This window comes from Myxococcota bacterium, from assembly GCA_041389495.1.
In the GTDB taxonomy this organism is placed as follows: domain Bacteria; phylum Myxococcota_A; class UBA9160; order UBA9160; family UBA4427; genus JAWKRT01.
The window spans coordinates 230,687-458,174 of sequence record JAWKRT010000003.1 but is presented as its reverse complement, the minus strand read 5'-3'; the positions used below and the strand labels follow the sequence as shown (position 1 = coordinate 458,174).

The window sequence follows — 227,488 nt, the reverse complement described above, 5'->3', positions numbered from 1 at the left end:
GGCATCGGCGCGCGGCGCATCCGCCACTTCCTGCCGGGCGGGCGGCGGAGCGAGCCCGGCTTCGAGGTGGCGGAAGACGGCGTCGGCGCACCGGGCGACGCGGCGCCGTGATAGGTTCGCGCCTCCCGATGGCGCGGATCGAGCTGCTCCAGTTCCCGTACTCGACCTTCAACGAGAAGGCGCGCTGGGCGCTCGACTGGAAGCGCATCCCGCACGCGCGCACGAACCTGCTGCCCGGCCCGCACCGCGCGCGCGTCGCGCGCATCGCGCCGGCCTCGACGACCCCCGTGCTCCTCGTCGACGGCGCGGTCGTGCAGGGCTCGGCCGCGATCGTCGCCGAGCTCGAGCGCCGCTACCCGGAGCCGCCGCTGTACCCCGCCGACCCGGCGCAGCGCGAGCGCGCGCTCGCCATCGAGCGGCGCTTCGACGACGAGGTCGGGCCCGCCGCGCGCCAGGTCGTCTTCCGCGTGCTGCTCGACGAGGGCGCCTACATGTGCGCGCTCTTCAGCGAGGGGCACGCGCGCGCGAAGCGCGCGCTCTACCGCGGCATGTTCCCCGTCGCGCGGCGCCTGATCGCGCGCGCCTACCGCACGCGGGACGACGCGGACGTCGCGCGCGGGCTCGCCACGGTCGAGCGCGCGCTCGACGAGCTCGCGACGCAGCCCGGCCCGAGCGGCCACCTGGTCGGCGATGCGTTCAGCGTCGCCGACCTCGCGGCGGCCTCGCTGCTCGCGCCGCTCGCCGGCCCCGCGCACCCCGACATGGCGTTCCCCGCGCCCGTCCCCGCCGCGCTGCGCGCGTTCACCCGCCGCTTCGAGGACCACCCCGGCGCGAAGTGGATCCGCGAGACCTATGCGCGCCACCGCGGGCCGGCGCGGGAAGCGCTTCGTTAGGCGAGCGCGCCCGGCGCGCGGCGAGCCCGGAAAGGAAGGGACGGAAGGACGTGTCCGACGCGACGATCGAGTTCCCGCGCGCGATGGGCGAGCAGGACGCCATGCTGTGGCGCATGGAGCGGGACCGGCGCTTCCGGTCGACGCTCCTCTCGGTGACGGTCCTCGACGCGCCGCCCGACCGCGCCCGCTTCACCGCGAAGATCGCGCGCATGGCGGCCGAGATCCCGCGGCTCCGTCAGCGCATCGTGCCGATGCCCGAGCTCGTCTCGACGCCCATCTGGGCGTGGGCCGAGGACTTCGACCTCGCCTATCACCTGCGCTTCCTGCGCCTCGGCGGCGCGGGCACGATGCGCGAGCTGCTCGACTTCACGGCCGCGATCGGACGCCAGGCCTTCGACCCCGAGCGCCCGCCGTGGGAGTTCTACGCGATCGACGGCCTGCGCGAGGGGCCGGGCGGCGAGAACGGCGCGGCCATCCTGTGGAAGATGCATCACGCCGTCACCGACGGCGTCGCGGGCGTGCGCATCATGCGGCACTCGTTCGACCTCGCGCCCGACGGCGACCTGCGCGCCGCCCCGCCGCCGCGCGCGCTCGAGCCCGGCGAGGACGCGGACGTGGCGCGGCTCTCGAGCGAGGCGGTGCGCGAGCGGCTCGCGCAGGTGCCGGGGCGCCTGTGGGCGGGCGCGCGCAAGGCCGTCGACGTCGCGCGCGACCCGGTCGGTGCGGCGCAGTCCGCGGCGCGCGACCTCGCCTCGCTGCGCCGCCTGCTCGCCGACATGCCCGGGCCGCTCAGCCCCGTCATGACGGCGCGCTCGACGAACTTCCACGTCGACGCGTTCCAGGTGCCGATCGCCGCGCTCAAGGCCGCCGCGCACGCCGCCGGCGGCACCGTGAGCGACGCATTCCTCGCGGGCGTGACGGGCGGGCTCCACCGCTACCACGCGCGGCACGGCAAGCCCGTCGCCGCGCTCAACGCGTCGATCCCGATCAGCCTGCGCAACGCCGCGGCCGACTCGGACGTCGCGGGCACGCACATCGCCGTCGCCCGCCTCGCCCTGCGCATCGACGAACCCGACCCGGCGCGCCGCATCCGCGCGCACCACGCCGTCGTCGCCGAGGCGCGCGACGAGCCCGCGCAGGCCTACTCCGACGTCGTCGCCGGCGTGCTCTACCGGCTCCCGCTCCCGCTCGCGCTCCGCACCTATGCGGCCTCGGCGACGAAGAACGACCTCGTCGCGAGCTCGGTGCCCGGCATTCCCGCCCCGGTCTTCGTCGCGGGCGCGCGCGCCCGCGCCTTCCTGACCTTCGGCCCGCTCTCGGGAGCCGCGGTCAACGCCACGCTCTTCACGATCGACGACATGGCGAACGTCTCGCTCAACGCCGACGCGGCCGCCGTGCCGGACCTCGACGCGCTCGTCGCGTGCGTGCGGGAGGGCTTCGACGAGGTGCTCGCGCTCGCGTGAGACAGCGCCGCCCCCGGCGCGGCGCGAGCGGCGTCCCCGTGCCCGCGACCGGGCCCGCGACCGGGCGCGCGAACGGCGGATGGTGACCCGGGCGCGATTCGAACGCGCGACCCCCAGCTTCGGAGGCTGGTGCTCTATCCAGCTGAGCTACCGGGCCAGCGAGCCCGCGGCCCGCGCGGCGCGGGACGAGAGGCTCGGATCCATCGATTCGGCGGGCGATGCGTGGTGGGACGTAGAGGATTCGAACCTCCGACCCCCGCGGTGTGAACACGGTGCTCTAGCCAACTGAGCTAACGTCCCACGCGAAGCGCAGGGTGTAGACGAAAGCGATCGCGCGTTCAAGCGCCGACGCGTCCGCCCTCGCCCCTCCCGTCAGCCGGCGTGCCGGTGCTCGGCCGCCGCCCGCACGAACGCCTCGAAGAGCGGGTGCGGCTCGAACGGCCGCGACGCGAACTCGGGGTGGAACTGCGAGGCCACGAAGAACGGGTGGTCGCGCAGCTCGACGACCTCGACGAGCCGGCCGTCCGGCGAGGTGCCCGAGCACACGAGGCCCGCCGCCTCGAGCCGCTCGCGGTAGGCCGGGTTGAACTCGTAGCGGTGGCGGTGGCGCTCGGAGATCTCGGCCCGGCCGTAGAGCTCGCGCGCGCGCGTTCCCTCGGCGAGCGCGCACGGATAGGCGCCGAGCCGCATCGTCGCGCCCTTGTCGGCGACCGCGCGCTGCTCGGGCAGGAAGTCGATCACCGGGTGCGGCGTCGCCGGATCGATCTCCGTCGAGTTCGCGCGCTCGAGCCCGGCGACGTGGCGCGCGAACTCGATCACCGCCATCTGCATGCCGTAGCAGATGCCGAGGTACGGGATCCTGTTCTCGCGCGCATAACGAACGGCCTTGATCTTGCCCTCGGCGCCGCGCTCGCCGAAGCCGTGCGGCACGAGGATGCCGTCGACGTGCGCGAGCACGTGCGCGTCCTCGAACTTCTCGGAGTCGACGTACTCGATGTTCACCTTCGCGCCGATCGGGAAGCCGCCGTGCGCGAGCGCCTCGTTGAGCGACTTGTAGGCCTCGGTGAGGTCGACGTACTTGCCGACCATCGCGATCGTGACCTCGCACTTCGGGTGCCGGACGTTGTGGATCAGCTCCTCCCAGCGCCGCAGGTCGGGCCGCGCCGTCCACATGTTCAGCACCTGCGAGAGCTTCTCGTCGAGGCCTTCCTGGTGGAGGACGAGCGGGACCTCGTAGATCGTGTCGACGTCCTTGGCGGTGACGACCGCGTCGTCGTCGACGTTGCAGAAGAGCGCGATCTTGCTCTTCACGCCCTTCGGCAGGAAGCGATCGGTGCGGCACAGGATGACGTCGGGCGCGATGCCGACCGACTGCAGCTCCTTCACCGAGTGCTGCACGGGCTTCGTCTTGAGCTCGCCCGCCGTCGCGACGTAGGGCACGAGCGCGACGTGCACGAAGCAGACGTTGTCGCGGCCGACGTCGGCGCGCATCTGGCGGATCGCCTCGAGGAAGGGCAGCGACTCGATGTCGCCGACCGTGCCGCCGATCTCGACGAGGATGACGTCGACGCCCTGCGCCGCCGCGAGCACGCGCTCCTTGATCGCGTCGGTGACGTGCGGGATGACCTGCACGGTGCCGCCGAGGTAGTCGCCGCGGCGCTCCTTCTGGATCACGGAGTCGTAGATCTTGCCGGCGGTCACGTTGTTGAGCCGGCTCATGCGCGTCGTCGTGAAGCGCTCGTAGTGGCCGAGGTCGAGGTCCGTCTCGGCGCCGTCCTCGGTGACGTACACCTCGCCGTGCTGGAACGGGTTCATCGTCCCCGGGTCGACGTTCAGGTACGGGTCGAGCTTGAGGAACGTGACGGTGAGCCCGCGCGCCTCGAGCAGCGCGCCGATCGAGGCCGACGCGAGCCCCTTCCCGAGCGACGACAGCACTCCGCCCGTCACGAAGATGAACTTCGTCGATCGCTTCTGCATGGACTGGACCCCCCGCATCGGCCGTCCTCAGCGCCCAGCCGGTCGAGCCTCGCCGCCGTCGGTCGACGGTCGGCGTGCTCGCCGTGCGCGCGGTTCGAAGAGCGCGAACCCGTGAGCCGACGCGGCACGCCCCCCGCCCGCGTCGCGAACCGCCCCGCACCCCGCGCGCGCGCCCGCCCGGCGCGAACGAGCGTTCGCGGCGGAGGGCTTCGCGAGAGGAACGGGAACCGGGAGGGAGGGACCGCGCGGTCCCGGGATCGTCGCCGCCTGCACCGGCGGCGTCACCCGTGCACCCGGTCGCCGAGCGGAATCGCCCGGCTCCCCGCGTGCCGGTGACGGACGCGCGAAGCAGTGAAGGCGCGCAATGCCTCTCCCATGGCTTCGGTTCGACGGTTTATAGCCCGCTCGTCTCGCGAGCGTCAATCGGAGCAAGCTCCCGATCGTCGCGATCGCACCCGCGCGCAGCGCACCGCGCGCGCACCGCGCGCGCACGTCGATCGACGCGCGACGCGCGCGCTTGGTGAAACGGCGTTGCGTCGCGGCGCGCGACTACGGGAGGAGCGGGCCGGCGAGCAGCCCGAGCGTCTCGGGCCAGCCGCGCATCGCGTTCAGGCACTGGATCATCTGCCCGCTCGCGCCCTTGCCGAGGTTGTCGATCGCCGAGAGCAGCACGAGCGCACCGGAGCGCTCGTCCGACACGGCCGCGACGTCGCAGAAGTTCGTGCCGCGCACCGATGCGATGGCGGGCGTCTCGCCCTCGGGCAGGACGCGCACGAACGGCTCGTTCGCGTACGCGCGCTCGAGCACGGCGCGCGCGTCCGCGCTCGACATCGGCCGCTTCGGGCGCGCGAACACCGTCGCGAGCATGCCGCGCGTCGTCGGCAGCAGGTGCGGCACGAACGCGACGCGCACGTCGACGCCGGCCGCGAGCGCGAGCTCCTGCTCGATCTCGGGAACGTGGCGGTGCACGCTCCCCGGCTTGTAGGCGTGCGCGTTGCCCTCGAGCTCGGCGAGCAGGTAGCCGTCGGCGAGCGTGCGCCCCGCGCCCGAGACGCCCGACTTCGCGTCGACCACGATGCCCGTCGTCTCGACGAGCCCCTCGCGCAGGAAGGGCGCGAGCGGCAGCACCGTGCACGTCGGGTAGCAGCCCGCCGCTGCGGCGAAGGACGCCCCGGCGAGCTCGGCGCGGTGGAGCTCGGGGATGCCGTAGACGGCCGCGCCGAACAGGTCGGGCGCGGCGTGCTCGCCGTACCAGCGCGCGTAGTCGTCGCGGCTGCGCAGCCGGAAGTCGGCCGAGAGGTCGACCACGACGACGCCCGCGGCGCGCAGCTCGGCGACGGCGCGCGCCGAGCCGCCGTGGGGCAGGCAGCAGAACGCGACGTCGACGCGCTCGGCGAGGCGCTTCGGGTCGAGCCCCTCGAAGCGCAGGTCGACGAGGCCGCGCAGGCCGGGGAAGGCGTCGCCCGCGGCCATGCCCGCGCGCTGCTCGGACGTGATCGCGACGAGCTCGAGCTCGGGGTGGCGCGGAACGAGCCGCACGAGCTCGAGGCCCGTGTAGCCGCTGGCGCCGGCGATGCCGACCCGCATGTCCGTCCTCCTCGTCGGGGCCCGTCCGCGCGATCGCGCGCGCGCCCCGAACGAGAAACGGGAGGCCGCGCGCGGCCTCCCGTCTCCACGAGTCTTCCGCGTGCGCCGCGCCGCTCGGGCGCACGCCGCGCGGACGAGGCGCGACTAGCGCTTCGAGAACTGGAAGCGCGCGCGCGCTCCCTTCTGACCGTACTTCTTGCGCTCCTTCTTGCGCGGATCGCGCGTGAGGAGCCCGGCGCGCTTGAGCGTCGCGCGCTGGCTCGGGTCGAGCTTCTCGAGCGCGCGCGCGATGCCGTGGCGCAGCGCGCCGGCCTGGCCCGTGGGACCGCCGCCCGAGAGCGAGGCGTGCACGTCGTAGCGGCCCGCGAGGCTCGTCACCTCGAACGGCTGCGCGACGAGCAGGCGATCGCCGACGCGCCCGAAGTACTCGTCGGCCGGGCGGCCGTTCACGAGCACGAGGCCCGCGCCCGGGCGCAGGCGCACGCGCGCGACCGCCGTCTTTCGCTTGCCAGTCGCATTGATCTCACTACTGATCAAGGGAGAGCTCCTCGGGCTTCTGCGCCGCGTGCGGGTGCGAGGGCCCCGCGTAGACCTTGAGCTTCGTCAGCATCTGCCGGCCGAGCGAGTTGCGCGGCAGCATGCCCTCCACCGCCTTGCGCACCGCGCGGTCGGCGTGCGGGCCGGCGAGCAGCTTGTCCGCCGTCACCGTGCGGATGCCGCCCGGGTACAGCGTGTGGCGGATGTAGAGCTTCTGCTCGCGCTTGCGCCCGGTGAGCCGCACCTTCTCGGCGTTGATCACGATGACGTGGTCGCCGGTGTCGACGTGCGGCGTGAAGGTGGGCTTGTGCTTGCCGCGCAGCACGGACGCGACGCGCGTCGCGAGCCGCCCCAGCACGACGTCTTCCGCGTCGATCACGTACCACGTGCGCTCGACCTCGCCGGGCCGGGCGCTCTGCGTCGCGCGGTGAGCCGCAGCTCCCATCGCGGGTGTCCTCCGGCCCTCGTCGGGCCCGTTGTCGAGAGCGGCGCCGGCCCCGCCGGCACCGCACAACGCAACGGACCCGGTCTCCCGGGCCCGCTCGCATCGGATCGCTCGGAATGTCCCGGCGCGGCCGAACGGGCCGGCGCGCGGGAGCGCGAACGGGTACCGGTTCGGCGGCCCGCAGTCAAGGTGCGGGGGCCGCGAATCCGCCCGTCAACCGTCCGATTCCACGGCGGAATCGGCGGCCCCGGCCCGGGCGTACCGGACCGCGACGAGCGCGAGCCCGCAGGCGGGCGCGGTCGGCCCGGCAGCGCCGCGGTCGCGCGACGCGAGCAGCGCGGGCATCGACCCCGCCGCGCGCCGTCCCTGCCCCACCTCGACGAGCGTTCCCGCGAGGTTGCGGACCATGTGGCGCAGGAAGCCCGCGCCCTCGGCCTCGATCTCGATCTCGCGCCCCTCCGGCCGCGCGCGCGCGACGACGTCGAGGCGCAGGAGGCGCCGCACCGTCGTCGCCACGCTCGAGCCGGCGGCGCAGAACGCGGCGAAGTCGCGCTCGCCGACGAGCTGCGCGGCGGCCTCGCGCATCGCCTCCACGTCGAGGCCGCGCCCGTCCGCGCCCGTCGGCACCCAGTGCGCGCGGGCCGCGCGCAGCGGCGAGCGCTGCGGGGCGTTCCAGATGGCATAGCGATAGAGCTTCGCGAGCGCGTCGCGGCGCGCGTCGAAGTCGTCCGCGACCTGCTCGACGGCGAGCACGGCGACGTCGGCCGGGAGCTTCGCGTTGAGCGCGCGCTGCAGCGTCGCCGGATCGAGCGCGGTGTCGAGCCACGCGCTCGCGACCTGCGCGAGCGCGTGCACGCCGGCGTCCGTGCGCCCGCTGCCCATCGCCTCGACGCGCCGCCCGCCCGCGAGCTCGGCGAGCGCGCGCTCGAGCTCCTCCTGCACGGTGCGCTCGCCCTGCCCCTGGCGCTGCCAGCCGGCGAAGCGCGCGCCGTCGTACTCGAGCGTGAAGCGGAAGCGCGGCATCGCGGGCGCCGCCGTCAGTGCAGCTGCGTGCGCGCCTCGGCGAGCTTGACCGCGTTGCTCGCCGCGATGCGCACGGGGTCGGCCACGAGCCAGAGCGCGAGCCCGTTCGCGTGCGCGCGGTCGCGCCGCACGCCGCCGACGAGGACGTCGTCGCTGCCGGCCGCGTCGCGCAGCGTCGGGCCGGCGAGCAGCGCGTCGCCGGCCGGGTGGAGCGCGACGCCCGCCGTCTTGGCGAGCACCTCGCGCGCCTCCTCGGGCGACAGCGCGCGGCGCAGCTCGACGGTGAGCGCACTCGCCTCGCCGACGAAGGCCGGCACCTGCACGAACGCCGCGTCGAGCGGGACGTCGCGCCCGAGGATGCGCGCGACGACGCGCGCGAGCTCGGCGGCGAGCGCGTCCTCGTCGGCCTCCGCCTCGGCGGCCGTCTCGCGCGGAAGGCAGTCGAACGCGACGGGACCCGCGAACACGGCGGGCTCGGGAGGCTCCTGCTGCGCGAGCACGGCGACCGTCTCGTCGGAGAGCGCCTCGATGCCGTCGCGTCCCGCGTGCGCGGCGCTCTGGAGCACGGTGCCCGTCACGCGCTCGACGCCGGCCGCGTCGTCGAGCGCGGCGAGCACGCGACCCCACGCGAGCGCGGGGCCGCTCGGCGCGGCGACGAGCGGCGCGCCCACGAGCTCGGCGGCCGGGCTGCGGTCGGCGAGCCCGAGCGGCACCTCGGCCGAGCGCGCGAGCGCGCCCGAGCAGTCGATGCACGCGACCTCCGCGCGCAGCGCGGCGCGCACCAGGTCGAGCGCGGCACCGCGCGGCGTGCACACGAAGAGCAGGTCGAGGCCGCGCAGCGGCGGCGCCTCCGCCTCGATCGCGATCACCTCGTCGTCGATCTCGACGTCGCGGCCGAGCGAGCGATCGGTCGCGAACGGGAGGAGCTCCGCGACGGGGAAGCGCCGCTCGCCGAGCACGGCGACGAGCTCGCTCCCCACCGCGCCGCTCGCGCCCGCGACGGCGATGCGCAGGCCTTCGCGGCGCGCGGGCGCCGTCACGCGCCGAGCCTCGCGAGCACGAGGTCGCCCATCGCGCGACATCCGATCGTGTCGCGCCGCTCGCCCGGGAGCACGAGGTCGCCCGTGCGGTGGCCCTCTTCGAGCACGCGCGTCGCGGCATCGCGGATCTCGGCCGCCGCCGCGGGCGCGTCGAACGTGTGCTCGAACATCATCGCGACCGACAGGATCGCGGCGAGCGGGTTCGCGAGATCGCGGCCCGCGATGTCGGGCGCCGAGCCGTGCACGGGCTCGTAGAGCCCGACGCCGCCCGCGGCGAGGCTCGCCGACGGCAGCATGCCGAGCGAGCCCGTGATCATCGCCGCCTCGTCCGACAGGATGTCGCCGAACAGGTTCTCGGTGACGATCACGTCGAAGCGCTTCGGCTCGCGCACGAGCAGCATGGCCGCGGAGTCGACGAGCTGGTGCGCGAGCTCGACGTCCGGGTAGTCCTTCGCCACCTCCTCGACGACCTCGACCCACAGCTGCGAGGCCTCGAGCACGTTCTGCTTGTGGACGTGCGTGACGTGGTGGCGGCGCCGTCGCGCGGCGTCGAACGCGACGCGCGCGATGCGCGCGATCTCGTCCTCGTCGTACACCATCGTGTTGCGCGCGATGCGGCGGCCGTTCTCGACCGCGCGCCCGCGCGGCTCGCCGAAGTAGAGGCCGCCCGTGAGCTCGCGCACGACGAGCATGTCGATCCCCGCGACGATCTCGGGCCGCAGCGCGCTCGCGGCCGCGAGCGACGGGAAGACGCTCGCCGGGCGCAGGTTGGCGAACAGGCCGAGCGCCTTGCGGATGCCGAGGAGGCCCTTCTCGGGCCGCGTGTCGACGGGCATCGCGTCCCACTTCGGGCCGCCGACGGCGCCGAGCAGCACCGCGCGACTCGCGCGGCAGAGGTCGACGACCGCGGGCGTGAGCGGCGTGCCGTGCGCGTCGATCGACGCGCCGCCGATCGCCGCCTCTTCGTACTCGAGCGCGATGCCGTGCCGACGCGCGACGGCGTCGAGCACGCGCTGCGCCTCGCGCGTGACCTCGGGGCCGATGCCGTCGCCGGGGAGGAGGACGATGCGATCCACGGAGCTTCCTTCGCTGCGGAGGGTGCGGGTCTCGGGCCGGTGCGCACGCGGGCCGCGCGGGCCGGCGCCGCGAGACGGGTGAGTCGGATCAGTGGAGCGAGTGCGGCGGCCCGGGGTGCGCGTCGTCGGCCTGCGACGCGGTGGCCGACTCGGCGCGCGCCGACGCCTCGGCGAGCGTCTCGAGCGTCGTCCCGCGGCGGCGGCGGCGCAGCCAGGCGATGGGCCCGGAGAGCACGTACGCGACGCCGAGCGGGAACAGCGTGAGGCCCGGCTTCAGCAACACGACCGCCGCCGCGAAGACCGTGATCACGGCCGCGGTCTGCGGGCGGTGGAGGCGCACCTCCTTGCCGCTGTGGTACGGGATCGGGCTCACCATCAGGAGCCCGAGCGCGGCGAGCCCGAACGCCGGCAACAGCGCGGGCACCGACACGTACAGGCCCGCCTCGCGCAGGAAGCCGACGAAGAGCACGGTCGCGACGACCATGCCCGCGGCCGCCGGGCTCGGCAGCCCCTCGAAGCGGCCGGGATAGCGCTGCGGCGTCACGTTGAAGCGCGCGAGCCGCAGCGCGGCGCCGGCGGTGAACATGAAGCCGAGCACCCAGCCCGTCCAACCGAGCTCCGTGAACTTGCCGGCGTGGAAGGCGAGCATCGCGGGAGCGACGCCGAACGAGACGGTGTCGGCGATCGAGTCGTACTCGAAGCCGAAGCGGCTCGTCGCGCCCGCCATCCGCGCGAGCCGGCCGTCGAGGATGTCGAACACCGCCGCGAAGATCAGCGCGACGGCCGCGCGCTCGTAGTGCCCCGAGCCCGACAGCACGATCGAGTAGAAGCCGGCCGCCAGGTTCATCGTCGTGAAGAGGTTCGGGATCAGGGCGGCGACGCCGATCTGGTCGCCGGCCATGCGCCGCTCCTCGCGGCGCGCGCGGCGCCGGGCGCGCCGCTCCTCGCGCGTGTCGCGACTCACGTCGTGGATCCTCCCTGCGCGGGCGCCGGCGCGCGCGCCGCTCCGCCCGCACCGTCGGCGCCCGCGAGCCGCGCGATCACGGTCGCGCCGCCGCGCACGCGGTCGCCGCGCGCGACGCACGGGACGGCCTCGGGCGGCAGCACGACGTCGGTGCGCGAGCCGAAGCGGATCAGTCCGTAGCGCTGTCCGCGCCCGATCGCGTCGCCCACCTTCGCGTGGCACACGATGCGGCGCGCGATCAGCCCGGTGATCTGCGAGACGACGACGCGCGCGCCGCCCGCCATCGCGAGCACGACGTCGAGCCGCACGTTGTGCGTGAGCGCGTCGGGGTTGAAGGCCGCGAGGTAGGCGTTGCCCGCGCGCTCGATCGCGACGACGCGGCCCGCGACGGGCATGCGGTTCACGTGCACGTCGAACACCGAGAGGAAGATCGCGATGCGCACGGCCTTGCGGCCGTCGGCGAGCTCGACCGGCGCGGCCTCGATCACGCGCCCGTCGGCCGGGGCGACGACGGCGTCGGCGTCGCCGGGCAGCGCGCGCTCGGGGTTGCGGAAGAACGCGAGCACGAAGGCGCCGAGGCCGAGCCCGAGCGCCGCGAGCCACGCGTGGCCGAGCGCGCCGAACAGGGCGCCGAGCCCGAGCGGCACCGCGCCGAGCGCGAACGCGTCGGGCACGATCCACTCGGTCGGCCGCTCGCGGAACGCGGCGCCGGGCGCATCGCCCGCCGCCGCCGCGCGCTGCGCCGCGTCGCTCATCGCGTTCCCCCTCGTGGCGCGCCGCCGCGCGCGCGCCGCGGCGCTCGACGGCGCGCGCGGCCGGTGCCCGCGCGCCGGCTCAGTTCTTCGAGCGATCGACGAGCCGCCGCTGCTGCAGCCACGGCATGAGCCCGCGCAGCTTCGCGCCGACCTCCTCCATCGGATGCTCGGCCGCGATGCGGCGCTTCGCGTTGAAGCCGACGAAGCCGGCCTGGTTCTCGAGGATGAACTCCTTCGCGAACTCGCCGCGCTGGATCTCGCCGAGGATCTCCTCCATGCGCGCGCGCGTCGCGGCGTCGATCACGCGCGGGCCGCGCGTGAAGTCGCCGTACTCGGCCGTGTTCGAGACCGAGTAGCGCATGTTCGCGATGCCGCCCTCGTAGATCAGGTCGACGATCAGCTTCACCTCGTGCACGCACTCGAAGTACGCCATCTCGGGCGCGTAGCCGGCGTCGACGAGCGTCTCGTAGCCCGCCTGCATCAGCGCGACGAGGCCGCCGCAGAGCACCGCCTGCTCGCCGAACAGGTCGGTCTCCGTCTCCTCGCGGAAGCTCGTCTCGATGATGCCCGCGCGGCCGGCGCCGATGCCCGACGCGTACGCGAGCGCGACGGCCTTCGTGTCGCCCGTCGGGTCCTGGTGGACGGCGATCAGCGCCGGCACGCCGCGTCCGTCCTCGTAGTTCTGCCGCACCGTGTGGCCCGGCCCCTTCGGCGCGACCATGAACACGTTCACGTCCGCCGGCGGCGCGATGGCCTGGAAGTGGATGTTGAACCCGTGCGCGACGGCGAGGTAGTCGCCGGGCTCGAGGTTCGGCGCCACCTCCTCCGCGTAGACCTGGGCCGCCTTCTCGTCGGGCAGCGTCAGCATCACGACCTTCGCGGCCTTCGCGGCCGCCGCGACCTCGGCCACCTCGAGGCCCGCGCCCTCGGCCTTCTTCCACGACGCCGAGCCCTTCCGCAGGCCGACCACGACCGAGACGCCCGACGCGTGCAGGTTCTGCGCGTGCGCGTGCCCCTGACTGCCGTAGCCGATGATCGCGACCTTCTTGCCGGCGAGCCGACCGAGGTCCGCGTCCTTGTCGTAGTAGATGTCGAGTGCCATCGAGGTCCATCTCCGCGGATCGCGGGCGGCGCGGCCTCGGCGCGCGCACCGGTCGATTCGCCGTTGGGGAGCCCGGAGGTGCGTGCCGACTGCGGTCGCGCCCCGCGCGGGCTCCTGCGAAGCCGTTCTGGATCCGTGCTCGGGTCCGTTCGCGAGCGGTGCGGGCCCAGCTCGCAGAACGTCGTTCGCGCCCCGGCCCGTCGGCCGCCCGGCCCGACTCACGAGCGAGGGCGCGCGCCCGAACCGCGCACGCCCTCGAGGGCCGCGAAGCTACGGGAAGCGCCCCGGGGTGTCCACCGACGAAGGCGCACGTCCGCGCGCGCCCACTACCCCGCCCGCTCGGCGCGGAGCCGCTTCTCCTCGGCTTCGGGGCGGCGCAGGTAGCGCGGCGCGAGCGCGGCGGCCTCGACGACGCGCCCGCTCGCGAGCTGGGCGCGGCCGAGGGCCGCGACCGCCGCCGCGCGCGGGCGCGCCGGCGGCGGGGCGAGCTCGACGTCGTCCCGGCCGGCGTCCCGCAGCGCGTCGAGCAGCGCGCGCGGCGGCTCGCCCGCGAGGCGGGCGCGCGGCGGGAGCGCGCGAGCGAGCGCCGCGACGGCCTCGACGCGCTCGCCGGGCGACGCCGGCGCGAGCCGGTCGGCCGTGCCCGCGGGCGGCAGCGGGCGTTCGAAGACGCCCGCGTACACCTCGCCGCGCCGCGCATCGAGGACGGCTGCGACCGGGCGCTCGTCGACGCTGGCCTCCGTACTCGCGCCCTCGAACGTCTCGAGCGCAATCGCGCCGAGCGTCGACACCGGGGCGACCACGGGCGCGACGCCGGGCGCCGCGAACGCGAGCCCCTTCACGGTGGCGATGCCGATGCGCAGGCTCGTGAACGCGCCCGGCCCGACCGCGACCGCGAACGCGTCGAGGTCGTCGAGGTGGACGCCCGTCCCCGCGAGCAGTGCGTCCACGGCGGGCAGCAGGCTCGCGGCGTGCGGGAGCGCCGGGTCGGCCTCGCGCACCGCGACGACGCCCTCGCCCTCGCGCGCGAGCGCCGCGCTCGCGCGCCGCGAAGCGCACTCGATCGCGAGCAGGAGACGGGCCACGGCGCGCGCGCGCTACCCGCGGATCCAATCGAAGAAGCTCGACCAGTTCCGCAGGATGTCGTTGCCGATCGCGACGCCCATCAGCAGCAGCACCATCACGAGCCCGAAGCCCTGCACGATCTCGCGCGTGCGCAGCGAGAGCGGCGAGCGCTTGATGCCTTCGATCGAGTAGATGAGCGCCTGCCCGCCGTCGAGCACGGGAATCGGAAGCAGGTTGAGGATCCCGAGGTTGATGCTGATCAGCATCATCATCTGGAAGTAGGCCCACCACCCGAGGTCGAGCGACTGGCGCGAGATCTGGGCGATGCCGATCGGTCCGGCGAGCGAGTCCATGCCCGCGCCGCCGCTCAGCATGTGGCCGAGCCCCTTGAGGAAGACCTTCGTGATGTCCCAGGCCATCGCGGAAGCGCGCGGCAGCGCGACGAGCGGGTTCGCGTGGCGCTCGATCGTCGTCTCGCCCGGCAGCATCACGGGGAACGAGCGGACGCCCACCTGGTAGACGTCCTCCTTCATGTGAGCGAGGCCGGTGTCGCGCTGCACGAGCCGCGGCGTCACCGTCGTCGCGCGTACGTCGCCCTCGCGCGCGTACGTGAGCGCGAGCGCGCGGCCCTGGCTCGAGCGCACGCTCTCGGCGAACGACAGGAACGTGCCGATCGGCCGGCCGTCGAGCTCGAGCAGGAGGTCACCGCGCGCGAGCCCGGCCTCCTCGGCCGCCGAGCCGGCTTCGACCTCGGCGACGAGCACGGAGGCGGGCACGACGCCGAGCGCCGCGAGGCCCTGGCTCGCGGGCAGTGCGATCGCGATCGGCGCGGCGCTCGCGCCGCCGCTCCCCGCGCCGCCGCTCGCGCCGTCGCCGCGGCGCACGGCCACCTCGACCGCCGCGCCCGCGCGCGCATCGAACGCCGCGACCAGCGCGTTCCAGTCGCCGATCTCCTCGTCGCCGACGCGCACGACGAGGTCGCCCGAGCGCAGCCCGGCGAGCGCGGCCGGCGAGCGCGCACCCGGCACGCCGACGAGCGGCTGCAGCTTCTCGTTCTGGATCCCGATCCAGCCGCGCGGCTCGGCGCGCCCGATCTCGTCGAGACCGTTCTGCACGACGACGGGAACCTGCACGGCGAGCTGCGCGCCGTCGCGCTCGGCCTCGACGCGGAGCGCGCCACCGCGGGCGGCGCGCACGGCCTCCTCGACGTCGTCCCAGTAGCGCGTCTCGCTGCCGTCGATCGCGACGATGCGGTCGCCCGCGCGCAGCCCGGCCTCGGCCGCGGGCGAGCCCGGGTCCACCGTCCCGACGACGGCGGCCGCGCGCGGCATGCCGAGCCACAGGCCGACGACGAGCACGGCGACCGGGAAGGCCAGGTTCATCGCGGGGCCGGCGAAGCTGATGGCGAGCTTCTGCCAGACGGGCTTCGCGCTCAGGAACTCGTCGGGGCGCGCGTCGAGGACCTCGGGCTCCGGGTCCTCGCCCTGCACGGCGAGGTTCTCGCCGAGCATCTTCACGTAGCCGCCGAGCGGGATCCACGCGACGACGTACTCCGTGCCGCCGCGCTCCCAGCGCAGCCGGTGGCGACCGAAGCCGATCGGCGACCCGAAGCCGAGCGAGAACGTCAGCACGCGCACGCCGCACGCCTTCGCGACGAGGAAGTGGCCGAGCTCGTGGATGAAGATCAGGACGCCGAGCAGCGGCACGAACGCGGCGAGCGTGTCGATCAGGGCCATTGCGGCTCGTCCTCCTCCCGGCCGTCGCCGCCGGGGTCGCTAGGCGCGCGCGCCGGCCTTCGCCACCGCCTCGCCCGCGCGCGCGCGGCCCCAGGCATCGGCCTCGCGCACGTCGTCGAGGTCGCGGACGCGGGCGCCCCGCGCCTCGGCGAGGTGCGCCTCGAGCACGGCGGCATCGACATCGGCAATCGCAGGGTACGGCATGTGCCCGGCGAGGAACGCGGCCACCGTCACCTCGTTCGCGGCGTTGAGGACGGCGGGGGCGGCCTCGGAGCCGCGGAGCGCCTCGTAGGCGAGGTCGAGGCACGGGAAGCGCTCGCGGTCGGGGGCCTCGAACGCGAGCCGGCCGACCGCCGCGAGATCGAGCCGGGGAACGTCGAGATCCACGCGCTCGGGCCAGGCGAGCGCCACCGCGATCGGCACGCGCATGTCGGGGAGGCCGAGCTGCGCGATCACCGACGTGTCGCGGTACTCGACGAGCGAGTGCACGATCGACTCCGGGTGCACGACGACGTCGATGCGCTCGGGCGGCAGGTCGAAGAGCCAGCGCGCCTCGATCACCTCGAGGCCCTTGTTCATGAGCGTCGACGAGTCGATCGTGATCTTCGCGCCCATGTCCCAGTTCGGGTGGGCGAGCGCCTCCTCGATCGTCGCGCGCGCGATGCGCTCGGCGGGCCACGTCCGGAACGGCCCGCCCGAGCACGTCAGCACGATGCGCGCGACGTCCTCGGCGCGGTGGCCGGCGAGCGACTGGAAGACGGCGCTGTGCTCGGAGTCGACGGGCAGGAGCGCGGTGCCGCGCCGCGCGACCGCGCGGTTCACGAGCGCGCCCGCCATCACCATCACTTCCTTGTTGGCGAGCGCGACGTCGCGGCCGGCCTCGATCGCGGCGAGCGTCGGCGCGAGCCCGACCGCGCCGACGAGCGCGGCGACGACGAGGTCGGCGTCGTGCGTGGCGACGTCGACGAGCCCCTCCTCGCCGAGGGCGATGCGCACGCCCGCGGCGTCCGCGCCGAGCCGCTCGCGCAGCGCGCGCGCGCCGTCCGCGTCGGCGACGGAGACGAGCGCGGGACGGAATGCGCGCACCTGCTCGGCGAGCACGTCGGTGTTGCGGCCGGCGGCGAGCGCGGCGACGCAGAAGCGGTCGGGGTTCGCGGCGACGACCGCGAGCGTCTGCACGCCGACGCTGCCCGTGCTGCCGAGGACGGCGAGCCGCTTCACGAGCCGCTCGTGCCGCCCTCGGGCGGCGCGCCGCCGGCGCGCACCTGCGCGCTCGTCATGCCGAAGCGGCGTTCGCGCCGCTGGTAGTCGAGGATCGCGTCGACGAGCGTCTGCTTCGAGAAATCGGGCCACATCACGGGCGTCGAGTACAGCTCGGCGTACGCGACCTGCCAGAGCAGGAAGTTCGAGATGCGGTACTCGTCGCCCGTGCGGATGAGCAGGTCGGGGTCGGGGATCTCGGGGTCGTAGAGGTAGGCGGCGAAGGTCTTCTCGTCGAGATCGTCGGGCGACAGCTTGCCCTGCTCGGCGTCGCGCATGAGCTGGCGCGCCGCATCGACGATCTCCGCGCGCCCGCCGTAGGACAGCGCGAGGCAGAGCGTCATCTCGTCGTTGCCCTGGCTCTTGGCGATCGCGCCCTCGATCTTGCGCCGCAGCCGCGGCGTCAGCCGGTCGAGTCGCCCGAGCACGCGCAGCTCGATGCCGTTGCGGATCACCTCGTCGATCTCGACGTCGATGTACTCCTCGAGGAGCCGCATCAGCTCCACGACCTCGTCCTTCGGGCGGTTCCAGTTCTCGAGCGAGAAGGCGTAGAGCGTCAGCACGCCGATGCCGAGCTCGTGCGCGCCGCGGATCACCTCGCGCACCTTCGCGACGCCGGCGCGATGCCCCGCGACGCGCGGCTCGCCACGCGCCTCGGCCCAGCGCCCGTTGCCGTCCATGATGATGGCGACGTGGCGCGGCATCCGGCCTTGCTGCAAGCGGCGCTCGGAGCTCATGGGCGCATCCGGCTCGAGGCGCGTCGGCGCGTCAGACCTCGAGCACCTCCTTCTCCTTGGCCTGGGCCATCTCGTCGACCTTCTTCGTGAACTCGTCGGTCAGGTCCTGGACGGACTTCTCGGCGCGCTTTCCGTCGTCCTGCGGCAGCCCGTCCTTCACGAGGTCCTTCACCATGGAGAGCGCCGCGCGCCGGCTCTCGCGCACGCCGACCTTGTGCTCCTCGGCGAGCTTGTGGACCTGCTTCACCATCTGCTTGCGCCGCTCCTCGGTGAGCGGCGGGATCTGGATGCGGATGACCTTGCCGTCGCTCGACGGCGTGAGACCGAGGTCGCTCGCCTGGATCGCGCGCTCGATCGCCTGGATCGTCGACTTGTCGAAGGGCGAGATCACGAGGAGCCGCGCCTCGGGCGTGCTCAGGTTGGCGAGCTGGTTGAGCGGCGTCGACGCGCCGTAGTAGTCGACCTGGAGGCCGTCGACGAGCGCCGTGCTCGCGCGCCCGGTGCGCACGCCCTGCAGGTCGTGGCGCAGGCTGCGCAGCGCCTTGTCCATCGCCTCGCGCGTCTCCTCGAGCACCAGTTCGACGTTCTCGTCGGCCATCGCCGCTCCTCCCCGGGGTCGCGCGTGCGCGGCGCGCTTCCGTCAGTCGTGCACGCGGGTACCGATCGACTCCCCGCACACGATCTTCTTGACGTTGCCCTCGTCGCCCATGTCGAAGACGATGATCGGGAGTCCGTTCTCGCGGCACAGCGCGATCGCGGCCTGATCCATGAAGCGCAGGTTCTCGCGCATCGCCTCGGCGTAGGTGACCTCCTCGTAGCGACGCGCGTCCGCGTTCTTCGACGGGTCGGAGTCGTAGACGCCGTCGACCTGCGTCGCCTTGAGGATCACCTCGGCGCCGATCTCCGCGGCGCGGAGCGCCGCGGCGGTGTCGGTGCTGAAGAACGGGTTCCCGGTGCCGCCCGCGAAGATGACGATGCGGCCCTTCTCGAGGTGGCGGATCGCGCGACGGCGGATGAACAGCTCCGCCACCTGCTGGATCTGCAGCGCCGTCTGCACGCGCGTCGGCACGCCGAGCTTCTCGAGCGCGTCCTGCAGCGCCATCGCGTTGATGACGGTGCCGAGCATGCCCATGTAGTCGGCCTGAGCGCGGTCCATGCCCTCGCTCTCGGCGCTGATGCCGCGGATGATGTTCCCGCCGCCGATCACGATCGAGACCTGCACGCCGAGCGCGTGCACGTCGCGGATCTGGCGCGCCACGCGCGCGAAGATCTTCGGATCGATGCCGTGCCCCGTCTCGCCGGCGAGCCCCTCGCCCGAGAACTTGATGAGCACGCGCTGGTAGGCCGGCTTCACCCTTCGGTCGCCTCGCCGCCCTCGCCGATGCGGAACCGCACGAAGCTCGCGACCGCGACGTCGGCGCCGACGTCCTTCGCGACCTTCGCCACGAGCTTGCCGATCGTCGTGTCGGGATCCTTCACGAAGGCCTGCTCGAGCAGGCAGTGCTCGGCGAAGAACTTGTTGATGCGGCCGCTCACCATCTTCTCGACCACGGCGTCGGGCTTGCCGCTCTCCTTCGCCTGGTTGGTGAGGATGCGGCGCTCGCGCTCGACGACGTCGGCGTCGACGCCGTCGCGGTCGACCGCGATCGGCGACGGATCGGCCGCGGCGACGTGCATCGCGACGTCCTTCGCGAGCTCCTCGACCGCCGCGCCGGACGCGCCCGTCGCGAGGCCGACCACGACGCCGAGCTTGCCGCCCATGTGGACGTAGCCGCCCGTCACGCCCTTGCCGACGTCGACCCCCTGCGCGCGCTTGAGCTCGATGTTCTCGCCCACCTTGGCGATCGTCTGCTGGATCGTGTCGGCGACGGTGGTGCCGCCGAGCTTCGCGGCGCCGACGGCCGCCGGGCCGTCGAGCGACGGGTTCGCGGCGACCACGTCGGCGACCGACTGCGCGAGCGCCAGGAAGGCGTCGGTCTTGGCCACGAAGTCGGTCTCGCAGCCGAGCTCGACGAGGCCGGCGCGCGCGCCCGCGATCGCGACCGCGACCGCGCCCTCGCTCGTGGCGCGCCCCGCGCGCTTGCCCGCCTTCGAGAGCCCGCGCTCGCGCAGCAGCTCGATCGCCTTCTCGACGTCGCCGTCCGCGTCCGAGAGCGCGCGCTTGCACTCCATCATGCCCGCGCCCGTCTGGTCGCGGAGCGCCTTCACGTCGCCTGCTGAGATCGCCACGGGATCCTCTCCGTCGGTGTCCGGGGTCGTCGCGCGAGCGCGCGCCGCACGCGCATCCGGCGCGCGGCGCACGTCGCACGCGTGCTCAGGCCTCGCCGCCCTCGGTCGGTGCGGCCTCGCCCTTGTTCTCTTCCTTGTCGCTCCAGCCGCCGGCGCTCGCCGTGCGCCCGGACGCGCTGCGCGAGCGGCGCGGCGCCTGCGTGATCTCGACGACGCGGCGGCCGCCCGCGGCCTCGACCGCGGCGCGCGCGGGCATCTCGGAGCGCAGCCGCTCCTGGTGCGCCGCCGCGCCCTCGATGCACGCCTGCGCGACGTGCGAGCAGTAGTAGTCGATGGCGCGGATCGCGTCGTCGTTGCCGGGAATCACGAAGTCGATGTCGTCGGGGTCGTTGTTGCTGTCGACGACGCCGATGATCGGGATGCCGAGCCGCTTGCCCTCGGCCACGGCGATCGACTCCATCCCGACGTCGATCACGAACATGACGTCCGGGAGGCGCGTCATCTCCTTGATGCCGGCGAGCGACTTGTCGTACTTGGTCTTGAGCCGGTTCAGGCGGGAGAGCTCCTTCTTGCTGAGCTCCGCCGAGCGCTCGGCGTCCGCGAGCGTCTCGAGCACGGCCTTGTACTTCTCGATCGACTTCTTGACCGTCTTCCAGTTGGTGAGCATGCCGCCGAGCCAGCGGTTGTTCACGTAGAACTGCTTCGAGCGGTGCGCGGCGTGCATCACCGCGGGCGCGGCCTGCTTCTTCGTGCCCACGAAGAGCACCTTGCCGCCGCCGGCCGCGACGTCGCGCACGTACTCGACGGCCTCGCGCAGGAGCGGGAGCGTCTGGTCGAGGTCGATGATGTGGATGCCGTTGCGGTCGCCGAACAGGTACGACCGCATCTTCGGGTTCCAGCGCTTCGTCTGGTGACCGAAGTGGACGCCGCACTCGAGCAGGCTCGGGATGTCGAGCGGCGCGAGGCTCGGCGTGAGGTCGTCCGCGGCGACGGCCGCGGCAAAGCCAGTGGATTCGGCGGCCGGCGTCGGCTCGCTCGGGGTCTCGGACATCGGACTCTCCTTCGCGGTTGGTCTGCCGCTCCGTCCGCGGCGCGGGCCCTCGCCCGGCGCCCCGGCGCCCCGACCCGGCGCGAAGACGCGGCGCGCGGAGCGCGCCGCCGCCTGCACCGAGCACCGCAGGGGCCAGTCGGAACGTGTGAAGTCGCGCGTGTTTAGCAGAGGCGTCCGGGCGCGACCACGGCCCCGGGAACGCGCTCGGCGGCCGGCCGCGCCCCCGCCCGGTGTCGGCGCTCCGGGCCGGGCACCCGGCCCGGGCTCAGGTCGTGTACTCGGCGTTGATGCGCACGTAGTCGTACGAGAAGTCGCACGTCCACATCCGCGTCGACGCCTTGCCGGCGGCGAGGTCGACCTCGATCGACACGTCGGGCGCTCCCATCCGCTCCCAGGCGCGCCGCCGCGCCGCCGCGCCGGTGGCGGCGCCGTTCGCGAACACGGGCACGCCGCACAGCTTCACGCGCATGCGCTCCTCGCGGAGCTTCACGCGCCCGGCGCCGAGCGTCTGGACGATGCGGCCCCAGTTCGGGTCGCGCCCGAAGAGCGCGGTCTTCACGAGTGCCGAGTTCGCGATGCGGCGCGCGGCGAGCTCGGCCTGCGCGTCGCTCGCCGCGCCGCGCACGTCGATCGTGACGAGCTTCGTCGCACCCTCGCCGTCGCGCGCGAGGTCGCGCACGAGCGACTCGCACACCTCGCGGAACGCGCGCGCGAAGGCGTCGGCGCCCGCGCTGCGCGCGCCGCGCAGCACGCGATGGCCCGCGACTCCGTTCGCGAACGCGAGGAACGTGTCGCTCGTCGACGTCTCGCCGTCGACGCTGAGCCGGTTGAACGTCGCATCGGCCGTCTCGCGCACGAGGCGGCGGAGGAAGGGCGCCGACACGGCGGCGTCGGTGAAGACGTACGCGAGCATCGTCGCCATGCGCGGCTCGATCATGCCCGAGCCCTTCGCCATGCCGGCGACGGTCACGCTGCGGCCGTCGACGCGCACGCGGCGGAGCGCCGTCTTGGTGAACGTGTCGGTCGTGCGTATCGCGAGCGCCGCGTCGGCGAGGCCTTCCGGCGCGAGCTCGCGCGCGGCGGCGGGAATGCCCGCGCGCAGCTTCGCCATCGGCAGCGGGTGCCCGATCACGCCCGTCGCCGACGTCATCACCTGCTCGACGGGAACGCCGAGCGCGGACGCCGCGAGCTGCGCCACCTCGCGGTTGTCGCGCTTGCCGCGCTCGCCCATCGCGACGTTCGAGACGCCCGAATTCACGACGAGCGCGCGCGCGACGCCTTTCTTCACGCGCTCGCGGCACCAGGCCACCGGCGCGCCGACGACCGTCGAGGTGGTGAACACGCCCGCGACGGTCGCGGGCACGTCGCTCGCGACGAGCGCGAGATCGCGCGTCTTCGCCTTGATGCCGCAGTGGATGCCGGCCGCCCGGAAGCCCGGCACCGCGAAGCCCGCGCCGGGCCCGCGCGCCTTCGCGCTCGTCGCGCGCTTCGCTCGAGTCGCCATCGTCCCCCCTCCGTCGCGCGCGGACGCGCGGGGCGCGTCACGTGCGCGGAGGCGGGAGCGTGCCAGAGGGCGCCCTCAGGCGCCGCAGCACTTCTTGAACTTCTTGCCGCTTCCGCACGGGCAGGGGTCGTTGCGGCCGACCTTGCCGCCCCCCGCGGCGGCGGATGCGGCGCCGCCGGCGCGTCGCGCCTCGATCGCGGTGCGCGCCGGCGCGCCGCCGGCGTTCGGCGACGACGGCGTCGCGAGCGCGGGGTGGCGCGGCGCGACGCGCGGCGCGGGCACCGCCTGCGCGGACTCCGCCTGCGGGTCCCGCGGCTCGAGGTGGAAGAAGCGATTCACCGTGTGCTGGTCGATGCGCTCTTCCATCTCGGCGAAGAGCGCGAAGCCCTCGCGCTGGTACTCGCGCTTCGGGTCGACCTGGGCGTAGCCGCGCAGGCCGATGCCCTCGCGCAGGCCGTCCATCGTGTGGAGGTGGTCCTTCCACTGTGCGTCGAGCACCCCGAGCGCGACGTCGCGCTCGACGAGCTCGTAGCGCGGGAAGCCGATGTCGGCGTTGCGCTCGGCGATCTCGTTCCAGCGCTCGCGCTTCGCCTCGAGCAGCTCGAGCAGGCGGTCGAGGACGGTGCGGCCGAGCTCGTCGCGGTCGCGCGCGACGCGGCCGTCGGCCGCGAAGGGCGGCGCCTCCGGATCGAACTGCACACCGAACACGTCGCCGATCGCGGTCGCGAGCTCGGCGGCGACGGAGGCGTCGGGCTCGCCCTTGTCCGGCCAGTGGAGGTCGAGGATCTGGACGAGGACGCCTTCCGTCATCGCGCGCACCTCGTCGTGGAGGTCGACGGCGGCGAGCGCCTGGCGGCGGCGCGCGTAGAACACCTGCCGCTGCTTGTTCATCACGTCGTCGTACTCGAGCAGGTGCTTGCGGATCTCGAAGTTGCGCGCCTCGACCTTGGTCTGCGCGTTCTCGATCACGCGCGTGAGCAGGCGATTCTCGATCGCCTCGCCCTCCTCGACGCCCACGCGGTCCCACCACTGCTTGACCCGATCGGCCTCGAAGATGCGCAGCAGGTCGTCCTCGAGCGAGAGGAAGAACTGGCTCGAGCCCGGGTCGCCCTGCCGGCCGGAGCGGCCGCGCAGCTGGTTGTCGATGCGGCGGCTCTCGTGGCGCTCGGTGCCGAGGATGTGCAGACCGCCCGCGGCGAGCACCTCCTCGCGCTCGGCCGCGCACTCGGCCTCGAAGCGCGCGAGCTCGGCCTCGAACTCGGGATGGCTGCGGTCGTGCTTGCACTTCTGCAGCGCCATCATCTCGGGGTTGCCGCCGAGCACGATGTCCGTGCCGCGCCCCGCCATGTTCGTCGAGATCGTCACCGCGCCCTTGCGCCCGGCCTGCGCCACGATCTCGGCCTCGCGCTCGTGGTGCTTCGCGTTCAGCACGGCGTGGCGGATGCCCTTCTTCTTGAGCAGCTGCGACAGCAGCTCCGACGCCTCGATCGAGATCGTGCCGACGAGCACCGGCTGGCCGCTCTCCTGCCGCTCCCGGATCTCGTCGAGCACCGCGAACTGCTTCTCGCGCTTCGTCTTGTAGACGACGTCGCCCATGTCGATGCGCTGCATCGGCCGATTCGTGGGCACGACGCGCACGTCGAGGTCGTAGATCTTCGCGAACTCGGGCGCCTCGGTGTCGGCGGTGCCCGTCATGCCCGCGAGCTTCCCGTACATGCGGAAGAAGTTCTGGAAGGTGATCGAGGCGAGCGTCTGGTTCTCGCTCTGGATCGCGATGCCTTCCTTCGCTTCGACCGCCTGGTGGAGGCCGTCCGACCAGCGGCGCCCGGGCATCAGGCGCCCGGTGTGCTCGTCGACGATCACGACCTCCTTCTTGCGCGTCTCGTCGTTCACGCGCACGACGTAGTCGACGTCGCGGCGCTTGAGCGCATGCGCGGAGAGCGCCTGCGTCACCGCGTGGAGCACCGGGATCATGTCGGGGTCGTAGAGGTTGGCGACGCCGAGCATGCGCTCGACCTTCTTGATGCCCTCCTCCGTCAGCGTCGCGGAGTGCGCCTTCTCGTCGATGTGGAAGTCGCCCGTCTCCTCGATGCCTTCCTTGTGGTCGCCCTTCTCGCCCTTGGTGAGCGAGGGGATCACGCGGTTCGCGACCTGGTAGATCTGCGTGTTGCTCTCGGACGCGCCCGAGATGATGAGCGGCGTGCGCGCCTCGTCGATCAGGATCGAGTCGACCTCGTCGACGATCGCGTAGTGGAGCTCGCGCTGGACGCAGTGCTCGAGCCGCCGCTCCATGTTGTCGCGGAGGTAGTCGAAGCCGAGCTCGTTGTTGGTCGCGTACGTGATGTCGCAGCGGTAGGCGTCGAAGCGCTGCTGGTGGTCGAGGCCGTGCTTGATCACGCCGACGCTCATGCCCAGGAAGCCGTAGATCTGGCTCATCCACTCGGCGTCGCGCTGCGCGAGGTAGTCGTTGACCGTGACGACGTGCACGCCCTTGCCGGACAGCGCGTTCAGGTACGTCGGCAGGGTCGCGACGAGCGTCTTGCCCTCGCCCGTCTTCATCTCCGCGATCGAGCCCTGGTGCAGGAAGATGCCGCCGACCAGCTGGACGTCGTAGTGCCGCTGCCCGAGTGTCCGCTTGGCGGCCTCGCGCACCGTCGCGAACGCCTCCGGAAGCAGGTCGTCGACCGAGGCGCCGTCCGCGATGCGCCGGCGGAGCTCGTCGGTCTTCCCACGGAGCGCGTCGTCGGACAGCGCCTCCATGTCGGTCTCGAGCGCGTTGATGTGCTCGATCGTCGGACGCAGGCGCTTCACGGCGCGATCGTTGCGCGTCCCGAAGACCTTGGAGAGCATGCGCTGCATGGTGCGGACTCGCTCGGGGTGGCGGGGGTGTGGGCGCGCGCAGTCTAGCAGCTGTGCGAGCGCGCCCGACCCCGGCCCGGCCGCGGGGCCCGCGCGTGCGCGTCAGTCGAGGATGTAGTCGAGCGGGTCCCGCGACTTGCCACTCACCTCGACCGAGTAGTGGAGGTGCGGGCCCGTGCTCCGGCCCGTGCTCCCGACCGCGGCGATCACCTGCCCGCGCTCGACGCGGTCACCCGTCTTCACGTCCACCGACGACGTGTGACCGTAGAACGTGCGCACGCCGAAGCCGTGATCGATCACGACGCACTTGCCGAGCGGCCCCTTCTGCCCGGTGAAGACGACCCGACCGCGCGCGGGCGCGACGATCGGCGTTCCGTGTCGCGTCGCGATGTCGATGCCCTGGTGCATGTGGCGGCGCCCCGTGAAGGGCGAGATGCGCGGACCGAAGCGCGACGTCAGCCAGCCCTTCACGGGCCAGACCGACGGCATCGACTCGAGCTGGTTGCGCTTGTCCTCGAGCTGCTCGACGAGTTCGTCGAGTGCGGTCGCGCGGTACTGCGCGAGCCCGCCGAGGTGTTCGGCGCGCAGGTGCATCTGATCGAACGAGAGCGCCACGGCGCCCTGCGCTGCGAGCTCGGCGGCGTCGAACATCGCCTCGCCCGGCTCGGGGCCGCCCTGTCCCATCTCGATCGGGACTCCGGTCGGGAGCGCCGGCTCGTCGGCCGGCGCGACGTCGGAGATGTCGTCGCCGCCCGTCGCGCTCGCGCCGGGGAGGTTCGCGATGATGCGCACCTTGCGCTCGAGCTCCTGGACGCGCGCGAGCTGGCTCTCGACGTCGGAGAGCGCGCGCTCGAAGCTCCGGATCTTCTCGGCCTGGGTCGTCGTGGCGTCGCGGAGCTCGGGGAGCTCGCTGTTCTCGGCGCGAAGGCGCCAGTAGTCCCAGCCTCCCGCGGCGAGCGCGATCGCGAGGACGGCGGCGATCGCCGCTCCGCGGTGGACGGTGACCTTCGGCACCTGGAACCGGCGGACCGGGGATCGCTCGTCGCCGACGACGATCAACGTGTACAGATCCATGGCTTCCCTCGCGTCGTCCGTCGCCCGCCCTCCGCGCGGCGCCGGCGAATCGTTCGTCCGGTCGGCCCCCGCCTAACGCGGCAGGGACACGTCGAGCAGCAGCTTGCCGAGCTGCAACCGGTCTCCGTCCTCGATCTCCTGGCGATCGATGCGCGTTCCGTTCACGTGCGTCTCGTTCGTGCTACCGAGGTCCTGCACGAAGAATCCGTTTTCGTCGTGGCCGACGGCCGCGTGCGCCCGCGAGATCGTCGGCTCGGCGATCACGAGGTCCGCGCTGCGCCCGCGCCCGATCACGAGCCACTCGCGGTCGATCGGCACCTCGAGTCCTTCGTAGAAGCCGCCCGCGACCGTGATCGAGGCGCCGGGAGGTACCGGCTTGCCGCCGGCCCCGCCCTTCGCTCCTTCGCGCCGTGCGCCACGCTCGCTCGTCACTGGCTGCGCTCCGCTTCCTCATCGAGCGCTCGGCGCACGGCCGAGCGTGAGACGGAGCACACCGCGCCGGCGCCCGGCACGCGGCGGCTCCGCCCTCGCGACGGACCTGCACATCGGAAGCGGTCGAGCGCCCCTTGACCCCGGGAACGCGTCAGGTGCGGGCGTCGGGTGTTCTGCGGGCGGTCCGCGGGCCGCGCAGGAGCGGCTCGGCGCGGAGGCCTCGCCCGCCTCGGAGCCTCCCGCGAGGGCTGCGGTGCCGACGAGGCCGGCCTCGCGGGCGGCCGGACCGCCGCCAGGGGGGGCCGCACGCCCTCCAGGCCGTCCCCCGCCCGCGACCCACGTGCCTCTATGTATGGGAGGGCCAGTGCGGCCCGCCGCCGCGCCCGGCCCCCCGCGCTAGGCCTCGCGGCCGCGCAGCAGCGCCTCCGCGTGCCGGCGCGTCTCCGGCGAGATCGCCTCGCCCCCCGCCATGCGCGCGATCTCGTCGACCCGCGCCTCGCCCTCCACGCGCTCGACGGTGGCGAGCGTGCGCCGCCCGGACTTGCGCTTCGCGACGCGGAAGTGCCGGTCGGCGAGCGCGGCGATCTGCGGGTGATGCGTGATGCAGAGGACCTGGTGGTGCGCGGCCAGCTCCGCGAGGCAGCGCCCGACGCGCTCGGCGACCCGCCCGCCGATGCCGGCGTCGACCTCGTCGAACACGAGCACCATGCCCCGCCCGGCGCCGCGCAGCGCGTTCTTCACCGCGAGGAAGACGCGCGAGAGCTCGCCGCCCGACGCGACCTTCTGGAGCGGACGCGGCGCGCTCCCCGCGTTCGCGGCGAACAGGAACTCGACGGCCTCGCGGCCCGAGGGCCCGCACGGAAAGCCGTCGGGCGGGTCGATCGGACGCAGCGCGACCTCGAAGCGCGCGTCGGGGAGCGCGAGATCGCGCAGCGGCGCCTGCACGCGGCGCGCGAGCGCCTTCGCGGCGCGCTCGCGCGCCGCACTCAGCGCGGACGCCGCATTCGCGAGCCGGGCCGCGCTCGCCGCGCGCTCGCGCTCGAGCGCGGCGACGCGCTCGTCCGCGCCCTCGATCCCCGCGAGCTCCGCCGCGGCCGCCTCCCGGAACGCGAGGATGCGCCCGACGTCGTCGCCGTACTTGCGCCGCAGCTTCTCGACCTCGCCGATCCGCTCCTCGAGCCGCGCCAGCCGACGCGGATCGACGTCGAGGCGATCGACGTAGCGCTCGAGGTCGGCGGCGACGTCGCGCAGCTCGTCCTCGCTCGCGCGCAGCCGCTCGCCGAGCGCCTCGAGGTCGCCGTCCATCTTCGCGAGCGACGCGACGACGCGCTGCGCGCGCGCGACGAGGTCGACCGCGCCCGCGGCGTCCGCGTCCGCCGCGCTCGCGTCGCCCGCGAGCGCTGCGACGGCGATCGCGCCTTCCTCGCGCAGCTGCTCCGCGTGCGCGAGCCGGCGATGGTCGGCCTCGAGCTCCGCGACCTCGTCGACGCGCAGGCCGGCCGCGTCGATCTCCTCGATCTGGAAGCGAAGGAAGTCCTCGCGCCGCGCGCGGTCCTCGGCGGCCTCGCGCAGCGCGACGAGCTCGCGATCGAGCTCGCGCAGCGCCGCGCAGCCGCGCTCGACCTCGTCGCGAAGCGCGCCGTGCCCGCCCGCCTCGTCGAGCAGCCGCGCGTGCGTCTCCCCGTGCAGCAGCGCCTGGCTCGAGTGCTGGCTCGAGATCTCGATGCGCCCTTCGAACAGCCGGGCGAGCGCCGTCACCGGCAGCAGCGCGCCCCCGACGCGAGCGCGACTCCTGCCGGCGCGCTCGACGCTGCGCTGCACGATGAGCTCGTGCTCCCAGGCCTCGCCCTCGGCGGCGGCGCCGAGCCCGAGCGCCTCGAGCTCGCGCTCGAGGTCGCCGAGCGCCGCGGTGCGGAACACGGCCTCGGCCTCCGCGCGCTCGGCGCCGTCGCGCACGAGGTCGGCCGACGCGCGCGCGCCGGCGAGCAGCGAGAGCGCCCCGAGCACGATCGACTTGCCCGCGCCGGTCTCGCCCGTCAGCACGTTGAGGCCGGGACCGAACTCGAGCGCGACCTCGTCGACGATCGCGACGTCGCGGATGCGCAGCGTCTCGATCATCGCTCGCCCCAGTGGAGCTTCGTGCGAAGGATGTCGAAGCGGCTGCGCACGGGCGACGCGACGACCTCGACGGGGTGCGGCGAGCGCGTCACCGTCACGCGGTCGCCGTCCTCGAGCGCGAGGCCCTGCTGCCCGTCGACGGTCAGCGAGACGTCGCTGCCGCGCGTGCGGACGGTCGCGTCGACGCGCGACGCCTGCGGGAGCACGAGCGGGCGCTGCGCGAGCGAGTGGGGGCAGATCGGCGTCAGCACGATCACGCCCGTCCCCGGCAGCACGAGCGGCCCGCCGGCCGAGAGCGAGTACGCCGTCGAGCCGGTCGGTGTCGCGACGATGAGGCCGTCGCCGTGATAGGTCGTCACGGCGAGATCGTCGGCGGCGACCTCGATGTCGATCATCCGCGACAGCGCGTTCTTCGCGACGACCGCCTCGTTGAGCGCCTGGTACTGCGCGACCTCGCGCCCGTCGCGCCGCACGAGCACGGAGAGTCGCATGCGCGACACGAGCGTCGCGCGTCCGTCGAGGACGCCCGCGAGCACGTCGAGCATCTCGTCGACCGAGACCTCGGTGAGGAAGCCGAGCGTGCCGAGGTTGACGCCGAGGATGGGAACGGCGCGCGTCCCGACCGCGCGCGCGACCGAGAGCAGCGTGCCGTCGCCGCCGAGCGAGACGAGCAGATCGCATCCCTCGGCGAGCGCGCTCGGCGAAGATGCCTCGACGCCGCACCACGGCGCGCACTGTGCATCCGCGGCGACGTCGATCCCGCGCTCCGCGAGCCAGGCGCGGAGTGCGCGCACGACGGGCTCCGCCTGGGGCTGGTCGGGCTTGAGGCACACGCCGACGCGCCGGATGCCCATCGTCAGCCTCGCCCGTCCGTGCTGCGTCGGTCGCGGTTCGCCATCTCGTGTCGCCGTGCTCCGTCGCGGGCGGCGCGCGCCCGCTCGGCGCGCTCGGGGCGGGGGGTGCGGGCGGCGCGATGATCCCACCCGCGCGGCCGCCGCTCAAGGGCTCGGCGGGCGGCGGCGCCCGGCTAGCATCCGCGCGTGACCGACGACGACGCTCCCCTGCTCTTTCCGCCGCAGCCCGACCGGCCCGCTCCCCGCAGTGCGGGCGGCGGGGCCGGCGGCGCGGGCGACGCGGAGCGCGGCGATCGCAGTGCGCGACCGCTCGCCGACCGCATGCGCCCGCGAAGCTTCGACGAGGTCGTCGGGCACGCGAAGCTCGTCGGCCGCGGCGCCGCGCTGCGCGCCCTCGTCGAGGGCGGCGAGCTCCCGAGCGTGCTCTTCTGGGGGCCGCCGGGAAGCGGCAAGACGACGCTCGCGCGGCTCCTCGCGGCGACCGCCTCGACGCGCATCGAGGAGCTGTCCGCGGTCGTCGCCGGCGTGAAGGAGATCCGCGCCGCGGTCGACACCGCGCGCCGCGCGCTCCGCGCGGGGCAGCGCACGCTGCTCTTCATCGACGAGATCCACCGGCTGAACCGCGCGCAGCAGGACGTGCTCCTCCCCCACGTCGAGGCCGGCACCGTCACGCTCGTCGGCGCCACGACGGAGAACCCGTCGTTCGAGGTGAACGCGCCGCTCCTGTCGCGCTGCCGCGTGTTCGTGCTCGAGCCGCTCGGCGAAGAGGACGTCGCGGCCCTGCTCGAGCGCGCGATGGCCGACGGCGAACGCGGCCTCGGCGCGAGCGGCGTCGCACTCTCGGACGACGCGCGCCGCGCGATCGCGGCGGCGAGCGACGGCGATGCGCGACGCGCGCTCGGCCTGCTCGAAGCGGCCGTCGCCGTCCATCGCCTCGAAGGACGCGACGGCCCGCTCGCACTCGAGACCGTCCGCGAGGCCGCCGGCCGCGCCATGCTGCGGCACGACCGCGACCGCGAGGACCACTACAACGTCGTCTCCGCGTTCATCAAGAGCGTGCGCGCGAGCGACCCCGACGCGGCGCTCTACTACCTCGCGCGCCTGCTCGAGGCCGGCGAGGACCCGCTCTTCGTCGCGCGCCGGCTCGTGATCCTGGCGTCGGAGGACGTGGGCAACGCCGATCCGACCGCGCTCCCGCTCGCGACGAGCGCCTTCCTCGCGGTCGAGCGCATCGGCATGCCCGAGGGCCGCATCCCGCTCGCGCAGGCGACCACCTGGCTCGCGTGCGCGCCCAAGAGCAACGCCAGCTACGCCGCACTCGGCCGCGCGCAGGAGGCCGTCGCGCGGACGGGCTCGCTGCCCGTCCCCCTGCACCTGCGCAATGCGCCGACCGGACTGATGAAGTCGCTCGGCTACGGCGACGGCTATCGCTACGCGCACGACGCGGAGGACGCCTTCGTCGGCGACCGCAACCTGCCCGATGCGCTCGGCGACGCGACCTTCTACGCGCCGAAGGACGCGGGCGCCGAGGCCGACGTCGCGACGCGTCTCGCGGCCTGGCGCGCGCGGCGCGCCGCCGTGCGCGAGGACGACGGCGAGCGCTGAGGCTCGATGCTAGGCGTCGCTGCGCGAGCCAGGGGCGACGGCCTCGAAGCACTCGACGCGGTCGCGCCCGTTCTCCTTCGCCATGTACAGCGCGGTGTCGGCGGCCGAGACCAGCTCGTCCGGCGACTCCATCGAGCGTGCGTAGGCCGCGACGCCGATGCTCACGGTCACGCGGATCTCGCGCCCGTCGGGAAGCGAGAACGGCTTGCCGCCGATCATGTCGCGCCAGCGCTCGGCCGCGAGCGTCGCACCCTCGAGGTCGTTGTGCGGGAGGACGACGACGAACTCCTCGCCGCCGTAGCGCCCCGCGACGTCCGTCGCGCGCAGGTGCTCCTGCAGGCGGTCGGCCGCGGCGCGGAGCACGGCGTCGCCGGCCGGGTGCCCGTACTGGTCGTTGACGCGCTTGAAGTGATCGAGATCGGCCATCAACACCGAGAGCGGCTGCCCGTAGCGGCGCGCGCGCTGGAACTCGCCGCGCAGCATCTCGTTCACGTAGCGGCGCGTGCGAAGGCCCGTCACCTCGTCCGTGGTCGACAGGTACTCGAGGCGGCGGTTCTTGACCATGAGCTCCTGCTGGAGCTGCCGGATCTTGAGGTGGAGGCGGAGTCGCGCGACGAGGTCGGGAGTGAAGAAGGGCTTCTGCACGACGTCGCTCGCGCCGTCCTCGATGAGGCGCGTGCGGCGATCGCGGTCCTGGGAGCCGGTCACGAAGAGGAACGGAACGGGGACACCGCGCGCGTTCGCGTCCTTCACGCGCAGGAGCTTCTCGCCGTCGAGGCCGGGGAGCTCGAGATCGCAGAGCACGAGATCGACCGTCTCGTTCAGGAGGAGCTTGAGCCCCTGGATGCCGTCGCCCGCCTCGAGGATCGTGTCGAACTCGCGCGCCTCGGAGAGTGCGGCGCGGATCTCCGCGCGATGTCCCTCGGAGTCGTCGATGACGAGGATGGTCGGCAAGCCCGCCTCCAGCGTTGCTAGGCGCGTGCATCGGCCGACGCGCACCTCGGCCGGAGCGCCGAGCGCGCGAATGCGCGAATCGCGGGAGCGAGGCCTCGGGACTTCGCCGCAGCGGCGCCGTGGAAGGCTCCGAACGGCGCCTCGGTGAGCGCGCGTCGACGCGCAGAGCGCGCCCCAGCGAGCGATGCGCGCGCGAGTGCGGGAGGAGACTGGCGGGACGGACGGGACTCGAACCCGCAACTTCCGGCGTGACAGGCCGGTGCTCTAACCGATTGAACTACCGTCCCCCAGCGGCCGGTTGAGTAGCCAAGTTCCCGTAGGGCCGCAAAGGCCCAGGAGGCCGCGTACGGCGCGCGGCCGCGCGCCCGCGACGCGCGATCGGAAGGGAGCGCGCGCAGGGCCTATCGGGTGGGCCGCGCGACGAGCTCCGCACCCGCGGCCTGCAGCCGGAGCAGCAGCGCGACGTCTCCGCGCACCTCGATCCGCCCCGACAGCACGGCCGACACCGGGTCGAGCTCGCGGCGCGCGAGTGCGGCGGCGTCCTCCACGTCGATCGCGAGCATCGCCCGGGGCTCCTCCGGAATCGGCCCGGGGCCGACGCGCAGATCGACGCTCCAGTCGCCCGCCGCTTCGCCCACGATCGAGATGCGGACCAACGCGTCGATCGCCCGCAGCGACGCGGCGCTCCCGGCCGGGACGAGCCGCGCCGCGCGCAGTGCGGGCGCCGACGAGGGCGCGAACGCGCGCGCGAGCGCGCGTCCGAACGCGCCGCCGCGGCCGCCCCAGAGCGCGCCCCGCCAGTCCTCGACGCTCTGCACGACGGTGACGTCGGCGGAGTCGCGGCCGCCGGCCGCGACCTCGAGCCGCCCGGATTGCAGACGGCAGCACCACTCGCCGCCGCCATCACCGCGGAGCGCGAGCCCCAGCGCGAGCGGCGGCGCGTCGGGAACACCGTCCCGCCAGACCGACGTGAACCACGCGGGCAGGAAGCGCTCGCAGAACTCGGCGGGCGCGAGCGGATCGGCGGGCAGGCCGTTCGCGCTCACCGCATCCGCGGGAGGCGGAGCCGATGTCGCGTCGTCGAGCGCCATGCGCGCGGGCCTCCCCGTCTTCGTCGGCCGCGTCGCCGCGCGCGTCCGCTCGTCGGCCGCGTCGCCGCGCGTCGGCGGCGTCGCGGCGCGTGCGCGCCCCGCGCGGCGCAGCGCGAGCGCCCGAGGCTAGCAGCGTCGCTTGACTCGCCCCGACGGCTCGACTACACGACGCGCGTCCACGCGGAGGCGCGCATGGCGAAGCTCGACGACGCCGGGTCCCGGCCCTCGCTTCCGCTCCCGTCCCGGCCCGGCTCCGGGCGGCGCGCCCTCGCCGCCCTGCTGCTCGCGCTCGCGAGCGCCGTCGCGCTCTCGATCGCCGCCTCCCACGGCCACGCGGATCCTTCGGCCAATGGCTCGATCGATGCCTCGTGCGTGCTCTGCACGCACGCGGGGCTCGCGAAGCTCGCGGCCCCGACCGCGGCGCCGACGCTGGTCGCCGCCACCGCGCCGTGCGCCGACGCCCGCGCCGTCGAGGCGGCGCACGCGCCGCGCGCACCGCGCGCGCCCGCGCATCAGCGCGCTCCGCCCTCGCCCCGCGCCTGATCCCGAACGCCATCCCGTGTGCGCGCGCGGCCTCGGTCGCGCGCCACCACGGCCCTGCACGCACGCATCCCGCTCGGCGCCGCGCGCCGAGCGCCGCGCTCGCGGCCGGCGCCCCGCGCGCCGTCCGCCGCGAGCACCGGAGGAGATCCGATGAACCCGACCCCCGCGCACGCGCGATGCGCGCGCTCGTTCGCACTCGCACTCGCGACGTTCGCGCTCGCGACGCCTTCGTTCGCCGACGCGGACGAGCATCCCCACGACCACACCCACGAGACGCGCGCGAGCAACGCGTCCGAAGCCGAGCAGGGAGCATCGCCCGACGCCGAACGGCTCGTCGTGACGGCGTCGCCGCTCGGACACTCCGAGGACGAGCTCGCCATCCCCGTGTCGTCGCTCGATCGCGGCGAGCTCGTCGAGGGGTTCGGCGGAACGCTCGGCGACACGCTCCAGCGCATCCCCGGCATCTCGACGACGGGCTACGCGCGCGGCGCGAGCCGCCCGGTGATCCGCGGGCAGGACGCGTTCCGCACCGAGGTGCTCGAGGACGGCCTGCCGTCGCAGGACGTGTCGCGTCTCTCGCCCGACCACGGCATCCCGACGAGCCCGCTCTCCGCGCGCAGCATCGAGGTCGTGCACGGCCCCGCGACGCTGCGCTACGGCGGCGGCGCGACGGCCGGCGTCGTCAACGCGATCACGAACCGCGTGCCGCGCGAGCTGCACGAGCCCACGCCGTCGGTCGACGTCTACTCGGGCTTCGAGACGAACGGCAACGAAGGCGTGGTCGCGGCCGAGGTCGACACCGGCGCGGGCCCGTTCGCCTTCCACTTCGACGGCCTCTACCGCAACGCCGATCGCTACGAGACGGGCACGGGCGCCGCGCAGCCGGGCTCGCAGGGCGAGGCCGCGGCCGGCTCGTTCGGCGCTTCGTGGATCGGCGAGCGCGGCCGCCTCGGCGCCGCCTACTCGCACTTCCGCAACGACTACGGCATTCCCGAAGCGGGCGAGGACGTCGAGATCCGGATGGACGCGAACCGGCTGCGCGTCGACGGCGAGCTGTTCGACCCGCTGCCCGGATTCAGCGAGCTGCGACTGCGCAGCGTGTACACCGACTACGAGCACGACGAGGTCGCCGACGGCGTGGTCGGCCAGACGTTCGACGACGACGAGGTCGGCGGCCGCCTCGAGCTCGTGCACGACGAGCTCGCGGGCTTCACCGGCGCGCTCGGGCTCGACGCGCGCTACCGCGACCTCACCGCCGGCGGCGAGGCCGCGGAGTTCCTCGCGCCGGCGACCTCGCGCACGGTCGCGCTGTACGGCTTCGAGGAACGCCCGCTGCTCGCGGACCTGCACGCCGAGCTCGGCCTGCGCGTCGAGTCGACGCGCGTCGTCGGCGAGCCGCTCGGCGGCGCGCGGCGCGCGCGCGACTTCGTCCCGCTGAGCGGCTCGATCGGGCTCGTGCAGCACGTGGGCGACGCGTGGACGTTCGGCGCGCTCGCGGCCGCGACCCAGCGCGCACCGAGCGACGTCGAGCTGTTCGCGCGCGGGCCGCACGAGGCGACCGGCACCTTCGAGATGGGCGGCGCGGACCTCGACGAGGAGACGGCCTTCACGGGCGAGGTGCGCGCACAGGCCGACTACGAACGGGTGCGCGGCGAGGCCGCGTTCTTCGTCACGCGCTACCGCGACTACGTGTACGGGCGCCTGACGGGCAACACGGTGGACGAGACCGGTGCCCCCGTGCTGCCGACAGACCCGGCCGCGCTCGACGAGCTCGTCTACGAGGCGCGCGACGCGCTCTTCTACGGCGGCGAGCTCTCGGTCGAAGCCGACGTGCTCGACCTCGGCGACTGCACGCTCGTCGCCGACGGCCGGCTCGACTGGGTGCGCGCGCGCTTCCGCAACGTCGGCGGCGGCGTCGACCGCGACGTCCCGCGCATCACCCCGGTGCGCTGGGGCGGTGGGCTCGGCGTGCGCGGCGACCGGGCGCGCGCGCGCATCGGCTTCGTGCGCACCGAGGAGCAGGACGACGTCGCGGAGGGCGAGAGCGACACCCAGGGGTTCGTGCTGCTCGACGCGAGCCTCGTCGTCCCCGTGCCCGTCGAGCGGCTGCTCGGCGCGCGCGCCGGCGGTGTCGAGGTCGACCTCGTCGCGCGCGGCACGAACCTCACGGACGAGGTCGCGCGCAACCACATCGCCGTGAACAAGGACGACGTGCTGCTACAGGGGCGCAGCTTCCGCGTGGGGCTCCACGGCCGCTTCTGAGCGCGGCGCGCGCGCGTCCGCCGTCCCGCGCGCGTGGTCGACCCGGATCGGGGACGACCACGCGCGCGGCTCGTGCGGGGCGAGGCAGTCGTCGGCGGCGCCGGCCGGCCCGGGACACGGATGCGCGCGCACGCACGCACCCGTCGCATCGCGATCGCAGCGCAGGTTGCCGGCGTTGATCGCGGGGGCCTCGGCCTCGTAGGCGCGCACGTAGTAGAGCGCATCGCGCCCGGCGGACGCGAACTCCGCGTCGGAGAAGTGCACGACGCAGCCGGCGGGGTCGCCGTCGCAGGCGAACGTGCGCCACGGGTCGTCGACGAGCGCGGCGACGTCCTCGCCGGGCGCGGCCTGCGGGCGGATGCGCACGACCTCGATGCGCGTGATCGGCCGCCGCACGTCGCTCGGGTGGTAGCACTCGCCCTTGCAGAGATGCGCGAGGCGCTCGGGCGAGAGCGCGTCCGTCGCGTCGTCGGGACAGCCGGGGAGCTGCTCGAACGAGCCGACCGCGCGCACCTGGAAGATGGGCTCGCCCGCCATGCGCGCCTCGCCGCCCATCGGGAGCGGGCGGCCGCGCGCGCCCGGCGCGTTCAGCAGGTCGAACCACAGCAGGATGCGCGGCCCACTCGTTCCGTACACCTCGCGGCGCACGAGTGCGTCCCAGATCGCGCCGCGATCGCGCGCGTCGGCGTGCACGGCGACGAGCCCGCCCGTCGTGAGGAACGACGCCTGGCGCTCGGTCTCGCGCACCGCGAAGCCCGACCGGCCGGAGCGGAACGCGCGCGAGCGGGCGACGGGCTCCTCGCGCTCGGGCGCGAACGGGCCGAGCGCGGCGCCGCCGCCCGGCGGCGGCGAGCGCGACTCCGTGTTCCCGCTGCGCGCGAACTCCTTGAAGCCCGTGCCGGGCCGCGCGAAGTGGTTGTCGCTCGACGCCAGGAGCCCGAAGTGGAACCGGCGCGGCGACGCACCGGCGTCGCCGCTCGCGAAGTCCGACAGCGCGAGCACGTACTGCGCCGAGCCGCCCGGCCGGTAGTGGAAGGCGGGCTCGTCGCAGTCGCGGCACTGCCCGGCGTCGAGCCACTCGGCGGCGGTCGCGCCGGGCACGGTGAGGTGCGCCGAGACTCCGGCGCGCGCCGCGTTCGCGCGCGCCTCCTCGGCGCGCAGGTCGCACTCGTCCGACGACGCGCCTTCCGCGAGACAGCGGGCCCGGATGATCTCGCCCGCGCGCCAGCACATCGGCTCGTAGTCCGCGCGCGGCGGCGGGCAGTGCGGATTGCCCGCGGCGTCGAGCTCGACCGCGCGCCACGGCCGGTACACCTCCGAGCTCCCGTGTCCCGAGTACACCTCGAACAGGCGCTGGTAGTGCTCGGAGTGCATGGCGCCCGCGAGCTGCTTGTCCCACGTCGATCCGGGAGGCGTGTAGAAGCCCCACGCCGTCCCGTGCGGGACGACGATCGCCTCGGCCTCCCACTCGTCGAGCTTGCGGAACAGGTCGGCCGGCGTGCGCGCCTGCTCGAGGCAGTCGTCGGGGAGCTCGGGCGACGGCGTCGCGGCGTCGCAGCGCGGCGTCTCGTCGAGCTCGGCGAGATAACGCGCGTAGGCGCGCAGGCGCGCGTCGCCGGCCGCCGTCATCGCGATGCGCGCGAGCGCGCCCGGGCCCGCTTCGCCCTCGCGCGCGGCCGCGATCGGGCGCGCCGGCAGCGCGGGCCCGTCGAGGTCGCGCAGCACGACGTTCTTGTGGCCGAAGTGCGTCTCCGGCGTCGCGCCGACCTGCGTCCACTCCCAGCCGAGATAGGCGACGGTGTCGGGGTCGCGCGCGTCGCCCGCCACCGCGTTGCAGCGGCGCAGGCTGTCGACCGTCTCCCGCCAGTGCGCGGGCGTGACGCTGAACGCGTGATCGTTGATCGACCAGAAGTCGAGCGCCGAGCAGAAGCGCGCGAAGTCGCAGGCGTCGGCCGGTGGGTGCGCGCCCTCGCCGCCGAGCGACGGCAGGCTGAACGCGAAGGCGTCGAACGAGAACGTCGTGTGGACGTGGAGGTCGCCGAACAGGATCGCGCGATCGCCCGGGAGGCCGAGCGCGCGCGCCGCGCTCCCGACGGCCGCGTCGTTCGCCGCGACGACCGCGGCCGGCCGCGCCACCGCCGTCGGCTCGCCGGGCCCCTCGTGCGCACCGAAGCGGCCGCGCGCCGCGAGGAGCAGCGCGGCGCCTCCGAGCACGGCGACACCGGTCGCCGCGCACGCGCCCCAGAACACGGACTCCCTCATGCCCACGCCCTCCCCGCGCGATGGCGGCGAGGACCGTATCACAGGCGCCGGGCGCCTCCGCGCGGGGCGGAGCGCGCACCTCGCCGGCCCCGGCCGACGCCTAACATTCGGCGCCTCGGCCCAGCCCGGGGGTCCAGAGCACGGCGCGGTTGCGGCCGGACTCCTTGGCGACGTACAGCGCGGTGTCCGCGCGCGCGATCAGGTCGGACCAGGCTTCGGGGAAACGCACGCCCTCCTCGCGCGCGACCGCGACGCCGATGCTCACGGTGACGACGCCCGCGTGCGAGGCCTCGTGCTCGATGCCGAGCGCCTCGATGCCGCCGCGCACCCGCTCCGCCGCGCGCATCGCCCCTTCCGAGCACGTCTCGGGCAGCGCGAGCGCGAGCTCCTCGCCGCCGTAGCGGAAGGCGCGATCGGGCGCGCGCAGCAGGCTCTCCGCCGTCTGCGCGACGCTGCGCAGCACGCCGTCCGCCGCGAGGTGGCCGTAGCGGTCGTTGAACAGCTTGAACGAGTCGACGTCGACCATCAGCATCGCGTACGACTTCCCGTAGCGACCGGCGATCTGGTGCAGGTTCGTGAGGTGGAGCTCCATCGAGCGCCGGTTGCCGATTCCGAGCAGGCCGTCGGTGAGCGAGAGCGCCTCGAGCCGCTGGTTCGCCTCCTCGAGCTCGCGCGTGCGCTCGGCGACGAGCACCTCGAGCGCCTCGCTGCGCTCCTCCGCCTCTGCCGCGAACGCCCGCAAGAGATCGGATTGCGTGAGGATCCCGCACACCGCGCCGCTCGCGTCCACGACGGGAAGGCGCCGGATGGCGCGCTCGCGCAGCACACGGGCCGCGTGCGCGACCGTCGCCGTGCGCTCGACGGCGACGATCCCGCGCGTCATCGACGCCGCCACGGGCGCATCGAGTCGCGACGCGCGGTCCTCCTGCAGCACGAGACGCCCGAGATCCCGCTCCGTCACGATGCCGATCGGACGCGCGTCCTCGCACACCACGGTGCACGAGCAGCGCCGCGCGGCCATGCGTTCGAGGGCCGCGCGCAGCGGCTCGTCCGCGCGCGCGGTCTCGACGTCGCTGCTCATGTAGTCGCTCACCAGTGCCTCGCTCATTCCCCGCTCCCGCTCCGCTCGGGTCGACGTCTACGTCACCGCGATCCGCTACTGGCCGAGCTGCAGCAGCGACGCCAGCAGCTCGTTGCTCGTCGAGATCGTGCGCGTGTTCGCCTGGAAGCCGCGCTGGTAGATGATCAGGCGGACGAACTCGCCGGCGAGGTCGACGTTCGACTGCTCGATCGTGCTCGACCGGATCGAGCCGAACTGGCCGGACGAGGGCGCGCCGACGAGCGGCTGGCCCGAGGCGCGGGTCTCGACGTAGTTGTTGTTGCCCACCGCCTGCAGCTCCTCGAGGTTCGGGAACTGCGCGAGCGCGAGCTGGGCGAGCGGCACGATCGAGCCGTTCGAGAACAGGCCCGTGATGTAGCCCGCATCGTCGATGTCGAGGTTCACGAGCGTGCCGGCCGACGAGCCGTCCTGCGTGAACGCGTTCACCACGGACTGCGCGTTCGCGAACTGCGTCGTGCTTCCCGTCTGCGCGCCGAGCGGCCCGAAGTCGATCGTGATCGACTGGCTGCCCGCGGCGCCGCCGGCGAACTGGAAGTTCACCGTCGTGCCGGTGGCCGCCGTGAGCGTGCCCGACGTGTCGAACGCGAGCGTGCCGCTGCCCTGGACGACGAAGGTGTCCGTCGGATTGGCGGGCGCCGTCGTCGTCTCGCTCGGCGGCACGGCCGCCGTCCAGTCCCACGCGCCCGCCGCCGTCTTCGTGAAGAAGAGCGTCACGGGCCGCGCGTTGCCGAGCGAGTCGTAGACGGTGGCGAGGTGCGTGAAGTTGGCGGTGCCCACCGGGTCGGCGGGATCGAAGCCGCCCGGGATCGCCGTCGCGCTCGCGTTCAGGTTGAGGTTCGTCGAGATGGCCGACGTCGGCACCGGCGGCGCCAGCGCGTTGTTGATCGCGACGTTGCCGAGCTGACCGTTCGCGGCGCCGGTCGCGGGGTCGATCCCGAAGCCCTGCACGCGGTCGCCGTCGGCGTCGACCAGGAGCCCCTGGTTGTCGAAGCTGAAGAGGCCGACGCGCGTGTAGTGGCGCCCCTGGTTGCCGTCGACCACGAACAGGCCCGCGCCCTCGATCGCGAGATCCGTGTTGACCGACGTGTTCTCGAACGTGCCCTGCGTGAAGAGCGGCTGGACGCGCGCGACCGCCGTGCCCGCGCCGACCTGCGAGAAGCCGCCCGCGCTCGTGATCGTGCGTCCGAGCACGTCGGCGAACTGCACGCGACTCGCCTTGAATCCCGGCGTGTTCTGGTTGGCGATGTTGTCGCCGATCACCTGGATGGCCGTCGAGATCGCCCCGAGGCCCGAGACACCCGTGAACATCGCACCCGACAACGACATGACTTCCCTCTCCTGTCTCCCGTCCGGGAGTTTCGATCCGATCTGTGAGCGAGAGCGGCGACCGCGCGTGCGCGCGGCCTAGCTTCCCGCGATCTCCGTGAGCGGCTCGACGGCCGGCGCGAGCACCGGCGTCGCAGCGACGGCCGGAGCGGACGCCACCGGCTCCGGTGTGCGGCGCACCTCGACGATCGCGTCGGATGCGGCGTGCGCCGGACCGACCGTGATCGAGGCGCCGCCCCCCGCGAGCGGCTCGACCGCGTCGACCGTGCCGTGCACGAGCGTCTCGAGCCGCGTCGAGTTCGCGCCCGACACCGACTCGGCGCGCAGCTCGTAGGTGCCCGGCGGCACGGGCGTTCCGTCGCTCGCGAGGCCGTCCCACGCGAGCGCGTGGCGGCCGCTCGACAGCGAGCCGAGGTCGAACGTGCGGACGGGAATGCCGGCCGCGTTCAGCACGCGGACGCGCACGGCCTCGGCCGGCGCCGCGAGGTCGAGCTCGAGGCCCGGCACCGCGCCGCCCGCATCGACCTCGAACATCGACGAGCGGATCACGACGTCGCGGCCGACGAGGCCCGCGAGCGAGGCGACGTCGGAGAACGCGCCCTCGTCCGAGCGCAGTCCGTCGATGCCCTCGCGGATCTTCGTGAGCTGCTCGAGCGTGCTGAACTGCGCGAGCTGCGCGGTGAACTCGGTCGGGTCCTGCGGCTCGAGCGGGTCCTGGTGCTCGAGCTGCGTGATCAGCATGCGCATGAACTCGTCCTGGCCGAGCGTCGTGCGGTCGCGATTCGCCGCCGCGGACGCCGCGCTCGTCGCGGCGGTCGTGCCCGGCGCGCTCGCCGACTGGATGTCCATTCCTTCTCTCCTCTCCCTGCGCCTCGCAGTGCGAGCGCGCGTTCGCTTCGATCGTCTCCGCGCCGCGGTCCGCGCGTCACACGCGGACGTCGACGCCTCCCCCCTGCGGCGGCGCGCTCGCCCATGCGGACGGCGCCGCCGCGACCGCGCGGACCGCAGGCGCCGCGAAGGCGCGCGCGGCGCCGCCGTCGTTCGCGCCTGCGCTCCCGCCGTCGCGGGCGAAGCCCGTTCCGGCCCCGAAGTCGCGCACGTCGAACGAGGCCATCGCGAGCGCGCGCTCGCCGAGCGCGGTCGCGAGCGCGCCGCGCTGGTCGCCGAGCGCCGCGCGCGCGGACGCGTCGCCGGCGAGCACGCTCACCTCGACCGCGTTGCCGCGAAGCCGGACGCGGATGTCGAGCTCGCCGAGGTGCGCGGGATGCAGCCGGATGCGCGCCGCGCCGCCGCCTTCCTCCGCGAGCCAGGCGATGCGGGTCGCGACCTCGTCGAGCGAAGCGGGCGTCGCCGTGATGCGCGCGGGATCCGTCGGAGCCGACGCCGTCTCGACGCCGGCGGCAGGTGCCGCGCCGAGCGCCGCGGCCCCCGCCTCCGCGGACGGGCCGGCGTGCGCGACCGGAACGACCGGAGGCGCGGGCAGCTCGAGCGACGTCGAGGGATGTGCGCTCGACCCGCCACCCGCGGTGTCGGCATCGCCGGCATCGCCGAAGCCGGTGTCCGCGGCGGCGTCGTCGACCGACGCGGCCTCGACGAGCGACGCCGCTTCGCGCAGCGCCTCGGCGGCACCGCTCGAGGGAGCTTCGGATGCCGCGTCGACGCGCGGCGCCGCCGACGGAGCGGCACTCGCGGCCGCGGCCGCCGTGTCCGCAGCCGGCGCGGAGCCCGCCGCGAGCGTCGCGACCGCGGGCGCCGCCGCTTCGCGCGCCGCAGCGACTTCGGGTGCATCGGGTGCGTTCGGCGCGCCGGGTGCGCCGGGCGCCGTTCCGCTCGCCGTTCCGGTCGCCGCGGCGACGCGCGCCGCGACGTCGTCTTCCGAGGGCGCGCCCTCGACCGGCACCGCCTCCGTCGGCGAGGCGAGCCCGGTCGCGACCCCACCGTTCGCCGCCGCGCGCGCGGCGGCGTCGTCCGGCGGCACGTCGCCCGCAGCCGCGCTCGCCGCTTCCGCGACGGGCGCACCCGACGTCGCCGCTCCGCCTTCTGCAACGGACGCGGCTCCCGACTGCGCCCCCTCGGCGGACGGCGCGGCGGGCGTCGCAGATGCGACCGGGCCGGCCACGGCACCCGCGGCGAGAGCGCCCGCGAGCGAGAGAGTCCCGGCCTCCGCCGGGACGTCGCCCGCGCTCGTCTCGTCGTCCGCCTGCGCGCCGGCGCTCGTCGCGGCGCCTTCCTCCGTCTGCGCGGTGCCCGGCGCGGCGCCGCGCTGCGGATCACTCGGAGCCGCGCTCGCACCGTGCGCCGCGCCGCTCCCCGTCACCGCGCGCGCATCGCGCTCCGCCCCACCGGACGGCGCCTGCTGCGCGGCCGCGAAGATCTCGGCGAACGGCCCGCCCGCGCCGCGCGACTCGCTGCTCGCGCCCGTGCGCGCAGTCGCCGCAGAACCGGAGACGCCGCCGTCGGCGACGCGCGCGACCTCGATCATGGCTTGCTCCCTTCCTTCGAAGCCGGCGCAGGCGCGCCGACCGGCGGCGCGTTCGAGGGCGCCGCGTCCGCGGCCTCCTCGACGTCGTCGAGCACGAGCGGCGTCACCATCCGCTGGCTGAGATCCTTCGCGCGATCGCGCGGCAACGCGGCGAGCACCTTCGCGGCCTGCTTGCTCTTCATGCGCGTCACGACCGCGGTCGCGAGGTCGGGCTCGAGTGCGCGCACGAGGTCCGCCGCGCGCTCCGGCGGCATCGATCCGTAGGTCTTCGAGAGCGCGGCGACGCGATCGCCCATGCCCTCCTTGAGCTCGTCGATGCGGCGCTCGATGCCGACCCGCAGCCGGTCCCACTCCGCGAGGCGCGCGGCGAGCTCGGCCTCGAGCTCGGCGAGCGCGCGCTCGCGCTGCACGAGCATCGACTCGCGATCGTCGAGCTCGCGCGCGCGGCGATCGATCTCGAGCAGCAGCCGCTGCGTCTGCGGCGCGTATTCCTTCGCTTCGCCCGCGCCCGCGCCCGCGACGGCAGCCGGCTCCGCGCCCGCGACCGGCGGCCACGCGCAAAGCGCGGACACCGCGCACGCGACCGCGAGCACCGCGCGCGCGCGCATGCGCGCCGCGCTCCCCGATGCGCGCCGCGCCGTCATGCGACCTCCTGCGAACGCGCGCGGCGCGCGAAGCCCGCGGCCTCGTCGAGCGCGCTCTGCTCGGCGCGCGCGACCTCGGCGCGGTGCGCCTCGAGCGCGCGCTCGCGCAGGCGCTCGAGCCCGCGCACGCGCGCCTCCGCCGCCACGAGCTCGCCGCGCAGCTCGCGCTCGCGTGCGCGCTCGCGCGCGAGCTCGAGCGCCGCGCGTTCTCCCTCGCGCACGCCGTGATCGGCCCCCATCGCCGCGATCGCGACGTCGCGCCCGCGCAGGCCCGCGCCGAGCGCGCGCGCCAGGCCGTCGATCGCGCCCGCCGTCGCGGCGCGCTCGCGCGCGCACGCGGCCTCGAGCCCGCGGCAGCGCGCGACGCTCGCGGCGAGCGCCGCGCGCGCGCGGTCGCGCTCGATGCGGCGCACCCGCAGCACGCTGCCGAGGCGGAATCGGAACCGCTTCACGACGCGCTCCCTCCGAACACGCCGCGGAGGGCCGCGAGCGTCTGCTGCCACTCGCCGCGCTCGTCCGGCGTCTGCCGCAGGAACCGCTCGACCGCCCCGATGCGCGCGCGCGCCTCGTCGATCGCCGGGCTCGCGCCGTCGACATAGGCCCCGATCGAGATCAGATCCGCCGCCTCCGCGTAGTCGGCGAGCACGCGGCGCGCGCGCCGCGCGAGCTCGGCGTGCTCGCTCGACACGACGTCGTTCATCACGCGCGAGACGCTCGCGAGCACGTCGACGGGCGGGAACTGGCCGCGCTCGGCGAGCCGGCGCGCGAGCACGATGTGACCGTCGAGGATCGAGCGCGCCGCGTCGGCGACGGGCTCGTTCATGTCGTCGCCGTCGACGAGCACCGAGTAGATCCCCGTGATGCTGCCGCACTCGAAGTTGCCCGCGCGCTCGAGCAGCTGCGGCAGGCTGCGGAAGACGCTCGGCGTGTAGCCCCGCGTCGTCGGCGGCTCGCCCGCGGCGAGGCCGATCTCGCGCACGGCGAAGCTGAAGCGGGTGAGCGAATCCATGAGGAGCAGCACGTGCCGCCCCGTGAGCCGAAGCTGCTCGGCGAGCGCCGACGCGAGGTGGGCGGCGCGGATGCGGAGGAGCGGCGCCTCGTCGCCCGTCGCGACGACGACGATCGAGTGCGCGAGCGCGTCGCCGAGGTCGCGCTCGAGGAACTCGCGCACCTCGCGCCCGCGCTCGCCGACGAGCGCGATGACGTTGCAATCGGCGCTCGTGTAGCGCGCGATCTGCCCGAGGAGCGTCGACTTGCCGACGCCCGAGCCGGCGAAGAGACCGAGCCGCGCGCCGCGCCCGACCGACAGCAGCCCGTTGATGGAGCGCACCCCGACGTCGAGCGGCTCGCGGATGGGCGCGCGCTCGAGCGCGGGCACCACCTGCGCCGCGAGCGTGCGCAGCGGGTCGAGCGCGAGCCGCGGGCCGCCGTCGAGCGGGCGGCCGCGCGCGTCGATCACGCGCCCGAGGCACGCATCCGCGGTCGGCACGCCGTCGCCCTCCGAGGCCGCCCACACGCGCGCGCCGGGCGCGAGCCGCTCGCAGCCGGCGAGCGGCATCAGCACGCACGCGTCGTCGCGGAAGCCGATCACCTCGGCCTCGATCGGAGCTGCGCCCGCGACCTCGACCGCGCAGCGCGCACCGATGCCCGCGCGCAGACCGACGACGTCGAGCGCGGGGCCGACGCAGCTGCGCACGCGGCCGATCGCGCGGAAGGGCTCGCTGCGCCGCACGCGCGCGACGCTCGCGCGGACGAAGCCCGCGTCGGCCGTCATCGCGCGCCTCCGCCGGGCGCATCGGCGCCGCCGCGCTCGATCTCGTCGCGATCCACCGGGAGCAGGCTCGCGCGCACGATCCCGAGCAGCCGTTCGATGCGCCCGTCGAGCTCGGAGCTCGCGCCCTCGACGACGACGTCGCCGCGCGCGAGCGCGGGATCCGCCACGAGCACGTAGCCGCGCTCGCGCGCGACCGCCGCGTCGTCCGCCTCGCCGGCGCGCAGCCGCTCGCAATCGATCGGCGAGACGCGCACCTCGAGCGGGCCGTCCGCGGCGACGGTCGCCACCGCGTGCTCGACGAACGCGGCGAGCAGATCGGCCTGCTCGGCGAGCGCGTGGCGCACGACGCGCTCGGCGATCGCGAGCGCGAGCTCGACGATGCCCTCGCGGCTCTGCACCAGGTAGTCGCGCCGCAGCTCGGCGAGCGCGGCGAGCGCCGCGCGGAACGGCTCTCGATCCTCCGCGCGCGCCGCCTCCGCGCCTTCTGCGCGCGCGCGTTCGACGGCGGCGGCGAGCTCGTCGCGGCGCGCCCGCTCGAGCGCCTCGTGCCGCTCGTCGCGCGAGAGTCCGGCGCCCGCGAAGCCGTCGCGCGCGCCGAGCGCGATCGGCACGAAGTCCGTCGCATCGCGGCCCGCGAGCGCGACCGGCTCAAACGAGGACATCGTCGCTGTCCCCCAGGTTCAGCTCGATCACGCCCTCGTCCGCGAGCGAGCGCACCGTCGCGATGACGCGCTCCTGCACCGCCTCGACCTCGGAGAGCTTCATCGGACCGAGGAGCTCGAGCTCCTCGCGCAGCTGCTTGCCCGCGCGCGACGAGACGTTCGCGAAGACCTTGCGCGTCATCTCGTCCGACGCCGTCTTGAGCGCGACGACCAGGTCCTCCGACGCGACCTCGCGCAGCAGGATCTGGAAGCCGCGGTCGGGGATGTCGACCAGGTCGTTGAACGTGAGCATCTGGCCGCGGATGGACTTCGCGATCTCCGCGCTCTCGGACTCGAGCAGCGCGAGGATGCGGTCGCTCTCGGCCGACGACACGCGCTTGAGCATCAGCGCCGCGACGTTCGCGCCGCCGACGCGCGCGGCGGCCCCGAAGCGGTCGCCGAACATCTCGGCGACGCTCTCCTCGAGCGCGTCGATCACCTTCGACTCGACCTCGTCGAGGTCGGCGATGCGCAGCACGACCTCGGGCCGGCGCGCCTCGGGCAGCGCGGCGATCACCTCCGCGCCGCGCTCGGCCGGCAGCTGCGACAGGATCAGCGCGATCGTCTGTGCGTGCTCGTTCGCGAGCGTCTCGGCGATGAAGTCGGGCTCGAACGCCTGCAGCGTCCACTCGATGCCGCTTCCGTCGCGGCCGAGGTTGGCGATGATGCGGTCGCCGCGCTCGTCGCCGAGCGTGCGATGCGCGAGCTCGACGGCGCGCTCGCGCCCGCCGACGACGCTGCCACTCTGCTCGGCGAGCGTCTTCTGGAAGTCGGCGACGACGCGCCGCTGCAGCCCGGCCGACACCTCGCCCATGTGCGAGACCGCCGTCATGATGCGCTCGACCTCGTCGTCCTCGAGCTGCGACAGGAAGGCGCTCGCGGCCTCCGTCGGGAGCGACAGGATCAGGATCGCGGCCTTCTCCGGCCCCGTGAGGTTGTGCAGCTCCATCAGCTCTGCCGCAGCCAGCTGCGGAGCGTGTCGACCGACGCGCCCTCCGCGTTGGCGGTGAGGGCCGCGAGCTGGTCGCGCAGGCCGGCGCCTTCACCGCCCGCCTTGCCGCCGTCGAGCGGCTCGCCGGCCGCGAGCTTCGCGAGCACCTCCTGCACGCCCTCGGGCAGCGGCGCGTTCGCGGGCGGCACGAGCGCCGCCGCGAGCGGCCGCACGACGAGCGTCGCGAACAGGAACAGCGCGACGAGCAGCAGCACGCCCTGCAGCACCTGCCCGACGAGCGGGAAGAGCTCGGGCGAGAGGAACCCGCCCTCCTCGTCCTCGATCTGGATCGTGTGGAAGGGCGCCGACGTCAGCATGATCGTGTCGCCGCGCTGCTCGTTGAAGCCGACGGCCTGCATCGCGAGCTCGCGGAAGCGTCCGAGCTCCTCGTCGCTCCACGGCGTGAACTCGCCGCCCTCGGCGCCGGGCTTCCCGTCGACGAGGATCGCCACCGTGAGCCGTTCGATCGCCGCGGCCGACGACACCGAATGGCTCACCGTCTTGCTGATCTCGTAGTTGATCGTCTCGGTGGTCTGCTTCGACGTCGCCGAGTCGCCGCCGCCGCCGCCCCCGCCGTTGCCGCCCGGGAGGTTCGAGCCCGATCCGGGCACGCCGCCCGCGGCGAGCGCGACGCCCTCGGCCGACTCCTCCGTCGAGCGCTGCTCGCTGCGCTCGACCTGCGAGTTCGGGTCGAACTTCTCCTCGGTCGTCTCGCGTCGCGTCCAGTCGAGATCCGCGTTGACGTGGGCGACGACGCGGCCGAGCCCGACCGTGCGAGAGAGGATCTCCTCGATGCGGCGGCCGAGCGAGCGCTCGAGATCCGTCTCGTAGACGTTCCCGCCGCCCGACGCGCCGTCGGCGAACGGACCGTCGCCCGACGGGGCGAGCATGCGACCCGCGCCGTCGACGAGCGTCACGTTGAGCGGGTCGAGCCCTTCGACGCTCGAGGCGACGAGGTGCACGACGCCGCTGATCTGGCTCGGCGAGAACTCGCGACCGGCCACGAGCTGCACGACGATCGACGCGCTCGGCTGGCGGTTGCGGTCGCCCACGAAGGGCGACGGCTCGGGCAGCGCGATCTGCACGCGCGCGCGGTCGACCGGCGCGAGCGTCTCGATCGAGCGCGCGAGCTCGCCCTGCAGCGCGCGTCGGTAGTTCACGCGCTGCACGAAGTCGGTGACGCCGAAGCTGCTCTTCTCGAACAGCTCGAAGCCCGGCCCGCCGCCGTTCGGGAGCCCGCGCGCCGCGAGCCGGATGCGCGCGCGGTGGACGTCCTGCGAAGGCACGTAGATGCTCGTGCCCTCGTCGTCGAGCCGGTAGGCGATGCGCTCGGCCGACAGGGCGTCGACGACCTTCGCCGCCTCCTCCTGCGGCACGCCGCGGTAGAGGAGCCGCTCGGACCCGGACGCCGCGCCGCTCGCGATCCAGCCGAAGAAGGCGAGCGAGAGCGCGAAGGTCGCGCCGAGCGCCGTCTTCTGCGCCGTCGTCATCGCCGCGAACTGCTTCAAGAGATTGTCGAGGAAGCCTTCGTTCATGACCGTCCCTACAGCGGAAGCCGCATGATCTCCTGGTAGGCCTCGAGCGCCCGGTTGCGGAGCTGGACGACGAACCCGAGCGAGAGCTCGGAGCGGGTGATCCCGATCATCGTCTCGACGATGTCGCCCTTGCCCTGGGCGAGCTGGCGGACCTCTTCCTCGGCCGCCTTGAAATCCTGGTCGGCGCTCGAGATCGCGTCGCCGAGCGCGTCCGCGAAGCGCGCGCCGCCGCCGGCCGCCTTCGCGGCGTCGTCCGTCCCGCCGGCGCGCTTCGTGCCGAGCGCATCCGAGAGCGAGGCGAGGCCACTGCGCAGCTCGTCGATCATGGCGACTAACGACCGAGCTGCATGGCGGCGTCCGCCATCTCGCGCACCTTGCGCATCATGAGCAGGTTGGCCTCGTACGTCCGCATCGCCGACATCATGTTGGCGAGCTCCTCGACGGGGCTCACGTTGGGAAGCGACACGTAGCCGTCCTCGTTCGCATCGGGATGGCTCGGGTCGAAGCGCTGGATGGGCGCCCGGTCGTCCTCGACGATGCGCGCGACCCGCACGGCCTGGACGTGCCGGCCGAGCCGATCGGCGAACGGGCCTCCCACGGACTCGGACTCGAACACCGGGTCGCGCCGGCGGTACGGGCCGCCCTCGGCGGTGCGGGTCGAGCTCGCGTTCGCGAGGTTCGACGCGGTCGTCGAGAGCCGCGCGCGCTGGGCCGCGATGCCCGAGGCCGCCACGTCGACGATGTCGTTGATCTTCACCTGCCCCTCCCTCCTGCGGCGTCCGACGCGGCCTACGCCTCGCCCCGGATCGCCATGCGCAGCATCGCGACGATGCGGCCGTGGACGTTCGCGGCCTCGGTGAACGCGCCGGCGTTGCGCGACAGCGCGATGACCTCGCGGTCGAAGTCGACGCCGTTGCCGTCGGGCGCGTCGCTGCGGGCCTCGCGCTCGACCTTCCACTGCTGTTCGGGCCCGACGCCGGAGCCGAGATGGCGCGGGTCGGTGAGGCGCGTCGTCGACGCGCGATCGAGCGCGGCGTCGAACGCGAGGTCGGTGCGCCGGTAGCCCGGCGTGTCCGCGTTCGCGACGTTCGCCGCGAGCACGCCCTGTCGCGCCACGCGGAAGCGCATCGCCCGCTCGAGCCCGTCGAGCGTTCCCACGCGCGCGTCGGATCCGTCCGCCATGCCTGCCCTCCTTCCGCACCCGGCGGAAGCACCACCGGGCGGGAGAGCAAGCGCCGTGCCACGCGCGCCGCGTCCGCCGAGGCGACGAGGACCGTCGCGATTCCGCACACTTGCGCGCGCGCCTCGCCGCGGCTCGGGCACGCGGCGGCGCGCGTCGTTCAGCGCGAAACGTTCAGCCTGGAATGGAGGTGGGTCGAATCGGGCGCCCGACGTCGGCGAGCCCGTAGCGCTGGATCTTGTTGCGCAGCGTCTTGACGCTGATGCCCAGCACCTCGGCCGCGCGCACGCGGTTCCCGCCCTCCTGCGCGAGGGAGCGGCGGATCGCCGCCTCCTCGAGCGCGCGGAGGTCGAGCGTCGATGCCACGAACGCGGGCGGCGGCGTTGCCCCGCCCTCGACGAGCTGCGCGGCGTCGACCGGGCGGCCCGCGAACAGCAGCGCGGCGCGCTCCATCAGCGCGGCGAGCTCGACGAGGTTGCCCCGGAACGGATGGCGCGCGAGCGCCGCGACGGCCTCGGTACCGAGCTCGGGCTCGCGCACGCCGATCCGGCGCGCGGCGTCGCGGAGCAGCTCGCGCGCGACGCGCTCGAAGGAAGCCGCACGCGCGCGCAGCGGCGGCACGTCGACGACCACGATCTCGAAGCGATAGGCGATCTCGGGACGCAGCCGGCCCGCGCGCACCTCGTCGGCGAGCGGGCGGCTCGTCGTCGCGAACCAGCGCGGCCCGGCGCCGGCGGGCGTCGCGTCGAGCAGCGCGACGAGCGCCGCCTGCACCGGCGGGTCGAGCTCGCCGAGCCGATCGATCGCGAGCGCGCCGCGACCGCGCGCCGACGCGCTCGCCTCCTCGAACGCCGCGCGCAGCTGCGCGCAGCCGGCGGCCCCGCGCGCCGTGCGCGCGTCGACTTCGACGAACGGCGCCTGCGCGCCGCGGCTCGCGCGGTGGATGGCGCGCGCGACCGTGCTCGTGCCGCTTCCGTTCTCGCCGCGCACGAGCACCGTCGCATCGGTCGCCGCCGCGGCCTCGATCGCGTCGCGCAGGCGTTCCTCGACGTCGGACTCCGGAGGCGACGACGCGGACGGGCGCGCGCGCAGCGCAGCGGCGACCCCCGCCTCGAGCTCGTCGACACCGAACGGCGTCGGCAGGAGCTCGACGCGCGTGTGCGCGCGCAGCGCCGAGAGCGCGTCGATCGAGAGCTCGCCGCCGGCGGCGCGCATCGCGACGAGCGGCGGCGCACCGAGGAGCGCGTCGGCCGGACGATCGAGCAGCCGTCGCGCCGCCGACGCGTCGACCACGGCGACGTCGACGCGCTCGCCGGCGAGCTCGTCCCAGGCCGACGGCGTGCACGCCCGCGCGCGCGCCGCATAGCCGGCGCGCTCGAGCGCGCCGGCGACCTCGCGCGCGAGTGCGAACGAGTCGGCGACGACTACGACGCTCTGCACGGCGACACCTCCTCCGCGGGAAAGGCGATCCGCGCGCGCGCGGCGTCCGCATCGAGCGAGAGGTGCGCGCCGAGTGCGCCGAGCTCGTCGGCGAGCGCGCGCCAGGCCGGCGCGTCGAACGCGGACGCGGCCGCGTCGGGCGCGAGCCCGAGCGCGAGCGTCAGGCGCGGCGTCCCGTCCGCGATCTCGACGTCGGTCGACACCGGGCCGCCGTCCGGCGTCGCCGCCGCCCCGGCGCGCACGAGCTCGCACAGGCAGCGGCGGAGATCGCCGGCGTCGAGTCCACAGGACGCGGGCACGCCCGTCGGCGCGCTCCACCGGACGCCGCGGGCGCGCAGCACCGGCGCGATGCGCGCGTGCAGCGCGCGGAGCTCGGTGTCGAGGCGCGCGGTGCGGCGCGCGGGCGCGCGCCGCGCGAGCACACCGAGCGACGCGGACCACGCCGCGAGCTCGCGCGTCGCGTCGCGAAGGCGCGCGGCGATCGCCGCGACGCGCGGCGTCGCCGCCTCGCGCTCGAGCTCGCTCGCCGCGAGGTGGATGCGCGCGGCGAGCGAGCGCCCCTCGGCGACGGCGTCGCTCGCGCCCGCCCGCGCTCCGTCGTTCGGCGCGGCTTCGTGCCGCGCGGTCTCGTTCCGCCCCGTGTCGAGTCGGGCCCCGATCATCCCCCGGCCTCCGCGAAGTACTCAGCGACGCTCGGCATGCCCGCGCGCAGCCGCGCGCGCAGGTCGAAGACGTCGAGCGTGGTGCGCGCGAGCTCGGACCACGGGCGGGTCTCCGGCGCGCGCGCGATCTCGCGCAGCGCCGGTGCGCGCGTGCGATCGCGCGCCCCCGCATCGCGCCAGTAGAGCGCCTCGGCGCGCGCGCCGGCGCGCGCGCTCGTCCCGAGGACGAGGTCGTAGAGCGCCCGCGCGTCCCCGTCGCGCCCGAGGGCGCGGCGCGCGTGTGCGAGCTCGAGCGCGAGCAGCGCGGCCGATTCGTCGCGCTGCGCGGGCGTGAGCGCGAGCAGCGCGTTGGCCAGCAGGTCGCCGCGCGCGCCGAGCTCGCCTCGCGGCCGCAGCGCACGCGCGAGCTCGACGATGGCGAGCAGCGCCTCGCCCTCCGGCTCGCGGCGCTCGACGAGCGGCACGAGCGTCGCGATCGCCGCCTCGGCATCGCCTTCCGCGAGTGCACTGCGCCCGAGCAGGAGCTCCCACTCCGCGCGCTGCGGGCCGCCGGCGCGCGCCTGCGCCGCCGCCACCGTGCGCGCGCGCGCCACTTCGCCGAGGGCGAGCGACGTCCGCGCGAGCGGGAGCGCGAGCGCGGGCGCGACGTCGGCCCCGAAGCGCCGCAGCACCTCGCGGTACAGCGACTCCGCGGCCGCCGCGAGACCGAAGCGCTCGTAGCAGCGGCCGAGCGCGAGGAACGGCTCGACGCGCGTGCTCGCCTGGACGAGCAGCGAGCGCCGCCAGTCGGCGAGCTCGAGCGAGCGCGAGCACGTGTCGCCGTCGTCCGCGCGCACGAGCTCGACGAGGAGCTGCGTGACGAGGTCGCCGATCGGCCGGGCGATGTCCGCGCGCGGGTGCTCGAAGACGGCGGCCGAGAGCAGGTCGAGCGCCGCCTCCTTCTCGCCGGCGGCGATCGACGCCTGCGCGAGCACGAGCTTCGCGTAGCCCGAGAGCGGCGGGACGGCGGACGCCGCCGTGCGCGTCAGCCACTCGATCTCGCGATCGCCCCGGCGCAGGTCGGCGTGGCGCAGCGAACGCAGCGCGGCGAGCGTGCCGATCGGGCTTCCCTCGCGCGCGTGCGCGATCGCGTCGTACTTCGCGCGCGCGGTCGTGACGTGGCCCTTGGCGACCTCGAGGTCGGCCTCGAGCACGCGCAGCCAGTCGCCGACCTCGATCGGGAGGCGTGTGCTCGTGAGCGCGTCGATCCACTCGCGCAGGCCCTGCTCGTCGCCGTCGCGGAGTGCGGCCTCGACGGCGCGCGTCCCGAATGCCGCGACCGGAAGGCCGATCGCGCGCGCGCGCAGGACCGACGACTCGAGCGCCTCACGCGCCTGCGCGCGCGCGTCGCCCGCGACGTCGCCGGCGAGCTCGAGCGCGGCGATGCGCGCGCGCGCGGCGGCGGCGATCGGGTCGGCGTCGTCGTCCGCTCCGGCGAGCGCGCGGAGGAACGGGAGGGCCTCGTCGCCGCGCCCCGCGAGCGCGAGCGCCTCGCCCCGGTAGAAGGTGGCCGCGCGCCGACGCTCCGGCGTGCGCGAGAGGGCGAGCGCCTGCACGGCGCGCGCTGCGGCGTCGGCGTGACGCCGCTCGAAGAGCAGGATGCGCGCGCTCTCGAGCGTCGCGCACTCGCGCAGCTCGCGATCGACGTCGCCGCGCAGCTCGTCGAGCGCGATCGTCGACTGGCGGATCTGCGCGGGCGTGCGCGCCGCGCGCGCGGCGATGAAGCGCGCGAGCACGTCGCGCCCGCCGCTGTGGTCGTAGAGCGCGACCCAGTGACGGGCCACGTCGGGGTCGACCGGTGCGGCGACGAGCCGCTCCGCGCGCCGCGCGACGCGCCGCGCGAGCACGGCGGGAAGGCAGAGCGGCGCGGGATCGATCGGCTCGTCGTAGATCGCGTGCGGCAGCAGCAGGCGCGCGGGGAACGAGACCATCTCGTCTGCCAGCGCCGCGCGCGACGGCGCGGCGAGCGGCGGGAGCACGACCAGCAGGGCCGCCGCGATCGCCGCGCGCGCGCCCGCGCGAAGGAGGCGCATCACGCCTCTCCTCCGGCCGCGCGTCGCTCTTCGATCTGTCGCCGGTTCAGGAAGCGCACGATCCGGTCGCGCTCGCGCTCCTCGATCGCCTCGAACGCGAGCGCCAGCAGGAACTCGCGACTCCCCGCGACCGGCGTGCACGACACGACGCGCGCGGTCACGCGCATCGAGTGCGGCGGCTTCTCGGGAAGCAGCATCTCGCACACGACGCGGCGGCCGACGTCGACGCGCTCGCCGACGCGGAACGAGCACCCCGAGCCCGACAGCTCGGCGCGCCGCATCGCGTGCGGCATCAGCGGCTCGGCGAAGCGGTCGGGCGCGACGAGCGCGAGCAAGAGGTCGAGCTTGCGCTCGAGCCGCGCGATCGTGTCGGTGAGCTCCGGATCGAGCGTCGACTTGGGGGCCGACGCGCGCGCCTCGGTCTGCGCCTCGAGCGCGGCGATCTCCGCCTCGGTCGCGAGGCGATGGCGGATCGGGAGCTCGACCGACATGCGGAAGAGCGTTCGCTTCTCGGCACCGTCCGTCATCGGGAACCTCCTTCGGGCCGCGGCCCGGCCGCGAGCGCATCGGCCAGCGCGTCGGCGCGCGCGGCCCAGGCGCGCACGAGCGGCGCGACCTCGTACTCGAGCACGTCCGCGATGCCGAGCTCGTCGTCCGCTTCCTGCGCGGCGAGCAGGGACTGGAGGTGCGGGAGCAGCTCGTCCTCGCACCCGCGGAGCGCGTCGCCCGGATCGCGCGCTCCCGATCCCGCGTGCTCGACCGCGAGCGCCTGGCCCGCCGCGGCGAGCGTCCCCCCGAGCACCCCGAGCGCATCGAGGAGGTGGGCGTAGGTCTGCATCGCCTCGGCGCGGCGCCCGTCGCGCAGGCCGGCGGCCACGGCGAGCGCCGCGCTCGCGACCGGGTCGCAGTACGCGCGCGCGTGCACGAGGCTCGCGCGCGCGGCCTCGCCGAGCGTTCGCGTCTCGATCTCGATGCGGCGCACGCCGCCGCTCGCGCGGTCGCGCGACGCCTCCCACTCCGACTCGTCGAGCTCGCTCCCGTCGACGCACACGCGCTGCAGCACGCGCGGCGTCGCATCGCTCGCGCAGCAGAGCTCGTAGAGCTCGCCCAGCGTCGCCGTCGCGCCCGGCGCGACCTCGACCCGCGATCCGTTGTGCTCGACTTCCACGGCTCCTCCCGGCGCGCGATGGCGCGCGCTCGCGTCCGCGCGCGCGGCGCACGGCGCGAGCCCGACCGGGAGCAAGCGGCATGCCAGACGCAGGAGGCCGGCAGGAAGGCGCGAGGCGGGAAGATCCGGGACGTGTCGCGTTTCGATCTGCACGCGCCGCGTGCGAGCTGCAACGCCGACCGGGGCCTCGCGGGCCGAGAACGCCCGCGCGGCTCGCTAGGCGTCGCGTGCGCGCGCCGCGCGGCGCTCGACATCCACGCCGTGCGCGCCCGCAGTGCGGCGCTCCGCGGCGGGCGCGCTCCCGGTCTGCGTTGCCCGCGCGAGCCCCGCCTCGACCTCGTCGAGCGTCGCGCGCGCAGACGCGATCGCGTGCTCGAGCGCCGCGAACAGCCCGCCCGAGAGCGCGAGCGCCTCGGCGAGTGCGAGCTCGCGCTCCTCGGTGCGGTGGAGCGCGAGACGGACGTCGTGCAGGTGCGGACGCACGAGGTCGTCGAGCCAGTCGAGCGCGCCGAGCCCGCGCCGCGCCGCGCGCTCGAGCCGGGCGATGCGTTCGAGCTCGGGCGCGTCCTGCGCGCGCGGGCGATCCGCGTGCGGGAGGACGCGCTCGACGGCGCGCCGGCCGCGCTCGGCCGTGCGTGCGAGCGTGCGCAATCGCGCACGCGCGCGTCCGATCCCGCGCGCGAGCCGCGCGCGCGCATCCGCGGGCGGTGGCTGCGCGCACGCGTCGACGACCGCGCGCGCGTCGAAGCGCTCGCGCGCGTGGCGCGCGAGCTCGTCGGCGAACCGGGCGTGCTCGACGCCGGGGAGGTGGGCGCCTCCTTCCGTGCAGTTCACGAGCCGCGTCCCGGCCCCCGCGAGCGCCGCGGCCGCCGTCGTGTACTCCTCGATGAACGTCGCGTAAGAGGCCGTCGTCAGGACCTTTTCTCCGTCCCACCCGTCGACCCAGCGCGCCTCCTCGAAGACGTCGTCGTCGGACGGGATGCCGAACAGCTCCGCCTTCGCGCGAACGTTCGAGAGCCTCACGCGCCCCTGCCCGTCCGCGCGCGCGCCGACGCCCTCGTAGAGCGAGTGCGCGGCGTAGGTGCGACCGCCCGTGAACGCGAGATCCTGGCCGATCACGAGCACGGGCCGCGCGCCGAGCGCGCCCGCGAGCGCGACCGCCGAGAGCGAGACCGACGCGCCCGACTCGACCGGCCGCCAGTGCGCGACCTGGTCGCGCACCCAGCCGGCGAAGCGGTGGGGCGCCGCGTAGGCGACGAAGCGCCGACGCACCGGCACCTCGTAGAGCCCGGGATGCGCATTCGGTGACACGACGAGATCGACGTCGTCGGTGGAGCCCGCGCCGGTGAGCTGGTGCACCACGTCCTGCGCCTCGAGCACGTGGACGAGGTCGGGCTCGATGCCCGCGGCGCGCAGGACACGCAGCGTCTGCCCGATCGCGATCACGAGCACGCGGTCGCGGTACTCCGCGAGGAGAGCGAGCTGCTTGTCGAGCGACGGCCCGGCGGCGACCACGACGGCGGGCCGCCCCGCGAACGCGCCCGCGAGCTCGGCGAAGTCGTGGCTCTCGAGCATGCGCGCGGTGTTGCGCGCGGTCTGCGCGAGCCACTCGGCGCTCTTCCACACGCGCGTGCGCTCGACGACGTCCCTCGCGCTCTTGATCTCCGCGATGCGGCGGAGCACGGCGCCCGCCTCCTCCGGGTCGTGCTTCTCGAGCACCGGATGCGCGAACACGCGCACCGACATGCCCGGCGCATACCGGGCTGCGAAGGCGCGCGCGAGCCCCGCCGCGTCGAGCGCGAGGTCGACGCGCTCGTCGTCGAGCCAGGCGAGCGCGCCGCCGTGCTCGAGCAGCGCGCGCAGGCGCGCCGCGCTCGGCTCGAGCACGAGCACGCAGCCGGCGCCGCGCGCGAGCAGCGCGTCGACGTGGTGCGCGGCGCCGAGCCCGAGCACGACCGCGACGTCCGCACCCTCGCCGAGCGCGTCGACCCAGCGGCGAGCCTCGTCGAGCGGGGCGTAGGCCGACGCCCAGCGGCGCCCCGCTTCCGCGAGCGTCGCGCCCCCGTCGCGCGCCACGCCGACCTCGACGCCGCTCGCGTCGCTCGCCAGCACGCGCGCAGCGAGCGCGGGGTGCGCGCGGCGCAGGCGTTCGAGCGCGTCGTCAGAGCCCACCGAGGATCTCCACGCCGCCCCGGTGGCGCACGACGAGACCGCGGTCGATCGCGCGCGCCGTGCGCCGCACGACGTCGACGCCGCCCGCGTGACCGAGCAGCGCGAACGGGAAGCGGAACGCGCCGCGGCGGTAGCCCTGGCCCGGGCACGTCGTGTCGTCGGTCTCGGCCGCGCTGTGCGAGATGCGCGCGAAGAAGCTCTCGTCGACGTCGCAGACGTCGAGCATCGGCGCGACGGCGACGGCGGCGCGATCCCCGACGACGGCGACGCCGCGGACGGCGTCGCCGAGCGACACCCAGCCCTCCGTCGCACCGAGGCACGAGGTCGCCGAGACCGTCGACGAGACGGCGCGGCCCTGCTCGATGCGCGCGCCCCGCGCGATCGCGTGCTCCTCGACGACGTCGCCGCCGTTCACGGCGCGCAGACGAAGCGTGCGACGGTCGAACGCCGCGGGAAGGAGCGTCGCGATCCCGAGGCGCAGGGATCGCACGTCGACGTCGCGCAGCTCGAGCTCGTGGACGACGTCGAGTCGCGCGCGGTAGCGGTACGCGCGGTAGCGCGTGCGCCAGAGGCCGACCGGTGTGCGCACCGAGAACGCGCACTCGCCGCGCAGCACGCCGTCGCTCGCGACGTCGGTGCGCTCGGCGGCGGCGAGCGTCGTGCACTTGCCGCCCGCGCCCGCCTCGAGCACGACGTGCCCCGAGTAGAAGTCCGGCGTGAACGCGATCGCGTCGAAGCTCCCGTGCGGGAGCGTGCCGACGAGCGGCGACGCGCCGAGCGCGGGGAAGGCGAGCGAGGCGAGCGCGCCGCCGCGGTGCGGGAGGAAGCGCGCACGCACGCTCGCCGTGTCGAGCGCCGCGGCGTCGGGCGCCGGCGGCGGTGCGGCCTCGCCGCGCGCGCACGGCGCGAGACCGATCGCGACGCTCTCGCCCGCATCGAGCCGCGGCGCGAGCACGAGCCGCACGCGGCGGAGACTCCCGTCGCGGTGGCGATCGAGGACGTCGACCTGCGCATCTCCCTCGCCGAGGCACGCCGGAGGCTGCGCGAGCACGCGCGCGCCGAACGCGACGCCCGCCCGGAAGCGCACCTCGAGCTCGACGATCTCGCGCTCCCACGCGTCGCGCCACGGGTTGTGCAGCCGCGCGACCTCGCCGCGCGCGAGGGCGGGCACCGCGCCCTCGAGGCGCGCGCGCAACGTCGCGCCGAGCGCGGCCGCGCTCTCGCGCATCCCCGCGCGCTTCTCCTCGGTCGTGCGCGTGCGCAGATCGCTGCGCCACGCGTCGACGAGCGCCGCGTCGAGCGAGCCGCGCGCGACGCGCCCGCATGCCTCGGCGGCCCGCAGGTCGCGGCGCAGCCGGTGGCAGCGCGTGTTCGTCGCGAGGGCATCCGGACCCGAGACGAGCCAGCGCGTCGGGTTGTAGCGGGGCTGCTTCTTGCACGGCACGGGATCCTGCGCGCTCGCGAGCTCGACGACCGGGCCCGGGTCGTCGTCCGCGACGTCGCGCGGGAGCACGAGGCGGATGCGCGGATCGCGCGCGAGCGCGCCGAGCATCCGCACGACGCGCTCGATCTCGACGCCGTCCTCGGCGCCGCGCGGCGCCGCGCCCCCGGGCCGGTAGTCGAAGATCTCGAGATCGCCGCCGTACGCGCACAGGCGACCGCCCGGTGCGCGCGCGACCTCCCGCATCACGGCCTCGAGGTAGTCGCGCTCGGGGACGTCGCCGTGCGCGGCGCGCTGCAGGCGCTGGAACAGCACGCAGTCGTTCCAGAGCAGCGCGAGCGTCGCGTCGTCGCCCGTCGCGATGCGCGCCGGGCGCGCGCGAAGCGCGCGGAGCTCGGGGCGCTGCGAGGCCGGGTTGTTCCACTCGACGACGAGCGCCCGCGCCCCCACCTCGCGGTAGAGCGCGGCGAGGCCGGGCGAGAAGGTCTGCTCGTTCGCGAACCAGGTCGTCGGCACGGCACCCGCGAGCTCGCGGTACGCGCGCGATCCGAGCGCGAGGTTCGCGCGGTTCACGTCGACCGGCGCGAGCGGCCCCACGACCTGCGCGCGTCCCGAGCCGACGAGCTCGAGCAGGCCGCGCTCGGCGAGCGCGGCGAGCCGCTTGTGCAGGTCGGGCTCCTCGCGCGCGATGCGCGCGAGCGTGCGCGCCGGCATCTCGAGACCGATCGGGAGGCCCTCGCGCTCGACCGCGTCGAGCAGCCGCGCGTAGCAGCGCTCGAGTACGACCGGCACGTCGGCGTCCGGGATCGCCGAGAAGTCGAGGTTCGCGTGGAAGACGCAGAAGAGACGGAACGGCGCGGGCGCGACCGCGCCCGACGCGCCGCCGTCCTCCGCGCACGCATCCGAGCCGGGCGACGGCACGGGGCTAGGACGTCGCGATCGGCGCCGTCGACGCGCCGGACCCCGTCGCGGCGACGCGTGCGTGATCGCTGCCGCGCCAGCGGTCGACGAGCGCGCGGATGTGGTCGACGCCGATCCACTGGTCGTTCGTGTGGCTCGCGTACGTGAAGCCCTCGGCGACGGCGCGGCCGGCGTTGCGATGCTTGCCGCCGATCACGTAGTGGTGCCGGTGCTCGCGCACGAGCGGCGACTCCTCGGCGCTCAGCAGGAGCTCGTGCAGCTTCTCCCCCGGCCGGCGCCCCACGCACTTGAGCACCGCGTCGGGGGCGATCGCGCGCGCGAGGTCGACGATGCGCATGCTCGGGATCTTGGGCACGAAGATCTCGCCCCCCTGCATGTTCTCGATCGCGTCGAGCACGAACTCCACGGCCTGCTCGAGCGAGATCCAGAAGCGCGTCATCTTGGGATCGGTGATCGTGACGACGCCCGACTTCGCCTGCTCGACGAACAGCGGGATCACGCTGCCGCGCGTGCCGACGACGTTGCCGTAGCGGACGCACGCGAAGCGCGACGGGCGGTTTCCGGCATAGACGCCGCCCTGCGCGAAGAGCTTCTCGGCGCACAGCTTCGTCGCGCCGTAGATGTTGATGGGGTTCACGGCCTTGTCGGTCGAGAGCGCCACCGTGCGCGCGACACCGGCGGTGATCGCGGCGTCGATCACGTTCTGCGCGCCGTCGACGTTGGTGCGCACCGCCTCGGCCGGGTTGTACTCGCAGCTCGGCACCTGCTTGAGCGCCGCCGCGTGCACGACGACGTCGACGCCGTCCATCGCGCGCGCGAGCCGCTCGCGATCGCGGACGTCGCCGAGCAGGAAGCGCAGCCGCGCGTCGTGCTGGAACTGCGCCGCCATCTCGCCCTGCTTCCACTCGTCGCGGCTGTAGATGCGCACGACGTCGGCGAGGCCGCGCTCGAGCACGCTCGCGACGAACGCGCGCCCGAACGAGCCCGTGCCGCCGGTGATGAGGACGTGACCCAGCCGAGAAGACATGCCCGCTCCCTCCTGCGAGGGCCCTCGGCCGGACGCGCGACGCGCCGGCGGCCGGAGCCGTCGGGAGAGCGGTTAGCAACATCGGTGCCAGAGGCGGAGCGGCACTCGCACCCGAACGAGCGGCGTCGCGACCTCGCCGCCGTGCGTTCCGCACGCACCGGCTTTCGATCTGGAATGCCTCGACGCCGCAGGAGGAACGATCCGTCCCTCGCGCGCCGAGGTCGGCCCGTCGTCAGGCCCGCCCGTCGACGAACCGGGGAGGATCGGGACGTACGGCGTCGAGCTCGCGAAGGCGGCGCCGCGCGGCACGCGCGGTGCGGACCTCGAGCGCCGCGGCATCGCGCGCGCGCGAAGCGAGCTCGCACACGTCGCGGTCGGACTCGCGGAGGCGCTCGCGCCACGCGGCGCGCGACGTCTCGGTCGCGAGCGGGGCGCGCGCCCGGAGCTCGACGAGAGCCCGCTCGCGGTCGTCGAGGAGAGCCCCGAGGCGGGCCTCCATGTCTTCCCCGAGATCGAGCGCCTCGCAGGCCGCCAGCGCCGCCGCGAGGGCCGTCGTCGTGCGCTCGACGGCCTCGGCGGCGATCGCGAACGCGGCGTCGGCTCCGCGCTCGGCCGTCACGGCGCGACGCTCGGCGCCGTCGGCGCGGGACGCTGCGCGAGCTCCGCCCACGCCTGTTCGAGCGGCTCGATCGCGCGGAGTGCCGCGTCGAAGGCGCCCGCGCGGCCGCGCGTGCCGTCGACGATCGAGCTGCACGCGAAGGCGTAGAGAGCGTCGAGGTTGCGGGCGATCTCGCCGCCCTGCTCCATCGAGAGCGCATCGCGCAGCTCGCCCAGGATGTCGAGCGCGCGCGAGGACGCGCGCCCGCGGAGCCGCGCGTCCCCCGCCGCATCGCGCGCCGCGCGGACATGGCGCGTCGCGGCCGCGAGCAGCTTGGCGACGAGTGCGACCGGGCTCGCGGTCTCGATGTCGATCGACGCGTACGGATGCATTTCCTTCCTAGACCCCGTTCAGGAAGCTCGACTGCGACTGCAGCCGCGCGACCGAGCTCTCGAGCGTCGAGAACTGGCGGATCAGCGTCTCCTCGCGCAGCGCGAGCCGCGCGGTCAGACGCTCGATGTTGAGATCGAGCACTTCGAGTCGATCGTCGAAGGACTCCGCGCGCTTCGCGAACATCCCGTCGCCGATGCGGACGATCGGCTCGAGGACGCGCGCGAGCTGCGTCGCGATGCCGTCGCGCGTGCCGTCGCCCGCCAGGAGCTGCCGGACCGCGAGCGGGTTCTCGTCGAGCTTCGCCTCGAGCACGCTGCGATCGATCGAGAGCTTGCCGTCCTCGCCGGAGCGCACGCCGATCGTCGCGAGCGTCTCGAAGATCTTGGGATCGACGTTGGTGTCGCGGTAGATGAGGTTCTCGAAGACGACCCGCTCCGTCGTCCGGAGCACGTTCGAGCCGTTGAGCGGGCCGCCGCGCTTCGACGTCTCGTTCGTCGTGCTCTGCCCGATCGAGAAGTCGCGCAGTGCGTTCACGGCGTCGACCAGCTCCTGGAGCTTGTCGGCGATCGCATCGTCGTCGCGCGCGACGGCGATCGTGGTGGTCGGGTCGCTCGGGCCGTGGACCCGACGGAGGTCGAGCGACACGCCCTGGATCGCGTCGCTGAACTGGTTCGTCGAGCGCGTCACGGGGACGCCCAGCACTTCGAGCGAGGCGTCGGTCGCGTTCGTCGAGAGGGTCGCGTCCAGGAACGGGTTGGCCCCCGCCGTGAGCGAGGTCGTGATCGCGATGTCGTTCGCCGCGCCGGTCCGCGTCCCGGCGACGATGAGTCGGTAGCTCGCGCCGTCGAAGAGGAGGCTCGCCTGGACGCTGCCGTCGTTCTCGGGGCTCGTGTTGATCGCACTCACGAGGTCCGCGAGAGCGAGGCCTCCCGCTCCGATCGCGACGTCGATCGGGGCGTCGCCTCCGAAGTCGATCGAGAACGTGTCGCCCGCGGTGCCGAACGGCGTCGTCGTGTCCGCGAAGGCGTTCGAGATCTCGCGGCCCACGCTCGCCAGCGTGTTCACGCGCACCGTGTACTCGCCGGGCGCGGCATCGCCCGACACGCTCGCCGACACGAAGTCCTCCGCGCTCGAGGAGGCCGCGTACGAGAGGAACTCCTCGGCGGTCGCCGGGCCCGTCAGCGTGGTGTTCTGGTTGTCGAGCGCGAGCGCCGCGTTCCGGATGTCGAGGACGATCTTGTTGAGATCCTGCACCAGGCCGCGCTCGGTCTGGATGGCGGATCGCTGCGATTCGAGGCGGTTGAGCGGGATGCGCTCGACGGCGAGCAGGCCTTCGAGGAGCGCGCTCGTGTCGATGCCCGTCGCGAGCCCGCCGATCGTGAAGCGCGACGAGATGCCCGACGTGCTCACGGCTCCCCCTCTGCCCCGCTACGCCTCGCCGGCCTTCCCGGCGCGGGAGGTGGCCGGGCGGCCGCGGATCGACCGCGACCGCCCGGCCTTCGGACTCCGGACTAGCGCAGGAGGTTGAGCGCGCTCTGCGAGGACACGTTGGCCTGCGCCAGCACGGCGATGCCCGCCTGCTGGAGGACCTGGTTCCTCGTGAGCTCCGCCGTCTCCGACGCCACGTCGACGTCGCGGATCCGCGACTCGGCCGCCGACGTGTTCTCGATCGACACCGCGATCGACCGGATGGTCGACTCGAGGCGGTTCTGGGCCGTACCGAACTGGGCGCGCAGCGAGGCGAGCGAGTCGATCGCCGTGCTGATCGCCGAGATCGCCGCGTTCGCGGCCGCGGACGTCGTGATGCCCTGGGTCTGGATCGAGAGACCCGTCGCCGTCGCGTTCACGCCCGTCACCGTGATGCGGTCGTTGCTCGTGTTGTTGATGCCGACCTGGAACGTCACGGTCACCGACGCCGAGTTCAGCACGGCCGTGCCGTTGAACTCCGTCACGTTCGCGATGCGCGAGAGCTCGTCGCGGAGCGCCGTGAACTCGTTGTTCAGCGTCGTCCGCTCGGACGAGCCGAGCGTGCCGTTCGACGACTGGATCGCCAGCTCGCGCAGGCGGATCAGGATCGACGACGACTCGTTCAGTGCGCCTTCGGCGATCTGCAGGAGCGAGATCGCGTCGTTCGCGTTGCGCTGGGCCTGGACGAAGCTGCGGATCTCGGCGCGGAAGCCTTCCGAGATGGCGAGACCCGCCGCGTCGTCACTCGCGCGCGTGATGCGAAGGCCCGACGACAGGCGCTCGAGCGAGCGCTGCAGCCGGTCCGTCGTGTTCACGAGGTTGCGCTGGGCATTGACCGACGCAACGTTGGTATTGACTCGAAGACCCATGGAAGGGTTGCCTCCTTGTGGCTCGAACCGCCCCGATCCTTGGGGGGGTCGTGTCGATGCAGCCCTCCGGCCTCCGTACGGTGGCGGCGGACCTATCGACTCCTACGGGAACGAACTCAACGCCGGATCACTGCGATCCGCCGCGGGGCCGGGAGGTGCAACGCGAGTGCCACGGCCGGGCGGCGCGACCTCGACGCGGCTCGTCCACCGATCGCCGGGCGGCGCGGGAGCGCTCGCGGAGCGGGCCTGTGAACGCCGACCTGCCCGCGCACCGCACGCGAGCTGCGCACGCACGCGCACGCAGCCGCCTAGCAACGATCCGGCGATCGCCGGACGTGCGGATCGAAACGCGCCGTGCAGGTCGAAACGCGCGCGCGGCGCCGGCGCGCACAGCCGGACGCGAGCCGGCATGCCCCTTGCTCTCCACGGCGGCGATGAACTCCGTCTCGAGAGCCCCGCACGCGCCCGACCCGGCCTCGGCCCGCACGGGCGCGTCGGTCGGACCCGCGGCCCCGGGGTCGCGCGATCGCGTGATCGCCTGGCTCGGCGACGGCCTGCGCCCCGGTCGGCCAGGGGCGCTCGAACGCGAGTCGCCGCTCGCGTTCGACCCGCGCGCGCCCGAGCGGCACCGCGTCGCGTGGATCGGCGAGCAGCCCGCCGCGCACGCGCTCGCGATGCCCGTGCGCGCCGTCGCGGGCCATGCGCGCCTTCCGCTCGGCCTGATCGGGAGCGTGTACGCCGACCCCGCGCACCGCGGACGCGGTCTCGCGCGCGCGTGCATCGAGGATGCGGTCTCGTTCCTGCGCGGCGACGGCGCCTGCGCCGTGCTCCTCTGGAGCGACCTCGACGACTTCTACGCGCCGCTCGGGTTCTCGCCGGTCGGGCGCGACTGGCTCGACGTGTGCGACGCCGCGGCCATCGCGCGCGCGGTGCGCGCGCCACGGGCCGCGCGCGTCGGAGCCCCGTCCTCCGTCCACCTCCCCGCGCTCGAGGCGCTCGCTCGCCGGCGCGCAGCGCGCATCGAACGCCCGTCGTTCGCGCTCGCGCGCATGGCCGCCGCGGACGGCTGCGAGCTGGTCGCGGCCTTCGCACCCGACGGCGCGCCCACCGCCTTCGCCGCCTGCGGCCGGGGCGACGACTTCCACGACGTCGTGCACGACTGGGCCGGCGCTCCGGACGGCGTGCTCGCCTGCCTCGATGCCCTCGCGCGCACCCGCGCCGCGATCGGCCTGCTCTCGCCGCCGGGCGAGCAGCCGGCATCCGCGCCCGACGGGGTCGTCGCACGCCTGCGCGGAGCCGGCACGACGACCGTGCCTCGCGCGCTCGCGCTGGCGCGGCTGATCGATGCGGAGCGGCTCTGGGAGGCGGCCGCGCACGCGCATCCCGCGCTTCGCGCGCTGCGCGTCGACACGCGGGATGCGCACGTGCGCCTCCACTCGCGCGCCGGCACCACCTCGCTCGACGCGCCGGCCTTCCTCCGGCTCGTGCTCGGAGGCCTCGCCCCCGCGCCGCCGATCGCGGCGACCGATGCCGAGCGTGCGGCCCTCGCCGCCGCGCTCCCGCTGCCGCTCTACGTCTGGGGATTCGACTCGATCTGACGCGCGCGGCGAGGCGCGCTCGCGCTGCGTGCGCCCGTCTGCGCTTCCGGCTGCGCTTCCGGCTGCCCTTCCGGCTGCGCATCGGCGCTCGCGGACGCGCGAGCCGGCGCGGGCCCGACGCGCGCGCGCAGCGGGAACGCGCCGTCCTCGAGGATCCACTGCACCCCGCGTCCGCGCGCGCGGTGGATCAGGACTGGGGCCGCGAGGTTGAGCGCGAGCCCGCTCGCATCCACGATCGCCACGGCCACGATCTCGACGTCGTCGAGCGACGTCGCGCCCACCGCCGTCAGCGCCTCGGCGCCGAAGGCGGGAGCGTAGTCGGGAACGAAGTCCCAGGGCGACGCGATGGCGAGCGCGAGCGACGGCACGTCGAGACAGACGAGCCAGGCGATGCGCTCGCCGCGCGCGTGCGCGCGCACGACGAAGCGGTGCGCGGCGGGAAACCCCGGGATCCCCGGGAAGTGCAACACCTCGGCGTCGTCGTACTCGATCGCGCCCACGCGCTCGTGCTCGACCCGCTGCTTGCTCACGTCCACTCCTCCCCGGGGTTCGCCTCGGTACCACCCGACGTCCGCACTTCGCCCGCGTCGTGCGCGGGCGCGTATCCCGCCGCTTCGAGGTTCGCCGCCGCGATGCGCTCGAAGATCTCCTCGCGGTGCACGGGCACGTGCCGCGGAGCATCGATCGCGAGCTTCACGGCTCCGCCCGAGGTCGACATCACCTTGATGCGGACGTCCGCGCCGATCACGAGGGTCTCTCCGGGCCTGCGCGTCAGGACGAGCACGGCGGCTACCCGAGGAAGTCCAGCAGCGAGGGCTGGATCACGCGCGCCGCGGCCTGCAGCGACGCCTGCAGCGCCGTCTCGCGGGACACGAGCTCCGAGAAGACCTCGACCGTGTCGGCGTCCTGCAGCTGCGAGAGCTGGCTCTGGAGCGCGACCGCGCGGTCGCGAACGCCGTCGCGCGCGCCTTCGATGCGCTGCGAGCTTCCGGCGAGCCGCGTGCGCTCCGCGTGGATCTGCGCCATCGCCGTGTCGATCCGGTCGAGCTCGGCCGCCGTCGCGGCGCCGTCGTTGGTGTCGAGCGCCGTCCACAGCCCCGCGAGCGTGTCGAACAGGTCGACGCGCCCGCCGTCGACGAGCCCGTCGCCGTTCGCGTCCCCCTGGAACACCCGCCGCCCGTCGAGCGACGTCGCGACGCGCGTTCCGGAGTCGATCTCGATCTCGATCTCGTTCGAGTCGCCGACGAACGCCACCGTCGGCGCGGGGCTCCCGTTCGCGAAGCCGCCGCTCGCGACGAACGGCGCCACGTCGTTCGCGTGCCCCGCGAACACGTGCTCGCCGGCGTTCGACGCGTTCGCCTGCGACAGCAGGTCCGCGTGCAGGCCGGCCACCTCCTCGGCCAGGATCCGCCGGGTCTCCGCGTTCTGCGACGGGGCACCGTTCGCGCCCTGCAGCGCCAGCTCGCGCGCGCGCTGCAGCACGCCGAGCGTCTCCGACAGCGCCGCGTCCGCGCGCGCGATGCGCGTCTCCGCGCGTCCGTGATTGCGGAGCAGCTGCTCGCCGCCCCGGAGCGCGCTGCGCACCGTTCCGGCCATGCGGTAGCCGACGGCGTCGTCGGACGGACGGTTGATGCGCAGCCCGCTCGCCGCCTGCTCCTGCACACGCGCGAGCCGCAGGCGCGCGCGCATGACGTCGGCGAGCGCCGTCCTCTGCACCATGCCGTCCGTGATCCGCGATCCCATGTCCCGCGCGCTCCTCCCGCCCGCGTCAGACGATGTCGAGCAGGCTCTCGAACAGCCGCCGCACCGAATCGACCATTCGCGCGTTCGCCTGGAACGCGGCCTCGAGCTTGATCAGGTTCGCCATCTCCTCGTCGAGCGACACGCCGACCAGCTCGTCGCGACGGTTCTCGACCGTCTCGAGCACGCGCTCGCGCTGCGTCTTGGCCGACTCCATGGACGCGGCCTGCTGCCCGTAGTCCGCCCCGATGGCGCCGACGTGGTCGATCAGGCTGCGCGACGGCCCGGTCGCCGGGCCGGGCGGGTCGCCGACCGCGAAGAGTGGCGCCGTCGAGTCGCGCAGCGCGGCGAGGTCGAGGGCGTTGCGGTTGTCGCCGGGCGCGGTCGACTGGCCGGCCGCGATCGCATCGAGGTTCGTCGCGACGCGCGCGTCGACGCGCAGGTCGCGCGCCGCGTCCTCGACCATGGCGAGCGGGGTGAAGAAGTCGCCCGTCGATCCATCGAGCCCGACGCCCGCGTTGTGGATCTGGTTGACCTGGGCGCCGAGGTTGTACGCGACCGTGTCGAGATCGCGGATCGCGCTGGCCGCGACGCCGTCGCGCGTCCCGAGGAGGCCCCCGATCCGGCCGCCGGCGATCGTGCGCGTCACGTCGATGCGGTTCCCCGCGCCGTTGAACACGACGGCCGAGAACGAGGAGTCGAACGGGTTCGTCGCGTCGGGCGCGGCCTCGAGGCGGTTCGCGAGCTCGCCCTGCACGAGCGCGAGGCCGCCGTTCACGTACACGAAGACCTTGCCGTCGGTCTCCTCGACGGTGTGGATGTCGACGCGGTCGGCGAGATCGCGCATCAGCTCGTCGCGCTGGTCGCGGAGGTCGTTCGCCGGCGCCGAGACCTCCGCATGCGCGATGCGCACGTTGAGCTCGGCGATGCGGCCCGCGATCTCGTTGATCTCGTCGAGCGTCGACTCGATGGCGGCATTGCTGCTGCGCTGGAGGTCGCGGAGCTGGCGATCGGCACTCGCGATGCGGTCGACGGCCGCCTGCGCGGCCTGCACGACCGCCTGTCGCTCGGTCGAGCCCGACGGGTTGCCCGCGAGGTCGGCGAAGGCGCCGTAGAGGGCGTCGAGCGCGGAGCCGATGCCCGCTCCCTCCTGCTCGTTCAGCACCTCCTCCACCTGCTGGAGCGCGCTGAGCTGCGCGTTCGCACTGCCGAGCGCCGACCGCTCGCTCAGGATCTGCCGGTCGATGACCGCGTCGTTCGCCCGGACGATCGTCTTCTGCTCGACGCCCGTGCCGAGCGCGCCCGCGTCGTGGTGGAACGGGTCGCCGGCCGCGCGCACCACGCGCTGGCGCGAATAGCCGGGCGTGTCGACGTTCGCGATGTTGTGGCTCGACGTGCGGATCGCGTTCTGCTCCACGGCCATGCCGCGGAGCGCGATGTCGAGGGCGTCGATCAGTCCCATGGCGGGTCCTCAGGCGCGCCGGTCGAGCAGCCCGCCCGACGGCCGCTCTCGCAGCGCGCGTCCGCTGCGCTCGTACGTCGGTGCGCTCGGCTGCAGGCCGGAGATCCAGGCGAGCGTCGTGCGCACCTCGTCGAGCGAGCGGCTCGCGAAGGTCGAGTTCGCCTCGAGCAGCTCGGCATTCGCCGCGACGAGGGCGCGCAGGCGGTCGCGGGCGGCGAGCAGGCCACCGCCGCCCGAGCCGAGCCGCGCACCGAGCTCCGCGAGCGTCGCCGCAGGGTCCGCGAGCCCGAGCGCCGCGGCGAGCTCGCGCGCCACCGCGATGCGCGCGTCCTCGACGACGCGCAGCTCGGCGGCGATGCCCGCCTTCGCGTGCGCGGCCTCCTCGAGCGCGTCCGCGTCGAGCCTCTGCATGGCATCGCGCTCGGCGTGCAGGCAGTCGCGCATCTCGAGCAGCAGGCGCTCCTGCGCGTCGAGCAGCGCGGCGAGGCGCAGGGCGGGCGATTCGTCGCCGTCCCTCTCTGCGAGCGGTGCACTCACTTCGCGCCCTCCGGCGGCGCGATCGCGTCCGCGAGCCCGAGCCCGCCGGAATCCGCCGCGCGCGCCGCGACCTCCGCGACGAACATCTCGCGGTACATCCGCTCGGCGCTGCTGCCCGTCAGCGGCACGCCCTCGACGATCGGCCGACTCGCCGCCGCGAAGGCCTGCTCGAGGAGCAGCGCCTCGAAGTCGCGCGCCGCGTTCGCGAGCGCGCCGCGCGGAGCCGGCGCTCCTGTCGCTCCCGCGCGCGCCGCGTCGACGGCGCGCGGCTCGACGAGCGCGCGCGCGGTGAGCGCATCGATCGGCATCACAGGATCTCCAACGTGGCGGACAGGGCGCCCGCCGCCTTGATGGACTGGAGGATCACGATCAGGTCGCGCGCCGTGACGCCGACCGCGTTGAGGCCCTGCACGAGCTCCTCGATCGTGACGCCGCCCTGGACGACGACGAGGTGCCCGGGCTCCTCCGTCGTGCTGACGTCCGTGTTCGTCACCGGCGTCGTGTCCCCCTCGGAGAACGGCGCGGGCTGCGACACCTCGTTGCTGACGGCGATGCTCACGGACAGGTTGCCGTGCGACACCGCCACCTTCGCGATGCGCACGTCGGCGCCCATCACGACCGTTCCGGTGCGCTCGTTCACGACGACGCGCGCGATGCGGTCCGGCTCGACCTCGACGCGCTCGACGCGGGCCACGAACGCGACGACGTCGCCCTTCGACGCCTCCGGCACGGCGACCCGCAGCGTTCCGGCGTCGACCGCCCGCGCGAGCTCGGCACCGAGCTGGCGGTTGATCGCGTCGGCCGCGCGCCGCGCCGTCGTGAAGTCGGGCGCGTCCAGTGCGAAGTCGAAGCTCGACTTGTCCTGGATCGCGTAGCCGAGCTCGCGCTCGACGGTCGCGCCGCTGAGCAGGCGCCCGACCGTCGGATGGTTCTTCTGCACGCTGCTCCCGCCGTCCCCCCCGGCCGCGAAGCCGCCGACGGAGACCGAGCCCTGGGCGAGCGCGTAGACCGCGCCGTCGGTGCCGTAGAGCGGTGTCACGAGCAGCGTGCCGCCCTCGATGCTGCTCGCATCGCCCACCGACGAGACGGTGGCGTCGATCGTCGTGCCCGCGCGCGCGAAGGGAGGAAGGCTCGCCGTGACCATCACGGCCGCGACGTTCTTGACCTGGATCGCGTCGGGTCCGACCGCGATCCCCATCTTGGTGAGCATGCTCGCGAGCGAGCGCGTCGTGAACGCGGCGCCGTTCTTGTCGCCGGTTCCCTTGAGACCGACGACGAGGCCGTAGCCGATCACCTGGTTCGCGCGGACGCCCTGTACGGACGCGAGGTCCTTGAGCCGGACGGCCTGCGCCGCGCCCGCGACGACGAGCGCGACGAGCAGCACGGAGAGCGACGTGAACGCCGCGGCGAAGCCCGCGCGCCCGCGGCGCGCGCGCGTCAGAGCGGATAGAGCCATGCGAACGCCCTCGCGAGCCATCCCGGCCGCTGCTTGTCGTCGATCACGCCGAGACCGTCGAGCGTGATGCGCGCTTCGGCGAGTGCGGTCGACGCGACCGCGTTGTCGATGCCGATGTCGAGCTGGCGCACCAGTCCCTCGACCGTCAGGTAGCGGCGCTCGTGGTTCACCACGACGGCGCGCCGCCCGCGGATGTGGAACACGGGACCGGGCAGCACGGCGACGACGCGACAGGTCACGATCGCGTCGAACGAGCCCTCGCGGCTCGTCGTGCCCTCGCCCGCGAACGTGTCGTTGTTCGCGGATTCGAGGACGTTGAGCTCCGTGCCCGACGGCACGTTCACGCCCGGGCTCCCGATGCCCACGAGCTTGAGCGCGAGCTCGAGCGGCTTCTGCACGAGCTGCTGCAGGCCGACGTCCGAGGTGAGCGCCGCGCCGAGCGTCGACGTCTTGTCGAGCTCGGTCTTGCCGGTCTCCTCGGCCTTGACGTTCTCGACGACGCGCACGGTGACGAGGTCGCCGACGCCGCGCGCCTTCTGATCGAAGAACAGGAACGAGCCGCTCGCCGACTGACCGCCCCAGATCGCGCCCTCGGTCCGCGGAGCCGCGGCGACGGGCGGCGGCGGCGGCGTGTAGTCGAAGTCCTCGCCGGCCTCGCGCAGCGAGATCTCGACGCAGCCCGCGCTGCCGAGCGCGGCGATCGCGAGGAGCGCGACCGATGCGACCGGTGCGACCGGCGCGGGCGCGCGGCGTCTCCGATGGCGGCGTTCAGGAGCCGACATGAACCACTCCGTCCGGGCCCACGAGGCCGACGAGCTCGCTGCGCGAGCGCGGGTTGAGCACGCGGATGCGATCGCCCGGGTGGCCGTCCTCGCGCGCCTTTCCGAGCAGCTCGAGGCGCAGCGCGCCACTCGCGAAGACGACGCGCACGGGCTCGCCGCGCCGCACGGCCGGCGCGCGCTCCACCCACTCGCTGCGCCATGCGGCACCGGCGCGCACGGCGCGCACGGTGCGCAGCCCGACGAGCGCGCTCGCGTCGACGACGTCGCCGGTTCCGACGCCCGGCGCGGCGGTGTCCGCCGGCACCTCCCGCACGTCGGCCGCCGTCACGAGCGCGCCGCGCGGCAGCTTGCGCGCCGCGACGAGCAGCGTCCGCCGCTCGCGGACGCGCGCGGTGACGACGCCGCGCTGCAGCTCCCCCGTGTCGTCCGAGATCGCGACGGTGATCGGGATCCAGCCCCGCAGCGGGAACGGCGCCGTCGTGCGCAGCGCCACGACGAGCGGCGCACCCGACGCACTCGCGGTGCCGAAGTCGTCGAGCGCAGGAATCTCGACCGCCTCGACGGCTGCGCTCGCGCGCGCGCGCACGAACGCGTCGATGTGCTTCGCGAGCGCGCCCGGCGCGAGCGTCGGCCCGAACGCCGTCGCCTCGACGGCGGCCGGTCGCGCCTCCGCGCCGCGCGCGTGCGGCGCGACGCCGGCGGCGAGCACGACGACCCACGCCGCCAGCCAGAGCAGCATGCGGCCCGCCCGGAGTGCCGCCGTCATCGGCTCATCGCCCCGACGGTCTGCATCATCTCGTCGCCGGCCTGGATGACGCGGGAGTTCATCTCGAAGCCCCGCTGCGCGAGGATCATCTTCACGAGCTCCTCCGCGACGTTCACGTTCGACGCCTCGAGGAAGCCCTGCGCGATGCTGCCGAAGCCGTCGGCGTCGGGCGTGCCGGTCTCGGGGTCGCCCGACGCCTCGGTCGGGGCGTAGAGGTTGCTGCCGAGCGCGCGGAGTCCCGACGGGTTCACGAAGCGAGCGAGCTGGATCTGCCCGATCGCCGTCGCCGTCGCCGCACCGGGCTGCGTGACGGACACCGTGCCGTCGCGCGCGATCGTGAGATCCTGCGCGTCGGGCGGGACGGTGATCGAAGGGAGGATCGGATAGCCCTCCTGCGTGACGATGTTGCCGTCGCGGTCGAGCTGCAGCGCGCCCGCCACCGTGTAGAGCGTCTCGCCGCCCGGCTTCTGGACCTGCAGGAAGCCGTCGCCCTCGATCGCGAGGTCGAGCGGCCGATCGGTGCGCACGCGCTCGCCGTGCGCGAAGTCGCGCACGACCGAGGCGAGCTTCACGCCGTGGCCGATCTGCACGCCGCCCGGAAGCGCGGAGCCGTCGCCGGTCGGCGCCCCCGGCGCCGCGAGCGTCTCGTAGAAGAGATCCTGGAACTCGGCGTTCGCCCGCTTGAAGCCGGTCGTGTTGACGTTCGCGAGGTTGTTGGCGATCGCGTCCATGCGCGCCTGCTGCGCGTTCATGCCCGTCGCCGCCGTGAACAGAGCCCTCATGCCGACACCTCTTGCAGCAGCCGCTCGCGCAGCTGGTCGTCCGATTGGAGCGCACGCATCACGATCTCGAAGTGGCGTTGCAGCTCGACCAGGCCCGCCATCTCCTCGACGGGCTCGACGTTGGATCTCTCGACGGAGGCGGGCACGAGCCGCGCGGCCTCGACGTCGGTCGGCGCCGCGCCGTCGGCGCGCAGCCGGTTGCCGCCGTCCGCGCGCAGCGCGCCCGGGTCGGCGAAGTCGACGAGGCGCAGCCGCCCGATCGTCTCGCCCGCCGTGTCGACGACCGCACCGTTCGCCGCGATCGTCACCTCGCGCGCGCCGACTGCGATCGGGCCGCCGTCGCCCTGCACGGGAAGCCCGTCGGGCGAGGCGAGGTTGCCGTCGGTCCCGACGATGAAGTGGCCCGCGCGCGTGTAGAGCGGGCCGTCGGGCGCCTGCAGCACGAAGTAGCCGGGCCCGTCGATCGCCGCGTCGAGCCCGCGTCCCGTCGCGTCGACCGGGCCGGGTCGCAGGTCGATCGCGGGCGCTCCGTCGACGGCGAACACGGACGCGCCGGCGCCCGCGATGCGCTCGCCCTCGAGGTCGCGAGCCGCGGCCTCGAGCGCCGCGCTGAAGGCCGACCGCAGCCGCTTGAAGCCGATCGTGTCGGCGTTCGCGAGGTTGTTCGCCGTCTGGTCGAGCTGCTGGAGCCGACCGACGGCGCCCGCGACCGCGACGTACAGATCATCCGCCATCGCTCCCCCTCCCGCGGCGCGTGCACCGAGCGCGACGCGATCTCGCGGCGCTTCCCTTGTGCAACGCATGTGCCAAGCACGGAGGGAAGATCCGGGTCGCGCCCGCGCCGACGCGCGCGCTCGCGACGCCCTTCGCGCGCGCGATGTCCCGATCCTTCCAGCCTGCGCGTTCGCGCCCTTGCAGAACGAAACGCGCGCGGCCCTAGATGCGGATGTCGATGCGGTGGCCGCGCTCGTCGTCGGCCGCGCCGTCGTCCGGCGCCGGGGCGGGATCGCCGTCGCGATCGACGGCGTCGGGCGCGCCGCCTTCCGGCACGCGCTCGGCGGGCGCGTCGCGGACGTCGTCGCGGGGCGCGCCCTCTTCGTCGCTCGAGCGGCGCTTGCGCGGGCGACGCCCCGCGCGTTCGCGCGGCGCCTGTCCGGGGCGCAGCGGACGATCGGGAGGGCGGATCTCCGAGGTGAAGCTCATGACACCTCCTCGCCGCGACCGGCACGCCGGCGCGGCACCCTGCCCGCCCGCTCGACGTCAGGCAGGCGGCGGCGGTGGCGCGGCCGCGGCCCGCGCGGGCGCGCGCGCAGCGACGAGCAGCGCGTGCGCGCGATCGATCAGCCGCCGCGACGACGGCGCGGACGGATGCAGCTCGACGACCGCGCGCTGCCGCGCGACCGCCTCGGCGAGCCGCGCATCGCGGGGGACGGCGCCCGCGAAGCCGAGCTCGACGCCCAGGAAGCGCAGCGCCATCCGCTCGAGCTGCGCGTGCGTCTCGCGCGCCTCGCGGTCGCTCGCCGCGTCGTTGACGAGGAGCTCCGTGCGCGGCGCGGGCCGCGCCTGCGCGAGCACCTTCACGGTCGCGTAGGCGTCCGCCAGGCTCGTCGGCTCCGCGTTCGTCACGACCCACGCGCGCGCGCACGCCGTCGCGAAGCCGAGTGCCGTCGCACCGATGCCGGGCCCGCAGTCGACGAGCGCGAGGTCGTAGCGCGGCGCGAGCGCGGACAGCGCCTCCACCAGGCGCGCATGGTCGCGCGGGCCGAGCGCCGCGAGTCGCGCACTCCCGGAGCTCGCCGGGAGCACGTGGATGCCGCGCGGCCCTTCGACGATCGCGTCCGCGAGCGGCCTCCCCTCGAGGCGCTCGAGATCGAGATGCGGCGTCAGCCCGAGCAGCACGTCGACGTTCGCGAGCCCGAGGTCGCCGTCGACGACGAGCACGCGACCGCCGAGCGCACCCGCGGCGACCGCGAGGTTCGCGACGAGGTTCGTCTTCCCGACGCCGCCCTTCCCGCTCAGCACCGCGAGCCCGTTCGGCAGCGCGACGCCCGCGCCGCGCGCGTCGAAGCGCTCCGCCGCGCTCACGACCGGGCCCGCGCGCGCGTCGCGAGCGCGCCCATGAGCCACTCGGGCGTCGGGATCTCGAGATCCTCGGGAACGCGCTGGCCCGTGCCCACCCACGCGAGCGGCGGCGTCGCGTCGTCGAGCACGACGTTGAGGACGTTCGCGAGGTCGTCGGTCTCGTCGATCCCCGTCACGACGAGCGCGCGCGGGCGCAGCTCCGCGAACCGCGCGACCTGCGCGCGCAGGTCGGCGGCCTTCGTGGTCGCCGAGACGACGAGCACCACCCACGCCCGCTTGCCGAGCGCCTCGCGACACGCGACGAGCTCGGGCATCGCGCCGGCATCGCCGCGACCGCGGCCCGGCGTGTCGACGAGCGCGCGCCGCTCGCCGAGATCGGCGACGCGTCGCGCGAGGTCGGCCGGCGACAGCACGGACTCGAACGCGAGCTCGTGCTCGCGCGCGAGCCGCCGCAGCGCCGCGTCGCCGCCCTCCCGCCACGCGTCGAGCGAGAGCACGACGCTCGGCGTCTCGGTCTCGATCTCCTGCCCGGCGAGCTTCGCGAGGCTCGTCGTCTTCCCGCTCCCGGGCGGCCCGACGAAGAGCGCGGCCGCGCCGCGCGCGGCCGGTCGCGCCGGCACGAGCTTCGCGTCGAGCTCGCGCAGCAGGAGTCGCCTCGCACAGCGCAGGTCGCTCTCTCCCTCGCGGCGTTCGAGCTCGACGTCGGCGGCGATGCGCAGCGCATGCACGGCGTCGAGGCCGCGCGACTCGAGGTCGGCGGCGATGCGTTCGGTCGGCGTGCGCGCCGCGCCTGCGCGCGCGCCACCGGCGCCGCGCGCCTCGAGCACGCGCCGCACGTCCGCGATGCCGCGTCGCAGCTCGTCCTCGCTCGCGGCGAGGCGCGACATCCGATCGACGCTCCGGCGCAGGTCGCGCACCTCGCGCTCGAGCGGGTCGACGAGCGCGCGCGTCACCGAGAGCGCGCGCCACGAGTCGTGCGCACCGCCCGCGGCGGCGCCCGTGCGCGCGGCCGGCGCCACCGCCCGCGCCGCATGCGCTTCGGGCTTGCGGTGCTCGCGATCGACGGCGGCGGTCACCTCGACCGACGCGCGCCCGAGCCAGCCGAAGACGCCCTCGTCGCGGCGCTTGTGCTGCGTGGACAGGATGAGCGCGTCCGGCCCGAACTCCGCGCGCACGCGCGCGAGCGCCTCGTCGACCGTGCGTCCTTCGAAGCGCTTAATGTGCACGGGCCACCCCCACGACGCCGTGGCCGACGACGCGCACGTCCGGCGGCAGCTCGTTGTGCGCGATCACGACGAGCCGCGGGTCGAGACGCGCGAGCAGCTGGCGCAGCGGCGCGCGGATCGCCTGCGAGCTCAGCACGACGGGCAGCGCGCCGCCGCGCTCTCCGCGCGCTCGCGCGACCACGCTCTCGAACTCCTTCACGAGCCGCTGCAGCGTGTCGGGGTCGACGGACAGGACGGAGCCCCCCTCGGTCCGCTTGACGCCGCTGCGCAGCCGCTCCTCGAGGTCGGGCGCGAGCGTGATCACGTCGAGCGTGTTGTCGTCGGAGAGATGCGCGCGCGTCACGGTGCGCGCGAGCCGCTCGCGCACGAGGTCCGTGAGCAGATCCGGGTCGTGGATCTTCTCCACGTACTCGGCGAGCGTCTCGAGGATGGTCGCGAGATCGCGGATCGAGATGCGGTCGGCGAGCAGCGAGCGCAGCGTGCGGTGCAGCGCCGTCAGCGACACGACGCCGGGCACGAGCTCGTCCACGACCTTCGGCATCCGCACGGCGAGCTGGTCGACGAGCTCGCGCACCTGCGCGCGGGTCAGCAGCTCGGGCGCGTGCGTGCGCACGACCTCGGCGAGGTGCGTGGCGATCGCGGTCGAGGCGTCGACCACGGCGAAGCCCGCCTGCGTGGCGCGCTCGCGGTCGCGGTCGTGGATCCACCGCGCGGGAAGCCCGAAGGCCGGATCCACGCCGTCGACGCCCGGGAACGGCGGCAGCGAGCCGTCCTGCCCGAAGGCCAGCGAGTGGCCGGGCGGCGCGAGGCCGTGGGCGATGCGCGCGCCGCGAAGCACGATCGCGTAGCCGCCCGGCTCGAGCCGGAGGTTGTCGCGGATGTGCACGAGCGGGACGACGAAGCCGAGCTCCTCGACGAGCTTGCGGCGGAGCGCGCGGATGCGGCCCAGCAGCTCGCCGCCCTTCGCGGGATCGACGAGCGGAACGAGCCCGTAGCCGACCTCGAGCTCGAGGTCGTCGAGCTCGAGCGCGCGGCGGATGTCGCCCTCCTCGTCCGGCGGCTTCGGCGCCTGTCGCGCCTCGTCCTCCGCCCGGGCCGCCTCTTCCTGGCGACGCCCCACCGAGCGGGCGAGCCACAGACAGCCACCCGCGAGCGCCGCGAAGGGCACGGTCGGGAGCCCGGGAACGAGCGCGAGCACGCCCAGGATGCCCGACGCGACGCCGAGCGCGCGCGGCTGCAGGAACAGCTGCTCCTGGATCTGCTCGGGAAGCGACTCGCCCGCGGCCGCGCGGCTGACCACGATGCCGGCCGCGGTCGAGATCACGAGCGCCGGAATCTGCGTCACGAGGCCGTCGCCGATCGTGAGCGTCGCGTACGTCTCGAGCGCGCCCGCGAAGTCCATCCCCTCCTGACCGACGCCGATCGCGAGTCCGCCCACGATGTTCACGATCAGGATGACGAAGCCCGCGATCGCGTCGCCGCGCACGAACTTGCTGGCGCCGTCCATCGCGCCGTAGAAGTCGGCCTCGCGCTGCACGTCGCGGCGGCGCTTCGCGGCCTGCACGTCGTCGATCACGCCCTGGTTGAGGTCGGCGTCGATCGCCATCTGCTTGCCCGGCATCGAGTCGAGGGTGAAGCGCGCGACGACCTCCGCGATGCGGCCCGCGCCCTTCGTGATCACGACGAAGTTGATCACGATGAAGATCGCGAAGATGACGGCGCCGACGAGCAGGTTGCCGCCGACCGTGAACGTGCCGAAGGCCTGGATCACGTGACCGGCCGCGTCGGGGCCGTCGGCCCCGCGCAGCAGGATGAGGCGCGTGCTCGCGACGTTCAGCCCGAGCCGCATCAGCGTGAGGATGAGCAGCAGCGACGGGAACACCGAGAAGTCGAGGGGCCGCTCGGTGTAGAGCGCGAGCAGCAGCGTGACGATGCCCATCGTGAGCGACACGGCGAGCATCAGGTCGACGACGACCGCCGGAAGCGGCACGACCATCAGCGCGAGGATCCACAGCAGCGCGGCGGCGAGCGCGATCTCGGAGCGCATGCGCGTCATCGGGCGGCGCCTCCGGCCGGGCTCCGCAGGAGCGAGGCGTAGCGGCGGTCCGCGCGCATCACGGTGGCGAGGATCTCGGCCACGACCTCGTAGAGGCTCTCCGGGATCTCGCGGCCGAGCTCGACCGTCTGGTACAGCAGGCGCGCGATCGGTCGGTTCTCGACGATCGGAACGCCGTGGCGCTCGCCCGCCGCGATGATGCGCAGCGCCACCTTGTTGCGGCCCTTCGCGACGACGACCGGCGCCGCCATGCGACCGCGGTCGTACTTGAGCGCCACCGCGAAGTGCGTCGGGTTGCGGACGATCACGTTCGCGTCGGCGACCGCGGCGAGCATGCGCGCCTGCGAGAGCTCGCGCTGCGCGGCGCGCACGCGCATGCGGGTCTCGGGGCTCCCCTCGCTCTGGCGCATCTCGTCGCGCACTTCCTGGCGCGTCATCTTGAGCTTCTCTTCGTGCCGCCAGCGCGTGTACGCGAAGTCGATCAGGCCGAGCGCGAAGAGCGCCGCGAGCGCGGCGGCGGTGATGCGGCGACCGAGGTCGACGTGTGCGGCGAGCACGGTCGGGAGCGGCGCCGCCCCCATCGCGAGCACCTCGTCGACGCTCGGCTCGACCGTGCGCCACACGATCGCGCCGATCACGGCGAGCTTGACGAGCGACTTCGCGAGGTCGAACAGGCGGTCGCCGGAGACGAGGCGACGCATGCCGCTCAGCGGGTCGAGCTTGCTCCAGCGCATCTCGAGCGCCTCGGGCGCGAGCATCGGGCCCGTCTGCACGAGCGGCGCGAGCACCCCCACGAGCAGGAGGCCACCCGCGAGCGGAAGCGCGGCGAGGCCGATGCTCCGCGTCGCCTCGAGCAGCACCGCGTGATAGTCGAGCAGGCTTCCGGGACGGATCCACGCGCCCGACCACGAGGCCGACGCGAGCGTGCCGACGGCGGCGAGCAGGCCCTCGCCCGCGCCCGAGCCGATCAGCAGGAAGCCCGCGCCGAGCAGGATCGCGCCGCTCAGGTCGCGACTCTGTGCGACCTCTCCGCGCTTGCGCGCCTGGTCGCGCCGCTTCTGCGTCGCGGGCTCGGTGCGTTCCGCGCCGTCGGCCTCGGCCATCTCAGCCTCCGATTCCCATCGTCGCGCCCACGCGCACCGGCCACTGCGAGAGCGCGCCTGCGATCCAGTGCGAGAGCTCGCCCGCGCCGAGGCCGAGCAGCAGGAAGGCGACGCCGACGAGCGCGGGGAGCTGCAACGTCATCAGGTTGAGCTGCGGGAGCGCGCGCCCGAGCAGCGCGACGCCCACGTTGGCGGCGAACATCGCGACCGTGATCGGCGCGGCGAGCCGCACGGCGAGCTCGAACACGAAGGATCCGAGCCCGAAGAGCGCCGCGAAGTCGAGCGAGGAGAGGCCCGCGGCGCCGAGCGGAATCGCGTCGAACGAGGCGCGCCCGAGGCGCAGCATCGCGTGGTGACCGTCGATGCCGAGGAAGATCAGCAGCGCGACCAGCTGGAACAGGCCCGAGAGCGCGGCCGACGACGCGTTGCTCGTCGGGTCGAGCGCGGTCGCCGCGCCGAGCCCGCCCTGCAGCGCGATCACTTCGCCGAGCAGCGCGATGCCCGCGAACACGAGGTTCAGGGCGAAGCCCATGCAGAGGCCGACGAGCAGCTCGCCCGCGACCATCTCCGCGAGCGCGAGCCCCGGCTCGATGCCCCGGAACGCCTCGAGACCCGGCGGCGCGAGCGCGAGCGCGAGCCCCATCGCGAACGCGACGCGCACGCGCATCGGCAGCGCCGGGTGCCCGAAGACGGGGCCTGCGACGAGCAGGGCGAGCCCGCGCATCGTCGCGAGCACGGTCACCGCGGGGTCGTTCCAGAGGTCGAGCACCGTCATGCGGGGCCGCCTCCGACCGCGGCGATCTCCGCGAAGATCCGCAGCGACAGCTCGATCACGTTCTGCATGATCCACGGGAAGAGCACCGTGAACAGCGCGAGCACGATCACGATCTTCGGCACGAAGGTGAGCGTCTGCTCGTTCACCTGCGTCGCCGCCTGCAGGATCGAGATCACGAGGCCGACGACGACCGCGGCGACGAGGATCGGCGACGACACCCAGAGCGTCGTCTGCACCGTGTCCTGCAGCAGGAGTCCGACGTGCTCGACCGACATCGCGCCCCCCTAGACGATCCCGCTCATCAGCGAGCGCACGAGCAGGTGCCAGCCGTCGAGCAGGACGAAGAGCATGATCTTGAACGGGAACGAGATGACGACGGGCGGCAGCACGATCATGCCCATCGAGATCAGCATCGACGCGATCACGAGATCGATCACGAGGAAGGGCAGGAACAGCATGAAGCCGATCTCGAACGCCGTGCGGAGCTCGCTGATCATGTAGGACGGGAGGAGGGTCGACAGCGGCACCTCGTCGGGCGACGCGATCGGCGCGCCGCCCGAGAGCTCCGCGAACATCGCGAGGTCGGCCTCGCGCGTGTGCCGGAGCATGAAGTCGCGCACGGGCTCCTGCGCCTGCACGAGCGCTTCCGCGGCCTCGATGCGGCCCTCGACGTAGGGCGTCAGCGCGCGGCTCTCGATGGCCGACCCGACGGGCGACATCGCGTAGGCGGTGAGGAAGAGCGACAGCCCGACGAGCACCTGGCTCGGGGGCAGCTGGTTGACGCCGATCGCCTGGCGCAGCAGCGAGAGCACGATCACGATGCGCGTGAAGCACGTGCCCATGAGCAGGATCGACGGCGCGACCGACACGAGCGTGACGAGCGCGAGGATCTCGAGCGTGGTGGCGATGCGGCCGGGCGCGGTCGCGCCGCCGAGGTCGATGCCGAGCAGCGGCCCCTCGCTCGCGGCCTGCGCCGCGGCCGGCTCGGCGAGCGCCGCGACGGCGAGCGCGACGACGAGCGCGCCGGTCGCCGCGCGCAGCCACGCGCGCAGCGGACGCGCGAGCGGCGTCACGGACGCAACGCGCGCGTCGGCGTGCGCCTCGGCCGCGCTTGCGCGCGCCGCCGCGTCGTCGCTCGCGGGCGCCGCGCCCGCGAGTCGCCGCAGCAGCCGCAGCTCGCCCTCGCTCGCGCCGACGAGCAGCGACTCGCCGTCGACCTCGACGATGTGGAGCCGCTGTCGCTGGCCGAGCGCACACGTCTCCACGACGCGCATGCGCCCGCCGCGCCCGCTGCCGGGTCGCAGCCAGCCGAGCACGACGCGCAGCGCCACGAGTGCGCCGAGCACGACGGCCAGTGCCGAGAGCGTCTGCCCCACCATCTCCCCTCCCCCGCGACGCGTGCGCGTCGCTGCGGGACGCCGCTTCAGGCCTTGCGCGCCGCGGCGTTCTCGAGCAGCTCGACGATCCGGATGCCGAGCCGGTCGTCGACGATCGCCACCTCGCCGCGCGCGACGAGGCGGCCGTTCACGAGCACGTCCGCCGGCTCGTCCGCGCCGCGGTCGAGCTCGATGACCGAACCCTTGTCGAGCTGCAGGACCTCCTGCAGCAGCATCTGCGCGGCGCCGATCTCGACCGTCACGCGCAGCGGAACGTCCATCACGAAGCCGAAGCTTCCGGTGTCCGTGCCCGCGTCCGTCTTCCGTTCTTCCGACATGGTGTTCTCCGGTGGCCTCGCCTAACCGAGTCGATCCGTGATGCGCGCCGCGAGCCGCGAGCCGCGACGCCCCGCGACGGCGGCGAACTTCGCCGTGCCCTCGACGCGGAGCGTGACCGCGCCGTCCGCCCGCCCTTCGAGCGGGAGCCAGTCGCCCACGCGGAGCGCGCCGAGGCGGCCGAGCGAGAGCTCGCTGCGCCCGAGCTCCGCGCGCACGCGCACCGGGACGTCCTTCACGTCGGCGCGCCGCGACGGCGGGGCCGCGTGCTCGGCGAGCTCCGGCCGCGTCGACTCGACCGCCGCGGGCGGGAGCCCGATCCGCAGGCGGCTCGGCCCCGCCAGCCCCTCGACGTCGAAGCTCACGAGCGAGATGCGCTCCGCGCGGCGATCCACGAGCGTCGATGGCCCCTCGACCAGGCCGACCTTCGGAGAGAGCACGAGCACGTCGCGCATCTCCTTGGCGAGGTCGCGCAGGATCTCCTCCGCGCGCCGCCGCAGGAAGTTGCGCTCGATGCGCGTGTACGGTCGCTCGGGAATCGTCACGGGCGCGTGCGGCCGCGCGCCGAACGCCATCGTCAGCCAGGCGTACGCGAGCGGCCGGTTGAGCAGCACGTATCCGCGGCCGCCGCTCCGCTCGTCGTCGAACGCGATCGCCGCGTCGTCGGGCTCCATCGCGTCGAGCCATTCGCCCATTGCGACGCTCTGCCAGCCGATCAGCTCGAAGCCGATCGTCCGCTGGAAGCGGCTCGACATCTGCTTCGCGTAGGCGGCCGCGAACTGCTCGAGCGCGCGCCGCACGAGCGGGAAGCGCGGACGTTCGTCGCGCTCGCGCGCGGGGAGCGGCCGGAACACGCTCGCGCGCGCCGCGCCGCGCTGCCGGTCGCGAAGCGCGTCCAGCAGGGCCGCGAGCTCGTCGCGCGAGAGCACGTGCGGCGATTCGGCGCTCACTGGACGACGAACTCCGTGAACAGCACCGCGTTCACGCGCGGCGCTCCGAAGAGCGCGTTGATGCGATCCTTGATCTCGTCCTTGAGGAGGAGCTTGCCCTCGAACTGCTGGAGGTCGCCGAGCCGCTTCGCGCTGAGCAGCACGATCACGGCGTCGCGGATGCGCGCCTTGTAGCCCTCGACCTGCTCCTTGTCCTCCTCGAGCGCGCACTCGAGCTCGATCTTGACCTTCAAGTAGCGAGCGACTCCGTTGTCGTTGATGTTCACGACGAACGGCGCGAGCTCGACGGTCCGCGCGAGCAGGCTCTCCGCCGCGGACTGCTGCTCCTGCGACGGCGGCCCGGCGGGCGGCACCGCCTCCGCCTCCTCGCCCGTCGCATCGGCGCCCGCCTCGGCGGCCGCGTCGCCGCCCGGGCCCCCGGACCCGAGGAAGAACCAGGCGCCTCCGCCACCCGCCGCGAGGCAGACGAGCCCCACGGCCAGCAGCGGGACGAGCCCGCCCTTCTTCTTCGCGCTCTCGACGTTCTCTTCGGTCTCGGCGTTCGCCATGTCTCGGCTCCTCGTCTTCGCTAGGCGCGCCGGCCGTCGACGACCGGCCCTTCGACGCCGAACTCCTTGAGGCGGCGCCACAGCGTCGTCGTCGAGATCTCGAGGATCTCGGCGGCCCGCTTCCGGTTCCAGCCCACGTGCTCGAGCGTGTGGAGGATGTGGTTGCGCTCGACGCACTCGAGGCTCGCGATGCGAGGCTCGATCGCGGACACGGGGCGCCCCGCGCGCACGCCGAGCGTCAGCTCGGTCGGCGTGATCTCGGGGCCGCGGCACAGCGCGACGCCCCGCTCGATCGCGTTCTCGAGCTCGCGCACGTTGCCCGGCCAGTCGTGGCGATCGAGCAGGCGTCGCGCCTCGGGGCTCACACCGCGCACCGGCTTGCCGGCCGCGCGCGCGTACTTCTCGAGGAAGTAGTCCGTGAGGCGCACGATGTCCTCGCGGCGCTCGCGCAGCGGCGGGATGTGCACGGGGATGACGGCCAGGCGGTAGTACAGGTCTTCGCGGAAGCGCCCGACCTCGACCTCGCGCTCGAGGTTCTTGTTGGTCGCCGCGACGAGCCGCACGTCGACGTAGCGCGTGCTCTCGGCGCCGACGGGCTGGATCTCGCCCGTCTGCAGGAAGCGGAGCAGCTTCGCCTGCATCATGAGCGGCATCTCGGCGACCTCGTCGAGGAAGACGGTCCCCCGGTGCGCCTGCTCGAAGAGGCCCTTCTTGTTCGCGACCGCTCCGGTGAACGAGCCGCGTCGGTGACCGAACAGCTCGCTCTCGAGCAGCGTCTCGGGAATCGCCGCCGCGTTCACGGCGCTGAACGCGCGATCGCGTCGGCGGCTGGCGGCGTGGATCGCGCGACCGACGAGGTCCTTTCCCGTCCCCGTCTCGCCCGTGACGAGAACGGTGCTGTCCGTCTCGGCCACCGTCGAAACGAGGCGCTGCAGCTCCCGCATCGCCGCGGAGTCCCCGATGATGCCCGCGAACGGCTCGCGGGGCGCGCTCGCGTGCGCGGGTGCCGAGGCCGCCGTCGACGGCGCCGATGCGAGCATGCGCGCGAGCAGTCCGCGCGCATCGACTGCCTCCTGCGGGCGTCGCACGTAGTCGCGCGCGCCGAGACGCATGGCCTCGACGGCCCGCTCGGCCGCGCCGTCGTCGCTCAGCACGACGACGGGTCGCGCAGCGCCCGCACGCCCGAGCTCGTCGACGACGTCGAGCGCGCCCATGTCGAGCAGCGCTTCCTCGCAGAGCACGAGGTCGAAGTCGGCGAGCTCGCAGCGCAGCAGCGCATCGTCGCCCGTCATCGCGACCTCGACGTCGTCGCCGCGCTCGCGCGCCGCCTGGCCGAACAGCTCGCGTGTCCGCGCGTTCGCCCCTACCAAGAGCAGCTGAGCCACCGTGCACCCCCCTTGCGGTTCCGCCGATCGATCCGCTCGCTCTGCATCGCAGGGGGAACTTCCTTCCCCGTGCGATTGCGAATCGAAAGCTGCGACCGCACGAATCGGCAACTCGCCATCTCGCTTTAGCAATCGGAATGAAAAGTTCCGTTCAGAACGGAAGCGGGCCTTGCAGATCGGGGGATGCGGGAGTGCACGCGCGGGCGGACGCCCGAGGCTCTCGGTGGAACACCGGATGCTCGCGTGCAGGAAAGGCCGGCCGTCGGCGCGGCGCGCCGTGTCGGGAGTCGACTAGCCGTCGCCCTCGCGGCGCTCGCGGAGCCGATCGAGCCCGTCGGTGTCCGCGTCGCCCGCGCTCGCGCGCACCGGCGGCTCCTCGAAGTCGATCGGCAGCGTGAACGTGAACTCGACGCGGCGGTTCGCGGCGCGGTTCGCGGCCGAGTCGTTCGGCGCGATCGGACGCGTTCCCGCATAGCCCGCACAGGCGAGCCGCGCGGGCTCGATGTGCCCGACCTCCTCGAAGTAGCGCAGCGCCGCGATCGCGCGACGCGTCGAGATCTCCCAGTTCGTGAGACGCGCGCCGGGGCTCACGGGCGTGTCGTCCGTGTGTCCCTCGATGGTCAGGTGGTACGGGAAGGCGCGCGTGAGTGCGATGATCTCGTCGAGGAGCGGGAAGGCCTCGGCGCGCAGCTCGGTCGTTCCGGGCTCGAAGAGCACCTGGCCCTTCACGCGGATCGTCACGCCGCGCGATCCCGACACGACCTCGACGATGTTGCCGAGCTTCAGCCCCTTCACCATCTGTCGCGCCTGCGCGACCATGTCCTCGCCGTTGCCGTCGCCGGTCTTGCCGCTCGTCTTCCGCAGCGACGCCATCTCGATCAGGCTGAGCTCGGAGGTCGACTCGCGCTGCGACATCTCGACGACCGAGGTCGTCATGCCCTGCACGTCGCCCGGGTGCTCGAACTGGACGCCGAGCGCCTCCTGCACGGAGCCGAGCGCGTCGCGGAACTTCGTCGCATCCATCGTGGCGAACGAGAGCAGGAGCACGAAGAACACGAACAGCAGGCTCATCATGTCCGAGAACGTCGCCATCCAGGCGGGCGCTCCCGGGTCGGGACACTTGTGGTCGTCGTCCATGGCGCCTACGCGTCGTCCTTGGAGATCTTCGCGCGCTCCTTCGGACCGAGGTGGGCCATCAGCTTCGACTGCGTCACGAGCGTGTTGTCGCCGTTCAGGATGGCCTGGACGCCGACGATGGCGAGACGCGACCGCATCGCCTCCTCGGAGCTGCGGTTCTCGAGCTTCTCCGCGAGTGGCACGAAGACGAGGAAGGCGAGGATGGCGCCGTAGAGGGTGGTGAGGAGGGCGACCGCCATCGCGGGGCCGATCGCCGACGGATCGCTCAACGATCCGAGCATCGCGACGAGGCCGATCAGGGTTCCGATCATCCCCATCGATGGCGCCGTCGCGCCCATGAACTTGAAGATCTTCTGCCCGCGCTCGTGTCGCTTCTTCAGGCCCTCGAGCTCGCTCTCGAGCGTGAGCGCGATGACGTCCGGGCTCAGACCGTCCACCCCGAGTCGCACGCCGCGCGCGAGGAACGGATCGGTGATCTCGGCTCCCTCGAGCGCGACGATCCCTTCCTTCCGCGCCTTGTTGCCGAGCTCCAGGATCACGGGGACGAGATCCTCGGGCGGGATCGCCTTGTGGATGAAGGCGTTCATCGCGACCTTGAACGCGCCGAGCACCTGGCCGAGGGCCTCCGCGATGAAGGCCGCCGCGAAGGTGCCGCCGAAGACGATCGCGACGCTCGGCAGGTCGATGTAGGCGCCGAGCGGGCCGCTCATCATGATCGAGCCGATGATCAGCCCGAAGCCCGCGACAAGACCGATCAGCGTGGCCAGATCCACGAACGCCCCCTCGCAACGCGTCGCGGCACGGGCGCTCCCGCGCGCACTCCGTGCGCCCGGGAACGGCCCGCCCCTCCGCGCGTACCTATCGGCATCGCGAGTGCATTCTCGATCCGGCCGATGCCGCAGCGGCGCTCCGGGCGACGCCGGAGCAGGCCGGCTCCGCGCGTTCCATCTTGTTAGTCCGCGTTGCAGAAGGAACGACGGCTTCGGACGGCGATCGCGTGGCGCGCCCCACGACACGGCGCTCGCGTGGCCGCCATCTTGCAAGCGCGCGGTCGGTTGACGAAGGGCGCGCGGAGCGATCGGGGCGGGCGTGGGCAGCGGCGACGACGACACGGACGAGGGCGGCTCGGCGCTGGAGGCGTTCGCGGACGCCTGCGTCGAGGCGTGGAGCGCACTCGTCGCGCCGGTGGCCGCGGGCCCGGTCGCGCTCTCGAGCGAGGGTGTCGAAGCGGTCGAGGCCGCGGGCGGGGGCGACGTCGACGAGACCGACGCGAGCGAGGAGGACGAAGGCGACTTCCCCGCCGTCGTCGTGTTCGCTCCCGCGAAGGGGGACGTCGCAGGGCTCCTCCTGGTGCTCCGCGCTCCCGATGCCCAGGCCTTCCACGGCCTGGTGAGCGGCTCGACCGCGGAGGGCATCGACGCGCAGCGCGAAGGCGAGCTCTCCGAGCGCGTCCTCCGCGAGGTCGACGGTTGGCTCGGGCGCAGCGTCGCGGCGCTGGCGACCCCGTTCGTCGAGAGCGAGGCCCTGGAGCTCGGCGCGCCTCTCCCCGCCGTCGTCGTCCGGGACGGCCGGACACTCGAGCGCTGGATCGCCGGCCCGGCCGAACGGCTGCGCATCGAGATCGCGCCCGAGGGCGCCGACATCGTGCGCGCCGATCTCTACGTCGCCGACTCCGCCCCCGCGCCCGACGTGCTGCGCAGCGCCGCGTGCGTCCTCGTCGTGGCCCCGACCTCGGCCGTGCGCGCGGAGCTCGCGCGCCTCGAGCGCGCGCTCGGGCGCTGCGTTCGCCACGTCGAGGCCGGCGACCTCCCTCGCGACTTCTCCGTGTACACCGGCGCAGCGGCCTTCGTCGTCGCCTGGCGCCAGGGACGCTGCGCGGGCCTCGACGTCGTCGAGCAGATTCGCGCATCCCGCGCCGTCGCGGGCCGCCCTCTCGCGATGGCCGACGCCGAGCCCACGGACGACATCGTCCGCGCGGCGCTGCGCGGCGGCGCATCGACCTTCCTGCACCTCCCGCTCGACCCGGAAGAGGTGCGCAGCCGCCTGCTTCCGGACGACGCTCCGACCGAGCGTGCCGACGATGCCGGTGGGCCCGGCGCGTCGGCCGACGAGGCTCCCTCCGAAGCATCCGACGAAGCCGCCGACGCGCGATAGCGCGGTGCGGTTGGTGGGCGCGCACGGATTCGAACCGCGGACCCCCTCGGTGTAAACGAGGTGCTCTGACCAGCTGAGCTACGCGCCCGCGCGCGCGAGCGGCGGCCGCTCGGCGTGCGAGGCGCGATGCTAGCGTCGGGCGCGTTCGTGCGACCAGCGAGGTTCCCCTTGGCGCGACGCCCCGCCGACGAGCCTGCCGCGCTCTGCAGGGCGCGGCGCGCGGCCGCGATCCTCGCCGCGATCGCGTTCCTCGCTGCGCCGACCGCGCCCGCGAGAGCCGGCGCGCAGCCGAGCGCGCAGCGTCGGCCACCCAACGTCCTGCTGATCGTCGCCGAAGACCTCGGCCCGCGACTCGGCGCCTACGGCGATCCGGTCGCGCGGACGCCGCGCATCGACGCGCTCGCGCGCGACGGCGTGCGCTACACGCGCGCCTTCACGGTCGCGGGCGTCTGCGCGCCGAGTCGCGCCGGCCTCCTCCTCGGTCTGCACCCGATCGCCACCGGCTCGCAGCACATGCGGACGACGACGCGCCCGGCCGGCGCGTACTGGAGCGTCCCGCCGCCCGAGGCGAAGGCGTTCCCCGAGCTGCTGCGCGCCGCCGGCCACTACACCTACAACGTCGCCAAGACCGACTATCAGTTCAGCCCGCCGCTCGGCGGCGGTCCCTTCACGATCTGGGACGCGAACGGGCTCGGCGTCGCGCCGACGGACTGGCCCGCGCATCGGACCTTCTTCGGGATGGTGAACCTCGGCGTCACGCACGAGAGCGGCGTCTTCCGCCCGCTCGGCGCCCGGCCCCGGTCGCCGATGCACTTCGCCCTCCAGCTCGCGCGCGCCTTCGAGCTGCGCGGCGCTCCCTCCGTCGCGCCGACCGATCCCGCGAGCGTCCCGCTGCCGCCCTACTACGCCGACACGCCCGCGATGCGGGCCGATCTCGCCCGCCACTACGACGACGTGGCCGTGCTCGATCTCCAGGTCGGCGCGATCCTCGACCGGCTCGAACGCGACGGCCTCGCGGACCACACGATCGTCGTGTTCACCACCGACCACGGGGACGGTCTGCCGCGCGCGAAGCGCGAGCTCTACGACAGCGGTCTGCTCGTGCCGCTCGTCGTCCGCTATCCGGAGCGACATCGCCCGCCCGGGGTGAGGCCCGGATCGGTCGACGATCGCCTCGTGAGCTTCGTCGACCTCGGTCCGCAGATCCTCGCGTGGATGGGCGCCGACGTTCCGCGCTGGATGCACGGTCACCCGTTCGCCGAGCCCGGCGCGCCGCGACGCGACTACGTCTTCGGGCAGCGCGATCGCATGGACGAGGTCGTCGACCGACAGCGCTCGGTGCGCGACGAGCACCATCTCTACATCCGGAGCTGGCACCCCGAAGTTCCCGGCGGCCATCCGCTCGCGTTCCGCGACCTGCAGGACGGCGTGCGCGATCTTCGCGCGCGCTACGAGCGCGGCGAGCTCGACGCCGTGCAGCGCGCGTGGTTCGAGCCGGTCGCGCGCGAGCGCCTCTACGACACCGTCGCGGACCCGCACCAGATCCACGACCTCGCGGCCGATCCGGCGCTCGCCCCGGTGCTCGCCCGCATGCGCAGCGCGCTCGACGCGTGGCTCGCGCGCGTGGGCGACGCGAGCGACGAGGACGAGGACGCGATGGCCGAACGCTTCTGGCCCGGCGGCCGCGCTCCGGACACCGCGCGTCCGACGGCGCGCTTCGAGGCCGGCGCGCTCCACCTCGCATGTCCGACCGACGGCGCATCGATCGGACATCGCCGCGCGGGCGAGCGCACCTGGCACCTCTACACCGCGCCGATCCCGCTCGCCGGCGTGCCCCCCGGCACGACCATCGAGGCACGCGCCGTCCGCTACGGCCACCTCGAGAGCGACATCGCACGCTTCGCGGTGCCTGCCCGCGCGCACTGAGGCGTGTTAGGCTCGGCCGCCCCCGGCCCGACCGGGGCGAGAGGAGCTTCCCGGTGGCCAGCTGCCGCGGCGTCGTCTTCGCCGGCGACGGAACCTACGAGGTCCGCGAGTTCCCCGTTCCGCAGCCGCTCCCCGGCGGCGCGGTGATCGCCGTCGAGGCCGTCGGCCTGTGCGCGAGCGACGTGTCGCAGCTGCACGGGCACAAGCACGTCCCCGGCGAAGTGTGCCCCGTCGTTCCGGGGCACGAGATCGTCGGCCGCGTGCACGCGCTCGCACCCGACGCCGACCTCGGCGTCGCGGTCGGACAGCGCGTGGGCGTCGACCTGCTCGTGCCGCCCTCGGCCGCGCGCCCGCAGCTCGACCTCTACGGCTACACGCTCCCGCCCGACTTCGAGCACGGCCTCTGGGGCGGCTACGGCGAGTACATGGGCATCCTGCCGGGCTCGCATCTCGTGCCGCTGACGGACGACGTGCCGGCCGCCGAGCTCTCCCTGATCGAGCCGCTGTCGAGCATCGTCGCGTGGTCGGAGGCCGTCGGGCTCGGCGAGCGCGATCGACTCGTGATCCAGGGGCCCGGCCACATGGGGCTGATCGCGGCCGCCTACGCGTCGAGCCAGCTCCGTGTCCGCCAGATCGTCGTGACGGGCACGGGCAAGGACGGCCTGCGGCTCGAGGCGGCGCGCGCCGTCGGCGCGCACGCGACGATCGACGTCGATGCCGAGCCCGACGTCGTCGGCGCCGTGCGCGAGCTGACGCGCGGCGGGCCGAGCGTCGTCATGGAGCTCAGCGCGCTCGCGACGAAGCCCGTCGCCGACGCCATCGAGATGGCGCGCACGGGCGGGCGCATCCTGCTCGGAGGGCTGAAGGACGGGCGGAAGGCGTCGATCTCGAGCGACGAGATCGTGTTCAAGGCGCTCCGCGTGGTCGGCGGCTCGGGCGGAACGCCGGCGACGTTCGACCGCGCGGGTGCCGTGCTGAACTCGGGCACCTTCCCGACCGCGGCCCTGCGCGGCGAGACCTACGGGCTCGACGAGATCGACGAGGCGATGGCGATGCTGCAGCGGACCGTGCCGGGGCGCGACGCCGTCCGCGTCGGAATCGTGCACGGCGCGGCCGATGCGCGCCGCCGCGCCTAACAGCAGGCGAGGCCCGTCGCGCGCTCGAGGCCGTCGTGGAAGTGGCGGTCCTCGAACACGCCCTTCGCGCCCGCGACGCGCAGCGCGCGCGCCGCATCGATCACGAAGGGCCCGCTGCGCTCGACCCGCAGCTCGCAGCGCTCGCCCGGTGCGAGCGCGCGCGTGCGATCGCCGTCGAACGCGACCACGCCCGGCCCTTCCACCACCGCCACCTCACCCAGCGCCAGGCGGCGCGCGGCCGTGACGTGCGCGCGCCGGAAGAGCCCGGGCGAGACCGCGGCGAGCAGCGGCCGCGTGCCCGGCGTGCCCTCCGCCGCGCAGCGCACCTCGACGCCGAAGTCGTCGGCGATGCCGCACGGCTCGAGCAGACCGCCGATCGGCGACATGCCCACCGCGTTCGGCTCGGCGCGCGCGAGCACGAGCGCGCGCAGCCGACCCGGCTCGAACGGCAGGAGGTTGCCGACGTCGTCGTCGGCGAGCACGACGGCATCGACGACGGCGACGTCCGTCGCCCCGTCGTCGAAGACGGCGCGCACGACCTTCGCCTGTGTGGCCGCCAGGGCGAGCGGCACCGCGCCGGTCGCCACGAGGCCCGCCGCGAGCCCGGCGACCGTCGCCTCCTGCATGACCGGAAAGACGTTGTTGGTGCCCGTCGACATCGGGACCATCGGCGCGTCGGGCCAGGCCGTCGCGACGATGCGGCTCGTGCCGTCGCCGCCGAGCACGAGCAGTGCGTCGGCGCCCGCGGCGCGCATCGCGGCGGCGGTGCGCAGCGTGTCGGAGGGCTTCGTCTCGAGCGGGCCGACGTCGAGGAAGTCGAAGCGCGCGCCCACGTTCAGGCTCTCGACGGCCCCGCGCGAGATGCGGAAGCAGTCCGGCACGAGCAGGAAGCGCTGCGCGCCGGCCGCGGCGGCGCCGACGACGGCGCGCGCGATCTGGTTCTGCTTCTCCTCGGGGCTGTCGCGGCGCGCGCGCGCGGCGAGGCGTCGCACGTCGCGGCCCGACATCGGGTTCGCGATCACGCCGACCGTGCCGGACGGGGGAGCGACGGGCCCGCGCGCCATCGGGAGGCCGCGCCGGGCTAGTTGACGCCGGCCGGGTGCCGGACGTCGCCGGCCGCGCCCGGCGGCAGCGCGCCGCCCGGCACCTCGTAGATGTCGTCGATCTCGTGGAAGCCGTCCTTGAGGAAGGTCGCGGGGTCGCCGATCGCGAGCGCGTGGGCGAGCACCTCGTCCATGTGCTCGACGAGCACGATCTCGAGCGAGCGGGTGATGACGGCCGGGAGGTCGCGCAGGTCCTTCTCGTTCTCCTTCGGGACGAGCACCTTCTCGACGCCGCCGCGCAGGGCCGCGATCAGCTTCTCCTTGAGGCCGCCGATCGGCAGCACGCGACCGCGCAGCGTGATCTCGCCCGTCATCGCGACGGTCGCCTTCACCGGGACGCGCGTCAGCGCCGACGCGATCGCGGTCGCGATCGTGATGCCGGCCGACGGCCCGTCCTTCGGCGTCGCGCCCTCGGGCACGTGGATGTGGATGTCGACCTTCGAGTAGAAGTCGCGCGTCAGGCCGAGCTGCTTGGCGCGCGAGCGGATGTAGGACATCGCCGCGCTCGCGGACTCCTGCATCACCTCGCCGAGGTGACCGGTCACCTGCATCTTGCCCTTGCCGGCCGTGACGCTGACCTCGGTCTGCAGGAGCTCGCCGCCCACCTCGGTGTAGGCGAGCCCCGTGCACATGCCGACGCGGTCGTCGGCCTCCGTCTTCCCGAAGCGATAGCGCTGCACGCCGAGCAGCTTCTTCACGAGCTTCGGCGTCACGCGCGTGAGCTTCGCGCTCTCGCCCGCCTTCACCACGTCGCGCGCCACCTTGCGGCAGATGGACGCGAGCTCGCGCTCGAGGTTGCGCACGCCGGACTCGCGCGTGTAGTGGCGGATCACCTCGAGGATCGCGGCGTCCGTGAACTCGACCAGCGTCTCGTCGAGCCCGTTCTGCTCTCGGACCTTCGCGACGAGGTGGTTGCGCGCGATCTGCAGCTTCTCGCTCTCGATGTAGCCGGGGATCTGGATGATCTCCATCCGGTCCTGGAGCGGCCGCGGGATCTGGTGCAGCACGTTCGCGGTGCACACGAACATCACGCGCGAGAGGTCGTAGTCGACGTCGAGGTAGTGGTCGACGAAGGTGTGGTTCTGCTCGGGGTCGAGCACCTCGAGCAGCGCCGCGGACGGGTCGCCCCGGAAGTCCATCGACATCTTGTCGACTTCGTCGAGCAGGAAGACGGGGTTGCTCGTGCCCGCCTTCTTCAGGCTCTGGATGATCTTGCCGGGAAGCGCGCCGATGTAGGTGCGCCGGTGGCCGCGGATCTCGGCCTCGTCGCGCACGCCGCCGAGGCTGATGCGCACGAAGTCGCGCCCCGTCGCGCGCGCGATCGACTTCCCGAGCGACGTCTTGCCGACGCCGGGCGGGCCGACCAGACAGAGGATGGGGCCCTTCAGCTTCTCGACGAGCGCCGTGACGGCGAGGTACTCGAGGATGCGCTCCTTGGGCTTCTCGAGGCCGTGGTGATCCTCGTCGAGCACCCGCTCCGCCTCGACGATGTCGCGCTTCTCCTCGGCGTACTGCTCCCACGGGAGGCCGAGCATCCAGTCGATGTAGTTCCGCACGACGGTCGCCTCGGCGCTCATCGGCGACATCATCTTGAGCTTGCGGACCTCCTTCTCGGTGCGGTCGCGCGCCTCCTCGGGCATCGCCTTCGCCGCGAGCGTCTCCTCGAGCTCGGCGATCTCGTTCTTGAACTCGTCGCGCTCGCCGAGCTCCTTCTGGATCGCCCGCATCTGCTCGTTGAGGTAGTACTCCTTCTGCGAGCGCTCCATCTGCTTCTTGACGCGCCCGCGGATGCGCCGCTCGACCTCGAGCACCTCGGTCTCGGCCTGGATGCGGCTCAGGATCTCCTCGAGGCGCTTGCCGGGGTCGATGACCTCGAGCAGCTCCTGCTTCTCCTCGAGCTTGAGGTTCAGGTGCCCGACGACGGTGTCGGCGAGCTTGCCGGCGTCGTCGATCGCCTCGATCGAGTTCACGAGCTCGGGCTGGAGCTTCTTGTTGAGCTTGGCGTAGGCCGCGAACGCGGCGTGGACGCTGCGCACGAGCGCCTCGACCTCGACGCCGCCCTCGACCCGCTCGACGAGCTCCTCGATCGCGACGGAGAAGTAGGGTTCGTCTCCGGTGAAGCCGACGATGGCCGCGCGCGACTTGCCCTCGACGAGCACCTTCACCGTGCCGTCGGGCAGGCGGAGCAGCTGCACGATCGTGCCGAGCGTCCCGATCCGGTAGATGTCCTGCTCGGTCGGGTCGTCGTCGCCGGCCTGGCGCTGCGCGGCGAGCAGGATCTGGCGGCCTCCGCTCGCCGCCTCCTCCACCGCGAGGATCGACTTGGGGCGCCCGACGAAGAGCGGCACCACCATGTTCGGGAAGACGACGATGTCGCGGAGCGGCAGCAGCGGGACGCCCTCGCTCCCGGCGTCCGCACCCCGCGATCCGTCCCCGACCTTCACCTTCGAGATGGGCATTCGCTCTCCTGCGGCTCGAGCGCGGGCCCGGCGGTCAGGCCGATTCGGCCTCGCGCTTCAGGACGATCAGCGGCTCGCTGCCGTGCTCGATCACGTCCTCGTTGATGATGCACTCCTCGACGTCATCGCGCGAAGGAAGCTCGTACATGAGATCGAGCATCGCGCTCTCGAGAATCGCCCGCAGGCCGCGTGCCCCCGCCTTGCGCTCGAGCGCCTTCTTGGCGATCGCCATCAGGGCGCCGTCCGTGAAGCGGAGCCGCACGTCCTCGAACTCGAACAGCTTCTGGTACTGCTTGATGAGCGCGTTCTTCGGCTCGGTCAGGATGTTGATCAGGGCCGCCTCGTCGAGCTCGTCGAGCGTCGCCACGACGGGAAGCCGTCCGATGAACTCCGGGATCAGGCCGAAGTGCAGGAGATCCTCCGCCTGGACCTGCCGGAGCACGTCGCCCGGCTTGCGGTCGCTGACCCGCTTGATATCGGCGCCGAATCCCATTCCCTTCACCCCGATGCGGCGATCGATGATCTTGTCGAGCCCGACGAAGGCACCGCCGCAGATGAAGAGGATGTTCGAGGTGTCGATCTGCAGGAACTCCTGCTGGGGATGCTTGCGCCCGCCCTTCGGCGGAACGCTGGCCATCGTGCCCTCGATGATCTTGAGCAGGGCCTGCTGGACGCCCTCCCCCGAGACGTCCCGGGTGATCGACGGGTTCTCGCTCTTGCGCGCGACCTTGTCGATCTCGTCGATGTAGATGATGCCGCGCTGGGCGCGCTCGACGTCGTAGTTCGCCGCCTGGAGCAGGTTGAGGACGATGTTCTCGACGTCCTCGCCGACGTAGCCGGCCTCGGTGAGCGTCGTGGCGTCCGCGATGGTGAAGGGCACGTCGAGGATGCGCGCCAGCGTCTGCGCGAGGAGCGTCTTGCCCGACCCGGTGGGGCCGAGCAGCAGGATGTTCGCCTTCTGCAGCTCGACGTCGCCCACGAAGGCGCCGCTCTCGATGCGCCGGTAGTGATTGTGCACCGCGACCGAGAGGACCTTCTTCGCCGAGTCCTGCCCGATCACGTAGTCGTCGAGCGCGGCGCGGATCTCCTTGGGCTTCGGCACGCGCGAAGCGGCCGACGGCCCTTCGTCGCGCCCGTACTCCTCGGCGATGATGTCGTTGCAGAGCTCGATGCACTCGTCGCAGATGTAGACGGTGGGCCCGGCGATCAGCTTCTTGACTTCGCGTTGGCTCTTGCCACAGAAGGAGCAGGAGAGGTTCGCGTTGTCGTCGCGCTTCTTCATGCCTTGCGTGCCTCCACCTCGACCCGAACGATCCGGACTCTCCGCACGACCGATCCGAACGTCTCCGACGACCCGCGCGGTCGCGGCCGCGCGCCGCGCGAGCGCTACTTCCCCGGCTTGCCGGGCCTGCCGCCGCCCGACCCGCCTCCGTCGCTCGCGGCCTCCGCACCGCGACGCGCCATCACGCGATCGACCACGCCGTAGGCCCGCGCCTCCTCGGCCGACATATAGTAATCGCGCTCCGTATCGGCAGCGATCCTCTCCACCGGCTGGCCGGTGTGCTCCGCAAGAATCGCATTCATCTGTTCGCGCAGCTTGAGGATTTCGCGCGCCTGGATGTGGATGTCCGAGGCCTGGCCGCGCGCGCCGCCCATGGGCTGGTGGATCATGATCCGCGAGTGCGCGAGCGCCGTGCGCTTGCCCGGCGCCCCCGCCGCGACCAGCCACGCGCCCATCGACGCCGCCATGCCGACGCACAGCGTCTCCACGTCGGGCCGCACGAACTGCATCGTGTCGTAGATCGCGAGCCCGGCCGTCACCGAGCCGCCGGGCGAGTTGATGTACAGGTGGATGTCCTTGTCCGGATCCTCGGCCTCGAGGAAGAGCAGCTGCGCCACGACGACGTTCGCGACCTCGTCGGTGATCTCGCTCCCGAGGAAGATGATGCGGTCGCGCAGCAGGCGCGAGTAGATGTCGAAGCCGCGCTCGCCGCGCGCGCTCTGCTCGATGACGTACGGAATCAACGGCATGGTGCTACGGGCGTCGCGCCCATCCTTCTCCCCGCGCGTCGCCGCGCTCGAGCCAACCCACACTCACGATCGCTCGCCGCGACGCCCAGCGTCGACTCGCACCGCTGCCGCGGGGGATCGGGCAGCACCCGCGCCCGCTCCGCGACGCGCCCGAAGGCGCGGAGGACGTCGCGGCGAACGCGCCACGACGGGCTCTAAGTGCCCGTCGTTTCTTCGACACTAGCCTCGGCCGCGAGGAACGCAAGCGCCTTGCGGTCGAGCATCTCGGCCGCGATCTGACGCCGCCAGCCCTGCTGCGCGGCGGCCTGACGCATGCGCTGGGAATCGACGCCCTGCGCCTCCGCGAGCTCGTCGAGGCGCGCGTCGATCTCCTCCTCGGCGACCTCGATCGCGTGCTCGCGCACCACCGCATCGAGCAGCAGCGCCTCGCGCACGCGGCGCTCGGCGAGGTCGCGCCCGGTGTCGTGCATGCGCGAGAGCTCGGCCTGCAACACGTCGGCGGGAACCTGCCCCTCGAACTGGCGCCGCATCGAATCCATCTGCGCATGGATCTGCTGGTGCACGAGCCCCGGCGGCACCTCGAACTCGCACAATGCGACGAGCGACTCGACGAGCGAGCGGTGGAGCGCGCGCTCGGATTCGGCCGTCTCCTGCTCGAGGATCTGCGCGCGGACCTTCGCACGCAGCGCGTCGAGCGACTCTTCGCCGACGTCCTTCGCGAACTCGTCGTCGAGCGCGGGCAGCTGCTTGCGGCGCACCGTGCGCACCTTCACCGCGAACTCGGCCGGCTTGCCCGCGAGCGACGGCTCCCCGTAGTCGGCCGGGAACTCGATCCGCACCGTGCGCTCCTCGCCCGCGCGCGCGCCGACGAGCTGGTCCTCGAAGCCCGGCACGAGGCGCCCCGAGCCGAGCTCGATCGGCAGGTCCTCGCCCTTGCCCCCGTCGAAGAGCTCGCCGTCGACGCGCCCCTCGAAGTCGACGTTCAGCGTGTCGCCCGTCTCCGCGGCGACGCCCTCGTCGACCTCGACGAGTGGCGCGAAGCTCTCCCGCATGGCCGCGATGCGCTCGTCCACCTGCGCGTCGCCGATCTCGACGACGGGCCTCGCGCCCTTCACCTTCGCGAGCGCGGGCAGCGCGATCGAGGGCTTCACCTCGACGCGCGCCGAGTAGCAGAACACCGCGCCGAGCGACGGCGTCGGGGCGTCGATGTCGGGCTCGGTGACGGGCTCGACCTTCGCCATCTCGAGCGCCTCGGCGAGCGTCTCGCCGACCAGGATGCGCTCGATCTCCTCGGCGGCCTGCGGGCCGTAGTACTTCTCGAGCACCTTGCGCGGGACCTTGCCCGGCCGGAAGCCCTTCACGCGCGCGCCGCGCCGGAGGTTCTCGTACGTCCGCTCGAACGCGCGGCGCACCTGCGCCTCGGGAACCTCGACGCTCACCGTGCGGACGACGGACGAATCCTCCGTGGTCTCGACGCGGATCTGGGCTGCATCGCTCATGACGACTCCTCGGCGCGGTCTCGGGTGCGCGGCGGCCCGGAACACTAGCCGGGCGCCTCGGCGCGCGCAGGGCGCAGCCGCGCGCTGGTGCCGGGGACAGGAGTCGAACCTGCACGCCCGAGGGCGGTGGCTCCTAAGGCCACTGCGTCTGCCAGTTCCGCCACCCCGGCACGCGCGCGCGGCGCGTAGCATGGGCGATCGCCCCGGGCGCGCAACGGCGCGGCTCCATCCTTATAAGGCGACGTCCGGGCTCACGAGGCGGCGTCCGGCCCCGCGAGGCGCGCTCCCGCCTCGATCGCGCGCGCCTCGCCGGCGGCCGCTTCGACGACGACGTCGCCGCGGCAGACGACGCCGCGGCCGAAGCGCACGTCGCCGCGCACGCGCAGCGAGCGACACCCGACGAGCGACGGCGCGCCGTCCGGGAAGCGCGCCTCGAACTGGTCGATGCGCTGGTAGTGCTCCGGGTCGAGATCGACGACGAGATCGGGCGCGGCCTCGGGCGCGCGTTCGACGCGCCATCCGTCGCCGAGCACGTACGCGTCCGACATCACGACGAGCAGGTCGTTCGTCGTCTTGACGGGCGCGAAGCGCGCGCGCGGCACGCGCAGGGCGCGCGCGCCGTCGATCACGCCGATCGCCGCGCCCATCGCCGTCTCGAGCTGGATGCCGACGGGCGACGCCGGGTCGAGCGGGTCGACGCGCTTGTCGTTGCGGATCATCGGGAGGCCGAGCACCGCGTCGCACGCGTCGAGCGCGTGCGCGAGCGCATCGAGGTCGATCCAGAGGTTGTTCGTGTTGAAGTAGCGGTGGCGCTCGACGTCCTGGAACGCATCGACGTCGCCCGGCGGACACTGCGCGGACTCGCGCAGCACGAGCTGGCCGTCGGCGCGCCGCAGCGCGAGGTGGCCGCCCTTGCGGTCGGCGCGCGTGCGCTCGGTCGCCTCCATCGCGAACGGCACGCCCTCGCGCGCGACCCAGCCGAGGATGCGCAGGTCGAGCGTCGCGCCGAGGTTGTCCGCGTTCGACACGAACGCGTAGCGGAAGCCGCGCGCGCGCAGGGCGCCGAGCGCGCCCGACGTGACGAGCGCCGTGTAGAGGTCGCCGTGCCCGGGCGGACACCACTCGAGCTCGGGCGCCGCCGGCCACGCCACCGGCGCGAGCCCTTCCTTCGCGATGCGCGGCACCTTGTGCTGCACGAAGTCGAGCGGCAGTCCGGGGACGTCGAGCGCGTGCGGCGCGAGCGCGGCGAGCGAGTCCTCCCGCGTGCGGAAGCTGTTCATGAGCAGGAGCGGCAGCGCGCAGCCCGCCTCGCGGCGCAGGTGCTCCACCTGCCCCGCGATCACGTCGAGGAACGTGTGTCCGCCCTTCACGGACAGGAGCGACTTCGCGCGCGTCATGCCCATCGACGTCGCGAGCCCGCCGTTCAGCTTGATCGCGACGGCGGCGTCGAGCGCGTCGCGTCCCGCGCCCGCGTAGGCGTCGAGCGACGCGAGGTCGGGCAGCTCGCGCACCGGCGCGAGCGCGCTCTCCGGAAGCAGCCCCGACTCCCCCGCACAGAGCTGCGCGTAGTAGTGGCGGAACGTGCGGATCGCGAGCGCGGGCAGCCCCTCGCTCTCCATCTTCGCCGCGAACGGCGCGAAGCGCGCCTCGATGCCGTCGTCCATCGCGCTCAGAGGTTTCCGACCTCGAGCTCGACGAGGTGCGCGAAGCGGCGGCGAGCCGCCTCGCGGCGCGCGGGGACGTGCTCCGACGGGAACGCGCCCTCCGCGGGCGCGTAGTCCTTCAGCGCCTGGCGCGCGATCGTCACCTTGTGCACCTCGGTCGGGCCGTCCGCGATCCCCATCATCGGCGCCTGCATCCACATGCGCGCGAGCGGCATCTCGTTCGACACGCCGAGCGCGCCGTGCACCTGCATCGCGCGCCACGCGACGTCCTGCAGCACCTTCGGCGTCGCCACCTTCACGCCCGCGATCTCGGCGCGCGCCGCGTGCCCACCCACGCGGTCGATCGTCCACGCCGCGTGGAGCACCTGCAGCCGGAACTGGAGGATCTGGACCCACGAGTCCGCGATGTAGCCCTGCACGAACTGCTTCTTCGAGAGCCGCTCGCCCTGCGTCGTCCGCGACAGCGCGCGCTCGCACATCATGTCGAAGGCGCGCTGCGCGACGCCGATCGAGCGCATCGCGTGGTGGATGCGCCCGCCCCCGAGCCGCGTCTGCGCGATCACGAACGCCTGTCCCTCGCCGCCGAGCAGGTTCGCGGCGGGCACGCGCACGCGGTCGTAGCGGACGTAGGCGTGCGTGCCCTCCGCATCGAACTCGTCCCAGCCGAGCCCCGTGTTGCGCACGATGTCGATCCCGGGCGTGTCCGTCGGCACGAGGAACATCGACGCGCCCTGGTACACCGGCACGTCGGGGTTCGTGACGGCCATGACGATCGCGAACGACGCGTGACGGAGGTTCGACGAGAACCACTTCTCGCCCTCGATCACCCACTCGTCGCCTTCCTTCCACGCGCGACATCGGAACTGCTGCGGGTCGGCGCCCGCCTGCGGCTCGGTCATCGAATAACACGAGCGGATCTCGCCGTTCAGCAGCGGCTCGAGGTAGCGCTCCTTCTGCGCGGGCGTGCCGTAGTGCGCGAGGATCTCCGCGTTGCCCGAATCGGGCGCCTGACAGCCGAAGACGCTCGGCGCCCACGCCGAGCGCCCGAGGATCTCGTTCATCAGCCCGAGCTTCACCTGGCCGTAGCCGAGGCCGCCGAGCTCCGGCCCGAGGTGGCAGGCCCAGAGCCCGCGCGCCTTCACCTTCTCCTGGAGCGGGCGGATCACGGCGCGCTGCACGGGGTGCTGCGTGTCGTAGACGAGCCCTTCGCGCGAGAACAGCGCGTCGATCGGCTCGATCTCCTCGCGGACGAACGCGCGGATCCAGTCGAGCTCGGCCTGGAACGCGGGGTCCGTGCTGAAGTCCCATGCCATCGCGCCATCCTCCTCGCGTGCGCCCGGGAGCGGCGAGTCTACCCGCTGGACGGCACACGGGGGACGTGCTCGAATCGCGCGCTCGCCCTTCCCCCGCACGGCCGGAGGTGACCGCACGATGACCCGCGCCGCGAAGGACGCCCGCTCGGTCGAAGGCAGGGTCGCATTCGTGACCGGCGCGGCGAGCGGCATGGGGCGCGCGACCGCCGCGCTCTTCGCCGAGGTCGGCGCGCGCGTCGCCGTCACCGACGTCGACGGCGACGCCGCGGAACGAGCTGCGGAGGCGATCCGCGCAGCCGGCGGCGCCGCGCGCGCGTGGGCGCTCGACGTCGCCGACGCCGAGGCGATCGAGCGCGTCGTGCGCGAGTCGGCCGAGGCCCTCGGCGGGCTCGACGTGCTCGTCAACAACGCCGGCGTCGCGATCGGCGCCCCGCTCGACGCCGACGGCTTCGAAGCAGCCTGGCAACGCTCGCTCGACGTGATGCTCACCGCGCACGCGCGCACGACGCGCGCCGCCCTCCCGTGGCTCGCCGCCTCGGGCGAGGGCCGCGTCGTCAACGTCGCGTCCACCGAGGCGCTCGGCGCGACGGCCGGCATCAGCCCCTACACGGCGGCGAAGCACGGCGTCGTCGGCCTCACGCGCTCGCTCGCCATCGAGCTCGCGCGGCACGGCATCACCGTGAACTGCGTGTGCCCGGGCTCGATCGTCACCGGCATGACGAGCGTCATCCCCGAGGCGGCGCGCGAGAAGTTCGCGCGCCGGCGCGTCCCGCTGCGGCGCTACGGCGAGCCCGAGGAGGTGGCACACATGGTGCTCTCGCTCGCCCTCCCCGCCGCCTCCTACACGACGGGCGCCGTGCTCGCCGTCGACGGCGGACTCACGATCCAGAACACCTGAGGCGGCGTCGCGAGGCGCCGCGCATCACTCGACGAGCGCAGCCAGCGCGTCGCGCAGCGCCGCGCTCCGGAACGGCTTCGCGACGAACGCGGAACGCGGGATGCCGCCGACGCGCTCGAGCGCGCTCTGCGTGCCTCGGCCGCTCACGAACAGCACGGGCAGGTCGCGGCGCAGCTCGCGCAGCTGCAGGCAGAGCTTCTCGCCGCTCGTGTCCGGCATCGTCAGGTCGACGACGGCCGCGGTGAGGTCGTCGACGCGCGCGGTCGCCGCGAGCGCCTGCGCCGCGTCCGCGCACGCGATCACGCGGTAGCCCTGCTGCTCGAGCATCTGTCGCGCGACGGCCAGCACCGCCGGCTCGTCGTCGACGACCACGATCGTGCCCGCGACCGCGCCCACGGCGGGTGCGTCGCGCACGACGACCGCGGCGCCGACCGGCGGCGACGCGTTCGGGAAGAGCACGCGGAACTCCGTCCCGCGCCCGGGCTCGCTCTCCACGGTGAGCGCGCCGCCGTGCGAGCGCACGATGCCGAGCGCGGAGGCGAGGCCGAGCCCCCGCCCCTCGAACTTCGTCGTGAAGAACGGATCGAAGATGCGCTGAAGCGTCGTCTCGTCCATGCCGCAGCCGTCGTCGCGCACGCGCAGGAACGCGTAGTCGCCCTCCGGCAGCTCGTCGGCGTGCGAGGCGCGCGCGAGCGTCTCGCGATCCGCGCGGAGCACGCCCGTCTCGATCTCGACGTTTCCTCCCGCCGGCGGGAGCGCCTCCACCGCGTTCGTCACCAGGTTCATCAGGAGCTGGCGCACGCGCGTGGCGTCGCCGCGGATCCAGGCCGGACGCTCCGACGCGCGCGTCGCGAGCCGCGTCGCGGGCCCGACGCTCGTGTGCAGCAGCGGGATCGTCTCCTCGACGAGCGCACCGAGCTCGAGCGTCGTCGTCTCGACGTCCGCCTTCCCCGCGTAGGCGAGGAGCTGCGCGGTGAGCTCGGCCGCGCGCACCGTCGCGCGCTCGATGTCGCGCAGCATGGGATGGACGGGGTCGCTCGGCGCGACCTGCGAGAGCGCGAGGTCGGCGTTGCCGAGGATCCCGGTGAGGAGGTTGTTGAAGTCGTGCGCGATCCCGCCCGCCAGGACGCCCAGGCTCTCGAGCTTCTGCGACTGGAGCATGCGCGCTTCGAGCCGCTCCTTCCGCTCGTCCGCCCGCACGCGCTCCGTCACGTCCTGCACGACGGCGAGCACGCGCGGGATGCTCCCGTCCGCCGCGCGAAGCGGGCGCATCGCGATGTGGAACGTGAACGTGCCGCTGGGCAGCGCGACTTCTCGCTCGAACTCGCAGCTCCTCCCGTCGCGGAAGACGGCGCCGATCGTGCGGCGGATGTCGTCGCCACTCGCGCCGGGAAGGATGGCCTCGATGCTCGCGCCCTCGACGTCCGCGAGGCCCAGCCCGTAGCGCGACGGGCCGCGGTCGACGTGCTCGACGACCTCCTCGATCCGCCCGTCGCGGTCGATCATCACGACGTTGTTCCCGGTGAGCGAGTGGACGAGCTCGCGCATCCGCTGCTCGCTGTCGCGCAGCGCGCTCGCCACGCGCTCGCGGTCGGTGACGTCGGTGAGGACGCCGAGCACGCCGTCGACGCCGCCCGCGCGGTCGCGCAGCGGCGCGAGCCCGAGCTCGATCGCGCGCTGTGCGTCCGCGCCTCCGACGTCGACCTGGACGACGCGCACGGCGCCGTCGCGCGCGACGGCGCGCACCGCGCTCGCGAGGCGCTCCGCGTGGTCGGTGCGCGCGATTCCGAGCGGGTGGACGCCCGACGACCGCGGCGCGGCCGCGAACCGCTCGCCCCCGCCGCCGAAGATCGAGCGCACCGATGCATCGCGCTCGAACAGCACGACGCGCGCGGGGTCGATCGACGACACGAGCGCCTGCAGGTACTCGGCGCGCTCGGCCGCATCGCCGCGCAGGCGCGCGAGCTGTCCTCGCAGGCGCTCGAAGGTGGCGAGGATCTGGACGGCGACGATCGCGACGCCCGCGACGCACCACAGGATCCACGGCGCGGTCGCGACCGCCGCGCCGAAGCCCATGAGCGTGTCCGCGAGCTCGATGCCCGCGAGCAGGACGAAGGCGGCCTGCAGCGGACGCCGCTCCCAGCGCGGCTCGCCGCGGTCGATGACGACCGCCGCCGCGAGCAGGAATCCCGTCTCGGCGGCGATCGCGAGGACGTCCGCCGCGCCTCCGAGCCCCGCCGCGAAGAGCGCGCCGCGCGCGACGGCGATCGACAGCGCGAGTGGCAGGCACCAGCGCGGGACGCGCGCCCCCACGTGCTGGAGCGCGCCCGCGAACATGGCCGGCGCGAACAGCACGCCGAGCGCCTTCGAGGGTGCGACGAGCTCGGGGTGCGCGCCGGAGAGCGCCGACAGCATCGCGGCGTTCAGCAGCAGCGCCCAGCCGATCGGCCAGTAGCCGGAGGGCGCGACGGGCGTGCGCAGACCGACGAGCCCGCCGATCCACAGCCCGCCCACGGCGAGCCCGACCGCGGGCAGGATGAGCTGGTCGAACTGCATGTCCTCTCCGCGGCCGGCGGCGGGCCCGCGCCGAGCCTACCACTCCGCGCGCCGCGCGAAGGCGCGCGCGGACGCACCCCGTCCGGGTTCGCGGCGCGCGCCGCCACCTAACATCGGCCCGCAGTGCGGGGCGTCGCGCCCCGGCACCGCCGGGCCCGGCGTGCACACCGGGCCGAGCGAGGGGCTGTGCTCGACGGCCGACGGGAGGAGGGGCGGTCCACGACGATCGCAGCGCTCGCACCCGGCGGCCGTCGCCGCGCGATGCACGAGGGATCGTTCGTGGTGAGCGCGCGGGGGCTCGAACCCCGGACCTAGGGATTAAGAGTCCCTTGCTCTACCAGCTGAGCTACGCGCCCGGCGGGACCGTAGCCCGCAGCCTTCGGATGGCAAGCACCGCGCGGCGCTTCCATCACGCTTCGGGCGCGCCGTAGCCGCCGCCACCGGGCGTCGCGATCTCGAGCGCGTCGCCCGCGTCGAGTGCGACGTGTGCGCGGCTCGCGAGCTCGCGCGCGCTCCCGTCGGCGCGCACGACGCGGTTGCTCCCGCGCGCGCCCGGCTCGCCGCCCGCGAGCCCCCACGGCGCGCGCGTGCGCCGCTCCGTCAGCACGCTCGCCGCGACGGGCGCCGTGAAGCGATAGCGGCGGACGAGCCCGTCGCCGCCGCGGTGGCGGCCCGCTCCGCCCGAGCCCCGGCGCAGCGCGAACGTCTCGAGCCGCACGGGCGCACGGCTCTCGAGCACCTCGGCGTCGGTGATGCGCGTGTTCGTCATGTGCGTGTGCACGCCGGACGCGCCGTCCCACGACGGCCCCGCGCCCGCGCCGCCGCCGAGCGTCTCGTAGTAGCCGAAGCGCTCGTCGCCGAACGTCACGTTGTTCATCGTGCCCTGGCTGGCGGCGGCCGCGCCGAGCGCGCCGAGCAGCACGTCGACGATGCGCTGCGAGGTCTCGACGTTGCCGCCGACGACGGCGCTCCCGCGCGGCGGGTCGAGCAGCGAGCCGGCGGGGATCGCGATCTCGACCGGCCGGAGACAGCCCCCGTTCAGCGGGAAGCGCTCGGCGACGAGCGAGCGCAGCACGTAGAGCACCGCGGCCTGCACGACCGCCCGCGGCGCGTTGAGGTTCCCGGGCGAGGCGGGGCCCGTGCCCGCGAAGTCGATCCGCATGCGGTCGCCGCGCACGTCGAGCGCGACGGCGACGGGCGTGCCGTCGTCGAGCGCGTCCGCGAAGCGGTGGAGCCCGTCGGGCAGGCGCGCGATCTCGCGCGCGACCTTCGCGGCGGCGACTTCCTGAAGCTCGCCCATGGTGCGGGCGACGAGCGCGGCGCCGCGCTCGTCGGCGAACGCGCGCAGCCCGCGCGCGCCCGCCTCGTTCGCCGCGATCATCGCCTCGGTGTCGGCGACGTTGTCGTCGGGCCGCCGCGCCGGGAAGCGCGCGCGTGCGAGCCGCTCCCGCAGCCCGTCCTCGTCGAAGCGCCCCGCGCGCACCACCCGGAAGGCCTCGAGCACCACGCCTTCCTCCTCGAGCGTGCGCGAGTCGGGCGGCATCGACCCCGGGGTGCGCCCGCCGATGTCGGCGTGGTGCCCGCGGCTCGCGACGAAGAAGAGCGGGCGCGCCCCACCGGCATCCGCGCCGGCCGCGAACACCGGCGTCACCGCCGTCACGTCGGGGAGGTGCGAGCCGCCCTCGAACGGGTCGTTGCCGAGCACGACGTCGCCCGGAGCGAGCGCGTCGCCGAAGCGCGCGATCGCGCAGCGCACCGTCTCGCTCATCGCGCCGAGGTGCACGGGGATGTGCGGCGCATTCGCGACGAGCCCGCCGTCGGCGTCGAACACGGCACACGAGTAGTCGAGCCGCTCCTTGATGTTGGTCGACACCGCCGTGTTGCGGAGCACGGCGCCCATCTGCTCGGCGATCGACATGAAGCGGTTGCCGAAGACCTCGATGCGGACGGGGTCGAACGCGGCCGTCTCGCGCGCCTCGTCGTCGCGCGCGGGCGCGCGGCGCGCCGGCATCGCGTCGTCGAGCCGCAACACGCCGTCCGCCTCGACGCGACCGCGGAAGCCCGGCTCGACGACGATCGTGCCCGCGTCCTCGATCACGAGCGCCGGGCCCGCGAGCTCGACACCCGAAGCGAGCCGCTCGCGCGCGAGCACGGGCGTGTCGACGAAGCCCGCGCCCTCGAACCACACGCGTTCGCGCCGGAGCAAGGCGTCCACCTCGCCCGCAGCTGCATCCGCACCCGCAGGCGCGGCGCCCGCGCGCGCGGCCGGCGGCCGGGCCGCCGCGAAGGCGTCGCCCTCCGGCCCGACGACGCGCACGCGCACGGCCGCGATCTCGACGTCGCGGCCCTCGCGCGCGTAGCCGAAGCGCTCGCGGTGCGCGCGCTCGAAGGCGTCGCGCCAGGCGCGCGCGTCGTCGCCGCGCGCCTCGGGCGCCGACACCGCGAGCGCGGTGTCCGTGCCGGCGTAGCGGAGGTCGAGCGAGCGCGTCGCGCGCAGCGCGTCGCCGTCCTCGCCCGCGTCGACGAGCGCCGCGCGCCCTTCCCGCTCGAGTGCCGCGAGCGCGCCCGCGATCGCCGGCGGCAGGCCGACCGCCGCGCCCCGCTCCGCGGCCGGGAGCGCGATGCGTCCGGCGTCGCGCTCGCCGTCCCAGGACGCCGGCGCGCAGCCGATGCCGAAGGCCGACAGGACGCCCGCGAGCGGATGCAGCAGCACCGTGCGCACGCCGAGGCGTCGCGCGACCGCGCAGGCGTGTTGACCGGCCGCGCCGCCGAACGCGACGAGCGCCGCCTCGCGCACGTCGACGCCGCGGGCGATCGACACCTCGGCGATCGCCTGGGCCATGTGCGCGTTCGCGACCTCGAGGAACCCGGCCGCGAGCTCGACCGGCCCGCGCGCGCGCGCCGCGCCGCCCCCACCGACGTCGCCCCGCGCGCTGCCGAGCGCGCGCGCTCCGCCGAGCGCGCGCGCCTCGCGCTCGAACGCCGCGCGCACCGCGTCGAGGTCGAGCGCGAACGGGAAACGGTCGGGCTGGATGCGCCCGAGCAGCGCGTTCGCATCGGTGACCGCGATGCGCGTCGCGAGCTGCGCGCCCGCGGCGTCGCGCCGCCCGTAGCAGAGGGGGCCGGGGAGCGCGCCGGCGCTCCCGGGCCCGACCGTGAGCGCGAAGCCGTCGAAGCCGCACAGCGACCCGCCGCCCGCGGCGACCGTGTGGATGCGCAGCATCGGCGCCTTGACCCGCACGCCGCCGACCTGCGTCTCGAACGCGCGCTCGACCTCGCCGTCGACGACGAGCGACACGTCGGTCGACGTGCCTCCCATGTCGAAGCCGACGGCGGTCGCGAAGCCCGCGCGCCGCGCGACGGCGGCCGCGGCGACGACGCCGCCCGCCGGCCCCGAGAGCAGCGCGTTCGGCCCGCGGAAGCGCGCGGCCTCGGTGAGCCCGCCCGAGGACTGCATGAAGCGCACGCGCGCCGCCGGGAGCGCGGCCGCGAGCGCGTCGACGTGGCGCCGCAGGAGCGGCGTCAGATACGCGTCGGCGATCGCCGTCTCGCCGCGCGCGAGGAGCCCCTGCTCGTTCGCGATCTCGTGCGAGGCGACGACGTGCGCGAATCCCGCTTCGCGCGCGAGCGCCGCGCACGCGCGCTCGTGCGCGGGGTCGACGGTCGCGTGCAGGAGGGCGACGGCGACGCTCGTCGCGCCGGCCGCGCGGGCGGCCGCGAGCGCGGTGCGCGCCTCGTCCGCGTCGAACGGCGCGACGGGCTCGCCGCGCGCGCCGATGCGCGCGCCGATCTCGACGGTCGCGCAGTGCAGGCGCGGCGGGCGCGCGACCGAGAGGTCGAACAGCGCGGGCCGCTCCTGGGTGCCGATCTCGAAGACGTCGCCGAGGCCGCGCGTCGCGACCACCGCCGTCGACGCCCCGCGTCGCTCGAGCAGCGCGTTGGTCGCGACGGTCGTGCCGAGGCGCACCGTCGCGCCGCGGAGCGCGTCGCCGACGTCGGCGCCCGCGCGCGCGAGCAGTGCGCGGAGCCCCTCGATCGGCGCCGCGTCGGACGACAGCAGCTTGGAGACGTGCACGGCGCCGTCGGGCGCGACGCCGATGCAGTCGGTGAAGGTGCCGCCGCGGTCGACCCACAGCTGCCAGCCGCCGCCGCGCGCCGCGCCGGCCACGGCGGCTCAGCGCCGACGGCGCGCGAGGCGGGCCGCGCGCCCCGCGAGCCGCTGCGCGGTCGCGCGCGTCTCCGCGTCGCCGACCGCCGCGAGCCCGATCGCCGCCGCCGCCGCGAACGCCGCGCCGCCGGCGACGAGCTCGGCGATCGCGGCCGCGCGGCCCTCGGCGCCGAGCGCGCCCACGGCCGCGCCCCCCGCGGCGCGGCCCGCCGCGGCCGCGGCCGCGGCGACCACGGCCGAACGCGCGAGCGACCGCGCGAGCGGGCCGAGGCGAGGCCCGCCGAAGCGCGCGCGCGCCCAGGCGAGCGTCGCGACCGCGTTCACGACCATCGCGACGGCGCCGGCCGCGGCGAGGCCTTCCGCGCCGTAGGCGCCACCCGCAAAGACGTAGAGCGGCACGACCGCGACGACGATCGCCGTGCCGAGCGCCATCGCCCGCCACATCTCCTCGCGCGCGTAGAAGGCGCGCACCGCCACCTGCTGCGCGATCCAGCCGACGATCGCGAAGCTCATGACGGCGAGGACGCGCCCGGTGCGCGCCGCGGCCTCGGCCGAGAACGCGCCGTGCTGGTAGAGCACCGTGACGACCGGCGCGGCGAACGCGAACACGAAGGCGGCCGAGAGCGCGCCGAGCCCGATCGCGGCGCGCAGCGCGCCCGAGAGCACGCGCTCGAGCTCGTCCGTGCGCCCTTCGCTCCACAGGCGCGTGAGCGTCGGCAGCGCGGCGACGCCGATCGCCTGCCCGACGATCGCGATCGGCGCCTGCACGAGCTTGCGCGCGAACCCGAGCACCGCGACGGTGCCGACCGCGAGCGCCTGCCCGAAGAGCTTCTCGTACCACTCGTCCACGGTCGTCAGCGAGAGGCCGAGCATGAGCGGCAGCGCGATCCACGCGTAGGTGCGGAAGTCGCGCGAGCGGAGGTCGATGCGGAGGCCGACGCGGTGCGTGCGCAGCAGGTCGGCGACGGGCAGCGCGAAGGGGCCGACGACGGCGCCGGCGAGCGCACCCCAGGCGAAGCCCTCCGGCGTCCCGGTCGCGAGACCGCCGGCGATGATGCCGAGGTTGTAGACGACGGGCGCCACGGCGTGCGTCGCGAAGCGGCCCTCGACCATCAGCACCGCGCGCACGATCCCGCCCGTCACGAAGAAGACCTGGGCCGGGAGGAGGATGCGCGAGAGGCGCGCCGTCAGCGCGCGCGTCGGCGCGTCGAACCCCGAGAAGGCGACGCGCACGAGCTCGTCGGCGAGCGCGAACAGCACGCAGGTCGCGACGACGACGAGCGCGGCGGTCGTGCCGAGCACGGTCTCGAAGAGCTGCTGCGCGGCCGCGTCGCCGCGCTCGCGGCGCACGCGCGTGTAGAACGGCACGAACGCGACGGTGAGCGCACCGCCCGCGAGCAGGTAGTTGAGCACGTCGGGGATCGTGAACGCCGCGTTGTACGCGTCGGACGAGCTGCCCACGCCGAGCTGGTTCGCGAGCGTGATCTCGCGGACGTACCCGACGACGCGCGACAGCGCGACGCTCGCGCCGAGCAGCAGCGCGACGGCGCGGACGCTCGGCGCGGGCCGCGGCGCGGCGGCGGGTTCGCCCGGTGCGCTCACGCGCGCTCCGCCGCCGGGGCGGCGCCCGCCGCGTCCGGCGGGTTCGGCTCGCGCCACAGGCGGCCGTCCCACGTCTCGACCACGAAGTCGTCGCCGTCGCGCCCGCGCGCGTACGGATGCTGGAGCGGCACCTTGCCGTACGGCGTGTCGAGCACGTAGGTCGGAATCGCGAAGCCGCTCGTCCGGCCGCGCAGCGCGCGGAAGAGCGCGATGCCGCGCTCGATCGGCACGCGGAAGTGCGCGGTGCCCTCGAGCAGCTGCGCCTGGTAGCAGTAGTAGGGTCGCACGCGCATGCGCACGAGCGTCTCGCACAGCTCCTTCATCACGGCGACGTCGTCGTTGATGCCGCGCAGGAGCACGCTCTGGTTGCCGACCGGGATGCCCGCGCGCAGCAGCCGGTCGCACGCCTCGGCCGCGTCCGCCGTGCACTCGCGCGGGTGGTTGAAGTGCGTGTTGACCCAGACGGGGTGGTGGCGCTCGAGCATCGCGCAGAGCGCGTCGGTCACCCGGTACGGCAACGTGACGGGAAGCCGCGTGCCGAGCCGGAGCACCTCGACGTGCGGGATCGCGCGCAGCTCGCCGAGCAGCCAGTCGAGTCGCGCGTCGGAGAAGACGAGCGGGTCGCCGCCCGTGAGCAGCACGTCGCGGATCGCGGGCGTCGCGCGGATCCAGTCGAGCGCGCGCTCGAGCTCGCGCTTCTGCATCGTCCACGCCTCGTCGCCGACCATCCGCTTGCGCAGGCAGTAGCGGCAGTAGAGCGCGCACTCGTTGTTGACGCAGAACGCGATCCGGTCGGGGTAGACGCGGACCACGTTCTTGACGGGCGAGTGCGCGACCTCGTCGAGCGGGTCGGCGAGCCCGCGCGCGTCTCCGAGCTCGGCCGTGCGCGGCACGACCTGGCGGCGGATCGGGCACGCGGGGTCGAGCGGGTCCATGAGCCGCGCGTAGTAGGGCGTGATCACGAAGCGGAAGCGGTCGGCGAGCGCGTCGATGGCCGCGACCTCGTCCGGGTCCGGCGCGACGAAGCGCGCGAGGTCGTCGGCCGAGCGCACGCGCGCGCGCATCTGCCACGTCCAGTCGCGCCACGCGCGCGGGTCGACGCCGTCGGGCGGCGCGACGCGCGGGAGGTCGAGCGCCGCGCTCACGCGCCGTCCGCCGCGCGGCCCGGTGCGAGCCCGAGCCGCGCGAGCGCCTCGGCCAGCACCTCGCCGACGAGCGCCTCGTAGGTCGTGCCGGCCAGCTCGGCGAGCACGCCGAAGCTGCCGTCGGGCGCGAAGGTGGGCAGCGTGTTGATCTCGAGGAGGGCCGGCTCGCCCCTGCGGTCGAGCTTGAAGTCGATGCGCGCAAAGTCTCGGCATTCGAGCGCTTTCCAGGCGGTGAGCGCCAGCTCGCCGAGGCGCGCCTCGAGGCCGGCGTCGAGGGCGCCGGGGACGTGGTGGGCATAGCCGCCCGGCGGCGGCGCGGCCGCGCCCGCGCGCTCGAGCGCGTGCAGGCCGATGCCCGACTCGCGCTCGAGCGCGCGCTGCAGGACGGGCAGCGCGCGCGGCGGCGCCGAGCCGACCACCGTCACCGTGTACTCGGCGCCCGGCGCGAAGGCCTCGACGAGCGCGGGCTGCGCGTAGTCGCGCGCGATGCGCGCGACCTCGCGCGCGAGCGCATCGCGCCCGTGCACGACGGACGTGCGCTCGACGCCCTTCGCCGTCCCCTCCCAGCGCGGCTTCACGAACAGCGGGAACGCGTCGGGGAGCGGCGCGTGCAACGCGTCGTCCGCGCTCGCGAGACACGTGTGCGGGAGCACGGGCACACCCGCGGCAGCGACGCGTTCGAGCGTCCACAGCTTGTCGAGGCTCGTCGACAGCGTGAGCGCGTCGGAGCCGAGGCGCGGCACGCCGGCCATCTCGAGCAGCACGGGCGCCCACGCCTCGCGATTGCGCGAGCCGCGGCCCTCCGCGATCGACAGCGCGGCGTCGAGCGGCGGGAGCTCGCCCTTCCCGATCGCGGCGAGCAGCGCGTGCGGCGTGCCGAGCCGCACCGGCCGGTGGCCGATCGCGCGGATCGCCGCCTCGAGCGCCTCGATCGTCGCGACCGGCTCGTACTCGGCGGCGAAATCGGCGGGCTCGTGCGGCGCGCGCGCGTAGCTCTCGTGCGTCTCGAAGACGATTCCGATCGCGAGGGGCGCAGGCACGCGCGGAGCATAGCCACGGCGGCGCGCGCGACGGCACGGGCTACGGTTCGCGCGCGCCACCGGAGGGCGGGCTCGCGCGGGCCACGGCCGGTCGCGCGCGGGGAGCCGCGCACGCGCCGGCCGGCGCGCGCGTAGGCGGGAGGCGAGGAGCGAGTGCAGAGCCGCGCGCGCACGATCTTCGCCTGGGCCGTCGCGCTCGCGTGGGCGGGCTTCGTCTGGGGCCTCGGCACGGACGGCTTCTCGGCGAGCGAGACGTCGCGCTTCCTCGGCCCGCTGCTCGACTGGCTGCGCCCCGAGCTCGACGCCGTCGCGCGCACGCGCGCGCTCTTCGCGGTCCGCAAGCTCGCGCACGTCGTCGAGTACGGCGTGCTGGCGCTCCTCGTCGGGCGCGCGCTCGCGATCACGACGGGCGCGCGCATGCGCTTCGTCGTCGCCGCCGCGCTCGCGTGCGTCCTCGCCCTCGCCGCTGCGGACGAGACGCGGCAGACGAAGACCGCGCACCGCACCGGTGCCGCGTCCGACGTCGTCCTCGACGTCGCGGGCGGCGCGCTCGCGCTCGGCATCTGGCTCGCGCAGAAGCGCGCGCGCGGGCGCGCGCTGTTCGAGGCGACGCAGGGGCTCGCGCCGGGCGGGCACGACGGACGCTGACGCGCGCCGCGCGCGGCCGAGCGGAGGGAGGGGGTGATGGCCGACGACCGGGAGCGCACGCGCAGCGGAGGCCCCCGCCGCTCGTGGCTCGATCGCATCGAGCGCGTCGGCAACGCGCTGCCCGACCCGGCCACCCTGTTCGCGCTCGGCGCCGTCGCCGTCGTCGCGCTCTCGCACGTGGCGAGCGCGCTCGACTGGCAGGTGGCGAAGACCGTGCGCGAGGCCGTGACGGCGCCCGCGCTCGACGCCGCGGGCCACGCGGTGGTCGACCCCGTGAGCGGCGAGGCGCTGCGCGTCGGCGTCGTCGACGCGCGCACGGGAGGTGCGGCGTTCGCGACGCGCGAGGTCGTCGTGCGCGCGCGCACGCTGCTCGACGCCGACGGCCTCTACTACGCGCTCGACCACATGGTCGACGCCTTCGTCGGCTTCGCGCCGCTCGGCGTCGTCCTGGTCGGGATGCTCGGCATCGGCGTCGCCGAGCGCAGCGGCTTCATCGGCGCCCTGCTCGCGCGCGCAATGCGCGCGGCGCCGCCCGCACTGCTCACGCCGGCGATGGTGTTCGTCGGCGTGATGTCGTCGATGGGGCTCGACGCGGGCTACGTCGTGCTGCCCCCCGTTGCGGCGGCGCTCTATCGCGCGGCCGGTCGCTCGCCGGCCGCCGGGCTCGCCGCCGTGTTCGCAGGTGTCGCGGGCGGCTTCGGCGCGAACCTGTTCGTGACGAGCCTCGACCCGCTGCTCGCCGAGCTCTCGACCGAGGGCGCGTCGCTGCTCGACCCGGAGTACGCCGTCGCCGCCAACGCGAACCTCTACTTCATGATCGCGTCGACGGCGCTGCTGACGGCGGTCGGCTGGGGCGTGACGGCGCGGCTCGTCGAGCCGCGCTTCGCGGGCAAGCCGGTGGAGGACGGCGGCCCCTCCGCCCCCGTCGCCGACGCGCTCGCCACGGGCGGCGACGACGCGCGCGAGCGGCGCGCGCTCCGGCGCGCGCTCGCGACGTGCGCGCTCGGCGCCGCCCTGCTCGTCGCGCTCGTGCTCGTGCCGGGCGCGCCGCTCCACGGCGTCGACGGACGCTTCCCGCGCTGGGTGAGCGCGATCGTCCCGCTGCTCTTCCTCGGCTTCCTGCTGCCCGGCGTCGTGTACGGCGCGTCGGTCGGGCGCATCCGCAGCGACAAGGACCTCGCCGCGATGATGGCCGACACGATGTCGGGGATGGGCTCGTACATCGTGCTCGCGTTCTTCGCCGCGCAGTTCATCGACTGGTTCCGCTTCTCGAACCTCGGCGAGATGCTCGCACTCGAGGGCGGCCGCGCCCTCGCGCGGGCCGCGCTCCCGTCGAGCCTGCTGATGGTCGCGTTCGTCGGCGTCGTCGCGGCGGGCAACCTGTTCATCGGGTCGATGTCCGCGAAGTACGCGTTCTTCGCGCCGGTCTTCGTGCCCATGTTCATGGCCGCCGGCATCAGCCCCGAGCTCACGCAGGTCGCCTATCGCATCGGCGACTCGGCGACCAACGTCGTGACGCCGCTCAACCCGTACATGATCATCGTGCTCGCCTTCCTCCGGCAGCACCTGCCGCGCTCGGGCCTCGGCACGATCGTCGCGCTGATGCTCCCCTACGCGGCGGCCTTCCTCGTCGCCTGGACGGCGATGCTCGTCGTGTGGATCGAGCTCGGCCTTCCCCTCGGCGCGACGGGCCCCCTCGTCTACGCGGCCGGGGCGGCCGGCTAGCCCGCTTCGCGCGGCGCGCGCTGGGATATCCTGCGCGCCGCTCGGGCGCGGCGCGCGCTCGGAGGAGACGCCCGTGAACGCCGCCGTGCTCGCCGCCCTCGTGTTCGCCGGCTTCGCACTCGGCTACCGCTACTACTCGCGCTTCCTCGCGGAACGCCTCTTCGCGCTGCGCGACGACGAGCCGGTGCCGGCCGTCGAGCTCGAGGACGGCGTCGACTTCGTGCCGACCTCGAAGTGGGTGCTCTGGGGTCACCACTACACGTCGATCGCCGGCGCCGCACCGATCGTGGGCCCGGCGATCGCGGTCATCTGGGGATGGCTGCCGGCGCTGCTGTGGGTCACGCTCGGCACCGTCTTCATGGGGGCCGTGCACGACTTCGCGGCGCTCGTCATCAGCCTCCGCCACCGCGGCAGCTCGATCGGCGAGATCGCCGGCGCGGTCATCGGCCCGCGCGCGCGCACGCTCTTCCTCGTCGTGATCTCGTTCCTCATCTGGATCGTGCTCGCCGTCTTCGCGTTCATCATCGGCACGCTCTTCGCGAGCAACCCGGGCGCGATCTTCCCGATCAACGTGCAGATCTTCGCGGCGATGGCGCTCGGATGGCTCACCTACCGGCGCGGCGTCCCGATCCTCGTTCCGTCGCTCGTCGTCTACGTGCTGCTGCTCGTGTCGATCTTCTACGGCGACGCCTTCGCGCGCGCCTTCCCGTCGATCGCGTCGATCTCGGCGCTCACGTGGGTGTGGCTCCTGCTCGCGTACTCGTTCGTCGCCTCGGTGCTGCCCGTCTGGCTGCTGCTCCAGCCGCGCGACTTCCTGAACGCGCACCAGCTGGTCACCGGCCTCGCGCTGCTCGCGGGCGGCCTCGCCGTCCTGCAGCCGACGATCGTCGCTCCCGCCGTCAACGCGGCGCCCGAGGGCGCGCCGCCGATGATCCCGTTCCTCTTCATCACGATCGCGTGCGGCGCCATCTCGGGCTTCCACGGGCTCGTGTCGTCGGGCACGACCTCGAAGCAGGTGGCGTGCATGACGGACGCGCGACCGATCGGCTATGCGGGCATGCTCGGAGAAGGCGCGCTCGGCCTGCTCGCCGTGCTCGCGGCGACGGCCGGCTTCGCGAACGCGGAGGAGTGGCACGTGCACTACGCGAGCTGGGGCGCCGCGGACGGCCTCTCGGCGAAGCTCGGTGCCTTCGTGAACGGCGGCGCGGCCTTCGTCGCCGCGCTCGGCATCCCGCTCGCGACCGCGAAGACCTTCATGGCCGTCATGGTGATCGCCTTCGCGGCGACGTCGCTCGACACGGGCGCGCGCATCCAGCGGCTCGTGATCGCCGAGCTCGCCGAGGCCTACGGGGTGCGCGCCCTCACCAACCGCTACGTCGCGGGCGCGCTCGGCATCGGCGCGGCGCTGTTGCTCGCGCTCGCGGAGGGCTCGGGCAAGGGCGGGCTCGCGCTGTGGCCGCTCTTCGGGACGACGAACCAGCTCGTCGCCGGCGTGACGCTGCTGATCGTCTCCGTCTGGCTGCGGAGCCAGGGAAGGAGCCCCGTCTACACGGCCGTTCCCATGGTCTTCGTCGCCGTCACGACGATCTGGGCGATGGGCGCCGAGGTCATCGGCTACTTCCGCCACTTCGCCGATCGCACGCTGCTCGCGCTCTCCGGCGCGATCATCCTCGCGCTCGACGTCTGGCTCGTGTTCGAGGGCCTGCGCCTGCTCGCCCGCCCGGCACGCGCCGCAGGCCGCGCGGACTGAGCGCCCGCGTGGACGTGCGCAACCTCGGAGGGCGCTGGGTCGTCGTCACGGGCGCCGCGTCGGGAATCGGGCGCGCGAGCGCGCTCGCCTTCGCCGCGCGCGGCGCGAGCCTCGCCCTCTGCGACCTCGACGAGGCGGGCCTCGCGGAGACGGGCGAGCGCATCGCGGCGCTCGCCCGGCCGGCCGGCGCCGCCACGCTCGCCGCGCGCGTCGACGTCGCCGATGCCGCCGCCGTCTCGGCGTTCGCCGACCAGGTGCACGCGCGCGTCCCGGCCGTCGACGTGCTGATGAACAACGCCGGCGTCGCGATCGGCGCGCGTTTCCAGGACACGACGCTCGAGGACTGGCGCTGGATCGTCGACGTGAACCTGATGGGCGTCGTCCACGGCTGCCGCGCATTCGTGCCGCGCATGGTCTCCCGCGCGCGCGGCGGGCACGTCGTGAACGTCGCCTCGCTCGCCGGCTACTTCGCGTCCCAGGCGCTCGCCGCCTACTCGACGACGAAGTTCGCGGTGGTCGGGCTGTCGGAGGCGCTGCGCGACGAGCTCGCGCCGGCGGGCATCGGCGTGAGCGCCGTCTGCCCGGGCATCATCGACACGCCGATCACGCGCAACGCGAAGCTCCGCGGGCCGCTCGCCACCTCCGCCATGCGCGACCAGCTCGTCGCCGGCTACCGGCGGCGCGGCTACACGGCCGAGCGCGTCGCGCGCGGCGTGCTGCGCGCGATCGAGCGCGACCGCGGGCTCGCGCCGATCTCGCCCGAATCGTGGGCGCTGTGGTTCGCGAAGCGCGTGTCGCCGGGCTTCGTGGCCTGGCTCGGCGCGCGCGGCCGCGCGCGCATCGCGCCCGACTAGGGTTCCACTCGGCTCCGCTCAGAACGGCTCGTCGCCGGCCGGTCGCCACTCCCCGCCGGCCGCCCGCCCCCCGGCCGTGCGCGCGCGCAGCGCCGCGAGGAGCTGGTCGGCGCGCGCCCGATGGACGCTCGCGTTCGCGACCGCGTGCCGCACGGCGCCGTCGCGCCCGAGCTCGGGCAGCAGCGCGCGCACGAAGCCGCCGTGCGTCACCACCGCGACCCGCTCGCCCGCGCAGCGCGCGCACAGCGACTCGAGCGCGGCGCGCGCACGCGCCGCGAGGTCGCTGCGCGACTCGCCACCCGGCGCGCGCGCGTCCGGGTGGCCCGCGTCGAACGGCGCGAGGCGCGCGGCGTCGCGCGCCTCGATCTCGGCCCGCGTCAGGCCCGACCAGGCGCCGAGGTCGAGCTCGCGATAGATCGCATCCGTGCGGACGGCGACTCCCCAGCGCGCCGCCAGCGCGTCCGCCGTCTGGCGCGCGCGGGCGAGGTCGCTCGCCTCGAGCCGGTCGACGCGCTCGCGCGCGAGCGCGTCGGCGAGCGCGAGGGCCTGCGCCCTCCCCTGCGCGGACAGCGGAGGGTCCGCGTGCCCCTGCCATCGGCCGATCGCGTTCCACTCGCTCTCCGCATGGCGGATCAGCAGCAGCTCGGGGGCGGGCTTCGACATGGCCGGCCGAGCCTACCGACGAGCGCGGCCACCTGTCGACCGCGTCCGGGAACGCGCGGCGCGCGGGCGCCTAACGACGCGTCGCCGCCGCATCGCGAAGCGCGCCGACGCTCGACAGCGTCGAGACGCAGTACGGGACGAGCACGGTCAGGGCCATCTTGAGGAGGCGGCGCGCGGAGACGTCGCCCGCGAGCAGCGCGTCGCCGTGGTTGATCGCGATCAGCACGCTCCCGACGACGACTGCGTAGCCGAGCGCTCGCCGCACGACGCGCGCGCGCGCGGCGAGCGCGAGGAAGCCCGGCGGCGGCGCGGCGTCCGGCCCTTCCGCGCGCTCGACGCTCACCGCGCCCACCTTCGCAGCGCGAGCGCGAGCGGCGGGCCGAGCACGACCGCGGCCGCGAGCGGCGCACCGACATGCCCGAGCAGCACGTGCACGGCGCCGTCGACGCGGCAGAGCGCGTGGATCGCGCTGGCGCCGAGCGCGCCCGCGCCGACGAGCACGGCGACTGCGCTGCCCGCGGCGTGCGCGGCGAAGCCCCTCGCGCAGAGGGCGGCGAGCACGAGGGCCGGAGCGGCGCCGAAGGCGAGCGCCTCGAGCAGGCAGGCGCGATCGGCTTCGAACGGGACGCTGCGCGCGAAGCCGCCGAGCGCGGCAGCGGCCCCCGCGCCGACGGCCGCTGCGAAGAGCGCGATCGCACAGGTGCGAGCCGCGAGCGCGGCCAGCCGCTCGCGCCCCGGAACGATCGAGGCGAGCGCCGCGATGCCGCCGGCGACCGCGGCGATCGCGAGCCCGAACGCCGCGGCCGCGAAGTCGAGCCGCGTCGCGAGCGCGGCCGCCCAGTCGGGCCTCACCCGCGCGGGCGCGCCGAGCGCGACGAGGACGAGCGCCCACGCCGCGAGCGCGAGCGCGAGGGAGGTGCGGACGCGCGGAACGGCGCGCACGGGTGCGAGGTCCGCGGCGAGCGCATCGACGAGCTCGGCGTCGCGGGGATCGATGCTCACCGCTCGTCCTCCCCGTCCCGACGCGGACCGCGCGCCCCGTCGCTCGCGTGCCCGCCGAGCCGCGCGCGCAGCGCGCGGTAGCCGCGGTGTGCGCGGACCTTGAGCGCGCCGGTCGTCGTGCCCGCACGCGCGGCGGCGGCGGCCACCGACAGACCGTGCACGTGCAGCAGCTCGACCGCCTCGCGCTGGCGCGGCGGCAGCGCGGCGAGCGCCCGCTCGAGCTCCGCCGCGAGCTCGCCGCGCCGCACGCGCGCCTCGCCGTCGTCTGCGCTCGCCCCGCGAGGGCTCGCATCGCGCGCGAGGGCGGCGACCGAATCGACGTCGTCGACGGCGAGCTCGCGCGCGCTGCGGCGCGCCCGCTCGCGCAGCGCGTCGACCGTCGCGTTGCGCACGATCGCGCGCAGCCAGGGCAGGAACGGCCGCTCCGCGCGGTAGGTCGCGCGCGCCCGGTGCAGGTTCAGCATCGCGTTCTGCACCACGTCCTCGGCGAGCGCGGCGTCGAAGAGCCGTGCGCGCACCTGCGCCCGCACGACCGGCAGGAGCTCCTCGAGGAGCTTGCGGTAGGCCGTCGCGTCGCCGCGCTGCGCGCGCGTCATCCAGTCGCGCCAGCGCGCGGCGTCCGCGCCGTCGCGCCCCGCCGGCGCGCCCTCGGCCGGTCGAGAGCCGCGTCGCTCGGTCATACGCCAGAAGCCCTCGACGGGTTACGCGCGCATCGGCGCGGCGCGCATCGCGCGGCGCGCCGTAACCGCGAGCGGCGGCGGAGCGTACCCCAGCGCATGGCTCCGAGACCCTCCCCGCGGCCCACCCGTCCCGCCTGCCTCGAAGCCGAGCTCGGCGGCCTGCGGTCGCGGATGCTCGCCGTCGCGCTGCGCATCGTGCGCGACCGGGACGTCGCCGACGACGTCGTGCAGGAGGCCTACGCGAAGGCGCTCGCCGCGGCCGGACGCTTCCGCGGCGAGGCGCAGCCGTCGACCTGGCTGCACCGGATCGTCGTGAACGAGGCGTTGATGTGGCTGCGTCGGGAGCGCAGTCGGCCCCGCGGCGCTGCGACGCGCGCCGCCGCCGGCCCGGACGACCGGGCCGCGCCGGACGCGATCGACGCACTGCGCGCGACCGGCCCCGGCCCACTCGACCTGCTCGTCGCGCGCGAAGCGCGCGCGCGGCTCCGCCATTGCCTGGCCGGGCTCGCGCCGACGGAGCGCGAGGTGATCGCGCGCTGCGCGCTCGACGACGAGAGCTACGAGGACTACGCGCGACGCGTGGGCCTCGGCCGCAGCGCGGTGAAGACGCGCGCGTTCCGCGCGCGCCGCCACCTGCGCGAGCTGCTCGAGGCCGACGGCGCCTGAACGCGGCGCCGCCCGCGCGGGCCCGGCGCTTCGCACCGACGCCCGGGCCACGGGCAGGTGCGGGTGCCGCGGTCGGTTCGAGCGCCGCGCGCGGCGCGATCGCCGCTACCCTGCGGCGCGATGACCGAGGCGTCCCCGACGATCCTGTCGCTCGTCCCCGCGCTCGTCACGATCGTCCTCGCCCTCGCCACGCGACAGGTCATCGCATCGCTCTTCGCCGGCGTCCTTTCGGGCAGCGTCGTCGTCGCCGCGACGCACGGCGGTCTGCTCGACGCCGCCGCCTGGAGCGAGGCGAACCCGATCACGCGCTACCTGATCCCGGCGCTCGGCTCGTCGAAGTACGCCAAGATCCTGCTCATCTACCTGTGGTGCCTCGGCGGACTGCTGGGCCTGTGGGAGCGCACGGGCGGCGCGAGGCACTTCGCGGAGACGGTGGGCGCGCGCGTCGCGCGCGGCCGGCGCTCGTCGATGCTCTTCGGATGGGCGCTCGGGATGGTCTTCCACCAGGGGGGCACCGTCTCCACCGTGCTCACCGGGTCGACGGTCAAGCCGGTCGCGGACGCGCATCGCGTGAGCCACGAGGAGCTGTCCTACATCGTCGATTCGACCTCGTCGCCGGTCGCGACGATCCTGCCGTTCAACGCGTGGCCCGCGTTCGTCGCGGGAACCGTCGCCGGCACGATCCCCGCGCTGCTTCCCGACGAGGCGGCGGGCAAGGCGATGTTCTACGACGCGATCCGGTACAACTTCTACGCGCTGTTCGCGGTGACGTCGACGCTGCTCTTCGCGCTCGGCGTGCTGCCCGTGTTCGGGCGCATGCGCGCCGCGCGCGAGCGCGCGGAGCGCGACGGCCTGCTCGACCGCGCGGGCGCGCAGCCGATGATCCCGCCCGCCGCGGCCGACGCGCCCGAGGAGCTCGAGGACGCGAGCTACACACCGTCGCTCGTCGACTTCCTGGCGCCGCTCGGCGCGCTGCTCGGCATCGCGATCGGGAGCTACTTCGTCACCGGGTCGATCTGGGACAACGAGGCCTTCGCGCTCGCCGCGCTCACGGCGATGGGCGTCGCGTGGGCGCGCGGCATGTCGCTCTCGCGGGTGGTCGGCGCCTTCGTCGCGGGCTGCCAGAAGATGACGCTCGGTGCGATCGTGCTCGGGCTCGCGGTGACGATCGGCGACGTGTCGACCGACCTCGGCGCGGGTCCCTACGTCGTGAACCTGCTCGGGAGCGCGATGCCGCCCGCCGCGCTCCCGGCCGCCCTGATGGCGCTGTGCATGGGCATCGCGTTCGCGACCGGAACGTCGTGGGGCACGTACGGCGTCGTCTTCCCCCTCGCGATGCCGCTCGCGTGGGCCGTCCTGCCGGACGCGACGTTCGTGCAGATCTGCTTCGGCGCGGTGCTCGGCGGTGCCGTGTTCGGCGACCAGTGCTCGCCCATCTCGGACACGACCATCCTGTCGAGCATGTTCACCGGCTGCGACCACGTGGACCACGTCGCGACACAGCTGCCGCTCGCGCTCGGGAGCGCGGCGCTCGGCGCGCTGGCGTCGACGGTCGCGGTCGTCGCCCTGGTGTGACCGGGGTGCCGCGCGGCCGTCCGCGCCGGCAGCGCGCGCGCAACGCCACCGCGGTCTGACACCGGGCGACGGCCGGGGCCACCCACCCGCAGCATCTGCTGCGGAGGCGAACGTGGACCCGGACCGGAGCCGGTTCGAGCATCTGTACGTCGAGACGTCGGTGGCCTGCGGCCGGCTCGTGCCGCGCTTCCGCCTCTGGATGGCGCTGCGCGAGGCCGGGGCCGACCCCGACCGCCTGCGCCGACGCGATGCGCTCGCGTTCTGCGAGCGCGGGCTCGCCGACTTCCTCGCGGCCGAAGGCCTCGCGCTGTCGCGCTGGCGGCGGCGCCGGCTGGTCCGCGCCGTCCGCTTCTTCGATCCCGCCACGACGACGCCCGAGGAGATCCTCGCGCGCATCGACGGCGAGCACGCCTAACGCGGCGCCTCAAGCGCCCGGATCGGCCCACCGAAACCGCCCGCGATGGCCGACGACCCGCGCGCGACTCCGACCGTGCTCCTGCTCGAAGGGCCGGATGGCACGTGGGACGAGCTCGCGACGCGCATCGGCGGCCTCGGCTTCCACCCACTGCGCTGCGAGACGATCGAGGCCGCCGAGCGGCTCCTCGAGGAGGCCGACGCGCCGATCCGCGCGGTGCTGCTCCCGGCCGAGTTCGCCGACCGCCGACTGAAGCGCGCGCTCAAGAGCCTCCGCTCGGTCCGCAGCGAGCGGCTGCGCATCGCGGCCGTCGGCCCCGAGCCCGACGCGCAGGATCGCAAGTGGCTGCGCGCCGCCGGCGTCCGCTACGGCCTCTGGGAGCCGATCGATCCGACGACGCTGCGCTTCCAGATCAACCGGCTCACCGCGATGGACGAGGGCGACGCGATCCGCGCGTCGGAGCGCGTGCCGACGCGGCTCGCGGCGCGCGCGACGGCGGGCGGCCGCACGCGCGACGCGCAGGTCTACAGCCTCTCCGAGACGGGCGCGTTCCTCGCGACGCCGCGCGCGTGCATGAACGGCGCGGCGATCGAGGTCGAGATCAAGCTGCCGTCGGGCGCGATCGCGGCGCCGGCGACGGTGATGTTCGCGAACGTGCCGGGCAACCTGCAGCGGCCGAATCTCCCGCTCGGCATGGGCGTGCGCTTCGGCCAGCTCTCGACGAGCGACGCCGAGGCCCTGCGCGACTACGTCGAGAGCCAGCTCTCCCACGTCCTCGTCTGAACGAGCGCCGCCACGGCGCGCGCGCGGTGCGAGATGCGGTCCTTCACCGCGTCTCCGACCTCCGCCATCGTGCGCGCGCCCGCCGTCGCGTGCGACGCGACGGGCTCCACCCCGGCCGGAACGAAGACCGGGTCGTAGCCGAAGCCGCCCCCGCCCGACGCGCGGGTCGCGATCGCGCCGGCGCAGACGCCGTCGGCGGACGTCGCGTCGACCGCGCCGCCCGCACCGGGAACCGCGAGCGCCGCGACGCACACGAAGCGCGCTCCGCGCCGAGGCGGCGGGACGTCGCGGAGCGCGTCGAGCAGGCGCGCGACGCGCTCCGCATCGGACAGCCCGGCGCCTCCGTAGCGCGCCGAGTACGGCCCCGGCGCGCCGTCGAGCGCGTCGACTTCGAGCCCCGAGTCGTCGGCGATCGCCGCGATGCCCCACTGGGCCGCGACGGCGCGCGCCTTGGCGAGGGCGTTGGCGCGGTAGTCGCCGCCCTCTTCCGGAAATGCCACGGGCGCGCGGCCCGCGAGCGACGCATCGCGCAGCGAGACGAGCTCGACGGGCGCGCCGCGCAGCAGCTGCCGCAGCTCGCGCACCTTTCCGTCGTTGCCCGTCGCCGCGACGAGCCGCTTCACCGCGTGCCGTTCGGAGGCGCGGCGGCGCCCTCCAGCGCGCGGGCCTGGAGGCGGCACAGCTCGTCGACGCCCGCGAGCGCGAGGTCGGTCAGCGCGTCGAGCTGGGCGCGCGAGAAGGTCGCGCCCTCGCCGGTTCCCTGGACCTCGATCAGCCGGCCCGACGCGGTCGCGACGACGTTCATGTCGACCTCCGCGCGCGCGTCCTCCTCGTACGGGAGGTCGAGACGGACGTCGCCCTCGACGACGCCGACGGACACCGCGGCGACGCCGTCGAGCAGCGGCGTGGCGCGCAGTCGCTTCGCATCGACGAGGCGGCGGCACGCGAGCGCGAGCGCGAGATACGCGCCCGTGATCGATGCGGTGCGCGTGCCGCCGTCCGCCTGCAGCACGTCGCAGTCGACCCAGAGCGTGCGCTCGCCGAGCGCCTGGAGGTCGACGACGGCGCGCAGGCTGCGCCCGATCAGGCGCTGGATCTCGAGCGTGCGCCCGGACTGCCGCCCGCGCGCGGCCTCGCGCTCGCTGCGGCGGTCCGTCGCGCCCGGCAGCATCGAGTACTCGGCCGTGACCCAGCCCTGCCCCGCGCCCTTGAGCCAGCGCGGAACGGTGTCCTCTTCGCACACCGTGCACAGCACGCGCGTGCCGCCCATCGTGCAGAGCACGGAGCCGAGCGGGTTGTCGGTGAAGTCGAGCTGGAAGTCGACCGGTCGCAGCTGGTCGTTGGCGCGCCCGTCGCGGCGCATCGCGGAATCCTCCTGGTCGCACGTGTCCCGGTGGCGGCGCGCTCCGGCTCAGCGCCCGTGCGCGGTCGCGCCGCGCGTCGCATCGTACCGCTCGCCGTAGGCGGCGACGGCGCGCTCGAGCGCGGCGGCGATCGCCTCGCGGCGCTCTTCGCGCCGCAGCGTACGCTCCTCGGTCGGGTTGCTGAGAAAGCCGATCTCGACGAGCACCGCGGGGGCCTGCACGCCGAGCAGCACGACGAAGGGCGCCTGCTTCACTCCGCGCGAGGGGACGTCGTCGAGGTCGTCGAGGCGCTCCTGCGCGAGCTTCGCGAAGGCGCTCGCTTCGCGCATCGTGTCCGCGACGATCATGTCGCCGATGATGGCGACGAGCGGATCGTCCGGCGAGGGCGGCGTGCCGGCCGCACCGAAGGCGCTGTTCTCGCGCTCGGCGACCTCGCGCGCGCGCTCGTCGGTCGCGTCGAGCGACGCGAAGAACACCTCGATGCCGCGCGGCGAATGGCTCGGCGCGGCGTTCGCGTGGATCGAGATGAACAGATCGGTGTGCGCGTCGTTGGCGAGCATGGTTCGCGTCTCGAGGGGCACGAACACGTCGCGGTCGCGCGTCATCACGACGCGAAGCCCGCGATCGCGCAGCCGGCGCGCTAGCCGTTGCGCGACGTCGAACACGACGTCCTTCTCGCGCGAGCCGGCCGGGCCGCGGGCGCCCTCGTCCTCGCCGCCGTGCCCGGCGTCGATCACGATCGCGTCGAAGCGGTCGGTCGGCGGCGCGTCGACGGGCGGCGGGCCGGCCGCGCCACCGGGGGTGCCGCCGCAGCATGCGAGCGCCGCGCCGAGCGCGACCGCGAGCCCGATGCGCCTCATCCCCAGGCCTCGGCGTCGGAGCTGCCGTGCTCTTCGTTCGGGTCGATCTCGAGGTAGTGCGAGAGCCAGCGGACACCGACGTAGAACGGCAGCGTGTCGAGCGCGGCGACGACGAACTTGAAGGCGTAGCCCGAGCCGATGAACACGCCGAGCTGCGGCCAGATGGGCGCGTCGGGGCGCACCGGGATGCCACCCGCCCAGAAGTGCGTGATCGTGATGACCGCCGTCGTGTCGACGAGCTGGCTCACCATGGTGGAGCCGTTGTTGCGCAGCCAGAGGTGACGCCCGTTCGTGAGCCGCTTCCAGAAGTGGAACAGGTACACGTCGCAGAACTGCGCGGCGAGGTACGCGAGCATCGAGGCCGCGACGGCACCGAGCGTCAGCTGGCGGATGCGATAGAACGCGAACGTGTAGTCGTCGGGCGGGGGAAGCCCCGTGGCGGCGTCGAACACCGGCACCGGCGGCAGCTCGCCCCCCACCCACAGCACGAAGACGACCCACGCGTTCAGGCCGAGCCCCACCCACACGACGAAGTTCGCGCGCCTTCGGCCGTAGATCTCGCTGATGAAGTCGGTGCAGAGGAAGGTGAGCGGATAGGGCAGCACGCCGACCGCGAGCACGAGCGGCACGTGCACGCCGGCGACCTCGAACGACATGTCGATGAAGCGTGCGACGCCGAGGATGTTCAGCATCGTCATCGAGCCGAGGAACGTGCCGGCGAGGACGAGGAAGACGCGCTCACGCCGCGCGTGCAGCGTGGACGCCTCGATCGGATGCAGCGCCGGCTCCCCCATCGCGCGCAGGGTAGCCGCCTCGCGCACGCGGACCACGACGGGTGCCGGCGGGCGAAGGCCGCGAATCTCGACGGGGCGGGCTAGCGCGCGGCGAGATCGCGGCGCGCGACCGGGCGCGCGGTGTACTCGCGCTCGTCGCTGAACACCTTGAGCGGAACCCAGCCCGGGATCTGCGACATGCGGTGCATGCCCTGGGTCATCGCTCCGGTCGGATCGATCACCCACGGATCGGCGGCATCCTCGAACCACATCGTGACCATGTGGTGCTGACCGTCCTCGGGCCGGTAGACGATCGCGCGGAAGACCTCGCTCTCGGCGAAGCCGAGATCCCGGAGGCCGTGGAAGACCAGCAGCTCGAGACCGTCGCAGTCGTCGCCGCCGCGGCGGAGCGTCTCCTCGAGCGTCGCCCAGTGGTCGATCGGACCGTCGGGGATGTAGTGCTGCTTCGCCTCGCTCTGGATCCAGTCCGCGAACTCGCGCGCCATCTCGCGGCGCCGCTCGGCGCGGAACGTCGCGTACCGGGCGCGAAGGACGCCTTCGTCCTCGCCGGGCTCGCCGATCGCTCCACCCGCTCCGCCCACGGCCGCGGGACCGTCCACCTGCGGTGCATCGGCCAGCTCGCGGCGCTGCCAGCCGGCGATCTTGGGGCTCCACGGGTCGTCGAGATCGGGGCTCGCGAAGTAGTCGTACGCGCGGCGCACCGAGAGATCGAGAGGGAATCCCGCGCAGCCGAGCGCGAGGACGACGGCCGCCGCGAGCACCGCACTGCGGAATCGCTCGTGGGATCGCGAGGGGACGCGGCCATCGGAGACGGGGGGCGACATGCCCCCGCCACATCGTCGCCGAAGCGCGGGCAGTTGAGTCTAAGTACCGGAACGAACGAGACTTTTCGGGAGACGTGCCCACGCCAGGCGAGCGCGCCGGGCGCCGTTGCCCGTGCGCTGCGCGCTCACGCATGCGCAGGCGCGCTGCCGAACCCGGCGGCGCGCCACCCGGAACGCGGGAGCGCGAGAGGCAGCGATGTTAGGCGCTGATGCCGACGCCGGCGCCGTCGCAGGTCCCGACGAGGAGGAAGAGGCCGACGAAGAACACGATCATGAACGGGATGCCGCCGATCACGTAGAGCTTCGACGCGAGGTCGTACGTGCCGCGGGGCTCGTCGCCGTCGGTTCCGTGCTGGTCGCTCATGCTGCTCGCTCCCCTCCCCGTCCGGGCTGTCCCAGGGCTCGTCCCGGGCGGGCGGACGTTAGCCGCGGCCCGTCGCGCCGCAAAGGCATCCGCAACGATTCGCGGCGGCCCGGCGCCGGGCCGCCGGGCGCCGGCCTACTCCCGCCACTCCGCGGGCACGGCCGCGAGATCGGCCTGCAGCGCGAGGTCGAGCGAGCGGCGTTTCGCCTCCGCCAGCTCCTCGCGCGCGCGCCGGAGGTCCTGCCGCAGCTTGAAGTGCAGCGTGTTGTTCTGCGGGTCGGGGTTCGTGAGCCCGGGCGCGCCGGCCTGCCAGCCCCCGACCTCGGCCGCGTCGGAGAGCTTCGATTGCAGCCGCCCGACCTCCTCCTCCGCCGTGGCCAGCCGCTCGGCCGCCTCGGAGAAGCGCTGCCGCCACTCGCCGCGCGTGACGCCTCCGCGGCGCTCGCCGTCGGCGCTGTACGAGTCGGGGAGCGTGAGGAGCCGGTCGAGGTCGATGGCCGGCGCCGCGTCGGAGTCGGATCGCGCGCCGGCTTCGGGCGCGGGCGGTGAGGCGGGCTCGCTTCCCGGCTCGGCCCGGGCGGCGCCGATCGCGAGCACCGCGACCGCGAGCCCGGCAAGGGCGCCGACGGCCCCTCGCCGCGACGCGCACGCCACGGCGCGGGAGCGCGTTCGCCGACTGCGCGGATCGCGTCGCATGGGGGCGCAACATAGCGGAGCGAACGGCGCGGGCCGCGCGACTCGCATGCGCGGGGGTCGCGCGAGGAACGAGGTCAAGCCGACCGGGGGAGCGCCGATACCCACGGGCGTGCATCCGCGGGCGCGCCGGCACCGGCGCGCCGTGCGGCCCGAAGCGCGCGGTCGGAGGTCGAGTCGGCGATGGAACGGGACAAGCTGTTTCGACTTCTTCGGCTGGGCCTCGAGAAGGGTGCCTCCGACATCCACTTCCAGGTCGGCTACCTCCCGCTCTACCGCTTCCACGGCGATCTCGTCGAGCTCCGATACAAGGTCCTCACCGCGAAGGACACCGAGGAGATCGTTCGCATCCTCCTCGAAGGCGAGCCCGAGTCCGCCGACGACGGCTTCAACGAACGCGATCTCGCGTTCGAGCTTCCCGACGAGGGCCGGTTCCGCGTCAACATCTCGCGCCAGCGCCGGTGCTTCAACGTCGTGCTCCGCGTCATCCCGCCGGAGATCAAGACGTTCGAGGACCTGAACCTCCCGAACGCGCTGCGCGACATCGCGAACCTCCGCCGCGGCTACGTGCTCGTCACGGGCGCGACCGGCATGGGCAAGTCGACGACGCTCGCGGCGATGATCGACGTGATCAACAAGCAGCGGAAGGCCAAGATCGTCACGATCGAGGACCCGATCGAGTTCGTCTTCCGCCACGAGAAGAGCATCATCACGCAGCGCGAGATCGGCACGGACACGGCCGGCTTTCCCGACGCGCTGCGGGCCGCGCTGCGACAGGATCCGGACGTCATCATGGTCGGCGAGATGCGCGACCTCGAGACGGTGGACACGTCGCTCAAGGCCGCCGAGACCGGCCACCTCGTGTTCTCGACGATCCACACGGCCGACGTGGCCTCGACGATCAGCCGCCTCGTCTCGTTCTTCCCCCACGACGAGCAGCTCCAGGTGCGCGCGCGCCTCGCGGACAACTTGAAGGCGATCGTGTCGCTGCGCCTGCTGGTCAACAAGAAGCAGACGGGCCGCGTTCCGGCCGTCGAGGTGATGCGCTCGACCCGGACGATCCAGGAGTGCGTCAAGGACCCGGCGCGCACGCACGAGATCACCGAGCTGGTGGGGCGCGCGCGCGGCGACGGCATGCAGACGTTCGACCAGCACCTGCTCGACCTGCTGCGCGCCAACAAGATCTCGCACGAGGCGGCGCTGAACGCCGCGTCGAACCCCGCCGACTTCCAGACGAAGCTCGAGATGGAGGGCAGCTTCGAGGACGAGCCCGAGGACGAGGCGAAGCCGGAGACGCCCTTCGACACCGAGACGACCGACCGCTTCTAGGCCCCGCCCCCCGCGCCCACACGCACCGCCGACCACGAGGCCAGAGACACCGGGATGTCGCAGAGCGATCGATCGACGCAGCTCGCCTCCGCGCTCCGCGCGGCCGCCACGCACGTGGCGGACCTCGTCGGCGGCGGATGCGCGCTCGTGTTCGCCGCCGTTCCCGGCGACGACAGCCGCGAGGCCCCGACGCGCCTGCGCGCCGCGGCCGGGTTCGCCGCCGCCGACGCCGCGAAGGCGGCGGCGGCCGCCGCCCTCCCCCTGGTCGACGACGCCATCGCCGGGGCCGACCGTCGCCTCGCCGCACCGCTGCCCGAGCTCGGCCGCCGCGGTGCCGCCGAGACGATCGTCCTCCCGCTCGCGTGGGACGGACGCGCGCTCGGCGCCCTCGTCGTCGGCGCGCCGCACACGCTCACGAAGAGCGTGGCCGCGACCCTCACGAGCTATGCCGAGCATCTCGCGCTGCGCCTCGACCACGCGAGGATCGCGACGCGCGCGAGCGAGGCGAATGCGCCCGCACCTCCCGTCGCCCGCCCGGCTCCCGGCGTTGCGCCGAACCCCGGCGGCGACGAGCTGCTGCGGCTCTCCGAGGCCCTCTTCGCGCAGGACATCGAGCTGCTCCGCAGCAACGAGAAGCTCGGCAAGATCGAGAAGCTCAAGAACGACTTCATCGAGAAGATGTCGCGCGAGCTGCGGACGCCCCTCAACAGCATCATCGAGGCGATCATCGGGGTGCTCGCGGGCGAGAACGAACGCATCTCGGACGCGTCGAAGGAGAGCCTGCGCACCGCCCTCGACGAGGGCACCGCGTTCCAGCGCACGCTCCAGAACATCCTCGACCTGTGGCGGATCAAGCAGAACGAGCTGCCGCTCGAGGTGCAGGACGTCAACGTCGCGGAGGTCGTCGAGGAGGCGATCTTCAGCGTGCAGGACTCGATCGGCGACAAGCCCCTCGAGATCGTGAAGGACGTCGACCCCGCGCTGCCGAAGATCCGGACCGACCTGGCCAAGATCAACCAGGTCCTCTTCCTGCTGCTCGAGAACGCGGTCAAGTTCACGCCGAAGGGGACGGTCACGATCGGCGCGCACCTCGAGGGCGAGACCCTCGTGTGCCGCGTCTCGGACACCGGCATCGGGATCTGCGCGGACGACCGCCAGTACGTGTTCGACGAGTTCTTCCAGGTCGACGCGCACGCATCGTCGGCCTATCGAGGAGCGGGACTCGGGCTCTCGCTCGTGCGCGACCTCGTGGTGCTGCTCGACGGACAGCTGAGCCTCGACAGCGACGTCGGCTGCGGCACGACCGTGCAGGTCGAGCTTCCGGTCGAGCGCGCGTAGGCGCGGCTACTCCTCGCGCGCCGTCTCCGGGTAGTCGGGCCGGACGTGGCCGGCCGCGATCTCGCGCAGGGCCGTCACGACCTCCTTGTTCCCCTCGGCCTGCACGAGCGCCTGCGACCCCTTCTTCAGCTGCTTCGTCCGGATCGCCGCCATCTGCACGAGATGGAAGCGATTGGGAACCTTCTCCGTGCAGTCCTCGACCGTGATGCGCGCCATGCGTTGCCTCTTTCGTCCTCGAGCCCCCGGGAGCCCGTGGCCGGGCGCCGATGGCGAGGAAGTTCCAGGAATGGGCGGGTCCCGGGCGCCGGGACCTTCCGAGCGGGCGCGCAGCGTAGCAGCGCCGCCGCGACCCGGCCGCGCACACTGCGGGCGCGAAAAGGAAACCCCGGCCGGCTTCGGCAGCCGGCCGGGGTCCTTTCGGCTTCCCTGAGGAAAGCGCCGCAGTAGGCGAACCTACTTCTTCTTGCGGCGAGCCTTCTTCCGGCCGGCCTTCTTGCGGGTCGCCTTCTTGCGACCGGCCTTCTTGCGGCCCGCCTTCTTGCGGCCCGCCTTCTTGCGCGTGGCCTTCTTCTTGGTCGCCTTCTTCTTCGTGGCCTTCTTCTTCGTGGCCTTCTTCCGAGCTGCCATTGTCGGGTCACCCCCCTCAATTGGCTCGAGCTCATTCAGCCGGAATTCGGGTGATCAGCTTCGAGCTGGTCGCCCTCTTTCGGTGGCTGCGACTTGCAGCTTGAAGGCAACTCGTCCGCCTTCGCACTGCAAACCAAGAGACTCCAGCCAGTGTTGCGGCTGACGCTAACACCTGATTTTCCGCATCGTCAAGTGAAACACCAAAAAAAACAACGTGATGGACGACAAATTTGCGGCCGACCGACTCGATCGATCGACAACTCGTTCGACGAAGCGCGACTCCGCGCGGCGCGAAAAGAAAACGCGCCGCACTCGGTGGAGTGCGGCGCGTCGTCGGGATCCCGATCGTCCGCGCGTCGTGCGCGGACGTCGATGTCACGGGCCTGGCTAGCGCTTCCGCTTGTGGCGCGCGCGGCGCAGCAGCTTGCGCTTCTTGTGCTTTCGCATCTTCTTGCGGCGCTTCTTGATCACACTGCCCACGACGCGTCCTCACGGCCCGATGTGAATGGGGCGCCCTAGATACTCGGCCGGCATCGCGAAGTCAAGAACGCGGGCGGCGCGATCGCCTCGGGAATCCGTACGCGCGAGCGCGCGGCTATGCGGCGACGCGCAGCAGACGGACGCGATGGCGGGCATGGCCGAGCCACACGTTGAGCACGTGGCTGCGCGGCAGGAAGCGGAGCACCGGGCCACCGCGCCGGCCGAGATCGCCGAGCAGCGTCGCGATCGCCGTGTTGGAGGGGTCGATCATGAGGCCCCGCCGCAGGCAGCGGATCGCATCGGCCTTGAAGTCGAACTCGAGATAGACCTGCGCGGCGTTGAAGTAGAGCGCGGGGTTGAAGAACTCCTGCTTCAGGGCCGAGTTGCACAGCTCGACCGCGTCGCTGAAGCGCTTCTCCGCGCGCGCGAGCGCGAGGCCGTAGAAGGACCGGATTCGCGCGTTCTGGGGAGCCTGCTCGTGGGCCGCACGGAGATAGGAGAGAGCCTCCGCGTGCATCCCCTGCTCGAGCGCCAGGCGGCCTCGGTCGAGCAGCTCGTTGACGGTCTGGACGTCGGGAACGGCGTGAGGGGGCGGGGTCTCTTGCACGGGCGAGGTCTCCAGCGTCGCGAGCGGCAATGGGCACTGCCCGAACGCAGTGCCACTGCGACCGCTCTTCGGCTCCTCGCCGGGGAATCCCAACAGAAAAGGTCGCGCGCTTCGCACTGCACGGCCGACCCGCCGCCGCGAGGATGCACTCGGCCTGCCGAGCCCCCGCCGCCCGCGAGCCACCCGGCGCCGCCGCCCTTTCGGCGAGGCTGGACCGCGCCTCAGTCCTCGATGATCTCGAGGATGTAGCGCTTCTTCTCCTTCCCACTCGCCGCCGCCATCAGCGTGCGGATCGCGGAGGCGTGCGCGCCGCCCTTCCCGATCACCTTGCCGAGGTCTTCCTTCGCCACGCGCAGCTCGAGCACGTGCGCGTGCTCCCCGATCACTTCCTTGATCTGGACCTGATCCGACTTGTCGACGAGCGCCCGAACGATGGACTCCACCAATGCCTTCATGAGCCGCCTCCACAGCCACGTCTAGTGGCGCGCCGAGCGGACGCGTCCGCCTCGGCCTCCGTGCCCGACGTCATCCGGTCTCGTTGCTCTCGTTGCCCGCGTCGCCCCGCTTCTCCGCAGCCCTGCCCCGCCGCGATCGGACGGCCCTGTTAGTCGCGCGCGCCGATCGGAGATGTCGCAGTCCGCGATTGCATCTTCCCGCGCGTCGACCCCACGGGGCCGGCCCCATGGTCCGCCCTTCCCTCGCATCCCGCAACGGGGATTTCACCGAATCTCGACGATTTCGCGCCCGAGTCGCCACGACGCTAGGCGGCGCCCGGGCGCTCGGGTCCTCTCATCGTGCGACCGACGCGGGCGCCCGCTCTCCGAACGCGCCGCGCGCCCATCCGAGCCCGAGCGTGCGCCGCTCCTCCGGCAGGCCGACGCGCAGCACGGGAATTCGCTCGACGAGCTCCGCGGCGACGTCGAACAGCCGATCGGCGCAGCGATCGTCGTGAATGGGAGCGACCGCGTGCGCGAGCAGGTCCGTGATCGCGGCGTCGCGATCGGGACGCTCGGCGACGACGGCGTGCGACGGATGGACGACGTGAAGCGCCTCCACCACCGGTCGCGATCCCGTCGCTAGGCCATCGCCGTTCCAGGGAGCCGCGATCGCACGCACCTCGCCGCCGATCGGGCGGACGACGATGCGATCGCCCGCGAGGCGCTGCAGGCCCGCGGACCGCCAGCCGGGCTCGCCGCTCGGCACGCTCGCCGGCGCTCCGAGGAAGACGATCGCGCGCCCCGCGCGCTCGGCGACGCGACCGCGAACGACGATCCCGCCGGCGCGCACGACGCGGTGGAGGGCGACGAGCTCGTCGAGCGGATGCGCGAGCGGCGCGATTCCCGCGGCCGCGGCGGACGGTGTGAGCGTCACCTCGCCGTTCGAGAATCCTTCGTCGAAGATCGCGACGCGCTCGCGGCCCGAGGCGCCGTGCACGGTCACGCCCCAGCCGCCGGGGCACTCGACGACCTCGAACCGATGCGAGTCGGTCTCGTAGAGGAATCCGCCGCGCGGGAGCGCAGGCGGCGCGCCGACGCGCACGCCGACGTGCACCTCCGCGCCGTGCGGCGCGACCGCGAACGCGTCGTAGCTCGTGTCCGGCCAGCGCCAGTCGAGATGCCCCGGCACCTCGATCGCGACCTTCGTTCCCCCGAGATCGATCCCGCGCACGCGCGTACGCCCCATGCTTCCCCCCGAATGCGGCACTCGCCGCCCGGACCGCCGTCCACGCGGACCGGAGCCGGCCCGTCCCTCATCGGCGCTTTCCGGATTTCCTTGAATGGCGGATTCCGCCCCGCGCAGGGAGCCCCTGGCGCCCAGGACCGGCGCTGGAAATCGTCCTCGGATCGGAGGCTTGCCCGTCCGGCTGCGCGCTTCCCGGGGCGCTCACCAGTCCGCAGATCGGCCCGCAACCGGACTTCACCGATGCGCAACTCGCGCCGAAGAGAGCTTCGGCCCGCGCCGCGGCGCCGCCTCGTGGATCGCGCGGCGCGCGGCTCCGAAGGCCGGGCCGCGCGGTCGCCCCGCCCGGCGAACTGCTGTACCTAGTGGCCCGCCGAGATGGAACCGACGACGCCCGTACAGAGAGAACCCGACGAGCCCCAACCGGGCTCGTGTAGCCGCGTCCGGCCCTCCGCCGATCGTCCCGCTCGTCGCCTCGTGCGCGACTAGCATCCAGGGACGGGGCGCCCGGAGCCGGACGAGCGGCACCGGAGCGACCCGATGGCGACTCCCATCGTCACTACGCGCATCCTCCGCCGGCTCCTCTCCGGCGGCGTGCACTCCCGCGCCGAGCGCCTGCTCGCGCGCATGCATCCGGCCGACCTCGGGCCGGTGCTCGCGTCGCTTCGCCCGGACGAGATCCGGCTGATCGTCGACATGCTCTTCCGCCAGCGCCGCGCGGCCGCCACGCTGCGCGAGCTCCCGCCCGAGCTGCTCCCGCAGATCTTCGAGGCCGTGCCCGACGAGCGGCTCGCGAGCGTCTTCGCGCGTCTCGAGATCGACGATCGCGTCGAGCTCGTGAACGCCCTCCCCGACGAGCGACGCGACGACGTCCTGTCGCTCATGCCGGACGACAAGAGCGAGGAGCTGCGCTCCGCCGAGCGCTACCGGCCCGGTAGCGCGGGCCAGGTGATGACGACGTCCTACCTCGCGCTCGACGCGAAGATGACGGCGCAGGAGGCGATCGACAGCGTTCGCGGCGCAGCGGAGAAGATCGAGTCGATCCTCTACCTCTACGTCGTCGACGACGAGCGGCGGCTGCTCGGCGTCGTTCCGATCCGCCGCCTCGTCGCCGCGGCCCCGCACACGCCCGTGAGCGACCTGATGGTGCGCGAGCCCGTGCACGCGATGGTCGAGGACGACCAGGAGGACGTCGCGCAGCTCGTCGCTCGCTACGACCTGCTCGCGATCCCGGTGACGGACGTGGACGGCACGATGGTCGGCGTGATCACGGTCGACGACGTGATCGACGTGATCACGGAGGAGGCGACCGAGGACATGTACCACCTCGCGGGCCTCTCGGACGAGGACCGCGTGTTCACGTCGGCACGCGTCTCGTTCCGCAAGCGCCTGCCGTGGATGATGCTCAACCTGGTCACGGTGTTCGCGGCCGCGACGGTGATGCGCCTCTTCGCGCCGACGCTCGAGCGCGTGATCGCCCTCGCCTTCTTCCTCCCCGTCGTGGCCGGAATGAGCGGGAACAGCGGCATCCAGTCGCTCACCGTCGTGACGCGCGCCATCGCGCTCGGCGAGCTCGAGTTCTCGAGCGGCCTGCGCGCGATGGCGAAGGAGGTCGCCGTGAGCGTCGCGATCGGCGCGTGCACGGGCGTGTTCGGCGGCGCGATCGCCTGGGGCCTTCAGGAGAACCCGTACATCGGCGTCGTGCTGTTCGCCGCCATGCTGCTCACGATGGGCGTGGCCGGGATGCTCGGCGCCGGTGTGCCGCTCCTGCTGAAGGCGCTGCGGCTCGACCCGGCGCTCGGCTCCGGCGTCATCGTCACGACCGCCACCGACGCGTTCGGCTTCTTCACCTTCCTCGGCATCGCGACGCTCATGCTCGATCGGATCGCCTGACGCGCTCGGCGCGCCCGATCGCGATCGCGTGCGCGAGGGACGGAACGTCGGCCGTCCAGCGCGGCAGCACGCACGTGATCGCGATCTCCTCGATCGCCTCGACGACGAGCAGCGCGCACGCGACGCGAAACGGCGTCGCGACGCCGAGCCCGAGCAGCGCGAGCAGCCCGAGCCCCATCGCCACGGCCGCGAGCTTCGCGCCGCGCGTGTGGTAGCTCGTGAGCCGCCGGAAGCGGATCCAGCCCCACGCGATCGGCAGCGCGTAGGCGACGAGCGCGATCGCGATCGGAACGCGCTCTTCGCGAACGACTCCCGGCCACAGCCAGAGCACCGCGACCGGCACCGCCGAGTAGGTCGCGAGATCGGCCCAGCTGTCGAGGCGCGCTCCGAGCGTCGACGCAGCCCGGAGGCGCCGCGCCAGCCAGCCGTCGGCGACGTCGCTCGCGAGCGAGCACCCGAGCAGCACGAGGAATCCCGCTTCGAGGCCGAGCCAGCCGAGCCCGAGGAGCCCGGGGACGGCGGCGAGGCGGAGCAAGGACAGGAGATTCGGAAGACGGCGCACGGCGTCCATCGGAGCCTCCGGGGCGGGCGACGGCAGGAGGCCGTGCCCACGTGCGCCCCGGAGCAGCCCGCGTGCCAAGGCGGGTGCCGGCCGGAAACGGCTGCGAGTCCAGAGGGTTGCGAGGCTCGAGGCGCGACCCATCGCGAGCGCGCTTGCGAGCGGACGGGCACGCGCTGTCGGTCGGAGGGCACGAGCTGTCCGGCAGGTCGCGCGGCCCCGGAGCGCCGGCCGCGCGCCGGCCCCGCGCTAGGCGCGCGCGTACTCGCGCTCGAGGTAGGCGACGATGTCGGCCGACTCGAGCATCGCGGCCCCCGTGTTCGCATCGCGCAGGAAGGGAACCTGCACGCGCCCGGCGAGCCCGCGCAGCTCGTCGCGCGCCGCGCCGCCGCGACCGACGTTGCGCAGCACGTACGGGAGCTCGAGCTCGCACAGCGTCTCGCGCACGAGCCGACAGTAGGGCGAGGCCTCGAACGACCACAGCTCGAGCGGCTGCGCGGGAGCGCGCGACGGCCTCGCGAACCCGCCGCGCGCCGCGCGCGGCACGCCGGCGAGCGTCGACGCGAGATCGCCCAGCGGCCCGAGCCGCAGCGCGAGCGGCGGCGCTCCGCGGCCGTAGCGCGCGTACAGGTGCGCGACGATGTCGTCCGACTCGTAGAGCGCCACGCCCGCGTCGGCGTCGACGAGGTACGGGAACTGCGCCTTGCCGCCGCGCTCGCGCACGACGGGCCGGAAGCGCTCGCCGCGCTTCGGGCACGGCCGCACGAGTACGTCGAGGTCGAGCGCCGTCAGCGCCTCGCGCACCTTGCGGCAGAACGGGCAGGCCTCGAACTCGTACAGCTCCAGGCGCTCACGCGGGCGCGCTCCGGCGCCGTCCGCGGCGAGGCCTGCACCCAGGCGCAGCACCGAGACCGCGTACGAGCCGGCCACCGAGAGCGCGCGCGTCACCTCGCACCCTCACCGTCTTCGACGTCGGGTCGCGGCGCGGGCTCCGCCGCCTCGCGCCGCTCGACGGGCGTGCGATGCCAGCCGTCGGCGCGCAGGGCGAGCTCCTGCGTCGGCCAGAACTCGTCGTCGAGCTCGAGCGTGAGCACGTCCGGCCGATCCTCGAGGTCGCGCACGTCGAGGCGGACGGAGTCGCCGTCGCGCGCGCCCGCGACCGCGGCGAGGAAGGCGTCGAGGTCCGGCGTCGACGCACCGTCGACACCGACGATGCGCGTCGACGCGCCGAGGCCGTCGCGGTTCGCGGGCGAGCCGTACCACAGCCACGCCACGTACACGCCCGTGCGCGGCAGCTGGAACTCCGTCGCGAGCGAGCGCGGCGCGTCCTGCAGCACGGCGCCCGCCCACAGCAGCGCGCGCTGCGTGCCGCGCCCGTCGAGCGGCTCGGTCGCGACGCGCAGCGCGAGCGGCTCGCCCTCGCGCGCGACGAGCAGCTCGACCTCCTCCGCCTGGGCCGCGCGCTCGACCTCGTGCACGCGGGTCGCGATCTCGCCGCCCGCGCGCAGCACGAGGTCGCCCTCGCGCAGCACCTGCGACGCCGGCGAGCCCGCCGCGATGCGCCCGACGAGCAGCACGCGCCGTTCGCTCGGGTCCCTCTCCTCGAGCCGCTGCGCCCACGCCTCCGGCAGCCCGAGCTCGCGACCGTCCGACAGCGGGATCGCGCGCAGCTCGACGCCGAGGCTCCGCCAGCCGACGGCGCGCCCTTCGCGCAGCGGCTCGACCACGTCGAGCACGCGCTCGATCGGCATGCCCGCGAAGAACGAGCCCGTCCCCTCCGACGCGTCGTTGCGCAGGAACGACGCCCAGAGCGCCCGCACGCGCCCCTTCCCGTCGGCCAGGACCCCGCCGACCGTCGGCGTCGTGTCGGCGAGCGTGACGAGCTCGACGTTCGACTCGCGAAAGCGCGGAGCGGTCGCGGGCGGCATCACGATCGGCTCGCGCCGCGAGACGACCGTCTCGCGCGCGACGACGCGGTGGCGACTCGTCATTCCGACGAGCACGACGTCGTCGCCCACGTCGAGCGAGCCCGGGCGCAGCGTCGCGCTGCGCACGGGCGTGTCGCCGAGGAGCCGAGGGTCGTAGCGGATCACGGCGATGCCGTGCTCCGGATGCAGGTAGACGAGCTCGCCCGGCACCTTCACGCTGCCGCCGAAGGTCAGCGAGAGGTCGCCGAGCGCGATCGGCACCGTCTCGCGGTCGACGACGACGAGCCCGCGCTCGGCGTCGACGACGAGCCCGGCGCCGCGGAAGCGGTCTCCGTGGACGCCATCGAGGCGGAACGGGATGTCGAAATCGACGAGCACGAGCGACGGCGCGAGCGTGCGCACGGCGCGCGGACCGTCGGCCTCGAGTCGCGCCGTCGCCGGCGCGAGCGGCTCGCTCGCGCCGGCAAGCGCGATCGCGCGGCACGGCCAGGACCCCGTCGCGTCGTCGCGCGCGCAGACGCGCGTCTCGAACCACCGCTCGGACACGGGCACCACCGCGACCTCGCGCGTGCGCGGGTTCGAGAGCGGGAAGTAGCGGACCGTGACGAGCCCGTCCGGCGCGAGCGTCGCGAGCGCGCGCTCGAAGTCCGCGAGGCTCGCGACCGGGTGGTGGTCGAGCTGCGTGATCACCGAATCGCCGGGAACGCCGCCGCGCCAGAGCGCATAGCCCGGCAGCGCGACGTAGGCGCCGCGCGCCTCGACCGCGTGGCTGCGCGCCTGCTGGTACGACAGCTCGTGCACGACGCCGCCGCCGAACTCGACGAAGCGATCGGGCGTGATCGCGTGCAGGTCGCCGACCTCGAGCTCGAGCTCGAGCGGCTCGCCGCCGCGCTCGACCGCGACGCGCACGCGGCGGCCGACCGACGCGTCGAGCACGGACTCGATCGGCAGGAAGCTCGCGACGAGCTCTCCGTCGACGCGCACCACGACGTCGCCGGGGCGGAGCTTCCCGTGCGCCGGGCCGCCCGGCACCGTCTCGGCGACGACGATCATCCCCGTCTGCTCGGGGAACGCCGCGCGCACGAGCGCCTCCGTCTCGGCGCGCAGGCCGAGGCGACGCACCTGGTCGAAGGGGACGTGCTGAAGCACGGCCTGCAGCGTGCCGCGCGGCACGGGCTCGCCCCGCTGCACGTAGCCGAGCGCGCGCACGACGCGGTCGAGGGGCAGGTAGAAGCTCGACGCGGCGCTCCGCTTGCCGCCCGCGTTCAGCGCGACGACGCGGCCCGAGACGTCGATCACCGGCGAGCCCGACGAGCCGCCCGACGTCCCCGACGCGGCCTGGTAGTAGAACGTGTTGAAGTCGTTGTAGCCCTCGCGCCCGTAGTCGGGCGCGGGGCGGTCGAGGCGCGCGAGCGTGCCGGCGAGGATCGACAGCTTCTCGCCCGCGTCGTTGCCGATCACGCGGATCTCGGTGCCGACCCGCGCGCGCTCGGGCGCGAGCTCGAGCGCGCGCACGGGCAGGAACCTCACGTCGCGCGGGTCGAAGCGGTAGAAGCCGAAGTCGTGCACCGGGTCGCGGTACACGGCCTCGACGGGCACCTCCTCGTGGTCGAGGAAGACGGCCTCGGCATGCACGGGGCCGGGCTGCACGACGTGGCGGTTCGTGAGGATGAGCCCGCGCTCGGCGTCGACGACGAAGCCCGTCGCGAGCGACGTCCCGGGCCCGCCGCCGTCGAACGCCCGCGGCGCCATCACGCGCAGCACGACGACCGACGGCGCGACGCGGTCGATCGTCGCCTCCCAGCTCCGTCCGCCGCGCGCGCTCGGCGCGCCGCCCTCCTCGGCGCGCAGCGGCGCCGGGAGGACCGCGACCGCGAGCAGGAGCGCGAGCCGGAGCGCTCGTGCGGACGCGAACGACGCGGTCGGCGCGCTCATGCGGGCCGCACGCGCTCGAGGTAGCGCTTCACGTACTTGCCGAGGACGTCGGCCTCGAGGTTCACGGGGCTTCCGGGCGCGCGCGCTCCGAGCGTCGTCCGCTCGAGCGTGTGCGGGATGAGCACGACGTGGAAGCTCCGCTCGTCGACGCCGACCACCGTGAGCGAGACGCCGTCGATCGCGACGGAGCCCTTCTCGACGAGCCAGTCCGCGAAGCCCGGCTCGCAGTCGACGTCGAGCCGCACGTCGTCGCCGTCGCGCGCGAGCGCGCGCACGCGCCCGATGCCGTCGACGTGTCCCTGCACGATGTGGCCGTCGAAGCGCCCGTCGGCGCGCATCGCGCGCTCGAGGTGCACGCGGTCGCCGGCGCGCAGCGCGCCGAGCGCCGTCCGCTCGAGCGTCTCGCGCACGGCGTCGAAGCGGAGCGCGGCGCCGTCGATCGCCGCCACCGTGAGGCACGCACCGTTCACCGCGACGCTGTCGCCGAGGCGCACGCCCTCGGCGAGCGGACCGACGTCGATGCGCAGGCGCGCGACGTCGCGCGCGAGGTCGACTCCGAGGACGCGGCCGGCGTGCTCGACGATGCCGGTGAACACGCCTCGCCTAGCGTCCGAAGCGCGCGTCGATCTCGCGCAGCATGCGGTCGCGGACGACCTCGTAGCGGGCCTCGAGCTCGATCGGCGGGTTCGGGTGCTCGGAGACGATGCCGTCGAGCTCCATCTTGTGATAGGCGACCTTGAAGTCGGTGAACTTGAGGCCGTGCGCCGTCGAGACGACGACCACGCGGTCGCCGCGCCGGATCGTTCCCGCCTCGAGCAGCTTGCGCAGGGCGGCGAGCGCCACGCCCGTGTGCGGGCAGTTGAACAGCCCCGTGCGGTCGGCGCTCGCGCAGGCCTCCGCGATCTCCGCCTCGCTCGCCTGCTCGACGACGCCGTCGTAGCGGCGCAACGCGTCGATCGCCTTCTTGTACGAGACGGGGTTCCCGATCTGGATCGCCGACGCCAGCGTCTTGCGCGCCGCGATCGGCTCGAACACCTCGAAGCCCGTGCGGTACGAGAGGTAGAGCGGGTTCGCGGCCTGCGCCTGCGCCACGCAGATGCGAGGGCGGCGCTGCACGAGCCCGAGGTCGACCATCATGTCGATGCCGCGCGCGAGCGCCGAGACGTTGCCGAGGTTCCCGCCCGGGATCACGATCCAGTCCGGCACCTCCCAGTCGAACTGCTGCACGATCTCGATGCCGACCGTCTTCTGCCCCTCGATGCGCAGGCTGTTCATCGAGTTGGCGAGGTAGACGCCGTCGCGCTGCGAGACCTGCTTCACGATCTCCATGCAGCCGTCGAAGTCCGTGTCGAGCGCGAACACGATCGCGCCGTTCGCGACGGGCTGGATCAGCTGCGCCATCGAGATCTTGCCGCGCGGGAGGAAGACGATCGTGGGCACGCCGGCCGCCGCGCCGTAGGCCGCGAGCGCGGCCGACGTGTCACCGGTCGACGCACACGCGACGGCCGGAATCGACTTCCCGCGCGCGATCATCTCCTTGACCATCGAGACGAGCACGGTCATCCCGAGGTCCTTGAAGGACCCCGTGTGCGAGTTGCCGCAGAGCTTGATCCACAGGTCCTCGATCCCGAGCTGCCGGCCGTAGCGCTCGGCCCAGAACAGGTTCGAGTGCCCTTCGTACATGGAGACGACGTTCTCGTTGTCGACCTCGGGGAGCACCCACTCCTTCTTGCCCCAGACGCCGGAGCCGTAGGGCCACTCCGTCTTGTGCGCGCGCGCCTCGAAGAGCGCCTTCCACTCGGCGCCCGACGTCTTGCGCAGCTCGCCCATGTCGTGCGCGACCTGGAGCAGACCGCCGTTGCGGTCGGTGTAGACGATCTCGTCGAGCGCATGGCGCTCGGTCGGGTCGTCGAGGCTCTCGAACCAGGCGCGGTAGTGCGGCTTGCTGGCGTCGCCCATGTCAGAGCTCCTCCTCGATGCGGATGAGCCGGGTCGGCTCGATCACGTCCGAGAGCGCGTCGATCTCGGCGAGCGCCTCGCGCACCGCGGCCTCGCGCGCGGGGTGCGTGAGCACGATGACCGACGCCGCGCTCGCCGACGCGGCGCGCCTCCCCTGGTAGGCGCTCTCGATCCCGACGCGGCGCGCGCCGAGCGCGCCCGTGATGCGCGCCAGCACGCCCGGCTCGTCGACCGCCGCGAAGCGCAGGTAGCAGCGCCCCTCGAGCTCGCCCGGCGGGAGCATCGGCTTCGCCACGAGCTGGTCGGGCTCGTAGGAGAGCGGCGCCACGCGCCCTCCTCCGCTGCGCCGGATCTCGCGCGCGATCTCCATCAGGTCGGCGACGACCGCGCTCGCGGTCGGAAGCTCGCCCGCGCCGGCACCGTAGAAGAGCGTCGGCCCGACGGCGTTGCCGCACACGGCCACCGCGTTCATCGCGCCGTCGACGCTCGCGAGCAGGCTCGACCGCGGCACCATCGTCGGGTGCACGCGCGCGTCGATGCGCTCGCCGCCGTCCGCGCCGACCACGCGCTTGGCGATGCCGAGCAGCTTGATGCGGTAGCCGAACTCCTCGGCCATCTCGAAGTCGAGCGGCACGAGCCCGCGGATGCCCTCCGTCGGGATCTCCTCGAACGTGAGCCGCGCGCCGTAGGCCATGGCGGTGAGCAGCGACAGCTTGTGCGCGGCGTCGATGCCGTCGACGTCGAACGTCGGGTCGGCCTCGGCGTAGCCGAGCTCCTGCGCGCGCTCGAGCACGACCTCGAAGGCCTCGCCGGTGCGCTCCATCTCGGTCAGCACGTAGTTGGTCGTGCCGTTGAGGATGCCGTGCACGCTCTCGATCACGTTCGCCGCGAGCCCCTCGCGCAGCGACCGCAGGATGGGGATGCCGCCGCCGACGCTGGCCTCGAACGCGACGTCGACGCCCTTCGCCTTCGCGGCCTCGAAGATCTCGGCGCCGTGCAGCGCGAGCAGCGCCTTGTTCGCCGTGACGACGTGCTTGCCGGCGGCGATCGCGGCGAGCGTGATGCGGCGCGCGGCGCCGTAGCCGCCGATCAGCTCGATCGCGATGTCGACGGACGGGTCGGCGAGGAGCCCGTCGGCGTCCGCGTCGAAGCGGATGCCGGTGAGGTCGACGCCGCGGTCGGTCTCCGTGTCGAGGTCGGCGATGCGGACGAGGCGCAGCGGGAAGCCGAGGCGCTGCTCGATCACGGCGGCGTTGCGGGCGAGCACCTTCGCGACGCCCTTGCCGATCGTGCCGAAGCCGATCAGCCCGACGCCCACCGCGCGCGCCGCCGCGCCGCGCCCCGCCTTCGTTCCGCCCGCCATGACCGTCGCTCTCCCTTCGTCCGCCGGCTCCCGGCCGCGCGCCCGGCCCGCTCGCTAGGCGGCGGGATCGTTCTCGCGCAGGAAGCGGCGGATCCCGCGCACGGCCTGGCGGATGCGATGCTTGTTCTCGACCAGCGAGAAGCGCACGTAGCCCTCGCCCGTCGCGCCGAAGCCGATTCCCGGCGACACCGCGACCTTCGCGTCGCGCAGCAGCCGCTTGCTGAACTCGAGCGAGCCCATCGACTGCAGCGGCTCGGGAATGCGCGCCCAGACGAACATGGTGGCGACGGGCTTGTCGATCTTCCACTGGCCGGGGCCGGGCTGCGAGAGCCCTTCGCACAGCGCGTCGCGGCGCTCCTTGTACTCGGCGACGTTCTCGGCGACGCAGTCCTGCGGGCCGCGCAGCGCCGAGATGGCGCCGATCTGGATGGCCTGCGGCATGCCGTAGTCGAGGTAGCTCTTGATGCGGCGGAGCGCGTGGATCATGTCGCGGTTGCCGGCCGCGAAGCCGACGCGCCAGCCGGCCATCGAGTGGCTCTTCGAGAGCGACGTGAACTCGATCGCGACGTCCTTGGCCCCGGGCACCTCGAGGATGCTCGGCGGCACGTAGCCGTCGTAGCAGATCTCGGCGTACGCGAAGTCGTGCAGGATCATCAGGTCGTTCGCGCGCGCGAACTCGACCACCCGCTCGAAGAACGCGCGGTCGACGACGTGCGTGGTCGGATTCGCGGGAAACGACAGGATCAGCATCTTCGGCTTCGGCCAGGTCCGCGCCACCGCCTGTTCGAGGTTCGCGATGAAGTCGCACTCGGGCGTGAGGGGCACGTGGCGCAGGTCGCCGCCCGCGATCACCGTCGCGTACTGGTGGATGGGATAGGCGGGGTCGGGGCACAGCACGACGTCACCGGGCCCGATCGTGACGAGCACGAAGTGCGAGAGCCCCTCCTTCGCGCCGATCACCGCGATCGCCTCGGAGCCCGGGTCGAGCTCGACGCCGTGGCGCCGCGCGTACCACTCGCAGATCGCGGCGCGCAGGTTCGGGATGCCGGGCGAGGACGAGTAGCGGTGGTTGCGCGGGTCGCGCGCGGCTTCGCAGATCTTCTCGACGACGTGCGGCGGCGTCGGCATGTCGGGGTTGCCCATGCCGAGGTCGATCACGTCCTCGCCGGCGCGGCGTGCCGCGCGCATGAGGTCGGTGACCTCGGCGAGCACGTAGGGAGGGAGGCGGTTCAGGCGGTTGAAGTCGTGGCGGAAGGGGCCGGGCATGGTGTGGTGACTCCGTCGTCGGGCATTGCGTCGCGAATCCGCGCGAGCCCGGCCGCGTGCGCGGCCGCTCGCGTCCCGTTGCGCCCGCCGCGCGCGCACTGCGCGGGCGGGCTAGGTCGCGATGCCCGTCGCCCCCCTCGCGCGCGCCACGCGAACGGCGAGCGCGACGCGCGCGCGAGCCGCTGCGGCGACGCGCGTGCGCGATTCGGCCCCTGCTCCGTCGTGCCGTCGCTGACGCATCCGCCGTCGGCTCCCCGTGGACGCCCGCTTCGAGAGGTGTGAACGGAGCAATCTAGTCGAGCGCGGTGCCCCTCTCCAGGGGCGCTCCGGCGCCGCGCGCCCGCTGCGCGCGGGCTGCCGCCCGGTAGAGGAGGAGCCCGACGACGAGCATCGCCCCGCAGACGAGCGCCTCGAGCGGCTTCGCGATCGCCAGCGAGGCGGCGATGGCGGCGGACGCGAGCGCGTAGAGCGCCGGGATCCACGGGTATCCCCAGGCTCGGTACGGCCGCTCGCGCGCGGGCTCGCGCCGTCGCAGCCGGAAGAGCGCCGCGACGTCGGCGATGGCCGCGAGCATGATGGCGAAGGTCGTGAAGTCGAGCGCACTCGGGAAGCTGCGCAGCACGAGCAGGAGGCCCGACGCGATCGCCGCCTGGAGGGCGATCGCCGAGCCGGGCGTCTGGTAGCCCTCGGTGACGCCTTCGAGCCGCCCGAAGAAGAGGCCGTCGAGCGCCATCGCGTAGGCGATGCGCGGCCCGACGAGCACCGTCGCGCTGAGCGTCCCGAAGATGGAGACGAGCACGAAGGCCGACACGAGACGGGAGGCGACCGGCCCGAAGAGCGCGACGGCCGCCGCGCTCCCGGCGTCGCCGACGCCGCGGAGGGCGGCGACGGGAATCGCGTAGAGGTAGACGACGTTCACGGCCAGGTAGACGCTCGTGCAGATCGCGAGCCCGAGGAAGAGCGAGCGCGGCACGTTGCGGCGCGGATCGCGGATCTCGCTCGCGACGAACACCGACGCGTTCCACCCGAGGTAGCTGAAGAGCACGGGCGACATCGCGAGCGCGAACGCGGCGGCGCGCGCGCCTCCGGCGCCGCCGCCCGAGGCGCCGGAGGCGCCGGAGGCGCCGAGCGCCGGGGCGAACACGTTCGACCAGTCGCCCGCGCCGAAGAGCGGGCCGGCGACGACGAACGCGCCCAGCGCCGCGATCTTCACCACCGACGTCCCGTTGTTGGCGCGCGCTCCCCAGCGCACGCCGACGTAGTTGAGCCACGAGCACAGCACGGTGACGGCGATCGCGAGCGCGACGGTCGCGCCCTCGCCCCAGCCGAGCGGGCCCGCGACCCCCTCGGCGAAGGCGGCGGCCACGGCGGCGATCGTGCCCGTGAAGATGATCGCGAACGAGAGCCAGCCGACGAGGAAGCCCGCCGCCGGGTGGATGCCCTCGCGCACGTACACGTAGTCGCCGCCGGCGCGCGGGAACATGGCCGACAGCTCGGCGTTCGCGAGCGCGCCCGCGAGCGAGATCGCGCCGCCCGCGAGCCACGCGGCGAGGATCCAGCCCGGGTGCGGCAGCAGCTCCGCCACGCGGCCCGGTGTGAAGAAGATCCCCGACCCGACGACCGAGGCGACGACGAGCATCACCGCGTCCCACAGCGTGAGCTCGCGCTTCAGGCGGTCGCGCGGGTGGAAGCCCGACGAGGAGGCGGAGGGGGACGAGGCCGGGTCGCCGTCTGCGCTCACGCGTGCTCCCGCCGCTCGCGCGGCAGGCGCGAGCGGCGGGAGTCTACGGAGTCACCCGAGGTCGGGCATCCCGCGCGACGGCAGGGAGGAAGGAACGAAGAGCGACCGCGTCAGCGCCGCCGGATCCGCACGGCCGCGACTGCGCCGCCGATCGCGAAGGCGAGCGCGGCGCTCGGCTCGGGAATCGGGTTCGCCGTGTAGCGCCCGCGCACCTCGCCGACGAAGTAGTTGTCGCCGAACAGCGAGAGGTCGCCGAGCGCGCCGACCGTGTTCGTGCCACCGAGCTCGAGCAGGTGACCGTTCTGGCTCGCCGACGCCAGCTCGATGCGCGTGAGCACGCCGTCCGTGTAGGTCGCGCGGTTCACGGTCGGATACGTGCCGTAGCCGTTCACGCCGGGCACGATCGGAGCCGGGTACCAGCCCCAGGTCTCGGTGCCGAGCGTCATGTGGAAGTCGACGACGTCCGCGTACTCGGTGCCGACGCCCGTGATCGCGCCCGTGTCGACGTAGACCTGACCCGCGTCGAGCAGCAGGTCGCCGTCGTTCAGCCCGAACTTCCCGCCGCGCGTGATCTCGACGTCGAGCGAGTACGCGCCGACCGTGATCGCCTGCGCCGCGCCCGCCGCGACGAGCGCCGCGAAGGCCACCGCGAGCGCGCGCGCGAGCTTCGTCCCCTGTCGCCGCTCCGCGCCGTGCCGCTGCCACTGGATCCGCATCTGCTTCCGCTCCAACTGCTCCACCTCTCGTGCGCCGCTCGGCCACCCGGACCGAGGCGCGGCCGGCGGTGCCGATTCCGCCGGGTCGACCGGTGCCCGCAGGCCCCGGCCGGCACGCTTCATAGAACATTCATGGACGCGGTGCAATGGCGAAACCGGTGCGACGTCGGCGAGTTGCGCCGCCGGTGGCCCATCCCGTCCGCCCTGCCCCGGCGGGAACCCGCGCCGCCGCGCGGACTTGGCGCCGGCGCGTGCCTCCCGGGCGCGCCGCCGCTGGACACGCCGAGCACGGGCCGCGACCCTCGGCCGCTCCCGCTCGTTTCCGCCCATCCCCGGAGTCGTCCCGCCATGAACGGAGCGCGCGCCGTCCTCGAGACGGCCCTTCGCGGCGGCAGCCGCATCTGCTTCGCGAACCCCGGCACGACCGAGATGCCGCTCGTCGCGGCGCTCGACGCGCTCCCCGAGGTGCGCGCGGTGCTCGGGCTCTTCGAGGGCGTGTGCACGGGCGCGGCCGACGGATGGGCGCGCATGCGAGGCGAGCCCGCCCTCGCGCTGCTCCACCTCGGCCCCGGCCTCGGCAACGGCATCGCCAACCTGCACAACGCGCGGCGCGCCTACTCGCCCGTCGTGAACCTCGTCGGCGACCACGCGACGTGGCACATCGCGAACGACCCGCCGCTCGCCTCCGACATCGAGTCGCTCGCGCGCCCCGTCTCGCGCTTCGTGCGCACGTCGCGCGACGCCGCGTCGCTCGCGCGCGACACGGCCGACGCGATGCGCGCCGCACTCGAGGGCGAGCGCGGCGTCGCGACGCTCGTGCTCCCCGCCGACCTCCAGGCCGCCGAGGGCTGCGCGCCCGCGCCCGTGTCGCTCCCCGCATCGCCCGCGCCCGCGCGCGACGCCGTCGAGCGCGCGGCGCGCGCGCTGCGCGAGGCCGCGCGCCCACTCGTCCTGCTCGGCGGGCGCGCGCTGCGCGCCGACGCGCTCGCGCAGGCCGCGCGCATCGCCACCGCCTGCGGCGCGCGGCTCGTCTCCGAGGTGTTCCCGGCGCATCACGAGCGCGGCCGAGGACGGCCGCCCGTGGAGCGCCTCCCGTACTTCCCCGAGCAGGCCGCCGGATTGCTCGCGGAGCACGACGCCGTCGTGCTCGCGGGTGCGACCGCGCCCGTCGCGTTCTTCGGCTACGCGGGAATGCCCGGGCGCCTCACCGACGATGCACGCACGCACGTCGCGTTCGGCCCGGCCGAGGACGCGCGCGCCGCGCTCGAGGCGCTCGCCGACGCGCTCGACGCCCCGGCGCGCGGCGCGTTCGCCGACGCATCGCTCCCGCCGCACGCTGCGCCGGGGACGGCGCCGCTCACGCCCGGCTCTCTCGGCGTCGCGCTCGCACGCGCGCTGCCCGAGAACGCGATCGTCGTCGACGAGGGCGCGACGAGCAGCCTCGGCTTCGGACTCGCGTCGCAGGGCGCGGCGCCGCACTCGATGCTCTCGCTCACGGGCGGCGCCATCGGCCAGGGCCTGCCGTGCGCGGTCGGCGCCGCGCTCGCCTGCCCCGACCGCCCCGTCGTGGCCATCCAGGCGGACGGAAGCGCCGCCTACACGCTGCAGGCGCTCTGGACGGCCGCGCGCGAGTCGCTCGACGTGGTCGTCGTCCTCTGCTCGAACCGCGCGTACCGCATCCTGCAGATCGAGCTCGCGCGCGCGGGCGTCGCCGAGCCCGGGCCGAAGGCGCGCGCGCTCACGAACCTCGACGCGCCACCGCTCGACTGGGCCGCGCTCGCGCGCGGCTTCGGCCTGCCGGCCGCGCACGTCCGCCGCGTCGAGACGCCCGACGCGCTGCGCGACGGGCTCGCCGCCGCGTTCGCCGCGCGCGGCCCGCACCTGCTCGAGGCCGTGCTCTAGGCGAGCGCCGCCGCATCGCACGCAGGCGCGCCGCGCGGCCGGATCGGGCCGCGCGGCGCGCGGCGCCTAACGCGCCTCGCGCGCGGCGGCGCGGTTCACGGCGCTCGCGACGGCCTTCAGCGACGCGGCCGCGATGCTCGGGTCGGAGCCGACTCCGAAGAGGAGATCGCCGCTGCCGGTCTCGACCTCGACGTAGGCCACGGCCGCGGCGTCGGCGCCCTTGCCCACCGCGTGCTCGCTGTAGTCGGCGACGCGCAGGTCGACGCCGCAGTCGCGGCGCAGCGCGTCGACGAAGGCGTCGATCGGGCCGTTCCCGAAGCCGCGCAGCTCGCGCGTCTCGCCCTTCCAGACGACGGTGGCCGTGAGCGTGCGCGGCGCGAGCGAGCCCTTCTCGGAGGCGTGGACCTCGTGGTCGACGAGCTCGAGCGGCTCGTTGCGCAGCAGGTACTCGCGCTCGAACACGGCGTAGACCTGCTTGCTCGTGGCCTCCTCTTCCGTCTGGTCCGTCAGCGCCTGGATGACGCGCGCGAACTCGATCTGGAGGCGGCGCGGGAGGCGCAGGCCGTGATCCTGCTCGAGGACGTAGGCGATGCCGCCCTTGCCCGACTGGCTGTTGATGCGGATCACGGCCTCGTACGTGCGCCCGAGGTCGGCCGGGTCGATCGGCAGGTAGGGCACCTCCCAGACCGCGTCCGGGTTCGCGGCGCGCGCGGCGAGACCCTTCTTGATGGCGTCCTGGTGCGAGCCCGAGAACGCGGTGAAGACCAGGTCGCCGACCCACGGGTGGCGCGGGTGCACGGGCAGCCGGTTGCAGTGCTCGGCCGTCATGCGCAGCGCGTTGATGTCGGAGCAGTCGAGCTTCGGGTCGACGCCCTGCGTGAGCATGTTGACCGCCAGCGTGACGACGTCGACGTTCCCCGTGCGCTCGCCGTTGCCGAAGAGCGTTCCCTCGACACGCTCCGCGCCCGCCAGCAGCGCGAGCTCGGCGCCCGCCACCGCACAGCCGCGGTCGTTGTGCGGGTGCACGGACAGGATCAGCGACTCGCGCTGCTTCACGTGGCGCGCGAACCACTCGATCTGGTCGGCATACACGTTGGGCGTCGACATCTCGACCGTCGCCGGCAGGTTCACGATGAGCCGGTGCTCGGGCGTCGGCTCGAACACGTCCATCACCGCCTCGCAGATCTCGACGGCGAAGTCGAGCTCCGTGCCGGTGAAGCTCTCGGGCGAGTACTGGAAGACCCAGTCGGTGTCGGGCGCCCTGAGCGCCTGCTCGCGCACGCGCACCGCGCCGCGCACCGCGATGTCGACGATGCCCCGGCGATCCTGCCCGAAGACGACGCGCCGCTGCAGCTCGGACGTCGAGTTGTAGAGGTGCACGATCGCGCGCGGCGCGCCGCGCAGCGCCTCGAACGTCTTGTCGATCAGGTCGGTGCGGGCCTGCGTCAGCACCTGCACGGTGAGCTGCGGCGGGATCTCGTCGCGCTCGATGATCTCGCGCGCGAAGTCGTAGTCGGTCTGCGACGCCGCCGGGAAGCCGATCTCGATCTCCGGGAAGCCCATCGCGACGAGCGTCGACCACAGGCGCCGCTTGCGTTCGCTCCCCATCGGCTCGATGAGCGCCTGGTTGCCGTCGCGCAGGTCGACGCTGCACCAGATCGGCGCGTGCGTGATCGTGCGCTCGGGCCAGGTGCGATCGGGCAGGTGCACGGGCGGGAACGGTCGGTACTTCTGGAAGGGCATGGACATGGCGAGGTCTCCACCGGCTCGGGGGCCGCTTCTCTCCGTTGCGCCTGAGGGCGCGCGAGGCTCTCTCGGACTCGTCGGCGCCGGTGGGGGATGCGGGGCTCGGTCGCTCGGGCGATGCGCGCCGTCCGCGCGCGCCGCCGGTTCGACCGGGGCCTCGTTCCGGGCGACCCCGGAAACGCGAAGCCCCCTCCGGCCGGTTCGGCGGGAGAGGGCTTTGCGCTGCTTCGTTCCGTGGCTACGGAGTCGCGCCTAGGCCTCTCCCGCCCTGCTAAGGAGCAGGTCGAGGTGACCGAGGGCGAGGAGCCGTTGCTCGAATCCGAAGCGCATGGCCGCTCTAGGTAGGTGAAGGGGACGAAGGCGTCAAGCTCGACGCACCGGACGCCCTCATCGGCCGTCCGCGGCACGCCTGGAGCGCCCGGCGCCCGCACCTCAGCCGACGACGTGCGTCGCGAGCTCGAAGCCGCTCGCCGTCGCCACGGCGGCCGCGCTCGTCACCGGGTTCACGAGCCCGGCATAGCCACCCCCGCCGGCGACGAAGCGCGCGGCGGCCGCCGCGTCGGCGGCGTCGAGCGCGATCGCCTGTGCCTCGCGCACGTCGTCGCCCTCGTAGGTCGAGATCCAGCTCGAGTGGCCGTCGCGCAGCGCGACCTCCTTCACCACGAGCGCGTCGCGCCGCACGATGGCCAGCCAGCCCGCGTCGCCGCGCTGCGGCACGGCGGCCGCGATGCGCGGCGTGTCGAAGTCGTCCTTCTCGTAGTCCATCGCGAGCAGGCACGCGGCGAGCGCGTCGCGCGGCGGCACGCCCATCGCGACCTTCTCGGCGATCGGGTCGGTGTGGCTGCCGTTCGTCGCGATCGCGAAGCGCTCGCCGTGCGCCTCCGCGATGCGCAGGCACGCGTAGGCGATGTACGGGTTCTTCTGGACGTCGCCCTCGTGCCCCTCGCGCGGGACGATCGCGAGCCGCCCGCCGAGGTCGACGGCCTTGCGGTTCGGGAACGAGCGCGACGACACGCGGTAGAGAACGGCGTTCGCGCCCCCCGGCGTGCGCCCCACGGCGACGATGCGTCCTGCGTACATGCGGCGGGCTCCTCGTGCGCGCGGCCCGGCGGGCCGCGGCGGCGTGCGCGATCTGCGCTCCGGGGTTTCGCGCGCCGGGCGCGCGCCGTCAACCCACTCCGGCGAGCGCGAGGCGCTCGCCCCAGCGCTGCTCGACCGCGCGCAGGAGGCCGGGCGCGCCGCCGAGCGCCGGGTCGGCGCGCACGGTCGCGAAGGCCGCGTTGCGCGCGCGCGCGACGAGCCGCGCGTCGCGCACGAGGTCGGCCACGCGCAGGCTCGGCAGGTGGCCGCTCTGGCGCGTGCCCAGGAACTCGCCCGGCCCGCGGATGCGCAGGTCGGCGTCGGCGATGCGGAAGCCGTCCGTCGTCTCGAGCATCGCGCGCAGGCGCGCCTCGCTCTCCTCGCCACCGCCGCGCGCGACGAGCACGCACGTGCCGGGGGCGCCGCCGCGCCCGACGCGCCCGCGCAGCTGGTGGAGCTGCGCGAGGCCGAAGCGCTCGGCGTGCTCGACGATCATGAGCGTCGCGTTCGCGACGTCGACGCCGACCTCGATCACGGTCGTCGACACGAGGATGCGCGTCTCGCCCGACTCGAAGCGCGCCATCGCGGCCGCGCGCTCCTCCGCCGAGAGGCGGCCGTGCACGAGATCGACGCGCGCGTCGGGGTAGGCGCGCGCGATGCGTCGCGCGCCGTCGACGGCGGAGCGCAGGTCGACCTTCTCGCTCTCCTCGACGAGCGGGAACACGACGTAGGCCTGCTCGCCGCGGTCGAGCGCCGCGCGCAGCGCCTCGGCCACCTGCTTGCCGTCGCCCTCGCGCGCGAGCCAGGTCGCGGTCGGCGCGCGGCCCGGCGGGAGCGCGTCGATCACCGACACGTCGAGGTCCCCGTAGAGCGTGAGCGCGAGCGTGCGCGGGATCGGCGTCGCGGTCATCACGAGCGCGTGCGGCGCGCGCGCGCCCTCCCCTCGCGCGGCGAGCGCCGCGCGCTGCCGGACGCCGAAGCGGTGCTGCTCGTCGACGATCGCGAGCGCGAGGCGCGGGATGCGGACGTCGTCCTGCACGAGCGCGTGCGTGCCGACGACGAGGTCGACCTCGCCGCGCGCGAGCCGCGCGCGCACCGCGTCGGCCTCGGCGCGCGGGAGCGACGCCGTGAGCCGCGCGAGGCGCGGCCGCAGGCCGGCGGGCAGCGCCGCCGCGAGCCGCGCGAGCGAGCGCGCGTGCTGCTCGGCCAGGAGCTCCGTCGGCGCCATGAACGCGGCCTGGTGCCCGTCGGCCGTCGCGGTGACCGCGGCGAGGAAGGCGACCGCCGTCTTGCCGCTCCCGACGTCGCCCTGCAGCAGGCGCGACATCGGCGACGGGCGCGCGAGGTCGCCGCGGATCTCCGCGAGCGCGCGCGCCTGCGCGGCGGTGAGCGCGAACGGGAGCTGCGCGTCGGCCGCCGCGCCGCGCGACGCGTCGAGCGCGATGCCCGGCGCGCGCGCGCGGCGCGCGTGCCGGAGCGCGAGCCCGAGCTCGAGCAGGTAGAGCTCCTCGAGCACGAGGCGCTCGTGCGCGGGCGACGCGAAGCCCGCGTAGTCGCGCACGCGCGCTTCGCGCTCGGGCGCGTGCACGCGCCGCAGCGCCTCGCCCGGCGCGGGCAGGCCCGCGTCGCGCGCGAGCGCGTCGGGGAGCCAGCCCGGAACGAGGTCGCTGTAGCGCTCGACGGCGGTCGCGACGAGCGTGCGGAACGTGCGCGGCGCGACGCCCTCCGGGCACGCGTAGGCGGGCACGACGCGCAGCTCCGCGTCCTCGGCGGGCGGCCGCGCGTCGGAGCCGCTCGCATCGGCGCCGCTCGCGTCGGCGCCGCTGGCGTCGGGAGCGTCGCCGTCGCCGAGCCGCTCGAGCTCCGGGTGGACCATCTCCTTCGCGAAGCGGTAGCGGCGCACGTCGCCCGTCGCGAGCACGCGCACGCCCGGCTCGAGCGCGGCCGCGAGCCGGTCGCTCGCGCGGAACCAGCGCAGCACGAGCGTGCCCGTGTCGTCGCCGACGACGGCCTCGAGCACGCGCTGCGCGCGCCCGCGCGCGACCTTCGACTCGACGCGCTTCGAGCGCACGGTGCCGATCACGGTCGCGTGCTGCCCCACGCGCAGGTCGCCGATGGCCTCGAGCGAGCGGCGATCGTCGTAGGCCTGCGGCAGGTGGAAGAGCAGGTCGACGACGCGCCCGAGCCCGCGCTCGGCGAGCCCGTGCGCGCGCTTCGGACCGACGCCCGGAAGCGCCTCGACGCTGCGCCCGAGCGCGCGCTCCGCGAAGGCGTCCGATTCCCACTCCTCGAGCGCGCGCGCGAGCTCGCGCGTCGCGAGCGCGTGCGCGTCACTCCCCGGCGCCGCCGCCTCGCGGGCGTCGACGCGCCGCGCGAGCGCGTCGCGAAGCTCGGGTGGAACGCACAGCGCGAGAGCGCGTGCGAGCGCGTCGCGGAGCCGCGCCTCGTCCGGGAGGCCGGGCGCCGCCTCGTCGCCCCGGGCCGCGCCGAGCGCGGCGCGCAGCTCGGCGATCGCGCGCTGCCAGGGCGTCGCGCTCACGCGCCGCGCATGCGCGCGTGGATCTCCTGGAGCGAGCGCACGCCGATCGAGCCCTCGCGCATCGCGCGGATCGCCCCCGCCGACGCGCGCGCCGCCGCCATCGTCGTGCAGTACGGGATGCCTCGCATCAGCGCCGCGCGGCGCATCGAGTACGAGTCCGCGATCGCCTCCGGGTCGGGCGCGACCGTGTTGATCACGAGCTGCACGTCGCCGGCCTCGATCAGGTCGACCGTGTGCGGCGAGCCGTCGCGGACCTTCTTCACGAGCTTCGCGTCGATGCCGTGCTTCGCGAGCGCGTCGCGCGTGCCCGCCGTGGCGACGATCTCGAAGCCGCACTCGACGAGCGTGCGCATCGGCTCGGCCGCGCGGTCGTGCTCGTCGGCGCGCAGCGACACGAGCACGCGCCCTCCCGTCGGGAGCGCGTTGCCGGCCTGCGTCTGCGCCTTCGCGTAGGCCCGCCCGAAGTCGGAGTCGATGCCCATCACCTCGCCCGTGCTCTTCATCTCGGGGCCGAGCAGCGTGTCGGAGCCCGGGAACTTCACGAACGGGAGCACGGCCTCCTTCACCGAGAAGTGCGCGGGCACGACCTCCTCGGTGAAGCCGAGCTCGGCGAGCGTCTTCCCGACCATCACGAGCGCGCCGAGCTTCGCGAGCGGCACGCCGATCGCCTTCGACACGAACGGCACGGTGCGCGAGGCGCGCGGGTTCACCTCGATCACGTAGACGCGGCCGTCCTTCACCGCGTACTGCACGTTCATGAGGCCGCGCACGCCGAGCTCGAGCGCGAGCTTGCGCGTCGACACGAGGATCTCGTCGAGCACCGCCTTCGGCAGCGAATAGGGCGGCAGCGAGCAGGCGGAGTCGCCCGAGTGCACGCCCGCCTCCTCGATGTGCTCCATGATGCCGCCGACGACGACGCGCTCGCCGTCGCACACCGCGTCGACGTCGACCTCGATCGCGTCCGCGAGGAAGGAGTCGATCAGGACCGGGTGCTCGGGCGAGGCCTGCACGGCGTCGCGCATGTACCCGCGCAGCCCTTCGACGTCGCGCACGATCTGCATCGCGCGCCCGCCGAGCACGTAGGAGGGCCGCACGAGCACCGGATAGCCGATGCGCTCGGCCACGCGCTCGGCCTCGGCCGCGCTGCGCGCGACGTCGCCCGGCGGGCGTTCGAGGCCGAGCTCCTCGAGCAGCGCGTCGAAGCGCTCGCGATCCTCGGCGCGGTCGATGGCGTCGGGCGGCGTGCCGATCACGGGCGCGCCGGCGCGCTCGAGCGGCACGGCGAGCTTGAGCGGCGTCTGCCCGCCGTACTGCACGATGATGCCCTCGGGCCGCTCGACGCGGACGATCTCGAGCACGTCCTCGAGCGTGAGCGGCTCGAAGTAGAGGCGATCGGCCGTGTCGTAGTCGGTCGACACCGTCTCCGGGTTGCAGTTGACCATGATCGTCTCGTAGCCCGCGTCCTGCAGCGCGAACACGGCGTGCACGCAGCAGTAGTCGAACTCGATGCCCTGTCCGATGCGGTTCGGCCCGCCGCCGAGGATCATGATCTTCCGCCGGTCGGTCGGCTCCGCCTCGCACTCGTCCTCGTACGTCGAGTACAGGTACGGCGTGTGCGCCTCGAACTCCGCCGCGCAGGTGTCGACGCGCTTGTAGACGGGACGCACGTCGTGCGCCGCGCGCAGCGCGCGCACCGCGTCCTCGCTCGTCGCCCACAGGTCGGCGAGCCGCCGGTCGGAGAAGCCGAGCTGCTTCGCGGGCCGCAGCCAGCGCGCGCGCTCCGCCTCGCTCTCGCCCGCGAGCGCGGCGAGGTCGCGCTCGGCCGCGACGACCTGCGCGAGGTTGCGCAGGAACCACGGGTCGACGTGCGAGCGCGCGTGGACCTCGTCGACGCTCGCTCCGCGGCGCAGCGCCTCGGCGAGCAGCCACATCCGCCCGGGGCTCGGCGCGTCGATGCCCTCCCACAGGTCGACGCCCTCCGGGAGCTCCGGCGGCTCGAGCCCGGCGTGGCCGATCTCGAGCGAGCGCAGCGCCTTCTGCAGGCTCTCCTTGAACGTGCGCCCGATCGCCATCACCTCGCCGACCGACTTCATCTGCGTCGTCAGGCGGGAATCGGCGCCCGGGAACTTCTCGAAGGCGAAGCGCGGCACCTTCGTGACGACGTAGTCGATCGTCGGCTCGAAGGACGCCGGCGTCTCGCGCGTGATGTCGTTGCGCAGCTCGTCGAGCGTGTACCCGACGGCGAGCTTCGCGGCGAGCTTCGCGATCGGGAAGCCCGTCGCCTTCGACGCGAGCGCGGACGAGCGCGAGACGCGCGGGTTCATCTCGATCACGACGATCTCGCCGGTCTCCGGATCGACGCCGAACTGCACGTTCGAGCCGCCCGTGTCGACGCCGATCTCGCGCATGATCGCGACCGCCGCGTCGCGCATCTCCTGGTACTCGCGGTCGGTGAGCGTCTGCGCGGGCGCGACGGTGATCGAGTCACCGGTGTGCACGCCCATCGCGTCGAAGTTCTCGATCGAGCAGATGATGACCACGTTGTCCGCGCGGTCGCGCATCACCTCGAGCTCGTACTCCTTCCAGCCGAGCACGCTCTGCTCGACCATGCACTCGTGGCGCGGCGACTGGTCGAGCGCCCACTTGACCTTGGGCTCGAACTCCTCCGCCGTGAACGCGACGCTGCCGCCCGTGCCGCCGAGCGTGAAGCTCGGGCGGATGATCGCCGGCAGGCCCGTGTCCTTCACGATGCGCCGCGCGTCGTCGAGCGAGCGCGCGTAGCCCGAGCGCGGCATGCGCAGGCCGATCTTCTCCATCGCGACGCGGAACTGGTCGCGATCCTCGGCCTTCATGATCGCCGCGAGGTTCGCGCCGATCAGCTGCACGCCGTGCTTCTCGAGCACGCCGGCCTCGGCGAGGTCGATCGCGAGGTTGAGCGCCGTCTGCCCGCCGATCGTCGGCAGCAGCGCGTCGGGCTTCTCGACCGCCAGGATCCGGTCGACGGCGTCGACCGTCATCGGCTCGATGTAGGTCGCGTCGGCCGTCTCCGGGTCGGTCATGATCGTCGCGGGGTTGCTGTTCAGGAGGACGACGCGGTAGCCCTCCTCGCGCAGCGCCTTGCACGCCTGCGTGCCCGAGTAGTCGAACTCGCAGGCCTGCCCGATGACGATCGGACCGGAGCCGATGACCAGGATCGTGTGGATGTCGTCGCGTCGCGGCACGCCTACTCCCCTGCTGCGGTGACGGAGCCCGGAGGCGTCCAGCCCTTCGCGATCTGCGCGCCCGAGACGCGCTCGCCGGCGGCCGTGCGTTCGGCCATCTCGCGGAAGCGATCGAAGAAGTACGCGGCGTCGTGCGGGCCCGGCGCCGCCTCGGGGTGGTACTGCACGGAGAAGATCGGCTTGTCGCGGTGCGCGAGGCCCTCGACCGTCCCGTCGTTGAGGTTCACGTGCGTGACCTCGACGGGCTCGCCCGCGCGTGCGAGCGAGTCGGCGTCGACGGCGTAGCCGTGGTTCTCGGCGCAGATGGCGACCTTCCCGGTCGCGACGTCCTGGCCCGGCTGGTTGCCGCCGTGGTGCCCGAACTTGAGCTTGCGCGTCTCGCCGCCGAGCGCGAGACCGAGGATCTGGTGCCCGAGGCAGATGCCGAAGAGCGGCTTCGCCTGCGCGAGCGCGCGCACGTGCTCGCGCACGCCCTGCACGGCCGCCGGATCGCCCGGGCCGTTCGACAGGAAGATCGCGTCGGGCGCGAGCGCGAGCGCATCGGCGGCCGGCGTCGTCGCGGGCACGACCGTGACGTCGAACCCCTGCTCGACGAGCAGCCGGAGGATGTCGCGCTTCACGCCGAAGTCGTAGGCGACGAGGCGCAGTCGCTTCGACGGGCGCGAACGTCGCGGCGGCTGGCCGGGCACGCCGGGCCAGCGGCCCTCGCTCCAGGCGTAGGGCTTCGCGGTCGTCACCTCCGCGACGAGGTCGCGGCCGTCGAGCGTGGGCGCCGCCTTCGCGCGCGCGACGAGCGCGGCGTCGTCCTGCTGCGCCGGGTCGGTCGACAGCACCGCGATCTGCGCGCCGCCCGAGCGGATGCGACGCACGAGCGCACGCGTGTCGATGCCGGCGATGCCCGGCACGCCGTGCCGCTCGAGATAGGCCGAGAGCCCGCCGCGCGCGCGGAAGCTGCTCGGCTCCTCGAACTGCTCCTTCACGACGAAGCCGCGCAGGAAGGGCCGCTCGGCCTCCTCGTCCTCTTCGTTCACGCCGACGTTGCCGATCTGCGTGTAGGTCATCGCGACGATCTGCCCGGCGTACGAGGGATCGGTGACGATCTCCTGGTAGCCCGTCATGCTCGTGTTGAAGACGATCTCGCCGTCGGCGACGGCCGGTGCGCCGAACGCGGTGCCGACGAAGACCGTGCCGTCGGCGAGCGCGAGGCGCGCGGAGCGGATCGGGGCGTCGCCCCGACCCAGCGAGAGGGGGGATCGTTGCGTCAATCGACCAGTACTCCGCGATCGTGGTGGTAGACGAGGCGGCCGCCGACCAGCGTGGCGACGACGCAGCCCTCGAAGGCGTGCCCGGCCCAGGGCGAGTTGCGGCTCTTGGAATAGCCCTTCGCCGGGTCGTACACGAACCGGCGGTCGGGAGACAGCACGACGACGTCCCCCGGCGCCCCCTCGCGCAGCGAGCCCGCGTCGAGGCCGAGCAGCCGCGCGGGTGCGTGCGAGAGCGCGCGCACGAGCGCGAGCGGCGTGAGCACGCCGTCGCGCACGAGCTCGAGCACGACCGGGAAGGCGGTTTCGAGGCCGAGGATGCCGGGCGGCGCGGCCTCGAAGTCCTGCTCCTTCTCGTGGACGGCGTGCGGCGCGTGGTCGGTCGCGATCGCGTCGATCACGCCCTCCGCGAGCGCGCGGCGGCACGCCTCGACGTCCTCCCGCGAGCGCAGCGGCGGCGCCATCTTCGTGTTCGTGTCGAAGCCGAGCGTCGCCTCGTCGGTGAGCGTCAGGTGGTGCGGCGTCACCTCCGCCGTCACCTGCACGCCGCTCTCGCGCGCGCGGCGCACGAGCTCGACGGCGCCGGCGGACGAGATGTGCGCCACGTGCAGGCGCGCCCCCGTCGCGCGCGCGAGTGCGAGGTCGCGCGCCACGAGGATGTCCTCGGCCATCGTCGGGTTGCCGGGCAGGCCGAGCCGCGTCGAGATCGGGCCCTCGTTGACGACGCCGTGGCCGACGAGCGAGCAGTCCTCGGCGTGGACCATCACCGGCGCGTCGACGAGCCGCGAGTACTCGAGCACGCGGCGCATCACGCCCGTGTCCATGATGGTCCGGCCGTCGTCGCTGAAGGCGACCGCGCCCGCGGCGCGCAGCGCCGCCATCTCGGTCATCACCTCGCCGCGCAGCCCCTGCGTCGCGGCCGCGACGGGGTAGACGCGCGCCGGCGACTCCTGGCGCGCGCGGTCGAGGATGAACTCGGTGACCGACGGGTCGTCGTTCACCGGGTTCGTGTTCGCCATGCAGGCGATCGACGTGAAGCCGCCCGCGACGCCCGCGCGACCGCCGGAGGCGAGATCCTCCTTGTACTCCTGCCCGGGCTCGCGCAGGTGCGCGTGCATGTCGACGAAGCCCGGCGCCACCCAGCAGCCCGTCGCGTCGAGCACCTCGGCGCCGCGCGCCTCGAGGCCGGGGCCGACGGCGGCGACCCAGCCGTTCTCGAGGAGCACGTCCGCCGGCTCGTCCCGGTCGCTCGCCGGGTCGAGCACCCGGCCGCCGCGGATCACGATGCGCGACATGCTAGGCCGCCTCCCCGCGCTCGCCGCGCTCCGTCCCGTCGCTGCGCTCCACCGGCTCGCCGCGCTCGCCGAGCCGCGGCCGTCCCGAGAACAGGTAGAGGACGGCCATGCGGATCGCGACGCCGTTGCGCACCTGGTCGAGGATCACGCTCGGGCCCTGGTCGACGAGCTCGGTCGAGAGCTCGACGCCGCGGTTCACGGGGCCCGGGTGCATCACGATCGCGTCGTCCTTCGCGAAGCGCAGCTTCGCGCGGTCGAGCCCGTAGGTGGCCGAGTACTCGCGGATGCTCGGGAAGAGCGCGCCCTGGCTCCGCTCGCGCTGGATGCGCAGCATCATGACGACGTCGACGCCGTCGAGCGCCTCGCGCAGCGTGCCGCACGCCTTCACGCCGAGCGTCTCGATCGCGGGCGGCAGCATGGTCGGCGGCCCGGTGACGCGCACCTCCGCGCCCATCTTCGAGAAGCCGTAGATGTTCGAGCGCGCCACGCGCGAGTGCGTGATGTCGCCGACGATCGCGACGCTCAGCCCGTCGAGCCTTCCCTTGCGTTGGCGGACGGTGAGCATGTCGAGGAGCGCCTGCGTCGGGTGCTCGTGCGCGCCGTCGCCCGCGTTGATCACCGGCGCGTCGAGCACGTCCGCGATGCGCTTCGGCACGCCCGCGACCTTGTGCCGCACGATCACGCAGTCGGGGTCCATCGCGTCGAGCGTCTGCGCGGTGTCGAGGATGCTCTCGGCCTTCGTCAGGCTCGAGCTCGAGGCCGAGAAGTTGACGACGTCGGCCGACAGGCGCTTGCCCGCGATCTCGAAGCTCGACGCCGTGCGCGTCGACGGCTCGAAGAACAGGTTCACGATCGTCTGTCCGCGCAGCGTCGGCACCTTCTTCACCTCGCGCGTGCCGATCTCCTGCATGCGCTCGGCGGTGTCGAGGATCCTCTCGATCTCGTGCGGCTCGAGATCCTCGATGCCGAGCAGATCGCTCCCGATCATGCCTGCCCCCCACCCTGCGCGTCGCGCCCTTCGCTCGTCTCGAGCACGACGCACATCGGCTCGCGCCCGGTCGGCTCCGCGACGAGGTGCACCTTCTCGTGCGCCTGCGTCGGGATGTTCTTGCCGACGAAGTCGATCTTGATCGGCAGCTCGCGGTGGCCGCGGTCGACGAGCGCGACCACCTGCACCATCCGCGGCCGCCCGAAGTCCATGAGCGCGTCCATCGCCGCGCGGATCGTGCGCCCGGTGTTGACGACGTCCTCGACCAGCACGACGACGCGGCCGTCGACGGACGAGGGCATCTCGGTCTTGCGCAGCGGCGGGCGCTCGCCGCTCGTCGCGAGGTCGTCGCGGTAGAGCGTCGTGTCGAGGATGCCGAGCGGCGCGCGCCGCTCGCTGATCTTCTCGATGTTCTCGACGAGCAGCCGGCCGAGCGGGACGCCGCCGTTCGGGATCGCGACGAGGTAGAGCTCGCCGGGGTCGGCGTTGCGCTCGACGATCTCGTGCGCGATGCGCATGAGCGCGCGCCGGATGCCGGTGTCGTCGAGGATCGAAGGGCCGTTCGCGGACGGCGCGGGCGGTGCGGCGGCTCCGGAGCCGGAGGAGCGCGCGCTGCCGGAGGATCCGGCGCGGGGCGCGGGAGTCGTGGGCGAGCTGGGGGCCACCCGGGAACCTTTCTCCGCCTCGCAGGACGGAGTTAAAAGGCCGTTCGTCGCGACGTCGTCGAGCTGCGCGATCCGTGGGCCGGCGGCCGCTCGCGGCGGCTGCGCCGACCCTGGACTCGGCGCGGCAGTCTACCGGCCGTCGTCCGGGCGTCAACGCGCGGGCGCGATCAACCCCTGTTCTGGAACGCGCTCGGCTGCGCGTCGTGCAGCAGGCCCGCCTCGTCGGGCGCCTCGAGGTCGCCGCAGCGCACGCGGTGCATCATGCGATCCCAGCGCTTCGGGATGCGGAACCAGTTCACGGGGTTCAGGAACGCGAGGAAGTTGCCCTCGTGGTTCCACGACCAGTAGAGGATGAACGCCGGCCCCTTGAAGTCGTCGAGCGCGACGGTTCCCCAGGCGCGGCTGTCCTGCGAGTTGTCGCGGTTGTCGCCCATCATGAAGTAGCGCCCTTCCGGAATCGTGTAGGGCGCCTGCACCTTCCCGAGCGTGCGCGGGTCGTCGACGACGAGGTGCTCGCACACGCCGAGCTGCTCGACGCGCATCTCGAGCGGCACGCCGCGCTCGTCGACGAAGCGGCGCCCGTTCGGCGCGCTCGCCATGCGCTCGCCGTTGATCCAGACCTCGCCGCCCGGGCGCACCTCGATGCGGTCGCCGGGGAGCCCGACGACGCGCTTCACGAAGTCGTCGCGACGCCAGAGGGGCTCGACGTCCGCGGGCGCGATCTCGCCGTGCGGGCCGCGCGCGACGCGGAAGACGACGATGTCGCCGCGCTCCGGCGCGCGCACCGCCGGGAGCCGCACGTGCGTGAACGGGATCTGCGCGCCGTACAGGAACTTGTTGACGAAGAGATGGTCGCCGATCAGCAGCGTCGGAAGCATCGACCCGCTCGGGATGCGATAGGGCTCGATCACGACGGCGCGGATCGCGAGCGCGATCACGATCGCGAGCCCGAGCGTGCTCACCTGCTCCCAGACCTTCTCGCCGAAGGTCATCTCGCGCTCGGACTCCTCGCCGGTCTCCGCCGGCCCCGCGCCGCCCTCGCTCACGAGTCGTCCCCGAGGCGGAGCGCCGCGAGGAAGGCCTCCTGGGGGATCTCGACCGAGCCCACCTTCTTCATGCGCTTCTTCCCTTCCTTCTGCTTCTCGAGCAGCTTGCGCTTGCGGCTGATGTCGCCGCCGTAGCACTTCGCGGTGACGTTCTTGCGCAGCGCCTTCACCGTCGTCCGCGCGATCACGCGGCTGCCGACCGCGGCCTGGATCGCGACCTGGAACATCTGGCGCGGGATGAACTCCTTGAGCTTGCGCGCGAGCTCGGAGCCCGCGAACTGCGCCTTCGCGCGGTGCACGATCATCGAGAGCGCGTCCACCTTGTCGCCGTTCACGAGGATGTCGAGCTTCACGAGGTCGGCGGGCTCGTAGCCGGTGAGCTCGTAGTCGAACGAGCCGTAGCCGCGCGTGATGCTCTTCAGCTTGTCGTGGAAGTCGGTCACGATCTCCGCGAGCGGGAGCTGGTAGCGGATCTGCACGCGGCTCCCGTGCACCGCCATGTCCTTCTGCACGCCGCGCCGCTCCTGGCAGAGCGCGAGCACGACGCCCACGTAGTCGCTCGGCACGTGGATCGTCGCGGTGACGATGGGCTCCTCGACGCGCTCGCGCTCGTCGGGGAGCGCGGCCGGGCTCTCGATCTCGAAGGCGGGCTCGCCGAACTTCGGCACGACGCGGTAGCGCACGGTCGGCGCGGTGGTGATGAGGTTCAGGCCGTACTCGCGCTCGAGCCGCTCCTGCACGATCTCGGCGTGCAGGAAGCCGAGGAAGCCGCAGCGGAAGCCGAAGCCGAGCGCCGCGCTCGTCTCCGGCTCGTAGCGGAAGCTCGAGTCGTTGAGCTTGAACTTCTCGAGCGCCGCCTTCAGGTCGTCGTAGTCGTCCGCGTCGACGGGGTACAGGCCGGCGAAGACCATCGGCTTCACCTCCTGGAACCCGGGGAGCGGCTCGCTCGCGCCGCCCGCCGCGCTCGTGATCGTGTCGCCGATGCGCACCTCGGCGAGCGTCTTGATGCCCGCGATCACGACGCCCACCTCGCCCGCGTGGAGCGCCTCGATCTTGCGCGGGTACGGGTCGACGACCTGGATCTCGCCGATCTCGTGCTCCTTGCCGGTCGCCATGAAGCGCACGCGCTGGCGGCGCTCGAGCACGCCGTCGAAGACGCGCACGAGCAGCACCGCGCCCACGTACGCGTCGAACCACGAGTCGAAGACGAGCGCGCGGGCCGGCGCGGCGGCGTCGCCGCGCGGCGGCGGCACCTTGTGCACGATCGCCTCGAGCAGCTCGGGGATGCCCTTCCCTTCCTTGGCCGACACGGGGATGACGTCCGCCGCGTCGAGGCCGATCACGTCCTCGATCTCCTGCGCCACGCGCTCGGGCTCGGCCGACGGGAGATCGATCTTGTTGACGACCGGGATGATCTCGAGGTTCGCGTCGATCGCGAGATAGGTGTTGGCGAGCGTCTGCGCCTCGATGCCCTGCGCCGCGTCGACGACCAGCACCGCGCCCTCGCACGCCTGCAGCGCGCGCGACACCTCGTACGAGAAGTCGACGTGCCCGGGTGTGTCGATCAGGTTCAGCACGTAGACCAGGCCGTCCTGCGCCCGGTAGCGGATGCGCGCGGTCTGCGCCTTGATCGTGATGCCGCGCTCGCGCTCGATGTCCATGCTGTCGAGGAACTGGTCGCGCTTGTCGCGCGCCGCGACGGCCTGCGTCGCGTCGAGCAGGCGGTCGGCGAGCGTGCTCTTGCCGTGGTCGATGTGCGCCACGATGCAGAAGTTGCGGATGCGCTCGCGCGGGACCTCGGGAGCGTGCGCCATCACGCCCCTCCCGCGCGCGCGGCTTCGCGCGGCGCCGAGGCCGCGACGAGTGCGCGTCCGGGGTCGCTCGCGAGGTAGGCGACGAGCGCCTCGCGCCACGGCCGCAGCGCGACGCCGAGCGCGGCGGCGCGCGCGACGTCGAGCACCGAGTAGGCCGGGCGCGGCGCGGGGAGTGCGAGGTCGGCGGTGCGGGCGCGGTCGATCGCGAGATCGGCGTGGCCGGACTCGTCGAGGATGGCGCGCGCGAAGTCCCACCACGTCGTCGCGCCGCGGTTGCACAGGTGGAAGAGCCCGCTCGCGCCCGCGGCGACGAGCTGGCGCAGCCCGCTCGCGAGGTCGGCCGCGTAGGTCGGCGAGCCGCTCTGGTCGTCGACGACGCGGAGCGGCCCGCTCGCTTCGCCCGCGCGGCGCAGCCCCGCCTGGCGGAGGATGGCGCCGACGAAGTTGCGGCCCGGCCCGAACACCCAGCTCGTGCGCACGACGAGCGCATCCGGGCACGCCGCCGCGACGCGCTGCTCGCCCTCGAGCTTCGTGCGCCCGTAGGCCGTGCGCGGCCCGGTCTCGTCGTCCTCGCGGTAGGGCTCGCTCGCATCGCCGGGGAACACGTAGTCGGTCGAGACGTGCACGAAGCGCGCGCCGGCGCGCGCGCAGCGCGCGGCCATCCGCTCGGGTGCGAGTGCGTTCACGGCGCGCGCCGTCGCCTCGTCGCTCTCGCAGGCGTCGACGGCCGTGTAGGCCGCGGCGTTGGCGACGACGTCGCCCGCTGCGGGCGCGGCGCGATCGAGCGCCGCGTCGAGCGAGGCCGCGTCCGCGAGGTCGACGTCGGGCCGCGCCAGCGCCTCGACGGCGCGCACGCGCGGGTCGGCCGCGAGCTGCTGCGCGAGGCACTGCCCGAGCTGTCCGCGACTTCCGATCACGATCCAGCGCATCCCGGCTCCAAGCTCGCTCCGCGATCGTCCTGCGCGCGCCCGCCCGCCTGCGCGCGACGCCTGCCGCGCGCGGCGCCGCGCGTTCGCCGCGCGCGGCGGCATCGACGCCCGCGCGCGCGGCCGCACGCCGGCGCGGCGCGCCGTCAGCTCCGGCGCGCCGCCGCGTCGGGCGGCGAGGCCGCGCTCGCCCCTTCCTCGAACAACACCCAGGTCGGGAGCTTCTCGCTCTGCTTGAGCGCGTCGGCGCGCGCCTCCGCCTCGTCGCGGGTCGCGAACGGCCCGATGCGCACGCGCCAGCGGCCGTCGCGCGCCGCCGCGCCGGCCGCGAGATAGCTCGCGTGTCCCTTCGCGGCGAGGGCCTCGACCATCTTGCGCGCCGCCTCGCTCGAATCGAAGGCGCCGACCTGGATCGCGTACGCACCGTCCGGCGGCCCGGCGCCGACGGCCGGGAGCGGCGCGCGCTCGCGGCGCGGCGGCGCGACCGGCGCGGGCGGCACGGGGCGCCGCGGCGAGCGCGGACTCGGCGGCGCCCGGCGGCGGCGGCGCCGCGCCGGCGGCGTCCTCCTGCGCCGCGTCGGCCTGCGCGACCGTCCACGGCACGACGTCGCTGCGTCCGCCCAGGTGGCCCGTGACGAGCGTCGGCTCCTCGCTCGCGACGCCGAGCACGACGCCGGTCGCGAACGCGACGACGACGAGGAGCGCGCCGCCGCCGAGCGTCGCGATCCATCCGAGCCAGCCGGCGCCGCGCCGCGCGGCGCGTTCCTTCGACCGCGCCGCCATCACATGGACTCCGGCGCCGAGACGCCGAGCAGCGCGAGCCCGTTCGCGAGCACCGTGTGCACCGCGCGCGCGAGCCCGAGGCGGGCGAGCGAGAGCGCGACGTCGTCGGAGACGATGCGGTGGTGCTTCCCGTCCTGGAGGTAGGGGTTCCACAGGCCGGCCAGCTCGCGAAGGTAGTAGGCGACGTGGTGCGGCTCGCGCGCCTGGGCGGAGCGCGCGACGAGCGCGGGGAACTCGCCGAGCTTCTTGACGATCGCGATCTCCTCGGGGAGCGCGAGCGGCGAGGCGTCGAGCGCGTCGCCTGCGGGCGCCGCGAGCCCGGCCTCGAGCGCCTTGCGCTCGACCCCCGCCGTGCGCGCGTGCGCGTACTGCACGTAGTAGGCGGGGTTCTTCTTCCAGTCGCGGTCCTTCGCGAGGTCGAGGTCGAAGTCGAGGTGCCCCTCGGCCTTGCGCTCGATCATGAAGAAGCGGAACACGTCGGCGCCCGTCTGCTCGACGAGCTCGTCGACGGTGATGAAGGTCGCGCGGCGCGTCGACTGCTTCACCTGCTCGCCGCCGCTCGTGATCGTGACGAACTGGTGCATGACGAGCTCGATGCGGTCGGCGTCGAGCCCGAGCGCGCGCAGGCCGGCCTGCACGAACGGGAACTGGTCCTTGTGGTCGGCGCCCTGGACGTCGATCACGCGCTCGAAGCCGCGCGCGAGCTTCTCGCGGTGATAGGCGATGTCGGGCGTCATGTAGGTGGGCTCGCCCGTGCCCTTCACGAGCACGCGGTCGCGCTCGAGCCCGAGCTTCGTGGCGGCGATCCAGACGGCGCCGTCGGCGTCGTAGCACAGGCCCGCCGCGCGCAGGTCGGCGAGCACCGCATCCACCCTGCCCTGCGCGTAGAGGTCGTTCTCGTTCGAATACACGTCGAAGGCGATGCCGATCGAGTCGAGCGTCGCGCGGATGTCGGCGAAGATGTCGCGCTCCGCGCGCTCGCGGAACACGCCGTCGCCCGGCTCGTCCGCGAGCGCGGCGCCGGACTCGGCGATCATCGCGTTCGCGATGTCCTTGATGTAGTCGCCCTGGTAGCCGTCGCGCGGGAAGACGACCGGCAGGCCGTCGACGGACTCGGGCCAGGCGGCCCCTTCGTCGAACGCGCCGGGCGGCGGCGCGGCCGCGCGGCCGAGCGCCTCGAGGTAGCGCGCCTTCACGCTCTCCCCGAGCACGCGCATCTGGCGCCCGCCGTTGTTGAAGTAGTACTCGCGCGTGACGTCGTGCCCGGTGAAGGCGAGCAGCCGCGCGATGCAGTCGCCGAGCACGGCCTGTCGGCCGTGGCCGGTGCTGAGCGGCCCGGTCGGGTTCGCGGAGACGAACTCGACCATCGTCTTCGCCCCCTTGCCGTCGTCGCTCGCGCCGTAGCGCGCGCCGGCCGCGACGATGTCGCGAAGCAGCGCGTGCCAGTGCCCGCCGCCGAGCCACAGGTTCACGAAGCCCGGGCCCGCCACCTCGGCGCGCTCGACGCGACCGCCCGCGTCACCGAGCGCGGCGACGAGCGCCTCCGCGAGCTCGCGCGGCTTCCGTCGCAGGCGCCGCGCGAGCAGCATCGCCGCGTTGCACGCGAAGTCGCCGTGCTCGGGCTGGCGCGACGCCTCGAGCGCGAACTCGGGCACGGGCCCGTCGTCGCCCGCCTCGCTGAGGAGCGCGCGCACGGCGGCCTCGATGGGTTGGCGCAGGGAGTCGCTCATGGGCGCCCGAGGATCGCCTGCCGCGGCGTCCGCGTCAACGCGGCGACGCCTGAATTCATCTGGAATTTCGGGAAGTTGCGCCGACAGGCGACGATGCGAGCCCGGCCGCCCGACCGAAGCGGACGACCCACTCGCCGGGGCGCGCGAGCTCGAGGTCTTCGCGGATGGCGCGCTCGCGCGCGAGCGGGTCGGAGGCGAGCGCGTCGACCTCGGCGCGCAGGCGATCGACGTCGCGTTCGAGCGCCTCGACGCGCGCGCGCGCCACGCGCTCGGCGCTGCGAAGCTCGGCCCACGTGCGGAGCCCCGTCTCGGCGTCGAGCCCCGCGACGGCGGCCGAGCCGACGAGCACGAGCAGGACGCCGGCCAGGCTGGCCGCGCCGCTCGATGAGCGGACCGCCGTCTTCGTCGCCACGCGCTCCCCCCGAGTGCGACACCGCGAGCCCGCCGGCGCGGCTGCGGGCGCGCAAGGTAACGGAGCGCGCGCGCCCTGGCACTCGCCCGCGCGCGCCGCTCGGCGCGCCGGTGGAAGCTCAGCCTTCGGCGAGCAGCTGGCGGATGCGCGCGACGTGGCGCGGCGCGTCCCATTCCTTCTCGCCCACGTAGCGCTCGATCATGTGGCCGTCGCGATCGATCAGCAGCGACTCGGGATAGCCGGTCGTCTGGTAGCGCCGCGCGATCTCCTCGTCCGGGTCGAGCAGGATCGGGAAGGTGATGCCGAGGCGGTCGCGGAAGGCCGCGACGTCGGTCGGCTCGTCGTCCACCGAGACGGCGAGCAGCTCGAAGCCCTCGCCGTGCAGGCCTTCGTAGAGGCGCTGCATGGCCGGCATCTCGGCCTGGCACGGCGCGCACCAGGTCGCCCAGAAGTTCACGAGCACGACCTTGCCGCGCAGGCTCGACAGCGCGACGGGCGCGCGGCCGTCGAGGAGCGGAGCGCGGAAGTCGGGCGCGAGCGCGCCGCGCTCGATCGGCTCGGGCGCCGATTCGCCGAGCGCGATCACGACCGCCGCGACCGCGACCACGACGAGCACGGCCGCGATGCGCGAACGCGCCCCGGCCAGGGGCCGGGGCGCGTCGCCGTTCGTCTCGGGTGCGCCGGTCACGGGCTCGCCGCTCGCCGCGCGCGCCTCAGTCGCCGCCGAGCCGGGCGTCGACGAGCTCGATGATCGACATCGGAGCGGCGTCGCCCGGGCGGTGGCCGATCTTCAGGATGCGCGTGTAGCCGCCCGGCCGATCCTTGTAGCGCGTGGCGAGCTCGTCGAAGAGCTTCGCCGTCACGTCCTTGCTGCGCACCACGGCGAGCGCCTGCCGGCGCGCGTGAAGGTCGCCGCGCTTCCCGAGCGTGATCATGCGGTCGGCGAGGCGCCGGAGCTCCTTCGCCTTCCCGTCCGTCGTCTCGATGCGCTCGTGCTCGAGCAGCGACGTGACCATGTTCCGGAACATCGCCTTGCGGTGCGCGGCCGTGCGCCCGAGGTGACGTCCGCTCTTTCGGTGCATCATGACTTACGCCTCGCGCTGCTCGCGCAGCTTCTCCAGATCCTTGCGGGCCGGCAGGTTGTCGATCGCCATGCCGAGCGAGAGCCCCATCGAGCCGAGCACTTCCTTGATCTCGTTGAGCGACTTGCGGCCGAAGTTCTTGGTCTTGAGCATCTCGGACTCGGTCCGCTGCACGAGCTCGCCGATGAAGCGGATGTTCGCGTTCTGCAGGCAGTTCGCGCTGCGCACCGAGAGCTCGAGCTCGTCGACCGACCGGTAGAGGTTCGGGTTCAGCGACTCCGGCTGGTCGGAGAGCGGCGTCGGCAGCTCGTCCGGCTCGTCGAAGTTGATGAAGATCGAGAGCTGCTCCTTGATGATCTTCGCGGCGTAGGCGACGGCGTCGTCGGGCGCCACCGTGCCGTCCGTCCAGACCTCGAGCGTGAGCTTGTCGAAGTCGGTCGCGCGACCGACGCGCGCCGGCGTGACCGTGTAGTTCACGCGCCGGATCGGCGAGAACGACGAGTCGATCGGAATCGTGCCGATCGGCTGCTCCTCGCTCTTGTTGTACTCGGCGAGCACGTAGCCCTTGCCGAGCCCGACGGTGGCCTCGAGCTCGAGCTCGGCCTCCGGCCCCATCGTGCAGAGCACGAGGTCGGGGTTCACGACCTCGACGGTCTGGTCGTCGGAGACGAGGTCGCCCGCGCGCACGACGCCCGCGCCCTGCCGCGTGATGCGCAGCGTCTTCGGGCCCTCGGCGTGCATGCGGAGCCGCACTTCCTTGAGGTTGAGGATGATCTCGCTCACGTCCTCGAGCACGCCCGGGATGGTCGAGAACTCGTGGAGCACGTCCTTGACGCGGATGTTCGTGATCGCCGCGCCCTGCAGCGACGACAGCAGCACCCGGCGCAGCGCGTTGCCGAGCGTCGTGCCGAAGCCGCGCTCGAGCGGCTCGCACGAGAAGCGGCCGTAGGTGCCGGTCTGGCCGGCCTCGTCCATGTCGAGGCGGCGCGGGCGGATGAGCTCGCGCCAGTTCCTTGCGATGACCTGCTCTTGCATGCGTTCTCTCCCTCCCGCTGTTCCGTGCCGGCCCGGACCGGTGCGTTCTGCGGGGTGGGTGGGCTTCGCGGATCCGGGCGCCCGCACGCTGCGGGCTTCCGCGACGAAATCGCCGACGGCGCGCGGTGCGCGCCGACTAGCGCGAGTAGTGCTCCACGATCAGCTGCTCGTCGATCGGGATCGTGATGTCCTCGCGCACGGGCAGCTGCTTGATCGTTCCCTCGAAGCTCGACTTGTCGAGCTCGAGCCACGACGGGAGGCTCTTGCCCTCGAGCGCGTCGAGCGCGCCCGAGATGCGGGCCACCTCGCGCGAGCGCTCGCGGAGCACGACCTTCCAGCCCGGCTTGACGAGCAGGGACGGCGTGTGCGCCTTGCGACCGTTCACGATGAAGTGGCCGTGCTTCACGAGCTGCCGCGCCTCGGCGCGCGAGGTCGCGAAGCCGAGCCGGAAGACGACGTTGTCGAGCCGGCGCTCGAGCAGGATGAGGAGGTTCTCGCCGGAGCGACCCTTCATCCGCGACGCGCGCTGGTAGGTGAGCCGGAACTGCCGCTCGAGCATTCCGTACATGCGCTTCACCTTCTGCTTCTCGCGCAGCTGGACTCCATAGTCCGAGAAGCGGGTCCGGCCCTGGCCGTGCTGGCCCGGCGGATAGGCGCGCTTGTCGATCGAGCACTTGTCCGAGTAGCACCGGTCGCCCTTGAGGAAGAGCTTCGTGCCCTCCCGGCGGCAGAGCCGGCAGACGGAACCGTTGTAACGAGCCATGCGGCGTTCCTCTTCCTCGAGAAGCTAGACGCGGCGCCGCTTGGGCGGGCGGCAGCCGTTGTGGGGGATGGGCGTGACGTCGCGGATCATCGTGACGCGCAGGCCCGCGGCCTGGAGCGCGCGCAGCGCGGACTCGCGCCCCGCGCCCGGGCCCTTCACGTACACGCCGACGGTGCGCATGCCGTGCTCCATCGCCTTCTTCGCACACTCTTCCGCGGCCACCTGCGCGGCGAACGGCGTCGACTTGCGCGAGCCCTTGAAGCCCGCCTGCCCGCTCGTCGCCCACGCCACGGCGTTCCCGCCGACGTCGGTGATCGTGATGATCGTGTTGTTGAAGGTCGCCTGGATGTGAGCCACCCCGGTCGGGATGTTCTTCTTGACCTTCTTCTTCTGCTGCTTCTTGACTGCGGCCATGTCCGTCCCGTCCCCGCGCGGTGCGCGATCGGATCCTTACTTCTTGCCCGGCTGCTTCTTGCCGGCCACGGTCTTCTTCGGTCCCTTGCGCGTGCGCGCGTTCGTGTGCGTGCGCTGGCCGCGCACCGGCAGACCGCGGCGATGGCGGAGCCCGCGGTAGCAGCCGATGTCCATCAGCATCTTGATGTTCTGGCTGACCTCGCGGCGCAGGTCGCCCTCGACCTCGACCTCGCGCTCGATGATCTCGCGCAGCCGCTGCACCTCGGACTCGGAGAGCTGGTCGGTGCGCGTGCCGGCGTCCACCTCGGCCTTCTCGAGGATGCGCTTCGCGGTGGTGCGGCCGACGCCGTAGATGTACGTGAGCGAGATCTCGACGCGCTTGTTGCGCGGCAAGTCCACGCCTGCGATGCGTGCCATGCTCGGCCTCTCCTCAGCCCTGGCGCTGCTTGTGCTTCGGGTTGTCGCAGATGATGCGGACCACGCCGCGGCGCCTGATGACGCGGCACTTGTCGCACATCTTCCGAACCGATGCTCGAACCTTCATCGTCGCTCTCCGTGCTTCCGGCGCGGCCCGCTCGCGCCGGCCGCGCCCGCGGACCGCCTCAGTGCGAGCCCGCCACCTTCGTCAGGACTTCCGGCCCGTTCTCGGTCACGAGCACCGTGTGCTCGAAGTGCGCCGAGAGCGCGCCGTCCGCCGTCACTGCCGTCCACTCGTCGTCGAGCATCCGCACCTTGTGCGTCCCGACGTTCACCATGGGCTCGATCGCGAACACCATCCCCGGCAGCAGACGCGGCCCGCGCCCCCGCCGCCCGAAGTTCGGCACCTGCGGCAGCTCGTGCATCGCGTGCCCGATGCCGTGCCCGACGAACTGCCGCACCACCGCGTAGCCGCCGCCTTCCGCGTGCTCCTGCACGGCCGCCCCGATGTCCGAGAGCCGCTGCCCGGGCGCCATCTGCTCGATGCCGCGGTACAGCGACTCGTGCGTCACCTCGACGAGCCGCTCGGCCTCCTCGCTCGCGTCGCCCACGATCATCGTGAACGCCGAGTCCGCGTGGACGCCGCCCAGCTCGACGCCGAAGTCGACGCTGACGACGTCGCCCGACTTGAGCTCGCGCGGCCCCGGGATGCCGTGGACGATCTCCTCGTTCACCGACACGCACACGACCGCGGGGTACGGCGGCAGCCCGCCCGGCCCGTAGCCCAGGAACGACGAGCGCAGCTTCCGATCGGCGATGGCCCGGCGCGCGTGGCGGTCGAGCTCGGCCGTCGTGACGCCGGGCTCCACCCGAGCGCGGAGCTCGAGCAGGATCTCGGCGACGTGGCGACCGGTCGCCCGCATCGCCTCGATCTCGGCCCGCGTCTTGATCGGGATCCGCTCGGCGTTCACGCTATCCGATCACCTCCATGATGCGCGAGGTCACTGCGGCGACCTCGCCCATTCCATCCACCTCCGCGAGCAGCCCGCGCTCGCGGTAGTACGCGAGCAGCGGCGCCGTCTTCGCGTCGTACTCCTTCATGCGCGCGCGGATCGTCGCCTCGTTGTCGTCCGCGCGCCCCTCGATCTCGGCGCGCTTGAGGAGCCGCGCCACGATGGCCTCGGTGTCCGCCGTGATCGCGAGACAGGCGTCGAGCGGCATGCCGAGATCGCCGAGCAGCGCGTCGAGCGCCTCGGCCTGCGCGATCGTGCGCGGGAAGCCGTCGAGGATGAAGCCCTTCTCCGCGTCCGGCTGCGACAGCCGCTCCTTGGCGATGCCGATCACGATCGCGTCGCTCACGAGCTTGCCGGCGTCCATCACCGCCTTGGCCTGCCTGCCGATCTCGGTCCCCCGGGCCACGGCCTCGCGCAGCATGTCTCCGGTGGAGACGTGCGGAACGCCGAGCCCGTCCTTGATGGCCGCGGCCTGCGTTCCCTTGCCGGCACCCGGCGGGCCGAGCAGCACGAGCCGCGTCCTGCGCCGCGCGCTCATCGCCCGAGCCTCCCGCGGATGCGCCCGCCCTTCACGAAGCCCTCGTACTGCCGCGACACGAGGTGCGACTCGATCTGGGCGATCGTGTCGAGCCCGACGCCGACCGCGATCAGCAGCGCGGTGCCGCCGAAGTAGAAGGGCTGGTTCACCTGCGACGAGATGATCACGGGCAGGATGCAGACGAGGCCGACGTAGATCGCGCCGACGAGCGTGAGGCGGCTCAGCACCTTGTCGATGTAGTCGGCCGTGCTGCGGCCCGGCCGGATCCCCGGGATGTTGCCGCCCATCCGCCGGATGTTCTCGGCCACGTCCTGCGGGTCGATCATGATCGCCGTGTAGAAGAAGGCGAAGAACACGATCAGCCCGAGGTAGACCAGGTTGTACGAGAGCGCGCCGGGGTCGAGATAGTCCTGGATGAAGGTCCGGACCCGGTCCGACTCCGTGAACTGCGCGATCGTGAGCGGGAACATCAGCAGCGACGACGCGAAGATCGGCGGGATCACCCCGGCCGTGTTCACGCGCAGCGGGAAGTACGTCATCCCGCCCTGCATCACCCGCCGGCCGACGACGCGTTTGGCGCTCTGGATCGGGATGCGGCGCTGACCGCGCTCGACGGTCACCACGCCCGCGACGATCGCGAGCGCGAAGGCCAGGAACAGGATCACCTCGAGGATCGAGAGCTGATCGGTCTGGATCAGCATCCACACCTTGTTGATGCCCGACGGGATCGAGACGATGATGCCCGCGAAGATGATCAGCGAGATGCCGTTCCCGATGCCGCGCTCGGTGATCTGCTCACCCAGCCACATCAGGAAGATGGTCCCGGTCGTCAGCGTCACCATCGTCGTCAGCGTGAACGCGAGGCCGGGGTCGAGCACGGCGCCGCTGCCGAACTGGCCGCCCTGCAGCGCCTGCGCGATCAGGAAGCTCTGGAAGAAGGCGAGCCCCACGGTCGCATAGCGCGTCCACTGGTTGATCTTCTTCTGGCCCGAATCGCCTTCCTTCTTCATCTCCTCGAGCGCCGGGATCACGACGGTCAGCAGCTGGAAGATGATGCTCGCGCTGATGTAGGGCATGATGCCCAGCGCGAAGATCGACAGCTGCTCCATCGCGCCGCCCGAAAAGATGTTCATCAGGCCGAAGACGGTGTCGCGCGACTGGTCGAAGAACGTGCGGATGACGTCGCGGTTGATGCCGGGCGTCGCCACGGCGCAGCCGGCCCGGTAGACGGCGAGCATCCCGAACGTGAAGAAGATCCGGGAGCGCAGCTCCTGGATCCTGCCGATGTTCTGGATGCCGCCGATCATCAGACGAGCTCCACCGCGCCGCCCGCGGCCTCGATCTTCGTCTTCGCCTGCGCGCTCGCGCGATGCACCTTCACCGTGAGCCCGCGCGGCGCGTCGCCGTCGCCGAGCAGCTTCACGGCGTCGTGGCGGCGCGCGACGAGCCCGCGCGCCACGAGCGCATCGACGTCCACCGTCGCGCCCTCGCCGAAGCCGGCGAGGTCCGAGAGGTTCACGATCGCCACCTCCTTGCGGAAGGAGTTCGTGAAGCCGCGCTTCGGGATGCGGCGCGCGATCGGCATCTGGCCGCCCTCGAAGCCGGCGCCCTTCGGCCGCCCGGCCGAGCGCGTGCCCTGGCCCTTGATGCCCCGACCGCAGTAGCGGCCCTTGCCCGAGCCCGGGCCCCGGCCGACGCGCATCTTGCTCGGCTTGGCTCCCGGGTTCGGCGCGAGTCGTTCCAACATCCGACTAGCTCTCCAGCACCACGACGAGGTGGTGCACCTTCTGGATCATCCCGCGCACGGACGGCGTGTCCTCGAGCTCGACCACCTGCTGCAGGCGGCGGATGCCGAGGCCGCGCAGCGTCGCGCGCTGCCGCTGGTCGAAGCCGATCGCGCTGCGGACCTGCTTCACCTTGAGCGTCTTCCCCGCGTTCGCCGCGCTCACGAGCGCGCCCTCCCGAGCTCCGCGAGGCGCTCCTCGGGGTCGCGCAGCGACAGCAGCCCGGACACCGTCGCGTGCACGACGTTGTGCGGGTTGTTGGTGCCGAGCGTCTTCGTGAGCACGTCCTTCACGCCGGCGACCTCGACCACCGCGCGCACGGGGCCGCCCGCGATCACGCCCGTACCGGCCGAGGCCGGCTTGAGCAGCACGCGCCCCGCGCCGAAGCGGCCGATCACCTCGTGCGGGAGCGTCCCCTGCACGAGCGGCACGCGGAAGAGCGAGCGCCGGGCCTTGTCGATGCCCTTGCGGATCGCCTCCGGCACCTCGCCGGCCTTGCCCATCCCGACGCCGACCACGCCGTTGCCGTCGCCGACGACCACGATGGCGCTGAAGCTGAAGCGCCGGCCGCCCTTCACCACCTTCGCGACGCGATTGATGTGGATCACGCGATCGGAGAGCTCGAGCTCGTTGGGATTGATCTCGGAGTGGGGAACGAGCGCCGCCATCTAGAACTCCAGGCCGCCTTCGCGGGCGGCGTCGGCCAGCGCCTTGACGCGACCGTGATAGAGGAAGCCGTTGCGGTTGAAGACGACGCGCGTGATGTCGTGCTTCCTCGCCTCGGCGGCGACGGCCGCGCCGACGCGCTTCGCCGCCTCGACGTTGCCCGTCGCACCGGAGCCGTTCGCGAGGCCCTTCTGCCGCGTCGAGACGGTGAAGAGCGTGCGGCCGGTCTGCGGGTCGACGACCTGCGCGTAGATGTGCTTCGCGCTGCGGAACACCGTGAGCGACGGCCGCTCGGACTCGGCGACGCGCTTCGCGATGCGCTTGCGCCGCTGGAGGCGTCGCCGCAGGTCTTCGTTGCGGATTCGTTTCTGCATTGGGCCCTACTTCCCCGCGCCGGTCTTGCCGACCTTGCGGCGCACGCGCTCGCCGGCGTACCGGACGCCCTTGCCCTTGTAGGGCTCGGGCGGCCGGAGCGAGCGGATGTCGGCCGCGAACTGGCCGACCTGCTGCTTGTCGATGCCCTCGATCCGGATCGTCGTGTTCGCCTCGACCGACACGGAGAGCCCCTCCGGCACCGGCATCTCGACGGGATGCGAGAAGCCGAGCAGGAGGTTGAGCGTCTGGCCGCTCGCGTTCGCGCGGTAGCCGACGCCCTGGATCTCGAGCTCCCTCTTGAAGCCCTCGGTCACGCCCGTGACCATGTTGTTCACGAGCGCGCGCGCGAGCCCGTGGAGGGCGCGCGTCTTCGTGTCGTGGGCGGGCCGTGCGAACGTGACGGTGCCGTCGTCGATGCGGACGTCGATCTTCGGCGGCAGCGGACGCGTCAGCGTCCCCTTCGGCCCCTTCACCGAGAGCGAGCCGTCGGCCACCGAGAGCTCGACGCCCTTCGGCACCGCGATCGCCTTGTTGCCGATGCGCGACATCGCTACCAGACCTCGCAGATCACTTCGCCGCCGACGTTCTGGGAGCGCGCGTCGCGGTCCGACAGCACGCCCTTCGACGTCGACAGGATCTTGATGCCGAGCCCGCCGCGCACCCGACCGATGTCGGAAGCGCCGACGAACACGCGGCGCCCGGGGCGCGACACGCGCTGGATGCCGTCGGCGATCGGCTTGCCGTCGTCCCGGTAGCGGAGCGTGAGGCGCAGCAGCGGGTGGCCGCCCTCGGGCGCCTCCTCCTCCACCGCGGTCAGGAAGCCCTCCTGCACCATCACGTTCGCCACCGCCTTCTTGAGCTTCGAGGCGGGGCACGTCGTCTGTGCGTGCCGCGCCGCCGAAGCGTTGCGGATGCGCGCGAGCAGGTCGGAGATCGGGTCCGTCATCATGGCCAGGCGCCCTCGCTATTTCCGGAACGGCATGCCGAGGTGGGCGAGCAGCGCCTTCGCCTCGGCGTCCGACTTCGCGGTCGTCACGACGGTGACGTTCATGCCCGTCACCCGCTCGACCGAGTCGTAGTCGATTTCCGGGAAGATGATCTGTTCCTTGAGGCCGAGCGTGTAGTTGCCGCGGCCGTCGAAGGCCCGCGGCGACACGCCCTTGAAGTCGCGCACGCGCGGCAGCGCCACCGTCATCAGCCGGTCGAGGAACTCCCACTGGCGCTCGCGGCGCAGCGTCACCGCGCAGCCGATCGCCTGGTTCTCGCGCAGCTTGAAGTTCGAGATGCTCTGCTTCGCACGGCGCACCGTCGGGCGCTGCCCCGTGATCAGCGCGAGCTCCTCGACGGCGCGCTCCATCAGCTTCGGGTTCTGCGTCGCCTCGCCGAGCCCGACGTTCACCACCGTCTTCACCAGCACCGGCACCTGATGGACGTTCTTGTAGCCGAACTCCTCGCGGAGCTTCGGCACGACCTCGGTCCGGTAGCGCTCGAGCAGTCTCGGCGTCATCGCTACAGCACCTCCGGCGCCAGCGAGATGATCTTCATGAACCCGCGCCCGCGGAGCTCGCGCGCGACGGGCCCGAAGATGCGCGTCCCGACCGGCTCCCTCTGGTTGTCGATCAGCACCGCCGCGTTCTCGTCGAAGCGGATGATCGAGCCGTCGGGGCGGTTCACGCCCTTCTTCACGCGCACGACGACCGCCTTGCGCACCTCGCCCTTCTTCACGCGCGCGTTCGGGATCGCCTCCTTGACGGCGACGACGATCACGTCGCCGATCGAGGCGTACTTGCGCTTCGAGCCGCCGAGCACGCGGATGCACGACACCTGGCGCGCGCCCGAGTTGTCCGCGACCTGGAGCCTGGACTCCTGCTGAATCATCGTTCTTCTCCGCTCGCCGCCGCGTCAGACCCGGGTGGCCGTCGCGAGCGTCTCCTGGACCTTCCAGCGCTTGCGCTTGCTCATCGGGCGATGTTCGACGATGCGCACCTGGTCTCCGACCTTGCACGCGTTCGCCTCGTCGTGCGCCATGTAGCGCGCATAACGTCGTACGTACTTCTTGTAGCGGGGGTCCTGCACGAGCCTCTCGACCCGCACGACGATGGTCTTGTCCATCTTGTCGCTCACCACGACCCCGACCACGCTTCGCCGCCGTCCTCGTTCCGTCACTGCTGTCCCTCGCGCTTTTCGCGGAGAACGGTCTCCACGCGAGCGATCTCCCGCTTGAGTGTCTTGAGCTGTGCCGTGTTCTCGAGCTGCCCCGTCACGTGGCGGAGCTTGGCGTCGAAGAACACCTTGCGCTGGTCCTTCACCTTCTGCTCCAGCTCGTCGAGCGAGAGGCCGCGGAGCTCCGAAGCCTTCATCACGACTCCTCCCGCACGACGAAGCGGCACGCGACGGGGAGCTTGTGCGCCGCCAGTCGCATCGCTTCGCGCGCGATCTCGACGGACACGCCCTCCATCTCGTAGAGCATCCGGCCCCGCTTCACCGGGGCGACCCACAGCTCGGGGTTGCCCTTGCCCTTGCCCATGCGCGTCTCGGCCGGCTTCTTCGTGATGGGCTTGTCCGGGAAGACGCGGATCCACACCTTGCCGCCGCGCTTCACGTGGCGGGTCATCGCGATGCGGGCCGCTTCGATCTGGCGCGCGGTGATGAACGCGTTGCCGAGCGCCTGGAGCCCGAAGTCGCCGAAGGCGAGCTCGGTGCCGCGGCTCGCCGCGCCGCGGTTGCGCCCCTTGAACATCTTGCGGTGCTTGACCTTCTTCGGTTGCAGCATCGCTCGCTACCTCGCCGCCACGTCGCCGTCGACGCGCGAGGCCAGCGGCCCCTTGCGCAGCTCGCGGTCGCTCACGTCGCCCTTGAAGATCCAGCACTTCACGCCGATCACGCCGTACGTCGTCTTCGCCTCGGCGAGGCCGTACTCGATGTCGGCGCGCAGCGTGTGCAGCGGGACGCGCCCGTCGCGGTACCACTCGCGCCGGCCCATCTCCGCGCCGCCGAGGCGGCCCGAGCACTGGATGCGGATGCCCTTGGCGCCGAACTTCATCGTCGACGTCATCGACTTCTTCATCGCGCGCCGGAACGCCACGCGGCGCTCGAGCTGGAGCGCGATGTTCTCCGCGACGAGCTGCGCGTCGAGCTCCGCCTTGCGGATCTCCTTGATGTTGATGAAGACGTCGCGCGGCGTGAGCGAGCCGAGCTCCTTGCGCAGCGTCTCCACCTCGGCGCCGCGCTTCCCGATCAGGATGCCGGGCCGCGCGGTGTGGATGTTCACGACGACCTTGTCGCCCGTCCGCTCGATCACGACCTTCGAGATGCCGGCGTGATAGAGCTTCTTCTTGATGAACTTCCGGATCGCGAGATCCTCGTGCAGCTGCTCCGCGTAGTTCTTTCCCGCGAACCAGTTCGACTGCCACCCGTAGAGGGTGCCGAGTCGGAAGCCGTAGGGATGGACCTTCTGTCCCACTGATCTCTCCAGTTGCCTTGGCGCGCCGGGCTCAGCGCTCGGACAGCACGACCGTGACGTTGCTGCTGCGCTTCTGGACCCAGGTCGCGCGCCCCTGCGCGCGCGGGCGGATGCGCCACATGCTCGGACCCTCGTCGACGGTCACCTTCGCGACGACGAGGTTGTCGATGTCGATTCCCGCGCTCTTCGTCTCGTTGTGCTGCTCGGCGTTGGCGACCGCGGAGCGCACGAGCTTCTCGAGCGGCTGGGAGAACTTCTTGTTCGAGACGGCCAGGATGTTCAGCGCGTCCTCGACGCCGCGTCCGCGGATCTGGTCCGCGACGAGCCGCGCCTTGCGCGCGCTGATCCGGTAGCCGTTGAGTCGGGCGGAGACGTCCATCTCAGCGCTTCACCTTCTTGTCGCCGGCATGGCCCGTGAACTTCCGCGTGGGCGAGAACTCGCCGAGGCGGTGGCCGACCATGTTCTCCGTCACGAAGACCGGGACGAAGAGCTTGCCGTTGTGCACGTGGAAGGTGAGGCCGACGAACTCGGGCGAGATCATCGAGCGCCGCGACCACGTCCGGATGACCTGCTTGCTCCCGCCGGCGACGACGGCGTCCACCTTCTTCTGGAGGCTCACGTCGATGAACGGGCCCTTCTTGAGCGAGCGCGCCATTACTTCTTCCCTCGCCGCTTCACGATGAACTTGTTCGAGCGCGCCTTCTTCGAGCGCGTCTTGTGGCCCTTCGTGGGCTTGCCCCACGGCGTGCACGGGTGCCGGCCGCCGGAGGTGCGGCCCTCGCCGCCGCCCATCGGATGGTCGACCGGGTTCATCGCGACGCCGCGGACGTTGGGGCGCTTGCCCTTCCAGCGCGAGCGACCGGCCTTGCCGATGCTCTGGTTCTCGTGCTCCGGGTTGCCGACCTGGCCGATCGTCGCCATGCACACCGAGCGGATCATCCGCATCTCGCCGCTCGGAAGACGCAGCGTCGCGTAGTCGCCCTCGCGCGCCATGAGCTGCGCGCCGGTGCCGGCCGAGCGCACGAGCTGGGCGCCCTTGCCGGGCTTCATCTCGATGCAGTGCACGATCGTGCCGAGCGGGATGCGCGAGAGCGGCGCGGCGTTGCCCGGTGCGACCTCCGCGTTCGGGCCCGCCTCGACGCGGTCGCCGACGCGCAGCTCGAGCGGTGCGAGGATGTAGCGCTTCTCGCCGTCCGCATAGTGCAGCAGCGCGATGCGGGCCGACCGGTTCGGGTCGTACTCGATCGCCGCGACGCGGGCCGGCACGCCCGTCTTGTCGCGCTTGAAGTCGATCGTGCGGAAGCGCCGCTTGTGGCCGCCTCCGCGGTGCCAGCTCGTGACGCGCCCGTAGGCGTTGCGCCCGCCGGACTTCCGCACGCCGCCCTCGACGAGCGAACGCTCGGGCTTCGAGCGCGTGATCTCGGAGAACGTGGAGACGCTCATTCCGCGTCGTCCCGCCGAGGTGGGCTTGTAGACCTTCACCGGCATGGCTCGCTCACACTCCCTCGAAGAACTCGATCGACTGGCCCTCGGCCAGCTTCACGATCGCCTTCTTCCACTCCGGCTTGAAGCCGACGTACCTGCCCAGCCGTCGCGTCTTGCGCGGCTGCCGCATCGTGTGCACGCCGACGACCTTCACGTCGAAGAGCTCCTCGACGGCGCGCGCGATCTCGTGCTTGTTGGCGCGCGGATCGACCGCGAACGTCACGACGTTCTCGACCTCGCGACCGAGGCTGCTCTTCTCCGTCACGATCGGACGGCGGATGATCTGGTGGGCGTTCACGACGCGTTCCCCCGCCGCGGCGCCGCGGCGAGCCGCGCCGCGAGCTTCTCGATCGACGCGCGCGTCGCGACGAGCGCCTCGTGGCGGAGCACGTCGTAGACGTTCACGCCCTCGGCGCGGATGACGGAGACGTTCGGCAGGTTGCGCGCGGACGTCTCGAACGTCGCGCTCTCCTCGTCGATCACGACGAGCACGCTCTTGCCGGCGAGCCCGAGCGACTCGAGCGCGGCCGCCACCTTCTTCGTCTTGTACTCGTCGAGCGCGAGCGCCTCGACGACGGTCAGGTTTCCCTCGGACTGCTTGAGCGACAGCGCGCTCCGCAGCGCGGCGGCCCGGACCTTCTTCGGGAGCTTGTGCGCATAGCCGCGCGGCACCGGACCGAAGACGATGCCGCCTCCCGCCCACTGCGGGGCGCGGATCGAGCCCTGGCGCGCGCGTCCCGTGCCCTTCTGGCGCCACGGCTTGACGCCGCCGCCCGACACGAACGCGCGGTTCTTGGTGCTGTGCGTGCCCGCGCGGCGCCCGGCGAGCTGCCGCCGCACCTCCGCGTGGAACAGATCGGGCCGCACCTCGACCTCGAACACGGCCGGATCGAGCTCGAGCGAGCCCGCCTTTCCCGCGCCGCCCTTCGCGAGGTCGAGCGTCTTCACGTCCACGGTTGCCATGACTAGAGCTTGATCTCCACGTCCACGCCCGCCGCGAGCTCGAGCTTCATCAGCGCGTCGACGGTCTGCGCCGTCGGCTCGAGGATGTCGACGAGCCGCCGGTGCGTGCGCATCTCGAACTGCTCGCGCGACTTCTTGTCGATGTGCGGCCCGCGCAGCACGGTGTACTTGTTGATCGACGTCGGGAGCGGGATCGGCCCCGCGACGCGAGCACCCGTGCGAAGCGCGGTGTCGACGATCTCCCCGGCACTCTGGTCGAGGAGCTTGTAGTCGTACGCCTTCATCCGGATGCGGATCTTCTGAGCGCTCATCTCGGCCACGTTGTGACTCCGTTCCCGGCCTGCTCGGCCGGACCTACTCGATGATCTCGGCGACGACGCCGGCGCCGACGGTGCGGCCGCCTTCGCGGATCGCGAAGCGCAGCTCCTTGTCCATCGCGATCGGCGTGATCAGCGTGACCGTCATCTCCACGTTGTCCCCGGGCATCACCATCTCCGTGCCCTCGGGAAGCTCCGCCACGCCCGTCACGTCCGTCGTCCGGAAGTAGAACTGCGGCCGGTACCCGTTGAAGAACGGCGTGTGCCGACCCCCCTCGTCCTTCGTCAGCACGTACGCCTGCGCCTTGAACTTCGTGTGCGGCGTGATCGATCCCGGCTTCGCCAGCACCTGACCCCGCTCCACGTCGTCCTTCCCCGTGCCCCGAAGCAGACAACCCACGTTGTCCCCGGCCTGCCCCTCGTCGAGAAGCTTCCGGAACATCTCCACGCCCGTCACCGTCGTCTTCGTCGTCGCTCGGATCCCGACGATCTCCACCTCGTCGCCCGTCTTCACGATCCCCTGCTCGATCCGACCCGTCACCACCGTCCCGCGACCCGTGATCGAGAACACGTCCTCGATCGGCATCAGGAAAGGTCGATCCAGCGCGCGCTCCGGCTGCGGAATCGTCGAGTCGAGCGCGTCCATCAGCTCGTCGATGCACGCGTTCGCCGCATCGTCCGAAGGGTTCTCCCCCGCCTTCAGCGCCGAACCCTTCACGATCGGAATGTCGTCCCCAGGAAACTCGTACGAGCTCAGCAGCTCCCGCACCTCGAGCTCCACCAGGTCCAGCAGCTCCGGGTCGTCCACCTGGTCCACCTTGTTCAGGAACACCACGATGTGAGGAACGTTCACCTGCCGCGCCAGCAGCACGTGCTCCCGCGTCTGCGGCATCGGTCCGTCCGCCGCCGACACCACCAGCACCGCGCCGTCCATCTGCGCCGCACCCGTGATCATGTTCTTCACGTAGTCCGCGTGACCCGGGCAGTCCACGTGCGCGTAGTGACGCGACGCCGTCTGGTACTCCACGTGCGACGTCGCGATCGTGATCCCGCGCTCCCGCTCCTCCGGCGCCTTGTCGATGTTCGCGAAGTCCACCTTCTCCGCGAGACCCTTGTGCGCCTGACGCGCCGTGATCGCCGCCGTCAGCGTCGTCTTCCCGTGGTCCACGTGACCGATCGTCCCCACGTTCACGTGAGGCTTCGTCCGCTCGAACTTCTCCTTGGCCATGTCCTTCTCTCTCTTCTCCCGCCCTTCGCGGACCGGGGGTGGAACGTTCAGCGCCCGACGATCTGGTCGACGACCTGGCTCGGGACGCCTTCGTAGTGCGAGAACTGCATCGTGTAGCTGGCGCGCCCCTGCGTCATCGATCGGAGCGCGTTCACGTAGCCGAACATCTGCGACAGCGGCGCCGTCGCCGTCACCACCTGCGAGCCTGCGCGCGCGACGATGCCCGTGATGTTCGAGCGGCGCGACGCGAGGTCGCCCTGCACGGCGCCCACGAACTCCTCGGGCGTGACCACCTCGACGGCCATGTACGGCTCGAGCAGCACGGGGCCGGCCTTCTGCATCGCCTCGCGCAGCGCCATCGAGCCCGCGATCTTGAACGAGCGCTCCGACGAGTCGACGTCGTGGGTCTGCCCGTCGAGCACGCGCACGCCGATGTCGACGACCGGGTAGCCGGCGAGCTCGCCGCTCTCGGCGGCCTCGCGGCAGCCCGCTTCGACCGCCGCCATGAACTCCTTCGGGATCGGGCCGCCCTTCGTCGCATCCGCGAACCGGAAGCCGCTTCCCGGCTCGCCCTTGGAGACCTCGAGCTTCACGACCGCGTAGTCACCCGAGCCGCCCGTCTGCTTGATGTAGCGCGCCTCGGCGACGGCGCTGCCGGCGATGGTCTCCTTGTAGGCGACCTGCGGGCGGCCGACGTTGGCGTCGACGTCGAACTCGCGGAAGAGGCGGTCGGTGATGATCTCGAGGTGGAGCTCGCCCATGCCCGAGATCAGCGTCTGCCCCGTCTCGGTGTCGGTGGCGACGCGGAACGACGGATCCTCGCGCTCGAGGCGTTCGAGCGCCTGCGCGAGGCGGTCCATGTCGGCGTTCGTCTTGGGCTCGATCGCGATCGAGATGACCGGATCCGGGAAGTCGAGCGACTCGAGGAGGATCGGCGCGTTCACCGCGCAGAGCGTCTCGCCCGTGCGCACCTGCTTGATGCCGACGGCGGCGACGATGTCGCCCGTGCGCGCGAACTCGACCTCTTCGCGCTTGTTCGCGTGCATGCGCAGCAGGCGGCCGAGCCGCTCGCGCTTTCCCGTCGCGGCGTTCAGCACGGCCTCGCCCGTCTTCGCGCTCCCGGAGTAGACGCGCAGGTAGGTCAGGTGACCCACGTGCTTGTCGCTCATGATCTTGAACGCGAGTGCGCTGAAGGGCTCCTGGTCGTCGGCGCGGCGCACCTCGACCTCGCCCGTCTTCGGGTGCGTCCCCTGCACGGGGGGCACGTCGAGCGGCGAGGGGAGGAATGCGACGACCGCGTCGAGCAGCGGCTGGACGCCCTTGTTCTTGAACGCGCTCCCGCACAGCACGGGCACGGCCTTGAGCGACAGCGTCGCCTGGCGAAGCGCCTTGCGCAGCGACTCCGACGGGATCGGCTCGGCCTCGAGATAGGCGGCCATCAGGTCCTCGTCGAAGTCGGCCGCCGCCTCGATCACGCGCTCGCGCGCCGCTTCCGCCGCGCCGGCCAGATCGGGCGGGATCTCGCCCGTGACGTACTCGGCGCCGAGCGTCTCGTCCTTCCAGCGCAGCGCGCGCATCTCGAGCACGTCGACGACGCCCTCGAACGCGTCCTCGGAGCCGATCGGGATCTGCACGGGAACGGGATTCGCGCCGAGTCGATCGCGCATCATCTCGACCGCGCGCGGGAAGTCGGCGCCGATGCGATCGAGCTTGTTGACGAACGCGATGCGCGGCACGCGGTAGCGATCGGCCTGGCGCCACACCGTCTCGGACTGCGGCTCGACGCCGCCGACGGCACAGAACACCGCGACCGCGCCGTCGAGCACGCGCAGCGAGCGCTCGACCTCGACCGTGAAGTCGACGTGACCGGGCGTGTCGATGATCTGGATGCGGTGGTCGTTCCACGAGCACGCGGTCGCGGCCGAGGTGATCGTGATGCCGCGCTCCTGCTCCTGCTCCATCCAGTCCATCGTCGCCGCGCCGTCGTGCACCTCGCCCATCTTGTAGTTCACGCCCGTGTAGAACAGGATCCGCTCGGTCGTGGTCGTCTTCCCGGCGTCGATGTGCGCCATGATCCCGATGTTCCGGATTCTTTCGAGCGGCGTCGTTCGCGACATCGTCGGGCTCGTCGAATTCTTCGGAGGGGTCGGGTCCGGAGACCCGGGAAGGATCCGCGGCGGAGCACCCTGCCCCGCCGCGCGCGACCGCGGACCGGCTACCAGCGGAAGTGCGAGAACGCCTTGTTGGCGTCCGCCATCCGATGCGTGTCCTCGCGCTTCTTCACGCTCTCGCCGCGCTCGTTCGCGGCATCGATGATCTCGTTGGCGAGCTTCTCGGACATGCTCCGCCCGGGGCGCTTGCTCGAGGCCTCCTTGAGCCAGCGCATCGCGAGCGACGTCGCGCGCTCCGGTGCGACCTCGATCGGCACCTGGTACGTCGCACCGCCCACGCGCCGCGACTTCACCTCGATGCGCGGGCGCACGTTCTCGAGGGCGCGGCGGAACATCGCCAACGGATCGCTGCGCATCTTGCTCTCGATCTCTTCGAAGGCGTCGTAGACGATGCTCTGCGCCGTGCTCTTCTTGCCATCGCGCATGAGCACGTTGATGAAGCGACCGACGGTGCGGTCCCCGTGCTTCGGGTCCGGCGTGGCGGGGCGCTTCGGGACGTCGCGGCGTCGCGGCATGGACTTTCCTCGTGCGGGACGCGAAGGGCCGCGGCGGCGTCGCACGCCGGCGCGGCCCTTCGGATCGGATTACTTCTTGCGCTTCGCGCCGTACTTCGAGCGGCCGCGGTTGCGCCCGTCGACTCCCGTCGAGTCGAGCGTGCCGCGGACGATGTGGTAGCGGACGCCGGGCAGATCCTTGACGCGGCCGCCGCGCACGAGCACGACGGAGTGCTCCTGCAGCGAGTGGCCCTCGCCCGGGATGTACGCGTTCACCTCGCGCCCGTTCGTGAGCCGCACGCGCGCGACCTTGCGCAGCGCGGAGTTCGGCTTCTTCGGCGTCATCGTGAAGACGCGCAGGCACACGCCGCGCCGCTGCGGACACGCCGCGAGGTCGGGCGCCTTCGAGCGGTTCGGCTCCGGCTTGCGCGCGCGGCGAACGAGCTGTTGGGTCGTCGGCATCCTTCGAAGGCTCTCCAGGCTGCGCGAGCGGCGCGCACGAGCGCACGCACGTCCACGCGTTGTTAGTTCGGGACCCCGCGTCGGATGCGAGCGCGCCGCGCGTCGGGCGCGGGGCGGGCTCGCGAGCGTTGGCGGGACCCAGCCGCTGCCGCGGACGCCGTTCCGCCCCCGATCGGGGCTCGCGGACGCCGGCGCGGCCGTCTCCAGAGATGCGAGTCCCCCGCGCCCGCTTCCTGCCGCCGATGAGACCGGAGGCGTGCGCCTCGGGCTGCCTCATGGCTCGAGCAGGGAACGGACCGCGGAGGTACCACGACCCTGGAAGTCGAAAACCGCCGCAGGTTAGCGGGGATAGATGCCCTGTCAACGCGCCGCGGAGCGGCCGTCCCGCTCCGGTCGGCGGGCTCCGGGCGGCGGGGCGGGCGGGTGTGCCCCGCCCGCCGCCCGGGAGCCGGACGGGCCCGCCCGCCTGCGGCTAGGCGTCGCCGAGCTCGCCGGCCGGGGCCCCGAAGTCGAGGGGCGACGGCGCCGCCGTCGGTGCGGGCGCGAGGCCCGCGCCGCCGATCGGGAGCGCCTCCTCCTCGAACATCCCCGTCGAGCCCTCGGGCGCATCGATCTGGATCCCGATCCGGCTCGAGCGCGCCATCCCGGTGCCGGCCGGGATCAGCCGACCCATGATGACGTTCTCCTTGAGGCCGCGGAGCAGGTCCGTCTTCCCCCAGATCGCCGCCTCGGTCAGCACCTTCGTCGTCTCCTGGAACGACGCGGCCGAGATGAACGACTCCGTCGAGAGCGAGGCCTTCGTGATGCCGAGGAGCTGGGGCTCGGCCTTCGCCGACTCCTTGCCCTCCTCGAGCATGCGCGCGTTGACCGCCTCGAACGTGGTCTTCTCGACCTGCTCGCCGAGCAGGAAGTCGGTGTCGCCGACGTCGGTGACGCGGACCTTGCGGAGCATCTGGCGGACGATCACCTCGATGTGCTTGTCGTTGATCTTCACGCCCTGCAGGCGGTAGACCTCCTGCACCTCGTCGACCAGGTAGTTCGCGAGCTCCTTCAGACCCTTGATCTTGAGGATGTCGTGCGGGTTCGACGACCCGTCCATCAGCGCCTCGCCGGCGCGGATGCGGTCGCCCTCGTGCACGCTCACGTGCTTGCCCTTCGGGATCAGGTACTCGTGCGGCTCGCCGTCGTCGGGCGTCACGAGGACGCGGCGCTTGCCGCGCGTGTCGGCGCCGAAGCTCACGACGCCGTCGACCTCGCTGACGACCGCGCACTCCTTCGGCTTGCGCGCCTCGAAGAGCTCGGCCACGCGGGGCAGACCGCCCGTGATGTCCTTGGTCTTCGAGGCCTCGCGCGTGATCTTCGCGAGCACGTCGCCCGCGCCGACCTCCTCGCCGTCGGTGACGCTGATGATCGCGTTCACCGGCAGCAGCGCGCGCGCCACCGTCTCCCCGGCCTCGCTCTTGATCGAGATGCGCGGTCGCATCTCGGGGTCGCGCGACTCGATCACGACCTTCGACGACATGCCGGTGAACTCGTCCACCTGCTCGCGCATCGTCGAGCCCTCGACGAGGTCGCCGAACTTCACGCGCCCGGGCTGATCGGCGAGGATCGGGCTGGCGAAGGGGTCCCACTCGAGCAGCAGGTCGCCCGGCCGCACCGCCTGTCCTTCCGTCACGATCACGTGGGCGCCGTAGACGACCGCGTGGCGCTCGCGCTCGCGACCGCTCGCGTCCGCGATGCCGATCTCCGCGTTGCGGCTCATCGCGATCGTCTGGCCCGAGCGGTTCACGATCGTGCGCACGTTGTGGAACTGGACCGTGCCCTCGCTCGTCGCCTCGGCGTGCGACTGCTCCGCGCGCCGCGTCGCCGCGCCGCCGATGTGGAACGTGCGCATCGTGAGCTGCGTGCCGGGCTCGCCGATCGACTGCGCCGCGATCACGCCGACGGCCTCGCCGAGGTTCACCATCTCGCCGCGAGCGAGATCGCGCCCGTAGCAGAGCGCGCACACGCCGTGCGTGACCTCGCACGTGAGCACCGAGCGGATCGCGACGCGCTCGATGCCGGCGTCCTCGATCTTGCGGACGCGATCCTCGTCGATCTCCTCGCCGGCCGGGACGAGCACCTCGCCGCCGATCGGGTCGGTCACGTCGACGAGCGTCACGCGCCCGAGGATGCGCTCGCCGAGCGGCTCGACGACCTCGCCCGCCTCGACGAGCGCGCCGATCTCGAGGCCGTCCTGCGTCCCGCAATCGTGCTGCCGGATGATGACGTCCTGCGACACGTCGACGAGCCGGCGCGTGAGGTAGCCCGAGTTCGCGGTCTTGAGCGCCGTGTCGGCGAGGCCCTTGCGCGCACCGTGCGTCGAGATGAAGTACTGCAGGACCGTCAGGCCCTCGCGGAAGTTCGACGTGATCGGCGTCTCGATGATCGCGCCCGACGGCTTCGCCATGAGGCCGCGCATGCCCGCGAGCTGCCGCATCTGCTGCGCCGATCCGCGCGCGCCCGAGTCCGCCATCATGAAGATGGAGTTGAAGCTCGGGATCTCGACCTCGTTGCCGTCCTGGTCGAGCACGGTGTCCGTGGCCACCGTGTCGAGCATCTGCTCGGTGACCTGCTCGGTCGCCTTCGACCAGATGTCGACCACCTTGTTGTAGCGCTCGCCGTCGGTGATGAGGCCTTCCTGGTACTGCTCGTGGATCTCGTTGACCTCGTCGGTCGCGGCGGCGAGGAAGGCGGCCTTGTCCTTCGGCACGACCATGTCGTCGACGCAGATCGAGATGCCCGCGCGCGTCGCGTGCTCGTAGCCGAGCGTGCGCACGCGATCGGCGAGCAGCACGGTGGCCTTGCTGCCGAGCCGGCGGTAGGCCTGGTCGACGAGCTCGCCGAGCGCCTTCTTGTCCATCGTCTGGTTGATGAACTTGAACGGGATCTCGGGGGCCACGACCTCGCGCAGGAGCACGCGACCCGTCGTGCTGTCGACGACCTCGCCGCCCATGCGGACCTGGATGGTGGCGTGCAGGTCGATCTCGCCGGCGTCGTACGCGCGGCGGACCTCCTCGGTGCTCGAGAAGCGCTTGCCCTCGCCGCGGGCGCCCGCGCGCTCGCGCGTGAGGTAGTAGCAGCCGAGCACGATGTCCTGCGTGGGCCCGATGATCGGCCGGCCGGTCGCCGGGCTCAGGATGTTGTTGGTCGACATCATGAGCACGCGGGCCTCGATCTGCGCCTCGACCGAGAGCGGCACGTGCACCGCCATCTGGTCGCCGTCGAAGTCCGCGTTGAACGCGGCGCACACGAGCGGGTGGAGCTGGATCGCCTTGCCGTCGATCAGCATCGGCTCGAACGCCTGCAGGCCGAGCCGGTGCAGCGTCGGCGCGCGGTTGAGCAGGATCGGGTGCTCCTGGATCACCTCGGCGAGGATGTCCCAGACCTCGGGGCGCTCCTTCTCCACCATCTTGCGCGCGGCCTTGATGGTCGTGACGAAGCCGCGCTGCTCGAGCTTGCTGTAGATGAAGGGCTTGAAGAGCTCGAGCGCCATTCGGTTCGGGAGGCCGCACTGGTGCAGGCGCAGCTCGGGCCCGACGACGATCACCGAGCGGCCCGAGTAGTCGACGCGCTTGCCGAGCAGGTTCTGGCGGAAGCGCCCCGACTTGCCCTTGAGCATGTCCGAGAGGCTCTTCAGCGGGCGCTTGCTCGGGCCCGTGATGACGCGGCCGCGGCGCCCGTTGTCGAACAGCGCGTCCACCGCCTCCTGCAGCATCCGCTTCTCGTTGCGGATGATGACCTCGGGCGCGTTGAGCTCCTGCAGCCGCTTCAGGCGGTTGTTGCGGTTGATCACGCGGCGGTAGAGGTCGTTCAGGTCGCTCGTCGCGAAGCGGCCGCCGTCGAGCGGCACGAGCGGGCGGAGGTCGGGCGGGATCACCGGCACGACCTCGAGGATCATGTGCTCCGGCTTGTTGCCGGATTCGCGGAACGCGTCGAGCACCTTGAGGCGCTTCGCGATCTTCTTGCGCTTCGCCTCGCTCGTCGCCTCGCGCATCTCGAGCCGCAGCTGGCGGCACTCGTCCTCGACGTCGAGCCCGGCGAGCATCTTGCGCACCGCCTCGGCGCCGATGCCGTACTCGAAGGCCCCGCGCCCGTACTGCTCGAGGCACTCCGCGAGCCGCTCGTCGTTGAGCATCTCGCCGACGACGAGGTCGGTGTCCTTCGGGTCGGTGACGACGTGCGTCTCGAAGTAGAGGACGCGCTCGATGTCGCGCAGCGAGATCTCGAGGATGTTGCCGATGCGCGAGGGCAGCGACTTCAGGAACCAGATGTGGGCGACGGGCGACGCGAGCGTGATGTGGCCCATGCGCTCGCGGCGCACCTTGCTCTGGATCACCTCGACGCCGCACTTCTCGCAGATCACGCCCCGGTGCTTCATGCGCTTGTACTTGCCGCAGTTGCACTCGTAGTCCTTGACCGGGCCGAAGATCTTCGCGCAGAAGAGGCCGTCGCGTTCGGGCTTGAACGTCCGGTAGTTGATCGTCTCCGGCTTCTTCACCTCGCCGAAGGACCACTCGCGGATCTTCTCCGGAGACGCCAGCGAGATCCGCAGCGAGTTGAACGCGAGCGGATCCTTGGGCTTCTCGAAGAGGTTGTAGAGATCTCGCACGGAATACCCTCCCGACTAGCGTTGGCTAGGCGTGGTCCTCGATGAGCTCGATGTCGAGACCGAGAGCCTGGAGCTCCTTCACGAGCACGTTGAAGCTCTCGGGCAGGCCGGGCTCGAGCGTGTTCTCGCCCTTGACGATCGACTCGTAGATGCGCGTGCGGCCGAGCACGTCGTCCGACTTGACCGTCAGGAACTCCTGCAGGCCGTAGGCGGCGCCGTACGCCTCCATGGCCCACACCTCCATCTCGCCGAGGCGCTGTCCGCCGAACTGCGCCTTGCCGCCGAGCGGCTGCTGCGTGACGAGGCTGTAGGGCCCGATGCTCCGCGCGTGGATCTTGTCGTCGACGAGGTGGTGGAGCTTCAGCACGTACATGATGCCGACGGTGACGTCCATGTCGAACGGCTCGCCGGTGCGGCCGTCGAACAGGATGGTCTGGCCCGACGAGCGCAGGTTCGCGCGCGTGAGCTCGTCCTTGACCTGCTGCTCCGTCGCTCCGTCGAAGACGTTGCTCGCGACGTGGATCCCGTTGCGGACGTTCCGCGCCAGGTCGAGCACGGCCTCGTCGGAGGCCTTCGCGAGCGCCGACTTCACCTCGTCGCCGTAGACCTCGGCGAGCTTCTCGCGCATGCGCGCCGGGCTCGCCTGCTCGTCGACCATCCGGCCGATGCTGCGACCGAGCCCGTGTGCGGCCCACCCGAGGTGGGTCTCGAGGATCTGGCCGATGTTCATGCGCGACGGCACGCCGAGCGGGTTGAGGCAGACGTCGACGGGCGAGCCGTCCGGCAGGTAGGGCATGTCCTCCTCGGGCAGGATGCGCGAGATGACGCCCTTGTTGCCGTGGCGGCCGGCCATCTTGTCACCGACGGACAGCTTGCGCTTGATGGCCACGTAGACCTTGACCATCTTGAAGACGCCCGGCGGCAGCTCGTCGCCCTTCTTGAGCCGCGCGATCTTCTCGTCGAAGACGGTCTTGATCACGTTGGCCTGCTCTTCGACCTTCTCGAACAGGCGATCGACCTGGGCCTGTGCCGCCTTCTCGTCGACCTGCACCTCGCGCAGGCGCCGATCGGGCACCTCGGCGAGCACGGCGCTCGTGAGCTCCGCACCCGCGGCGAAGAACTCGACGCCGCGGCGCTCGTCGGCGAGCGCCGTCGCGGCGCGCCTGCCGAGCAGGAGGTCGCGCACCTTCGAGGCGGCGCCCTGCCGAATGATGCGGACCTCGTCGGCCTGGTCCTTCCGCAGGCGCTCGATCTCCGCCTCTTCCAGCGCGCGCGCGCGCTCGTCCTTCTCGACGCCGCGGCGCGAGAAGACCTGCGCGCCGATCACGGTGCCGCGCACGCCCGGCGGGACGCGCAGCGACGTGTCGCGCACGTCGCCCGCCTTCTCGCCGAAGATCGCGCGCAGGAGCCGCTCCTCGGGCGAGAGCTGCGTCTCGCCCTTCGGCGTGATCTTCCCGACGAGGATGTCGTCCTGCTTGACCTCGGCGCCGATCCGCACGATGCCCGACTCGTCGAGGTCGGCGAGCGCCTCCTCGCCGACGTTCGGGATGTCGCGCGTGATCTCCTCCTTGCCGAGCTTGGTGTCGCGCGCGACGCACTCGAACTCCTCGATGTGGATCGAGGTGAACAGGTCCTCCTTGACCACGCGCTCCGAGATGAGGATCGAGTCCTCGAAGTTGTATCCGCCCCACGGCATGAACGCGACGCGCACGTTGCAGCCGAGCGCCATCTCGCCGCGGTCCGTCGCCGGACCGTCCGCGATCACCTGCCCGCGCGTGACGCGGTCGCCGATGCGCACGATGGGCTTCTGGTTGATGCACGTGTTCTGGTTCGAGCGCTGGTACTTGATGAGGTTGATGATGTCGACGTTCGACACCTCGGCGCCCTCGTCGTCGTCCGGCTTGATCACGATGCGCGACGCGTCGACGGACTCGACGACGCCGTCGCGCTTCGCCACGACCGTCACGCCCGAGTCGCGCGCGACGACCGCCTCCATGCCGGTGCCGACGAGCGGCGCGGCCGTCCGCAGGAGCGGCACGGCCTGCCGCATCATGTTCGAGCCCATCAGTGCGCGGTTCGCGTCGTCGTGCTCGAGGAACGGGATGAGCGACGCCGCGACCGACACGAGCTGGTTCGGCGAGACGTCCATCATCGAGATGTCGTCGGGCGCGACCATCATGAACTCGCCCTGCTTCCGGGCCGACACCGAGTCGTTCACGAACTTGCCCGTCGCGTCGACGGGCGCGCTCGCCTGCGCGATCGCGATGCGCTCCTCCTCGAGCGCCGACAGGAACTTCACCTCGCTCTTGACGGTGCCGTCCTTCACCACGCGGTACGGCGTCTCGATGAAGCCGAAGTCGTTCACGCGCGCGTAGGTCGAGAGCGACGCGATCAGGCCGATGTTCGGGCCTTCCGGCGTCTCGATCGGGCAGATGCGGCCGTAGTGCGTCGGGTGCACGTCGCGCACCTCGAAGCCCGCGCGCTCGCGCGTGAGACCGCCCGGCCCGAGCGCCGAGAGCCGCCGCTTGTGCGTGACCGACGACAGCGGGTTCGTCTGGTCCATGAACTGGCTGAGCTGGCTCGAGCCGAAGAACTCCTTGATCACGGCCGACACCGGCTTCGAGTTGATCAGGTCGTGCGGCATCAGCGTCTCGATCTCCTGGAGCGACATGCGCTCCTTGATCGCGCGCTCCATTCGCACGAGGCCGATGCGGTACTGGTTCTCGAGCAGCTCGCCGACGACGCGCACGCGCCGATTGCCGAGATGGTCGATGTCGTCGATGCGCTTGTCGGGGTCGGAGCCGTTCTTCAGGTCGACGAGGTACTTGAGCGCGGCCAGGATGTCGTCGCGCCGCAGCGTCGGCAGCTCGCCGATCGTCGTCTCCTCCTCGGGCCCGTTGACGCCGGAGGGCTGCCAGCGCACGCGCTCGGCCGGATCGAAGCCGAGCTTGTGGTTCACCTTGAGGCGTCCCACGCGCGAGAGGTCGTAGCGCTCGGGGTTGAAGAAGAGGTTGTTGAACAGGTTCGTCGCCGTCTCGAGCGTCGGCGGGTCGCCCGGCCGCAGGCGCCGGTAGATCTCGATGATCGCCTCCTCCTGCGTGAGGATCTTGTCGGCGAGCAGCGTGTCGCGCAGCGCGGTGCCGGTCGAGATCGGGTCGAGGTAGAGCAGCGGGAACTCGTGGATGCCGCGCTCGCGCAGGTCGTCGAGGTGCGCCTGCGTCAGCTCCTCGTTGCACTCGAGGACGACCTCGCCCGTGCTCTCGTCGACGATGTCGATCGGCGCCACGCGCTTGACCGCATCCGTGCGGATCAGGTCCTCGACCGCGATCGGGATCCACTCGACGCCCGCGGCCTCGAGCTTGCGGAGCGCGGCGGCCGTGAACTTGCGGTCCTTGCGGACGATCACGTTGTTGTCGGCGTCGCGGACCTCCTTGGTCGCACGCTGTCCGACGAGCAGGCCGGGCACGACCTTCTTCTCGAACTTCTTGCCGTCGACGCGAACCGTCTCCGGCGCGTAGAAGAAGCTCAGCATCTCCTCGGGCGTGTAGCCGAGGGCGCGCAGCAGCACCGTCGCGTGGATCTTCCGGCGGCGGTCGATGCGCGCGTGGATGATGTCCTTGTGGTCGAAGTCGAAGTCGAGCCACGAGCCGCGGTAGGGGATGATGCGGCACGAGTAGAGCTTCTTGCCCGCCGCGCTCACCGTCGTCGAGAGGCTCGTGTCGAAGAAGATGCCCGGCGAGCGGTGCAGCTGCGACACGATCACGCGCTCGGTGCCGTTGATGATGAAGGTGCCGTTGTCGGTCATGATCGGGATCTCCCCGAAGTAGACCTCCTGCTCCTTCACGTCGCGGATCGTCTGCGCGCCGCCCGCCTCGTCCCAGGCCACCAGCCGGATGGTGACCTTGAAGGGCGCGGCGTACGTCATCCCGCGGTGCAGGCACTCCTGCACGTCGTACTTCGGCTGCTCGAGCGTGTACCCCACGAACTCGAGCGACGCGGTGTCGTTGAAGTCCTTGATGGGGAAGACGGAGTTGAAGACCGCCTGGAGACCGGTGTTCTCGCGCTTCTCGAGCGGAACGCCGATCTGCAGGAAGCGGTCGAAGCTCTCCTTCTGGATCTCGAGAAGATTCGGAATCTCGATGACGCGCGGGATCTTCGAGAAATCCTTGCGAACGCGCGGCGCGAACTCGGAGACGGTGGTGTGCTGCACGGGTTCGCTTGCCCCCTCTTGGATGGACGACTCCGGCACGCGCCGGAGGCTGGGCGCGACTCGTCGAGTCGCGCCGGGCTGCCGACCGAATCGGTCGGCGGTGCGGCCACGGGCGCCGCGGGAGACCGGAGCACGCGAACGCGGCCACCGGCGTCGCCGGCCTCCGCGTCGCGCGGCCGGGAGGCGGTGGCCCGGGCGGCGGAACCACCGCCGACCCGTGCGCCGCTCCCGGCTCCAACGGCGACACGCCCGCGTCGCCCGGCACCGGGCGAGCGGACGCGATCGCGCGCGAAGCCGACGCGCCTACTTGATGTCGACCTGGCCGCCGGCCTCTTCGATCTTGGCCTTGATCTGCTCGGCCTCATCCTTGCTGACGCCCTCCTTGAGCGGCTTCGGCACGCCCTCGACGAGGTCCTTGGCTTCCTTCAGGCCGAGGCCCGTCACACCGCGGACCTCCTTGATGACCTGGATCTTCTTGTCGCCGAAGCCGACGAGGATCACGTCGAACTCGTCCTTCACCTCGGCCGCCGCGGCATCGGCACCGCCGGCCGCCGGACCCGCGGCGATCGCCACCGGGGCCGCCGCCGACACGCCCCACTTCTCTTCCAGGAGCTTCGCGAGCTCGGCCGCCTCCATCACGGTGAGCTGCGAGAGCTGATCGACGATCGCGTTCAAATCGGCCATGGGTTCCTCAACCTTCCTGTGTTCCGGCGGTCGGCGGAGAGCGAGTCTCCTCCCGCCTTGGGATTCTCGTGCCGGTCTTCCGACCGACGGTGCCGGTGCCGCGCGACCCTCACGGGGCGACCGGAGATTCGTCTCGCGCCTAGCCTTCGCCGAGCGCGTCCTTGCGCGCGGCGACGAGGCGCGCGAGCTGGGCGGCCGGCTCGTTGAGCAGCCGCGCGAGCTTGCTCGCCGGCGCCTGCAGCAGGCCGACGAGCTGTCCGCGCAGCTGGTCGAGGCTCGGCAGCGTCGCGAGCGTCTGGATCTCGCCGGTGTCGATCGCCTTGCCGTCGAGGAACCCGCCCTTCAGGGCGAAGATCTCGTTCTCCTTGGCGTAGTCGACGAGCACCTTGGCCAGGCCGACCGGGTCGCCGTACGAGATCGCGACGGCCGTCGGCCCCGCGAAGTGGTCGTTCAGCGCCTCGGCCGCCGCCCCCGCGCACGCGAGTCGCAGCACCGAGTTCTTCACCACCTGGTACTCGTAGGCGTCGCCGCCGTGCGCGCGCAGCTGGCCGCGCAGCTTGTCCACCTGTCCCACCGTCAGCCCGCGGTAGTCGGCCACGATGATGCTCGTGGCGCGACCGATCTTGTCCCGCATGACGGCGACCTGTTCTTCCTTCTGCGCGCGTGTCAGCACGACTCCATCCTCTCCGTGCGCCGTCCGACGCTCAGGCCTTCGCGACCAGTGCCGAGCTCGGCTCGACGCGCAGGCCGGGGCCCATCGTCGTCGAGATCGCGATCGACTTCATGTACGTGCCCTTGGCGGCGGCGGGCTTCGCCTTCTCGATCGCGTCGAGCAGCGCGCCGGCGTTGTCGACGAGCTTCGTCGCGTCGAACGAGCGCTTGCCGATCGAGCAGTGCACGATGCCCGCCTTGTCGACGCGGTACTCGACCTTGCCCGACTTCTGCTCCGCCACCGCGCGCCCGACGTCCGGCGTCACCGTTCCGAGCTTCGGGTTCGGCATCAGGCCGCGGGGCCCGAGCACGCGACCGAGGCGGCCGACGACGCCCATCATGTCGGGCGTCGCGATCACGCGGTCGAACTCGAGCCAGCCCTCGTCGGTGATCTTCTTGGCGAGCTCGTCGCCGCCGACGTGGTCGGCGCCCGCTTCGCGCGCCTCCTTCTCCTTGTCGCCCTTCGCGAACACGAGGATCCGGACGTCGCGACCGATGCCGTGCGGAAGCACGATCGCGCCGCGCACCATCTGGTCGGCGTGCTTCGGGTCGACGCCGAGCCGCACGGCGAGGTCGACGCTCTCGTCGAACTTCGCCCCCGGCAGCTCCTTGAGGAGCGCGACGGCCTCGCCCAGTGCGTAGAGGCGCGCGCGGTCGACGCGGCCCGAGGCTTCCTTGAATCGCTTGCTCAATGCCATGACTAGTCCGCCACCTCGAGGCCCATCGAGCGCGCCGTTCCCGCGATGATCCGGACGGCCATCTCCGTGTCGCGCGCGTTGAGGTCCGCCTTCTTGATCTCGGCGATCTCCTCGAGCTGCGCGCGCGTCACGCGACCGACCTTGTTCCGGTTGGGCTCGCCCGAGCCCTTCTGGATCTTCGCCGCACGCTTGAGCAGCACGGCCGCCGGCGGCGACTTGAGCTCGAACGTGAAGCTGCTGTCGACGTACACCGTGATGTGCGCGGGGATGATGAGCCCCTGCTGGTCCTGCGTACGCGCGTTGAACGCCTTGCAGAACTCCATGATGTTGACGCCGTGCTGGCCAAGCGCGGGGCCCACCGGAGGCGACGGATTCGCCGCGCCGGCCGGGCACTGCAGCTTGATGATCGTCTTGACCTTCTTCGCCACCTGCTGCTCCTGGTGCTCCTGGGACGCCTACGCCTTCTCGACGTGCGTGTAGTCGAGGACGACCGGCGTCGCGCGACCGAAGACCTGCACCATCACGCGCAGCTTCTCCTTGTCTTCCATGACCTCGTCGACGAAGCCGGAGAAGTTCGCGAACGGACCGCTGATCACTCGGACGCTCTCGTTCTCCTCGAAGTGGATCTTGGGCTTCGGCTTCGCAGCGCCTTCCTTCATGCGCTGCGTCATCCGCGCGACTTCCTCGTCCTCGATCGGCGCGGGCATCGCCCCGCCTCCGACGAAGCCGGTGATCTTCGGCGTGCCCTTGACGATGTGCCACGTCTCCTCGTTCAGATCCATCCGAACCAGGATGTAGCCGGGGAAGAACTTGCGCTTCGAGGTGCGCTTCTGCCCCTTCACCATCTCGACGACGTTCTCCTCCGGAATCAGGATCTCGTCGAAGTACTCCTCGCGCCCGAACGACTTCGCGCGCTCGAGCAGGCTCTGCTTCGCGCGCTTCTCCTGCCCGGAGTACGTGTGCACGATGTACCAGCGCTTCTCCTTCGGCGGAGGCGGAGGGCCGGGTCGCACACCGGGGATGCCCGTCAGGCTCTGGCGCTCGTCGCTCATCGATTCCACCCGTTCCGTTCGTCCCGTTCTTCCGCGCGCCGTCCGCTCCGCGCGGCGCGCGCTAGCCGAGCACGAGCCGCAGCAGGAAGCCGAGCCCGAGATCCACGATCGCGAGGAACGCCGCGAAGGCCGCCGAGATCACGACGACGCCGACGGCGCCGGCGATGGCCTCCTTCTGCGCGGGCCACGTGATCTTCTTGGCCTCGGCCTGCACGTCGTTCAGGTACTCCCGAGCGTCGTGCACCCAGCGTCCCGGCCCCGACCCCGAACCCGACTCCGCCATCGTCCGCCCCTCGAGCCGTCGTCTCGCCCGACGCCCGCGCGCCCTTCCGCGCGGCGCCGATTGGCAGGCGCGGAGGGACTCGAACCCCCAACCCCCGGTTTTGGAGACCGGTGCACTACCAATTGTGCTACGCGCCTTCGTTCCTACCGAAACGCAGCGGCCGCCGGAGCCGCCGCGACTGCTCCTACTCGATGATCTCGGCGACGACGCCGGCGCCGACGGTGCGGCCGCCTTCGCGGATCGCGAAGCGCAGCTCCTTGTCCATCGCGATCGGCGTGATCAGCGTGACCGTCATCTCCACGTTGTCCCCGGGCATCACCATCTCCGTGCCCTCGGGAAGCTCCGCCACGCCCGTCACGTCCGTCGTCCGGAAGTAGAACTGCGGCCGGTACCCGTTGAAGAACGGCGTGTGCCGACCCCCCTCGTCCTTCGTCAGCACGTACGCCTGCGCCTTGAACTTCGTGTGCGGCGTGATCGATCCCGGCTTCGCCAGCACCTGACCCCGCTCCACGTCGTCCTTCCCCGTGCCCCGAAGCAGACAACCCACGTTGTCCCCGGCCTGCCCCTCGTCGAGAAGCTTCCGGAACATCTCCACGCCCGTCACCGTCGTCTTCGTCGTCGCTCGGATCCCGACGATCTCCACCTCGTCGCCCGTCTTCACGATCCCCTGCTCGATCCGACCCGTCACCACCGTCCCGCGACCCGTGATCGAGAACACGTCCTCGATCGGCATCAGGAAAGGTCGATCCAGCGCGCGCTCCGGCTGCGGAATCGTCGAGTCGAGCGCGTCCATCAGCTCGTCGATGCACGCGTTCGCCGCATCGTCCGAAGGGTTCTCCCCCGCCTTCAGCGCCGAACCCTTCACGATCGGAATGTCGTCCCCAGGAAACTCGTACGAGCTCAGCAGCTCCCGCACCTCGAGCTCCACCAGGTCCAGCAGCTCCGGGTCGTCCACCTGGTCCACCTTGTTCAGGAACACCACGATGTGAGGAACGTTCACCTGCCGCGCCAGCAGCACGTGCTCCCGCGTCTGCGGCATCGGTCCGTCCGCCGCCGACACCACCAGCACCGCGCCGTCCATCTGCGCCGCACCCGTGATCATGTTCTTCACGTAGTCCGCGTGACCCGGGCAGTCCACGTGCGCGTAGTGACGCGACGCCGTCTGGTACTCCACGTGCGACGTCGCGATCGTGATCCCGCGCTCCCGCTCCTCCGGCGCCTTGTCGATGTTCGCGAAGTCCACCTTCTCCGCGAGACCCTTGTGCGCCTGACGCGCCGTGATCGCCGCCGTCAGCGTCGTCTTCCCGTGGTCCACGTGACCGATCGTCCCCACGTTCACGTGAGGCTTCGTCCGCTCGAACTTCTCCTTGGCCATGTCCTCTCCCTGGGTGCCTCTTCTCGCCACTCGAAGGCTCGTCGCGGGCCGAGCCGGGCTGCGAAACCTGCGCGCCCTGCCCGACGGCGGTGCGCCGCGTCGCCACTTTGCTCGCCGGCCCGCGTCGACCTCGCGCGGCCGACGATCTGGAGCTCACGAGCGGGATTGAACCGCTGACCTCGTCCTTACCAAGGACGTGCTCTACCAACTGAGCTACGTGAGCCGATTGCGCTTCCCGAGACCGCTCCTCGCGTTGCTCGACTAACATCACCGCCGGTCTGGAGCGGGAGACGGGGTTCGAACCCGCGACCCCGAGCTTGGAAGGCTCGTGCTCTAGCCAGCTGAGCTACTCCCGCCCGACCCGGCGGAACCCGTTCGCGAGATGCCGACCGCGGAGCACGGGGAGACGGTGACTGCCGGCTTCGGAAGCGCGACTCGCGCGCCCCTCGCCCCTCCGTCGCGCCCGCCGTCGGGCGGGCGTGTGGTGGAGAGGGGAGGATTCGAACCTCCGAAGGCATGAGCCAGCAGATTTACAGTCTGCCCCGTTTGGCCGCTTCGGTACCTCTCCAGTTCCCGCGCTCATCCGACGCAACCCGCGTGCCACTTGTTAGGCAACGGTTTCTGTCGATGAGCGTAGAGCGCCCCGGTGGTCACCCTGCCGAGCTGCGTCGCGATCGGCAGGCGATCGCGCCAAGCAGCTGGAAGGGCAGCCGAACCCGCAGCGCTGTGATGAGCTTCTTTGCTGTTGCCGTTCGCCGTGTCCGGACCCAGGCCTGCGATGACTCTTCGCGCTTCGTTCGAGGGGAGAACGACGAGGTGGAGCTGACGAGGGGACTCGAACCCTTAACCTACGGATTACAAATCCGTCGCTCTACCAGTTGAGCTACGCCAGCCTGGGAACGGACGCGCGGGACTATACGACCCCTCCCGGGCGCCAGCAAGCCCGCGTAGCGAGCCGCCCTTGGGGATGAGCGGGTTTGAAAACCCACATGCCCGCGCCACCGCCGAGCTACTGCGACGCGTCACCCGCCGACCGCGCAGCGCGGCGCCGCACGAGCTCGAAGAGCACGACCGCAGTCGCGGTGGCGACGTTGAGCGAGCCGACGTGGCCGGCCATCGGGATCGACACGGGATGGTCGACGCGCCGCTGGACGCCCTCGCGAAGCCCCTTCCCTTCCGCCCCCATCAGGACGGCGAGCGGCCCCCGCAGGATCCGCTCCGGCACCTCGAAGAGCGAGGTCGGCGCCTCGACCTGCGCACCCACCACCCACAGTCCCGCGGCCTGCAGCTGATCGAGCGCCCTACTGAGATTGGGAACGCGCGCGATCGGGAGCCACTCGACGGCCCCCGCGCTCGCGCGAGCGGCGGCCGGCCCGATGGGGGGCGCGCGCCGGCTCCCGAGCACGAGCCCGTCGGCTCCCGCGGCCTCGGCGACCCGCGCGATCGCCCCGACGTTCTGGGGGTCCTCGACCCCGTCGAGCACGACCAGGCAGAAGTCGTCCGACGCCGCGCCTTCGAGGAGCTCCTCGAGAGTCGGCTCGGGAAGCGGCCCCGCCTCGAGCACGAGGCCCTGCGGGTTCGAGCGCCGCGCCGACGGGTCGAGGCGCGCGACGAGGTCGTCGGCCGCGACCGCCGTCACCGGCAGCCCCATCGCCGCGGCGCGCTCGCACAGCGCCGCGACGTCGCCGCCTCGAGCCGCCTGCTCGTCGACCCACAGGCGCAGGAGCTCGCGCCGCCCCGCGAGCAGGGCCTCGCGCACGCAGTGGATGCCCGAGAGGCGATGGATGCCGGGACGCTCGCCGCGCGTCCCGCCGCGGCCGCGGCGCCGCGCGCCGCGAGGGCGACCGTGGAGGGAGGCGGACGCGTCGCGGCGGGGAGGCACGGGCTCCTCCTAGCGAACCGCACGCGCGCGCGCACCGGCGCGCCCCGTCAGTGCTCGATCTTGGCCCGCAGGTCCTCGACCGCCTCGACGTAGCGCTCGGCGTCCTCGAGGCGCGGGTGGTGGCGCAGCTCGAACTCGATGTAGGTCACGAGCTCGCCGAGGGCCTGGCAGACGTGCGCCTCACGGTCGCGCGCGATCCGGAGCGCGCGCTGCGTGACGGCCTCCGGGTCGAGCACGCAGCCGCCGCCGATCTCGATGCCGTCGAGGAACGGGTGAGCGCGCGCGACGTCGGAGACGAGCTCGCCGAGGCGCGCGCGGACCGCGGCCTCGCCGTCGACCATCACGAGCGGCGCCACGAGCTCGGACAGGAGCGCGACGTGGTCGACCACGAGCCCGCGAACGACGTCGCTGTCGGCCGACGCCTTGTCGAGGTCGACGAGCAGGCGGTCGCCGTCCGCCTCGACCGTCCCGATCTCGACTGCATCGAGCACCTTGAGGAGCATCAGCGTGCGCGCCGTCGAGAGCGGGTCGAAGCCCGCGCGGCGGCAGAGGGCCGGGAACCGGTCGCCGTCCTCGAGCGCGTCGTAGACCGCGCGCCCGTTGCCCGACAGCGTGTCCCGCTTCCCGTCGCGACGGCGCAGGACCACGCGCGCGTCCTCGAGATGCGCGACGAAGCGCAGCAGGTCGTCGCGCTGCTCGAGCCCTTCGGCGATCAGCCGGCGCGTCGGGAGCGCGAGCCGCACGACGTTGTCGGGCTCGACCTCGCCTTCCCAGAAGTGCACGAAGCCCGTCGTGTAGGCGAACAGCGAGCGGACGATCACCTCGACCTGTGCCTTCACGCCGTTCCACAGCTCGCGCGGCGTGAGCACGCCGCGCTCGACGAGCGACTTGCCGAACCGTTCGCTCGGCGAGAAGCGCCGCTCCGTCTCGCGCAGCTGCTCGAGCGTGATGCGCTCGTCGCGCAGCAGGCACTCGCCGAGGCGGTCTGCGTTCTGGTTCGACGACGCGAAGATCACCTCGCCGCGGTGGAGGTAGACGCACTTCTCGACCTTGCCGCAGGTGAAGGACAGGAAGCCGGACTTGCCGGCGCTGTGGACGAGGCTCAAGAGGTCGGCGAGGGGAAAGGACTGGACGTCGGCGGAGAGGACGAGCTCGCGATCCCACGGCACGGCGGCGCGCGGCTGGCCATCGATGCGCTCGAGCACGAGCGTGCGACCCATCGCGCGGAGCGGGCGGATCGACTCGCCACCCGCGAGCCCGAGGCGCCGGCGCAGGCCCTCGTCGAGCTGCAGATCTCCGCCGTCTTCCACGCGTCCCCCGCTCTCGTGAAGCTCCGCGCGACGCGCGGCGGCCCTTCGGACCGCGGCCTCTTCGTCGCTCCTCCGGCACGCCTTGAGGCGCCGAACCGCGCGCTCCGCAGCAACGACGCGTCCGATCGGGCCGAATCCGCGCTCAAGCTGCCACCGCGTGGAGGCCGATCGGCAGCGCCGAACCGCGCGGGGCCCGCATCGGGGCCGGAGGGCAGCGCAGCGATGGGCGACGACGCGAACGAGGCAACGAAGGCGACGCAGCGCTACCGGCGCGTCGCGCTCCAGGCGGGCGTGCGCATCTCGACGATCGATCCCGAGCTCGAGCCGCACACCGGCCGCCCGTACTTCCGCACCTCCGAGGACACGTGCGGAAACGTCTCGCGCGGCGGCGCGTACGTGGAGTCCGACGAGCTCGTGTCGCCCGGGCGACGCGTGCTCGTCGAGATCGACCTGCCCGAGGGCGCGCAGGTGCGCGCCGTCGGGCGCGTTCGCTGGACGAAGACGGCGATCGAGAGCGCGAGCGCGAAGGCGCACTTCGGAATGGGAATCGAGTTCGTGGGCGCGGAGGACGGCGAGCTCGATCGGCTCGAGCGCGTGCTCGAGGACGTGCGGCGCGCACACGGCGAGCCCGCTCGCGAAGATTCACCGACACCGACGGGGCGACGCGCCCCGTCGCGCGCGTGAGCGGGTATCCTCCCGCCCCCCATGAAGCCGCGCGGATCGTACAAGCTCCTCGGCAACCATCGGGCGCGCCGCGCTCCCGACGCGCTCGCGCCGTTCGGGGTCGTGCCGCGCTCGCAGCGCATCGTCGACTCCCTGCGCTGCGAGCTGTCGAGCGGCGACGCGGTCCGGAGCGTGCGGATCCGGCAGGTGTTCTCGTCCCCGCGCGAGATCTTCCGCGTCGAGCTCGAGATGCCGGAGCTCGGCTACCAGCGCACGACGCTGCTCGACCGCGATGCGCTCGAGGAGCTGCTCGAGATCGACGAGCTGCGCGCGCTCGTCGACGCGACGGGCGCCTAGCCTCGGCGGGCGCGCGACGGTCGGACGAGGAGAGCTGAGAGGGGGAGAAGCGCGGTACCCGGGGCAGGACTCGAACCTGCACGACCGAAGGCCAAGCGATTTTAAGTCGCCCGCGTCTACCATTCCGCCACCCGGGCCGAGGCGGAGCGAGTCTATCCTCCCGCTGCGCCGATGTCCGCCGCTCCGAGGCGGCGGCGCGAGACCACGACCGACGGGGCCCGCGCGGCCTCGCAGCCCTGCGGAGCCGAAGCGTTGTTCCACGGAAAGAAGATCGTCGTCGTGATGCCGGCCTACAACGCGGCGAAGACGATCGAGAAGACCTACCGGGAGATTCCGCTCGACCTCGTCGACGAGGTGGTCGTGACCGACGACGCCAGTCGCGACGACACGGTCGAGGTCGCGCGCAGGCTCGGGCTCCACACCATCGTGCACGAGCGCAACCGCGGGTACGGGGGCAACCAGAAGACGTGCTACGACGCGGCGCTAGAGCTCGGCGCCGACGTCGTCGTCATGCTCCACCCCGATTACCAGTACACGCCCAAGCTGCTCGCCCCGATGATCGGCATGATCACCGACGGCCCGTTCGACGTCGTGCTCGGCTCGCGCATCCTCGGCGGGAGCGCGCTCGCCGGCGGGATGCCCTACTACAAGTACTTCGCGAACCGCTTCCTGACGGCGACGCAGAACTTCCTCGCGGGCGCCAAGCTCTCCGAGTACCACACGGGCTACCGCGCCTTCTCGCGCGACGTGCTCACGACGTGCGCGCTCGAGGAGAACTCGGACGACTTCGTCTTCGACAACCAGATGCTCGCCCAGATCATCTACGCGGGCTTCGCGATCGGCGAGGTGAGCTGCCCGGCCGCCTACTTCGAGGAAGCGTCGTCGATCGACTTCCGCCGCTCCGTCACGTACGGGCTCGGCGTGCTGGGCACGTCGCTGCAGCTCTTCCTCCAGCGCAACGGGCTCGCCCGCTACGCGATCTTCGAGCCCGGAGGACGCAAGCTCCCCGCCGCGTCGAGCCCGCGCGCGGCCGGCTGACGCGTGGATCTCTACACGAGCGCCGAGCGCCTGGCCCGCGCGTTCGACGCCGCGCGCCGCCGCGGCGCGATCGGCCAGCACGCGCTGATCGGCGACGGCACGAGCTGCGCGCTCGTCGGCGTCGACGGCTCGATCGACTGGCTCTGCCTGCCGCGCTTCGACTCGCCGAGCGTGTTCGCCGCGCTCCTCGACCCCGCGCGCGGCGGCCGCTTCCGCGTCGGCCCGGTCGGCGAGCAGTGGGAGAGCCTTCAGGCCTACGACGACGGCACGAACGTCGTGCAGACGCTGTTCCGCGGCGAGCGCGGCGTCGTCCAGCTCACCGACTCGATGCCGTGGAGCGGCGACGACGAGCAGTTCTCGGTGCGCGAGGTGCACCGCCTGGTCGAGGCGCGCGAGGGCGAGATGGAGCTCGAGCTCGTCTTCGACCCGCGCTTCGACTACGCGCGCGGGGCGACGCGCGTCTCGCCCGCCGAGCACGGCGCGCTCGCCGAGGGCGAGCACGGCGAGCGCCTCGCGCTCGCGATCGAGGGCGGCGTGCGCGTCGAGCCGCGCGCCGACGGCGGCGTGGGCGCGCGCTTCCGCCTCCGCGCCGGCGAGCGCCGCTGGATCCTGCTCTCGTGGCGCCAGAACCGGCCCGAGCCGGTCGCCGCCTACCGCCCGTTCGAGCAGCTGCGCCGGACGCGCCGCTTCTGGCGTCGCTGGTCGTCGCGCCTCTCGTACGACGGCCCCTGGCGCCACGACGTCCAGCGCGCCGCGCTCACGCTGAAGCTGCTGCAGTACGCGCCGACGGGCGCGATGGTCGCCGCGCCGACGACGAGCCTTCCCGAGTGGCCGGGCGGAACGCGCAACTGGGACTACCGGTTCTCGTGGACGCGCGACAGCGCGATGGCGATCCGCGCGATGAACCTGATCGGCTACGGGCCCGAGGCGCTGCGCTTCTTCCACTTCGTGCGCGACTGCGTGGACCGTCGCGGCGCGCTCGACATCATGGTGTCGATCGACGGCAACGACGTCGCGCGCGAGGAGATCCTCGGGCACTTCGCCGGGCATGCGGGGAGCGCGCCCGTCCGCATCGGCAACGCGGCGGCCCTGCAGCGCCAGCACGACATCGTCGGCCCGCTGCTCGACGCGGTGTTCCTGCACGAGAACACCGGTGGCCTCACGTCGCTGCGCCTGTGGCGCGAGATCCGCCACCTCGTCGACCGCGCCGCCGACACGATCGACGAGCCCGACCACGGCATCTGGGAGCCGCGCGCGCGTCCCCGACACCACCTGCACAGCAAGCTGATGACGTGGGTCGCGCTCGACCGCGCGCTCCGCCTCGCGCCGCTCTTCGGCGGCGACCGCGAGCAGGAGCGCTGGCGCGCCGCGCACCTGCGCCTGCGCTCGGACATCGAGACGCGCGGGTGGAGCGAGCGCGCGCAGAGCTTCACCGGGACGTACGGCGGCGACGACGCCGACGCGACGCTGCTCCTGCTGCCCGTCTACGGATTCCTCCCCGGCGACGACCCGCGCGTCGTGCACACGCTCGACCGCGTGCGGCGCGAGCTCGGCGTCGGCCGCTTCCTCCGTCGTTATGCGGGCGAGGACGGGATCGACGGGGCCGAGGGCGCCTTCCTGCTCTGCGGGTTCTGGCTCGCGGAGGCGCTCGCGCTCGCCGGCCGGCTCGACGAGGCGCTCGACGTGTTCGCCGCCCATGCGGGCGCCGCGAACCACGTCGGCCTGCTCGCCGAGGAGGTCGACCCGGCGACGGGGGCGCTGCTCGGCAACTTCCCGCAGGCCTTCAGCCACCTCGGGCTCGTGCACGCGGCGGTGCGGCTCGACCTCGCGCTGCGCCAGCGCGACGAGGGCATCGACGCCGCGCCGCTGCTGTCGGCCGACCACCGCTGGGGCGCGTGGCGCGAGGGCTAGCCGCGCGCGACGCGTCGCGCCTCACTCGACGCGGGGGTCGAAGTCCGGCGCGAGGTCGCGATCGGCCGCGATCGCGTCGCGCATCCACTCGAGCCAGCCGCGGTAGGCGCGGCCCTCCCAGGCGCGGTGGTCGCCGCGCGCATAGGCACGCGCGTTGCGGAAGTACTGCCACGCGTTGAGCCGGTTCTCGCGCTCGCTGTCGCGCGTCTTCAGCACCTTCGCGGGCACGCCCGCGACGATCGAGTGCGGCGGCACGACCGTGCCCTCGCGCACGACGGCGCCCGGCGCGACGATCGAGCCGCGACCGATCACCGCTCCGTCCATCACGACGGCGTTGATGCCGATCAGGCACGCGTCCTCGACGATCGCGCCGTGCACGGTCGCGTGGTGCGTGACCGAGCAGAAGGCGCCGATCACCGTCGAGTGCTCGTAGCCGACGTGGAGCATCGCGAAGTCCTGGAGGTTCGAGACGCGCCCGACGGCGACGCGGTTCGCTTCGGCGCGCACCACGGCGTGCGGCCAGACCGAGCCGCGGTCGGCGATCTCGACGGCTCCGTAGAGCTGCGCGCCAGGGGCGAGGAAGACGTCGCGGCCGAGGCGCGCGTCGGAGGTCGGGTCGGGGTGCGGCGTCGGCATGCCGCGAGGCTACCCGACCCGCGTCGCGTTGCGTGGAGTCGCGTCGCGTCGCGAGGGACGCGCGCTCGCGCGTACGCGGCGAGCACCCGCGCCGCGGGGCGCGCGCGGACGCGGCGGGCGAAGACGGTCGTTGGAGGCGCCGGGCGGATTCGAACCGCCGATCGGGGCTTTGCAGGCCCTTGCCTTACCAGCTTGGCTACGGCGCCGGGAGGTCGGGAGGTACCGCGGCGCCGCCGGGGCGTCAATCGACGCCGCGCCGCGGCGGGCCGGGCGCGCTGCGGTAGCGTGCGCGGCGTGGCGGGCTCCCCTTCTTCTGCGAGCGCGACCCTCGCGATGTGGCTCGCGATCTTCGCGGGCGGCGGCCTCGGCGCGTGCCTGCGCGTCGCGGTCGCGCTCGCCGTCGACGCGCGCGCGGCCGCGGTCTTTCCGTGGGGGCTCTTCGCGGTCAACACGATCGGCTGCTTCGCGATCGGCGTGTTCGCGACGCTCGCCGACGAGCACGGCTGGCTCGGGCCGACGCTGCGCGCCTTCGCGGTCGCCGGGGTGCTCGGCGGCTTCACGACCTTCTCGAGCTTCGGTCTCGACACGCTCCGCCTCGCGCTCGACGGGCGCGCGGCACTCGCCTGCGCGAACGCGGTCGGCAGCGTTGCGGCCGCGATCGCGGGCGTGGCCGCGGGCGTCGCGATCGCCCGCTCGCTCGGCTAGGCGACCGCGCCCTCCGCCCCGGCCCTCGCATGCGCCTCAGGCGAGATCGGGCAGACGGCGCCAGGCGCCCGCGACCGCGACGCCGGGCTCGCCGGCCTCGTCGAGCTCGACCGCGGCGGCGAGCTCGGCCTGCGCGGCGTGGGTGAAGCGCGCGTCGACGCCCCCCTCGACGAGCGCGCGTTTCACGCGGCACAGCCACGCGCCATCGATCGCCGACACCCGCAGCGACCCGACGTCGAGCGCGTCCTCGCTCCCGTCCGAGAGCGCGACGCGGCCGCGCGCGAGATCGACGGCGCGCACGAAGAACCCGGCTTCCTCGACCTCGACCTCGCCGCGGAAGTGGCGGAGCGTGACGACGTACTTCCCGCGCTCGCCCTCGTCGGGCAGGAAGGCGACCGAGCGGTCGAAGTGCTCGCGCAGCCTGCGGTTGAGGATGGGATGCCCCTCGTGCGTCCAGCGGCCGTCGTGGTGGAGGACGAGCCCGAAGGGCCGCAGCGGCGGCGGGCCGCTCACCGCACGGCCTCCTCCAGCGCGCGGTCGCGCTCGAGCGCGCCGCCCGGCCCCGCGCGCAGCACGCCCACGAGGTCGTACCGGTTCCAGAGCACGACGCGCTCGACCTCGCGCGTGCGCGCGCGCCGGTACACCCACTTCTCGTTCCAGACGAGCCCGGCCTCGGAGCGGGTCCGCGGCTCGTTCACGCTGCCGATCTGCTCGGCGGGCGCACCGAGCCGCTGCCAGAGCGCGTGGCGCGCGGCGGCGCTCACCGGTCGCACTCGCCGCCGACCATGTTCACGAAGTCGAAGGTCGGGATCAGGTCGGCGAGCAGCGCGCCCTCGAGCATCGCGCCGAGCGGCTGGAGGTTCAGCAGGCTCGGCGGCCGGCAGCGCACCTTCCAGGGCCGCTCGCTGCCGTCGGACACGACGTAGAAGCCGAGCTCGCCGTTCGCGGACTCGATCGCCGTGTAGGCCTCGCCGCGCGGCACGCGCGGTCCCTCCGTCACCGCCTTGAACTGCTGGATCATCTCCTCCATCCGGTTGAAGACGCGCGCCTTGGCCGGCCAGCGCACGCGCGCGTCGAGGACGTCGACGGGGCCCGGCCCGAGCGCCTCGAGACGCTCGACGCACTGCTCGACGATGCGGAGCCCCTGCTCCATCTCGGCGACGCACACCAGATAGCGGTCGTAGTTGTCGCCGACCGTGCCGATCGGGACGTCGAAGTCGACCTCCGCATAGCGCAGGTACGGGGCGTCCTTGCGCAGGTCGAGCGGCACGCCGGCCGCGCGCAGCAGCGGCCCCGTCACGCCGTACGCGATGCAGTCGCGCGCGGGGAGGACGCCGACGTCGCGCAGGCGATCCACGAAGACGCGGTTGCTCGTGACGACGGCGTCGAAGTCCGCGAGCAGCGTGCGCACGCGCGCGACGAGCTCGCGCGCGCGCCGCGGGAAGGACGCGGGCATGCCGTGCTTCACGCCGCCGATGCGCACGTAGTTCGACGTGACGCGCGCGCCGCAGAGCTCCTCGAGCAGGTCCCACACGAGCTCGCGCGCCTCGATCCCGTACAGGAAGGGCGTCATCGCCTGCAGCTCGAGACACGCGGCACCGCAGCGCGTCAGGTGGTCGGCCACGCGGGCGAGCTCGCCCGCGATCATGCGCAGCCACTCGCAGCGCTCCGGCACGCGCACGTCGAGCAGCTTCTCGACCGCCATGCAGAAGCCGAGGTTCGCGAGCGCGGCGGAGTTGTAGTTGAGGCGGTCGGTGTACGGGATCGCCTGGTACCAGCTGCCCGACTCGCACTCCTTCTCGAAGCCGCGGTGCAGGTAGCCGACCTCGACGTCGAGCCGGACGATCGTCTCGCCGTCGAGCTCGACGTCGAACTTCACCGTGCCGTGCGTCGCCGGATGCGACGGCCCCATGTTGAGCTGCTGGTGCTCGGTGTGCAGGTCGCTCGCCACGTCAGCCCCCCGGCCCGATGAGCGGCTGCCGGCGCGTCTTCGGATAGTCCTTGCGCAGCGGATGGCCCTCGAACTCGTCGTAGAGGAGCAGCCGACGCAGGTCGGGGTGGCCGGCGAAGCGGATGCCATAGAGGTCGAAGACCTCGCGCTCCATCCAGTTGGCGGCGGGCCAGATCGCGCAGACGCTCGAGGCCTCGGGCGCGTCGGCCGGCACCCGTGCCTTCACGCGCACGCGCGCGAGCGTCTCGGGTGCGAGCAGGTGGTAGACGACCTCGAAGCGCCCGAGCGCGGCGTCGGTGTCGCCCGCCATCCCGAGGTAGTCGACGGCACAGAGGTCGGCGAGCATCGCGAAGCCGCACGCCGGGTCGTCGCGCAGGAAGCGCAGCACGCGCGCGAGCGCGCCCCGCTCGACGAGCGCCGTCGCGTCGCCGCGGTGCGCGTGCGTCGCGAGCACCGCGTCGGCGTGCTCGTCGAGCAGGCGCCGCAGCGCGATCGAGCCGAAGTCGGAGAGGCTCACGCCTCGCGCTCCGAGCCGTCGTGCGCCTCCGGGCGACGCCCGCCCGGCTCGCCGCCGCTCTCGTACTCGCCGCCGCGTTCGTACTCGCCGCGCAGGAAGTGGAGCCGGCGCTCGAGGTCCTTCGCGGGGACGAGCAGGTCCTCCTTGCGGAAGTGCATCGACGCGCGGTCGTAGCCCGCGATCTCGACGAGGCGGCTCATCACGATCGCCTCCTCCGGACACGCCTCCTCGCACAGTCCGCAGAACATGCAGCGCGACATGTCGATGTCGAACTCGACGGGATGGCGCTCGATGCCCGCTCCCTCGAGCTCGCCCGGGACGATCGCAATGCAGTCCGTCGGGCAGGCGAACTCGCACAGCCCGCACGCGACGCAGCGCGGCGACCCGTCCTCGAGCGCGACGAGCACCGGCATACCGCGGAACGCGTCCGGGAAGTCGACGCGCTCCTCCGGGTACTGCACGACGAAGTCGGTGCGGTCGCGGCCGGTCGCGAAGCCGCGCAGGTTGCGGAAGAAGTGGCGCGCCGTGACCCAGAGGCCGCGCGCGATCATCGGGAGGTAGGTGCGCTCGAGCACACCGAGGCGCTGCTTGCGATCGACGACGACGACGCGAGCTGCCATCGGCGGCGCAATATAGGCGATGTCGCGCGCGCGACGAGGCGGGCTGCGCGGCGCGGCCCTAGAGACGCTCGTCCATCGCGCCGCGCACCGCCTCGCGCGTGCGCGCGTCGAGATCGGGGGGCACCTCGCGGCCCGCGCGCGCGAGCTCGGCCGCGACCGAGGTCATGTCGACGTCGGCGAGCCCGCACGGGACGATCACGCCGAAGCCCGCGAGGTCGACGCTCACGTTCAGCGCGAACCCGTGGTAGGTGACCCAGCGGCGAACGCCGACGCCGATCGACGCGACCTTGCGCGCGCGCGCCGCGGGATCGTCGCTCTCCATGAAGACGCCGGTCCGCCCCGCGATGCGTCGCGCCGCGAGCCCGAGCTCCGCGAGCGCCGCGATCAGCCCGTCCTCGAGCGCGCGCAGGAACGCGTGGACGTCGCGCGGCGCGGCGGCGCGGGCCGAGAGGTCGACGACCGGGTAGCCGACGAGCTGGCCGGGTGCGTGGAACGTGACGTCGCCGCCGCGCGCGACCTCGTGCAGCCCGATCCCGCGCGCGGCCAGCTCGCCCGGCGCGACGAGCAGGTTCTCGGGCTTCGAGGCGCGTCCGAGCGTGACGACGGCGGGGTGCTCGAGCAGGAAGAGCGTGTCGTCGCGCGCGCCCGCGCGCCGCTCCTCGACGGCGCGCTCCTGGCGCGCGAGCGCCTCCGCGTACGGAACGAGCCCCCACCACTCGCTCGCGAGCGGGCGGTGCGGCGCACCGCCCGCGCTCAGAGCTCGAACTCCCCCGCCTCGAGCAGCTCGCGGATGCGGAACAGGAAGGCGTTCGCCGGCTGGCCGTCGACCGCGCGGTGATCGTACGAGAGCGCGAGGTGCATCATCGGGCGGATCACGATCGCGTCCGACCCGTCGACCGTGCGCACGACCGGCCGCTTCACCATCTCACCCATCCGCAGGATGGCGACCTGCGGCTGGTTGATGATCGCGAAGCCGTACAGGTTCCCCATGCGGCCGGGGTTCGACACGGTGATCGTTCCGCCGCGCAGCTCGTCGGGCGACAGCTTGCGGTTGCGCGCGCGCGTCGAGAGGTCGTCGATGGCGGCGGCGATGCCGGCGAGCGACAGGCGATCGGCATTGCGCACGACGGGAACCAGCAGCCCCTTCTCCGTCTCGACCGCGATGCCCACGTGGACGGCCTGCTTCTGGACGATGGCGTCGTCGATCACGGACGCGTTGAGCTCGGGGTGCTCGCGAAGCGCGCGCACGACGGCGTGCACGATGAACGGCAGGAACGTGAGCGCGATGCCGTGCGTGTCCTGGAAGCGCTTCTTGCCCTTGCCGCGGAGCGCGGCGACGGCGCCCATGTCGATCTCGGCCACCGTGCCGACGTGCGGGCTCGTGTGCTTCGAGTAGACCATGTGCTCGGCGATCAGCCGGCGCTGCGGCGACATCGCGATGACGCGGTCGCCTTCCTGCAGCTCGTACTGCGCCCACGGCGGGCGCGCCGCCGGCGCGGCGGCCTTCGCGGGAGCGGCGGCGCGCGCGGGCGCCGGCGCGGCGGCCTTCGCGGGGCCGGACTGCGGCTCGCCCTCCGCTCCGACCTTCGCCGCGGCGTAGCGGAGCACGTCGTCCTTCGTGATGCGGCCTCCCGCGCCGGTCGCGCGGACGTCGCCGAGGTCGACCTCGGCGCCCTCGGCGAGCCGCTTCGCGACGGGCGAGGCCTTGGGCGCGGCGTCGGACGGCGCCGCCTTCGCCGGCGCCTCGGCGGCCTTCTCCGCCTTCGCGGGCGCCGCGTTCCCCGGCTTCGCAGACGCGGGCTTCTCGGACTTCGCGGGCGCGGAGTCCGCGGCGGCGGCTCCGGCGCTCGTGTCGATGAAGGCGAGCTGTGCGCCGACCTGCACGGTCTCGCCCTCGGCCGCGAGGATCTTCTCGACGACGCCGGCCGCGGGCGACGGGATCTCGGCGTCGACCTTGTCCGTCGTGACCTCGACGATCGGCTGGTCGACCTCGACGCGGTCGCCCTCGCTCACCAGCCAGCGCGCGACGGTTCCCTCGACGACGCTCTCTCCCAGCGCCGGAAGCTCGACGGCAATCGACATCCTCGGTTCCCCTCCATCCTCGTTCGTCGTTCGTCGTTCGTCGTTCGCAGCCGTCGCTCGCGACGGCACCCGCGGGCCCGCGGCGCGCCGCAGGATCGGCCCGCCTCGCGCGGCGCTTGACGCGCCCGGGCCGCGCGCGGCGCGCCGATCACGCGCTGCGCGCGCCGCTCGTGCCTTCCACGGACTCGATCACCGGAAGAGGCCGGACCTCGCGGTGGCGACCGTCGGGCCGCACGCGCTCCGCGGCGACGCGCTCCTGGAGCAGGATCAGTCCGTCGAGCACGGCCTCCGGCCGCGGCGGGCAGCCGGGAATGTAGACGTCGACGGGAACGATCGTGTCGATGCCCTGGACGGTCGCGTAGTTGTCGTACGGGCCGCCCGAGCACGTGCACGCGCCGAACGCGATCACCCACTTCGGCTCGGCCATCTGGTCGTAGACCTTCTTGAGGATCGGCGCCTGACGGTGCGAGATCGTCCCGACGACCATGAGCAGGTCGGACTGGCGCGGCGAGAAGCGCGGAAGCGCGCAGCCGAAGCGGTCGAGGTCGTAGCGCGGGCCGGCGGTCGACATGAACTCCATGCCGCAGCACGCGGTCACGAACGGGTAGAGGAACATCGAGTACCGGCGTCCCCACGCGACGACGGCCTCGGCGCGCGTGGTGAGGAACGAGTCCGCGCCCTGGCGCAGCCACTCGCGCACGTCGCGCGTCCGACGCGCGCCACTGCCGGGCTGCGCACCCCCGGCCGCGGCGGTTCGGGCGGGAATCGGGTGCATTCGCGGAGGCGTCATGCGGTGAGCCGTCCCTGCGTCGGCGCGCGAACGCGCGCCGCCGGGACCGTAGCAGCCTCTGGTATCCTGCGGCCCTTTGCCTCGCGGAGCGGCGCGCGAACGCGCCGGCCGCGCGGAGCCGCGCCGCCCGATGACGCAGTCCGCCACCCCGCACGACCGCCCCGCGCCCGCGCGGCTCACGCTCGCATGGGGCGTGCACTTCCTCACCGCGAGCGGCGCCGTGCTCGGCGCGCTCGCGATCGTCGCGATCAGCGCGGGCGAGCTCGCGCGCGCGGCGCTGCTGATGCTCGCGGCGCTGCTCATCGACTCGGTGGACGGCACGCTCGCGCGCAAGGTCGGCGTCGCCGAGGTGCTCCCGCGCATCAACGGCCGCCGCCTCGACGACATCGTCGACTATCTCAACTTCGCGATCGTCCCGGTCGTGTTCATGCTCGGCGCCGGGCATCTGCTGCACTGGAGCGTCGCCGCGCTCCCCATCCTCGCGAGCGCATACGGGTTCGCGCAGGAGGACGCGAAGACGGCCGACGACTTCTTCCTCGGCTGGCCCTCGTACTGGAACGTCGTCGCCATCTACCTGTGGCTGCTGCAGGTGTCGCCGCTCGCGGGCACGGCCATCGTCGCGTTCTTCTCGATCGCGGTCTTCGTCCCGATCAAGTACGTCTACCCGAGCAAGATGCCGGTCTTCCGGCGCAGCTCGACCTTCGGCGGGCTCGTGTGGGGCGCGCTCGTCGTGATGGCGGTCGCCGCGCCCGAGCTCGCGGCGCGCTTCCACGCGGTCGAGTGCTCGCTCGCGTATCCCGCCTACTACCTGGTGCTCTCGTTCTGGCTCGGCGGCATGGCCGAGCCCGACGAGCTGCGCGGACGGCGCTAGGCCGGTCGGGCGCGATCGGCCCGGTCGACCGGATCGGCGCGCAGGACCTCGACGAGCTCGTCGATCCGCCACGGCTTGTCGAGCAGCCGGTCGAGCCCGAGCGCGCGCAGGTCGGCCGCGCTGCCCGCGGCGCCGATCCCGATGATCCGGACGTGCTCGCGCGCGCCCTCGAGCGCGCGCACCCACGCGGCGAGGCGCGTGTCCGCGGTCGCAACGTCGATCATCACGGTCACCGCGCGCGGCTCGGCGCCGAGCAGGCGGAGCGCGCCCTCGATGTCGTCGGCGAGGTAGCAGAGCGCGCCGATGCGCTCGATCTGCGACGCGAGCAGGCGGCGCACGGCGCCGTCGCGCTCGAGCACGATCACGGGGCCGAGCTCGCGCAGGAGCGGGGCGGACCGGCTGTGGTGGTCGAGCAGGATGCGCAGCCGCGGATCGGTGAGCCAGCGCGGCTCGTCGTCGCGGCAGGCCGCGACGAGCCAGCCGTCGCCGCCGCGGCGCGGGCGCGTGCGCACGAGCCAGGCCGTGGGCGCGCCGCTCGGCTCCGCGCGCTGCCAGTCGGCCGCCGCGCCGTCGAGCAGCGCTGCGAAGCCCGCGCCGAGGACGGCGGCGACGTCGGTCGCGTGCTCGCCCGCCGCGCACTGCGCGAGCAGCGCGCGCGCGCCGCGGTTCGCGAACGAGATGGCGCCGGCGCGCGCGACCTCGAGCACCGCCGCGGCGTGTGCCTCGCGCTCGCTGCGCTGCTCGGCGGCGACCAGGATCGCGCGGTTCAGGTCCTCGAGGTCGAAGGGCTTCTCGAGCATCTGGGTGACCCCGCCGGACTCGAACTCCTGCTCGAGGTCGCGCGACGGGAAGCCCGTGATCAGCACCGTGTTGAGGCCCGGGTCGACGACGCGCAGCGTCTGGGCGACGTGCAGGCCGTGGATGTGGTTGCGGAGCATCCAGTCGGCGACGAGCACGTCGGGGCGGCCCGAGACGCCGAGATCGAAGGCCTCGCGGCCGTTGGCGGCCGCGAGCACGTCGTGTCCCTCGAACTCGAGGTAGCGCGCGACCGAGTCGCGCAGCGTGTCCTCGTCCTCGACGATCAGCACCGTCGCCACGCACCCCCCTCCGGCACCGCGCGCCAGGCGGACGCCGTCCGCACGCGCCGATTCTCGCAGAGCGCCCGGGCGGGGTCGAGCGATGCAACTCGCTAGCGAGCGACGTCCGCGCGGCTAGCCTGCGCCGCCATGTCGCTCGCCTCCGACGTCGGCGTCCTGCTCATCAACCTCGGGACGCCGGACGCGCCGACGCCCGCGGCCACGCGCCGCTATCTCGCGGAGTTCCTCTCCGACCCGCGCGTGATCGACCTGCCCGCCCCGCTGCGCTGGCTGCTCCTCCACGGCGTGATCCTGCGGACGCGCCCGCGCCGCTCGGCCGAGGCCTACGCCCAGATCTGGCGCGAGGACGGGTCGCCGCTGCTCGTGCACTCGCTCGCTCTCGCACGCGGCGTCGAGCGCGAGCTCGCGGGCGCGGCGCCCGTCGCCCTCGCCATGCGCTACGGCGCGCCGTCGATCGCGGACGGCCTCGACGCGCTGCGCGCGCGGGGCGCGCGGCGGTTCGTGCTGATCCCGCTCTTCCCGCAGCACGCGGAGGCCACGACGGGCTCGGCGCTCGCGGCCGCGCGCGAGCGTCTCGGCCCCGACGAGCGCGCCGTCGCGGTCGAGCCGTTCTTCGCCGAGCCGGAGTTCGCGCAGGCGTGGCGCGAGTGCGCGGGCGAGCGGCTGCGCGCGTTCGCACCGGACCACGTCCTGCTGAGCTACCACGGCCTTCCCGAGCGCCAGGTGCTGCGCGCGGACGCGACGGGCGCGCGCTGCCTGGCGACGCCCGGCTGCTGTACGGCGAGCGACGCCGGGGCGCGCGCCGGCTGCTACCGGGCCCAGTGCTTCGCGACGACGACGCACCTCGCGCGCGCGCTCGCGCTCGCGCCCGATCGCCACTCGACGTCGTTCCAGTCGCGCCTCGGGCGCGCGCGCTGGATCGAACCGCACACCGACGCCGAGCTCCCCGCGCTCGCGGCGCGCGGCGTGCGCCGGCTCGCCGTGCTCTGCCCCGCGTTCGTGTCGGACTGCCTGGAGACGCTCGAGGAGATCGGCATCCGCGCCGCCGCGCAGTGGCGCGCGCTCGGCGGCGAGGCCTTCGAGCTCGTGCCCTGCCCGAACGCGACGCCCGCGCTCGCGCGCGGCGTGGCGGCGTGGAGCGCGCGCGCGGCCGCGTCACTCGACGACTGAGCCACCCGCGAGCGCCGCGGCGGCGGCGATGCCTCCGGCGAAGCTGTCCGGAACGGACACGCCGTCCGTGTAGCTGCCGGCGAGCGCGATCGGTGCGCGCGCGGCGAGCCGCGCACGCGCGTCGCGCAGCGCGCGGCGATGCCCGGGCCGCGGCTGCGGCACGGCGCGCGACCACCGCCCGACGCGCAGGATCTCCGGGTCGCCGCGCAGGCCGAGGAATCGATCGACGTCGGCGAGCGCCACGCGCGCGAGACCGGCGTCGTCGAGCTCGAGCACCTCGGGCGCGCGCACGCCGCCGAGCATGCAGTGCAGGAGGTGACGGCCCTCGGGCGCGCGCCCCGCGAAGAGCTCGCTCGGGAACAGACAGCCGAGCAGCGCGGGCGCCTCTCCGCGCGGCACGAGGAAGCCGAAGCCCTCGGGCTCGCGTGCGAACGCGCCCGCCCGCGCGGGCGCGCCGAGCGCGACGGTCGCGATCGGCGCGTACGCGACGCCGCGCAGCCACCCCGCCGCGTCGGCGTCGATCGACGCGACGAGCGCGGCGGCCTCGGGCGCCGGCGTCGCGAGCACGCAGCGGCGCGCGCGCTGCGCAGCGCGACGACGCGCACCCCGAGCTCGGGCGCGCGCCGCAGGCCGCGCGCGAGATCCTCGGCGAAGCCGCCGAGCCCGTGCGCGTGCGACCACGTCCCTCGCGGCGCGCGCTCGCCGCGGCGCAGCGCCGCCGCCAGCAGGCCACGCGCGAGCGAGCCGTGCTCGCGCTCGGCCTCGACGAGCGCGGGGAACACGGCCTCGGCGCCGAGGCGTTCCTCGTCGCCCGCGTAGACACCCGTGAGGAACGGGCCGACGAGTCCGCGCAGGACCTCGTCGCCGAGCCGCCGCCGGACGAGCGCGGCGACGGTCTCGTCGCGCCCGTCGCCGCGCGCGACGAAGGGCTCCGCGAGCAGCGCGCGCTTGCCGCGCGCCGAGAGCAGCGGCGTGCGCGCGAGCGCGAGCGGCCCCATCGGCACGGGCACGAGCGCGCCGTCGCGCGCGAGGAAGCGCGCGCGGCTCGCGGGCGCGGCGCGCACGAGGCCCCCGCCCGCGCCGAGCGCGCGCAGGCCGCGCTCCATCGGGAGCTTGCGCTGGAACGTGTTCGGCCCGCGCTCGACGCGGTAGCCCGCGACGTCGTCGGTGCGCATCACGCCGCCCGCGACCTCGCCCGCGTCGACGACGAGCGTCTCGACGCCCCGCCGCTCGAGCTCGCGCGCGGCCGCGAGCCCGGCCACGCCGGCGCCGATCACGAGCGCGTCGACGTCGCTCGCGACGCTCACCCGCCGCGAGGCTCCGCCCGGCTCGCGGATCGGGGGTCGGCGGCGGCGAGCGCGCGCACGGCATCGGTGAAGGCGCACACGCCTTCGACCGGCGTGTCGGGCAGGCACCCGTGCCCGAGGTTCGCGACCCAGCCGCGCGCCGGCGCCGCCGCGCGCGCCATCTCGCGCACGCGCTCGAAGATCTCGGCGCGCGGCGCGTGCAGTGCGCACGGGTCGAGGTTGCCCTGGAGCGAGACGCGCGCGCCGAGCTCGCGCGCCGCGACGTCGAGCCGCACGCGCCAGTCGAGCGAGATCACGTCGGCGCCGGAGTCGGCCATGAGGTCGGTGACGTGGGCGCCATTGTTGACGTAGAGGATGAGGGGCGCGGCCGAACGATCGACGGCCCGCGCGATGCGCTGATGGCTCGGCAGCACCCAGCTGCGGTAGTCGTCGGGCGAGAGCAGGCCGGCCCACGTGTCGAACAGCTGCACGGCCTGCGCGCCGGCCTCGATCTGCGCGTTCAGGTAGTCGATCGTGAGCCGCTCGAGCCTGTCGATCAGCGCGCGCAGCATCTCGCCCTCGCGCACCATCGCGCGCTTGAGCTGCGAGAAGTCCTTCGAGCCGCGCCCTTCGACCAGGTAGGCGGCGAGCGTGAAGGGCGCGCCGGCGAAGCCGAGCAACGGAATGTCGCGCGGCGCGAGCGCGGCGCGCAGGCGCCCCAGGATCTCGCCCACGAACGGGACGGACTCGCGCGGGTCGGTCTCGCGCAGCGCCTCGACCTGCTCGCGCGTGCGGATCGGCGCGGCGACGATCGGACCGGGGGCGAAGTCGACGTCGACGCCGAGCGCGGGGATCGGCGTGAAGATGTCCTGGAACAGGATCACCGCCTCGCTGCCGACGAGGTCGATCGGCTGCAGCGAGACTTCGACCGCGCGCTCGACGTCGCGGCACATGTCGAGGAAGGCGATGCCCTCGCGGACCGCGCGATACGCGGGCAGGTAGCGCCCCGCCTGTCGCATGAGCCACACGGGCGGGCGGTCGACGGGCTCGCCGCGACAGCTGCGGAGGAAGCGTTCGGTCGGCGTGAGGTCGCTCATCTCGGACTCGCGTCGGCTCCGGTCGGCGCGCGCACCGCCCGCGGCGCCGCTCGCGGCGCGCAACATAGGCCAGGCGACGACGCGGTGTCGCGCGCCGGTGCGCGCCCCTCGGCTACTCTCGCCGCCGATGTCCGCACGGCCCCCGAACTGCGCCCGCCCCCTCCGCATCGTGCTCGCCAGCCCGCGCGGCTTCTGCGCGGGCGTCGACCGCGCCATCGAGATCGTCGAGCGCGCGCTCGATCGATTCGGCGCTCCCGTCTACGTGCGCCACGAGATCGTCCACAACCAGCACGTCGTCGACGACCTGCGCGCGAAGGGCGCCGTGTTCGTCGACGAGCCCGACGACGCGCCGCGCGGCGCGCACATGATCTACAGCGCGCACGGGGTCTCGCCCGCGGTGCGCGACCGCGCGGCGGCCAACGACCTCGCCGCGATCGACGCGACCTGCCCCCTCGTCACGAAGGTGCACAACGAGGTGAAGCGCATGGTCGCCGAGGGCTACGAGATCGTGATGATCGGCCACGCGGGCCACGTCGAGGTCGAGGGGACGATGGGCCAGGCGCCCGACCGCATGGTGCTCGTCGAGACCGTCGAGGACGTCGATCGCCTCGAGGTCGCGAACCCCGATCGGCTCGGCTGCGTGACGCAGACGACGCTCTCGGTCGACGACACCCGCGAGATCATGGACGCGCTCGCGCGGCGCTTCCCGACGATCGCGCTGCCGAAGCGCGACGACATCTGCTACGCGACGCAGAACCGGCAGGACGCGGTGAAGGAGCTCGCGCGCCGCGCCGAGCTCGTGCTGGTCGTCGGCGCGCCGAGCTCGTCCAACTCGAACCGGCTGGTCGAGGTCGCCGCGAAGCGCGGCGCGCGCAGCCACCGCATCCAGGACGCGGACGAGATCGACCCGGCGTGGCTCGACGGCGTGCAGTGCGTCGGGATCACGGCGGGTGCGTCGTCGCCGGAGTTCCTGGTGCAGCAGGTCGTGCGCCGGCTCGCGGAGCTGGTCGGCGAGTGCGAGATCGGCTCGCTCGACCACGTCGACGAAGGCGTCACGTTCAAGATCCCGCCCGAGCTGCGCGCCGAGTGAGCCCTCGCCGGGAACAGCGCGCCGCCGGCGCGCTCGGAGGCGGGGGCGCGGGCGGCGACGACGAGCTCCGCGAGCCCGACGTCGCCGGCGCCGTCCGCGACGTCGAGGAGGATCTCGAAGAGCTCGGCGACCCGGACGCGGGCCCGACCACGCCGGCCGCCACGCTCGCCGCGCAGGGCTCGGTCTCGGGCCGGCTCGTCGCCGCGGCCGCGGGCGGCGAACGCGACGGTGCCGCGCGCGAGCTCTTCCGCCTGTCGTGGCCGGTCATGACGTCGCTCGGGCTCGCGAGCCTCGGCAACATCGTCGACCGCTCGATGCTCGGCTGGCTCGACGGCGGCGCCGACGCCGCGCGCGTGCTCGCCGCGGCCGCCTACGCCACGCAGTTCTTCTTCCTCGTGCAGTCGGCGCTGCTCGCCGTCGGCTTCGCCTGCGTCGCCGCGATGTCGCGGGCGATCGGCGCCGGGGCGCCGGCCCGCGCGCGCGCGGCCTTCGCGGCGTCGCTGCAGGTCGGCCTGCTGGTCGCCGGCCTGTTCATGGCGTTCTTCTTCGCGGTCGCGCGCCCGGCGCTCCCGGTGCTGTTCGGCGCCGCGCCCGAGGTCGTCGAGCTCACGCTCCCGTACCTCTACTGCCTGCTGAGCTCGAGCTTCATGCTCACGTTCTGTCTCGTCGTCGACAGCGCGCTGCGTTCGAATCGCGACACGCTCACGCCGATGCGCGTCGCGGCCGGCATCTCGGTCGTCAAGCTCGGGGGCAACGCGATCCTGATCTTCGGCCTGCTCGGTGCACCGAAGCTCGGTCTGACGGGCGCGGGCGTGGCGTCGCTGCTGTCGCAATCCGTCGGCGTCGCGCTCTTCGCCTTCGCCCTGGCGCGACAACCCTCCGATTCGCCCGTGCGTCTGCGACGCGCGGACTGGACGCGCGCGAGCGCGCTGCGTCGCACGGTCGCGCGCATCGCGCTCCCGGGCATCGTCGAGCGGCTCGTCATGACGCTCAGCCAGACCGTGTACTTCAGCGTGCTGAGCCACGCCTTCGGCACGGTCGCAGTGGCGGCCTACGCGATCGGCGTGCCGCTCCTGTCGCTCACGTGGATCCCGGGAACGGGCTATGCGCAGGCGTGCTCGACGCTGGTCGGGCAGGCGCTCGGCGCGCGCGACCCCGCGCGCGCGATGGCGACCGGCCTCGCGTCGGCGCGACTGGCAGTGGCGACGGCCATCGCCGTCGGCCTGCCGGTCTTCCTCCTGCGCGACGTCTACGCCAGCTGGTTCACGGGCGACGCGTCCGTCGTCGCGCAGCTCGGGCCGTTCCTGATGGTGCTCGCGCTCACGCAGCCGTTCCTCCAGCTGCACTTCACACTCGCGGGCGCGCACCGCGGCGCGGGCGACACGCTGACGCCGCTCGTCGCCGCGACGACGAGCAACGTGCTGCGCTTCGCACTCGCGTGGGTGAGCGCGATCTGGCTCGAGCTTCCCATCCTGTACGTATGGCTCGCGATCTTCGTCGATCACGCCGTACGCGCCGCCGTGCTGTGGACGACCTTCCGGCGCGGGCGCTGGCTCGCCGTCGAGCCCGAGCGGGCGCGCGCCTGAGCCGAGCGCTCCATCTCCGCGATTTCCCGGCTTCTTCGAGAAAGTCTTCGACGCGCTGAATCGAGCGCGGAGCGCGGCGTCGGAGGCCGCCGATCGCGCCAGGAGCGCCGATGGGCGGCGGGCCGAGCGCGACGGAGGAGATCGTCATGGAGTCCACGCACACGAGCTTCGGTCGTTCGAAGAAGGCGTTCCCGAAGAGCCGCGCGAGCGCGCTCGCGGGCGCCGTCGCGGTGGGCGCGTTCGCGCTCGCATTCGCCAACCCGGCCGCGGCGCGCAACGACTTCGCCAACGCCTTCGAGCGGGAGCTCGGCCGCATCGCCGCGCACGACGTCGCGACCGTCGCGCGCGTCCTGCTGCCGCCGCTCCCGCTGATCGTTCGCGACGTCCACTACCGACCCGTTCGCCCGCACGTCCACCGCCCGGCCGCGGTCGTCGTCTCGCACCGCCACTACGCGGGCTGCGAGCACGACCGCGGATGGAAGCGCGGCCATCGCATCGCCCGCGATCATCACGACCACGGGGGTCGGTACGACCGCCGCGATCGGCACGACCGCAACGATCGCTACGACCGCCGAGACCCGCGCGGCCGCGGCCACCACGGCCGCTAGCGGCCGGTCGAGCCGCCCGATCCGAGGCGCTGTGCGCCGCGCAGGTCGCGCGGTCGCGCAGCGGGGGGCGCGGGGATCCGCATCGCGGATCCCCGCGTTTCTCGTCGGGGGCGGGCGCGCCGCCGCGCATCACGCGGGCGCGGCATCCTCCGCATCGGGAAAGGCGAACTGGAGTGCGTCGGCGCCGTCCGGCGCGTCGACGACGACGCGCCCGCCGCGGGCGAGACGGCCGAACAGCACGTCGTCGGCCAGCGGGTCCTTGAGCTCTCGCTGCACCACGCGGGCGAGCGGCCGCGCCCCGAACTCCCGGTCGTAGCCCTTCTGCGCGAGCCACGCGCGCGCCGCGGGCGTGAGCTCGATCGCCACGCGCCGCTCGGCGAGCTGCCCTTCGACCTCGCGCACGAGCTTGTCGACGACGCGGCCCATCACCTCGGTGCCGAGGTGCCCGAAGGCGACGATCTCGTCGAGGCGGTTGCGGAACTCGGGGCTGAAGATGCGCTCGATGTCGCGCGAGCCGTCGCCGCGCCGGCCGCCGCCGAAGCCGATCGCGCGCGCCGCCAGATCCCGCGCGCCGGCGTTCGAGGTCATGATCAGCGTCACGTGGCGGAAGTCGGCCTCGCGACCCTGGTTGTCGGTGAGCGTCGCGCGGTCCATCACCTGCAGCAGCACGTCGAAGATGTCGCCGTGCGCCTTCTCGATCTCGTCGAGCAGCAGCACGGCGTGCGGGTGCTTGCGCACGGCCTCGACGAGCTGGCCGCCCTGGTCGTAGCCGACGTAGCCGGGCGGCGCGCCGATGAGCCGCGACACCGCGTGCTTCTCCATGTACTCGCTCATGTCGAAGCGCAGGAAGGGCACGCCGAGCGCCGCGGCGAGCTGCTTCGCGAGCTCGGTCTTGCCGACCCCCGTCGGGCCGGTGAACAGGAACGACCCGGTCGGCTTGTCGACGCCGCCGAGGCCCGCGCGCGCGCGCTTCACCGCGCGAACGACCGAGCGCACGGCGGCATCCTGGCCGAAGACGCTCGCGAGCAGCGTCTCCTCGAGCGCGGCGAGGCGCGTCTGATCGCCCGTCGCGGTGCGCTCGACGGGGATCCGCGCCATGCGCGCGACCACCTGCTCGATGTCGCGAACGCCGACGGTGCGGCGCGGCCGGGCCGACGGCCGAAGGCGCACGGCGGCGCCCGCCTCGTCCATCACGTCGATGGCCTTGTCGGGCAGGAAGCGATCGTTCACGTGGCGCACGGACAGGTCGACGCACGCCTGGAGCGCGGCGGCGGTGTACCGGACGCCGTGATGCTCCTCGTAGCGCGGCGCGAGCCCGCGCAGGATGCGCACGCACTCCTCCGCGCTCGGCTCCTCGACGTCGACCTTCTGGAAGCGGCGGGAGAGCGCGCGGTCGCGCTCGAAGTGGCGGTACTCCTGGTAGGTCGTGGAGCCCATGCAGCGGAGCGCGCCCGACGCGAGCAGCGGCTTCAACAGATTCGACGCGTCGACCGTCGTCCCCTGCGCGGACCCCGCGCCGAGGATCGTGTGGATCTCGTCGATGAAGAGGATCGGCCGTTCCTTCTGCTGCAGCGCGTTCGTGAGCGCCTTGAAACGCGCCTCGAAGTCGCCGCGATAGCGCGTCCCGGCGAGCAGCGCGCCGAGGTCGAGCGAGAAGATCTCGCTCGCGCGAAGATCGTCCGGCACGCGGCCCTCGTGGATGCGCAGCGCGAGCCCCTCGGCGAGCGCCGTCTTTCCGACGCCGGTCTCGCCGACGAAGATCGGATTGTTCTTGCGGCGGCGCGCGAGGATGTGGAGCGTGCGATCGAGCTCGCGACCGCGGCCGATCAACGGGTCGAGCTCGCCGGCCGCGGCCTTCGCCGAGAGGTTCGTCGTGAACGCGGCGAGCGGGTCCGACGGCACCTCGCCGTCCTCGTCGGCGCGCCCGAACAGGGCGGCCGCGTCTCCCTCGCCCGCGTCGGCGCCGTCGCGGCGCTTCGAGACCCCGTGCGAGATCCACTGCAGGAGGTCGAGACGCGTCACCTGCTGGCCGCGCAGCAGCGTGACCGCGAAGGAATCCGGCTCCTGGTAGATCGCCACCAGCAGATCCGTGAGCTCGACCTCGTCCTTCTCCGCGCCCTCGCA

Annotated in this window: 215 protein-coding genes, 13 tRNA genes and 3 pseudogenes (2 of these 231 cut by a window edge); 33 read left to right on the top strand and 198 right to left on the bottom strand. The window is 73.4% G+C overall.

Annotation, left to right across the window (positions count from 1 at the left end):
• The 3 genes in view from R3E88_18370 to R3E88_18360 are tightly spaced (at most 50 nt apart) and all read left to right on the top strand, a layout consistent with a single transcriptional unit that may run on beyond the window.
• Nucleotides 1-111, top strand: partial view of a hypothetical protein gene (locus tag R3E88_18370; GenBank protein MEZ4218446.1) — the end only. It extends 1,572 nt beyond the left edge of the window; the window shows 111 of its 1,683 coding nt (coding positions 1,573-1,683); the start codon falls outside the window, past its left edge; its stop codon occupies nt 109-111.
• A gap of 17 nt (nt 112-128) precedes the next feature.
• Entirely contained in the window at nt 129-893 is a 765-nt protein-coding gene (locus R3E88_18365) for a glutathione S-transferase (protein ID MEZ4218445.1), read from the top strand.
• A 50-nt stretch (nt 894-943) separates the two neighbouring features.
• Nucleotides 944-2,356 carry a wax ester/triacylglycerol synthase family O-acyltransferase gene (locus R3E88_18360; GenBank protein MEZ4218444.1) on the top strand — a complete coding sequence of 471 codons (1,413 nt, stop codon included), beginning with the start codon at nt 944-946 and terminating at the stop codon, nt 2,354-2,356.
• A gap of 80 nt (nt 2,357-2,436) precedes the next feature.
• On the opposite strand, the gene R3E88_18355 is transcribed toward R3E88_18360, so the two are convergent.
• The 26 genes from R3E88_18355 to R3E88_18230 all read right to left on the bottom strand — a co-directional run bounded on the left by R3E88_18355 (nt 2,437) and on the right by R3E88_18230 (nt 29,781).
• Nucleotides 2,437-2,513, bottom strand: a tRNA-Arg gene (locus tag R3E88_18355).
• Between the two features lie 66 nt (nt 2,514-2,579).
• A tRNA-Val gene (locus R3E88_18350) sits at nt 2,580-2,656 on the bottom strand.
• A 72-nt stretch (nt 2,657-2,728) separates the two neighbouring features.
• Nucleotides 2,729-4,333 (bottom strand): CTP synthase, encoded by a 1,605-nt coding sequence (locus tag R3E88_18345; GenBank protein ID MEZ4218443.1) that lies wholly within the window; start codon nt 4,331-4,333, stop codon nt 2,729-2,731.
• Nucleotides 4,334-4,882: 549 nt separating this feature from the next.
• The gene (argC, locus tag R3E88_18340; GenBank protein MEZ4218442.1) at nt 4,883-5,920 is read right to left on the bottom strand and encodes an N-acetyl-gamma-glutamyl-phosphate reductase; all 1,038 of its coding nucleotides are present in this window, start codon (nt 5,918-5,920) and stop codon (nt 4,883-4,885) included.
• Nucleotides 5,921-6,064: 144 nt separating this feature from the next.
• Nucleotides 6,065-6,457: a 30S ribosomal protein S9 gene (rpsI, locus tag R3E88_18335; protein MEZ4218441.1), complete on the bottom strand. Its 393-nt coding sequence runs from the start codon at nt 6,455-6,457 to the stop codon at nt 6,065-6,067.
• Nucleotides 6,447-6,902, bottom strand: a complete 456-nt coding sequence (gene rplM / locus R3E88_18330) for a 50S ribosomal protein L13 (protein ID MEZ4218440.1) — start codon at nt 6,900-6,902, stop codon at nt 6,447-6,449. The genes rpsI and rplM overlap by 11 nt, the downstream gene beginning before the upstream one ends.
• A 213-nt stretch (nt 6,903-7,115) precedes the next feature.
• On the bottom strand, nt 7,116-7,925 hold the full coding sequence (truA, locus tag R3E88_18325) for a tRNA pseudouridine(38-40) synthase TruA (protein MEZ4218439.1): 810 nt from the start codon (nt 7,923-7,925) through the stop codon (nt 7,116-7,118).
• Between the two features lie 14 nt (nt 7,926-7,939).
• Nucleotides 7,940-8,965, bottom strand: coding sequence for an Asd/ArgC dimerization domain-containing protein (locus tag R3E88_18320; GenBank protein MEZ4218438.1), 1,026 nt, complete (start codon nt 8,963-8,965; stop codon nt 7,940-7,942).
• Complete coding sequence (gene leuB, locus R3E88_18315) at nt 8,962-10,041, bottom strand: 3-isopropylmalate dehydrogenase (GenBank protein MEZ4218437.1); 1,080 nt, start codon at nt 10,039-10,041, stop codon at nt 8,962-8,964. Before leuB ends, R3E88_18320 begins: the two co-directional genes overlap by 4 nt.
• A gap of 88 nt (nt 10,042-10,129) precedes the next feature.
• Entirely contained in the window at nt 10,130-11,005 is an 876-nt protein-coding gene (pssA, locus tag R3E88_18310) for a CDP-diacylglycerol--serine O-phosphatidyltransferase (protein MEZ4218436.1), read from the bottom strand.
• Nucleotides 11,002-11,760, bottom strand: a complete 759-nt coding sequence (locus tag R3E88_18305) for a phosphatidylserine decarboxylase (protein MEZ4218435.1) — start codon at nt 11,758-11,760, stop codon at nt 11,002-11,004. Before R3E88_18305 ends, pssA begins: the two co-directional genes overlap by 4 nt.
• A gap of 79 nt (nt 11,761-11,839) precedes the next feature.
• Nucleotides 11,840-12,862 carry a ketol-acid reductoisomerase gene (gene ilvC, locus R3E88_18300; protein ID MEZ4218434.1) on the bottom strand — a complete coding sequence of 341 codons (1,023 nt, stop codon included), beginning with the start codon at nt 12,860-12,862 and terminating at the stop codon, nt 11,840-11,842.
• Between the two features lie 326 nt (nt 12,863-13,188).
• Complete coding sequence (gene tsaB, locus R3E88_18295; GenBank protein MEZ4218433.1) at nt 13,189-13,947, bottom strand: tRNA (adenosine(37)-N6)-threonylcarbamoyltransferase complex dimerization subunit type 1 TsaB; 759 nt, start codon at nt 13,945-13,947, stop codon at nt 13,189-13,191.
• A 12-nt stretch (nt 13,948-13,959) separates the two neighbouring features.
• Nucleotides 13,960-15,663 (bottom strand): RIP metalloprotease RseP, encoded by a 1,704-nt coding sequence (rseP, locus tag R3E88_18290; protein MEZ4218432.1) that lies wholly within the window; start codon nt 15,661-15,663, stop codon nt 13,960-13,962.
• A 39-nt stretch (nt 15,664-15,702) separates the two neighbouring features.
• Entirely contained in the window at nt 15,703-16,884 is a 1,182-nt protein-coding gene (locus R3E88_18285; GenBank protein MEZ4218431.1) for a 1-deoxy-D-xylulose-5-phosphate reductoisomerase, read from the bottom strand.
• Nucleotides 16,881-17,660 (bottom strand): isoprenyl transferase, encoded by a 780-nt coding sequence (locus R3E88_18280; GenBank protein MEZ4218430.1) that lies wholly within the window; start codon nt 17,658-17,660, stop codon nt 16,881-16,883. The genes R3E88_18285 and R3E88_18280 overlap by 4 nt, the downstream gene beginning before the upstream one ends.
• 31 nt (nt 17,661-17,691) lie before the next feature.
• Complete coding sequence (gene frr, locus R3E88_18275; GenBank protein MEZ4218429.1) at nt 17,692-18,258, bottom strand: ribosome recycling factor; 567 nt, start codon at nt 18,256-18,258, stop codon at nt 17,692-17,694.
• 42 nt (nt 18,259-18,300) lie between these two features.
• Nucleotides 18,301-19,014 carry a UMP kinase gene (gene pyrH / locus R3E88_18270; protein ID MEZ4218428.1) on the bottom strand — a complete coding sequence of 238 codons (714 nt, stop codon included), beginning with the start codon at nt 19,012-19,014 and terminating at the stop codon, nt 18,301-18,303.
• Complete coding sequence (tsf, locus tag R3E88_18265) at nt 19,011-19,889, bottom strand: translation elongation factor Ts (GenBank protein ID MEZ4218427.1); 879 nt, start codon at nt 19,887-19,889, stop codon at nt 19,011-19,013. Before tsf ends, pyrH begins: the two co-directional genes overlap by 4 nt.
• An 85-nt stretch (nt 19,890-19,974) precedes the next feature.
• Complete coding sequence (gene rpsB, locus R3E88_18260) at nt 19,975-20,940, bottom strand: 30S ribosomal protein S2 (protein ID MEZ4218426.1); 966 nt, start codon at nt 20,938-20,940, stop codon at nt 19,975-19,977.
• 265 nt (nt 20,941-21,205) lie between these two features.
• Nucleotides 21,206-22,444 (bottom strand): bifunctional glutamate N-acetyltransferase/amino-acid acetyltransferase ArgJ, encoded by a 1,239-nt coding sequence (gene argJ, locus R3E88_18255; GenBank protein ID MEZ4218425.1) that lies wholly within the window; start codon nt 22,442-22,444, stop codon nt 21,206-21,208.
• A 75-nt stretch (nt 22,445-22,519) separates the two neighbouring features.
• Nucleotides 22,520-25,303 (bottom strand): preprotein translocase subunit SecA, encoded by a 2,784-nt coding sequence (secA, locus tag R3E88_18250; protein MEZ4218424.1) that lies wholly within the window; start codon nt 25,301-25,303, stop codon nt 22,520-22,522.
• A gap of 102 nt (nt 25,304-25,405) precedes the next feature.
• Complete coding sequence (locus R3E88_18245; protein ID MEZ4218423.1) at nt 25,406-26,377, bottom strand: M23 family metallopeptidase; 972 nt, start codon at nt 26,375-26,377, stop codon at nt 25,406-25,408.
• A gap of 72 nt (nt 26,378-26,449) precedes the next feature.
• Nucleotides 26,450-26,809: an FHA domain-containing protein gene (locus tag R3E88_18240; protein MEZ4218422.1), complete on the bottom strand. Its 360-nt coding sequence runs from the start codon at nt 26,807-26,809 to the stop codon at nt 26,450-26,452.
• Between the two features lie 396 nt (nt 26,810-27,205).
• On the bottom strand, nt 27,206-28,927 hold the full coding sequence (gene recN, locus R3E88_18235) for a DNA repair protein RecN (protein ID MEZ4218421.1): 1,722 nt from the start codon (nt 28,925-28,927) through the stop codon (nt 27,206-27,208).
• Entirely contained in the window at nt 28,924-29,781 is an 858-nt protein-coding gene (locus R3E88_18230) for an NAD(+)/NADH kinase (GenBank protein MEZ4218420.1), read from the bottom strand. Before R3E88_18230 ends, recN begins: the two co-directional genes overlap by 4 nt.
• A gap of 186 nt (nt 29,782-29,967) precedes the next feature.
• Between R3E88_18230 and R3E88_18225 the strand changes: the two genes are divergently transcribed.
• On the top strand, nt 29,968-31,386 hold the full coding sequence (locus tag R3E88_18225) for a replication-associated recombination protein A (GenBank protein ID MEZ4218419.1): 1,419 nt from the start codon (nt 29,968-29,970) through the stop codon (nt 31,384-31,386).
• 9 nt (nt 31,387-31,395) lie between these two features.
• On the opposite strand, the gene R3E88_18220 is transcribed toward R3E88_18225, so the two are convergent.
• The 3 genes from R3E88_18220 to R3E88_18210 form a co-directional block, all read right to left on the bottom strand.
• The gene (locus R3E88_18220) at nt 31,396-32,340 is read right to left on the bottom strand and encodes a diguanylate cyclase (GenBank protein MEZ4218418.1); all 945 of its coding nucleotides are present in this window, start codon (nt 32,338-32,340) and stop codon (nt 31,396-31,398) included.
• Nucleotides 32,341-32,550: 210 nt separating this feature from the next.
• A tRNA-Asp gene (locus R3E88_18215) sits at nt 32,551-32,627 on the bottom strand.
• A gap of 114 nt (nt 32,628-32,741) precedes the next feature.
• Nucleotides 32,742-33,386, bottom strand: a complete 645-nt coding sequence (locus R3E88_18210; protein ID MEZ4218417.1) for an SCP2 sterol-binding domain-containing protein — start codon at nt 33,384-33,386, stop codon at nt 32,742-32,744.
• Nucleotides 33,387-33,623: 237 nt separating this feature from the next.
• Here R3E88_18210 and R3E88_18205 point away from each other — a divergent pair, with 237 nt between their 5' ends.
• Nucleotides 33,624-33,974 carry a hypothetical protein gene (locus R3E88_18205; GenBank protein MEZ4218416.1) on the top strand — a complete coding sequence of 117 codons (351 nt, stop codon included), beginning with the start codon at nt 33,624-33,626 and terminating at the stop codon, nt 33,972-33,974.
• Between the two features lie 150 nt (nt 33,975-34,124).
• Nucleotides 34,125-36,236 (top strand): TonB-dependent receptor, encoded by a 2,112-nt coding sequence (locus R3E88_18200; GenBank protein ID MEZ4218415.1) that lies wholly within the window; start codon nt 34,125-34,127, stop codon nt 36,234-36,236.
• On the opposite strand, the gene R3E88_18195 is transcribed toward R3E88_18200, so the two are convergent.
• The 26 genes from R3E88_18195 to R3E88_18070 all read right to left on the bottom strand — a co-directional run bounded on the left by R3E88_18195 (nt 36,192) and on the right by R3E88_18070 (nt 64,481).
• Nucleotides 36,192-38,498: a DUF3604 domain-containing protein gene (locus tag R3E88_18195; GenBank protein ID MEZ4218414.1), complete on the bottom strand. Its 2,307-nt coding sequence runs from the start codon at nt 38,496-38,498 to the stop codon at nt 36,192-36,194. The genes R3E88_18200 and R3E88_18195 overlap by 45 nt on opposite strands.
• 100 nt (nt 38,499-38,598) lie before the next feature.
• Nucleotides 38,599-39,606, bottom strand: coding sequence for a GGDEF domain-containing protein (locus R3E88_18190; GenBank protein ID MEZ4218413.1), 1,008 nt, complete (start codon nt 39,604-39,606; stop codon nt 38,599-38,601).
• A 48-nt stretch (nt 39,607-39,654) separates the two neighbouring features.
• On the bottom strand, nt 39,655-40,944 hold the full coding sequence (locus tag R3E88_18185; protein MEZ4218412.1) for a flagellar hook protein FlgE: 1,290 nt from the start codon (nt 40,942-40,944) through the stop codon (nt 39,655-39,657).
• Between the two features lie 78 nt (nt 40,945-41,022).
• Nucleotides 41,023-41,793 (bottom strand): flagellar hook capping FlgD N-terminal domain-containing protein, encoded by a 771-nt coding sequence (locus tag R3E88_18180; protein MEZ4218411.1) that lies wholly within the window; start codon nt 41,791-41,793, stop codon nt 41,023-41,025.
• A gap of 76 nt (nt 41,794-41,869) precedes the next feature.
• Nucleotides 41,870-43,426 (bottom strand): flagellar hook-length control protein FliK, encoded by a 1,557-nt coding sequence (locus R3E88_18175; protein ID MEZ4218410.1) that lies wholly within the window; start codon nt 43,424-43,426, stop codon nt 41,870-41,872.
• Nucleotides 43,423-44,070, bottom strand: coding sequence for a hypothetical protein (locus R3E88_18170; protein MEZ4218409.1), 648 nt, complete (start codon nt 44,068-44,070; stop codon nt 43,423-43,425). Before R3E88_18170 ends, R3E88_18175 begins: the two co-directional genes overlap by 4 nt.
• A complete protein-coding gene (locus tag R3E88_18165; protein MEZ4218408.1) occupies nt 44,067-44,522 on the bottom strand; it encodes a hypothetical protein in 456 nt (151 codons plus the stop codon). Before R3E88_18165 ends, R3E88_18170 begins: the two co-directional genes overlap by 4 nt.
• A complete protein-coding gene (locus tag R3E88_18160; GenBank protein ID MEZ4218407.1) occupies nt 44,519-45,844 on the bottom strand; it encodes a FliI/YscN family ATPase in 1,326 nt (441 codons plus the stop codon). Before R3E88_18160 ends, R3E88_18165 begins: the two co-directional genes overlap by 4 nt.
• Nucleotides 45,841-46,506, bottom strand: coding sequence for a FliH/SctL family protein (locus R3E88_18155; GenBank protein ID MEZ4218406.1), 666 nt, complete (start codon nt 46,504-46,506; stop codon nt 45,841-45,843). The genes R3E88_18160 and R3E88_18155 overlap by 4 nt, the downstream gene beginning before the upstream one ends.
• Nucleotides 46,493-47,494 (bottom strand): flagellar motor switch protein FliG, encoded by a 1,002-nt coding sequence (gene fliG, locus R3E88_18150; GenBank protein ID MEZ4218405.1) that lies wholly within the window; start codon nt 47,492-47,494, stop codon nt 46,493-46,495. Before fliG ends, R3E88_18155 begins: the two co-directional genes overlap by 14 nt.
• Nucleotides 47,494-49,071 carry a flagellar basal-body MS-ring/collar protein FliF gene (gene fliF / locus R3E88_18145; protein ID MEZ4218404.1) on the bottom strand — a complete coding sequence of 526 codons (1,578 nt, stop codon included), beginning with the start codon at nt 49,069-49,071 and terminating at the stop codon, nt 47,494-47,496. Before fliF ends, fliG begins: the two co-directional genes overlap by 1 nt.
• Before the next feature lie 8 nt (nt 49,072-49,079).
• Nucleotides 49,080-49,397 (bottom strand): flagellar hook-basal body complex protein FliE, encoded by a 318-nt coding sequence (locus tag R3E88_18140; protein ID MEZ4218403.1) that lies wholly within the window; start codon nt 49,395-49,397, stop codon nt 49,080-49,082.
• 5 nt (nt 49,398-49,402) lie between these two features.
• Nucleotides 49,403-49,828: a flagellar basal body rod protein FlgC gene (flgC, locus tag R3E88_18135; GenBank protein MEZ4218402.1), complete on the bottom strand. Its 426-nt coding sequence runs from the start codon at nt 49,826-49,828 to the stop codon at nt 49,403-49,405.
• A gap of 32 nt (nt 49,829-49,860) precedes the next feature.
• Nucleotides 49,861-50,253: a flagellar basal body rod protein FlgB gene (gene flgB / locus R3E88_18130; protein ID MEZ4218401.1), complete on the bottom strand. Its 393-nt coding sequence runs from the start codon at nt 50,251-50,253 to the stop codon at nt 49,861-49,863.
• A 172-nt stretch (nt 50,254-50,425) separates the two neighbouring features.
• Entirely contained in the window at nt 50,426-51,691 is a 1,266-nt protein-coding gene (locus R3E88_18125) for a sigma 54-interacting transcriptional regulator (protein ID MEZ4218400.1), read from the bottom strand.
• Nucleotides 51,676-52,353 carry a hypothetical protein gene (locus R3E88_18120; GenBank protein ID MEZ4218399.1) on the bottom strand — a complete coding sequence of 226 codons (678 nt, stop codon included), beginning with the start codon at nt 52,351-52,353 and terminating at the stop codon, nt 51,676-51,678. Before R3E88_18120 ends, R3E88_18125 begins: the two co-directional genes overlap by 16 nt.
• Nucleotides 52,350-54,425: a hypothetical protein gene (locus R3E88_18115; protein ID MEZ4218398.1), complete on the bottom strand. Its 2,076-nt coding sequence runs from the start codon at nt 54,423-54,425 to the stop codon at nt 52,350-52,352. The genes R3E88_18120 and R3E88_18115 overlap by 4 nt, the downstream gene beginning before the upstream one ends.
• Nucleotides 54,425-54,952 carry a PilZ domain-containing protein gene (locus R3E88_18110; GenBank protein MEZ4218397.1) on the bottom strand — a complete coding sequence of 176 codons (528 nt, stop codon included), beginning with the start codon at nt 54,950-54,952 and terminating at the stop codon, nt 54,425-54,427. Before R3E88_18110 ends, R3E88_18115 begins: the two co-directional genes overlap by 1 nt.
• Nucleotides 54,949-55,593 (bottom strand): hypothetical protein, encoded by a 645-nt coding sequence (locus R3E88_18105; protein ID MEZ4218396.1) that lies wholly within the window; start codon nt 55,591-55,593, stop codon nt 54,949-54,951. Before R3E88_18105 ends, R3E88_18110 begins: the two co-directional genes overlap by 4 nt.
• A gap of 216 nt (nt 55,594-55,809) precedes the next feature.
• Nucleotides 55,810-57,765, bottom strand: coding sequence for a 6-hydroxymethylpterin diphosphokinase MptE-like protein (locus R3E88_18100; protein ID MEZ4218395.1), 1,956 nt, complete (start codon nt 57,763-57,765; stop codon nt 55,810-55,812).
• Nucleotides 57,755-60,127: a hypothetical protein gene (locus tag R3E88_18095; GenBank protein ID MEZ4218394.1), complete on the bottom strand. Its 2,373-nt coding sequence runs from the start codon at nt 60,125-60,127 to the stop codon at nt 57,755-57,757. Before R3E88_18095 ends, R3E88_18100 begins: the two co-directional genes overlap by 11 nt.
• Before the next feature lie 4 nt (nt 60,128-60,131).
• Nucleotides 60,132-61,154 (bottom strand): UDP-N-acetylglucosamine 4,6-dehydratase (inverting), encoded by a 1,023-nt coding sequence (pseB, locus tag R3E88_18090; protein ID MEZ4218393.1) that lies wholly within the window; start codon nt 61,152-61,154, stop codon nt 60,132-60,134.
• A 232-nt stretch (nt 61,155-61,386) separates the two neighbouring features.
• Nucleotides 61,387-61,773, bottom strand: coding sequence for a hypothetical protein (locus R3E88_18085; GenBank protein ID MEZ4218392.1), 387 nt, complete (start codon nt 61,771-61,773; stop codon nt 61,387-61,389).
• Nucleotides 61,770-62,144 (bottom strand): flagellar protein FliS, encoded by a 375-nt coding sequence (locus tag R3E88_18080; GenBank protein ID MEZ4218391.1) that lies wholly within the window; start codon nt 62,142-62,144, stop codon nt 61,770-61,772. Before R3E88_18080 ends, R3E88_18085 begins: the two co-directional genes overlap by 4 nt.
• 7 nt (nt 62,145-62,151) lie before the next feature.
• Nucleotides 62,152-63,555, bottom strand: a complete 1,404-nt coding sequence (gene fliD / locus R3E88_18075; GenBank protein ID MEZ4218390.1) for a flagellar filament capping protein FliD — start codon at nt 63,553-63,555, stop codon at nt 62,152-62,154.
• A 101-nt stretch (nt 63,556-63,656) separates the two neighbouring features.
• A complete protein-coding gene (locus tag R3E88_18070; GenBank protein MEZ4218389.1) occupies nt 63,657-64,481 on the bottom strand; it encodes a flagellin in 825 nt (274 codons plus the stop codon).
• Nucleotides 64,482-65,011: 530 nt separating this feature from the next.
• Here R3E88_18070 and R3E88_18065 point away from each other — a divergent pair.
• Nucleotides 65,012-66,079 carry a GNAT family N-acetyltransferase gene (locus R3E88_18065; GenBank protein MEZ4218388.1) on the top strand — a complete coding sequence of 356 codons (1,068 nt, stop codon included), beginning with the start codon at nt 65,012-65,014 and terminating at the stop codon, nt 66,077-66,079.
• Here R3E88_18065 and fliW read toward each other — a convergent pair.
• From fliW to R3E88_17940, 25 genes are all read right to left on the bottom strand, one after another.
• Nucleotides 66,052-66,609, bottom strand: coding sequence for a flagellar assembly protein FliW (gene fliW / locus R3E88_18060; GenBank protein MEZ4218387.1), 558 nt, complete (start codon nt 66,607-66,609; stop codon nt 66,052-66,054). The two genes, R3E88_18065 and fliW, sit on opposite strands and share 28 nt — an antisense overlap.
• Nucleotides 66,606-66,863: a carbon storage regulator CsrA gene (csrA, locus tag R3E88_18055; GenBank protein MEZ4218386.1), complete on the bottom strand. Its 258-nt coding sequence runs from the start codon at nt 66,861-66,863 to the stop codon at nt 66,606-66,608. Before csrA ends, fliW begins: the two co-directional genes overlap by 4 nt.
• 5 nt (nt 66,864-66,868) lie before the next feature.
• Entirely contained in the window at nt 66,869-67,822 is a 954-nt protein-coding gene (locus R3E88_18050) for a flagellin (protein ID MEZ4218385.1), read from the bottom strand.
• Between the two features lie 25 nt (nt 67,823-67,847).
• A complete protein-coding gene (flgK, locus tag R3E88_18045) occupies nt 67,848-69,281 on the bottom strand; it encodes a flagellar hook-associated protein FlgK (GenBank protein ID MEZ4218384.1) in 1,434 nt (477 codons plus the stop codon).
• A gap of 9 nt (nt 69,282-69,290) precedes the next feature.
• Nucleotides 69,291-69,818 (bottom strand): flagellar export chaperone FlgN, encoded by a 528-nt coding sequence (gene flgN, locus R3E88_18040; GenBank protein ID MEZ4218383.1) that lies wholly within the window; start codon nt 69,816-69,818, stop codon nt 69,291-69,293.
• Complete coding sequence (locus R3E88_18035; GenBank protein MEZ4218382.1) at nt 69,815-70,126, bottom strand: rod-binding protein; 312 nt, start codon at nt 70,124-70,126, stop codon at nt 69,815-69,817. Before R3E88_18035 ends, flgN begins: the two co-directional genes overlap by 4 nt.
• Nucleotides 70,126-71,274: a flagellar basal body P-ring protein FlgI gene (locus R3E88_18030; GenBank protein MEZ4218381.1), complete on the bottom strand. Its 1,149-nt coding sequence runs from the start codon at nt 71,272-71,274 to the stop codon at nt 70,126-70,128. The genes R3E88_18035 and R3E88_18030 overlap by 1 nt, the downstream gene beginning before the upstream one ends.
• Nucleotides 71,256-72,056, bottom strand: a complete 801-nt coding sequence (locus R3E88_18025; protein ID MEZ4218380.1) for a flagellar basal body L-ring protein FlgH — start codon at nt 72,054-72,056, stop codon at nt 71,256-71,258. Before R3E88_18025 ends, R3E88_18030 begins: the two co-directional genes overlap by 19 nt.
• Entirely contained in the window at nt 72,043-72,822 is a 780-nt protein-coding gene (gene flgA, locus R3E88_18020; GenBank protein ID MEZ4218379.1) for a flagellar basal body P-ring formation chaperone FlgA, read from the bottom strand. Before flgA ends, R3E88_18025 begins: the two co-directional genes overlap by 14 nt.
• Nucleotides 72,819-73,604 (bottom strand): flagellar basal-body rod protein FlgG, encoded by a 786-nt coding sequence (flgG, locus tag R3E88_18015; GenBank protein ID MEZ4218378.1) that lies wholly within the window; start codon nt 73,602-73,604, stop codon nt 72,819-72,821. The genes flgA and flgG overlap by 4 nt, the downstream gene beginning before the upstream one ends.
• Entirely contained in the window at nt 73,601-74,338 is a 738-nt protein-coding gene (locus R3E88_18010; protein MEZ4218377.1) for a flagellar hook basal-body protein, read from the bottom strand. Before R3E88_18010 ends, flgG begins: the two co-directional genes overlap by 4 nt.
• 202 nt (nt 74,339-74,540) lie before the next feature.
• Nucleotides 74,541-74,807 (bottom strand): hypothetical protein, encoded by a 267-nt coding sequence (locus R3E88_18005; GenBank protein ID MEZ4218376.1) that lies wholly within the window; start codon nt 74,805-74,807, stop codon nt 74,541-74,543.
• A gap of 57 nt (nt 74,808-74,864) precedes the next feature.
• A complete protein-coding gene (locus R3E88_18000; protein MEZ4218375.1) occupies nt 74,865-75,689 on the bottom strand; it encodes a MinD/ParA family protein in 825 nt (274 codons plus the stop codon).
• On the bottom strand, nt 75,686-76,912 hold the full coding sequence (locus R3E88_17995; GenBank protein MEZ4218374.1) for a hypothetical protein: 1,227 nt from the start codon (nt 76,910-76,912) through the stop codon (nt 75,686-75,688). Before R3E88_17995 ends, R3E88_18000 begins: the two co-directional genes overlap by 4 nt.
• Nucleotides 76,902-78,968 carry a flagellar biosynthesis protein FlhA gene (gene flhA / locus R3E88_17990; protein ID MEZ4218373.1) on the bottom strand — a complete coding sequence of 689 codons (2,067 nt, stop codon included), beginning with the start codon at nt 78,966-78,968 and terminating at the stop codon, nt 76,902-76,904. Before flhA ends, R3E88_17995 begins: the two co-directional genes overlap by 11 nt.
• Nucleotides 78,965-80,071, bottom strand: a complete 1,107-nt coding sequence (gene flhB, locus R3E88_17985; protein ID MEZ4218372.1) for a flagellar biosynthesis protein FlhB — start codon at nt 80,069-80,071, stop codon at nt 78,965-78,967. The genes flhA and flhB overlap by 4 nt, the downstream gene beginning before the upstream one ends.
• A gap of 1 nt (nt 80,072) precedes the next feature.
• On the bottom strand, nt 80,073-80,846 hold the full coding sequence (locus tag R3E88_17980; protein MEZ4218371.1) for a flagellar biosynthetic protein FliR: 774 nt from the start codon (nt 80,844-80,846) through the stop codon (nt 80,073-80,075).
• Nucleotides 80,843-81,121 (bottom strand): flagellar biosynthetic protein FliQ, encoded by a 279-nt coding sequence (locus R3E88_17975; protein MEZ4218370.1) that lies wholly within the window; start codon nt 81,119-81,121, stop codon nt 80,843-80,845. The genes R3E88_17980 and R3E88_17975 overlap by 4 nt, the downstream gene beginning before the upstream one ends.
• Nucleotides 81,122-81,130: 9 nt before the next feature.
• Nucleotides 81,131-82,225 (bottom strand): flagellar type III secretion system pore protein FliP, encoded by a 1,095-nt coding sequence (gene fliP, locus R3E88_17970; protein MEZ4218369.1) that lies wholly within the window; start codon nt 82,223-82,225, stop codon nt 81,131-81,133.
• Nucleotides 82,226-82,269: 44 nt separating this feature from the next.
• Nucleotides 82,270-82,560 (bottom strand): flagellar motor switch protein FliN, encoded by a 291-nt coding sequence (gene fliN, locus R3E88_17965; GenBank protein MEZ4218368.1) that lies wholly within the window; start codon nt 82,558-82,560, stop codon nt 82,270-82,272.
• A 21-nt stretch (nt 82,561-82,581) separates the two neighbouring features.
• Complete coding sequence (locus R3E88_17960; GenBank protein ID MEZ4218367.1) at nt 82,582-83,508, bottom strand: FliM/FliN family flagellar motor switch protein; 927 nt, start codon at nt 83,506-83,508, stop codon at nt 82,582-82,584.
• Nucleotides 83,505-84,056 carry a flagellar basal body-associated FliL family protein gene (locus tag R3E88_17955; GenBank protein ID MEZ4218366.1) on the bottom strand — a complete coding sequence of 184 codons (552 nt, stop codon included), beginning with the start codon at nt 84,054-84,056 and terminating at the stop codon, nt 83,505-83,507. The genes R3E88_17960 and R3E88_17955 overlap by 4 nt, the downstream gene beginning before the upstream one ends.
• Nucleotides 84,057-84,076: 20 nt before the next feature.
• A complete protein-coding gene (locus tag R3E88_17950; GenBank protein ID MEZ4218365.1) occupies nt 84,077-85,441 on the bottom strand; it encodes a sigma-54 dependent transcriptional regulator in 1,365 nt (454 codons plus the stop codon).
• Between the two features lie 291 nt (nt 85,442-85,732).
• A complete protein-coding gene (locus tag R3E88_17945; GenBank protein MEZ4218364.1) occupies nt 85,733-86,578 on the bottom strand; it encodes a flagellar motor protein MotB in 846 nt (281 codons plus the stop codon).
• A 5-nt stretch (nt 86,579-86,583) separates the two neighbouring features.
• On the bottom strand, nt 86,584-87,351 hold the full coding sequence (locus R3E88_17940; GenBank protein MEZ4218363.1) for a MotA/TolQ/ExbB proton channel family protein: 768 nt from the start codon (nt 87,349-87,351) through the stop codon (nt 86,584-86,586).
• Nucleotides 87,352-87,667: 316 nt separating this feature from the next.
• On the opposite strand from R3E88_17940, the gene R3E88_17935 reads away from it, so the two are divergent.
• On the top strand, nt 87,668-88,732 hold the full coding sequence (locus tag R3E88_17935) for a hypothetical protein (GenBank protein MEZ4218362.1): 1,065 nt from the start codon (nt 87,668-87,670) through the stop codon (nt 88,730-88,732).
• A gap of 11 nt (nt 88,733-88,743) precedes the next feature.
• Here R3E88_17935 and R3E88_17930 read toward each other — a convergent pair.
• Nucleotides 88,744-88,820: transfer RNA gene (locus R3E88_17930), tRNA-Val, on the bottom strand.
• An 80-nt stretch (nt 88,821-88,900) separates the two neighbouring features.
• Here R3E88_17930 and R3E88_17925 point away from each other — a divergent pair.
• Both R3E88_17925 and R3E88_17920 read left to right on the top strand, forming a co-directional pair.
• Nucleotides 88,901-90,658, top strand: a complete 1,758-nt coding sequence (locus R3E88_17925) for a sulfatase (protein ID MEZ4218361.1) — start codon at nt 88,901-88,903, stop codon at nt 90,656-90,658.
• Nucleotides 90,659-90,711: 53 nt separating this feature from the next.
• Nucleotides 90,712-91,794 (top strand): zinc-binding dehydrogenase, encoded by a 1,083-nt coding sequence (locus tag R3E88_17920; GenBank protein ID MEZ4218360.1) that lies wholly within the window; start codon nt 90,712-90,714, stop codon nt 91,792-91,794.
• Here the strand turns inward: R3E88_17920 and R3E88_17915 are convergent.
• From R3E88_17915 to R3E88_17880, 8 genes are all read right to left on the bottom strand, one after another.
• Complete coding sequence (locus tag R3E88_17915) at nt 91,791-92,858, bottom strand: NAD(+)/NADH kinase (GenBank protein ID MEZ4218359.1); 1,068 nt, start codon at nt 92,856-92,858, stop codon at nt 91,791-91,793. The genes R3E88_17920 and R3E88_17915 overlap by 4 nt on opposite strands.
• Nucleotides 92,859-92,875: 17 nt before the next feature.
• The gene (lon, locus tag R3E88_17910) at nt 92,876-95,356 is read right to left on the bottom strand and encodes an endopeptidase La (GenBank protein ID MEZ4218358.1); all 2,481 of its coding nucleotides are present in this window, start codon (nt 95,354-95,356) and stop codon (nt 92,876-92,878) included.
• A 34-nt stretch (nt 95,357-95,390) separates the two neighbouring features.
• Nucleotides 95,391-96,638, bottom strand: coding sequence for an ATP-dependent Clp protease ATP-binding subunit ClpX (clpX, locus tag R3E88_17905; protein MEZ4218357.1), 1,248 nt, complete (start codon nt 96,636-96,638; stop codon nt 95,391-95,393).
• 104 nt (nt 96,639-96,742) lie between these two features.
• Nucleotides 96,743-97,387, bottom strand: a complete 645-nt coding sequence (clpP, locus tag R3E88_17900; GenBank protein MEZ4218356.1) for an ATP-dependent Clp endopeptidase proteolytic subunit ClpP — start codon at nt 97,385-97,387, stop codon at nt 96,743-96,745.
• Nucleotides 97,388-97,581: 194 nt separating this feature from the next.
• The gene (tig, locus tag R3E88_17895; GenBank protein ID MEZ4218355.1) at nt 97,582-98,886 is read right to left on the bottom strand and encodes a trigger factor; all 1,305 of its coding nucleotides are present in this window, start codon (nt 98,884-98,886) and stop codon (nt 97,582-97,584) included.
• An 85-nt stretch (nt 98,887-98,971) separates the two neighbouring features.
• A tRNA-Leu gene (locus R3E88_17890) sits at nt 98,972-99,056 on the bottom strand.
• Between the two features lie 81 nt (nt 99,057-99,137).
• Entirely contained in the window at nt 99,138-100,550 is a 1,413-nt protein-coding gene (locus R3E88_17885; protein ID MEZ4218354.1) for a UTP--glucose-1-phosphate uridylyltransferase, read from the bottom strand.
• 5 nt (nt 100,551-100,555) lie between these two features.
• Entirely contained in the window at nt 100,556-101,863 is a 1,308-nt protein-coding gene (locus R3E88_17880) for an acyl-CoA dehydrogenase family protein (protein ID MEZ4218353.1), read from the bottom strand.
• A gap of 118 nt (nt 101,864-101,981) precedes the next feature.
• On the opposite strand from R3E88_17880, the gene R3E88_17875 reads away from it, so the two are divergent.
• A complete protein-coding gene (locus R3E88_17875; GenBank protein ID MEZ4218352.1) occupies nt 101,982-102,761 on the top strand; it encodes an SDR family NAD(P)-dependent oxidoreductase in 780 nt (259 codons plus the stop codon).
• A 24-nt stretch (nt 102,762-102,785) separates the two neighbouring features.
• Here R3E88_17875 and R3E88_17870 read toward each other — a convergent pair whose 3' ends face one another.
• From R3E88_17870 to R3E88_17845, 6 genes are all read right to left on the bottom strand, one after another.
• Entirely contained in the window at nt 102,786-105,317 is a 2,532-nt protein-coding gene (locus R3E88_17870) for a PAS domain-containing protein (protein ID MEZ4218351.1), read from the bottom strand.
• 280 nt (nt 105,318-105,597) lie between these two features.
• Nucleotides 105,598-105,673: transfer RNA gene (locus tag R3E88_17865), tRNA-Lys, on the bottom strand.
• A gap of 53 nt (nt 105,674-105,726) precedes the next feature.
• Nucleotides 105,727-109,485, bottom strand: a complete 3,759-nt coding sequence (locus R3E88_17860) for a hydantoinase B/oxoprolinase family protein (GenBank protein MEZ4218350.1) — start codon at nt 109,483-109,485, stop codon at nt 105,727-105,729.
• A gap of 6 nt (nt 109,486-109,491) precedes the next feature.
• A complete protein-coding gene (murJ, locus tag R3E88_17855; protein ID MEZ4218349.1) occupies nt 109,492-111,087 on the bottom strand; it encodes a murein biosynthesis integral membrane protein MurJ in 1,596 nt (531 codons plus the stop codon).
• Nucleotides 111,084-112,232, bottom strand: a complete 1,149-nt coding sequence (locus tag R3E88_17850; protein ID MEZ4218348.1) for a KamA family radical SAM protein — start codon at nt 112,230-112,232, stop codon at nt 111,084-111,086. The genes murJ and R3E88_17850 overlap by 4 nt, the downstream gene beginning before the upstream one ends.
• Nucleotides 112,229-113,272, bottom strand: a complete 1,044-nt coding sequence (locus R3E88_17845) for a D-alanine--D-alanine ligase (GenBank protein MEZ4218347.1) — start codon at nt 113,270-113,272, stop codon at nt 112,229-112,231. The genes R3E88_17850 and R3E88_17845 overlap by 4 nt, the downstream gene beginning before the upstream one ends.
• 153 nt (nt 113,273-113,425) lie before the next feature.
• Between R3E88_17845 and R3E88_17840 the strand changes: the two genes are divergently transcribed.
• The 4 genes from R3E88_17840 (at nt 113,426) to R3E88_17825 (ending at nt 118,249) form a co-directional block, all read left to right on the top strand.
• Complete coding sequence (locus tag R3E88_17840) at nt 113,426-113,920, top strand: VanZ family protein (GenBank protein MEZ4218346.1); 495 nt, start codon at nt 113,426-113,428, stop codon at nt 113,918-113,920.
• A gap of 36 nt (nt 113,921-113,956) precedes the next feature.
• Complete coding sequence (locus tag R3E88_17835; GenBank protein ID MEZ4218345.1) at nt 113,957-115,645, top strand: AbgT family transporter; 1,689 nt, start codon at nt 113,957-113,959, stop codon at nt 115,643-115,645.
• A gap of 73 nt (nt 115,646-115,718) precedes the next feature.
• A complete protein-coding gene (locus tag R3E88_17830) occupies nt 115,719-117,395 on the top strand; it encodes a carbon starvation protein A (GenBank protein MEZ4218344.1) in 1,677 nt (558 codons plus the stop codon).
• A gap of 8 nt (nt 117,396-117,403) precedes the next feature.
• A complete protein-coding gene (locus R3E88_17825) occupies nt 117,404-118,249 on the top strand; it encodes an SDR family NAD(P)-dependent oxidoreductase (GenBank protein ID MEZ4218343.1) in 846 nt (281 codons plus the stop codon).
• An 18-nt stretch (nt 118,250-118,267) separates the two neighbouring features.
• Here R3E88_17825 and R3E88_17820 read toward each other — a convergent pair whose 3' ends face one another.
• From R3E88_17820 to R3E88_17805, 4 genes are all read right to left on the bottom strand, one after another.
• The gene (locus R3E88_17820; GenBank protein MEZ4218342.1) at nt 118,268-118,912 is read right to left on the bottom strand and encodes a histidine phosphatase family protein; all 645 of its coding nucleotides are present in this window, start codon (nt 118,910-118,912) and stop codon (nt 118,268-118,270) included.
• A gap of 70 nt (nt 118,913-118,982) precedes the next feature.
• Entirely contained in the window at nt 118,983-119,255 is a 273-nt protein-coding gene (nrtS, locus tag R3E88_17815) for a nitrate/nitrite transporter NrtS (protein MEZ4218341.1), read from the bottom strand.
• A complete protein-coding gene (locus tag R3E88_17810) occupies nt 119,252-119,914 on the bottom strand; it encodes an NrsF family protein (GenBank protein ID MEZ4218340.1) in 663 nt (220 codons plus the stop codon). Before R3E88_17810 ends, nrtS begins: the two co-directional genes overlap by 4 nt.
• Nucleotides 119,911-120,594 (bottom strand): sigma-70 family RNA polymerase sigma factor, encoded by a 684-nt coding sequence (locus R3E88_17805; GenBank protein ID MEZ4218339.1) that lies wholly within the window; start codon nt 120,592-120,594, stop codon nt 119,911-119,913. The genes R3E88_17810 and R3E88_17805 overlap by 4 nt, the downstream gene beginning before the upstream one ends.
• A gap of 96 nt (nt 120,595-120,690) precedes the next feature.
• Between R3E88_17805 and R3E88_17800 the strand changes: the two genes are divergently transcribed.
• The 4 genes from R3E88_17800 (at nt 120,691) to R3E88_17785 (ending at nt 124,033) form a co-directional block, all read left to right on the top strand.
• Nucleotides 120,691-121,260, top strand: coding sequence for an RNA polymerase sigma factor (locus R3E88_17800; protein ID MEZ4218338.1), 570 nt, complete (start codon nt 120,691-120,693; stop codon nt 121,258-121,260).
• A 120-nt stretch (nt 121,261-121,380) separates the two neighbouring features.
• On the top strand, nt 121,381-122,835 hold the full coding sequence (locus R3E88_17795) for a Na+/H+ antiporter NhaC family protein (GenBank protein MEZ4218337.1): 1,455 nt from the start codon (nt 121,381-121,383) through the stop codon (nt 122,833-122,835).
• Nucleotides 122,836-122,947: 112 nt separating this feature from the next.
• Nucleotides 122,948-123,250, top strand: a complete 303-nt coding sequence (locus R3E88_17790) for a hypothetical protein (GenBank protein MEZ4218336.1) — start codon at nt 122,948-122,950, stop codon at nt 123,248-123,250.
• Between the two features lie 45 nt (nt 123,251-123,295).
• The gene (locus R3E88_17785) at nt 123,296-124,033 is read left to right on the top strand and encodes a PilZ domain-containing protein (protein ID MEZ4218335.1); all 738 of its coding nucleotides are present in this window, start codon (nt 123,296-123,298) and stop codon (nt 124,031-124,033) included.
• Here R3E88_17785 and R3E88_17780 read toward each other — a convergent pair.
• The 7 genes from R3E88_17780 to R3E88_17750 form a co-directional block, all read right to left on the bottom strand.
• On the bottom strand, nt 123,997-124,656 hold the full coding sequence (locus R3E88_17780) for a non-canonical purine NTP pyrophosphatase (GenBank protein MEZ4218334.1): 660 nt from the start codon (nt 124,654-124,656) through the stop codon (nt 123,997-123,999). The genes R3E88_17785 and R3E88_17780 overlap by 37 nt on opposite strands.
• Entirely contained in the window at nt 124,653-125,396 is a 744-nt protein-coding gene (gene rph / locus R3E88_17775; GenBank protein ID MEZ4218333.1) for a ribonuclease PH, read from the bottom strand. The genes R3E88_17780 and rph overlap by 4 nt, the downstream gene beginning before the upstream one ends.
• Nucleotides 125,397-125,444: 48 nt before the next feature.
• A complete protein-coding gene (locus R3E88_17770) occupies nt 125,445-126,257 on the bottom strand; it encodes an N-acetylmuramoyl-L-alanine amidase (protein MEZ4218332.1) in 813 nt (270 codons plus the stop codon).
• Nucleotides 126,254-127,051: a queuosine precursor transporter gene (locus tag R3E88_17765; protein ID MEZ4218331.1), complete on the bottom strand. Its 798-nt coding sequence runs from the start codon at nt 127,049-127,051 to the stop codon at nt 126,254-126,256. The genes R3E88_17770 and R3E88_17765 overlap by 4 nt, the downstream gene beginning before the upstream one ends.
• Nucleotides 127,052-127,131: 80 nt before the next feature.
• The gene (locus R3E88_17760; GenBank protein ID MEZ4218330.1) at nt 127,132-127,875 is read right to left on the bottom strand and encodes a hypothetical protein; all 744 of its coding nucleotides are present in this window, start codon (nt 127,873-127,875) and stop codon (nt 127,132-127,134) included.
• A gap of 199 nt (nt 127,876-128,074) precedes the next feature.
• Complete coding sequence (locus tag R3E88_17755; protein ID MEZ4218329.1) at nt 128,075-128,239, bottom strand: hypothetical protein; 165 nt, start codon at nt 128,237-128,239, stop codon at nt 128,075-128,077.
• A gap of 135 nt (nt 128,240-128,374) precedes the next feature.
• Entirely contained in the window at nt 128,375-128,836 is a 462-nt protein-coding gene (locus tag R3E88_17750) for a hypothetical protein (protein MEZ4218328.1), read from the bottom strand.
• A 279-nt stretch (nt 128,837-129,115) separates the two neighbouring features.
• Here R3E88_17750 and R3E88_17745 point away from each other — a divergent pair, with 279 nt between their 5' ends.
• Nucleotides 129,116-130,261, top strand: a complete 1,146-nt coding sequence (locus R3E88_17745; protein MEZ4218327.1) for a PilT/PilU family type 4a pilus ATPase — start codon at nt 129,116-129,118, stop codon at nt 130,259-130,261.
• A gap of 54 nt (nt 130,262-130,315) precedes the next feature.
• Nucleotides 130,316-131,599: a HAMP domain-containing sensor histidine kinase gene (locus R3E88_17740; protein MEZ4218326.1), complete on the top strand. Its 1,284-nt coding sequence runs from the start codon at nt 130,316-130,318 to the stop codon at nt 131,597-131,599.
• A gap of 6 nt (nt 131,600-131,605) precedes the next feature.
• Here the strand turns inward: R3E88_17740 and rpoZ are convergent, their stop codons facing one another.
• The 6 genes from rpoZ to R3E88_17710 form a co-directional block, all read right to left on the bottom strand.
• The gene (rpoZ, locus tag R3E88_17735) at nt 131,606-131,815 is read right to left on the bottom strand and encodes a DNA-directed RNA polymerase subunit omega (GenBank protein ID MEZ4218325.1); all 210 of its coding nucleotides are present in this window, start codon (nt 131,813-131,815) and stop codon (nt 131,606-131,608) included.
• 237 nt (nt 131,816-132,052) lie between these two features.
• Nucleotides 132,053-132,226: a hypothetical protein gene (locus R3E88_17730; GenBank protein MEZ4218324.1), complete on the bottom strand. Its 174-nt coding sequence runs from the start codon at nt 132,224-132,226 to the stop codon at nt 132,053-132,055.
• A gap of 387 nt (nt 132,227-132,613) precedes the next feature.
• On the bottom strand, nt 132,614-132,706 hold the full coding sequence (locus tag R3E88_17725; protein MEZ4218323.1) for an AURKAIP1/COX24 domain-containing protein: 93 nt from the start codon (nt 132,704-132,706) through the stop codon (nt 132,614-132,616).
• Between the two features lie 115 nt (nt 132,707-132,821).
• The gene (locus tag R3E88_17720) at nt 132,822-133,313 is read right to left on the bottom strand and encodes a tetratricopeptide repeat protein (GenBank protein MEZ4218322.1); all 492 of its coding nucleotides are present in this window, start codon (nt 133,311-133,313) and stop codon (nt 132,822-132,824) included.
• A gap of 221 nt (nt 133,314-133,534) precedes the next feature.
• Nucleotides 133,535-133,768: a KH domain-containing protein gene (locus tag R3E88_17715; protein ID MEZ4218321.1), complete on the bottom strand. Its 234-nt coding sequence runs from the start codon at nt 133,766-133,768 to the stop codon at nt 133,535-133,537.
• 334 nt (nt 133,769-134,102) lie between these two features.
• Nucleotides 134,103-134,981 (bottom strand): hypothetical protein, encoded by an 879-nt coding sequence (locus tag R3E88_17710; protein ID MEZ4218320.1) that lies wholly within the window; start codon nt 134,979-134,981, stop codon nt 134,103-134,105.
• Nucleotides 134,982-135,533: 552 nt separating this feature from the next.
• Here R3E88_17710 and mgtE point away from each other — a divergent pair.
• Nucleotides 135,534-136,886: a magnesium transporter gene (gene mgtE / locus R3E88_17705; GenBank protein MEZ4218319.1), complete on the top strand. Its 1,353-nt coding sequence runs from the start codon at nt 135,534-135,536 to the stop codon at nt 136,884-136,886.
• Here the strand turns inward: mgtE and R3E88_17700 are convergent.
• From R3E88_17700 to R3E88_17660, 9 genes are all read right to left on the bottom strand, one after another.
• Nucleotides 136,864-137,457 carry a CDP-alcohol phosphatidyltransferase family protein gene (locus R3E88_17700; GenBank protein MEZ4218318.1) on the bottom strand — a complete coding sequence of 198 codons (594 nt, stop codon included), beginning with the start codon at nt 137,455-137,457 and terminating at the stop codon, nt 136,864-136,866. The genes mgtE and R3E88_17700 overlap by 23 nt on opposite strands.
• A 237-nt stretch (nt 137,458-137,694) precedes the next feature.
• Nucleotides 137,695-138,393, bottom strand: a complete 699-nt coding sequence (locus R3E88_17695) for a glutathione S-transferase N-terminal domain-containing protein (protein MEZ4218317.1) — start codon at nt 138,391-138,393, stop codon at nt 137,695-137,697.
• Nucleotides 138,390-141,308, bottom strand: a complete 2,919-nt coding sequence (locus R3E88_17690) for a trypsin-like peptidase domain-containing protein (protein MEZ4218316.1) — start codon at nt 141,306-141,308, stop codon at nt 138,390-138,392. The genes R3E88_17695 and R3E88_17690 overlap by 4 nt, the downstream gene beginning before the upstream one ends.
• Nucleotides 141,305-141,904: a riboflavin synthase gene (locus R3E88_17685; GenBank protein ID MEZ4218315.1), complete on the bottom strand. Its 600-nt coding sequence runs from the start codon at nt 141,902-141,904 to the stop codon at nt 141,305-141,307. Before R3E88_17685 ends, R3E88_17690 begins: the two co-directional genes overlap by 4 nt.
• A gap of 7 nt (nt 141,905-141,911) precedes the next feature.
• Complete coding sequence (gene thrC, locus R3E88_17680) at nt 141,912-143,267, bottom strand: threonine synthase (GenBank protein MEZ4218314.1); 1,356 nt, start codon at nt 143,265-143,267, stop codon at nt 141,912-141,914.
• Between the two features lies 1 nt (nt 143,268).
• Complete coding sequence (locus R3E88_17675; GenBank protein ID MEZ4218313.1) at nt 143,269-144,630, bottom strand: homoserine dehydrogenase; 1,362 nt, start codon at nt 144,628-144,630, stop codon at nt 143,269-143,271.
• 54 nt (nt 144,631-144,684) lie between these two features.
• A complete protein-coding gene (locus tag R3E88_17670; GenBank protein MEZ4218312.1) occupies nt 144,685-145,896 on the bottom strand; it encodes an aminotransferase class I/II-fold pyridoxal phosphate-dependent enzyme in 1,212 nt (403 codons plus the stop codon).
• A gap of 292 nt (nt 145,897-146,188) precedes the next feature.
• Nucleotides 146,189-147,637, bottom strand: a complete 1,449-nt coding sequence (locus R3E88_17665) for an APC family permease (protein ID MEZ4218311.1) — start codon at nt 147,635-147,637, stop codon at nt 146,189-146,191.
• A gap of 110 nt (nt 147,638-147,747) precedes the next feature.
• On the bottom strand, nt 147,748-148,368 hold the full coding sequence (locus tag R3E88_17660) for a PEP-CTERM sorting domain-containing protein (GenBank protein ID MEZ4218310.1): 621 nt from the start codon (nt 148,366-148,368) through the stop codon (nt 147,748-147,750).
• Between the two features lie 333 nt (nt 148,369-148,701).
• On the opposite strand from R3E88_17660, the gene R3E88_17655 reads away from it, so the two are divergent.
• A complete protein-coding gene (locus tag R3E88_17655) occupies nt 148,702-150,255 on the top strand; it encodes an acetolactate synthase large subunit (protein ID MEZ4218309.1) in 1,554 nt (517 codons plus the stop codon).
• 66 nt (nt 150,256-150,321) lie between these two features.
• On the opposite strand, the gene leuA is transcribed toward R3E88_17655, so the two are convergent.
• The 62 genes and pseudogenes from leuA to R3E88_17345 form a co-directional block, all read right to left on the bottom strand.
• Entirely contained in the window at nt 150,322-152,004 is a 1,683-nt protein-coding gene (gene leuA / locus R3E88_17650; GenBank protein MEZ4218308.1) for a 2-isopropylmalate synthase, read from the bottom strand.
• Between the two features lie 429 nt (nt 152,005-152,433).
• Entirely contained in the window at nt 152,434-153,081 is a 648-nt protein-coding gene (locus R3E88_17645) for an IMP cyclohydrolase (GenBank protein ID MEZ4218307.1), read from the bottom strand.
• An 88-nt stretch (nt 153,082-153,169) separates the two neighbouring features.
• Nucleotides 153,170-155,620, bottom strand: coding sequence for an ATP-dependent DNA helicase RecG (gene recG / locus R3E88_17640; GenBank protein MEZ4218306.1), 2,451 nt, complete (start codon nt 155,618-155,620; stop codon nt 153,170-153,172).
• The gene (gene carB / locus R3E88_17635; GenBank protein MEZ4218305.1) at nt 155,617-158,841 is read right to left on the bottom strand and encodes a carbamoyl-phosphate synthase large subunit; all 3,225 of its coding nucleotides are present in this window, start codon (nt 158,839-158,841) and stop codon (nt 155,617-155,619) included. Before carB ends, recG begins: the two co-directional genes overlap by 4 nt.
• Nucleotides 158,842-158,843: 2 nt before the next feature.
• Entirely contained in the window at nt 158,844-160,106 is a 1,263-nt protein-coding gene (gene carA / locus R3E88_17630; protein MEZ4218304.1) for a glutamine-hydrolyzing carbamoyl-phosphate synthase small subunit, read from the bottom strand.
• On the bottom strand, nt 160,103-161,398 hold the full coding sequence (locus R3E88_17625; GenBank protein ID MEZ4218303.1) for a dihydroorotase: 1,296 nt from the start codon (nt 161,396-161,398) through the stop codon (nt 160,103-160,105). The genes carA and R3E88_17625 overlap by 4 nt, the downstream gene beginning before the upstream one ends.
• Before the next feature lies 1 nt (nt 161,399).
• Complete coding sequence (locus R3E88_17620) at nt 161,400-162,386, bottom strand: aspartate carbamoyltransferase catalytic subunit (GenBank protein MEZ4218302.1); 987 nt, start codon at nt 162,384-162,386, stop codon at nt 161,400-161,402.
• Nucleotides 162,383-162,904 (bottom strand): bifunctional pyr operon transcriptional regulator/uracil phosphoribosyltransferase PyrR, encoded by a 522-nt coding sequence (gene pyrR, locus R3E88_17615; GenBank protein MEZ4218301.1) that lies wholly within the window; start codon nt 162,902-162,904, stop codon nt 162,383-162,385. Before pyrR ends, R3E88_17620 begins: the two co-directional genes overlap by 4 nt.
• A 314-nt stretch (nt 162,905-163,218) precedes the next feature.
• The gene (lepB, locus tag R3E88_17610) at nt 163,219-164,097 is read right to left on the bottom strand and encodes a signal peptidase I (protein ID MEZ4218300.1); all 879 of its coding nucleotides are present in this window, start codon (nt 164,095-164,097) and stop codon (nt 163,219-163,221) included.
• Nucleotides 164,094-165,911, bottom strand: coding sequence for a translation elongation factor 4 (gene lepA, locus R3E88_17605; GenBank protein ID MEZ4218299.1), 1,818 nt, complete (start codon nt 165,909-165,911; stop codon nt 164,094-164,096). Before lepA ends, lepB begins: the two co-directional genes overlap by 4 nt.
• Nucleotides 165,911-166,828, bottom strand: a complete 918-nt coding sequence (rfbD, locus tag R3E88_17600; protein ID MEZ4218298.1) for a dTDP-4-dehydrorhamnose reductase — start codon at nt 166,826-166,828, stop codon at nt 165,911-165,913. Before rfbD ends, lepA begins: the two co-directional genes overlap by 1 nt.
• A 155-nt stretch (nt 166,829-166,983) precedes the next feature.
• Nucleotides 166,984-167,337 carry an SPOR domain-containing protein gene (locus tag R3E88_17595; protein MEZ4218297.1) on the bottom strand — a complete coding sequence of 118 codons (354 nt, stop codon included), beginning with the start codon at nt 167,335-167,337 and terminating at the stop codon, nt 166,984-166,986.
• Nucleotides 167,338-167,619: 282 nt separating this feature from the next.
• Nucleotides 167,620-169,350: an arginine--tRNA ligase gene (locus R3E88_17590; protein MEZ4218296.1), complete on the bottom strand. Its 1,731-nt coding sequence runs from the start codon at nt 169,348-169,350 to the stop codon at nt 167,620-167,622.
• Between the two features lie 55 nt (nt 169,351-169,405).
• Entirely contained in the window at nt 169,406-169,762 is a 357-nt protein-coding gene (locus tag R3E88_17585; GenBank protein ID MEZ4218295.1) for a septum formation initiator family protein, read from the bottom strand.
• 118 nt (nt 169,763-169,880) lie between these two features.
• The gene (locus tag R3E88_17580; GenBank protein ID MEZ4218294.1) at nt 169,881-170,450 is read right to left on the bottom strand and encodes a TlpA disulfide reductase family protein; all 570 of its coding nucleotides are present in this window, start codon (nt 170,448-170,450) and stop codon (nt 169,881-169,883) included.
• Nucleotides 170,451-170,487: 37 nt separating this feature from the next.
• Nucleotides 170,488-170,847: pseudogene (gene rplQ, locus R3E88_17575) on the bottom strand (50S ribosomal protein L17).
• Between the two features lie 3 nt (nt 170,848-170,850).
• Complete coding sequence (locus tag R3E88_17570; protein MEZ4218293.1) at nt 170,851-171,879, bottom strand: DNA-directed RNA polymerase subunit alpha; 1,029 nt, start codon at nt 171,877-171,879, stop codon at nt 170,851-170,853.
• Nucleotides 171,880-172,015: 136 nt separating this feature from the next.
• Nucleotides 172,016-172,642 (bottom strand): 30S ribosomal protein S4, encoded by a 627-nt coding sequence (rpsD, locus tag R3E88_17565; protein MEZ4218292.1) that lies wholly within the window; start codon nt 172,640-172,642, stop codon nt 172,016-172,018.
• Between the two features lie 24 nt (nt 172,643-172,666).
• Nucleotides 172,667-173,056, bottom strand: a complete 390-nt coding sequence (rpsK, locus tag R3E88_17560) for a 30S ribosomal protein S11 (protein ID MEZ4218291.1) — start codon at nt 173,054-173,056, stop codon at nt 172,667-172,669.
• 36 nt (nt 173,057-173,092) lie between these two features.
• On the bottom strand, nt 173,093-173,473 hold the full coding sequence (gene rpsM / locus R3E88_17555; GenBank protein MEZ4218290.1) for a 30S ribosomal protein S13: 381 nt from the start codon (nt 173,471-173,473) through the stop codon (nt 173,093-173,095).
• A gap of 13 nt (nt 173,474-173,486) precedes the next feature.
• Complete coding sequence (gene rpmJ / locus R3E88_17550; GenBank protein ID MEZ4218289.1) at nt 173,487-173,600, bottom strand: 50S ribosomal protein L36; 114 nt, start codon at nt 173,598-173,600, stop codon at nt 173,487-173,489.
• Nucleotides 173,601-173,658: 58 nt separating this feature from the next.
• Nucleotides 173,659-174,444, bottom strand: coding sequence for a type I methionyl aminopeptidase (gene map, locus R3E88_17545; protein MEZ4218288.1), 786 nt, complete (start codon nt 174,442-174,444; stop codon nt 173,659-173,661).
• Between the two features lies 1 nt (nt 174,445).
• Nucleotides 174,446-175,024, bottom strand: coding sequence for an adenylate kinase (locus R3E88_17540; protein MEZ4218287.1), 579 nt, complete (start codon nt 175,022-175,024; stop codon nt 174,446-174,448).
• The gene (gene secY, locus R3E88_17535) at nt 175,021-176,331 is read right to left on the bottom strand and encodes a preprotein translocase subunit SecY (GenBank protein MEZ4218286.1); all 1,311 of its coding nucleotides are present in this window, start codon (nt 176,329-176,331) and stop codon (nt 175,021-175,023) included. The genes R3E88_17540 and secY overlap by 4 nt, the downstream gene beginning before the upstream one ends.
• Nucleotides 176,331-176,771, bottom strand: coding sequence for a 50S ribosomal protein L15 (gene rplO / locus R3E88_17530; GenBank protein MEZ4218285.1), 441 nt, complete (start codon nt 176,769-176,771; stop codon nt 176,331-176,333). The genes secY and rplO overlap by 1 nt, the downstream gene beginning before the upstream one ends.
• Nucleotides 176,772-176,775: 4 nt before the next feature.
• Complete coding sequence (gene rpmD / locus R3E88_17525) at nt 176,776-176,973, bottom strand: 50S ribosomal protein L30 (protein MEZ4218284.1); 198 nt, start codon at nt 176,971-176,973, stop codon at nt 176,776-176,778.
• Entirely contained in the window at nt 176,970-177,476 is a 507-nt protein-coding gene (rpsE, locus tag R3E88_17520; protein ID MEZ4218283.1) for a 30S ribosomal protein S5, read from the bottom strand. Before rpsE ends, rpmD begins: the two co-directional genes overlap by 4 nt.
• Entirely contained in the window at nt 177,477-177,848 is a 372-nt protein-coding gene (rplR, locus tag R3E88_17515) for a 50S ribosomal protein L18 (protein ID MEZ4218282.1), read from the bottom strand. It abuts the gene before it with no gap.
• 6 nt (nt 177,849-177,854) lie between these two features.
• Nucleotides 177,855-178,397: a 50S ribosomal protein L6 gene (gene rplF, locus R3E88_17510; protein ID MEZ4218281.1), complete on the bottom strand. Its 543-nt coding sequence runs from the start codon at nt 178,395-178,397 to the stop codon at nt 177,855-177,857.
• Nucleotides 178,398-178,399: 2 nt separating this feature from the next.
• Nucleotides 178,400-178,798: a 30S ribosomal protein S8 gene (gene rpsH / locus R3E88_17505; GenBank protein ID MEZ4218280.1), complete on the bottom strand. Its 399-nt coding sequence runs from the start codon at nt 178,796-178,798 to the stop codon at nt 178,400-178,402.
• Between the two features lie 15 nt (nt 178,799-178,813).
• The gene (rplE, locus tag R3E88_17500) at nt 178,814-179,356 is read right to left on the bottom strand and encodes a 50S ribosomal protein L5 (GenBank protein MEZ4218279.1); all 543 of its coding nucleotides are present in this window, start codon (nt 179,354-179,356) and stop codon (nt 178,814-178,816) included.
• Between the two features lie 2 nt (nt 179,357-179,358).
• Nucleotides 179,359-179,727 (bottom strand): 50S ribosomal protein L14, encoded by a 369-nt coding sequence (gene rplN / locus R3E88_17495; protein ID MEZ4218278.1) that lies wholly within the window; start codon nt 179,725-179,727, stop codon nt 179,359-179,361.
• 24 nt (nt 179,728-179,751) lie between these two features.
• A complete protein-coding gene (rpsQ, locus tag R3E88_17490) occupies nt 179,752-180,015 on the bottom strand; it encodes a 30S ribosomal protein S17 (protein ID MEZ4218277.1) in 264 nt (87 codons plus the stop codon).
• On the bottom strand, nt 180,012-180,209 hold the full coding sequence (gene rpmC / locus R3E88_17485) for a 50S ribosomal protein L29 (GenBank protein MEZ4218276.1): 198 nt from the start codon (nt 180,207-180,209) through the stop codon (nt 180,012-180,014). Before rpmC ends, rpsQ begins: the two co-directional genes overlap by 4 nt.
• Nucleotides 180,209-180,622 (bottom strand): 50S ribosomal protein L16, encoded by a 414-nt coding sequence (rplP, locus tag R3E88_17480; protein ID MEZ4218275.1) that lies wholly within the window; start codon nt 180,620-180,622, stop codon nt 180,209-180,211. Before rplP ends, rpmC begins: the two co-directional genes overlap by 1 nt.
• Nucleotides 180,623-180,628: 6 nt before the next feature.
• Nucleotides 180,629-181,312 (bottom strand): 30S ribosomal protein S3, encoded by a 684-nt coding sequence (gene rpsC, locus R3E88_17475; protein ID MEZ4218274.1) that lies wholly within the window; start codon nt 181,310-181,312, stop codon nt 180,629-180,631.
• Between the two features lie 31 nt (nt 181,313-181,343).
• Nucleotides 181,344-181,691 carry a 50S ribosomal protein L22 gene (gene rplV / locus R3E88_17470; GenBank protein MEZ4218273.1) on the bottom strand — a complete coding sequence of 116 codons (348 nt, stop codon included), beginning with the start codon at nt 181,689-181,691 and terminating at the stop codon, nt 181,344-181,346.
• Nucleotide 181,692: 1 nt separating this feature from the next.
• Nucleotides 181,693-181,968, bottom strand: coding sequence for a 30S ribosomal protein S19 (rpsS, locus tag R3E88_17465; GenBank protein MEZ4218272.1), 276 nt, complete (start codon nt 181,966-181,968; stop codon nt 181,693-181,695).
• Nucleotides 181,968-182,801: a 50S ribosomal protein L2 gene (gene rplB / locus R3E88_17460; GenBank protein MEZ4218271.1), complete on the bottom strand. Its 834-nt coding sequence runs from the start codon at nt 182,799-182,801 to the stop codon at nt 181,968-181,970. Before rplB ends, rpsS begins: the two co-directional genes overlap by 1 nt.
• A 7-nt stretch (nt 182,802-182,808) precedes the next feature.
• Entirely contained in the window at nt 182,809-183,096 is a 288-nt protein-coding gene (rplW, locus tag R3E88_17455) for a 50S ribosomal protein L23 (protein MEZ4218270.1), read from the bottom strand.
• Nucleotides 183,093-183,761, bottom strand: a complete 669-nt coding sequence (gene rplD / locus R3E88_17450; protein MEZ4218269.1) for a 50S ribosomal protein L4 — start codon at nt 183,759-183,761, stop codon at nt 183,093-183,095. Before rplD ends, rplW begins: the two co-directional genes overlap by 4 nt.
• 2 nt (nt 183,762-183,763) lie before the next feature.
• The gene (rpsJ, locus tag R3E88_17445) at nt 183,764-184,072 is read right to left on the bottom strand and encodes a 30S ribosomal protein S10 (protein ID MEZ4218268.1); all 309 of its coding nucleotides are present in this window, start codon (nt 184,070-184,072) and stop codon (nt 183,764-183,766) included.
• 43 nt (nt 184,073-184,115) lie between these two features.
• Nucleotides 184,116-185,306, bottom strand: a complete 1,191-nt coding sequence (gene tuf, locus R3E88_17440; protein ID MEZ4218267.1) for an elongation factor Tu — start codon at nt 185,304-185,306, stop codon at nt 184,116-184,118.
• Nucleotides 185,307-185,353: 47 nt separating this feature from the next.
• Complete coding sequence (fusA, locus tag R3E88_17435; protein MEZ4218266.1) at nt 185,354-187,423, bottom strand: elongation factor G; 2,070 nt, start codon at nt 187,421-187,423, stop codon at nt 185,354-185,356.
• Nucleotides 187,424-187,521: 98 nt separating this feature from the next.
• The gene (gene rpsG / locus R3E88_17430) at nt 187,522-187,992 is read right to left on the bottom strand and encodes a 30S ribosomal protein S7 (protein MEZ4218265.1); all 471 of its coding nucleotides are present in this window, start codon (nt 187,990-187,992) and stop codon (nt 187,522-187,524) included.
• 69 nt (nt 187,993-188,061) lie between these two features.
• A complete protein-coding gene (rpsL, locus tag R3E88_17425; protein MEZ4218264.1) occupies nt 188,062-188,433 on the bottom strand; it encodes a 30S ribosomal protein S12 in 372 nt (123 codons plus the stop codon).
• 472 nt (nt 188,434-188,905) lie between these two features.
• On the bottom strand, nt 188,906-193,084 hold the full coding sequence (gene rpoC / locus R3E88_17420) for a DNA-directed RNA polymerase subunit beta' (GenBank protein MEZ4218263.1): 4,179 nt from the start codon (nt 193,082-193,084) through the stop codon (nt 188,906-188,908).
• Between the two features lie 37 nt (nt 193,085-193,121).
• Nucleotides 193,122-197,294 (bottom strand): annotated as a pseudogene (gene rpoB, locus R3E88_17415) (DNA-directed RNA polymerase subunit beta).
• Nucleotides 197,295-197,597: 303 nt separating this feature from the next.
• Nucleotides 197,598-197,978, bottom strand: coding sequence for a 50S ribosomal protein L7/L12 (gene rplL / locus R3E88_17410; protein ID MEZ4218262.1), 381 nt, complete (start codon nt 197,976-197,978; stop codon nt 197,598-197,600).
• Between the two features lie 139 nt (nt 197,979-198,117).
• Nucleotides 198,118-198,651, bottom strand: coding sequence for a 50S ribosomal protein L10 (gene rplJ, locus R3E88_17405; GenBank protein ID MEZ4218261.1), 534 nt, complete (start codon nt 198,649-198,651; stop codon nt 198,118-198,120).
• Nucleotides 198,652-198,682: 31 nt separating this feature from the next.
• On the bottom strand, nt 198,683-199,381 hold the full coding sequence (gene rplA / locus R3E88_17400) for a 50S ribosomal protein L1 (GenBank protein MEZ4218260.1): 699 nt from the start codon (nt 199,379-199,381) through the stop codon (nt 198,683-198,685).
• Between the two features lie 8 nt (nt 199,382-199,389).
• Complete coding sequence (gene rplK / locus R3E88_17395; GenBank protein ID MEZ4218259.1) at nt 199,390-199,815, bottom strand: 50S ribosomal protein L11; 426 nt, start codon at nt 199,813-199,815, stop codon at nt 199,390-199,392.
• Between the two features lie 27 nt (nt 199,816-199,842).
• Nucleotides 199,843-200,448, bottom strand: a complete 606-nt coding sequence (nusG, locus tag R3E88_17390) for a transcription termination/antitermination protein NusG (GenBank protein MEZ4218258.1) — start codon at nt 200,446-200,448, stop codon at nt 199,843-199,845.
• Between the two features lie 52 nt (nt 200,449-200,500).
• Nucleotides 200,501-200,722 carry a preprotein translocase subunit SecE gene (gene secE, locus R3E88_17385; protein ID MEZ4218257.1) on the bottom strand — a complete coding sequence of 74 codons (222 nt, stop codon included), beginning with the start codon at nt 200,720-200,722 and terminating at the stop codon, nt 200,501-200,503.
• A gap of 61 nt (nt 200,723-200,783) precedes the next feature.
• Nucleotides 200,784-200,859 (bottom strand) — tRNA-Trp (locus R3E88_17380).
• 47 nt (nt 200,860-200,906) lie between these two features.
• Complete coding sequence (gene tuf, locus R3E88_17375; protein MEZ4218256.1) at nt 200,907-202,097, bottom strand: elongation factor Tu; 1,191 nt, start codon at nt 202,095-202,097, stop codon at nt 200,907-200,909.
• A 147-nt stretch (nt 202,098-202,244) separates the two neighbouring features.
• Nucleotides 202,245-202,320, bottom strand: a tRNA-Thr gene (locus tag R3E88_17370).
• A 56-nt stretch (nt 202,321-202,376) separates the two neighbouring features.
• A tRNA-Gly gene (locus R3E88_17365) sits at nt 202,377-202,453 on the bottom strand.
• A gap of 126 nt (nt 202,454-202,579) precedes the next feature.
• Nucleotides 202,580-202,665 (bottom strand) — tRNA-Tyr (locus R3E88_17360).
• Nucleotides 202,666-202,914: 249 nt separating this feature from the next.
• Nucleotides 202,915-202,990, bottom strand: a tRNA-Thr gene (locus R3E88_17355).
• A 116-nt stretch (nt 202,991-203,106) separates the two neighbouring features.
• Nucleotides 203,107-203,979 (bottom strand): 23S rRNA (guanosine(2251)-2'-O)-methyltransferase RlmB, encoded by an 873-nt coding sequence (rlmB, locus tag R3E88_17350; GenBank protein MEZ4218255.1) that lies wholly within the window; start codon nt 203,977-203,979, stop codon nt 203,107-203,109.
• Nucleotides 203,980-204,026: 47 nt separating this feature from the next.
• Entirely contained in the window at nt 204,027-205,289 is a 1,263-nt protein-coding gene (locus R3E88_17345) for a DUF4388 domain-containing protein (protein ID MEZ4218254.1), read from the bottom strand.
• A 222-nt stretch (nt 205,290-205,511) separates the two neighbouring features.
• Here R3E88_17345 and R3E88_17340 point away from each other — a divergent pair, with 222 nt between their 5' ends.
• Nucleotides 205,512-205,973: a PilZ domain-containing protein gene (locus R3E88_17340; protein ID MEZ4218253.1), complete on the top strand. Its 462-nt coding sequence runs from the start codon at nt 205,512-205,514 to the stop codon at nt 205,971-205,973.
• A 21-nt stretch (nt 205,974-205,994) separates the two neighbouring features.
• Nucleotides 205,995-206,309 (top strand): hypothetical protein, encoded by a 315-nt coding sequence (locus R3E88_17335; GenBank protein ID MEZ4218252.1) that lies wholly within the window; start codon nt 205,995-205,997, stop codon nt 206,307-206,309.
• A 55-nt stretch (nt 206,310-206,364) separates the two neighbouring features.
• Here the strand turns inward: R3E88_17335 and R3E88_17330 are convergent.
• Nucleotides 206,365-206,446, bottom strand: a tRNA-Leu gene (locus R3E88_17330).
• Between the two features lie 115 nt (nt 206,447-206,561).
• On the opposite strand from R3E88_17330, the gene R3E88_17325 reads away from it, so the two are divergent.
• Both R3E88_17325 and R3E88_17320 read left to right on the top strand, forming a co-directional pair.
• Complete coding sequence (locus R3E88_17325) at nt 206,562-207,347, top strand: glycosyltransferase family 2 protein (GenBank protein ID MEZ4218251.1); 786 nt, start codon at nt 206,562-206,564, stop codon at nt 207,345-207,347.
• Between the two features lie 3 nt (nt 207,348-207,350).
• Nucleotides 207,351-209,258, top strand: coding sequence for a glycoside hydrolase family 15 protein (locus R3E88_17320; protein ID MEZ4218250.1), 1,908 nt, complete (start codon nt 207,351-207,353; stop codon nt 209,256-209,258).
• Nucleotides 209,259-209,279: 21 nt separating this feature from the next.
• On the opposite strand, the gene R3E88_17315 is transcribed toward R3E88_17320, so the two are convergent.
• The gene (locus R3E88_17315; GenBank protein MEZ4218249.1) at nt 209,280-209,894 is read right to left on the bottom strand and encodes a gamma carbonic anhydrase family protein; all 615 of its coding nucleotides are present in this window, start codon (nt 209,892-209,894) and stop codon (nt 209,280-209,282) included.
• A 131-nt stretch (nt 209,895-210,025) separates the two neighbouring features.
• Nucleotides 210,026-210,100, bottom strand: a tRNA-Cys gene (locus tag R3E88_17310).
• An 88-nt stretch (nt 210,101-210,188) separates the two neighbouring features.
• Between R3E88_17310 and R3E88_17305 the strand changes: the two genes are divergently transcribed.
• On the top strand, nt 210,189-210,599 hold the full coding sequence (locus R3E88_17305) for a CrcB family protein (GenBank protein MEZ4218248.1): 411 nt from the start codon (nt 210,189-210,191) through the stop codon (nt 210,597-210,599).
• 36 nt (nt 210,600-210,635) lie between these two features.
• Here the strand turns inward: R3E88_17305 and R3E88_17300 are convergent, their stop codons facing one another.
• From R3E88_17300 to nuoB, 8 genes and pseudogenes are all read right to left on the bottom strand, one after another.
• Nucleotides 210,636-211,112, bottom strand: coding sequence for a hypothetical protein (locus R3E88_17300; GenBank protein ID MEZ4218247.1), 477 nt, complete (start codon nt 211,110-211,112; stop codon nt 210,636-210,638).
• On the bottom strand, nt 211,109-211,363 hold the full coding sequence (locus R3E88_17295) for a hypothetical protein (GenBank protein MEZ4218246.1): 255 nt from the start codon (nt 211,361-211,363) through the stop codon (nt 211,109-211,111). The genes R3E88_17300 and R3E88_17295 overlap by 4 nt, the downstream gene beginning before the upstream one ends.
• A complete protein-coding gene (locus R3E88_17290) occupies nt 211,360-212,550 on the bottom strand; it encodes an NADH-quinone oxidoreductase subunit D (GenBank protein MEZ4218245.1) in 1,191 nt (396 codons plus the stop codon). The genes R3E88_17295 and R3E88_17290 overlap by 4 nt, the downstream gene beginning before the upstream one ends.
• A 1-nt stretch (nt 212,551) precedes the next feature.
• Nucleotides 212,552-213,067 (bottom strand): NADH-quinone oxidoreductase subunit C, encoded by a 516-nt coding sequence (locus R3E88_17285; GenBank protein ID MEZ4218244.1) that lies wholly within the window; start codon nt 213,065-213,067, stop codon nt 212,552-212,554.
• Nucleotides 213,064-213,687 carry an NADH-quinone oxidoreductase subunit I gene (locus R3E88_17280; protein MEZ4218243.1) on the bottom strand — a complete coding sequence of 208 codons (624 nt, stop codon included), beginning with the start codon at nt 213,685-213,687 and terminating at the stop codon, nt 213,064-213,066. Before R3E88_17280 ends, R3E88_17285 begins: the two co-directional genes overlap by 4 nt.
• A 118-nt stretch (nt 213,688-213,805) precedes the next feature.
• Nucleotides 213,806-214,444: pseudogene (lipB, locus tag R3E88_17275) on the bottom strand (lipoyl(octanoyl) transferase LipB).
• Nucleotides 214,441-215,769, bottom strand: coding sequence for a dihydrolipoamide acetyltransferase family protein (locus tag R3E88_17270; GenBank protein ID MEZ4218242.1), 1,329 nt, complete (start codon nt 215,767-215,769; stop codon nt 214,441-214,443). Before R3E88_17270 ends, lipB begins: the two are co-directional and overlap by 4 nt.
• 148 nt (nt 215,770-215,917) lie before the next feature.
• A complete protein-coding gene (gene nuoB, locus R3E88_17265; GenBank protein MEZ4218241.1) occupies nt 215,918-216,469 on the bottom strand; it encodes an NADH-quinone oxidoreductase subunit NuoB in 552 nt (183 codons plus the stop codon).
• Between the two features lie 220 nt (nt 216,470-216,689).
• On the opposite strand from nuoB, the gene R3E88_17260 reads away from it, so the two are divergent.
• Complete coding sequence (locus tag R3E88_17260) at nt 216,690-217,430, top strand: CDP-alcohol phosphatidyltransferase family protein (protein ID MEZ4218240.1); 741 nt, start codon at nt 216,690-216,692, stop codon at nt 217,428-217,430.
• On the opposite strand, the gene R3E88_17255 is transcribed toward R3E88_17260, so the two are convergent.
• The gene (locus tag R3E88_17255; protein ID MEZ4218239.1) at nt 217,427-218,527 is read right to left on the bottom strand and encodes a response regulator; all 1,101 of its coding nucleotides are present in this window, start codon (nt 218,525-218,527) and stop codon (nt 217,427-217,429) included. The two genes, R3E88_17260 and R3E88_17255, sit on opposite strands and share 4 nt — an antisense overlap.
• Nucleotides 218,528-218,656: 129 nt before the next feature.
• Between R3E88_17255 and hemH the strand changes: the two genes are divergently transcribed.
• Nucleotides 218,657-219,697 carry a ferrochelatase gene (gene hemH / locus R3E88_17250; GenBank protein MEZ4218238.1) on the top strand — a complete coding sequence of 347 codons (1,041 nt, stop codon included), beginning with the start codon at nt 218,657-218,659 and terminating at the stop codon, nt 219,695-219,697.
• Here the strand turns inward: hemH and hemG are convergent.
• A complete protein-coding gene (gene hemG, locus R3E88_17245) occupies nt 219,683-220,264 on the bottom strand; it encodes a protoporphyrinogen oxidase (protein MEZ4218237.1) in 582 nt (193 codons plus the stop codon). The genes hemH and hemG overlap by 15 nt on opposite strands.
• A 736-nt stretch (nt 220,265-221,000) precedes the next feature.
• Complete coding sequence (hemE, locus tag R3E88_17240) at nt 221,001-222,080, bottom strand: uroporphyrinogen decarboxylase (protein ID MEZ4218236.1); 1,080 nt, start codon at nt 222,078-222,080, stop codon at nt 221,001-221,003.
• A gap of 127 nt (nt 222,081-222,207) precedes the next feature.
• Here hemE and ispH point away from each other — a divergent pair, with 127 nt between their 5' ends.
• The 3 genes from ispH (at nt 222,208) to R3E88_17225 (ending at nt 225,364) form a co-directional block, all read left to right on the top strand.
• Complete coding sequence (gene ispH / locus R3E88_17235) at nt 222,208-223,170, top strand: 4-hydroxy-3-methylbut-2-enyl diphosphate reductase (GenBank protein MEZ4218235.1); 963 nt, start codon at nt 222,208-222,210, stop codon at nt 223,168-223,170.
• Nucleotides 223,167-224,756 (top strand): MATE family efflux transporter, encoded by a 1,590-nt coding sequence (locus R3E88_17230; GenBank protein MEZ4218234.1) that lies wholly within the window; start codon nt 223,167-223,169, stop codon nt 224,754-224,756. Before ispH ends, R3E88_17230 begins: the two co-directional genes overlap by 4 nt.
• 146 nt (nt 224,757-224,902) lie before the next feature.
• Nucleotides 224,903-225,364, top strand: a complete 462-nt coding sequence (locus R3E88_17225; protein ID MEZ4218233.1) for a hypothetical protein — start codon at nt 224,903-224,905, stop codon at nt 225,362-225,364.
• Nucleotides 225,365-225,493: 129 nt separating this feature from the next.
• On the opposite strand, the gene clpA is transcribed toward R3E88_17225, so the two are convergent.
• Nucleotides 225,494-227,488, bottom strand: partial view of an ATP-dependent Clp protease ATP-binding subunit ClpA gene (clpA, locus tag R3E88_17220; GenBank protein ID MEZ4218232.1) — the 3' portion only. Its footprint extends 285 nt past the window's final position; 1,995 of the gene's 2,280 nt are visible here — the last part of the coding sequence; the start codon falls outside the window, past its right edge — the gene reads right to left on this strand; its stop codon occupies nt 225,494-225,496.

Coding starts and splice junctions, on each gene's coding strand:
- R3E88_17955 (MEZ4218366.1), bottom strand. CDS start 84,056: ATGGCGAACGCCGAGACCGAAGAGAACGTCGAGAGCGCGAAGAAGAAG.
- R3E88_17670 (MEZ4218312.1), bottom strand. CDS start 145,896: ATGCCCGGCCCCTTCCGCCACGACTTCAACCGCCTGAACCGCCTCCCT.
- R3E88_17700 (MEZ4218318.1), bottom strand. CDS start 137,457: ATGGACGCCGTGCGCCGTCTTCCGAATCTCCTGTCCTTGCTCCGCCTC.
- R3E88_17620 (MEZ4218302.1), bottom strand. CDS start 162,386: ATGATCGGGAGCGATCTGCTCGGCATCGAGGATCTCGAGCCGCACGAG.
- flgB (MEZ4218401.1), bottom strand. CDS start 50,253: ATGGCGGACGGATCCGACGCGCGCGTGGGAACGCTCGACGGGCTCGAG.
- R3E88_17975 (MEZ4218370.1), bottom strand. CDS start 81,121: ATGTCGGTCGAGCACGTCGGACTCCTGCTGCAGGACACGGTGCAGACG.
- rpsM (MEZ4218290.1), bottom strand. CDS start 173,473: ATGGCACGCATCGCAGGCGTGGACTTGCCGCGCAACAAGCGCGTCGAG.
- R3E88_17270 (MEZ4218242.1), bottom strand. CDS start 215,769: ATGTCGATTGCCGTCGAGCTTCCGGCGCTGGGAGAGAGCGTCGTCGAG.
- secY (MEZ4218286.1), bottom strand. CDS start 176,331: ATGATCGGCGGCATCCAGAACATCGGCAGGATCCAGGAGCTGCGCTCC.
- R3E88_18200 (MEZ4218415.1), top strand. CDS start 34,125: ATGAACCCGACCCCCGCGCACGCGCGATGCGCGCGCTCGTTCGCACTC.
- R3E88_18280 (MEZ4218430.1), bottom strand. CDS start 17,660: ATGAGCTCCGAGCGCCGCTTGCAGCAAGGCCGGATGCCGCGCCACGTC.
- R3E88_17340 (MEZ4218253.1), top strand. CDS start 205,512: ATGGGCGACGACGCGAACGAGGCAACGAAGGCGACGCAGCGCTACCGG.
- rplV (MEZ4218273.1), bottom strand. CDS start 181,691: ATGGACGTCTCCGCCCGACTCAACGGCTACCGGATCAGCGCGCGCAAG.
- hemE (MEZ4218236.1), bottom strand. CDS start 222,080: ATGAGCGACCTCACGCCGACCGAACGCTTCCTCCGCAGCTGTCGCGGC.
- R3E88_18365 (MEZ4218445.1), top strand. CDS start 129: ATGGCGCGGATCGAGCTGCTCCAGTTCCCGTACTCGACCTTCAACGAG.
- R3E88_17915 (MEZ4218359.1), bottom strand. CDS start 92,858: ATGGCGCGCGGGCCCGTCGCTCCCCCGTCCGGCACGGTCGGCGTGATC.
- flgG (MEZ4218378.1), bottom strand. CDS start 73,604: ATGAGGGCTCTGTTCACGGCGGCGACGGGCATGAACGCGCAGCAGGCG.
- rpsD (MEZ4218292.1), bottom strand. CDS start 172,642: ATGGCTCGTTACAACGGTTCCGTCTGCCGGCTCTGCCGCCGGGAGGGC.
- R3E88_18140 (MEZ4218403.1), bottom strand. CDS start 49,397: ATGATCGACGAGCTGCGCAGTGGCCTCGCCTCGCTCTCGGATGCGCTC.
- R3E88_17280 (MEZ4218243.1), bottom strand. CDS start 213,687: ATGGCAGCTCGCGTCGTCGTCGTCGATCGCAAGCAGCGCCTCGGTGTG.
- R3E88_17315 (MEZ4218249.1), bottom strand. CDS start 209,894: ATGCCGACGCCGCACCCCGACCCGACCTCCGACGCGCGCCTCGGCCGC.
- fliN (MEZ4218368.1), bottom strand. CDS start 82,560: ATGTCGGAAGAACGGAAGACGGACGCGGGCACGGACACCGGAAGCTTC.
- R3E88_17690 (MEZ4218316.1), bottom strand. CDS start 141,308: ATGAGCGCGCCGACCGCGTCGTTCGCGTCCGCACGAGCGCTCCGGCTC.
- frr (MEZ4218429.1), bottom strand. CDS start 18,258: ATGGCCGACGAGAACGTCGAACTGGTGCTCGAGGAGACGCGCGAGGCG.
- rpsG (MEZ4218265.1), bottom strand. CDS start 187,992: ATGCCGCGACGCCGCGACGTCCCGAAGCGCCCCGCCACGCCGGACCCG.
- R3E88_17540 (MEZ4218287.1), bottom strand. CDS start 175,024: ATGAGCGCGCGGCGCAGGACGCGGCTCGTGCTGCTCGGCCCGCCGGGT.
- truA (MEZ4218439.1), bottom strand. CDS start 7,925: ATGCCGCGCTTCCGCTTCACGCTCGAGTACGACGGCGCGCGCTTCGCC.
- R3E88_17820 (MEZ4218342.1), bottom strand. CDS start 118,912: ATGTCGAAGCCCGCCCCCGAGCTGCTGCTGATCCGCCATGCGGAGAGC.
- R3E88_17795 (MEZ4218337.1), top strand. CDS start 121,381: ATGACCGAGGCGTCCCCGACGATCCTGTCGCTCGTCCCCGCGCTCGTC.
- R3E88_17260 (MEZ4218240.1), top strand. CDS start 216,690: ATGACGCAGTCCGCCACCCCGCACGACCGCCCCGCGCCCGCGCGGCTC.
- R3E88_17805 (MEZ4218339.1), bottom strand. CDS start 120,594: ATGACCGAGCGACGCGGCTCTCGACCGGCCGAGGGCGCGCCGGCGGGG.
- R3E88_18185 (MEZ4218412.1), bottom strand. CDS start 40,944: ATGTCGTTGTCGGGTGCGATGTTCACGGGTGTCTCGGGCCTCGGGGCG.
- mgtE (MEZ4218319.1), top strand. CDS start 135,534: ATGGCGACTCCCATCGTCACTACGCGCATCCTCCGCCGGCTCCTCTCC.
- R3E88_17625 (MEZ4218303.1), bottom strand. CDS start 161,398: ATGTCGCGCATCGTGATCCGCGGCGGCCGGGTGCTCGACCCGGCGAGC.
- tuf (MEZ4218267.1), bottom strand. CDS start 185,306: ATGGCCAAGGAGAAGTTCGAGCGGACGAAGCCTCACGTGAACGTGGGG.
- secA (MEZ4218424.1), bottom strand. CDS start 25,303: ATGCAGCGCATGCTCTCCAAGGTCTTCGGGACGCGCAACGATCGCGCC.
- R3E88_17760 (MEZ4218330.1), bottom strand. CDS start 127,875: ATGTCGCCCCCCGTCTCCGATGGCCGCGTCCCCTCGCGATCCCACGAG.
- R3E88_17980 (MEZ4218371.1), bottom strand. CDS start 80,846: ATGACGGTGCTCGACCTCTGGAACGACCCCGCGGTGACCGTGCTCGCG.
- rplD (MEZ4218269.1), bottom strand. CDS start 183,761: ATGGCAACCGTGGACGTGAAGACGCTCGACCTCGCGAAGGGCGGCGCG.
- rpmJ (MEZ4218289.1), bottom strand. CDS start 173,600: ATGAAGGTTCGAGCATCGGTTCGGAAGATGTGCGACAAGTGCCGCGTC.
- R3E88_18050 (MEZ4218385.1), bottom strand. CDS start 67,822: ATGGGATCGCGGATCACGGACGGCATGGTGCAGAGGACGGCGCTCGCC.
- rplR (MEZ4218282.1), bottom strand. CDS start 177,848: ATGCAGAAACGAATCCGCAACGAAGACCTGCGGCGACGCCTCCAGCGG.
- recN (MEZ4218421.1), bottom strand. CDS start 28,927: ATGATCGAGACGCTGCGCATCCGCGACGTCGCGATCGTCGACGAGGTC.
- rplP (MEZ4218275.1), bottom strand. CDS start 180,622: ATGCTGCAACCGAAGAAGGTCAAGCACCGCAAGATGTTCAAGGGGCGC.
- R3E88_18080 (MEZ4218391.1), bottom strand. CDS start 62,144: ATGCATCCGTACGCGTCGATCGACATCGAGACCGCGAGCCCGGTCGCA.
- R3E88_17835 (MEZ4218345.1), top strand. CDS start 113,957: ATGGCCGACGACCGGGAGCGCACGCGCAGCGGAGGCCCCCGCCGCTCG.
- R3E88_17765 (MEZ4218331.1), bottom strand. CDS start 127,051: ATGGGGGAGCCGGCGCTGCATCCGATCGAGGCGTCCACGCTGCACGCG.
- rplB (MEZ4218271.1), bottom strand. CDS start 182,801: ATGCCGGTGAAGGTCTACAAGCCCACCTCGGCGGGACGACGCGGAATG.
- fliP (MEZ4218369.1), bottom strand. CDS start 82,225: ATGGTGGGGCAGACGCTCTCGGCACTGGCCGTCGTGCTCGGCGCACTC.
- tuf (MEZ4218256.1), bottom strand. CDS start 202,097: ATGGCCAAGGAGAAGTTCGAGCGGACGAAGCCTCACGTGAACGTGGGG.
- R3E88_18110 (MEZ4218397.1), bottom strand. CDS start 54,952: ATGACGGACGGTGCCGAGAAGCGAACGCTCTTCCGCATGTCGGTCGAG.
- R3E88_18170 (MEZ4218409.1), bottom strand. CDS start 44,070: ATGACGGCGCGGCGCGCATCGGGGAGCGCGGCGCGCATGCGCGCGCGC.
- R3E88_17870 (MEZ4218351.1), bottom strand. CDS start 105,317: ATGCAGTTCGACCAGCTCATCCTGCCCGCGGTCGGGCTCGCCGTGGGC.
- argC (MEZ4218442.1), bottom strand. CDS start 5,920: ATGCGGGTCGGCATCGCCGGCGCCAGCGGCTACACGGGCCTCGAGCTC.
- secE (MEZ4218257.1), bottom strand. CDS start 200,722: ATGGCGGAGTCGGGTTCGGGGTCGGGGCCGGGACGCTGGGTGCACGAC.
- rplO (MEZ4218285.1), bottom strand. CDS start 176,771: ATGTTGGAACGACTCGCGCCGAACCCGGGAGCCAAGCCGAGCAAGATG.
- rpsH (MEZ4218280.1), bottom strand. CDS start 178,798: ATGATGACGGACCCGATCTCCGACCTGCTCGCGCGCATCCGCAACGCT.
- rplE (MEZ4218279.1), bottom strand. CDS start 179,356: ATGACGCCGAGACTGCTCGAGCGCTACCGGACCGAGGTCGTGCCGAAG.
- rplM (MEZ4218440.1), bottom strand. CDS start 6,902: ATGGGAGCTGCGGCTCACCGCGCGACGCAGAGCGCCCGGCCCGGCGAG.
- flhA (MEZ4218373.1), bottom strand. CDS start 78,968: ATGACGCGCATGCGCTCCGAGATCGCGCTCGCCGCCGCGCTGCTGTGG.
- pseB (MEZ4218393.1), bottom strand. CDS start 61,154: ATGTCTTCTCGGCTGGGTCACGTCCTCATCACCGGCGGCACGGGCTCG.
- leuA (MEZ4218308.1), bottom strand. CDS start 152,004: ATGTCCATGCCCTTCCAGAAGTACCGACCGTTCCCGCCCGTGCACCTG.
- R3E88_17880 (MEZ4218353.1), bottom strand. CDS start 101,863: ATGGCATGGGACTTCAGCACGGACCCCGCGTTCCAGGCCGAGCTCGAC.
- R3E88_18230 (MEZ4218420.1), bottom strand. CDS start 29,781: ATGGGCATCCGGCGCGTCGGCGTGTGCCTCAAGCCCGACCAGCCCCAG.
- R3E88_17655 (MEZ4218309.1), top strand. CDS start 148,702: ATGAACGGAGCGCGCGCCGTCCTCGAGACGGCCCTTCGCGGCGGCAGC.
- argJ (MEZ4218425.1), bottom strand. CDS start 22,444: ATGGCGACTCGAGCGAAGCGCGCGACGAGCGCGAAGGCGCGCGGGCCC.
- rpsL (MEZ4218264.1), bottom strand. CDS start 188,433: ATGCCGACGACCCAACAGCTCGTTCGCCGCGCGCGCAAGCCGGAGCCG.
- R3E88_18305 (MEZ4218435.1), bottom strand. CDS start 11,760: ATGAGCGACGCGGCGCAGCGCGCGGCGGCGGCGGGCGATGCGCCCGGC.
- R3E88_17785 (MEZ4218335.1), top strand. CDS start 123,296: ATGGCCGACGACCCGCGCGCGACTCCGACCGTGCTCCTGCTCGAAGGG.
- ilvC (MEZ4218434.1), bottom strand. CDS start 12,862: ATGGCACTCGACATCTACTACGACAAGGACGCGGACCTCGGTCGGCTC.
- rpsJ (MEZ4218268.1), bottom strand. CDS start 184,072: ATGAGCGCTCAGAAGATCCGCATCCGGATGAAGGCGTACGACTACAAG.
- R3E88_17800 (MEZ4218338.1), top strand. CDS start 120,691: ATGGCTCCGAGACCCTCCCCGCGGCCCACCCGTCCCGCCTGCCTCGAA.
- R3E88_17885 (MEZ4218354.1), bottom strand. CDS start 100,550: ATGGACGACGGCATCGAGGCGCGCTTCGCGCCGTTCGCGGCGAAGATG.
- R3E88_18195 (MEZ4218414.1), bottom strand. CDS start 38,498: ATGAGGGAGTCCGTGTTCTGGGGCGCGTGCGCGGCGACCGGTGTCGCC.
- tig (MEZ4218355.1), bottom strand. CDS start 98,886: ATGAGCGATGCAGCCCAGATCCGCGTCGAGACCACGGAGGATTCGTCC.
- R3E88_17875 (MEZ4218352.1), top strand. CDS start 101,982: ATGACCCGCGCCGCGAAGGACGCCCGCTCGGTCGAAGGCAGGGTCGCA.
- R3E88_18155 (MEZ4218406.1), bottom strand. CDS start 46,506: ATGTCCTCGTTTGAGCCGGTCGCGCTCGCGGGCCGCGATGCGACGGAC.
- ispH (MEZ4218235.1), top strand. CDS start 222,208: ATGTCCGCACGGCCCCCGAACTGCGCCCGCCCCCTCCGCATCGTGCTC.
- R3E88_17740 (MEZ4218326.1), top strand. CDS start 130,316: ATGTCGCAGAGCGATCGATCGACGCAGCTCGCCTCCGCGCTCCGCGCG.
- R3E88_18160 (MEZ4218407.1), bottom strand. CDS start 45,844: ATGACGGCCGACGCGGGCTTCGTCCGCGCGAGCGTCGCGCGCGTGCGG.
- rpsS (MEZ4218272.1), bottom strand. CDS start 181,968: ATGGCGCGCTCGCTCAAGAAGGGCCCGTTCATCGACGTGAGCCTCCAG.
- R3E88_17590 (MEZ4218296.1), bottom strand. CDS start 169,350: ATGAGCGACTCCCTGCGCCAACCCATCGAGGCCGCCGTGCGCGCGCTC.
- clpP (MEZ4218356.1), bottom strand. CDS start 97,387: ATGCCGTTGATTCCGTACGTCATCGAGCAGAGCGCGCGCGGCGAGCGC.
- rplN (MEZ4218278.1), bottom strand. CDS start 179,727: ATGATTCAGCAGGAGTCCAGGCTCCAGGTCGCGGACAACTCGGGCGCG.
- fliG (MEZ4218405.1), bottom strand. CDS start 47,494: ATGGAGCTGCACAACCTCACGGGGCCGGAGAAGGCCGCGATCCTGATC.
- R3E88_17225 (MEZ4218233.1), top strand. CDS start 224,903: ATGGAGTCCACGCACACGAGCTTCGGTCGTTCGAAGAAGGCGTTCCCG.
- rph (MEZ4218333.1), bottom strand. CDS start 125,396: ATGCGCCGCGACGGGCGCGCCAACGACCAGCTGCGACCGGTCGACTTC.
- R3E88_18025 (MEZ4218380.1), bottom strand. CDS start 72,056: ATGTCGGCTCCTGAACGCCGCCATCGGAGACGCCGCGCGCCCGCGCCG.
- R3E88_18005 (MEZ4218376.1), bottom strand. CDS start 74,807: ATGAGCTTCACCTCGGAGATCCGCCCTCCCGATCGTCCGCTGCGCCCC.
- rpsB (MEZ4218426.1), bottom strand. CDS start 20,940: ATGTCCGAGACCCCGAGCGAGCCGACGCCGGCCGCCGAATCCACTGGC.
- R3E88_18245 (MEZ4218423.1), bottom strand. CDS start 26,377: ATGGATCTGTACACGTTGATCGTCGTCGGCGACGAGCGATCCCCGGTC.
- flhB (MEZ4218372.1), bottom strand. CDS start 80,071: ATGGCCGAGGCCGACGGCGCGGAACGCACCGAGCCCGCGACGCAGAAG.
- rplL (MEZ4218262.1), bottom strand. CDS start 197,978: ATGGCCGATTTGAACGCGATCGTCGATCAGCTCTCGCAGCTCACCGTG.
- R3E88_17745 (MEZ4218327.1), top strand. CDS start 129,116: ATGGAACGGGACAAGCTGTTTCGACTTCTTCGGCTGGGCCTCGAGAAG.
- rplF (MEZ4218281.1), bottom strand. CDS start 178,397: ATGTCGCGCATCGGCAACAAGGCGATCGCGGTGCCGAAGGGCGTCGAG.
- R3E88_18010 (MEZ4218377.1), bottom strand. CDS start 74,338: ATGGCGGATGATCTGTACGTCGCGGTCGCGGGCGCCGTCGGTCGGCTC.
- R3E88_18030 (MEZ4218381.1), bottom strand. CDS start 71,274: ATGGCTCTATCCGCTCTGACGCGCGCGCGCCGCGGGCGCGCGGGCTTC.
- R3E88_18180 (MEZ4218411.1), bottom strand. CDS start 41,793: ATGGACATCCAGTCGGCGAGCGCGCCGGGCACGACCGCCGCGACGAGC.
- R3E88_18175 (MEZ4218410.1), bottom strand. CDS start 43,426: ATGATCGAGGTCGCGCGCGTCGCCGACGGCGGCGTCTCCGGTTCTGCG.
- R3E88_18115 (MEZ4218398.1), bottom strand. CDS start 54,425: ATGCGCCTCCTTCGCGCGGGCGCGCGCGCGGCGATCGCGGCGGCCCTG.
- flgK (MEZ4218384.1), bottom strand. CDS start 69,281: ATGGGACTGATCGACGCCCTCGACATCGCGCTCCGCGGCATGGCCGTG.
- rpsE (MEZ4218283.1), bottom strand. CDS start 177,476: ATGGCGGCGCTCGTTCCCCACTCCGAGATCAATCCCAACGAGCTCGAG.
- rseP (MEZ4218432.1), bottom strand. CDS start 15,663: ATGGCCCTGATCGACACGCTCGCCGCGTTCGTGCCGCTGCTCGGCGTC.
- R3E88_17945 (MEZ4218364.1), bottom strand. CDS start 86,578: ATGGACGACGACCACAAGTGTCCCGACCCGGGAGCGCCCGCCTGGATG.
- fliF (MEZ4218404.1), bottom strand. CDS start 49,071: ATGAACGAAGGCTTCCTCGACAATCTCTTGAAGCAGTTCGCGGCGATG.
- R3E88_18035 (MEZ4218382.1), bottom strand. CDS start 70,126: ATGCCGATCGATGCGCTCACCGCGCGCGCGCTCGTCGAGCCGCGCGCC.
- R3E88_17715 (MEZ4218321.1), bottom strand. CDS start 133,768: ATGAAGGCATTGGTGGAGTCCATCGTTCGGGCGCTCGTCGACAAGTCG.
- fusA (MEZ4218266.1), bottom strand. CDS start 187,423: ATGTCGCGAACGACGCCGCTCGAAAGAATCCGGAACATCGGGATCATG.
- R3E88_18120 (MEZ4218399.1), bottom strand. CDS start 52,353: ATGATCGGGGCCCGACTCGACACGGGGCGGAACGAGACCGCGCGGCAC.
- rpoZ (MEZ4218325.1), bottom strand. CDS start 131,815: ATGGCGCGCATCACGGTCGAGGACTGCACGGAGAAGGTTCCCAATCGC.
- R3E88_17645 (MEZ4218307.1), bottom strand. CDS start 153,081: ATGTACGCAGGACGCATCGTCGCCGTGGGGCGCACGCCGGGGGGCGCG.
- R3E88_18070 (MEZ4218389.1), bottom strand. CDS start 64,481: ATGGGTCTTCGAGTCAATACCAACGTTGCGTCGGTCAATGCCCAGCGC.
- R3E88_17335 (MEZ4218252.1), top strand. CDS start 205,995: ATGAAGCCGCGCGGATCGTACAAGCTCCTCGGCAACCATCGGGCGCGC.
- R3E88_17730 (MEZ4218324.1), bottom strand. CDS start 132,226: ATGGCAGCTCGGAAGAAGGCCACGAAGAAGAAGGCCACGAAGAAGAAG.
- clpX (MEZ4218357.1), bottom strand. CDS start 96,638: ATGAAGAAGCGCGACGACAACGCGAACCTCTCCTGCTCCTTCTGTGGC.
- pyrR (MEZ4218301.1), bottom strand. CDS start 162,904: ATGCGCATCGCGCACGAGATCGTCGAGCGCAACGCCGACCCCGGCGAG.
- thrC (MEZ4218314.1), bottom strand. CDS start 143,267: ATGGGCGACGCCAGCAAGCCGCACTACCGCGCCTGGTTCGAGAGCCTC.
- R3E88_17770 (MEZ4218332.1), bottom strand. CDS start 126,257: ATGAGGCGCATCGGGCTCGCGGTCGCGCTCGGCGCGGCGCTCGCATGC.
- R3E88_17675 (MEZ4218313.1), bottom strand. CDS start 144,630: ATGGCGGGCGGAACGAAGGCGGGGCGCGGCGCGGCGGCGCGCGCGGTG.
- lepA (MEZ4218299.1), bottom strand. CDS start 165,911: ATGGCGCACGCTCCCGAGGTCCCGCGCGAGCGCATCCGCAACTTCTGC.
- R3E88_18205 (MEZ4218416.1), top strand. CDS start 33,624: ATGGCGAAGCTCGACGACGCCGGGTCCCGGCCCTCGCTTCCGCTCCCG.
- rpmC (MEZ4218276.1), bottom strand. CDS start 180,209: ATGAAGGCTTCGGAGCTCCGCGGCCTCTCGCTCGACGAGCTGGAGCAG.
- R3E88_18190 (MEZ4218413.1), bottom strand. CDS start 39,606: ATGAGCGAGGCACTGGTGAGCGACTACATGAGCAGCGACGTCGAGACC.
- hemH (MEZ4218238.1), top strand. CDS start 218,657: ATGTCGCTCGCCTCCGACGTCGGCGTCCTGCTCATCAACCTCGGGACG.
- R3E88_17570 (MEZ4218293.1), bottom strand. CDS start 171,879: ATGCAAGAGCAGGTCATCGCAAGGAACTGGCGCGAGCTCATCCGCCCG.
- flgA (MEZ4218379.1), bottom strand. CDS start 72,822: ATGACGGCGGCACTCCGGGCGGGCCGCATGCTGCTCTGGCTGGCGGCG.
- lon (MEZ4218358.1), bottom strand. CDS start 95,356: ATGCCCATCTCGAAGGTGAAGGTCGGGGACGGATCGCGGGGTGCGGAC.
- rpsK (MEZ4218291.1), bottom strand. CDS start 173,056: ATGGCCGCAGTCAAGAAGCAGCAGAAGAAGAAGGTCAAGAAGAACATC.
- R3E88_18345 (MEZ4218443.1), bottom strand. CDS start 4,333: ATGCAGAAGCGATCGACGAAGTTCATCTTCGTGACGGGCGGAGTGCTG.
- R3E88_17755 (MEZ4218329.1), bottom strand. CDS start 128,239: ATGAGCGACCAGCACGGAACCGACGGCGACGAGCCCCGCGGCACGTAC.